211 protein-coding genes, 5 tRNA genes, 1 other RNA gene and 11 pseudogenes (2 of these 228 running past the window's edge) are annotated in these 225,330 nt (G+C 66.1%); 128 read left to right on the top strand and 100 right to left on the bottom strand.

What is annotated here, in order from left to right:
* On the bottom strand, positions 1-1,784 hold the 5' portion of the coding sequence (locus FGL25_RS07990; RefSeq protein ID WP_252970088.1) for a lytic transglycosylase domain-containing protein. It extends 247 nt beyond the left edge of the window; 1,784 of the gene's 2,031 nt are visible here — the first part of the coding sequence; it begins with the start codon at positions 1,782-1,784; its stop codon lies off the left edge, out of view.
* 115 nt (positions 1,785-1,899) lie between these two features.
* Between FGL25_RS07990 and dapA the strand changes: the two genes are divergently transcribed.
* The 4 genes from dapA to prfB all read left to right on the top strand — a co-directional run bounded on the left by dapA (position 1,900) and on the right by prfB (position 6,934).
* Positions 1,900-2,784, top strand: coding sequence for a 4-hydroxy-tetrahydrodipicolinate synthase (gene dapA / locus FGL25_RS07985; RefSeq protein WP_088411683.1), 885 nt, complete (start codon positions 1,900-1,902; stop codon positions 2,782-2,784).
* Positions 2,784-3,254 (top strand): SsrA-binding protein SmpB, encoded by a 471-nt coding sequence (smpB, locus tag FGL25_RS07980; protein WP_088411684.1) that lies wholly within the window; start codon positions 2,784-2,786, stop codon positions 3,252-3,254. The genes dapA and smpB overlap by 1 nt, the downstream gene beginning before the upstream one ends.
* 71 nt (positions 3,255-3,325) lie before the next feature.
* Positions 3,326-5,746 (top strand): penicillin-binding protein 1A, encoded by a 2,421-nt coding sequence (locus FGL25_RS07975; protein WP_046653952.1) that lies wholly within the window; start codon positions 3,326-3,328, stop codon positions 5,744-5,746.
* 74 nt (positions 5,747-5,820) lie between these two features.
* A protein-coding gene (gene prfB, locus FGL25_RS07970) for a peptide chain release factor 2 (RefSeq protein WP_112999793.1) occupies positions 5,821-6,934 on the top strand; the annotation gives its coding sequence in 2 pieces (ribosomal slippage) (positions 5,821-5,889 and positions 5,891-6,934; 1,113 coding nt in all).
* Positions 6,935-7,009: 75 nt separating this feature from the next.
* On the opposite strand, the gene FGL25_RS07965 is transcribed toward prfB, so the two are convergent.
* The 3 genes from FGL25_RS07965 to tyrS form a co-directional block, all read right to left on the bottom strand.
* Entirely contained in the window at positions 7,010-7,570 is a 561-nt protein-coding gene (locus FGL25_RS07965; protein WP_138141398.1) for a bactofilin family protein, read from the bottom strand.
* A gap of 133 nt (positions 7,571-7,703) precedes the next feature.
* Entirely contained in the window at positions 7,704-8,171 is a 468-nt protein-coding gene (locus FGL25_RS07960) for a peroxiredoxin (RefSeq protein ID WP_138141397.1), read from the bottom strand.
* 10 nt (positions 8,172-8,181) lie between these two features.
* On the bottom strand, positions 8,182-9,462 hold the full coding sequence (tyrS, locus tag FGL25_RS07955; protein WP_138141396.1) for a tyrosine--tRNA ligase: 1,281 nt from the start codon (positions 9,460-9,462) through the stop codon (positions 8,182-8,184).
* 179 nt (positions 9,463-9,641) lie between these two features.
* On the opposite strand from tyrS, the gene FGL25_RS07950 reads away from it, so the two are divergent.
* From FGL25_RS07950 to FGL25_RS07935, 4 genes are all read left to right on the top strand, one after another.
* Positions 9,642-10,781 carry an anhydro-N-acetylmuramic acid kinase gene (locus tag FGL25_RS07950; RefSeq protein ID WP_138141395.1) on the top strand — a complete coding sequence of 380 codons (1,140 nt, stop codon included), beginning with the start codon at positions 9,642-9,644 and terminating at the stop codon, positions 10,779-10,781.
* The gene (locus FGL25_RS07945) at positions 10,782-11,738 is read left to right on the top strand and encodes a DMT family transporter (protein ID WP_138141394.1); all 957 of its coding nucleotides are present in this window, start codon (positions 10,782-10,784) and stop codon (positions 11,736-11,738) included.
* A gap of 57 nt (positions 11,739-11,795) precedes the next feature.
* Positions 11,796-12,497, top strand: a complete 702-nt coding sequence (locus tag FGL25_RS07940; RefSeq protein WP_252970087.1) for a DUF6624 domain-containing protein — start codon at positions 11,796-11,798, stop codon at positions 12,495-12,497.
* Between the two features lie 108 nt (positions 12,498-12,605).
* Positions 12,606-13,586 (top strand): TerC family protein, encoded by a 981-nt coding sequence (locus tag FGL25_RS07935; RefSeq protein WP_138141393.1) that lies wholly within the window; start codon positions 12,606-12,608, stop codon positions 13,584-13,586.
* Between the two features lie 28 nt (positions 13,587-13,614).
* Here FGL25_RS07935 and FGL25_RS07930 read toward each other — a convergent pair whose 3' ends face one another.
* Positions 13,615-14,247 (bottom strand): alpha/beta hydrolase, encoded by a 633-nt coding sequence (locus FGL25_RS07930; RefSeq protein WP_354702801.1) that lies wholly within the window; start codon positions 14,245-14,247, stop codon positions 13,615-13,617.
* Between the two features lie 161 nt (positions 14,248-14,408).
* Between FGL25_RS07930 and FGL25_RS07925 the strand changes: the two genes are divergently transcribed.
* From FGL25_RS07925 to FGL25_RS07875, 11 genes are read left to right on the top strand one after another with little or no spacing between them, the layout of a single operon-like run.
* Positions 14,409-14,876, top strand: a complete 468-nt coding sequence (locus tag FGL25_RS07925) for an Rrf2 family transcriptional regulator (RefSeq protein WP_046653966.1) — start codon at positions 14,409-14,411, stop codon at positions 14,874-14,876.
* Complete coding sequence (locus FGL25_RS07920; protein WP_138141392.1) at positions 14,873-16,009, top strand: cysteine desulfurase family protein; 1,137 nt, start codon at positions 14,873-14,875, stop codon at positions 16,007-16,009. Before FGL25_RS07925 ends, FGL25_RS07920 begins: the two co-directional genes overlap by 4 nt.
* Positions 16,010-16,012: 3 nt before the next feature.
* Positions 16,013-17,479, top strand: coding sequence for a Fe-S cluster assembly protein SufB (sufB, locus tag FGL25_RS07915; RefSeq protein WP_046653969.1), 1,467 nt, complete (start codon positions 16,013-16,015; stop codon positions 17,477-17,479).
* A 21-nt stretch (positions 17,480-17,500) separates the two neighbouring features.
* Positions 17,501-18,250 (top strand): Fe-S cluster assembly ATPase SufC, encoded by a 750-nt coding sequence (sufC, locus tag FGL25_RS07910; RefSeq protein WP_046653971.1) that lies wholly within the window; start codon positions 17,501-17,503, stop codon positions 18,248-18,250.
* Entirely contained in the window at positions 18,247-19,269 is a 1,023-nt protein-coding gene (sufD, locus tag FGL25_RS07905; protein WP_138141391.1) for a Fe-S cluster assembly protein SufD, read from the top strand. Before sufC ends, sufD begins: the two co-directional genes overlap by 4 nt.
* Entirely contained in the window at positions 19,248-20,501 is a 1,254-nt protein-coding gene (locus tag FGL25_RS07900) for an aminotransferase class V-fold PLP-dependent enzyme (protein ID WP_138141390.1), read from the top strand. Before sufD ends, FGL25_RS07900 begins: the two co-directional genes overlap by 22 nt.
* Before the next feature lie 5 nt (positions 20,502-20,506).
* The gene (locus FGL25_RS07895; protein WP_088411695.1) at positions 20,507-20,905 is read left to right on the top strand and encodes an SUF system Fe-S cluster assembly protein; all 399 of its coding nucleotides are present in this window, start codon (positions 20,507-20,509) and stop codon (positions 20,903-20,905) included.
* A 10-nt stretch (positions 20,906-20,915) separates the two neighbouring features.
* Positions 20,916-21,317, top strand: a complete 402-nt coding sequence (locus FGL25_RS07890; protein WP_040345340.1) for a HesB/IscA family protein — start codon at positions 20,916-20,918, stop codon at positions 21,315-21,317.
* Position 21,318: 1 nt separating this feature from the next.
* The gene (locus FGL25_RS07885; protein ID WP_138141389.1) at positions 21,319-22,308 is read left to right on the top strand and encodes a methionine ABC transporter ATP-binding protein; all 990 of its coding nucleotides are present in this window, start codon (positions 21,319-21,321) and stop codon (positions 22,306-22,308) included.
* Complete coding sequence (locus tag FGL25_RS07880; protein WP_003164848.1) at positions 22,308-22,964, top strand: methionine ABC transporter permease; 657 nt, start codon at positions 22,308-22,310, stop codon at positions 22,962-22,964. The genes FGL25_RS07885 and FGL25_RS07880 overlap by 1 nt, the downstream gene beginning before the upstream one ends.
* Positions 22,965-22,983: 19 nt before the next feature.
* A complete protein-coding gene (locus FGL25_RS07875; protein ID WP_138141388.1) occupies positions 22,984-23,793 on the top strand; it encodes a MetQ/NlpA family ABC transporter substrate-binding protein in 810 nt (269 codons plus the stop codon).
* Here the strand turns inward: FGL25_RS07875 and FGL25_RS07870 are convergent.
* The 4 genes from FGL25_RS07870 to dsbD form a co-directional block, all read right to left on the bottom strand.
* Entirely contained in the window at positions 23,790-24,587 is a 798-nt protein-coding gene (locus tag FGL25_RS07870) for a lysophospholipid acyltransferase family protein (RefSeq protein ID WP_138141387.1), read from the bottom strand. The two genes, FGL25_RS07875 and FGL25_RS07870, sit on opposite strands and share 4 nt — an antisense overlap.
* Before the next feature lie 56 nt (positions 24,588-24,643).
* On the bottom strand, positions 24,644-25,324 hold the full coding sequence (locus FGL25_RS07865; RefSeq protein WP_138141386.1) for a DsbA family protein: 681 nt from the start codon (positions 25,322-25,324) through the stop codon (positions 24,644-24,646).
* 102 nt (positions 25,325-25,426) lie between these two features.
* A complete protein-coding gene (locus FGL25_RS07860; protein WP_138141385.1) occupies positions 25,427-26,251 on the bottom strand; it encodes a TlpA disulfide reductase family protein in 825 nt (274 codons plus the stop codon).
* Positions 26,248-28,200, bottom strand: a complete 1,953-nt coding sequence (gene dsbD, locus FGL25_RS07855) for a protein-disulfide reductase DsbD (RefSeq protein ID WP_138141384.1) — start codon at positions 28,198-28,200, stop codon at positions 26,248-26,250. The genes FGL25_RS07860 and dsbD overlap by 4 nt, the downstream gene beginning before the upstream one ends.
* Before the next feature lie 62 nt (positions 28,201-28,262).
* On the opposite strand from dsbD, the gene FGL25_RS07850 reads away from it, so the two are divergent.
* Positions 28,263-28,916: a response regulator gene (locus FGL25_RS07850; protein WP_003164854.1), complete on the top strand. Its 654-nt coding sequence runs from the start codon at positions 28,263-28,265 to the stop codon at positions 28,914-28,916.
* Positions 28,916-30,217 carry an ATP-binding protein gene (locus FGL25_RS07845; RefSeq protein WP_252970086.1) on the top strand — a complete coding sequence of 434 codons (1,302 nt, stop codon included), beginning with the start codon at positions 28,916-28,918 and terminating at the stop codon, positions 30,215-30,217. Before FGL25_RS07850 ends, FGL25_RS07845 begins: the two co-directional genes overlap by 1 nt.
* Before the next feature lie 8 nt (positions 30,218-30,225).
* On the opposite strand, the gene FGL25_RS07840 is transcribed toward FGL25_RS07845, so the two are convergent.
* A complete protein-coding gene (locus tag FGL25_RS07840; RefSeq protein ID WP_138141383.1) occupies positions 30,226-31,368 on the bottom strand; it encodes a bifunctional 2-C-methyl-D-erythritol 4-phosphate cytidylyltransferase/2-C-methyl-D-erythritol 2,4-cyclodiphosphate synthase in 1,143 nt (380 codons plus the stop codon).
* Between the two features lie 65 nt (positions 31,369-31,433).
* On the opposite strand from FGL25_RS07840, the gene dusB reads away from it, so the two are divergent.
* From dusB to FGL25_RS07800, 8 genes are all read left to right on the top strand, one after another.
* The gene (gene dusB, locus FGL25_RS07835) at positions 31,434-32,483 is read left to right on the top strand and encodes a tRNA dihydrouridine synthase DusB (protein WP_112999794.1); all 1,050 of its coding nucleotides are present in this window, start codon (positions 31,434-31,436) and stop codon (positions 32,481-32,483) included.
* The gene (locus FGL25_RS07830) at positions 32,483-34,735 is read left to right on the top strand and encodes a sensor histidine kinase NtrY-like (protein WP_138141382.1); all 2,253 of its coding nucleotides are present in this window, start codon (positions 32,483-32,485) and stop codon (positions 34,733-34,735) included. The genes dusB and FGL25_RS07830 overlap by 1 nt, the downstream gene beginning before the upstream one ends.
* A 10-nt stretch (positions 34,736-34,745) precedes the next feature.
* The gene (ntrX, locus tag FGL25_RS07825) at positions 34,746-36,152 is read left to right on the top strand and encodes a nitrogen assimilation response regulator NtrX (protein WP_003164859.1); all 1,407 of its coding nucleotides are present in this window, start codon (positions 34,746-34,748) and stop codon (positions 36,150-36,152) included.
* Positions 36,152-37,012, top strand: coding sequence for a D-amino-acid transaminase (locus FGL25_RS07820; protein WP_138141381.1), 861 nt, complete (start codon positions 36,152-36,154; stop codon positions 37,010-37,012). The genes ntrX and FGL25_RS07820 overlap by 1 nt, the downstream gene beginning before the upstream one ends.
* 9 nt (positions 37,013-37,021) lie before the next feature.
* Positions 37,022-37,813: a class I SAM-dependent methyltransferase gene (locus FGL25_RS07815; protein ID WP_138141380.1), complete on the top strand. Its 792-nt coding sequence runs from the start codon at positions 37,022-37,024 to the stop codon at positions 37,811-37,813.
* Positions 37,814-37,949: 136 nt separating this feature from the next.
* Positions 37,950-38,195, top strand: a complete 246-nt coding sequence (gene hfq, locus FGL25_RS07810) for an RNA chaperone Hfq (RefSeq protein ID WP_003164861.1) — start codon at positions 37,950-37,952, stop codon at positions 38,193-38,195.
* Positions 38,196-39,509, top strand: coding sequence for a GTPase HflX (gene hflX / locus FGL25_RS07805; protein WP_138141379.1), 1,314 nt, complete (start codon positions 38,196-38,198; stop codon positions 39,507-39,509).
* Positions 39,510-39,516: 7 nt separating this feature from the next.
* The gene (locus FGL25_RS07800) at positions 39,517-41,145 is read left to right on the top strand and encodes a Na+/H+ antiporter (RefSeq protein ID WP_003164862.1); all 1,629 of its coding nucleotides are present in this window, start codon (positions 39,517-39,519) and stop codon (positions 41,143-41,145) included.
* Here the strand turns inward: FGL25_RS07800 and FGL25_RS07795 are convergent.
* Genes FGL25_RS07795 through FGL25_RS07785 form a run of 3 tightly spaced genes read right to left on the bottom strand, consistent with a single transcriptional unit; the run spans position 41,142 to position 43,987 of the window.
* Positions 41,142-41,816 (bottom strand): HAD family hydrolase, encoded by a 675-nt coding sequence (locus tag FGL25_RS07795; protein ID WP_128720054.1) that lies wholly within the window; start codon positions 41,814-41,816, stop codon positions 41,142-41,144. The genes FGL25_RS07800 and FGL25_RS07795 overlap by 4 nt on opposite strands.
* Positions 41,813-42,601, bottom strand: coding sequence for a nucleoside triphosphate pyrophosphohydrolase (gene mazG / locus FGL25_RS07790; protein ID WP_138141378.1), 789 nt, complete (start codon positions 42,599-42,601; stop codon positions 41,813-41,815). Before mazG ends, FGL25_RS07795 begins: the two co-directional genes overlap by 4 nt.
* A complete protein-coding gene (locus tag FGL25_RS07785) occupies positions 42,602-43,987 on the bottom strand; it encodes an MFS transporter (RefSeq protein WP_138141377.1) in 1,386 nt (461 codons plus the stop codon).
* 45 nt (positions 43,988-44,032) lie between these two features.
* Here FGL25_RS07785 and FGL25_RS07780 point away from each other — a divergent pair, with 45 nt between their 5' ends.
* The 3 genes from FGL25_RS07780 to ygiD all read left to right on the top strand — a co-directional run bounded on the left by FGL25_RS07780 (position 44,033) and on the right by ygiD (position 46,306).
* Entirely contained in the window at positions 44,033-44,968 is a 936-nt protein-coding gene (locus tag FGL25_RS07780; protein WP_252970085.1) for a M15 family metallopeptidase, read from the top strand.
* Positions 44,965-45,429 carry a hypothetical protein gene (locus FGL25_RS07775; protein WP_138141376.1) on the top strand — a complete coding sequence of 155 codons (465 nt, stop codon included), beginning with the start codon at positions 44,965-44,967 and terminating at the stop codon, positions 45,427-45,429. Before FGL25_RS07780 ends, FGL25_RS07775 begins: the two co-directional genes overlap by 4 nt.
* 121 nt (positions 45,430-45,550) lie before the next feature.
* Positions 45,551-46,306, top strand: a complete 756-nt coding sequence (ygiD, locus tag FGL25_RS07770) for a 4,5-DOPA-extradiol-dioxygenase (protein WP_138141375.1) — start codon at positions 45,551-45,553, stop codon at positions 46,304-46,306.
* Positions 46,307-46,327: 21 nt separating this feature from the next.
* Here the strand turns inward: ygiD and FGL25_RS07765 are convergent, their stop codons facing one another.
* Together FGL25_RS07765 and FGL25_RS07760 are read right to left on the bottom strand one after the other, a co-directional pair.
* Positions 46,328-46,738 (bottom strand): DoxX family protein, encoded by a 411-nt coding sequence (locus FGL25_RS07765; protein WP_138141374.1) that lies wholly within the window; start codon positions 46,736-46,738, stop codon positions 46,328-46,330.
* An 82-nt stretch (positions 46,739-46,820) separates the two neighbouring features.
* Positions 46,821-48,377 (bottom strand): AMP-binding protein, encoded by a 1,557-nt coding sequence (locus tag FGL25_RS07760; protein ID WP_376745230.1) that lies wholly within the window; start codon positions 48,375-48,377, stop codon positions 46,821-46,823.
* Positions 48,378-48,594: 217 nt separating this feature from the next.
* On the opposite strand from FGL25_RS07760, the gene lipA reads away from it, so the two are divergent.
* From lipA to FGL25_RS07690, 15 genes and pseudogenes are all read left to right on the top strand, one after another.
* Positions 48,595-49,569: a lipoyl synthase gene (gene lipA / locus FGL25_RS07755; protein WP_003164870.1), complete on the top strand. Its 975-nt coding sequence runs from the start codon at positions 48,595-48,597 to the stop codon at positions 49,567-49,569.
* A 4-nt stretch (positions 49,570-49,573) separates the two neighbouring features.
* A complete protein-coding gene (locus FGL25_RS07750; RefSeq protein WP_138141373.1) occupies positions 49,574-50,026 on the top strand; it encodes a type II toxin-antitoxin system RatA family toxin in 453 nt (150 codons plus the stop codon).
* A 4-nt stretch (positions 50,027-50,030) separates the two neighbouring features.
* Entirely contained in the window at positions 50,031-51,152 is a 1,122-nt protein-coding gene (locus FGL25_RS07745) for an NAD(P)/FAD-dependent oxidoreductase (protein WP_138141372.1), read from the top strand.
* A 148-nt stretch (positions 51,153-51,300) separates the two neighbouring features.
* A complete protein-coding gene (gene rpmF, locus FGL25_RS07740) occupies positions 51,301-51,483 on the top strand; it encodes a 50S ribosomal protein L32 (RefSeq protein WP_040345353.1) in 183 nt (60 codons plus the stop codon).
* A 167-nt stretch (positions 51,484-51,650) separates the two neighbouring features.
* Positions 51,651-52,928: a phosphopyruvate hydratase gene (eno, locus tag FGL25_RS07735; RefSeq protein ID WP_003164875.1), complete on the top strand. Its 1,278-nt coding sequence runs from the start codon at positions 51,651-51,653 to the stop codon at positions 52,926-52,928.
* A 153-nt stretch (positions 52,929-53,081) separates the two neighbouring features.
* Positions 53,082-53,402, top strand: a complete 321-nt coding sequence (locus FGL25_RS07730) for an FtsB family cell division protein (RefSeq protein ID WP_076222450.1) — start codon at positions 53,082-53,084, stop codon at positions 53,400-53,402.
* Between the two features lie 113 nt (positions 53,403-53,515).
* Positions 53,516-54,544 carry a pyruvate dehydrogenase (acetyl-transferring) E1 component subunit alpha gene (pdhA, locus tag FGL25_RS07725; protein WP_003164877.1) on the top strand — a complete coding sequence of 343 codons (1,029 nt, stop codon included), beginning with the start codon at positions 53,516-53,518 and terminating at the stop codon, positions 54,542-54,544.
* A gap of 3 nt (positions 54,545-54,547) precedes the next feature.
* Positions 54,548-55,369, top strand: coding sequence for a biotin/lipoyl-containing protein (locus tag FGL25_RS17455; protein ID WP_252970083.1), 822 nt, complete (start codon positions 54,548-54,550; stop codon positions 55,367-55,369).
* A pseudogene (locus FGL25_RS17450) lies at positions 55,293-55,811 on the top strand (transketolase C-terminal domain-containing protein); the annotation flags it as partial. The gene FGL25_RS17455 and the pseudogene FGL25_RS17450, both read left to right, overlap by 77 nt.
* Positions 55,812-55,898: 87 nt before the next feature.
* Positions 55,899-57,159: pseudogene (locus FGL25_RS18115) on the top strand (pyruvate dehydrogenase complex dihydrolipoamide acetyltransferase).
* A gap of 15 nt (positions 57,160-57,174) precedes the next feature.
* Entirely contained in the window at positions 57,175-57,654 is a 480-nt protein-coding gene (locus FGL25_RS07710; RefSeq protein WP_138141371.1) for a glutathione peroxidase, read from the top strand.
* A 2-nt stretch (positions 57,655-57,656) separates the two neighbouring features.
* Positions 57,657-59,064: pseudogene (gene lpdA / locus FGL25_RS07705) on the top strand (dihydrolipoyl dehydrogenase).
* 65 nt (positions 59,065-59,129) lie between these two features.
* The gene (locus FGL25_RS07700) at positions 59,130-60,134 is read left to right on the top strand and encodes a cysteine synthase A (protein ID WP_138141370.1); all 1,005 of its coding nucleotides are present in this window, start codon (positions 59,130-59,132) and stop codon (positions 60,132-60,134) included.
* Positions 60,131-61,084 carry a transcriptional regulator GcvA gene (gene gcvA, locus FGL25_RS07695; protein ID WP_076222458.1) on the top strand — a complete coding sequence of 318 codons (954 nt, stop codon included), beginning with the start codon at positions 60,131-60,133 and terminating at the stop codon, positions 61,082-61,084. Before FGL25_RS07700 ends, gcvA begins: the two co-directional genes overlap by 4 nt.
* A gap of 180 nt (positions 61,085-61,264) precedes the next feature.
* The gene (locus tag FGL25_RS07690; RefSeq protein ID WP_252970081.1) at positions 61,265-61,720 is read left to right on the top strand and encodes a DsrE family protein; all 456 of its coding nucleotides are present in this window, start codon (positions 61,265-61,267) and stop codon (positions 61,718-61,720) included.
* A 25-nt stretch (positions 61,721-61,745) separates the two neighbouring features.
* Here the strand turns inward: FGL25_RS07690 and FGL25_RS07685 are convergent, their stop codons facing one another.
* The 5 genes from FGL25_RS07685 to FGL25_RS07665 are packed head-to-tail and all read right to left on the bottom strand — an operon-like array spanning position 61,746 to position 65,870.
* Positions 61,746-62,555, bottom strand: coding sequence for an MBL fold metallo-hydrolase (locus FGL25_RS07685; protein ID WP_138141368.1), 810 nt, complete (start codon positions 62,553-62,555; stop codon positions 61,746-61,748).
* The gene (locus tag FGL25_RS07680; RefSeq protein WP_138141367.1) at positions 62,552-63,337 is read right to left on the bottom strand and encodes a TatD family hydrolase; all 786 of its coding nucleotides are present in this window, start codon (positions 63,335-63,337) and stop codon (positions 62,552-62,554) included. The genes FGL25_RS07685 and FGL25_RS07680 overlap by 4 nt, the downstream gene beginning before the upstream one ends.
* 1 nt (position 63,338) lies before the next feature.
* On the bottom strand, positions 63,339-64,319 hold the full coding sequence (locus tag FGL25_RS07675; protein ID WP_138141366.1) for a DNA polymerase III subunit delta': 981 nt from the start codon (positions 64,317-64,319) through the stop codon (positions 63,339-63,341).
* Positions 64,316-64,942: a dTMP kinase gene (tmk, locus tag FGL25_RS07670; RefSeq protein WP_088409682.1), complete on the bottom strand. Its 627-nt coding sequence runs from the start codon at positions 64,940-64,942 to the stop codon at positions 64,316-64,318. Before tmk ends, FGL25_RS07675 begins: the two co-directional genes overlap by 4 nt.
* Before the next feature lie 40 nt (positions 64,943-64,982).
* Complete coding sequence (locus tag FGL25_RS07665; RefSeq protein ID WP_003164889.1) at positions 64,983-65,870, bottom strand: septal ring lytic transglycosylase RlpA family protein; 888 nt, start codon at positions 65,868-65,870, stop codon at positions 64,983-64,985.
* Between the two features lie 191 nt (positions 65,871-66,061).
* Between FGL25_RS07665 and FGL25_RS07660 the strand changes: the two genes are divergently transcribed.
* From FGL25_RS07660 to FGL25_RS07655, 3 genes are all read left to right on the top strand, one after another.
* Positions 66,062-66,775, top strand: a complete 714-nt coding sequence (locus FGL25_RS07660) for a DMT family transporter (protein WP_252970080.1) — start codon at positions 66,062-66,064, stop codon at positions 66,773-66,775.
* Entirely contained in the window at positions 66,772-66,942 is a 171-nt protein-coding gene (locus FGL25_RS17430; protein ID WP_252970079.1) for a hypothetical protein, read from the top strand. The genes FGL25_RS07660 and FGL25_RS17430 overlap by 4 nt, the downstream gene beginning before the upstream one ends.
* Before the next feature lie 65 nt (positions 66,943-67,007).
* A tRNA-Ser gene (locus FGL25_RS07655) sits at positions 67,008-67,097 on the top strand.
* Positions 67,098-67,830: 733 nt separating this feature from the next.
* Here the strand turns inward: FGL25_RS07655 and FGL25_RS07650 are convergent.
* Both FGL25_RS07650 and FGL25_RS07645 read right to left on the bottom strand, forming a co-directional pair.
* A complete protein-coding gene (locus FGL25_RS07650) occupies positions 67,831-68,928 on the bottom strand; it encodes a PepSY-associated TM helix domain-containing protein (protein ID WP_003164892.1) in 1,098 nt (365 codons plus the stop codon).
* Positions 68,928-71,099, bottom strand: a complete 2,172-nt coding sequence (locus FGL25_RS07645; RefSeq protein ID WP_046654023.1) for a TonB-dependent receptor — start codon at positions 71,097-71,099, stop codon at positions 68,928-68,930. Before FGL25_RS07645 ends, FGL25_RS07650 begins: the two co-directional genes overlap by 1 nt.
* Before the next feature lie 406 nt (positions 71,100-71,505).
* On the opposite strand from FGL25_RS07645, the gene FGL25_RS07640 reads away from it, so the two are divergent.
* A complete protein-coding gene (locus FGL25_RS07640; RefSeq protein ID WP_248601207.1) occupies positions 71,506-71,862 on the top strand; it encodes a helix-turn-helix domain-containing protein in 357 nt (118 codons plus the stop codon).
* On the top strand, positions 71,859-73,100 hold the full coding sequence (locus FGL25_RS07635; RefSeq protein ID WP_040346661.1) for a type II toxin-antitoxin system HipA family toxin: 1,242 nt from the start codon (positions 71,859-71,861) through the stop codon (positions 73,098-73,100). Before FGL25_RS07640 ends, FGL25_RS07635 begins: the two co-directional genes overlap by 4 nt.
* 88 nt (positions 73,101-73,188) lie before the next feature.
* Here the strand turns inward: FGL25_RS07635 and FGL25_RS18110 are convergent, their stop codons facing one another.
* Entirely contained in the window at positions 73,189-73,467 is a 279-nt protein-coding gene (locus tag FGL25_RS18110) for a DUF7662 domain-containing protein (protein WP_081461937.1), read from the bottom strand.
* A 356-nt stretch (positions 73,468-73,823) separates the two neighbouring features.
* Between FGL25_RS18110 and FGL25_RS07625 the strand changes: the two genes are divergently transcribed.
* The gene (locus tag FGL25_RS07625) at positions 73,824-74,060 is read left to right on the top strand and encodes a hypothetical protein (RefSeq protein ID WP_040345367.1); all 237 of its coding nucleotides are present in this window, start codon (positions 73,824-73,826) and stop codon (positions 74,058-74,060) included.
* A 325-nt stretch (positions 74,061-74,385) separates the two neighbouring features.
* On the opposite strand, the gene FGL25_RS07620 is transcribed toward FGL25_RS07625, so the two are convergent.
* From FGL25_RS07620 to FGL25_RS07585, 7 genes are all read right to left on the bottom strand, one after another.
* Positions 74,386-74,790 carry a helix-turn-helix transcriptional regulator gene (locus tag FGL25_RS07620; RefSeq protein WP_225910484.1) on the bottom strand — a complete coding sequence of 135 codons (405 nt, stop codon included), beginning with the start codon at positions 74,788-74,790 and terminating at the stop codon, positions 74,386-74,388.
* An 8-nt stretch (positions 74,791-74,798) separates the two neighbouring features.
* On the bottom strand, positions 74,799-74,990 hold the full coding sequence (locus FGL25_RS07615; RefSeq protein ID WP_003164900.1) for a hypothetical protein: 192 nt from the start codon (positions 74,988-74,990) through the stop codon (positions 74,799-74,801).
* Complete coding sequence (locus FGL25_RS07610) at positions 74,983-75,264, bottom strand: hypothetical protein (RefSeq protein ID WP_115616103.1); 282 nt, start codon at positions 75,262-75,264, stop codon at positions 74,983-74,985. The genes FGL25_RS07615 and FGL25_RS07610 overlap by 8 nt, the downstream gene beginning before the upstream one ends.
* A 256-nt stretch (positions 75,265-75,520) precedes the next feature.
* A protein-coding gene (locus FGL25_RS07600; RefSeq protein WP_095046155.1) for an IS3 family transposase occupies positions 75,521-76,893 on the bottom strand; the annotation gives its coding sequence in 2 pieces (ribosomal slippage) (positions 75,521-76,536 and positions 76,536-76,893; 1,374 coding nt in all).
* Positions 76,778-77,755, bottom strand: coding sequence for a hypothetical protein (locus FGL25_RS07595; RefSeq protein ID WP_252970078.1), 978 nt, complete (start codon positions 77,753-77,755; stop codon positions 76,778-76,780). Before FGL25_RS07595 ends, FGL25_RS07600 begins: the two co-directional genes overlap by 116 nt.
* Positions 77,756-77,757: 2 nt before the next feature.
* Entirely contained in the window at positions 77,758-79,116 is a 1,359-nt protein-coding gene (locus tag FGL25_RS07590) for an MBL fold metallo-hydrolase RNA specificity domain-containing protein (protein WP_112999845.1), read from the bottom strand.
* Positions 79,113-81,485: a xylulose 5-phosphate 3-epimerase gene (locus FGL25_RS07585; protein ID WP_112999846.1), complete on the bottom strand. Its 2,373-nt coding sequence runs from the start codon at positions 81,483-81,485 to the stop codon at positions 79,113-79,115. Before FGL25_RS07585 ends, FGL25_RS07590 begins: the two co-directional genes overlap by 4 nt.
* Before the next feature lie 158 nt (positions 81,486-81,643).
* On the opposite strand from FGL25_RS07585, the gene FGL25_RS07580 reads away from it, so the two are divergent.
* Complete coding sequence (locus FGL25_RS07580) at positions 81,644-82,315, top strand: DUF6629 family protein (protein WP_076222520.1); 672 nt, start codon at positions 81,644-81,646, stop codon at positions 82,313-82,315.
* A gap of 81 nt (positions 82,316-82,396) precedes the next feature.
* Positions 82,397-83,404, top strand: coding sequence for a ribose-phosphate pyrophosphokinase (locus tag FGL25_RS07575; protein ID WP_223850722.1), 1,008 nt, complete (start codon positions 82,397-82,399; stop codon positions 83,402-83,404).
* A gap of 93 nt (positions 83,405-83,497) precedes the next feature.
* Here FGL25_RS07575 and FGL25_RS17425 read toward each other — a convergent pair whose 3' ends face one another.
* The 3 genes and pseudogenes from FGL25_RS17425 to FGL25_RS07555 form a co-directional block, all read right to left on the bottom strand.
* On the bottom strand, positions 83,498-85,036 hold the full coding sequence (locus tag FGL25_RS17425) for a copper resistance protein B (RefSeq protein WP_252970077.1): 1,539 nt from the start codon (positions 85,034-85,036) through the stop codon (positions 83,498-83,500).
* A pseudogene (locus FGL25_RS07560) lies at positions 85,033-86,821 on the bottom strand (copper resistance system multicopper oxidase). The gene FGL25_RS17425 and the pseudogene FGL25_RS07560 overlap by 4 nt, the downstream one beginning before the upstream one ends.
* A gap of 239 nt (positions 86,822-87,060) precedes the next feature.
* Positions 87,061-87,507, bottom strand: coding sequence for a DUF305 domain-containing protein (locus FGL25_RS07555; protein WP_003164958.1), 447 nt, complete (start codon positions 87,505-87,507; stop codon positions 87,061-87,063).
* A gap of 190 nt (positions 87,508-87,697) precedes the next feature.
* Here FGL25_RS07555 and FGL25_RS07550 point away from each other — a divergent pair, with 190 nt between their 5' ends.
* The 4 genes from FGL25_RS07550 to FGL25_RS07535 all read left to right on the top strand — a co-directional run bounded on the left by FGL25_RS07550 (position 87,698) and on the right by FGL25_RS07535 (position 93,020).
* Positions 87,698-87,889, top strand: coding sequence for a heavy-metal-associated domain-containing protein (locus FGL25_RS07550; RefSeq protein ID WP_232623943.1), 192 nt, complete (start codon positions 87,698-87,700; stop codon positions 87,887-87,889).
* 2 nt (positions 87,890-87,891) lie between these two features.
* Positions 87,892-88,509, top strand: coding sequence for a DUF411 domain-containing protein (locus tag FGL25_RS07545; RefSeq protein ID WP_252970076.1), 618 nt, complete (start codon positions 87,892-87,894; stop codon positions 88,507-88,509).
* Between the two features lie 601 nt (positions 88,510-89,110).
* A complete protein-coding gene (locus tag FGL25_RS07540; protein WP_003164961.1) occupies positions 89,111-92,098 on the top strand; it encodes a TonB-dependent receptor domain-containing protein in 2,988 nt (995 codons plus the stop codon).
* Between the two features lie 106 nt (positions 92,099-92,204).
* The gene (locus FGL25_RS07535) at positions 92,205-93,020 is read left to right on the top strand and encodes a DUF4198 domain-containing protein (RefSeq protein ID WP_040345406.1); all 816 of its coding nucleotides are present in this window, start codon (positions 92,205-92,207) and stop codon (positions 93,018-93,020) included.
* A 539-nt stretch (positions 93,021-93,559) separates the two neighbouring features.
* Here the strand turns inward: FGL25_RS07535 and FGL25_RS07525 are convergent.
* From FGL25_RS07525 to FGL25_RS07475, 11 genes are all read right to left on the bottom strand, one after another.
* A complete protein-coding gene (locus FGL25_RS07525; RefSeq protein WP_046652884.1) occupies positions 93,560-93,934 on the bottom strand; it encodes a copper-binding protein in 375 nt (124 codons plus the stop codon).
* The gene (locus FGL25_RS07520) at positions 93,931-97,080 is read right to left on the bottom strand and encodes an efflux RND transporter permease subunit (protein ID WP_088491549.1); all 3,150 of its coding nucleotides are present in this window, start codon (positions 97,078-97,080) and stop codon (positions 93,931-93,933) included. The genes FGL25_RS07525 and FGL25_RS07520 overlap by 4 nt, the downstream gene beginning before the upstream one ends.
* Positions 97,077-98,363, bottom strand: coding sequence for an efflux RND transporter periplasmic adaptor subunit (locus FGL25_RS07515; protein ID WP_003164967.1), 1,287 nt, complete (start codon positions 98,361-98,363; stop codon positions 97,077-97,079). The genes FGL25_RS07520 and FGL25_RS07515 overlap by 4 nt, the downstream gene beginning before the upstream one ends.
* Positions 98,360-99,613, bottom strand: a complete 1,254-nt coding sequence (locus FGL25_RS07510) for a TolC family protein (RefSeq protein ID WP_046652886.1) — start codon at positions 99,611-99,613, stop codon at positions 98,360-98,362. Before FGL25_RS07510 ends, FGL25_RS07515 begins: the two co-directional genes overlap by 4 nt.
* A 116-nt stretch (positions 99,614-99,729) precedes the next feature.
* Positions 99,730-100,020, bottom strand: a complete 291-nt coding sequence (locus FGL25_RS07505) for a hypothetical protein (protein ID WP_252970075.1) — start codon at positions 100,018-100,020, stop codon at positions 99,730-99,732.
* A gap of 183 nt (positions 100,021-100,203) precedes the next feature.
* Positions 100,204-100,599, bottom strand: a complete 396-nt coding sequence (locus FGL25_RS07500; RefSeq protein ID WP_040345414.1) for a copper resistance CopC family protein — start codon at positions 100,597-100,599, stop codon at positions 100,204-100,206.
* 420 nt (positions 100,600-101,019) lie between these two features.
* Positions 101,020-102,420, bottom strand: coding sequence for a copper resistance protein B (locus FGL25_RS07495; protein WP_223850724.1), 1,401 nt, complete (start codon positions 102,418-102,420; stop codon positions 101,020-101,022).
* Entirely contained in the window at positions 102,417-104,249 is a 1,833-nt protein-coding gene (locus FGL25_RS07490) for a copper resistance system multicopper oxidase (RefSeq protein WP_046652888.1), read from the bottom strand. Before FGL25_RS07490 ends, FGL25_RS07495 begins: the two co-directional genes overlap by 4 nt.
* A gap of 137 nt (positions 104,250-104,386) precedes the next feature.
* Positions 104,387-104,896 (bottom strand): RNA polymerase sigma factor, encoded by a 510-nt coding sequence (locus FGL25_RS07485; protein ID WP_233126655.1) that lies wholly within the window; start codon positions 104,894-104,896, stop codon positions 104,387-104,389.
* Positions 104,897-104,949: 53 nt separating this feature from the next.
* On the bottom strand, positions 104,950-105,393 hold the full coding sequence (locus FGL25_RS07480) for a periplasmic heavy metal sensor (protein WP_003164973.1): 444 nt from the start codon (positions 105,391-105,393) through the stop codon (positions 104,950-104,952).
* A complete protein-coding gene (locus tag FGL25_RS07475; protein ID WP_003164974.1) occupies positions 105,393-105,662 on the bottom strand; it encodes a hypothetical protein in 270 nt (89 codons plus the stop codon). Before FGL25_RS07475 ends, FGL25_RS07480 begins: the two co-directional genes overlap by 1 nt.
* A 244-nt stretch (positions 105,663-105,906) precedes the next feature.
* Between FGL25_RS07475 and FGL25_RS07470 the strand changes: the two genes are divergently transcribed.
* The 3 genes from FGL25_RS07470 to petA all read left to right on the top strand — a co-directional run bounded on the left by FGL25_RS07470 (position 105,907) and on the right by petA (position 108,268).
* Complete coding sequence (locus tag FGL25_RS07470; RefSeq protein ID WP_040345415.1) at positions 105,907-107,064, top strand: acyltransferase family protein; 1,158 nt, start codon at positions 105,907-105,909, stop codon at positions 107,062-107,064.
* Positions 107,065-107,075: 11 nt separating this feature from the next.
* A complete protein-coding gene (locus FGL25_RS07465) occupies positions 107,076-107,540 on the top strand; it encodes a YybH family protein (protein ID WP_040346703.1) in 465 nt (154 codons plus the stop codon).
* Positions 107,541-107,722: 182 nt separating this feature from the next.
* Positions 107,723-108,268 (top strand): ubiquinol-cytochrome c reductase iron-sulfur subunit, encoded by a 546-nt coding sequence (gene petA, locus FGL25_RS07460; protein WP_040345418.1) that lies wholly within the window; start codon positions 107,723-107,725, stop codon positions 108,266-108,268.
* Positions 108,269-108,361: 93 nt separating this feature from the next.
* Here petA and copD (FGL25_RS07455) read toward each other — a convergent pair whose 3' ends face one another.
* The 3 genes from copD (FGL25_RS07455) to FGL25_RS07445 all read right to left on the bottom strand — a co-directional run bounded on the left by copD (FGL25_RS07455) (position 108,362) and on the right by FGL25_RS07445 (position 112,104).
* Positions 108,362-109,288 (bottom strand): copper homeostasis membrane protein CopD, encoded by a 927-nt coding sequence (gene copD, locus FGL25_RS07455; RefSeq protein ID WP_003164976.1) that lies wholly within the window; start codon positions 109,286-109,288, stop codon positions 108,362-108,364.
* Positions 109,289-109,291: 3 nt separating this feature from the next.
* The gene (copC, locus tag FGL25_RS07450) at positions 109,292-109,687 is read right to left on the bottom strand and encodes a copper homeostasis periplasmic binding protein CopC (RefSeq protein ID WP_088491550.1); all 396 of its coding nucleotides are present in this window, start codon (positions 109,685-109,687) and stop codon (positions 109,292-109,294) included.
* 71 nt (positions 109,688-109,758) lie between these two features.
* Positions 109,759-112,104: a heavy metal translocating P-type ATPase gene (locus FGL25_RS07445; RefSeq protein ID WP_220119308.1), complete on the bottom strand. Its 2,346-nt coding sequence runs from the start codon at positions 112,102-112,104 to the stop codon at positions 109,759-109,761.
* Positions 112,105-112,310: 206 nt separating this feature from the next.
* Here FGL25_RS07445 and FGL25_RS07440 point away from each other — a divergent pair, with 206 nt between their 5' ends.
* The 8 genes from FGL25_RS07440 to FGL25_RS07405 all read left to right on the top strand — a co-directional run bounded on the left by FGL25_RS07440 (position 112,311) and on the right by FGL25_RS07405 (position 121,444).
* A complete protein-coding gene (locus FGL25_RS07440) occupies positions 112,311-112,586 on the top strand; it encodes a metal/formaldehyde-sensitive transcriptional repressor (protein WP_003164978.1) in 276 nt (91 codons plus the stop codon).
* Between the two features lie 9 nt (positions 112,587-112,595).
* Entirely contained in the window at positions 112,596-113,537 is a 942-nt protein-coding gene (dmeF, locus tag FGL25_RS07435) for a CDF family Co(II)/Ni(II) efflux transporter DmeF (RefSeq protein ID WP_040345421.1), read from the top strand.
* A gap of 187 nt (positions 113,538-113,724) precedes the next feature.
* On the top strand, positions 113,725-114,135 hold the full coding sequence (locus tag FGL25_RS07430; RefSeq protein ID WP_112999850.1) for a hypothetical protein: 411 nt from the start codon (positions 113,725-113,727) through the stop codon (positions 114,133-114,135).
* 61 nt (positions 114,136-114,196) lie between these two features.
* Positions 114,197-115,495 carry a TolC family protein gene (locus FGL25_RS07425; protein ID WP_076222537.1) on the top strand — a complete coding sequence of 433 codons (1,299 nt, stop codon included), beginning with the start codon at positions 114,197-114,199 and terminating at the stop codon, positions 115,493-115,495.
* Complete coding sequence (locus FGL25_RS07420; RefSeq protein ID WP_046652901.1) at positions 115,492-116,754, top strand: efflux RND transporter periplasmic adaptor subunit; 1,263 nt, start codon at positions 115,492-115,494, stop codon at positions 116,752-116,754. Before FGL25_RS07425 ends, FGL25_RS07420 begins: the two co-directional genes overlap by 4 nt.
* A 14-nt stretch (positions 116,755-116,768) precedes the next feature.
* Entirely contained in the window at positions 116,769-119,972 is a 3,204-nt protein-coding gene (locus tag FGL25_RS07415; protein ID WP_040345432.1) for an efflux RND transporter permease subunit, read from the top strand.
* Positions 119,973-120,049: 77 nt separating this feature from the next.
* Entirely contained in the window at positions 120,050-120,781 is a 732-nt protein-coding gene (locus tag FGL25_RS07410) for a HupE/UreJ family protein (RefSeq protein WP_003164980.1), read from the top strand.
* 15 nt (positions 120,782-120,796) lie between these two features.
* Complete coding sequence (locus FGL25_RS07405; protein WP_003164981.1) at positions 120,797-121,444, top strand: hypothetical protein; 648 nt, start codon at positions 120,797-120,799, stop codon at positions 121,442-121,444.
* 461 nt (positions 121,445-121,905) lie between these two features.
* Here the strand turns inward: FGL25_RS07405 and FGL25_RS07400 are convergent, their stop codons facing one another.
* Positions 121,906-122,349, bottom strand: coding sequence for a MerR family transcriptional regulator (locus FGL25_RS07400; protein ID WP_003164983.1), 444 nt, complete (start codon positions 122,347-122,349; stop codon positions 121,906-121,908).
* Between the two features lie 75 nt (positions 122,350-122,424).
* Here FGL25_RS07400 and FGL25_RS07395 point away from each other — a divergent pair, with 75 nt between their 5' ends.
* The 3 genes from FGL25_RS07395 to merA all read left to right on the top strand — a co-directional run bounded on the left by FGL25_RS07395 (position 122,425) and on the right by merA (position 124,772).
* Complete coding sequence (locus tag FGL25_RS07395; protein ID WP_003164984.1) at positions 122,425-122,835, top strand: mercuric transporter MerT family protein; 411 nt, start codon at positions 122,425-122,427, stop codon at positions 122,833-122,835.
* Between the two features lie 19 nt (positions 122,836-122,854).
* On the top strand, positions 122,855-123,157 hold the full coding sequence (locus FGL25_RS07390; protein ID WP_223850727.1) for a heavy-metal-associated domain-containing protein: 303 nt from the start codon (positions 122,855-122,857) through the stop codon (positions 123,155-123,157).
* Between the two features lie 238 nt (positions 123,158-123,395).
* Positions 123,396-124,772 (top strand): mercury(II) reductase, encoded by a 1,377-nt coding sequence (gene merA / locus FGL25_RS07385; protein ID WP_269780009.1) that lies wholly within the window; start codon positions 123,396-123,398, stop codon positions 124,770-124,772.
* 54 nt (positions 124,773-124,826) lie between these two features.
* Here merA and FGL25_RS07380 read toward each other — a convergent pair whose 3' ends face one another.
* From FGL25_RS07380 to FGL25_RS07360, 5 genes are all read right to left on the bottom strand, one after another.
* Positions 124,827-126,038: an NAD(P)/FAD-dependent oxidoreductase gene (locus FGL25_RS07380; RefSeq protein ID WP_138141364.1), complete on the bottom strand. Its 1,212-nt coding sequence runs from the start codon at positions 126,036-126,038 to the stop codon at positions 124,827-124,829.
* A gap of 101 nt (positions 126,039-126,139) precedes the next feature.
* Positions 126,140-126,892: a histidine utilization repressor gene (gene hutC, locus FGL25_RS07375; protein WP_046652903.1), complete on the bottom strand. Its 753-nt coding sequence runs from the start codon at positions 126,890-126,892 to the stop codon at positions 126,140-126,142.
* A gap of 110 nt (positions 126,893-127,002) precedes the next feature.
* Positions 127,003-127,722, bottom strand: coding sequence for a PepSY domain-containing protein (locus tag FGL25_RS07370; protein WP_040345437.1), 720 nt, complete (start codon positions 127,720-127,722; stop codon positions 127,003-127,005).
* Between the two features lie 10 nt (positions 127,723-127,732).
* Positions 127,733-128,443 carry a PepSY domain-containing protein gene (locus FGL25_RS07365; protein ID WP_138141363.1) on the bottom strand — a complete coding sequence of 237 codons (711 nt, stop codon included), beginning with the start codon at positions 128,441-128,443 and terminating at the stop codon, positions 127,733-127,735.
* A gap of 79 nt (positions 128,444-128,522) precedes the next feature.
* Entirely contained in the window at positions 128,523-131,204 is a 2,682-nt protein-coding gene (locus tag FGL25_RS07360) for a TonB-dependent receptor (RefSeq protein WP_252970074.1), read from the bottom strand.
* A gap of 490 nt (positions 131,205-131,694) precedes the next feature.
* Here FGL25_RS07360 and FGL25_RS07355 point away from each other — a divergent pair, with 490 nt between their 5' ends.
* The 6 genes from FGL25_RS07355 (at position 131,695) to FGL25_RS07330 (ending at position 136,081) form a co-directional block, all read left to right on the top strand.
* Positions 131,695-132,030, top strand: coding sequence for an ArsR/SmtB family transcription factor (locus tag FGL25_RS07355; RefSeq protein ID WP_003164990.1), 336 nt, complete (start codon positions 131,695-131,697; stop codon positions 132,028-132,030).
* A gap of 7 nt (positions 132,031-132,037) precedes the next feature.
* Complete coding sequence (gene arsC / locus FGL25_RS07350) at positions 132,038-132,460, top strand: arsenate reductase (glutaredoxin) (RefSeq protein ID WP_003164991.1); 423 nt, start codon at positions 132,038-132,040, stop codon at positions 132,458-132,460.
* Positions 132,460-133,545, top strand: coding sequence for an ACR3 family arsenite efflux transporter (gene arsB / locus FGL25_RS07345; RefSeq protein ID WP_003164992.1), 1,086 nt, complete (start codon positions 132,460-132,462; stop codon positions 133,543-133,545). The genes arsC and arsB overlap by 1 nt, the downstream gene beginning before the upstream one ends.
* Positions 133,545-133,985, top strand: coding sequence for an arsenic resistance N-acetyltransferase ArsN2 (arsN2, locus tag FGL25_RS07340; protein WP_003164993.1), 441 nt, complete (start codon positions 133,545-133,547; stop codon positions 133,983-133,985). Before arsB ends, arsN2 begins: the two co-directional genes overlap by 1 nt.
* A complete protein-coding gene (gene arsH / locus FGL25_RS07335) occupies positions 133,982-134,728 on the top strand; it encodes an arsenical resistance protein ArsH (RefSeq protein ID WP_040345443.1) in 747 nt (248 codons plus the stop codon). The genes arsN2 and arsH overlap by 4 nt, the downstream gene beginning before the upstream one ends.
* A 166-nt stretch (positions 134,729-134,894) precedes the next feature.
* Positions 134,895-136,081 (top strand): IS3 family transposase gene (locus tag FGL25_RS07330; protein ID WP_138141362.1). Its coding sequence is split into 2 segments (ribosomal slippage): positions 134,895-135,156 and positions 135,156-136,081, totalling 1,188 coding nucleotides; the frame shifts between segments, so codons are not numbered across the junction.
* Positions 136,082-136,362: 281 nt separating this feature from the next.
* Here the strand turns inward: FGL25_RS07330 and FGL25_RS07325 are convergent.
* The 4 genes from FGL25_RS07325 to FGL25_RS07310 form a co-directional block, all read right to left on the bottom strand.
* A complete protein-coding gene (locus tag FGL25_RS07325) occupies positions 136,363-137,631 on the bottom strand; it encodes a Swt1 family HEPN domain-containing protein (protein ID WP_046652904.1) in 1,269 nt (422 codons plus the stop codon).
* Between the two features lie 689 nt (positions 137,632-138,320).
* Complete coding sequence (locus FGL25_RS07315; RefSeq protein ID WP_306424861.1) at positions 138,321-138,722, bottom strand: JAB domain-containing protein; 402 nt, start codon at positions 138,720-138,722, stop codon at positions 138,321-138,323.
* The gene (locus FGL25_RS17985) at positions 138,719-139,006 is read right to left on the bottom strand and encodes a hypothetical protein (protein ID WP_003165000.1); all 288 of its coding nucleotides are present in this window, start codon (positions 139,004-139,006) and stop codon (positions 138,719-138,721) included. The genes FGL25_RS07315 and FGL25_RS17985 overlap by 4 nt, the downstream gene beginning before the upstream one ends.
* A 139-nt stretch (positions 139,007-139,145) precedes the next feature.
* A complete protein-coding gene (locus FGL25_RS07310; RefSeq protein ID WP_233126686.1) occupies positions 139,146-139,718 on the bottom strand; it encodes a cation transporter in 573 nt (190 codons plus the stop codon).
* 444 nt (positions 139,719-140,162) lie between these two features.
* Here FGL25_RS07310 and lspA point away from each other — a divergent pair, with 444 nt between their 5' ends.
* From lspA to FGL25_RS07290, 4 genes are all read left to right on the top strand, one after another.
* Positions 140,163-140,690: a signal peptidase II gene (lspA, locus tag FGL25_RS07305; RefSeq protein ID WP_081461867.1), complete on the top strand. Its 528-nt coding sequence runs from the start codon at positions 140,163-140,165 to the stop codon at positions 140,688-140,690.
* A gap of 53 nt (positions 140,691-140,743) precedes the next feature.
* Positions 140,744-141,229: an MAPEG family protein gene (locus FGL25_RS07300; RefSeq protein WP_003165005.1), complete on the top strand. Its 486-nt coding sequence runs from the start codon at positions 140,744-140,746 to the stop codon at positions 141,227-141,229.
* 66 nt (positions 141,230-141,295) lie between these two features.
* Positions 141,296-141,730 carry a MerR family transcriptional regulator gene (locus tag FGL25_RS07295; RefSeq protein WP_046652906.1) on the top strand — a complete coding sequence of 145 codons (435 nt, stop codon included), beginning with the start codon at positions 141,296-141,298 and terminating at the stop codon, positions 141,728-141,730.
* A 57-nt stretch (positions 141,731-141,787) separates the two neighbouring features.
* Positions 141,788-143,722, top strand: a complete 1,935-nt coding sequence (locus FGL25_RS07290; RefSeq protein WP_040345455.1) for a cytochrome c/FTR1 family iron permease — start codon at positions 141,788-141,790, stop codon at positions 143,720-143,722.
* 478 nt (positions 143,723-144,200) lie between these two features.
* On the opposite strand, the pseudogene FGL25_RS07285 reads toward FGL25_RS07290, so the two are convergent.
* The 7 genes and pseudogenes from FGL25_RS07285 to FGL25_RS17410 form a co-directional block, all read right to left on the bottom strand.
* A pseudogene (locus tag FGL25_RS07285) lies at positions 144,201-147,423 on the bottom strand (efflux RND transporter permease subunit).
* Positions 147,424-147,435: 12 nt separating this feature from the next.
* A pseudogene (locus tag FGL25_RS07280) lies at positions 147,436-148,582 on the bottom strand (efflux RND transporter periplasmic adaptor subunit).
* A 32-nt stretch (positions 148,583-148,614) separates the two neighbouring features.
* Positions 148,615-148,911 (bottom strand): TolC family protein, encoded by a 297-nt coding sequence (locus FGL25_RS17420; RefSeq protein ID WP_252970254.1) that lies wholly within the window; start codon positions 148,909-148,911, stop codon positions 148,615-148,617.
* The gene (locus tag FGL25_RS07275) at positions 148,889-149,869 is read right to left on the bottom strand and encodes a TolC family protein (protein WP_252970073.1); all 981 of its coding nucleotides are present in this window, start codon (positions 149,867-149,869) and stop codon (positions 148,889-148,891) included. Before FGL25_RS07275 ends, FGL25_RS17420 begins: the two co-directional genes overlap by 23 nt.
* A 53-nt stretch (positions 149,870-149,922) precedes the next feature.
* Positions 149,923-150,279, bottom strand: coding sequence for a hypothetical protein (locus tag FGL25_RS07270; RefSeq protein WP_076222564.1), 357 nt, complete (start codon positions 150,277-150,279; stop codon positions 149,923-149,925).
* A 135-nt stretch (positions 150,280-150,414) separates the two neighbouring features.
* A complete protein-coding gene (locus FGL25_RS17415) occupies positions 150,415-151,521 on the bottom strand; it encodes a heavy metal translocating P-type ATPase (protein WP_252970072.1) in 1,107 nt (368 codons plus the stop codon).
* A 109-nt stretch (positions 151,522-151,630) separates the two neighbouring features.
* Positions 151,631-152,521, bottom strand: a pseudogene (locus FGL25_RS17410) (heavy metal translocating P-type ATPase); the annotation flags it as partial.
* Positions 152,522-152,631: 110 nt separating this feature from the next.
* On the opposite strand from FGL25_RS17410, the gene FGL25_RS07260 reads away from it, so the two are divergent.
* Positions 152,632-153,054 carry a MerR family transcriptional regulator gene (locus tag FGL25_RS07260; RefSeq protein WP_003165015.1) on the top strand — a complete coding sequence of 141 codons (423 nt, stop codon included), beginning with the start codon at positions 152,632-152,634 and terminating at the stop codon, positions 153,052-153,054.
* 234 nt (positions 153,055-153,288) lie between these two features.
* Here the strand turns inward: FGL25_RS07260 and FGL25_RS07250 are convergent, their stop codons facing one another.
* Both FGL25_RS07250 and FGL25_RS07245 read right to left on the bottom strand, forming a co-directional pair.
* Positions 153,289-153,507: a GDCCVxC domain-containing (seleno)protein gene (locus FGL25_RS07250; protein WP_003165016.1), complete on the bottom strand. Its 219-nt coding sequence runs from the start codon at positions 153,505-153,507 to the stop codon at positions 153,289-153,291.
* Positions 153,504-153,890, bottom strand: coding sequence for a hypothetical protein (locus FGL25_RS07245; protein WP_003165017.1), 387 nt, complete (start codon positions 153,888-153,890; stop codon positions 153,504-153,506). Before FGL25_RS07245 ends, FGL25_RS07250 begins: the two co-directional genes overlap by 4 nt.
* Before the next feature lie 61 nt (positions 153,891-153,951).
* Here FGL25_RS07245 and FGL25_RS07240 point away from each other — a divergent pair, with 61 nt between their 5' ends.
* A complete protein-coding gene (locus tag FGL25_RS07240) occupies positions 153,952-154,356 on the top strand; it encodes a MerR family transcriptional regulator (protein ID WP_003165018.1) in 405 nt (134 codons plus the stop codon).
* Positions 154,357-154,457: 101 nt separating this feature from the next.
* Here FGL25_RS07240 and FGL25_RS07235 read toward each other — a convergent pair whose 3' ends face one another.
* Together FGL25_RS07235 and FGL25_RS07230 are read right to left on the bottom strand one after the other, a co-directional pair.
* On the bottom strand, positions 154,458-155,648 hold the full coding sequence (locus FGL25_RS07235; RefSeq protein WP_040345458.1) for a tyrosine-type recombinase/integrase: 1,191 nt from the start codon (positions 155,646-155,648) through the stop codon (positions 154,458-154,460).
* Positions 155,649-156,095: 447 nt separating this feature from the next.
* The gene (locus FGL25_RS07230; protein WP_252970071.1) at positions 156,096-159,044 is read right to left on the bottom strand and encodes a TonB-dependent receptor plug domain-containing protein; all 2,949 of its coding nucleotides are present in this window, start codon (positions 159,042-159,044) and stop codon (positions 156,096-156,098) included.
* Positions 159,045-159,396: 352 nt separating this feature from the next.
* Here FGL25_RS07230 and copC (FGL25_RS07225) point away from each other — a divergent pair, with 352 nt between their 5' ends.
* From copC (FGL25_RS07225) to FGL25_RS07190, 8 genes are all read left to right on the top strand, one after another.
* The gene (copC, locus tag FGL25_RS07225; RefSeq protein ID WP_138141361.1) at positions 159,397-159,759 is read left to right on the top strand and encodes a copper homeostasis periplasmic binding protein CopC; all 363 of its coding nucleotides are present in this window, start codon (positions 159,397-159,399) and stop codon (positions 159,757-159,759) included.
* Position 159,760: 1 nt separating this feature from the next.
* Entirely contained in the window at positions 159,761-160,666 is a 906-nt protein-coding gene (gene copD / locus FGL25_RS07220) for a copper homeostasis membrane protein CopD (protein WP_138141360.1), read from the top strand.
* A 163-nt stretch (positions 160,667-160,829) separates the two neighbouring features.
* A complete protein-coding gene (locus FGL25_RS07215) occupies positions 160,830-161,099 on the top strand; it encodes a hypothetical protein (protein WP_233126659.1) in 270 nt (89 codons plus the stop codon).
* Positions 161,096-161,536 (top strand): Spy/CpxP family protein refolding chaperone, encoded by a 441-nt coding sequence (locus FGL25_RS07210; protein ID WP_138141359.1) that lies wholly within the window; start codon positions 161,096-161,098, stop codon positions 161,534-161,536. The genes FGL25_RS07215 and FGL25_RS07210 overlap by 4 nt, the downstream gene beginning before the upstream one ends.
* Positions 161,537-161,543: 7 nt before the next feature.
* On the top strand, positions 161,544-162,098 hold the full coding sequence (locus tag FGL25_RS07205; RefSeq protein ID WP_138141358.1) for an RNA polymerase sigma factor: 555 nt from the start codon (positions 161,544-161,546) through the stop codon (positions 162,096-162,098).
* Positions 162,099-162,226: 128 nt separating this feature from the next.
* The gene (locus tag FGL25_RS07200; RefSeq protein WP_138141357.1) at positions 162,227-164,008 is read left to right on the top strand and encodes a copper resistance system multicopper oxidase; all 1,782 of its coding nucleotides are present in this window, start codon (positions 162,227-162,229) and stop codon (positions 164,006-164,008) included.
* Complete coding sequence (locus FGL25_RS17405) at positions 164,005-165,384, top strand: copper resistance protein B (RefSeq protein ID WP_252970070.1); 1,380 nt, start codon at positions 164,005-164,007, stop codon at positions 165,382-165,384. Before FGL25_RS07200 ends, FGL25_RS17405 begins: the two co-directional genes overlap by 4 nt.
* Positions 165,385-165,405: 21 nt before the next feature.
* Positions 165,406-165,792 (top strand): copper resistance CopC family protein, encoded by a 387-nt coding sequence (locus FGL25_RS07190; RefSeq protein ID WP_138141356.1) that lies wholly within the window; start codon positions 165,406-165,408, stop codon positions 165,790-165,792.
* Positions 165,793-165,858: 66 nt separating this feature from the next.
* Here the strand turns inward: FGL25_RS07190 and FGL25_RS07185 are convergent, their stop codons facing one another.
* Genes FGL25_RS07185 through FGL25_RS16850 form a run of 7 tightly spaced genes read right to left on the bottom strand, consistent with a single transcriptional unit; the run spans position 165,859 to position 174,502 of the window.
* The gene (locus FGL25_RS07185; RefSeq protein WP_138141355.1) at positions 165,859-166,545 is read right to left on the bottom strand and encodes a winged helix-turn-helix domain-containing protein; all 687 of its coding nucleotides are present in this window, start codon (positions 166,543-166,545) and stop codon (positions 165,859-165,861) included.
* Between the two features lie 10 nt (positions 166,546-166,555).
* A complete protein-coding gene (locus FGL25_RS07180; RefSeq protein WP_128720100.1) occupies positions 166,556-169,225 on the bottom strand; it encodes a sensor histidine kinase in 2,670 nt (889 codons plus the stop codon).
* Positions 169,222-169,812: a potassium-transporting ATPase subunit KdpC gene (gene kdpC / locus FGL25_RS07175; protein WP_138141354.1), complete on the bottom strand. Its 591-nt coding sequence runs from the start codon at positions 169,810-169,812 to the stop codon at positions 169,222-169,224. The genes FGL25_RS07180 and kdpC overlap by 4 nt, the downstream gene beginning before the upstream one ends.
* Positions 169,812-170,570, bottom strand: coding sequence for a TorF family putative porin (locus FGL25_RS07170; RefSeq protein ID WP_138141353.1), 759 nt, complete (start codon positions 170,568-170,570; stop codon positions 169,812-169,814). Before FGL25_RS07170 ends, kdpC begins: the two co-directional genes overlap by 1 nt.
* Before the next feature lie 30 nt (positions 170,571-170,600).
* Positions 170,601-172,667 (bottom strand): potassium-transporting ATPase subunit KdpB, encoded by a 2,067-nt coding sequence (gene kdpB / locus FGL25_RS07165; RefSeq protein ID WP_138141352.1) that lies wholly within the window; start codon positions 172,665-172,667, stop codon positions 170,601-170,603.
* A 13-nt stretch (positions 172,668-172,680) separates the two neighbouring features.
* Positions 172,681-174,393, bottom strand: a complete 1,713-nt coding sequence (gene kdpA, locus FGL25_RS07160; RefSeq protein ID WP_138141351.1) for a potassium-transporting ATPase subunit KdpA — start codon at positions 174,391-174,393, stop codon at positions 172,681-172,683.
* 16 nt (positions 174,394-174,409) lie between these two features.
* A complete protein-coding gene (locus FGL25_RS16850) occupies positions 174,410-174,502 on the bottom strand; it encodes a potassium-transporting ATPase subunit F (protein ID WP_157677928.1) in 93 nt (30 codons plus the stop codon).
* 307 nt (positions 174,503-174,809) lie between these two features.
* On the opposite strand from FGL25_RS16850, the gene FGL25_RS07150 reads away from it, so the two are divergent.
* The 4 genes from FGL25_RS07150 (at position 174,810) to FGL25_RS07135 (ending at position 179,120) form a co-directional block, all read left to right on the top strand.
* A protein-coding gene (locus FGL25_RS07150) for an IS5 family transposase (protein WP_099547418.1) occupies positions 174,810-175,567 on the top strand; the annotation gives its coding sequence in 2 pieces (ribosomal slippage) (positions 174,810-175,131 and positions 175,131-175,567; 759 coding nt in all).
* 75 nt (positions 175,568-175,642) lie between these two features.
* Entirely contained in the window at positions 175,643-176,116 is a 474-nt protein-coding gene (locus FGL25_RS07145) for a MaoC/PaaZ C-terminal domain-containing protein (protein ID WP_076222580.1), read from the top strand.
* Entirely contained in the window at positions 176,116-177,750 is a 1,635-nt protein-coding gene (locus FGL25_RS07140) for a class I adenylate-forming enzyme family protein (RefSeq protein WP_138141350.1), read from the top strand. The genes FGL25_RS07145 and FGL25_RS07140 overlap by 1 nt, the downstream gene beginning before the upstream one ends.
* Positions 177,750-179,120 carry an MFS transporter gene (locus FGL25_RS07135; protein WP_138141349.1) on the top strand — a complete coding sequence of 457 codons (1,371 nt, stop codon included), beginning with the start codon at positions 177,750-177,752 and terminating at the stop codon, positions 179,118-179,120. Before FGL25_RS07140 ends, FGL25_RS07135 begins: the two co-directional genes overlap by 1 nt.
* On the opposite strand, the gene FGL25_RS07130 is transcribed toward FGL25_RS07135, so the two are convergent.
* Together FGL25_RS07130 and FGL25_RS07125 are read right to left on the bottom strand one after the other, a co-directional pair.
* Positions 179,117-179,851, bottom strand: a complete 735-nt coding sequence (locus FGL25_RS07130) for a TetR/AcrR family transcriptional regulator (protein WP_076222586.1) — start codon at positions 179,849-179,851, stop codon at positions 179,117-179,119. The genes FGL25_RS07135 and FGL25_RS07130 overlap by 4 nt on opposite strands.
* 98 nt (positions 179,852-179,949) lie before the next feature.
* Positions 179,950-181,197: a TonB-dependent receptor gene (locus FGL25_RS07125; RefSeq protein ID WP_167493314.1), complete on the bottom strand. Its 1,248-nt coding sequence runs from the start codon at positions 181,195-181,197 to the stop codon at positions 179,950-179,952.
* Positions 181,198-181,311: 114 nt separating this feature from the next.
* Here FGL25_RS07125 and FGL25_RS07120 point away from each other — a divergent pair.
* Positions 181,312-182,683 (top strand): IS3 family transposase gene (locus tag FGL25_RS07120; RefSeq protein WP_095046155.1). Its coding sequence is split into 2 segments (ribosomal slippage): positions 181,312-181,670 and positions 181,669-182,683, totalling 1,374 coding nucleotides; the frame shifts between segments, so codons are not numbered across the junction.
* A gap of 274 nt (positions 182,684-182,957) precedes the next feature.
* Here the strand turns inward: FGL25_RS07120 and FGL25_RS07115 are convergent.
* Positions 182,958-183,031, bottom strand: a tRNA-Gln gene (locus FGL25_RS07115).
* Between the two features lie 219 nt (positions 183,032-183,250).
* On the opposite strand from FGL25_RS07115, the gene FGL25_RS07110 reads away from it, so the two are divergent.
* From FGL25_RS07110 to FGL25_RS07085, 6 genes are all read left to right on the top strand, one after another.
* Positions 183,251-183,327, top strand: a tRNA-Pro gene (locus FGL25_RS07110).
* Between the two features lie 73 nt (positions 183,328-183,400).
* Entirely contained in the window at positions 183,401-183,949 is a 549-nt protein-coding gene (locus tag FGL25_RS07105; protein ID WP_138141347.1) for a DUF924 family protein, read from the top strand.
* A gap of 78 nt (positions 183,950-184,027) precedes the next feature.
* Positions 184,028-185,335 (top strand): SH3 domain-containing protein, encoded by a 1,308-nt coding sequence (locus FGL25_RS07100; protein WP_138141346.1) that lies wholly within the window; start codon positions 184,028-184,030, stop codon positions 185,333-185,335.
* A 124-nt stretch (positions 185,336-185,459) separates the two neighbouring features.
* A complete protein-coding gene (locus FGL25_RS07095; RefSeq protein WP_138141345.1) occupies positions 185,460-186,317 on the top strand; it encodes a thymidylate synthase in 858 nt (285 codons plus the stop codon).
* A 15-nt stretch (positions 186,318-186,332) separates the two neighbouring features.
* Positions 186,333-186,632 (top strand): phosphoribosyl-ATP pyrophosphohydrolase, encoded by a 300-nt coding sequence (locus FGL25_RS07090; RefSeq protein WP_003165109.1) that lies wholly within the window; start codon positions 186,333-186,335, stop codon positions 186,630-186,632.
* A gap of 91 nt (positions 186,633-186,723) precedes the next feature.
* A complete protein-coding gene (locus tag FGL25_RS07085) occupies positions 186,724-187,395 on the top strand; it encodes an aquaporin (RefSeq protein ID WP_046652926.1) in 672 nt (223 codons plus the stop codon).
* On the opposite strand, the gene FGL25_RS07080 is transcribed toward FGL25_RS07085, so the two are convergent.
* Positions 187,396-187,995, bottom strand: a complete 600-nt coding sequence (locus tag FGL25_RS07080; RefSeq protein WP_046652927.1) for a hypothetical protein — start codon at positions 187,993-187,995, stop codon at positions 187,396-187,398.
* Positions 187,996-188,049: 54 nt separating this feature from the next.
* On the opposite strand from FGL25_RS07080, the gene FGL25_RS07075 reads away from it, so the two are divergent.
* Positions 188,050-188,577: a dihydrofolate reductase gene (locus tag FGL25_RS07075; protein WP_138141344.1), complete on the top strand. Its 528-nt coding sequence runs from the start codon at positions 188,050-188,052 to the stop codon at positions 188,575-188,577.
* A gap of 15 nt (positions 188,578-188,592) precedes the next feature.
* A complete protein-coding gene (locus FGL25_RS07070; protein WP_138141343.1) occupies positions 188,593-188,913 on the top strand; it encodes a YbjQ family protein in 321 nt (106 codons plus the stop codon).
* A gap of 2 nt (positions 188,914-188,915) precedes the next feature.
* On the opposite strand, the gene FGL25_RS07065 is transcribed toward FGL25_RS07070, so the two are convergent.
* Together FGL25_RS07065 and FGL25_RS07060 are read right to left on the bottom strand one after the other, a co-directional pair.
* Entirely contained in the window at positions 188,916-189,338 is a 423-nt protein-coding gene (locus FGL25_RS07065) for a universal stress protein (RefSeq protein WP_138141342.1), read from the bottom strand.
* An 11-nt stretch (positions 189,339-189,349) separates the two neighbouring features.
* Positions 189,350-190,417 carry an Mrp/NBP35 family ATP-binding protein gene (locus tag FGL25_RS07060; RefSeq protein WP_003165115.1) on the bottom strand — a complete coding sequence of 356 codons (1,068 nt, stop codon included), beginning with the start codon at positions 190,415-190,417 and terminating at the stop codon, positions 189,350-189,352.
* 86 nt (positions 190,418-190,503) lie between these two features.
* Between FGL25_RS07060 and miaA the strand changes: the two genes are divergently transcribed.
* The 4 genes and pseudogenes from miaA (at position 190,504) to FGL25_RS07040 (ending at position 192,977) form a co-directional block, all read left to right on the top strand.
* A complete protein-coding gene (gene miaA / locus FGL25_RS07055) occupies positions 190,504-191,385 on the top strand; it encodes a tRNA (adenosine(37)-N6)-dimethylallyltransferase MiaA (RefSeq protein ID WP_128720118.1) in 882 nt (293 codons plus the stop codon).
* A 13-nt stretch (positions 191,386-191,398) separates the two neighbouring features.
* Positions 191,399-191,767, top strand: a transfer-messenger RNA (tmRNA) gene (gene ssrA / locus FGL25_RS07050).
* Between the two features lie 133 nt (positions 191,768-191,900).
* Positions 191,901-192,397 (top strand): annotated as a pseudogene (locus FGL25_RS07045) (SspB family protein).
* Positions 192,398-192,485: 88 nt separating this feature from the next.
* Positions 192,486-192,977 (top strand): hypothetical protein, encoded by a 492-nt coding sequence (locus tag FGL25_RS07040; protein ID WP_128720119.1) that lies wholly within the window; start codon positions 192,486-192,488, stop codon positions 192,975-192,977.
* Between the two features lie 61 nt (positions 192,978-193,038).
* Here the strand turns inward: FGL25_RS07040 and FGL25_RS07035 are convergent, their stop codons facing one another.
* Positions 193,039-193,389, bottom strand: a complete 351-nt coding sequence (locus FGL25_RS07035) for a RusA family crossover junction endodeoxyribonuclease (RefSeq protein ID WP_125900891.1) — start codon at positions 193,387-193,389, stop codon at positions 193,039-193,041.
* A 105-nt stretch (positions 193,390-193,494) separates the two neighbouring features.
* Here FGL25_RS07035 and fumC point away from each other — a divergent pair, with 105 nt between their 5' ends.
* Together fumC and FGL25_RS07025 are read left to right on the top strand one after the other, a co-directional pair.
* Positions 193,495-194,886, top strand: a complete 1,392-nt coding sequence (gene fumC, locus FGL25_RS07030) for a class II fumarate hydratase (RefSeq protein ID WP_128720120.1) — start codon at positions 193,495-193,497, stop codon at positions 194,884-194,886.
* Positions 194,887-194,891: 5 nt separating this feature from the next.
* Positions 194,892-195,176 (top strand): hypothetical protein, encoded by a 285-nt coding sequence (locus FGL25_RS07025; RefSeq protein ID WP_138141341.1) that lies wholly within the window; start codon positions 194,892-194,894, stop codon positions 195,174-195,176.
* 6 nt (positions 195,177-195,182) lie between these two features.
* Here FGL25_RS07025 and FGL25_RS07020 read toward each other — a convergent pair.
* Both FGL25_RS07020 and FGL25_RS07015 read right to left on the bottom strand, forming a co-directional pair.
* Positions 195,183-195,576: pseudogene (locus tag FGL25_RS07020) on the bottom strand (YccF domain-containing protein).
* Positions 195,577-195,672: 96 nt separating this feature from the next.
* The gene (locus FGL25_RS07015) at positions 195,673-195,906 is read right to left on the bottom strand and encodes a DUF2171 domain-containing protein (RefSeq protein ID WP_003165122.1); all 234 of its coding nucleotides are present in this window, start codon (positions 195,904-195,906) and stop codon (positions 195,673-195,675) included.
* Between the two features lie 85 nt (positions 195,907-195,991).
* Between FGL25_RS07015 and FGL25_RS07010 the strand changes: the two genes are divergently transcribed.
* The 3 genes and pseudogenes from FGL25_RS07010 to FGL25_RS17980 all read left to right on the top strand — a co-directional run.
* Positions 195,992-196,324 carry a glutathione S-transferase N-terminal domain-containing protein gene (locus tag FGL25_RS07010; protein WP_138141340.1) on the top strand — a complete coding sequence of 111 codons (333 nt, stop codon included), beginning with the start codon at positions 195,992-195,994 and terminating at the stop codon, positions 196,322-196,324.
* 19 nt (positions 196,325-196,343) lie between these two features.
* Complete coding sequence (locus FGL25_RS07005) at positions 196,344-196,586, top strand: hypothetical protein (RefSeq protein WP_138141339.1); 243 nt, start codon at positions 196,344-196,346, stop codon at positions 196,584-196,586.
* Positions 196,586-196,633: pseudogene (locus FGL25_RS17980) on the top strand (DUF4169 family protein); the annotation flags it as partial. The gene FGL25_RS07005 and the pseudogene FGL25_RS17980, both read left to right, overlap by 1 nt.
* Before the next feature lie 144 nt (positions 196,634-196,777).
* On the opposite strand, the pseudogene FGL25_RS18105 reads toward FGL25_RS17980, so the two are convergent.
* Positions 196,778-198,078, bottom strand: a pseudogene (locus tag FGL25_RS18105) (diguanylate cyclase domain-containing protein).
* 177 nt (positions 198,079-198,255) lie between these two features.
* Between FGL25_RS18105 and FGL25_RS06990 the strand changes: the two are divergent.
* On the top strand, positions 198,256-199,185 hold the full coding sequence (locus FGL25_RS06990) for a YihY/virulence factor BrkB family protein (protein ID WP_252970069.1): 930 nt from the start codon (positions 198,256-198,258) through the stop codon (positions 199,183-199,185).
* On the opposite strand, the gene FGL25_RS06985 is transcribed toward FGL25_RS06990, so the two are convergent.
* Together FGL25_RS06985 and FGL25_RS06980 are read right to left on the bottom strand one after the other, a co-directional pair.
* Positions 199,151-199,396 (bottom strand): sulfurtransferase TusA family protein, encoded by a 246-nt coding sequence (locus FGL25_RS06985; RefSeq protein WP_003165127.1) that lies wholly within the window; start codon positions 199,394-199,396, stop codon positions 199,151-199,153. The genes FGL25_RS06990 and FGL25_RS06985 overlap by 35 nt on opposite strands.
* Positions 199,393-199,887: a CinA family protein gene (locus FGL25_RS06980; protein ID WP_197733811.1), complete on the bottom strand. Its 495-nt coding sequence runs from the start codon at positions 199,885-199,887 to the stop codon at positions 199,393-199,395. Before FGL25_RS06980 ends, FGL25_RS06985 begins: the two co-directional genes overlap by 4 nt.
* Before the next feature lie 73 nt (positions 199,888-199,960).
* Between FGL25_RS06980 and FGL25_RS06975 the strand changes: the two genes are divergently transcribed.
* Positions 199,961-202,237, top strand: coding sequence for a fused MFS/spermidine synthase (locus FGL25_RS06975; protein ID WP_138141337.1), 2,277 nt, complete (start codon positions 199,961-199,963; stop codon positions 202,235-202,237).
* A 10-nt stretch (positions 202,238-202,247) separates the two neighbouring features.
* Here the strand turns inward: FGL25_RS06975 and mfd are convergent, their stop codons facing one another.
* On the bottom strand, positions 202,248-205,697 hold the full coding sequence (gene mfd, locus FGL25_RS06970) for a transcription-repair coupling factor (protein ID WP_138141336.1): 3,450 nt from the start codon (positions 205,695-205,697) through the stop codon (positions 202,248-202,250).
* Positions 205,697-206,026, bottom strand: coding sequence for an FAD assembly factor SdhE (locus FGL25_RS06965; RefSeq protein ID WP_128116171.1), 330 nt, complete (start codon positions 206,024-206,026; stop codon positions 205,697-205,699). Before FGL25_RS06965 ends, mfd begins: the two co-directional genes overlap by 1 nt.
* Positions 206,027-206,113: 87 nt before the next feature.
* Between FGL25_RS06965 and recG the strand changes: the two genes are divergently transcribed.
* Complete coding sequence (gene recG / locus FGL25_RS06960; protein WP_138141335.1) at positions 206,114-208,204, top strand: ATP-dependent DNA helicase RecG; 2,091 nt, start codon at positions 206,114-206,116, stop codon at positions 208,202-208,204.
* A 35-nt stretch (positions 208,205-208,239) separates the two neighbouring features.
* Here recG and FGL25_RS06955 read toward each other — a convergent pair whose 3' ends face one another.
* The 3 genes from FGL25_RS06955 to FGL25_RS06945 form a co-directional block, all read right to left on the bottom strand.
* Positions 208,240-208,812, bottom strand: a complete 573-nt coding sequence (locus FGL25_RS06955) for a DUF2497 domain-containing protein (RefSeq protein ID WP_003165132.1) — start codon at positions 208,810-208,812, stop codon at positions 208,240-208,242.
* Positions 208,813-208,971: 159 nt separating this feature from the next.
* Positions 208,972-210,546, bottom strand: coding sequence for a TolC family outer membrane protein (locus FGL25_RS06950; RefSeq protein WP_003165133.1), 1,575 nt, complete (start codon positions 210,544-210,546; stop codon positions 208,972-208,974).
* A gap of 137 nt (positions 210,547-210,683) precedes the next feature.
* The gene (locus FGL25_RS06945) at positions 210,684-211,313 is read right to left on the bottom strand and encodes a protein-L-isoaspartate O-methyltransferase family protein (protein ID WP_138141334.1); all 630 of its coding nucleotides are present in this window, start codon (positions 211,311-211,313) and stop codon (positions 210,684-210,686) included.
* 131 nt (positions 211,314-211,444) lie between these two features.
* On the opposite strand from FGL25_RS06945, the gene FGL25_RS06940 reads away from it, so the two are divergent.
* Positions 211,445-211,518, top strand: a tRNA-Cys gene (locus FGL25_RS06940).
* 54 nt (positions 211,519-211,572) lie between these two features.
* Here the strand turns inward: FGL25_RS06940 and FGL25_RS06935 are convergent.
* Positions 211,573-212,382 carry a TrmH family RNA methyltransferase gene (locus tag FGL25_RS06935; RefSeq protein WP_138141333.1) on the bottom strand — a complete coding sequence of 270 codons (810 nt, stop codon included), beginning with the start codon at positions 212,380-212,382 and terminating at the stop codon, positions 211,573-211,575.
* 111 nt (positions 212,383-212,493) lie between these two features.
* Between FGL25_RS06935 and FGL25_RS06930 the strand changes: the two genes are divergently transcribed.
* A tRNA-Asn gene (locus FGL25_RS06930) sits at positions 212,494-212,568 on the top strand.
* A gap of 311 nt (positions 212,569-212,879) precedes the next feature.
* Here the strand turns inward: FGL25_RS06930 and FGL25_RS06925 are convergent.
* A complete protein-coding gene (locus tag FGL25_RS06925; RefSeq protein ID WP_138141332.1) occupies positions 212,880-213,635 on the bottom strand; it encodes a hypothetical protein in 756 nt (251 codons plus the stop codon).
* A gap of 131 nt (positions 213,636-213,766) precedes the next feature.
* Between FGL25_RS06925 and FGL25_RS06920 the strand changes: the two genes are divergently transcribed.
* A complete protein-coding gene (locus FGL25_RS06920; RefSeq protein WP_076222622.1) occupies positions 213,767-214,372 on the top strand; it encodes an LOG family protein in 606 nt (201 codons plus the stop codon).
* Positions 214,373-214,487: 115 nt separating this feature from the next.
* Positions 214,488-214,781 (top strand): CC_3452 family protein, encoded by a 294-nt coding sequence (locus FGL25_RS06915; RefSeq protein ID WP_128720154.1) that lies wholly within the window; start codon positions 214,488-214,490, stop codon positions 214,779-214,781.
* A gap of 76 nt (positions 214,782-214,857) precedes the next feature.
* Here FGL25_RS06915 and gltX read toward each other — a convergent pair whose 3' ends face one another.
* The 4 genes from gltX to FGL25_RS06895 form a co-directional block, all read right to left on the bottom strand.
* Positions 214,858-216,192: a glutamate--tRNA ligase gene (gltX, locus tag FGL25_RS06910; RefSeq protein WP_138141331.1), complete on the bottom strand. Its 1,335-nt coding sequence runs from the start codon at positions 216,190-216,192 to the stop codon at positions 214,858-214,860.
* Between the two features lie 191 nt (positions 216,193-216,383).
* Positions 216,384-216,752, bottom strand: coding sequence for a DUF4377 domain-containing protein (locus FGL25_RS06905; RefSeq protein WP_040345582.1), 369 nt, complete (start codon positions 216,750-216,752; stop codon positions 216,384-216,386).
* 130 nt (positions 216,753-216,882) lie between these two features.
* Positions 216,883-217,317, bottom strand: coding sequence for an RNA polymerase-binding protein DksA (dksA, locus tag FGL25_RS06900; protein WP_076222624.1), 435 nt, complete (start codon positions 217,315-217,317; stop codon positions 216,883-216,885).
* A gap of 186 nt (positions 217,318-217,503) precedes the next feature.
* On the bottom strand, positions 217,504-217,932 hold the full coding sequence (locus tag FGL25_RS06895; RefSeq protein WP_138141330.1) for a flagellar assembly protein FliX: 429 nt from the start codon (positions 217,930-217,932) through the stop codon (positions 217,504-217,506).
* Between the two features lie 184 nt (positions 217,933-218,116).
* Between FGL25_RS06895 and FGL25_RS06890 the strand changes: the two genes are divergently transcribed.
* From FGL25_RS06890 to FGL25_RS06875, 4 genes are read left to right on the top strand one after another with little or no spacing between them, the layout of a single operon-like run.
* Positions 218,117-219,235, top strand: coding sequence for a flagellar basal body P-ring protein FlgI (locus tag FGL25_RS06890; protein WP_138141329.1), 1,119 nt, complete (start codon positions 218,117-218,119; stop codon positions 219,233-219,235).
* Entirely contained in the window at positions 219,235-219,543 is a 309-nt protein-coding gene (locus tag FGL25_RS06885) for a rod-binding protein (RefSeq protein ID WP_003165244.1), read from the top strand. The genes FGL25_RS06890 and FGL25_RS06885 overlap by 1 nt, the downstream gene beginning before the upstream one ends.
* The gene (locus FGL25_RS06880; RefSeq protein WP_138141328.1) at positions 219,540-219,980 is read left to right on the top strand and encodes a flagellar basal-body protein FlbY; all 441 of its coding nucleotides are present in this window, start codon (positions 219,540-219,542) and stop codon (positions 219,978-219,980) included. Before FGL25_RS06885 ends, FGL25_RS06880 begins: the two co-directional genes overlap by 4 nt.
* 47 nt (positions 219,981-220,027) lie before the next feature.
* Positions 220,028-221,629: an EAL domain-containing protein gene (locus tag FGL25_RS06875; RefSeq protein ID WP_138141327.1), complete on the top strand. Its 1,602-nt coding sequence runs from the start codon at positions 220,028-220,030 to the stop codon at positions 221,627-221,629.
* Here the strand turns inward: FGL25_RS06875 and FGL25_RS06870 are convergent.
* Positions 221,602-223,203 carry an ABC-F family ATP-binding cassette domain-containing protein gene (locus tag FGL25_RS06870; RefSeq protein WP_138141326.1) on the bottom strand — a complete coding sequence of 534 codons (1,602 nt, stop codon included), beginning with the start codon at positions 223,201-223,203 and terminating at the stop codon, positions 221,602-221,604. The two genes, FGL25_RS06875 and FGL25_RS06870, sit on opposite strands and share 28 nt — an antisense overlap.
* Positions 223,169-223,306, bottom strand: coding sequence for a hypothetical protein (locus tag FGL25_RS16845; protein WP_003165247.1), 138 nt, complete (start codon positions 223,304-223,306; stop codon positions 223,169-223,171). The genes FGL25_RS06870 and FGL25_RS16845 overlap by 35 nt, the downstream gene beginning before the upstream one ends.
* 128 nt (positions 223,307-223,434) lie before the next feature.
* Here FGL25_RS16845 and FGL25_RS06865 point away from each other — a divergent pair, with 128 nt between their 5' ends.
* Positions 223,435-223,983 carry a group III truncated hemoglobin gene (locus tag FGL25_RS06865; RefSeq protein WP_252970068.1) on the top strand — a complete coding sequence of 183 codons (549 nt, stop codon included), beginning with the start codon at positions 223,435-223,437 and terminating at the stop codon, positions 223,981-223,983.
* Positions 223,984-224,078: 95 nt separating this feature from the next.
* Positions 224,079-225,330: the start of an excinuclease ABC subunit UvrA gene (uvrA, locus tag FGL25_RS06860; RefSeq protein ID WP_138141325.1), read on the top strand. It continues 1,688 nt past the right edge of the window; 1,252 of the gene's 2,940 nt are visible here — the first part of the coding sequence; its start codon is at positions 224,079-224,081; the stop codon falls past the right edge of the window.

Raw genomic sequence — 225,330 nt, 5'->3', positions numbered from 1 at the left:
TTGTAGCCGACGGAGGCCAGCAGCGGAGAGCCGCCGAAGTTGTTCATCAGTTCGCCCAGGTGGTAGCTGCCCAAGGTCATGTTGACCTCCGGATCCCACAGCTGTTCGGAGCTGAATGAACGGCCCATGCGGCGCGCTACGCCCTGCGCCGTCGCGGGCAGAAGCTGCATCATGCCCCGCGCATCGGCGTGCGAGCGGACCAGAGGATCGAAGCTGGATTCCTGACGGGTGATGGCCAGGGCGAACTCGTTCGGCGCCATGCCCGGAACCTGCTGCGGCAGACGGATCGGATACATGCGCTCGGGCATGACGAAGCCGCGCTGGCTAGCCGCGCGGCCGACCATCATCGAGCCGAACTGGTCGCCGTAACCCTGCATCAGGTCGAACAGCTGCGACAGGTCGTAGGGTGAGGGCAGGGTGTCATCCAGATGATAGGCGAAGACCCGCATCAGGGTCTTCTCGCCGATCTGACCTAGGATGCGGGTGGCGCGCACCACTTCATTGCCTTCGAAGCGGTTCACGTCTTCCGCCGACGGCGACGGCTCGCCAGGCAGAGTCAGGGTCGTCGCGCCCGCCTTTTCCGCCGCGAGCTGACCGTAGAAGGTCTGCCAGTGCTCGGCGCCCGCCTGATACCAACGCTGGGCGTCTTGTCGATCGCCGCGCGCCTCGGCTGCGCGGCCCAGCCAGTACAGGGCGCGGCCCTGGGTGATCGGGGTCGAGGACGCGTTGCGCAGGACTTCGAAATGCTGGGCCGCCGTCGCCGGGTCGTTCAGCTTGGTCAGGGCGACCCAACCGGCGAAGAATTCGGCGTCGACCTTGCGCTCGCCCGAAGGGAAGCCGTGGCCGTTCATGGCGGCGTAGGCGGCGCGGGGGTTCCCTTGTTGCAGAGCGTCCAGGAAGTAGTTGCGGCGCTCGCTCCACAGGGTGTTCTGGCCGTCGGCGTGCGACGGCGCGGCGGGCAGGGCGGACAACAGGGGGAAGGCCTCGGATTGACGTCCGGCCGAGCGCAACAGGCGCACCCGTTCCAGCACCACGGCTGGATCATTGGCCTGGCTCTGAGACAGGCCGCTGACGATCACATCGGGAGCGTAGGCGGTGCGCAGCGCCATTACGGTGTTGGCGACAGCCTGGCGATCGGCCGGGACCAGGGCGACCATGGCGCGCGTCGCCGGGCCGTGCGGCCCCAGCAGCAGCATGTTCAACCGCGTCACATGGTCGTCGCTGGTCAGCCAGCCGCCCCAGCGCGCATAAATTCGGCTTTGCTGAGCCTCTTCAAAGCTCTGGGTGCGCCACCAGTCGCGAATCAGGGCCTGGGCCTCCTGACGGCGACCCGTCTGCTCCAGCGCGCCGGTCAGGGCGATGGCGCCCTGAGCCGTGGTCGGTGCGGTTCCGCTGAAGAAGGCCAGGACGGCGTCCGGCGATTGACCCGCCATGTCCAGCGCACGCTCGCCCGCCGCCCGACGCGAATCGCCGCGCGGCCAGTTGGCCAGGTCGGTCTGGGCCAGCGCCAGGTCGCTGTAGGACATCTGCTTGTCCGAGGTGTCGACCAGCGCCCACTCGACCAGCTTGCGCGCGGTCGGATCGGAAATGCGCGCCATGATGGCCTGCGTGCCCACGACGTCGCGCGCCCGCGCGGCCGTCAGCCCTTGCTGCACCAGGGCGGCGTCCTGGCTGCTGATGATCCCGCCCTGACTGGCGGAATAGGGCGTCGGCGTGCTGTTCAGCACGTCCTGAGCCGATGGAGTCAGTATCGCCAGGGCGGCGGCCACGGTCGTCGCGATCATCAGATATCTGATCCTCATTCATCTTTGGTTGCGGCCAAGCGGCGGGCAACCTACCCTTTGCCGATTAGTGACGGGCGGAACGCCGCCCATTTCTCCGCGCAGGTATGTTGTTCCCATGACCGCCCCCTTGTTCAAGGGCGTGATCACCGCCCTGATCACACCTCTTCGTGACGGAAACGTGGACGAGGCCGCTTTCAAGCGCCTGTTGGAACGCCAGATCGCCGCTGGGGTTCACGGCGTCGTGCCGATGGGCACCACGGGAGAGAGCGCCACCCTGCACCTGGACGAGCATAAGCGCGTGGTCGAACAGTGCGTCGAGATCGCCGCCGGCCGCATCCGCGTCATCGCCGGCGCGGGTTCGTCCGCGACGGACAAGGCGATCGAGCTGACCCGTTTCGCCAAGACGGTCGGCGCGGACGGGGCCCTGGTCGTCACCCCCTATTACAATCGCCCGTCGCAGGCCGGGATGCAGGCGCATTTTGAAGCCGTGGCCGACGCCGTGCAGTTGCCGATCCTGCTCTACAACGTGCCGGGCCGTACGGGCGTGGACCTGGCGAACGAGACGACAGCGGCCCTGGCGGCGCACCCGAATATCGTCGGCATCAAGGACGCCAGCGGCGACGTGGCGCGGGCCAGCTGGATGCGCGCCAACATCGACGGCGCTTTCGACCTGATCTCGGGCGATGATTCCAGCTATCTGGGCTATGCCGCCCACGGCGGCGTGGGCGTCATCTCCGTGACCTCGAACGTCGCGCCCGAGGCCATGGTCGCCCTGTATGACGCCATCCAGGCCGGCGACTTCGCCGCCGCGCGCTCGTGGCAGGAGCGCCTGATCGGCCTGCACAAGGCGCTGTTCCTCGAGAATTCGCCGTCGCCGACCAAATACGCCCTGGCCAAGCTGGGCCTGTGCGCGGAAGAGGTCCGCCTACCGCTGTCGCTGACGGCCGATCCCGTGAAGCCCGCCATCGACAAGGCGCTGGCCGAGGCCGGGGTCGCCTGATGGCCGCAGACTCGCCCAAGCAGAAGACGATCGCCGAGAACCGACGCGCGCGCTTCGACTATTTCCTTGAGGACCACATCGAGGCCGGCATCCAACTGCTGGGCACCGAGATCAAGGCGTTGCGCGATGGTCGGGCCAATATCGCCGAAAGCTACGTCTCGCCTGAAGGACGCGAGATGGTGCTGATCAACGCCGACATCCCGCCCTACAAGATGGCGAACCGCTTCAATCACGAGCCGCGCCGCCATCGGAAGCTGCTGCTGCACCGCAAGCAGATCGACAAGCTGATCGGCGCCGTTCAGCGTGATGGCCGCACCATCGTGCCGGTGCGGCTGTATCTGAACGAGGCGGGCAAGGCGAAGCTGGAAATCGCCCTGGCCAAGGGCAAGAAGCTGCATGACAAGCGCGAAGCCTCGGCTGAGCGCGACTGGCAGCGCGACAAGGCGCGCCTGCTGCGCGACAAGGGATAAGTGCAGTTCCGCTTTGCGCGCCGCGCGACGCGCGATAAACGACGGATCATGGGGCGCGTCTTGCGGAGTTCATGGTGAAGATAGCCGAACGCTGGTTCGTCATGGCGGGCGTGGCCCTGCTGGGCGCCATCGCCGTGGCCGGTGTGGTGGTGGCGATCTACGCCGCCTGGGTCTTGCACGACATGCCGGACGCCTCCGAGCTGGCGGACTATCGCCCGGCGACGGCGACGCGCGTCTATGCCGAGGACGGCACCCTGATCGGCGAATTCTCGGATCAGCGCCGAATCTACGTCACCTATGACCAGGTGCCGCAGACGGTCGTTCACGCCTTCCTGGCGGCGGAGGACCAGAACTTCTTCAGCCACGGCGGCATCGATGTGTCCGGCATCGGCCGGGCCATGTTCAAGAACGTCTTCAACGTGCTGTCCGGTCGTCGCCTGGAAGGCGGCTCGACCATTACCCAGCAGGTGGCCAAGAACGTCCTGCTGACCAGCGAGACCAGCCTGAACCGCAAGCTCAAGGAAGCGGTGCTGTCCAGCCGCCTGGAAGCGACGCTGAGCAAGGAACAGATTCTCGAGCTGTATCTGAACGAGATCTACCTGGGCTATCGCTCCTATGGCGTGGCCTCGGCGGCCTATAACTATTTCGGCAAGTCGCTGGATCAGCTGACGCCGGACGAAGCGGCCTTCCTGGCGGCCCTGCCCAAGGGACCGACCAACTATCACCCCAAGCGCTACCCTGAGGCCGCGCTGGGACGCCGGAACTGGGTGCTGGGCGAAATGGCCGACAACAAGTGGCTGTCGGACGAGCAGTTGCAGACGGCCCTGGCCCGTCCGTTGAACACCCGTTCGGCGCCGCGCCGCGCGGAATACGCCGACGCCGACTTCTTCGTCGAAGAAGCGCGCCGCCGCGCCATCGCCCTGTTCGGTCAAGAAGAGGTCAACCGCGGCGGCTATTACCTGCGCACCACCCTGGATCCGCAGCTGCAATCGGCGGCGCGCGACGCCCTGATGCGCGGGCTTGAGGACTACGACCGTCGTCACGGCTGGCGCGGCGCCTGGGGCACGACGGACTTCGCCGAAGGCTGGCAGGCCGAAGCTCAAAAGCGCACGACCCCGCCTGAGCGCCGTTCATGGCAGGCGGCCGCAGTCGAGAACGTCAGCGGAAGCACCATCCGGGTCCGCACGGCCAAGGACGATCAGACGGGCACGCTGCGCGCGGCCGACGTGACCTGGTCCAACGCGGGGCGCCGTCCGTTGAAGCGCGGCGACCTGATCTTCGTCGAGCGCCAGGCCGGCCAATTCGCCTTGAAGCAGGTGCCGGCCGTCAACGGCGCCCTGGTCGCCATCGAACCGCAATCGGGCCGCGTCCTGGCGATGGTCGGCGGCTATTCCTACGCCCTGTCCAGCTTCAACCGCGCGACCCAGGCCCGCCGCCAGCCCGGTTCGGCCTACAAGCCCTTCGTCTATGCGGCGGCGCTGGAAGGCGACTTCACCCCGGCCTCGATCGTTCTGGATGCGCCGATCAGCTTCCCCGGCGGCCCTGGCGGTCGCGCCTGGACGCCCCAGAACTACAGCCGCCAGTTCTACGGCCCGCAAAGCCTGCGTCGCGGCCTGGAATTGTCGCGCAACGTCATGACCGTGCGTCTGGCCCAGGCGGTCGGCATGAAGAATGTCGTCGACCTGTCTAAGAAGATGGGCGTGGTGGACGACATGTCGCCGAACCTGGCCATGTCGCTGGGCGCCGGTGAAACGACGCCGTATCGCATCACGGCCGCCTACGCCGCCTTCGTCAACGGCGGGCGCCGGGTCGATCCCTATCTGATCGAACTGGCCCAGGACCGGAACGGTCAGACCATCCATCGCGCCGACCGTCGTCAGTGCCGCGACTGCAGCCGTGGTTTCAGCGGTCAGGAATCGCCGCGCCTCCAAGACCGCGGAACCCAGGTGATCGACCCGATCACCGCCTATCAGATGAGCTCCATGCTGGAGGGCGTCATCCAGCGCGGCACGGGCGCCCGCGCCCGAAGCCTGGGCCGCTGGGTCGGGGGCAAGACGGGCACGACCAATGAATACCGTTCGGCCTGGTTCGTCGGCTTTTCGGCCGACATCGTCGTCGGCGTCTTCGTGGGCTTCGACGACAACCGCTCTCTGGGCGGGGGCGAGGCGGGGGCTTCGACCGCCGTGCCGATCTTCATCGACTTCATGGAAGACGCCTTGAAGGAACGCCCGGCGCGTCCGTTCGTGAAGCCGAAGAACGCCATCTTCCGCACCGTGAACGGCATTGAGGAAGCCTTCCGTCCCGGCACCGAGCGCCAGTTGCGTGAAGAGGCGCCGCGTCCGGCTGCGCCGGAAGGACCGCAGAACTATTACGACGTCATTCGTCGCGAGCAGGAAGCCAAGTCGCAGCTTCCGGCGCCGGTCGCGCCGCCGCCGGTCGCGCCGCCGCCGCCCAAGAAGCAGCCTGCTGAGGACTTGAGCGACCTCTACTGACGCTCTAGGTAAGCCCACCACCCGGCGCGCCTGTCACCAGGCGCGCCGTTTCACCCTATGTCGCGGAGATTGCGATGAGACCGGATGTCGAGGCCATGAAGGCCGACATCGAGCAGAGCGTCGCTCTGCTCAGGAGGCGACTTTGACTGGGATGTCGCTCTAAGAAAGCTCGATGAGCTAAACGCGCGGGTCGAGGATCCGACGCTGTGGGACAATCCCGAGCAGGCCCAGGCCGTCAGCCGCGAACGCTCGCGTCTGGAAGCCCAGGTCAGCGCCGTCAAGGAAATGGAGCAGGGTCTCGAAGACGGGATCATGCTGGCCGACATGGCCGACGAGGAGGGCGACGAAGCCACCCTCGAGGACGCGCGCGAGCAGTTGAAGGCCATCAAGGAACGCGCCGCCCGCGCTGAACTTGAAGCCCTGCTGTCCGGCGAGGCCGACGGCAATGACGCCTATCTGGAAATCAACTCCGGCGCCGGGGGCACCGAGTCCAACGACTGGGCCGGGATGCTGATGCGGATGTACAGCCGCTGGGCCCGCGCCCACGGTTATGAGGTCACGATCGAGGCCGAAGAGCAGGGCGAACAGGCGGGCATCAAGTCCGCGACCCTGCAGATCGCCGGGCCGAACGCCTATGGCTGGTTGAAGTCGGAATCGGGCGTTCACCGCCTGGTCCGCATCAGCCCCTACGATGCGGCGGCCAAGCGCCACACCAGCTTCGCCTCCATCGGGGTGTCGCCGGTCGTGGACGATACGATCGAGATCGACATCAACCCGGCCGATGTGCGCACCGACACCTATCGTGCTTCGGGCGCCGGCGGTCAGCACATCAACAAGACCGACTCGGCGGTGCGTCTGACTCACGTTCCCACCAACACCGTGGTCGCCTGTCAGGCGGGACGTTCGCAACACCAGAACCGCGAACAGGCCTGGAAGATGCTGCGCGCGCGTCTGTACGAGCTCGAGCTTCAGAAGCGTGAGGCTGCGGCTCAGGCTTTGGCCGACGCCAAGACCGATATCGGCTGGGGCCACCAGATCCGCTCCTATGTTCTGCAGCCGTATCAGATGGTGAAGGACTTACGGACGGAGGTAGAGACCTCGGACACCCAGGGGGTTCTGGACGGCGATCTGGATCCGTTCATGGGGGCTGCGCTCGCGGCCCGCGTGGGCGAGACCCGCGAGGGCTGAACGACCTGCCGGATCGACGCATAAAAAGGGCGGCCTTCGCGGGCCGCCCTTTCTCGTTATGGCTGCCGGCGCCGATCAGGCGGCGGGCTTGTCCTCGACCTTGGCGTCCGTCTTTGCGGGTGCGGGCTTTTCGGCCGGGGTAGGGGATTCCAGCATGTTGGCGCCGGGCGTGTCGCGCTTGGCCTGGGTGCAGCGGCCCTGGAACCAGGCGCCTTGTTCGATCGAAAGCTGTTCCTGGGTGATGTCGCCCTCGACGCGCGAGGTGGCGAACAGCTTGACCTGCTTGGCGACGATGGCGCCCGAGACGCGGCCGCGCACCTCAAGAATGTCGGCGTGGACCGTGCCCTCGACCGCGCCGCCTTCGCCGATCACCACGCGCACGACGCGGATATCGCCCTTCAGCGAGCCGTCGACCTGAAGCTCGCCCGCTCCAGAGATGTTGCCTTCGTACTTCACGCCGGCCGACAGCGTCGACAGGCTGGACGAGCGCGAGGCGGGGCGCGCCGGCTCGGGCGCACGGGCAGGGGCGGCGGAGATCGGGGCGGCGGCGGGGGTCGGCTTGGCCGGTTCGGGCGGCGTCGGAATGCCCAGTCCGCTCGAGGTACTGTTGTCGAGGGGTTTGTTCTTGTTGAACATCTATACTCTCCGCGTCACGCCGGGACGACCGGCGTTTGGTCAATGTCAGCCCCTGAGGATACAATCCCTGCCGATACTTAGGGGGGGCTGAGACGGAGAGGTCAAGCGGGGCCTTTCGAACCCCGCTCGCCGATCACAGCGCTTCGACGGCGGCCAAAACCTCTTCGGCATGACCCTTCACCTTCACGTTCCGCCAGGCGCGGCGGACCGCGCCCTGGCTGTCGATCAGGAAGGTGGCGCGTTCGATGCCCATGTATTCGCGGCCGTAGAGCTTCTTCTGCACCCAGACGCCCCAGGCTTCGGTGACCGCGCCGTCTTCGTCCGAGCCGAGCACGACCTTGAGGTCATGCTTGGCCTTGAAGCGGTCCAGCTTCTTCACCGTGTCGCGGGACACGCCGATCACCACGGCGTGGGCCGCCGCGAAGCGATCGATCAGGGTCGAGAAGTCCTGGCCCTCGGTCGTGCAGCCCGGCGTGTCGGCCTTGGGGTAGAAGTAGAGGACGACGTTCTTGCCCTTCAGCCCGTCCAGCGACACGCGCCCGCCGCCATCCGTCGCCAGGTTGAAAGCAGGGGCGGGGGTGTTTTCGGTGATGTCGGTCACAGCGCTCTCCCTAAACCGGCCGCACCAGCACCAGCTTCTTCTTGCCGGCGCCGAGTTTCAGCACGCCGTCCGTGTTCAGGTCGGCCTCTTCGATCAGGCGGGCGCCGTCGTTGACGACCTCGTCGTTCAGGCGAAGGCCGCCGCCCTGGGCCAGACGGCGCGCTTCGCCGTTGGAGCCGCTCAGGCCCGCCTTGGTCGTAACGGCGGCGATCATGGCGCCGATCACTTCGTCACGCGGCAGTTCGACCGTCGGCAGGTCGGCCGACAACTGGCCTTTCTCGAAGGCGGCTTCGGCGGCGGCGCGGGCGGCCTGAGCGGCCTCGACGCCGTGCAGCATGGAGGTGGTGGCGTCGGCCAGCGCCTTCTTGGCGTCGTTGATCTCGGCGCCTTCCAGCGCCTCATAGCGTTCGATCTGATCCAGCGGCAGGTCGGTGAACAGGCGCATGAACCGGCCCACGTCGCCGTCCTCGGTGTTGCGCCAGTATTGCCAGTAGTCGAACGGCGACAAGGCGTCGGCGTTCAGCCACACGGCGCCGCCGACCGTCTTGCCCATCTTCTGGCCCGAGGCGGTGGACAGCAGCGGCGTGGTCAGACCGAAGGCGGCCTTGTGGTCCACCTTGCGGGTCAGTTCGACGCCGTTGATGATGTTGCCCCACTGGTCCGAGCCGCCCATCTGCAGCGAACAGCCATAGCGACGGTTCAGCTCCAGGAAGTCGGTCGCCTGCATCAGCATGTAGTTGAACTCGAGGAAGGTCAGCGGCTGTTCGCGGTCCAGGCGCAGCTTGACTGAGTCGAAGCTCAGCATGCGGTTGATGGTGAAGTGCGTGCCGTAGTCGCGCAGGAACTGCAGGTAGCCCAGCTGCGACAGCCACTCGTCGTTATCCAGCATGATGGCGTCGGTCGGGCCGTCGCCGAAGGTCAGGAATTTCTCGAACACGCCTTTGATGCCGGCGATGTTCTTGGCGATCTTTTCCTCGGTCAGCAGGGGGCGTTGGGTGTCCTTGAACGAGGGGTCGCCGACCTTGGTCGTGCCGCCGCCCATCAGGACGATCGGCTTGTGTCCCGCCTGCTGCAGGCGGCGCAGCAGCATGATCTGGATCAGGTGGCCGACGTGCAGCGACGGCGCCGTGGCGTCGAAGCCGATATAGCCCGTGACCACGCCGGACGCCGCCGCCTCGTCCAGTTCGACCGGGTGGGTGATCTGGTGGATATAGCCGCGTGCCTTCATCAGGCGCAGGAAGTCCGACTTGAAGGCGGTTTCGGAAACGGTTTGGGTCGTGGGCTCGGTCATGGTCGGGTCCGTAGCATCAGAACCGGCGGCCGTCTTCCGAGGAATAATGCCGCCGAGGGAAGGGCGGCAAGGATCGCGGCCGCTCTCTAGTAGAGGCCGTAGTAATAGGCGGCGAAAAGGGCCGGTTGCGCGATCATGGGCGCTAGCTACGTCGCGCTCGACGTGGCAGTCAAGCCGCCATGACGACCTCTCCGAAAAAGACTCTCCGCGTGCTCGGCTTCATGACCGGCACTTCGCTGGACGCCGTGGACATGGCGGTGATCGAGACCGACGGTCACGACATCCTGTCCTTCGGTCCCGCCGGCGAGATGAAGCTGGACGGCGAGACCCGCGCCATCATCGAAGACGCGATCGATGACGCCTTCGACTGGGAACGCGACGAGGAAGAGCCGGAAAGCTTTGAGGACGCCCGCATGGCGGTGGCCGATGCGCACTTGGCCGCCGCCCTCGGCTTCATGGCTGTGAACGGGGTGAAGTCCAGCGCGCTGGATCTGGTCGGCATTCACGGTCAGACGGTCTTGCACGAGGCGCCGACGCCGGATGCTCCGGGCCGCACCGTCCAACTGATTGACGCCGTCAGCGTGGCCGAGGGGCTAGGCGTGCCGGTGGCCTACGACTTCCGCAGCGTTGACGTGGCGGCAGGCGGGCAGGGCGCGCCGCTGGCCCCCGTCTATCATGCGGCGCTGGTCCGTAAGGCGGGGATGGAGGGGCCGGTCGCCGTGCTCAATCTGGGCGGGGTCGGCAACATCACGCTGATCCATGCACACGGCGGGCTGGAGGCCTTTGACACCGGCCCAGCCAACGGCATGGTCGATCTGCTGGTCCAGTCCCGCATGAAGAAGCGGATGGACGAGGGCGGCCGTCTGGCGGCGGCGGGAACGGTCGATCCGGTCGTGCTGGACGCTTACCTGGCACATCCCTATTTCGCGGCGACCGGGCCGAAGTCGCTGGACCGCTTTGACTTTTCGCTGGACCCGGTGGCGGAACTGTCGCTGGAGGACGCGGCTGCGACCCTGACCGCCTTCGCGGCTCAGGCCGTGGCCCTGGGCGTCGCCCGCTGTTCGGAACAGCCGAAGGAGGTCGTCGTCTGCGGCGGCGGTCGCCACAACCCTGTGCTGCTGGCCGCCATTCGCGAACGTGTCGGCGTTCCCGTCTCTACGGCTGAGGACAAGGGCTGGCGCGGCGACTCGATCGAGGCTGAGGCTTTCGCCTTCCTGGCCGCGCGCTGCCGTCTGGGCCTGCCGATCAGCTTCCCCGGCACGACGGGCGTTCCGACGCCCATGTCCGGCGGCCGGATCGTCGAGCCGGGAGCGGAATAGGTGGCTGCCTCGTCACGCTTTTGGGGCGTCGCCAGCGGTCTGGCGGCGGGGGCTCTGTGGGGGCTGGTCTTCCTGGCGCCCAAGGTCGTGCCAGAGGCCTCGCCACTGCTTCTGACGGCGGGGCGCTATCTCGCCTATGGTCTGATCGCGGTTCTGCTGATCGCGTCGCGTTGGCGGCGGGTGACGGCGGCCCTGACGCGCAAGGCGTGGGGCGCTCTGGTCTGGCTGAGCCTGGCGGGCAACCTGGTCTACTTCGCCTTCCTGGTGGTCGGGGTGCACTACGCGGGCGTCGCGGCCTCGGCCCTGATCGTCGGCATGGTGCCTGTGGTGGTGGCCCTGTGGGGGCTGCGGGACAAGGAGTCGCCGCCGTTGTCGCGTGTCGCGCCGCCTATCGCCGTGGCGGCCCTGGCCGTCGGCCTGATCGGCTGGGAGTCGCTCAGCCAGGGCGGCGGCGCGGCGGCGCAAAGCGGAACAGCCACCCTGATCGGCCTGGGTTGCGCCGTGGCGGCCTTGCTGTCCTGGACCGCCTTCGCCGTAGGCAACAGTCGCTGGATGGGACGCTTGCCTGACGTCACCCCGCATGAGTGGTCGCTGCTGACCGGGGTGGTCACAGGAGGGCTGGCGCTGCTGCTGGTCATCCCGTCGCTGTTCATGCTGGACGGCATGACGGACGACGCCTGGCTGCGCCTGATCGGCGTCAGCGCAGGGGTGGCCATCTTCGCCTCGGTCATCGGCAACGCCTTCTGGAACCAGGCCAGCCGCCTTCTGCCTCTCACCATGCTGGGCCAGATGATTGTTTCCGAGACGTTGTTCGCCTTCATCTACGGCTTCATCTGGGAGCAGCGCGGCCCGACGGTGATCGAGGTCGTCGCCATGATCCTGATGATCGTCAGCGTCGTCTGGTGCGTTCGCGCTCACCGCCCGGCGGCTGTGGCGGCGGCGGAAGGCGAGCACTAGAGAACGACGTAATTCCGTCTTAATCTGCTGTCCAAATTCTTCATCAGGGAGGGACACATGATTGCATGGATCGCCACACTGTTTCTGTTGGGTCAGGCAGAGGTCTCCGCGCCCTCCGATGAACTGAGCGCCGAGGCGCGAGCCCTAATCGCTCCCGTGCTCGAAACAATTGCCGAGGAACAGCGACGACAAGCGCAAGCGCCGCCTCCTCAGGATCACGAGGAACGTTTTCTCCGGATGTATCGCCTGGATCAGATGGGGCGACAGGCGATGCAGAAAGTCGATCTGAGTATTCTTCCTCCGGATCAGGAGCAGGCCGCCAACAAGGCGATGTGGCAGGTTCAGGAGGAGGTGGACGAAGCCAATCTCAACGCCTTGCTCGCCATGCTGCCGCCGGAAGGCTGGTTCCTCAAAAGCCGCTATGGCGAGGGGCCGTCGCAGACGGCCTTTCTCATCATCCAGCATTCAAACCTTGAGCAGTGGCGACGTTTCGTGCCGGTGCTCGAGCCTCTCGTAGCGAAGGGCGAGGTTGATGGGGCGCAGTTCGGTCTGATGTACGATCGGCTGGCCGTGAACGAGGGGCGTCCGCAACGTTATGGGACGCAAGTGACCTGCAAGAATGGGCGTTGGGTCATCGACTACGACAACCTTGAGGATCCCGCGAACGCCGACCGTCGCCGTGCTGAAGCAGGGTTTCCGCATACGCTGGCGCAGTATGAAGCGCGTTTTGCCTCCTGGCCGACTTGCCGCGAAAACTGAGCAACGCCTGCCGTCGCCACGCGTTGAGGTCATAGCGGACCGGGCCCCTCTGGCGACCCTTCATCGCGATGTCGGCCGCGTCGTTGGAAACGGCTCGCGAAGGCGTCGATGGAACTGTTGCTATTGGAGTGGTTGGGCAAGCCCGTCTGGATGTGGGCGGGTTTCCTGACGGTCGTCATCGCCTTGCTGGCGCTGGATTTAGGGCTGTTCAATCGGCGCGATCATGAGATCGGGGTTCGCGAAAGCTTGGCGCTGTCCGCCTTCTACGTCGCCGTGGCTTTGGCCTTCGGCGCGTGGCTGTGGTCATCGCAAGGGGCTGACAGCGCCGTCGAATATCTGACCGCCTACGCTGTCGAGAAAAGTCTGGCGATGGACAATGTCTTTGTCATCGCCTTGATCTTCAGCGCCTTTTCCGTGCCGCGCCTCTATCAGCACCGGGTACTGTTCTGGGGGGTGCTGGGCGTCATCGTTCTGAGGGCGATCATGATCGGCGGGGGTGCGGTGCTGGTCGCCCGCTATCACTGGGTGCTGTATCTGTTTGCCGGGTTTCTGATCCTCACGGGCGTGAAGATGTTCTTTGCGCGCGGCGAGGAAACGGACATCGCCGATAACGTCCTGCTGAAGTGGTTCCGACGACGGATGCGGGTGACGAACGACCTGCACGGGCACGCCTTCTTTGTCCGCACGGAAAGCCGCCGCTCCGGCGAGGTGAAGCTGCACGCCACGCCGCTGTTTCTGGCCCTGGTGACGATCGAGATCGCTGACGTGATCTTCGCCGTGGACTCCGTGCCGGCGGTCTTCGCCATCACGACGGACGCCTATGTCGTCTATACGTCCAACATCTTCGCCATATTGGGGTTGAGGGCGCTCTATTTCGCCCTGGCGGCGGTGATCCACCGCTTCGCCTATCTGAAGCAGGCGTTGGCCGTTCTGCTGGTTTTCATCGGCGGCAAGGTGTTCGCCGCGCCGTTGCTGGGGATCGAGAAGGTGCCGCCCGCCGTCTCCCTGTCGGTGACGGCGGCGATCCTGGCGACAGGGGTGGTCTGGTCCCTGTGGCGGACCCGCGCGGAGGCCGGGCCTCCGCGCTGATCTTCAGGACGTCAGGCCGGCTTTTCAGCTAGGCGTTTGTCCAGATAGGCGCCGACGCGGCGCTCGACAGCGCCGATGTGGTCCTGCCAGAAGTGGGTCGCGCCTTCTTCCAGCTCATAGTCGATGACGATGCCCTTCTGGGTGCGCAGCTTATTGACCACGCGCTCGACCTCGGCCGGGGCACTACCGTGTCGGCCGTGCCATGCAGGAACAGGCCCGAGGCCGGGCAGGGGGCCAGGAAGCTGAAGTCGTAGATGTTCGAGGGCGGCGACACCGAGATGAAGCCGTCGGTCTCGGGACGGCGCATCAGCAACTGCATGCCGATGTAGGCGCCGAACTGATAGCCCGCGACCCAGGTCTGGGTGGCGGCGGGGTTGTTGGCCTGCAGCCAGTCCAGCGCCGTGGCCGCATCGGCCAGTTCCCCGATGCCGCTGTCGAACTCGCCCTGGGACTTGCCCACGCCGCGCGAGTTATAGCGCAGGGTGGCGAACCCGCGCTGAACGAACAACTGGTGCATCGTCAGGGCGACCGGGTTGTTCATATGCCCGCCCGCCTTGGGGTGCGGGTGCAGGATCAGGGCGATCGGCGCATCAGGCCGCTTGCCGGGCGAATAACGGCCTTCGATGCGGCCAGAGGCGCCGGGCAGAATGACTTCAGGCATGGATCGCGGTCCCTACAATCAATAGAGGTTTCGCCGGACGGATAATACTTGACCGAGGAGGTAGGACTTTCTAAGTCCCCGGTGCGTGACGCACTCGCCAGCGAGGCCGGGGGTCTTAGCATGGCCGCCCCGAAAAGCGTTAGAATTTTGAGGTTATAGGGATGCGCCTGTCGACAAAGGGACGTTACGCCGTGATGGCGATGGCCGATCTGGCGAAAAACGGCTCGGGCCGGGCCGTGTCCCTGGCCGAAATCGCCACCCGTCAGGAAATCTCGCTCAGCTATCTGGAGCAGTTGTTCGCGCGTCTGCGCAAGGGCGGGCTGGTGAAGAGCATTCGCGGGCCGGGCGGCGGCTATCGCCTGGCCAAGGGGCCGGAGGAGACGGTCGTGGCCGACATCGTTCTGGCCGTCGACGAGCCGATCCGCGCCACGCGCTGCGCCGCCCACGGCACGCCGCGCGGATGCATGACGGGCGGTGCGCGCTGCATCACCCACGATCTTTGGGAAGATCTGGGCGCCGAGATCCATCGCTATCTCGCCGGGGTCAGCCTGGCCGATGTGATTGAAAAACGCACGAACCGGGCGCGCATGGGTCAGAAGGATCCGGCGTCCATGGAGGCAGCAGCGTGAGCGTATATCTGGATTACAACGCCTCGGGTCTGGTTCGTCCTGAAGTTCAGGAAATCATGGCTAAGGCCTTGGCCGACAACGGCAACCCTTCGGCCGTGCACGCCGCCGGTCGACGCGCCCGAGCTCGTATCGAGACGGCGCGCGCCCAGGTGGCCGATCTGGTCGGCGCCGATCCGACGGCGATCATCTTCTCTTCGGGCGGGACCGAGTCCAACGCCCAGGCGATCCACAGCGCCCTGGCCGCCGGTTGTGAGCGACTGATCGTCGGCGCGACCGAGCACCCTTGCGTGGCCGAGGCCGCCGCCGTCAGCGGCGTTCCGGTCGAAGTTCTGCCGGTGGATGCAGATGGCGTGCTCGATCTGGCCTGGCTGGCCGATGCGTTGGCGCGTCCGGGCCGTGCGGTCGTCGCTATTCATCACGCCAACAATGAAAGCGGCGTGATCCAGCCGATCGCCGAGGCGGCGGCTCTGGCTCGCGCGGCAGGCGGCTGGTTGCATGTCGACGCCATCCAGTCGGCGGGTAAGATTCCCGTGACCATGCGTGTGCTCGGCGCGGACAGCCTGACCCTTTCGGCGCACAAGCTGGGCGGGCCGCAGGGTGTGGGCGCTCTGGTGCTGAGGGACGGCGTTTCGGCCGTGCGCATCCTGCATGGCTCTGGACAGGAGCGGGGCCTCCGCGCTGGAACCGAGAACGTGCCGGGGATCGCCGGCTTCGGCGTCGCCGCCGACTGCGCCGCGCGTGATCTGGACGCCGCCATGGCTCATGTCGCCTGGCGCGACGCGGCCGAGGCCAAGGTCAAGGCGGCGGGCGCGACCGTCATCGGCGGCGCGGTCGAGCGCCTGCCCAACACCCTGTTCATGGCGGTTGAGGGCTGGGACAGCCCGCAACAGCTGATCACCCTCGATCTGGTCGGGGTCATGGTCTCGGCCGGTTCGGCCTGTTCGTCGGGCAAGGTCAAGCCATCCAAGGCGATCAGCGCCATGGGGCTGCATCATCTGGCGACCGGCGGCGTGCGCGTCTCCGGGGGCTGGGGCACGACCGAGGCTGACTGGACTCGCTTCGCCGATGCCTGGGTCATGGCCTGGGACAAGCACAAGGCGCGCTTGCAAGAGCGCGCAAAGGAAATCGCGTAACTTATGGCTATCGTTCAGGAAACAATCGATACGGTCGCGGAGCTGGAGCGATACAAGTACGGCTTCACCACTGACGTCGAGCAAGAGTTCGCCCCCAAGGGCCTGAACCCCGACATCATCCGCTTCATCTCTGAAAAGAAGGGCGAGCCGGAGTGGATGCTGGAATGGCGTCTGGCCGCCTATGAGCGCTGGCTGGCGATGGAAGAGCCGACCTGGGCGGCGGTGAAATACGATCCCGTCGACTATCAGGATCTCTACTACTACGCCGCGCCGGTGAAGAAGGAGGGGCCGAAGTCGCTGGACGAGGTCGATCCCGAGCTGCTGGAGGTTTACGCCAAGCTGGGCATTCCGCTGAAGGAGCAGGAGGTTCTGGCCGGCGTCCAGGGCGCGCCCAAGGTGGCGGTCGACGCCGTGTTCGACAGCGTCTCGGTCGTCACCACCTTCAAGGAGGAGCTGGCCAAGGCGGGCGTGATTTTCATGCCGATTTCCGAAGCCTTGCGTGAATATCCTGATCTGGTGCGTCAGTACCTCGGCACCGTCGTGCCGGTCAGCGACAATTATTTCGCGGCGCTGAACAGCGCGGTCTTTTCGGACGGCAGCTTCGTCTACATCCCGCCGGGCGTGCGCTGTCCGATGGAGCTGTCGACCTATTTCCGCATCAACGCCAGCCAGACCGGCCAGTTCGAGCGGACCCTGATCATCGCCGACAAGGGTTCCTACGTCTCCTATCTGGAAGGCTGCACCGCGCCGATGCGCGACGAGAACCAGTTGCACGCGGCGGTCGTGGAGATCATCGCCCTGGACGACGCCGAGGTGAAATACTCGACGGTTCAGAACTGGTACCCCGGCGACGCCGAGGGCAAGGGCGGCATCTACAATTTCGTGACCAAGCGCGCCGACTGCCGCGGCGACCGCTCCAAGGTCAGCTGGACCCAGGTCGAGACCGGCTCGGCCGTCACCTGGAAATACCCATCCTGCATTCTCAAGGGCGAAGAAAGCTCGGGCGAGTTCTATTCCATCGCCATCACCAACGGCCATCAGCAGGCCGACACCGGCACCAAGATGCTGCACCTGGGCAAGAACAGCCGCAGCCGCATCATCGCCAAGACGGTGTCTGCCGGTAAGTCGGACTCGACCTATCGGGGCCTGGTGTCGATCCACCCGAAGGCGACCGGCGTGCGCAACTTCACCCAGTGCGACAGCTTGCTGATCGGCAAGGAGTGCGGCGCCCACACCATTCCCTATATCGAGGTCCGCAACGGCTCGGCCCAGCTTGAGCACGAAGCGACCACGACCCGCCTGTCCGAGGACCAGCTCTTCTACGCCCAGCAGCGCGGTCTGTCGGAAGAGGAGGCCGTGGCCCTGCTGGTCAACGGCTTCGTCCGCGACGTCCTGCAGGAACTGCCGATGGAGTTCGCCGTCGAGGCCCAGAAGCTGGTGGCGATCAGCCTCGAAGGCTCGGTCGGCTGAGTGAGTTGAAGAAGAAAAACAATGCTTAAGATCAATAACCTGCACGTCTCCGTCGCCGACAAGCCGATCCTCAAGGGGCTGACGCTGGACGTGCCTGCGGGCGAAGTTCATGCAGTCATGGGGCCGAACGGGGCGGGCAAGTCGACGCTGGGCTACAGCCTGTCGGGCCGTCCCGGTTATGAGGTGACGGATGGTTCCGCCTCGTGGAACGGCGTGGATCTGCTGGACATCGAACCGGCCGAGCGCGCGGCGGCGGGTCTGTTCCTGTCGTTCCAGTATCCGATCGAGATTCCCGGCGTTCCGGCTATGACCTTCATCCGCACGGCGCTGAACGCCCAGAAGCGCGCGCGCGGCGAGGAAGAGGTTTCGGCCCCGGCCTTCCTGAAGCTGGTCAAGGCGGCGTCGCAGTCGCTGAAGATGGACTTCGACATGCTGAAGCGGCCGCTGAACGTCGGCTTCTCCGGCGGTGAGAAGAAGCGGATGGAGATCCTGCAGATGGCCCTGCTGGAGCCGTCGCTGCTGATCCTGGACGAGACGGACTCCGGCCTCGACATCGACGCCCTGCGCATCGTCGCCGACGGCGTGAACGCCATGCGCAGCCAGGAACGGTCGATGCTGGTGATCACCCACTATCAGCGCCTGCTGGACTACATCAAACCGGACCGCGTGCACGTTCTGGCGGGCGGCCGCATCGTCGCCTCGGGCGGGCCGGAACTGGCGCATGAGCTGGAGGCGGAAGGCTACGACAAGTTCCTGCCGGAGGCGGCATGAAGGCGCTGGCCCGGCTAGATCTGACCGACGCCGCGACCTTCCCCTCGCGGCGGGTTGAGGAATGGAAATACAGTGATCTGAAGCGCCTTCTTCGTGAAGCGCCTGAACCGTCCGGCACCGCCGTCGTGGGCGCGCCGGGGCCGTTCTATGATCTGGGCGGCGACGCGGTCGTCTTCGCCAACGGCCGCCCGGTCGGGGTGAAGGATTACATAGCCTCGGGCGAGCAGGCGCTGCGCCTGCGCTTCATTTCGGATGCGACCGGCACGGGCCATACGGCGGCGGCGCGCATCGTCGCCCGTCCCGGCGCGCGCCTGCTGCTGTTGGAGACGCATGAGGGCAAGGGCTCGGCCTATGTCGCCCACAACAAGGTCGAGATCGACGTCGCCGCCGACGCCGAAGTTATCCGGATCGTCCTGACCGACGAGCCCGCCGACGCCATTTCTGTGGCCGAGGCCGAGGTGCGGCTGGAGGCGGGCGGGCGCTATCGTCAGACCATCGTCGCCACCGGCGCCAAGCTGCAACGTCTTGAGACCCGCCTGCGCCACGGAGCGGAAGGCGCTGACGCGCGCGTGGACGGCCTCTATCTGCTGAACGGCGCGCGCCATTCGGATCAGACCTCGGTGATCGACCACGTCGCGGCCAACGGCACGACCAGCCAACTGATCAAGGGCGTGGTCCGCGACGAGGCGCGCGGCGTTTTCCAGGGCAAGATCCTGGTTCAAAAGGGCGCCGACGACACCGACGCACGGATGGGCCACCACGGCCTGATCGCTTCGGATCGCGGCGAGATCGACGTGAAGCCCGAACTGATCATCTACGCCGACGAGGTGCAGTGCGCCCACGGCGCGACCGTCGGGACGCTGGACGAAAGCGCCCTATTCTACATGCAGCAGCGCGGCATTTCGGCTGATGAAGCCCGCGCCCTGTTGACCCACGCCTTCCTGATCGAGATCGTCGACCGGATCGAGCACGAAGGCGCCAGAGAGGTGGTGCGGGAATGGCTGACGGCTCGCCTGTGACCAACGCTTCCGTGACGGGGTTCGACCCCTATGCCGCACGCGCGCAGTTCCCGATCCTGTCGCGACAGGTGAATGGAAAGCCGCTGATCTATCTGGACACCGCCGCCTCGGCGCAGAAGCCGCGCGCCGTCATCGACGCCTTGGTCGCGTCGATGACGGGCAGCTACGCCAACGTCCACCGGGGTCTGCACACCCTGTCGAACGAGGCGACGGAGGCCTATGAGCGTGCGCGCGAGATCGTCGCCCGCTTTCTGAATGCGCCGTCGGCCGACAACATCGTCTGGACCAAGGGGGGGACCGAGGCGATCAATCTGGTCGCCAACGGCGTCGGCCTGTCGATCCAGCCGGGCGATGAGATCATTGTCACCGAGATGGAGCACCACTCCAACATCGTGCCGTGGCACTTCCTGCGCGAACGGCGCGGGGCGGTGCTGAAATGGGCGCCGATCAAGGACGACGGTTCGCTGGACATGGAAGCCTTCGCCGCCCTGCTGGGGCCGAAGACGAAGCTGGTCGCCGTCACCCACATGTCGAACGTGCTGGGCACCATCAATCCGGTCGCCGAGATCACCCGTCTTGCCCATGCGGTCGGGGCGCGGGTGCTGGTCGACGGCTGCCAGGGCGCGGTCCACGCGGCGCCGGATGTTCAGGCCATCGGCTGCGACTACTATGTTCTGACCGGGCACAAGCTGTTCGCGCCGACCGGCATCGGCGTCCTGTACGGCTCGACTGAGGCGCTGGAGGCACTGCCGCCGTATCAGGGCGGCGGTGAGATGATCGTCACGGTCGAGAATGAAGGCGTGACCTACGCCAAGCCGCCGCACCGTTTCGAAGCGGGCACGCCGCCGATCTTGGAAGCCATCGGCATGGGCGCGGCGGTCGAGTGGCTGTCGCAATATGATCCGGCGGCGATTCAGGCGCATGAAATGGCCCTGTATCACCATGCCGTCGAGCGCCTGCGGGGGCACAACTGGCTGCGGATTCTGGGCGAGGCGGAAGGGAAGGGCGCGATCCTGACCTTCACCGTCGAGGGCGCCCACGCCCACGACGTGGCCCAGATCATGGACCGTTACGGCGTCGCCGTCCGCGCCGGACTGCACTGCGCCGAGCCGCTGGCGAAAAGACTGGGCGTCAGCGCAAGCGCGCGCGCTTCCTTCGCCCTATATAACACCATGGAGGATACAGACGCCTTCGTGGACGCGCTGATCAAGGCGCGGAACTTCTTCGTGTGACGAGTATGGACGCCAAGACCGACAACGCGATCAGCGACAGCGACGCCTTCGCCGCCAGCTGGGATGAGCCTCAGAAGAGCGCCCTGTCTCAGGCTGAGCTGGACAAGCTGACGGACGACCTGATCGAGGCGCTGAAGACGGTGTACGACCCGGAAATCCCGGTCGACATCTATGAACTGGGCCTGATCTACAAGGTCGACGTGTCTGACGACCGGGACGTGCTGGTCGAGATGACGCTGACAGCGCCGGGCTGCCCCGTGGCGGGCGAGATGCCCGGCTGGGTCGAGACGGCGGTGGCCAAGGTCGAGGGCGTGCGCAGCGCCAAGGCCAACCTGGTGTTCGATCCGCCGTGGGACTCCTCCAAGATGAGCGACGAGGCCAAGCTGGCCCTGAACATGTTCTGAGGAGGCCCTGATGACCGAACTTCAGACTGCGACGACCCGGCCCCGGCGGCCCCGGCCCAAGGCGGTGACCCTGACGGACGCCGCCGCCGCGCGCGTGCGCGAAATCATGGACAACGCCGAGAAGGATTACGTCGGCCTGCGCGTCGGCGTGAAGAACAGCGGCTGCGCCGGGCAGGAATACACCTTCGCCTATGCGGAAGAAGCCCTGCCGCTGGACGAGGTGGTCGAGGACAAGGGCGTCACCATCCTGATCGAGCCCAAGGCCGTCCTGTTCCTGATCGGCACCGAAATCGACTATGAGGTGACGAAGCTGGCCTCGAAGTTCGTCTTCCGCAATCCGAACGAGACGGACGCCTGCGGTTGCGGCGAGAGCGTCACCATCATCCCCGCCGCTGCTCTGGACGCCGACTGACATGATCCGATTGGAGGGGGTGACCCGGCGCTATCGCAGCGCGGCGGGCGACCGCACGGCGCTGGACGCCGTCGATCTGCATGTCGCGCGCGGCGAGGTGTTCGGCGTGGTGGGCCGTTCGGGGGCGGGCAAGTCTACCCTGATCCGCGCCATCAACCGGCTGGAGACGCCTGATGCGGGCAAGGTCTTCGTTGATGGGCAGGAAATTACCGCCCTGAACGCCGCCGAACTGCGCGCCGCGCGGCGCGGCATCGGCATGATCTTCCAGCACTTCAATCTGCTGAACGCCAAGACGATCGAGGACAACGTCGCCTTCCCCTTGCGGCTGGAAGGGCGGCCTGAGGCTGAGGTGAAGGCGCGGGTGAGGGAGCTTCTGGCCCAGCTGGGGCTGGCCGATCATGCCAAGAAGCACCCGTCCCAGTTGTCGGGCGGCCAGAAGCAGCGCGTCGGCATCGCCCGCGCCCTGGCCTGCGGGCCTAGCGTCCTGCTGTGCGACGAAGCGACCAGCGCCCTCGACCCCGAGACGACCGAAGACATCCTGACCCTGCTGGACGGGCTGAACCGCGATCTCGGTCTGACCATCGTCCTGATCACCCATCAGATGGAGGTGGTGCGCCGCGTCTGCGATCGGGTGGCGGTGCTGAAGGACGGCCGGATCGTGGAGCAGGGCGCGACGGCCGACGTCTTCCTGCACCCCCAACATGCCGTGACCCGCGCCATGCTGGCCGAGGGCGAGGAGGCGGTCGACGCCTCGGTCGCGCCCGCCGGGGCGCGCATGGCTCGTCTGACCTTCCGTGGCCCGTCGACCTATGAGCCGGAACTGAGCCGCGTCGCACGCACGGCGGGCGTGGATTACTCAATCCTGTCGGGCCGGATCAGCCGCATCCGGGGCGAGCCCTACGGTCAAATGACGGTCGCCTTTACTGGCGGCGACGCCGAGGCGGCTCTGGCGCAACTGGCCGCGCGCGGCGTCGTGGTGGAGGCGGTCTGATGTTCGCCAATGTGGACTGGGCCGATATCGGCAAGGCGACGATCGACACCCTGCTGATGCTGGGCGGGTCGATGGTGTTGACGGTGATCCTGGGCGTGCCGCTGGGCGTGCTGCTGTATCTGTCGGGCAAGGGGCGGCTGGCGGCCAATCCGGTGCTGAACGCCTTGCTGTCCTTTGTGGTCAATGTGCTGCGTTCGGTGCCCTTCATCATCCTGCTGATCGTCATGCTGCCGGTGACGGTGCTGCTGGTCGGCACCTCGCTGGGCGTGGCGGGCGCCATTCCGCCGCTGGTCGTTGGTGCCGCGCCCTTCTATGCGCGCCTGGTCGAGACGGCCCTACGCGAGGTGGACAAGGGCGTGGTCGAGGCGACCCAGGCCATGGGCGGCTCGACTTTCCAGATCGTGACGCGCGCTCTGTTGCCCGAGGCCATGCCAGGCATCATCGCCGGCGCGACCGTCACCGCCATCGCCCTGGTCAGCTACACCGCCATGGCGGGCGTAGTGGGGGCGGGCGGTCTGGGCGACCTGGCCATCCGCTTCGGCTATCAGCGGTTCCAGACCGACGTCATGGCCGTGACCGTAGTTCTGCTGCTGATCCTCGTACAAATTCTGCAGATGATCGGCGACCGTCTGGTCGCTAAGGTCTCGCACCGCTGATTTTACGAAAGCCTGCCCTATGATCCGCCGTTCGCTGCTGCTGTCCGCCGCCGCTGTCCTGACGCTCGCCGCCTGCAGCCAGGGCGCGGACAAGAAGGCGGGGGCCGAGGGCGCGCCCCTGCTGGTCGGCGCCACCGCCGTGCCGCATGCCGAAATCCTCGAGCAGGTGAAGCCGATCCTGGCCGCCGAGGGCGTGCCGATCGAGATCAAGGTCTTCAATGACTACGTTCAGCCGAACGTGCAACTGGCTGAAAAGCGGCTGGATGTGAACTACTTCCAGACCAAGCCCTATCTGGACGAGTTCAACACGGCGCGCGGCACGAGCTTGGTCACTGTGGTCGGGATCCACGTCGAGCCGCTGGGCCTGTATTCGCGCAAGCACAAGGCGCTGGCCGATCTGCCGAACGGCGCCCAGGTGGTTCTGCCCAACGATGCGTCGAACACCGGTCGCGCCCTGCTGCTGCTGCAGGCGGCGGGCCTGATCACCTTGGCGGATCCGCAAAACCCGCTGCAAACGGTGCGCGACATCGCGACCAATCCCAAGGGGCTGAAGTTCCAGGAGGTTGAGGCCGCGACCATCCCGCGGATCCTGCCCCAGGTGGACGGCGCGGTGATCAACACTAACTACGCCCTCGACGCCGGGCTGAAGCCCAAGACCGACGCGCTTCAACTGGAAGGCGCCGACAGCCCCTATGTGAACTATCTGGTCGCCCGCCCGGACAATCAGAACGACCCGCGCATCCAGGCCCTGGCCAAGGCCCTGCGCGGTCAGGCGATCAAGGACTTCATCGCTTCGAAGTATGAAGGCGCTGTGATTCCGGCGGCCTAGGCTGCGGCGTTGACCGCCTCGGCCGCGGCGGCGGCCTTGGCGGCCTCGTCCGGGGTGGAGACAAGAATGGCGGGCGTGACCGGCTGACCCGTCGCCTCGGCGATCAGTTCCGCCGTCTTGCCTTCCACGGCGGCTTCCAGCCGTTCCAGGAACTCGGCCTTGGGCAATCCGGTCGGGATCGGTTCGAGGAATTCCAGCGTCGCCGTGCCGGGGTTCTTCCGGTACTCTTCCAGCGGCCAGAACAGGCCCAGGTTGGTCGCCAGCGGCACGACCGGCATGTCGAAGTCGCGATACATGTGCCAGACGCCCGAGCGGTAACGGTACTTCTCGCCGACCTTGGCCAGATTCCCTTCCGGATAGATCAGGATTTTGCGCCCCTCGCGATTGGCGTCGGCGGCGCGTTCCTTGAGCGCGGCGCGGGCGGCGTGGCCGCCGCAGTTGTTGACGACGATGGCGCCCAGCTTCCTCAGCACGGTTCCCAACAGGGGGAACTTCTCCAGATGGTCGCCGGTGACGAAGGCCACGTCGTCGAACTGATCATAGGTGGCGAAGCCGTCGCCCCAGCTCTGGTGCTTGGAGGCGATGATGAAGGCGCCGGTCGGGATTCGTTCCTTGCCGCGCGTCTCGATGCGGATGCCCGCGAACAGGCTCATGGCCTGCACCATGCGCCGGACATAGCGGCGGATGATCCAGCTTGTAGCCTTGCGGCCCGGCGCCAGGGCTGCAAAGGCTGCGGCCAGACCGTAGGTGATGGAAAGCGCCCAATAGGCGATGTTGAACAGCAGGCTTCGCATTGGGCGACTATGCCAGCCTGCCGTTCAGAGGCGAGCGTAAAGTGAAGCCTGGAGGATCAGCGCAGCGGTTGACCCGCGCGGATACGGGCGATGACGGCTTCCAGTTGCGCCTGAGGCATGCCGCCGGGGATCAGGTTGCCGTTGATGATGAAGGCGGGGGTTCCGCTCAGGGCCAACGCCGAGGCTTCGCGCGTATTGCGCAGGATCACCGCGTCGATCTCTTCGCGGTGCGTGGCCAGGTCGCGATCCAGCTCGTTCATGTCGACCCCGGCCGCGCGTGCGAGGCTGCGCGCCTGCTGGTCGGTCTCGATACGCCCCTTGGCGCCCATGAAGGCCTTGTGCACCTCATGGTACTTGCCCTGGTAGTTGGCGGCCATCGCCAGACGGGCCACGTTCTCGGACACGGCGCCGAAGATGGGCCATTCCTTGTAGAGGATGCGCACCTTGGGATCGGCCTTCATCAGGCCTTCCAACTCTGGGATCATCATTTTGCAGTAGGGGCAGTTGTAGTCCATGAAGCCGATGATGATGATGTCTGCGTTCTCGGCGCCGATGAACGGCGTCGCCGGATCGCGCAGCAGGTCGCTGAAGCCGACTTCCGCCACCATGGGTAGATCCTGAGCGCCCGACGTCCCAGCCGCGGCGACGGTCGCCGGAGCATTGCCAGCGTCGGCCGGACCGCACGCGGCCAGGGTCAGGGCGACGGCGAGCTTCACTGCGAGGGCGGGGTTCTTCATCGGGTCAAGCTTTCCTGCTTCGTTCGACGCGCGGATGCACGATCAGGTCGGGGAGGGACCGCGCCAGGGCGACGGTTGATGCTTCTTGGTCGAGGCGTCCGCTTAAGTCACGCTTAAGGCGGCGGGCGACGCCTTGTTCAGGCGGGCGATCTCGGCGGCGACCTGTTCGGGCGCGATCTCGCCCATGTGCGCCTTCGCCAGCGTGCCGTCCGCATGAAGGAAGAGCGTCACCGGAATGCCGACCGTCCGGTAGTGGCGCGGCAGGGCCATGCCGGTGTCGAACAGGACGTGCCGTAGGGATAGGCCCTCGCGCGCCAGGTATTCGCCGACCGTCTCCCGGCTCTCGCCCTGATTGATGAACAGGAAACGGATGCCGGGGTGAGACTGCTCGGCTTGCGCCAGGGTTGGCATCTCTCGGCGGCACGGCGGGCACCAGGTCGTCCAGATGTTGATGACGGTGGGCTGATTGACGGACTGGGCCAGATCGATCGGCGGGCCTTCCAACTGGACCAGGGTCAGTTCGGCGGGAGGCAAGGGCTCGGTGGCCGAAGCCAGTTGATGCGTCGTGACCCAGACCAGCGCAGCCGCCGCCACAGGGGCGATGGCCCAAGCGCGTTCCTGCCGGGTCTTCAGAAGCAGGAAGGTGGCCAGCGCGACGAAGGGCAGAACCCACAACCAGGCGAATCCGTCCTGCCACACGGCGAAGGCGCGCATGGGATCGCCGCTGAAGTACTCCCAGTGGGCAATGACATGGGCCAGGCGGGCGACGGCGACGCCGCCGATTGCGACGACCGTGCTCCACAGGTTGAAGCGGCCGCTGATCCGGCTGACCAGGATGCTGGAGCCGATCATGAAGACGATGACGCCGGCGATGATGGCGAAACGCTCGCCGGACAGGACCAGGGGGCCGAGCGACAGGCTGTTCATTCGGCGGCTCCTGCACGTTCCAGCGAGGTCAGGACGGCGCGGGCCGAGGCCTCGCCGATCAGGCGGCTTTCGGCGGCTTCCTTTGAGGTTCTGGACAGGAAGATCATGGTCGGCGGCCCGACGACGCCATATCGGTCGAGCAACTCGCGTACTTCGGGCGTGCTCTGGGTCACATCGACCTTGATCAGGTCGACAGCGCCGAGTTCGGCGAGGACTTCATCGTTCTGGAAAACCTCGCGCTCCATGACGCGGCAACTGACGCACCATTCCGCGGTGAAATAGACCAGAGCGGGGCGAGACTTAGCGGAGGCTTGGGCGACGGCGGTCTCAAGCGCAGCATTGTCGGCAACCACGACCGCCGGAGCGGCTGTGAGAGAAGAGACGCCGTCGGCCGCGAGCGCGGGGCGAGCCAGCGGGGCCAGGGGCCGCCAGGGACTGACGGCGTCGAGGCTGACGCCTATCAACAGCAGTACGCCCCAGACGGCGGCGATCAGGCCGGCCGCGCGAGCGACGCTGTTCAGGACGCCCGACGCCGCCGGGCGGAACAGGCCCAGGGCGGCGGCGGCCGCGAAGCATAGGGCTGCGCCCAGAGATAGGGTCGCGACTGGCGGCAGGATGCGGCTGGCCAGCCACCAGGCCATGCCCAGGAAGATGAAGCCGAAAACGATCTTCACGCGGTTCATCCACGCTCCGGCCTTGGGCAGGAAGCGCGCGCCCGCGGCTCCGAAGACGATCAGCGGCACGCCCTTGCCCAGCCCCAGAAAGAACAGGGCGGCGGCGCCGAGAAGCACATCCCCAGTCTGGGCGATATAGAGCAGGGCTCCAGCCAAGGGAGCGGTGACGCAGGGGCCGGCGATAAGCGCCGACAGGAAGCCTAGCCCAGACGCCGAGACCACGGAACGCCGTCCCGTCCCGGTGTCGCGCGACAGGCGGCTCGTCCAGGCTGAGGGCAGTTGAAGCTCGAAGGCGCCGAACATGGAAACTGCGAGGACTGTGAAAACGACGGCCAGGCCGCCTACGGCCCAGGGCGATTGCAACACCATCTGCAGGTTCTGACCCGACCAGGCGGCGGCGACGCCCAGCAGGCCGAAAGCCACAGCCAGACCCAGGACATAGGCGACCGACAGCAGCAGGCCGCGCCGGGTGCCTTGCCCGTCCACGCCCCGTCCGATGACGCCCGCCAGGATGGGGTACATGGGAAAGACGCAGGGCGTGAACGCCAGCAACACGCCGAAGCCGAAAAAGGCCAGCAGCACCCAGACCGTTCCTCCCTGGCGCGACAGCCGGTCAACGAAGCCCTGATCCTGTTGCAACTGGATGGCGGCAGCGGAGAGGACGACATCCGGCTCAGATGAATCGATGAGCACAGGTTCCGCTTCGGCGCTTTCTGCGGCGTCGGTCGTCTGAGCCGCCGGTGTCTTCTGCAAGGCGAGTACGGCTGCGGCCTGGGCCGTTGCGGCTTCGGCCTCGCGCGAGGCGATGCGGGCGCTCGGCAGAGCGGGGACGTCGACCGTTCGCGTGGTCGGCGGATAACAGATCGAGTTTTCCAGGCACCCCTGGTAGGTGATGTTGATCGACGCGGGATCGTTCGCGCGCTTCAGCGCGTCCGCCGACAGAACCGCGCGCCCAGCATCGCGCCAGATGTCGACGACGCCGAATCCGGGGTCGTCCTTCTTTTCTCCGGCTCGAAGGCGAAGGGGAAGCGCAGTCTTGCCGTCCGGCGCCGTGGCGGCCGTATGGTCCTTGTAGAGATAGTGCCCCGGCGCGATCTTCCAGGCGAAGATCAGGTCGCCGTCGACTTCACGCGAAATCTGAAGGGTGAACGCCTCTTCAGGGGAAAGCAGAGGCTGGCCGAAGCTCTGACCTAGCCCCTGGGCCAGGCTCGGCGCCGGAGCTGACAGCATGAGGACGGCCAGGGTCGCCAGGAGGCGCGAGAAAATGATCTTCATACCTGTTTGGGTCGGAGAATGAGCTTAAGTCAGGCTTAAGCCGAGGTTCGCATCAATAGCTAATGAGATTGCTCACTGTAGAAGACGATCCGGTTCTGGCCGACGGATTGCGTGTCGGCCTTGGGGCCTGCGGCTGGACCGTCGAGCCGGTCGCCAGGGTCGAGGACGCTCTGGCTGCGCTCGAAAGCTCGACCTTTGACGCGGTCGTGCTGGATCTGGGCCTGCCGGATGGCGACGGCCTGGAGATCCTGCGCTTCGTACGGCGCCGAGACATGGACGTCGGCGTGGTGATCCTTTCAGCGCGCGACGATAGCCGCGATCGCATCGCGGGGCTGGACGCCGGGGCCGACGACTATGTGGGCAAGCCGTTCGATCTGGATGAACTGGCGGCGCGCCTAAGGGCGGTCCGTCGCCGTCTGTTGGGGCGTTCGCAACCGGCGCTGTCGCACGAGGGGGTGACGCTGGACCCGAAGTCGCGTCTGGCCTGGCGGGGCGAGGGCGACCTGCACTTGTCGCGGCGCGAGTTCGCCATCCTTGAAGCCCTGATGGAGCGCCCGTCGCAGGTGCTGTCGCGCAGCCAGTTGGAGGAACGCCTCTACGGTTGGCAGGAGGATATCGGCTCCAACGCCGTCGAGGTCCACATCCATCACCTGCGCGCCAAGCTGGGCGCCGACTTCATCCGCACGGTGCGCGGTCTGGGGTACAAGCTCCAATGATGTCCATCCGAACGCGGCTGTTCGCCATTCTGGCGCTGGTGACCGCCTTGGTCTGGGGCGGGGCGGTCGTCTGGGTCGAAGTTCAGACACGCAATGAGGTGCAGCGCGTGCTGGACCGACGTCTGATGGAGTCGGCCCGGATGGTGTCGTCCATGATGCAGCCGGGCAGCCTGTCGCCTGTCGTCAATGAAGAACGGGGCGGCCGTCTGGCGGCTTATGACCAGCAACTGGCCTGCCAGATATGGTCGATGCAGGGCGAGTTGATCGCACGGTCGCGAAGCGCGCCATCCGCCATGTTGGCCAGCGGCGCGGATGGATTCTCCGAACGCGTCATCAATGGCGAGCGTTGGCGCGTCTACACCGTCCATGTGCCCGAAGGCGGCTATCGTGTCATGGTCGGCGACAATCTCGCGGTCCGTGAACATCTGGTGGGCAGCGTCGTCACCGGCCTGCTGGGGCCGGCTGTTCTGGGCCTGCTGGCGCTTGGCGTTCTGATCTGGTGGTCGGTGGGGGCGGGTCTGCGGCCTATTCAGCAGATGACCCAGGCGCTCGCCAGTCGTCGAGCGGACGACCTGACGCCGGTTGATGTAGCGCCGGGCGGCAAGGACTTGCAGCCTTTCGTCTCGGCGCTGAACGACCTGATCGCCCGCGTCAGCGAAGCGCGTCGCCGAGAGACCGAGTTCACCGCCGCCGCAGCTCATGAACTGCGGACGCCGCTGGCGGGCCTGCGGGTTCAAGCGCAGATCGCGGCCAATGCGACGGATGAGGGCGTGCGCAAACACGCGCTGGAGCAGATACAGACCTCGGTCGACCGCACTGCGCGCCTTGTGACGGGGCTTCTGGCGTTGGCGCGTGAAGACGAGGCGGCTATCGAAGCCGACGATAGGCGCTGGATCGACCTGCGCGCCCTGTTCGCCAATGACGCGGATGCGCGTTTGGAAGTCCTAGATCAGGCCTTCCGGATTTACGTTCAGCCGGATCGTTTCGAGACGGCGGCCGCCAATCTGCTGGCCAATGCTCAAGCCATGGCCAGCAGCCGTATCCGTGTCGCGGTCGAAGGTCAGGGGAACGACGCCATTCTGGTGGTCGAGGACGACGGTCCCGGCGTTTCAACGGCCGATCTGGAGCGCCTGGGCCGCCGCTTCTTCCGCACCTCCGATGCGCCGGTCGGCGGCAGCGGTCTGGGCCTATCCATCGTCCTGTCGACGATGAAGGCGCATGGCGGGGCTGTGCGCTTTACGCCCTCGGCGCTGGGCGGCTTGCGGGTCGAACTGCACGGCCTGCCGATCCGGCCGGCCTGATCGAAGGTTCAGGCGGGCATTTCGATTGCAGCCACGGCCTGCGCCGCCAGGCCTTCATTGCGTCCGACGAAGCCCATTTCCTCGCTGGTGGTCGCCTTCACGCTCACGGCGTCCAGCGGCAGTTTCAGCAGGTCCGCCAGCCGCTCGCGCATGGCCAGGCGATGCGGCTTCACCTTGGGCTGCTCGCAGATCAGGGTCACATCGACATTGACGATGCGGCCGCCGCGCAGGGCCACACGCTCCGCGGCGTAGACCAGAAAGCGATCAGACGAGGCGCCCTTCCACTTGGGGTCGCTGGGCGGGAAGTGGTCGCCGATGTCGCCGTCGGCGATGGCGCCCAGAATGGCGTCGGTCAGGGCGTGCAGGCCCGCATCGGCGTCCGAATGGCCGATCAGAGTCTGGTCGTGCGGAATCTCGACCCCGCACAGCCAGGCGGAGGTGCCCGGCCCCCAGCGGTGGACGTCATAGCCCTGACCGATGCGGGTGACGGTGCGGGTGGCGGACAGGGCCTCGGCCATGGCGAAATCCTCTGGATAGGTCAGTTTCATCAGGCGCGGATCGCCCGGGATCAGTCGGACACGGCCGCCCGCGCGCTCGACCACGGCGGCCTCGTCGGTGGCGGCTTCATCGGCGGGCCAGACGGCATAGGCGTCGCGGATGGTCTTCAGGCGGAAGGCCTGCGGGGTCTGCGCGCGCCACAGGTTCTCGCGATCGACGGCGCCGACGACCATGTCCTGATCGCCTCGGCGCAGGCTGTCCGCGACAGGCAGGGCGGGCAGGGCCCCGTCGGCGCTTTCCAAACCGGCCAGAAGGCCCGCGATCACCTCAGGGCTCAAAAAGGGACGGGCGGCGTCGTGGATCAGCACCGGCTCTTCATCGGCGCCGGTCAGGGCTGACAGGCCTGCGCAGACGGATTCGGCCCGCGTGTCGCCGCCCGTGACGGCCCGCCACCCGGTCAGGCCCGCAAGGGCGGACTGAAGTTCCGATGCAGCGTCAGCGGCGATCACGACGACGACTTCGCGCGCGCCCGCCTCCAGCAAGGCCTCGACCGGCCAGCGCACGACGGGCTTGCCGGCGACGATGCGCCACTGTTTGCCGCCGCCCGCTCTGGAGCCTGAACCGGCGGCCACCACGATCGCTGAGAATCCCATGCCGGTCTTCTAGGCGTCCCGGTTCCGCTTGACGAGAGGGGCCTTCTTCGGCGCTAAGGAGCCTCATGACGACCGGGTTGCAGATTGGCGATGTGAAGATCGCAGGGCGGGTGCTGATGGCGCCCATGACCGGGATCACGGACCTGCCGTTCCGTGTGCTGGCGTCAAAGCTCGGCGCCGCCTATGTGGCGACGGAGATGGTGGCCGCGGCCGAACTGGCGCGGGCCCGTCCCGACGTTGTGCGTCGCGCCGCCGTGGGCGGGGGCCTGCCCCTGACCGTGATTCAGCTGGTCGGCGGCGATCCGGTCGCCATGGCCGAAGGCGCGCGCATGGCCGAGGCGGCGGGCGCCGACCTCATCGACCTGAATTTCGGCTGTCCGGCCAAGGAAGTCACCGGCGCCGCCTGCGGCTCGGCCCTGATGCGCACGCCGGATCAAGCCGCGCGGATCATGGAGGCGGTCGTCGGCGCCGTCAGCCGCCCGGTCAGCGTCAAGATGCGGCTGGGCTGGGACGAGAACAGCCACAACGCCGCCGATCTGGCGCGCCGGGCCGAGACTCTGGGCGTCGCCGCCGTCACGGTGCACGGCCGCACGCGCAAGCAGTTCTACACCGGCGTCGCCGACTGGGACGCCGTGGCCGAGGTCAAGCAAGTGGTCGCCATCCCGGTCATCGTCAACGGCGACATCATCACGGCGGAACAGGCGCGTGAGGCGCTGGATCGTTCAGGCGCCGACGCTCTGATGCTGGGGCGTGGGGTCTATGGACGGCCTTGGTTGGCGGCGCATCTGGAGCGCGCTCTGATCGGCGGGACTCAGCTTCAGGAACCGGATCGCGAAGAGCGTTTGGCCATCGTCATCGAGCATCTGCGGGCGTCCGCCGCCTTCTATGGCCTGCCGCTGGGGCTGAAAATGTTCCGCAAACACCTGGGCTGGTACATCGAACAGGCACCCTGGCCTGCCGATCCGCTGGAACGCCGCGCCGCCAAGGCCCGCCTATGTCGCCTGGAGACCCCCGAAGAGGTCGAGACTGCCCTGACCGACTTATGGCTAGGCGTGACGCATTTGAGCAACTTCGATGTTGAAAACAGGACACAGGTGTTCGAAGCTGTGGCCTGATGTCGGACACGCCCGTTTCCACGGTTGAGCCACAGACCCCAGAACGCTCGTTCTGGGGCCGTCTCGCCGATGGTCGCGCCCGGGCCCTGTTCGGAACGGCCTACGCCATCGCCTTTCTGATCACCGCCGCCGCCATCTGGCTGGTGGCGATCGCGCCGGGCGCTACGGCGGGCGGCGATGCGCGCACGGCGGCCAGCCAGGTCGTGCTGTTCATTCTTCTGGCCAATCTGATCCTGATCGCGGGCCTGGCGGCGGTGATCGGCGGGCGGGTTCTGCGCCTGACCCGAAATCGGAATGATCCGGGCGCGCGTCTGCACCTGCGCTTCGTCACCCTTTTCTCGCTCGTCTCGGTCGTACCGGCCGTGCTGATCGCCCTGGTGTTCGGCCTGTTGGTCAACCGAGGGGTGGATCAGTGGTTCAGCACCAATGTCCGTTCGGCGGTCGAGAATGGAGCCGAGATCGGCCGCGCCTATGTCGCCGACGTAGGCGCCGGGCTGGAGGTCGATCTGGAGACGATGGCGACTGAATTGGGCGGAGTGCGCGACCTGTTCGACAATCGGATCCAGTTCTCGCGCGCCCTGTCTCAGATCGGCGATTTCTTCGGCTATCCGGCGCTCTACATTCTGGATGACGAGGGACGCGTTCTCGCCAGCGGCGAACAGCCGGGCGCGCCGCCCTATGTCGCGCCGCCGCGTGAGGCTTTCGAAACCGTGGCCGGCGGCGAGGTGGCCCCGACGACAGTGACGGAAAACCCCGACATGGTTCGGGCGCTATATCCCTTGCCGGATTACGGCCACGCCTATCTGTATGTCGTGAGACCGCTGGCGCCGGGCCTGATCCAGCGCATGCGCAACGGCGAGGAATCCATTACCGCCTATCGCGCCGCCGAGGAAAGCCGTGCGCGCATCCAGGCGGCCTTTGCGCTCAGCTATCTGGAAACGGCCCTGCTGGTGCTGGTGGGCGCAGTCTGGTTGGCGATGTCGGCGGCCAGTTCGATCTCGGCGCCGATCGGGAGGCTGGTGAAGGCGGCGGACCAGGTGGCGGGCGGTGACCTGGACGCGCGGGTCGACAACGCCGGAGCGCCGTCCGAGATCATCGTCCTGTCCGAGGCCTTCAATCGGATGACCGAGGACATCAAGACGCAGCAGGCCGCATTGAAGACAGCCTCGGACGAGGCGCAGGGACGCAGTTTGTTCATCGAAACCGTTCTGTCAGGCGTTAGCGCGGGCGTGATCGGTCTGGACCGGATGCGTCGCATCTCGGCAATCAACGACAGCGCCAGTCAGTTGCTGGGTCTCGACCCGGAACAGGTGCAGGGCCTTCGTCTGGCCGATGTGGCGCCGGAACTGGGCGAACTGTCCGAGCGTGGCGAGGCCCATATCGAAGAAGACATCGACGTCAGCCGCGACGGCGAGGCCCTGCGTTTGCGGGTCCGCATCGAGGGCGGGCAGGGCGGCGAGATGGTGCTGACCTTCGACGACATCACCCGTCTGGTCACGGCTCAGCGCAACGCTGCCTGGCGCGACGTGGCGCGCCGCATAGCCCATGAGATCAAGAACCCTCTGACGCCGATCCAGTTGTCGGCCGAACGCCTGCGTCGCCGCTATCGCGAACGCGTGGGCGATGACGTCGAGGTGTTCGATCGCTGCACTGAGACCATCATTCGTCAGGTGGGCGACATCGGTCGAATGGTGGACGAGTTCTCTTCCTTCGCCCGTATGCCCGCCCCACGCTTCTCGATGGAGAACCCGGCTGAAATGCTGCGAGAGGCGGTGTTCGCCCAGCGTGTGGCCGTGCCTGATATCGGAGTGGATCTGGTGGAGCCGCTGCCCAGCGTCGTACTGCAATGCGACGGCCGCATGGTGGGGCAGGCCCTGGCCAATATCCTGAAGAATGCGGGCGAGGCCGTCGGCGCCAAGCGGGCGCGCGATCCCGTCACTGAAGAGGCGCTGGGCATCATCGCCAGGCTCGACATTGAGGATGAGCGCGCCGTCTTCACCATAGAGGACGACGGCGTCGGCCTGCCGGCCAAGGATCGCGACCGGCTGACTGAGCCCTATGTCACCACGCGTGAGAAGGGCACAGGCCTGGGCTTGGCCATCGTCAAGCGCATCTGCGAGGACCACGGCGGCGAGTTGCGGCTGGCCGACGCAGAAACACTATCGGGCGCGCGCGTATGCCTGATCTTCCCACTGACCCAGAACCATAAGTCCGCTCATCGCGCTTCCGGCGCGGCGAGCGTGGCGAGTTAAGCGAGGCGTCATGCGTAATACTGGTGCTGATATTCTGGTCGTTGACGACGAAGCGGACATCCGCGAACTGGTCTCGGGCCTGCTTGAGGACGAGGGCCATTCGGTCCGCACGGCGGCCAATTCGGACGAGGCGCTGGCCGCCATCCGGGCGCGCAAGCCGTCCCTGGCGGTGCTCGACATCTGGATGCAGGGCGGCGGCCTGGACGGGCTGGAACTGCTCGATGTCGTGCGCGAGCTGGATCAAGACCTGCCGGTCGTCATGATCTCGGGCCACGGCAACATCGAAACCGCCGTCAGCGCCCTGAAGCGCGGCGCCTATGACTTCATCGAAAAGCCGTTCAAGTCCGACCGGCTGGTCGTGGTGGTGGAGCGTGCCCTGGAGGCGGCCGCCCTGAAGCGTGAAAACCGACGCCTGCGCGCCCAGACGCTGACGCCCAGCGGATTGATCGGCAAGTCCGTCGCCGCTCAGACTCTGCGCAGCACCATTTCCAAGGTCGCGCCGGCCAACAGCCGCATCCTGATCTCAGGGCCGCCGGGTTCCGGCAAGGAACTGGCGGCGCGCCAAATTCATGAGGCGAGCCCGCGCGCTAAAGCCGAGTTCGTCGCCATTTCCGCCGCCGGGATGGCGCCCGAACGCCTGGATGTCGAACTGTTCGGGGAGGAAGGCGTCGATGGTCGGCCGCGCAAGATCGGCGTTTTCGAGCAAGCTCATAACGGCACCCTGTTCCTGGATGACGTCGCTGACATGCCGCGCGAAAGTCAGAGTCGCATCCTGCGCGTCCTGGTCGAGCAACGCTTCCGTCGGGTCGGCGGCGAACAGGACGTTCAGGTCGATGTGCGGGTCATCAGCTCGACCTCGCGCGATCTGCGCATCGAGATCGGCGAGGGGCGCTTCCGCGAAGATCTCTTCCACCGCCTGAACGTGGTGCCGATCCGGGTGCCGCCGCTGTCGGAGCGTCGCGAGGATATCGCCGAGTTGGTAGAGTATTTCGTGGAGAGTCTTTCGGCCTCACAAGGGTTGCCGCATCGGCGGATCGCCGACGACGCCCTGGCTGTGCTTCAGGTCCATCCCTGGCCGGGCAATGTGCGCCAGTTGCGCAACAACATCGAACGCCTGCTGATCCTGGCGACCGGCGGTCCGGACGAGCCGATCACGGCGGACATGTTGCCGCAGGAGGTGGCGTCGTCCGCCAGCCCGACATCCTTGGGCGCCGACCGCATCATCGCCCTGCCGTTGCGTGAGGCGCGCGAAGTGTTCGAGCGGGAGTATCTGTCGGCTCAGATCATGCGATTCGGCGGAAATATCTCGCGTACGGCCGCCTTCATCGGCATGGAAAGATCTGCGTTGCATCGCAAGCTTAAGTCGCTGGGCGTGTCGCCCGCACGCGGCGGAGACGAAGAAGGAGAGGGCGCCTGATGTCCAGGGTCGCCTATGTAAACGGCATCTATCAGCCGCATGGTCAGGCCGTGGTCCATATCGAGGATCGCGGGTTTCAGTTCGCCGACGGCGTCTATGAGGTCTGGTCGGTCTTCGACGGCAAGCTGGCTGACTATCAGGGCCATCTGAGCCGCTTGGCCCGCAGCCTGACTGAACTGCGGATCGACATTCCCATGTCGGCCGAGGCTCTGGGCATCGTGCTGCGTGAGACGATCCGCCGGAACCGGGTGCGCAACGGCATCGTCTACATCCAGATCACGCGCGGCACCGCGCCGCGCGACCACGCCTTCCCCAAGGACGTGGCGCCCAGCGTCATCATCACCGCCAAATCGATCGACCTGAAGAAGGGCGAGGCTCTGGCCGCCAAGGGCGCAGCCGGCGTCACGCATCCGGACATGCGCTGGGGCCGTTGCGACATCAAAACTGTGGGCTTGCTTCCTAACGCCCTGGCCAAGCAGGCGGCGCGCGAGCGCGGCGCCTATGAGGCCATTCTGTTCGATGAAATGGGCATGGTGACCGAGGGCTCCTCGACCAACGCCTGGATCATCGATGAGAACGGCAAGCTGCGGACCCGCGACACCCAGGCCAACATCCTGCGCGGCATCACCCGCGCGGCGATCCTGAAGCTGGTCGAGGCCGAGGGGATTGAGCTGGAAGAGCGCGCCTTCAGCGTTGAGGAGGCCAAGCGCGCGCGCGAGGTCTTCGTCACGGCCGCCAGCTCCTTCGTCATGCCGATCACATCGCTGGACGGAACCCGCATCGGCGACGGCAAGCCCGGCCCGGTGGCGACCCGGCTGCGCGAGATCTATCTGGAGCAGGCGCGGCGCGACGCCGTCTAGTGGTTGAGCATGTTTAAGAGCTTGTTCTCGCGTAGAGCTAGGATCGAGACCGGGGCTGAGGTCGATGCGCATGTTAGTCCGCGCGATACCGATGCGGATTGGGAGGAGATCGGACGGACCAACCCCTATTTCGGCGTGCTGGCTGATCCGCGTTTCAAGACCGAAAACCTCACCGAAGAGGCGCGAACTGAGTTTTTCCAAACAGGGGAAGGCGACGTTCGAAGCCTGATGGAGCATTTTCGTCGGCGCTATCCTGATTTTGCGCCCGCCTCCGCGCTTGATTTTGGTTGTGGCGTCGGTCGAGTGACGCGAGCGCTCGCCGCCGCCACGGGCGACGCCTTTGGCGTCGACATCTCTGAATCCATGTTGGCCGAGGCCCGGCGCACTCCGGTCGTCGGAGCGGCGTTCGGCCACGAGATGCCGGATCGCCTATTCGACTGGGTTCTGTCGGTCATCGTTTTCCAGCATATCCCTCCTGAGCGCGGCTACGCCTTGTTGAGGGAACTGATGAAGCGCCTGGCTCCAGGCGGTTTCGTCACTCTACAGTTCGCCTTGTATCGAGATCCGGCCCTGGCAGCCGCGCCTGGCGGGCGGGTGCTCATGGTCGAGGGGCTGCCGGTCATCGCCAACGACGCCGCCTTGAACGCCCTGCCCAAGGGCGAGATGGTGATGTTCGACTATGACCTGACGGTGATCGCGGCCATTCTATTTTCGGCCGGAGTGGTGGATTTCGAGCTGACCCACACGGACCATGGCGGTTTCCACGGCGCCACCCTCTATGGGCGTAGAGCGCCGGCGTGAACCCGGAACTCAAACGATTTGGGCAAAACCGTCTTCTGCTGTTGCGGCCGCGCTAGAGCCGCGTTTAAGGTCTTTCAGGTCGTACCGGCCTGCGTCGCCCTGCGGCGCGAATAACCAAGAACAGGATCAACCTGCCATGTCGCAAGACAAACGACAGAACCTCCAGGACACCTTCCTGAACAGCGTCCGCAAGACGAAGACCCCGCTGACCATCTTCCTGGTGAACGGCGTCAAGCTTCAGGGCATCGTCACCTGGTTCGATAACTTCTGTGTGCTGCTGCGTCGCGATGGCCAATCGCAGCTGGTCTACAAGCACGCCATCTCGACCATCATGCCGTCCGCGCCCGTGCAGTTGTACGAGCCCGACGCCGAAGAAGACTGATTGACCTCCAAACTCATTGACCACGCCGTCCCGCTGATCCGGGCCGTCGTCATTCACCCTGACCGCCGCGGCGACAATGCGCGCCACGCGACCGAACGCCTGGAAGAGGCCGTGGGCCTGGCCCAGGCGCTGGACCTCGACGTGCGGGCGCAGGAGATCGTGCGTCTGCGCTCCGTCACGCCCGCCACCCTGATCGGGCGGGGCAAGCTGGAAGAGATTTCAGCCCTGATCCTGGCCGCCGACGCTGAAGCGGTCGTCGTCGACGATCAGCTGACGCCGGTGCAGCAACGCAACCTGGAACGTTTCTGGGACATCAAGGTCATCGACCGCACCGGTCTGATCCTGGAGATCTTCGGCCGCCGCGCCCGCACCCGGGAAGGGCGCCTGCAGGTCGAACTGGCGCGGCTGGAATACGAACGCTCTCGCCTGGTTCGCACCTGGACCCACCTGGAGCGCCAGCGTGGCGGCACGGGCGGCACGGGCGGTCCCGGCGAAACCCAGATCGAGCTGGACAGGCGGATGATCGCCGACCGCATCGTTCGCCTGAAGGCCGAACTGGAAGAGGTGCGTCGTACGCGCGGCCTGCACCGCAAGGCGCGCAAACAGGTTCCATTCCCGTCGGTCGCCCTGGTCGGCTACACCAATGCTGGCAAGTCGACGCTGTTCAACCGGCTGACCGGGGCCGAGGTGATGGCCAAGGATCTGCTGTTCGCGACCCTGGACACGACCCAGCGCACCATCCGCCTGCCGCAGGGACGCCCGGCCATCATCGCCGACACCGTGGGCTTCGTCTCGGACCTGCCGCACGAACTGGTCGAGAGTTTCCGCGCCACGCTTGAAGAGGTCGGCGAGGCCGATCTGATCCTGCATGTGCGCGACATCGCCTCGCCCGACAGCACCGCCCAGGCCAAGGACGTCGAGGCGGTGCTGGAGCAGATTCCGACGCCCGAGGGCAAGACGCGCCGCATCCTCGAAGTCTGGAACAAGATCGACCTGCTGGAGCCCGAAACCCGCGAAGCTGTGGTCGGCCAGGCCGAACGCCTGGCGCGCGAAGGACAGGCCGTGGCCGTCTCCGCCTGGACCGGCGAGGGGATCGAGACCCTGCGCGAGATCATCGCGGGCCTGATCGACGATGATCCTGAGACGCATCTGACGGTCGAGCCGCATCGCGGCGACCTGCTGGCCTGGCTCTACGCCAACGGCCGGGTGACGGGGCGCGAGACGGATAATGAGGGCCGGGTCCACCTGACGGTTCGCCTCCATCCCGCCGCGCTGGGGCGGCTCGAACGGCTGTATCCGGACGTGATCGACTGATCCTGTCATGCATCTGATCGAGACCATCCTCTTCCTGCTGTTGGCCGTGGTGCTGTCGGGATGGGTGGCTCGCATCACGCGCATAGCCCTGCCTCTGGTGCAGATCGCCCTGGGGGCGGGGGTGGTGCTGATCACGGGGCAGTCGGTTGATCTGAAGCCGGATGTCTTCTTCCTGTTGTTCCTGCCGCCGCTGCTGTTCGTGGACGGCTGGCGCATCCCCAAGGAGGCCCTGTTTCGGGACAAGGTGGTGATCCTGGAGCTGGCGCTGGGGCTGGTGGTCTTCACCGTCGTCGGCCTGGGCTTCCTGATCCACTGGATGATCCCGGCCATGCCGCTGGCCGTAGCCTTCGCCTTGGCGGCGATCCTGTCGCCTACGGACCCGATTGCGGTGCAGGCCATCGCCGGGCGCGCGCCGATCCCCAAGCGGCTGATGCACATACTGGAAGGCGAGTCGCTGCTGAATGATGCGACGGGCCTGACCTGCATGCGGATCGCCGTTATTGCGGCGACGACCGGCGCCTTTTCCCTGAGCAGCGCTTTCGGAACCTTCGCCTGGCTGGCGCTGGCGGGCGTGGCGGTGGGCATCGCCGTCACTTTGGCCATCGGCCTGGTGAAGGCCTTCATCAGCCGCCGCTGGGGCGAGGACGTCGGCGGCCAGATCCTGATCAGTCTCCTGATGCCGTTCGCGGCCTATCTGGCGGCGGAAGCCGTCCACGCCTCGGGCATTCTGGCGGCGGTGGCCGCCGGCGTGACCATGAGCTTCACCGAGCGCCAGGGTTCAGCGCTGGCCGCCACGCGTATCCGCCGCGCCGTGGTCTGGGATACGGTGCAGTTCGTCGCCAACGGCCTGATCTTCGTCATCCTGGGCGAGCAGATGCCGTCCATCATGGCCCGCGCGGCGGAGGTGATCCGGACCACCCAGCATAGCGAGGTCTGGTGGCTGGCCGTCTATGTCTTGGCGATCGTCGCCGCTCTCGCCGTATTGCGTTTTGTCTGGGTGTGGACATCGCTGAAGCTGACCCTGTTTCGCCGCAAGGGCCGCAGCGCGCCGCCCAAGGTCGGCTTGAGGCTGGTGGCGGTCATGTCGCTGGCCGGGGTGCGCGGCGCGATCACCCTGGCGGGCATATTGACGCTGCCCTTCTATCTGGCGGACGGCTCGGCCATGCCGGCGCGGAATCTGGCGATCTTCCTGGCGGCGGGAGTGATCATCGTCTCCCTGGTGCTGGCGACAGTCGCCTTGCCGCGTCTGCTGAAGGGCGTGCAGCTTCCGCCCGAGGACGATCATCAAGCCGAAGAAAGCCGGTCCCGCGTCGCCGCCGCCTGGGCCGCCATTCGCGCTATCGAGGACGCTCAGCACGCCATGGCCGAGGGCAAGCTTGACCCTGACTTCTACGCCGAGACGGCGACACGGGTGATGGAAGTCTATCGCCACCGCATCGACATGCGGGCCAACATGGAGGCTGACGCCGTTGTCCAGGCCCGCCGCGCCGATGAGATCGAACGCCGTCTCCGCCTGATCGGTCTTGTCGCTGAACGTGAGGAACTGGTGCGCCTGGGTCGCCAGCGGCTGATCGATGAAGAGACAGCGCGCAAGCTGATCCGCGAGATCGACCTGCAGGAACTGCGCTACGTCTAGGCGGCGTCTGTGATCCAGGCGGCCAGGTCCGCGTAGCTGTCGAACACTTGATGTGCTCCGGCCAGCTTGAGGCGCTCGGGGTGATCGCCGCGAATATGGCCGCCTGCGCACAGGCCGACCACGGTCATGCCCGCCGCGGCGCCCGCCAGGACGCCGGTCGGGCTGTCCTCGATCACCAGAGTGCGTTGCGGCGCCGCCTTCATGGCGTCGGCGGCGTACAGGAACAGGTCGGGATGCGGCTTGCCCCGGCTCACATGAACCGCGGCGCTGAAGATCGGTCCGGCGAAGGCGTCGTGGGCGCCGAAGCAGCGCAGGCCCAACTCGATCCAGTCGGGCGGACTCGACGAGGCGATGCAGCGCCGTTCGTCTCGCCCAGCCAGGAAGGCGTCGAAGCCCGCGACGGCTGTCAGGTCACGTTGGGCGCGATCGTGGCAGCGGCGCGTCCATTCATCCTGCACGCCGAGCGGGCAGGGCGCGCCCAGCCGTTCGGCGATGATGGGCTCGCAGTCCAGCCATCGCTTGCCCAGATAGGTCGCCAGGGCGTCGTCCAGCGTAGTCGGCAGGCCGATCTCGCTGAGCAGTTCGGCCATCACCGCATTGTTCAGAAGCTCGCTGTCGGCGATGACCCCGTCATAGTCGAAGATGATGAGGTCGAACGGCCCCCGGTTCACGCCCGCTCGGCCGCCTTGGCGGCGTCCCACAGGGCGTCCATCTCGGGCAGGTCGGACTGTTCCGGCGTGCGGCCGTCCTTCTTCAGTTCGGCCTCGATGAATTCGAAACGGCGCACGAATTTGGCGTTGGCGGCACGCAGGGCGTCTTCCGGTTCGACCTCCAGCTTGCGGGCCAGATTGGCGACGACGAACAGCAGGTCGCCCAGCTCCTCGCGCGCCTTCTCCTTGTCGCCGGCGGCGATCTCGACGCGCAGTTCCTCGACCTCTTCGGCCAGCTTGTCGAAGACCTCGTCGGTCGAGGGCCAGTCGAAGCCGACGCGGCCTGCGCGCTTGGTCAGCTTGGCCGCGCGTGTCAGGGCGGGCAGACCGACCGGCACGTCGTCCAGCACGCCATGCTGTTCCTTGGCCTTGCGCTCGGCGGCCTTGATATCTTCCCAGCGCGCCTTCTGGGCCGGGCCGCTGGCCTTGGCGGCCTCGTCGCCAAAGACGTGCGGGTGGCGGCGAACCAGCTTGTCCGCCATGGCCTCGGCCACGTCCTCCAGCCGGAAATGCCCGGCCTCTTCAGCCATGCGCGAGTGGAAGACCACCTGGAACAGCAGATCGCCCAGTTCGACCCTCAGCTCGTCCATGTCGCCGCGCTCGATGGCGTCGGCGACCTCATAGGCTTCCTCAATCGTATAGGGAGCGATCGTCTGGAAGGTCTGCTCCATGTCCCAGGGACAGCCGCCGTTCGGATCGCGCAGGCGAACCATGATGTCCTTCAGGCGGTCGACGGGGTGGGTCATTCAGGCGTGTCCGGCGTCTCTTTGCGCCAGGGCGGCGCGGATTTCGTCATGCCGCTGCGGCGTCAGGGGATAGCCCTTCAGCACCCAGGCGGTGGCCGCCAATAGCAGGCCCGGCACGGCGATGAACAGGATCTGCAGGACCAGCAGCGAGAACTCGCTGTTCCCCTCCGGCCCCGGCAGGGCCTTGAACCCGACCAGCGGCAGGATGGCGTAGGGGATCAGGGCGAAGACGTGACCCATCTTGGTCGTGGCCGACAGGATGGAGAACATCAGGCCGGTGCGGTCCACGCCGGTCTCCAGCCGCACCTCGTCGCCGGCGTCCGCCATCATGGCGCGCAACAGGAACAAGCCCGCCGCATAGGGCAGGCCGGCGATGAACATGGCGACCGCCGTCAGGGCGAAGTTGCCGCCGGGAACCAGGGTCGCGCCGACGTAGAAAACGGCGAAGATCAGGCTGGCCACGGCCAGGGCGCGGTCCTTGCCGATCTTGGTCGCCAGCCAGGCCCAGATGGGCGCCCCCACCAGGCCGGCCATGAAGTAGATCAGCATGAACAGCGACGCCTGGGTGTGGTCGTAGCCCTTGATCTGACCGAAGAAGAAGAACAGCAACGACCCGGTGATGCCCGGCGCGATGCCCAGCAATAGGTCGGCGATCAGCAGCTTGCGCACCGTCTTCATCTTGAACAGGGCCAGGTAGGCGCTCGGCCCGCCGTGCGGTGCGGCGCCCGCGTTGACTGGCTCGGGGACGGCGACCATGGCCAGGCCGATGGTCAGCGGCAGGGCGATGATGATGGCCCAGCCCATGATGCGAACGCCGTCGACGTAGTTTCCCAGGCCCGTCTTCACCACGATGGTCGGCAGGATCAGGATCAGGATCACGCCGATGATGTTGAACACCTGCCACCAGCCGTAGACGCGACTGCGCTGGTCGTACTGCGGCGCCAGCACGGCGGCCCAGCCCAACTGGCCCAGGGTTCCCATCGAAAAGCCGAGGTAGAGCACCAGCAGCCAGGCGAACAGATAGACCGGCCCGGCGCCCGGCTGGACCGTCACGAACATCATCAGCGCCGCCAGCATCAGGATCGGCGTCGCCACCGCCATCCACGGGCGATAGCGGCCCAGACGCGTGCGCGTCTTGTCCATGCCCCAGCCGATGAAGGGGTCGAACACGATGTCAATCAGCCGCACGGCCATGAAGACAGCGGCCACCATGCCCATCTCCATGCCGACATGGGTGGCGTAGAATTCCGGCAGAGTGACCGGCAGGGCCACGCCGAAGGCCGCCAGCGGCAGGCACGGGCCTGAGAAGGCGGCCAGGATGGCGTTGGATCGGCGCGGCGCGTCGGGCGCGGCGATGGCGGACGAAGGCGCGGCGGTTGCGGTCATGCGGTCACGGCCCGATCACGGCGCGAGTCGGCCGCAACCGTCACCATGCAGGTTTTCGACGCAGGCGCGAAGACCGCGCGGGAGCTTGCGGCGACTCTCATCCTGGGGCCTGCTGCGGTCATGTGGAAAGCGCCCGCTTCTCTCTTCGCCGCCCTGACCGTCGCCGCCTTAGCCGGGCAGGCGCGCGCCGAGGCGCCCGAACCGATTCCGACGGCGCAAATCTGCGACCGGACGCCTGGCGCATGGGACGACACGGCCGAGGCGAACGCCATATCGCTCTATGCCTTGGAGTGGACGCCGTTCGGGCCTTCGGAACTGGGTTGGGAAGCTTATGTGCCGCTGATGCAGCAAGAGGTCGGCTCGCCCTGCGATCCGACGTCAGCGGGTTTCGCCGAGGCCCTGGCGACGTTTCAGGCGCGCTATGGCCTGGCCGCCAGCGGACGGTTCGACCAAGCGACTTTCAAGGTGTTGCGCGGGCTGTGGCAAGAGCGACGGCCCTTCGTCATGGCGCGGGTGAGGGGCGAATGCCCCGATCCGCCGCCCGTCGGCGACCTGGCGTATCTGACCACAGGCGAAGAACACGCCGAACGCCTGACGCGGCTGCTGCGCCGCGACGTACTGGACGCCTATCGCGCCATGGCGGCGGCGGCGCGCGCCGAGGTTCCCGAGATCGCTGCAGAACCGGAGCTGTTGCGCGTCTTCTCCTCCTTCCGCGATCCTGAGGCTGATGCAGCGCGATGCGCCCGCGACGGCAATTGTGACGGCCTGCGTCGCGCCGCCTGCTCGCCGCACCGCACCGGCACGGCCGTCGACCTATATGTCGGCCACCTGCAAGGCATGGGGGTCGATTCCACCGACGTTCACAGCCGTCGCCACATGAGCCAGACCCCGACCTATCGCTGGCTGGTCAAGAACGCCGGGCGGTTCGGCTTCGTGCCCTACGTCTATGAGCCCTGGCATTGGGAGTGGGTCGGTCGATGATCCGCCTCCTGGCGCATGGCGAAGCGGCGCTGGCGCGCGAGGTGTTCGGGCGCGATCTGCGGCTGGACGACATCCGCTTCCTGGGCTCGCCCTGGCCGTTCGACCGGGCGTTCGTACCGGGACGCTGGTTCGGGCGCGACTGGATCGTCTGGCCCAAGGCGACCCTGGCGTCGGATTTGTCGCAGGCGCCGCTGCGGACCCAGGCGGTCTTCATTCACGAACTGGTTCACGTCTGGCAGGCCCAGAACGGCGTCAACCTGCTGACCGGAAAGCTGAAGGCGGGCGACGGGCCGGGCGCCTACGCCTATCCGGTGGATGAACGCTGCGAGTGGATCGGCCTGAACATCGAACAGCAGGCCATGGTGGTTGAGCATCGCTTTCTGCAGTCGAGGGGCGCGCGGGTTCCGGCCGATCCGGCCTTCTATCAGCGCATCTGTCCGATCGGCATGGCGGATTTTTGAAACGAGGCTCTTGTAGAGCTGCATGAGAACCTTAAATCAGATACTGATGCAGTTGCTATATGAGCGTCATATTTCACTCTCCCTGGACCCGTAACGCCCAAGAAGCTGCACGGTTAATATCATGCGCCAGCCAGCACTCTTTTTTGGTCACGGCTCCCCCATGAACGCCTTGGGCGGTCCCTTCGCGGACGCCTGGCGCGCGCTGGGAGAGGAGATCGGCAAGCCGAAAGGCGTCGTCATGGTCTCGGCTCACTGGGAGACGCGCGGGTTGGGCGTGACGGCGCAGGCACGACCAGAAACCATCCATGATTTCGGGGGCTTTCCGCCTGAACTTCACGCCATGCAGTATCCTGCGCCCGGCTCGCCCGCTCTTGCGGACCGGGTAGCGGAGCTGAGCGGCGCGGTTCAGACGACGCAGTGGGGACTGGATCACGGAACCTGGTCCGTGCTGGCTCATGTCTGGCCGGACGCTGACGTGCCCGTGGTGCAGTTGTCGCTGGATCGCACCATCGACGCCCGCGCGCATTATGAACTGGCCAAGCGCCTGCGTCCCTTGCGAGAGGAGGGCGTGATCGTCGCCGGTTCGGGCGACTTCGTGCACAATCTGCGGACGTGGAAACGGGCGGGCGGCGAACCCTATGACTGGGCCGTCGACTTCAACGAGGCGGTCAAGCGCGCCTTCACGGCGGGCGACCATGACGCCCTGATCGACTGGGTGCATCTGGCCGAGCAGGCGCAGCTCAGCGTGCCGACGGACGAGCATTATCTGCCGCTGCTCTATGTGGCCGCCCAGCAGGCGCCGGGCGAACCCTTGAGCTTCTTCAACGACGTGATCGAGGGCGGCTCGATCTCGATGACGGGCGTCCGGATCGGCTGACCGGACGCCGCGCCACCTATCTTAACGGCGGCCGCCGCGCAGGGCGTTGTCCAGCGACCACGGCCCCGGTCCGGCGAAGACCAGATACAGGAAGACGAAGCAGTAGAGGGCCGCCAACTCCCCGCCGTTGTTGATGGGGTAGGGGCTCTGCGGCGCGTGGACCATCCAATAGGCCGCGGCGGTGAAGCCCGACAGGATGAAGGCGGTCGGGCGGCTGAACAGGCCCAGCACCAGCAGGACGCCGCCGACCAGTTCGATCGGCCCGGACCAGCCCGCCAGCGTCGACAGGTCGACCACGCCGCCGCGCCCGCCTGGCGGGAAGCCCAGGATCTTCTGCGCGCCGTGCTGGAGCAGCAGCAGGCCGGAGACAATTCTCAGAATGCTGAGAAAATGCGGCTCCCAATTGGCCTGGGATGTCGAACGTCGGGCCATGAAGTCTCCTCGGCCGTAGCGCCCCGCAAGCGGGACCGGACAGCCGAGGTTATGACACTGGCGCCGAACGGCAAGCGCCTTGTCACGCGCGCTTCAGTTCATCCTCAACCATCTTCTGGATGGTCACATAATCGGTCTTGCCGGTGCCCAGGACCGGGATGGTGTCGACCTTGATGATCTTCTTCGGCACGGCCAGCTCGGGCGCGCCGTTGTCGCGGGCCCATTCCGTCAGACGGGCGCTTTCGGCGCCTGCGACGTCTGTAACCAACACCAGGCGTTCGCCCTTCTTGCTGTCGGGCACGGCGACCACGGCGTGGTGGCCGGTCGGCCAGACGCCGCCGGCCATGCCCTCGACTGCTGTCAGGGACACCATCTCGCCGCCGATCTTGGCGAAGCGTTTCACCCGACCCAAGATGGTGATGTAGCCCTCGGCGTCGATGTCGACGATGTCGCCGGTGTCGTGCCAGCCGTCGGCCAGCGGCTCCAGATTGTCGGGGTCGTTCGGCGAGATGTAGCCTTCCATCACGTTCGGCCCGCGCAGGTAAAGGCGACCGCCGACCTCGATGCCCTCCACCGGTTCGATCCGGTATTCCATGCCCGGCAGAATCTGGCCCACCGTGCCCGGCCGATTGCGGTCAGGATGGTTCACCGCCACCACAGGCGCCGCCTCGGTGGCGCCGTAACCTTCCAGCAGTTCGACGCCGCCGAACTTGGTGTTGAACATCTGGCGCGTTTCGTCGCGGACCTTTTCCGCACCCGCCACGGCGAACTGCAGGGTGGCGAAGTCGCCGGGTTCAGCCACGCGGGCGTATTGGTTCAGGAAGGTGTCGGTCGCGAACAGGATCGACGCCTTCACCTGGGGCAGCAGGTCGGTGATCTGCTTGGCGTGCAGCGGCGAGGGATATTCAAACGCCTTCAGCCCCTGCAGCAGCGGCAGGATGACCCCGCCCGTCAGGCCGAAACAGTGGAAGGTCGGCAGCGGGTTGAACATGACCCAGTCAGGGTCCAGCTCGATGTGGGCGGCCACCTGGCGGGCATTGGCGACCAGGTTCTTCTGGCTCAGCACCACGCCCTTGGGCGCGCCGAAGCTGCCTGAGGTGAACAGGACCACGCCCGCCGAATCCGGGTCGGTCTTCACGCGGAACCGCTTGGGCGCCATGCCGGCGCTGAGGCCGAACAACTTGTCGGCCAGGCCGATGGTCTTGCGGATGTCGTCCAGCCAGACGATCTCGGAAACCTCGCCCAGGGCCTCCATCAGGTCGTCCAGCTTGGCCTGGGTGACGAAGCGCTTGGCCGACAGGATCTTCTTCACGCCCGCCGTTTTCAGCGCCGCCGTCAGATTGGCCTCGCCCGAGGTGAAGTTCAGCATGACCGGCACGCGCCCGAAGGCGTGCAGGGCGAAAAAGGTCACGACCACGCCCGCGCTGGACGGCAGCAGCACGCCGACGCGTTCGCCCGGCTGAGTCAGTTTGGCGATCTTGCGGCCCAGCACGAAGGCGGCGCGGATCAGGCCGGTATAGGTCAGGGGGTGGCGATCCTGGTCCTCCAGAATCTCCTTGTCGCCGTAGCGGGCGCGCGCATCGACCAGCGCGTCGAACAGAGTCTCGTCGTAGACCTTTTGGTCCAGGGCTGCCCGCAGCAAGCACGTCCTCCTTCGGAGAGCTCTGAGGGGGCTCTCTCGGTTACAAGAGGCCGGAACCTAGTGACGTAAGGTCGCCTTGAAAAGATGCGTAACGTCGCGTGATGGCGTTCTGTTCTCGGACTGAAACCGTCTGTGCCTTGCCTTTGTACATCGGAAGGCCGACATAGCCTCAAGAATTGGGCCGCCTTCATAAACAGGAGCCAGACCGCCGGCGATGGTCACGCTGATCGACACCCTGCAGAAGAAGCCGTCCGAGCTTCGTCACCCGGAAAAGCAGAACCGCCCGGAATCGGCGGTGCTGAAGAAGCCTGACTGGCTGCGCGTGAAGGCGCCCGGCTCGGGCCAGTACAACGCGACCAAGGACATCGTGCGCTCCAAGGGGCTGCACACCGTCTGTGAAGAGGCCGCCTGCCCGAACATCGGCGAGTGCTGGAGCCAGAAGCACGCCACCCTGATGATCATGGGCGACACCTGCACGCGGGCCTGCGCCTTCTGCAACGTGAAGACCGGCTTGCCGCAGCCGCTGGACCCGGAAGAGCCGGCCAAGGTCGGTCTGGCCGTGGCCCAGATGGAGCTGAACCACGTCGTCATCACCTCGGTGGACCGCGACGATGTGTCCGACGGCGGCGCCGCCCACTTCGCCGAAGTGGTGCGCCAGATCCGTATTCAGGCGCCCAAGACCACGATCGAAATCCTGACGCCCGACTTCCTGCGCAAGGACGGCGCGGCCGAGGTGATGATCGACGCGACGCCCGACGTCTTCAATCACAACCTCGAGACGGTTCCGCGCCTCTATCTGAAGATCCGCCCCGGCGCCCGCTATTTCCACTCCCTGCGCCTGCTGCAGATGGTCAAGGAGCGCGACCCCAACCAGTTCACCAAGTCCGGCATCATGGTCGGCCTGGGCGAGACCAAGGAAGAGGTCATGCAGGTGATGGACGACATGCGCTCCGCCGGCGTCGACTTCATCACCATCGGCCAGTACCTGCAGCCGACGCGCAAGCACGCGGCCATCGACCGCTTCGTCACGCCCGAAGAGTTCAAGGCCTATGAGGCGATCGCGCGGGCCAAGGGCTTCCTGATGGTGTCGTCCTCGCCGTTGACGCGCTCGTCGCACCACGCGGGCGACGACTTCGCCCGGCTGCGGGCGGCGCGCGAGGCCCAGTTGTCGTCCCGGAACGGCCGCTGATCCTTTGGCCGTCCATCGCGTAACGCGCATCCTGCCCTATGCGCCGAAACAACTCGCTGCGCTGGTGGCGGACGTGCGCGCCTATCCCGACTTCGTGCCGTGGATCACGTCCATGCGCGTCTGGAACGTGCGGGACGAGGCCCCGGGCGTTCACTTGCTGGACGCCGAGGCGGGGGTCGGCTTCGCCTTCCTGACCGAGAAGTTCTCGACATGGGTGCGTCACGACGTTCATGCGCCCAAGGTCGAGGTCGGCCTGATCCGCGGTCCGTTCAAGCATCTGAAGAACCGCTGGGAGTTCCATCCGCACCCGCAGGGAACGCGCCTGGAATTCTCCATCGACTTCGCCTTCAAGTCGCGCATGCTGGACATGATGCTTCAGGCGAACTTCGACCGGGCGGTCGACAAGCTGATCCAGTGTTTCGAGAGCCGAGCCAAGGCTCTCTACGGTAAGAGGTAGGACCATGGGCGCGCCTTTCGACTTCGATGCGACGGTCGTGGGCGCGGGGGCTGTGGGGCTGGCTTGCGGCCGGGCGCTGTCGCGACGCGGCCTGACGGTGCTGGTGCTGGAGAAGGAGCCGCACATCGGCCAGGGGGTCTCCTCGCGCAATTCCGAGGTGATCCACGGCGGGCTCTACTATCCGACCGGCTCCCTGAAGGCGAAGCTCTGCGTCGGGGGAAGGCGCGCCCTCTATGACTTCCTGGAAAGCCGCAAGGTCGATCATTGGAAATGCGGCAAGCTGGTCGTGGCGACCGAGGAAGCCGAGGTCGAACGCATCGAGGCCATCTTCCAGCAGGCGACGACCAACGGCGTCGAGCGCCTCGAGCACCTGACCGGCGCCCAGGCGCGGACGCTGGAGCCGGAGTTGAACGCTCACGCCGCCATTCTGTCGCCCGAGAGCGGGGTGTTCGACAGTCACGGCTATATGCTGGCCCTGCAGGGCGAGATCGAGGATGCGGGCGGCGCGGTCGTCATCTCGGCGCCGTTCGAAGGGGCCGAAAGCCTGCCGGGCGGAGGATTCTCCATCCGCGTGGGCGGGGAGGGTGCAATGACCGTGACCAGCCGCCTTCTGGTCACGGCGCCTGGCCTGTCGGCTCAGGAGGTCGCCGCGCGAATCGAGGGCTATCCGACGACGGATATTCCAGCGCGCCATCTGGGCAAGGGAATCTACTTCCGCCTGACGGGCGCGGCGCCGTTCAACCGTCTGATCTATCCGCCGCCGATTCCCGGCGCGCTGGGCACCCATTACCGCAAGGATCTGGGCGGGCAGGGCGTGTTCGGCCCCGATCTGGCCTATGTCGAGACCGAGGACTATTCTGTCGATCCAGCCAAGGTGGAAGAGTTCGCCCGCTATATCCGCCGTTTCTGGCCTGGCGTGGCGGTCGAGCGGCTGAGCCCTGACTACGCGGGCATCCGGCCCAAGCTGCACGGGCCGGGCGAGCCGCAGCCGGACTTCCAGCTTCATGGCGTGGCGAATCACGGAATGGAGGGACTGATGGCGCTGTTCGGCATCGAAAGTCCCGGCCTAACGAGTTCGCTGGCTATCGGCGAGGCCGTGGCGCAAAGCCTGACGGTCGGGGTTTGACGCCTGTTCCGTCAGTCTGCGTTGAGACCCTTGAAATCGGTTGCGTCTTCATGCATAAGCCCGCCCTCGCGTGGCGGCTCTTATCGGGGGGCCGCCGCTGTTGTTTTCGCGTCTTCACCGGCGCACCGACTTAGAGATTGAGACGGACATGGCCGTTCCGAAGCGCAAAGTATCCCCCTCGCGTCGCAACATGCGTCGTGCTCATGACGCCCTGGGCGCCAACACCTATGTCGAAGACAAGGACACCGGCGAACTGCGTCGTCCGCACCATATCGACCTGAAGACCGGCATGTACAAAGGCCGTCAGGTTCTGACCCAGCAGGAAGACTAAGTCTTCCTCTGGCGATCCGGCTTCGGTCGGGCGCAAAAATTCAGCGGCGCGCGAGTTTCTCGCGCGCCGTTTTCGCATATGCCGCCCCAGCTTCGCCTGTGGCGATTCTAGTGGGTCTGGTCTAAACCGACCCCACCTTTTCCAACTCAGTCAGAGCGCAGAGTTTCATGACCGATATCGTCGACATCGTCGCCCGCCAGATTCTCGACAGCCGGGGCAATCCGACGGTCGAAGTGGACGTGATCCTGGAAGACGGCAGCTTCGGCCGCGCGGCGGTGCCGTCGGGCGCCTCGACCGGCGCGCACGAAGCCGTCGAACTGCGTGACGGCGACAAGGACATGTGGGGCGGCAAGGGCGTCGAGAAGGCAGTCGACGCCGTCAACGGCGAAATCTTCGACGCCCTGTCCGGCATGGACGCCGAGGATCAGCGCCGCATCGACGAGGCCCTGATCGAACTGGACGGCACCGAGAACAAGTCGCGCCTGGGCGCCAACGCCATGCTGGGCGTCTCGCTGGCCGTGGCCAAGGCCAGCGCCATCTCGGCCGGTCTGCCGCTACACCGCTACATTGGCGGCGTCTCGGCCCGCATTCTGCCCACGCCGATGATGAACATCATCAACGGCGGCGCCCACGCCGACAACCCGATCGACATCCAGGAATTCATGATCATGCCGACGGGCGCCGAGAACTTCTCGGAAGCCCTGCGCATGGGCGCCGAGATCTTCCACGCCCTGAAGAAGGCGTTGAAGGACGCCGGTCACAACACCAACGTCGGCGACGAGGGCGGCTTCGCCCCGAATCTGGCCTCGGCTGACGAAGCCCTGACCTTCATCACCAAGGCGGGCCAGGCGGCCGGCTATCTGGCGGGCGAGGACTTCCACCTGGCGCTGGACGTCGCCTCGACCGAATTCTTCAAGAACGGCAAATATGAGCTGACCGGCGAGGGCAAGTCCTTCGACGCCGAGGGCATGGTCAACTACCTGGCCGATCTGGTCGAACGCTTCCCGATCGTCTCGATCGAGGACGGCTGCGCAGAGGACGACTTCGACGGCTGGAAGCTGCTGACGGACCGTCTGGGCGATCGCGTGCAACTGGTCGGCGACGACCTGTTCGTGACCAACCCGCGCCGTCTGGCCGCAGGCATCGGCGAAGGTCTGGCCAACTCCATTCTGATCAAGGTCAACCAGATCGGCACCCTGTCCGAGACCCTGGACGCCGTCGATATGGCGCACCGCGCGGGCTACACCGCCGTGATGTCGCACCGTTCGGGCGAGACCGAAGATTCGACCATCGCCGACCTGGCCGTGGCGACCAACTGCGGTCAAATCAAGACCGGCTCGCTGGCTCGTTCGGACCGCACGGCCAAGTACAACCAGCTGCTGCGCATCGAAGAGATGCTGGGCGATCAGGCCGCCTATTTCGGCGACGGCATGCTGCTGAAATAAGCCGCATCACGAAGATGTGCTGGACGCCGCCTCCGAACCTCGGGGGCGGCGTTCGCAATTACGGCCAAGCTACGGTTCGTTAGGCATTTTCGGTCACTGATAGGTCACCGTGTTTATGCGCGCTCAGAAGGAGCGTCCGCCGTGCCCGAGCAGATGAAGCCCTATTTGCCGACCGTCCTGCTGTTGCTGCTGATCGCCTATCTGGGCGTACAGGCCCTGACGGGTGAACGCGGCCTGCTAAGCGGCGGTGAACGCGACGCTTTGCTGGCGCAGCGCCAGACCCAGCTGATGCGCCTGGCCGAGCAGCGTCAGGATCTGGAAGTCCGCGTTCGCTATCTGCGCACCGAGAGCCTGTCGAAGGATCTGCTGGAAGAACGGGCGAGGGCGGTGATCGGCTTCGCCGACCCGCGTGACTATGTGGTCCGCCTGAACGGCCCGGCCGGCCACAACCCTGACGCGACGCGCGCCTCCTGAACTATTGTTACAGCCCGGTCGGCTGCTTTGCGTTTCGGGAACGAAGGCTGCTAAAGCCCCTTTCCGTAACGATAAGAGTCCCTGATACAGGGGTGTAAGCCGGGAGATGCCGGATGGCGAAAGCCGCCGCTCAGAAAAACTCGCCCAGCGCGGGCGACAAGATTCCGAACACGCCTCAGGCTTCCAAGGAAGACCTGCTGCGTTTCTATCGCGAGATGGTCCTCATCCGCCGCTTTGAAGAGCGTGCGGGCCAGCTGTACGGCATGGGCCTGATCGGGGGCTTCTGCCACCTGTACATCGGTCAGGAAGCCGTGGCCGTCGGCGTTCAGGAGAGCGTCAAGCAGGGCTACGACAAGATCATCACGGGCTATCGCGATCACGGCCATATGCTGGTCGCGGGCATGGACCCGAAGGAAGTCATGGCCGAGCTGACGGGCCGCATCGGCGGATCGTCCAAGGGCAAGGGCGGGTCGATGCACATGTTCGACGTGCCAACCGGCTTCTACGGCGGTCACGGCATCGTCGGCGCCCAGGTGGCGCTGGGCACGGGCCTGGCCTTCGCGGGCAAGTACCGTGGCGATGACTCGGTCAGCTTCGTCTATTTCGGCGACGGCGCCTCGAACCAGGGGCAGGTCTACGAGAGCTTCAACATGGCCCAGCTGTGGAAGCTGCCGGCCATCTACATCATCGAGAACAACCAGTACGCCATGGGCACGAGCATCGAACGCTCGTCGTCCACGACCGAACTGTATCAGCGCGGCGCCAGCTTCGGCATCCCGGGCGAACAGGTCGACGGCATGGACGTCCTGGCCGTGCGTGACGCCGCCGCCCGCGCCGTGGCCCGCGCCCGCGCCGGTGAAGGCCCCTATATTCTGGAAGTGAAGACCTACCGTTATCGCGGCCACTCCATGTCCGACCCGGCCAAATACCGGACAAAGGAAGAGGTGGACGAGGTCAAGAAGACCCGCGACCCGATCGACCACCTGAAGATGCTGCTCGCCGCCGCCAAGGCGACCGAGGACGAGTTGAAGGCGATCGACAACGAAGTGAAGGCCATCGTGGCTGAAGCTGTTCAGTTCGCTCAAGAGAGCCCTGAGCCGGATGCGTCCGAGCTCTACACCGACGTCTACGTGGAGGCCTGATACGTGACGGACATTCTGATGCCGGCGCTGTCCCCCACGATGGAAGAGGGCACGCTGACCAAGTGGCACATCAAGACGGGCGACGTCGTGTCGGCCGGCCAGGTGATCGCCGAGATCGAGACCGACAAGGCGACGATGGAAGTCGAAGCCGTCGATGAAGGCGAAGTGCTGGAAATCCTGGTGCCGGAAGGCGCCGAGAACGTGAAGGTCAACACGCCGATCGCCCGTCTGGCGGGCGAAGACGGCGCTGTAGCGCCGGCCGCCAAGGTTGAAGAGGCCCCGAAAGCCGAAGCGAAGACCGAAGGCGCGCCTGCGGATGCTCCGGTGAAGCCCAAGGTCGAACTTCGTGATCCTGAGATTCCGGCCGACGCCAAGCTGGTCAAGACCACCATCCGCGACGCCCTGCGCGACGCCATGGCCGAGGAAATGCGCCGCGACGAGGCTGTCTTCCTGATGGGCGAGGAAGTCGCCCAGTATCAGGGCGCCTATAAGGTCAGCCGCGACCTGCTGCAGGAATTCGGCGACCGTCGCGTGGTCGACACCCCGATCACCGAGCACGGCTTCGCCGGCCTGGGCGTCGGCGCCGCCATGGCGGGCCTGAAACCCATCGTCGAGTTCATGACGTGGAACTTCGGCATGCAGGCCATCGACCACGTGATCAACTCGGCGGCCAAGACCCTGTACATGTCGGGCGGCCAGATTCGTTGCCCGATCGTGTTCCGCGGCCCGAACGGCGCCGCCCGCCCGCGTGGCGGCCCAGCACAGCCAGGACTATTCGGCCTGGTACGCTCAGGTTCCGGGCCTGAAGGTCATCGCCCCCTATGACGCCGCCGATGCGAAGGGCCTGCTGAAGGCCGCCATCCGCGATCCGAACCCGATCGTCTTCCTCGAGCATGAGATGATGTACGGCCTCGAGTTCGACGTGCCGGACGTCGAGGACTATGTGGTGCCGATCGGCAAGGCCAAGGTTCGTCGCGAAGGCACGGACGTCACCATCACGGCGCACAGCCGTATGGTCGGCTTCGCCCTTCAGGCCGCTGAAAAGCTGGCCGAAGAAGGGGTCTCGGTCGAGGTCGTCGACCTGCGCACCCTGCGTCCGCTGGATCACGAAAACCATTGTCGAAAGCGTCAAGAAGACCAACCGTCTGGTCTCGGCCGAAGAGGGCTGGGGTCCGATGGGGCGTCGGCGCCGAAGTGGTGGCGGCGCGTGATCGAACACGCCTTCGACTATCTGGACGCTCCGCCGCTGCGCGTGCACCAGGAAGACGTGCCGTTGCCCTACGCCGCCAATCTGGAAGCCCTATCCCTGCCGGGCGTCGACAAGATCGTCGCCGCCGTGAAGAAGGTGATGGGCATGACCGATATCCTGATGCCCGCCCTGTCTCCGACGATGGAAGAGGGCGTCCTGGCCAAATGGCACGTCAAGGTCGGCGACACCGTCGCGGCGGGCGACGTCATCGCCGAGATCGAGACCGACAAGGCGACGATGGAAGTCGAAGCCGTCGATGAGGGCGAAGTGCTGGAGATTCTGGTGCCGGAAGGCGCCGAGGGCGTGAAGGTCAACACGCCGATCGCCCGCCTGTCCGGCGACGCCGTGGCGCCTGCGCCCAAGAAGACCGAAGCTCCGGTCGAAGCGCCCAAGGCTGAGGCTCCAAAGGCTGAAGCCGCGCCCGCTCCGGCCGCGCCGAAGTCGGACGACGGCGGCCGAATCTTCGCCTCGCCGCTGGCGCGCCGTCTGGCCGCCCAGGCCGGTCTGGATCTGAAGACCGTCAAGGGCACCGGCCCGCACGGCCGCATCGTCAAGCGCGACGTGGAGGCCGCAGGCAAGGGCGGCGCTCAACCGGCCGCCGCCGCGACGGACGGCTGCATCCGCCGCAGAGCCGCGCAAGGCCCTGTCGCTGGCGCAGATGGGCATTCCGGACGGCAGCTACGACCTGATTCCACTGGACGGCATGAAGAAGGCCGTCGCCCGCCGCATGGTTGACAGCGTGCAGAACGTGCCGCACTTCCCGCTGTTCATCGACTGCGAGATCGACCAGCTGATGGCCGTTCGCGCCAAGGTGAACAAGATGCTGGAGCCGCCAGGGCGTCAAGGTCTCGGTGAACGACTTCGTCATCAAGGCCGCCGCCCTGGCGCTGAAGATGGTGCCGGAGGCGAACGCCTCCTACACCCCCGAAGGCATCGCCATGCACCACAACGCCGACGTCTCCATGGCGGTGGCGATCGACGGCGGCCTGATCACCCCGATCATCCGCAAGGCCGAGACCAAGGGCCTGGCCCAGATCGCGACCGAGTCCAAGGATCTGGCCAAACGTGCGCGCGAGCGCAAGTTGAAGCCGGAAGAGTTCCAGGGCGGGCACCTTCTCCGTGTCCAACCTGGGCATGTTCGGCATCAAGCAGTTCACCTCGATCATCAATGAGCCGCAGGGCTGCATCATGAGCGTGGGCGCCGGCGAACAACGCCCGGTCCGTCAAGGACGGCCAGATCGTGCCGGCCACCGTCATGACCGTGACCCTGACCTGCGATCACCGCGTGGTCGACGGCGCGACGGGCGCCCGCTTCCTGCAGGCGTTCAAGCCGCTGATCGAAGATCCCGTGGCGATGCTGGCGTAAGGGAGGAGGGGGGTCATGACCTCGGTCTATGACTTCTCCGCCCGGGCCATCGACGGCGCGGACGTGTCGCTGGACCGCTTTCGCGGTCAGGCGTTGCTGATCGTCAATACGGCGTCCAAGTGCGGCTTCACTGGTCAGTATGACGGGCTGGAGAAGCTGCACCGCGACTTCGCCGATGCGCCCTTCGAGGTTCTGGGCTTCCCCTGTAACCAGTTCGGCCAGCAGGAGCCGGGGAGGGCGTCGGAAATCGCCGCCTTCTGCGCCAGCAGCTTCGACGTGACCTTTCCCTTGTTCGACAAGATCGAGGTCAACGGGCCGAACCGGCACCCGCTCTATGCCTGGTTGACCAAACAGAAGCGCGGCTTCCTGGGCTCCCAGGCCATCAAGTGGAACTTCACCAAGTTCCTGACCGACCGCGAAGGCCGCGTCATCGCGCGCTATTCGCCCCAGACTGAACCCGAGGCCATCAAGGCCGACATCGAAAAGTTGATCTGATCATGGCCCAAGAATTCGATCTCGTCGTCATCGGCTCGGGCCCCGGCGGTTACGTCGCGGCCATCCGCGCCAGCCAACTGGGCCAGAAGGTCGCCATCGTCGAGCGCGAGAACCTGGGCGGCATCTGCTTGAACTGGGGCTGCATCCCGACCAAGGCCCTGCTGAAGTCGGGCGAGAAGTTCGAGAGCCTGTCGCACCTGAAGGACTACGGCCTGTCCGCCTCGGGCGCGTCGTTCGACTTCGACGCCATCATCCAGCGCTCGCGCGGCGTGGCCAAGCAGTTGAATCAGGGCGTCGGCTTCCTGATGAAGAAGAACAAGATCGAGGTCATCGAAGGTTCGGCCAAGCTCGAGAAAGGCGCCGCCGCCCCGAATGTCGTCGTGGCTCTGAAGGCCGGCGGCTCGCGCACGATCGAAGCCAAGTCTGTCATGCTGGCCGTCGGCGCCCGCGCCCGCGCCCTGCCGCAGATCGGGCTTGAGGCTGACGGCGACAAGATCTGGGCCTATCGCGACGCCTTGGCGCCGAAGAAACTGCCCCAAGACCTTCGTGGTCATCGGCTCGGGCGCCATCGGCATCGAGTTCGCCAGCTTCTACCGCGCCCTCGGCGCCGAGGTGACAGTCGTTGAAGCCGTCGACCGCATCATGCCGGTCGAGGACGAAGAGGTCTCCAAGGCCGCCCAGAAGGGCTTCGAAAAGCGCGGCATCAAGTTCAAGCTCGGCGCCAAGGTGACGAAGGTCTCCAAGGATTCCAAGGGCGTGAAGGTCGATCTTGAAGTCAACGGCAAGGCCGAAAGCCTGGAGGCTGAGGTCTGCATCTCGGCCGTCGGCATCACCGCCAACACCGACGGCATCGGTCTGGAGGCGCTGGGCGTCAAACTGGACCGCGGCCACATCAAGACCGACAGCCATTGCCAGACCAATGTGAAGGGCCTGTACGCCATCGGCGACTGCGCGGGCGCGCCCTGGCTGGCGCACAAGGCCTCGCACGAAGGCATCCACGCCGCCGAGCACATCGCCGGTTACAAGACGCCGAACGTCCATTCGCCAATCGCCGGCTGCACCTACGCCCAGCCGCAGGTCGCCTCGGTCGGGGTGACGGAGCAGGGCGCCAAGGCCGAGGGCCGCGAGGTCAAGATCGGCCGTTTCCCCTTCAAGGTGAACGGCAAGGCCATCGCGGCGGGCGAGACCGACGGCTTCGTCAAGGTCATCTTCGACGCTAAGACCGGCGCCCTGATCGGCGCCCACATGATCGGCGCCGACGTCACCGAGATGATCCAGGGCTACGTCACCGCAATCACCATGGAAGCGACCGAGGAAGACATCCACGGCATCGTCTATCCGCACCCGACCATGTCCGAGGCCATGCACGAGGCCGCGCTCGACGCCTATGGCCGCGTGATCCACATCTAGGGCGGTTGTTAGAAAATCTGAACTGTGGCTAAGAGGATCGCTCCTCCCCACGGTTCGGATTTCCTATGATTGTCGCGCCTGACGTCCTCGGCCTGATCGGCAACACGCCCCTGGTGCGCCTCAAGCGCGCCTCTGAGGCGACCGGCTGCGAAATCCTGGGCAAGGCCGAGTTTCTGAACGTCGGCGGCTCGATCAAGGATCGCGCCGCGCTCAGCATCATCCGCGCGGCGCGCGCCTCGGGCGCGTTGAAGCCCGGCGGAACGATCGTCGAGGGCACGGCGGGCAACACCGGCATCGGCCTCGCGCTAGTCGGGGCGGCGTTGGGCCATCCGGTCGTCATCGTCATGCCGCGCACCCAGACGGAAGAGAAGAAGCGCGCCGTTCGCCTGCACGGCGCCCGTCTGATCGAGGTGGATCCTGCGCCCTTCGCCAGCCCGAACCATTTCGTCCATTTCTCGCGTCGTCTGGCCGAGGAACTGAACGACAGCGAGACGAACGGCGCCTTCTACGCCGATCAGTTCGACAATCTGGCCAACCGTCAGACCCACTATGAAGCCACCGGGCCCGAAATCTGGAAGCAGACCGACGGCCGCGTCGACGGCTTCATCTGCGCCGTGGGTTCGGGCGGGACATTGACCGGAACCACGACCTATCTGCGCGAACAGAACCCGGCGCTGAAGATCGGTCTCGCCGATGTGCCGGGCGCCTCGCTCTACAGCTGGTTCACCGAGGGCGCGCTGAAAGGCGAGGGCAGTTCGGTTGCCGAGGGCATCGGCGTCAATCGCATCACCGGCAACCTGAACGGCCTGTCGGTCGATCACGCCTATCGGATCGAGGACGCGGAATTCCTGCCCATCCTGTTCGACCTGGTGCGAGAGGAGGGGCTGTCCCTCGGTCCGTCCAGCGGGGTCAACATCGCCGGCGCCATCCGCATGGCGCGTGATCTTGGGCCCGGCCATACCATCGTGACCGTGCTGTGCGATGCGGGCCAACGCTACGCCAGCAAGATCTACGACCAAGCCTTCCTGAACGCGCGCGGCTTGCCGACGCCTGACTGGATCGGTCGATGACCCGCCGCAAAGAGATCGCCGTCGAAAGTCGGATTCCGCCGCTCAACGCCCTGAAGGCGTTCGAGGCCGCCGCACGTCGCCTGAACATCACACGCGCCGCCGAAGAACTGTCGGTCACGCCAGGCGCCATCAGCCAGCAGATCCGAATCCTAGAGGAACACGCCGGCGCGCCGCTGTTCCACCGCGAAGGCCGTCAGATCGCCCTGACCGAGCTGGGCGCTGAACTCTATCCCTTGCTGCGTGACGGTTTCGACTATCTGAAACGGGCAGGGGATCTGCTGTATCGCCCCGATCGCCGTCACGCTCTGGCGGTCAGCGTGCCGCCGTCCTTCGCCTCAAAATGGCTGGCGCCGCGCATCGCCCGTTTCACAGCCGCGCACCCTGAGATCGAGGTGTGGATGTCCGCCGACATGCGCCTGGCCGACGTCAGCGGCGGCCGGGTCGATGTGGCCGTTCGTTATGGTCGGGGCGACTATTCCGGGGTGCGATCCGAAAAGCTGCTTGACGCCGACGTAACCCCGGTTTGCGCTCCGTCGTTAACCATGGGCGGGAACGCCTTACGCCGTCCGGCGGACTTGGCGCATCATGCCTTGATCCACCTGCGTCCCAGCGAGCTGGAGGAACCGCGTCCTGACTGGGCGGCCTGGTTCAAGGCCCGTGGACTGACGAGCATCGACGCCCAGTCAGGGCCGCGCTTTGATCAGACCGCCTTGGCCATTGAGGCCGCCGCACACGGACAGGGCGTGGCCTTGGCGCCGTTTGCTTTTGTGGCCGGGGATCTGGCGTCCGGTCGCCTGGTGGCGCCTTTCGCCGACGGCGCGCTGAGCACGGCGCTGGCTTATTACGTTCTGATCAAGCGCAGCGGCGCGTCAACGCCCGCCAGAGCCTTCGCCGCCTGGCTCAAGGAAGAGGCGAAAGCCGCCGCAGACGCGAGCGTCGATGATCTGTGAGGCGATGTTCGATTTATCGCCTAAGATATATTATGCGAAAAGTGCTATTGGGCTTTTGATCCATAGCCTGAGCGTTCACGGCGTTGTACGGCTTGGTGCGCTATGAAAAACATCTTCCTCGCGTCCGTGATCACCTCATGCGTCCTTCTTGCCTTGGGTGCGCCGGCTCAAGCCCAGGCCGTGATCGGCTATGGAGCCTTTACGCCTCTGCCTCAGGCTGGCGAACAGCCTGACCTCCAGCGCGACTATCGCGTCATCGTCGACCTGACCCAGGGCGGTCCTGACGACAAGCCGTTGAAAGGACTGGAGCGTGTCGCGCGCCTGACCAACATGCTGGCGGCGAACGGCGTCCCTGCCGAGCAGCGAAAGATCGTTGTTGTGATGCATGGCGGCGCGTCTCTGGCCTCTCTGTCCGATGCAGCGTGGGCGGCGCGCGGCAAGGGCGAGACAAACCCGAACAGCGCCCTTGTTCGCGCCCTGACGGCCGCCGGGGTCCAGGTGCGACTTTGCGGTCAGTCCATGGTCGCCAACGGCCTAACGGAAGCCGATCTGGAGCCGGGCGTGCAGGTCGATCTCGCAGCGTTGATGACGGTCATCCACCATCAGCAGGCGGGCTACGCCCTGATCATGAACTGATCGGACGCCCTTCTGAGAAAAGCGTTTAGAGCTCGAAAGCGCCTCGCCAACCATCAAACGCTACTTCAACGTTCGAAGGCAAAGAGCGTGACAAGGTACTGTAATCCAAATCTATATGAAGGTTCGTCAGCACGGCTTTGGAAACCTCTGAGCGCGCGATCCACTCCAAGGCTAGATCGACGTGAGCATGGGTTGGATGCGGCGTGTAGCGCAGCGCGTCGATGATCCACAGCTGAGCGCCGCTCACGGCTTCCAGAGCCGCGTCGTCCAGGTCTGAGACGTCGCTTGAATAGGCGACGGATCCCAAGCGGTATCCGACCGAGCGGATCGGTCCATGCATTTGGTCGAAAGTCATGACGGGGATCGGGCCGCCGGGCCCCTTCACTTCCCATGACTGGCCGTGCGGCGGGAGGCGATGAGCCTCGACGATAGCCGGGTAGCCGTGGTGGCTCTCAAAGATGTAGTCGAAGCGCCGCGTCAGGGCGTGGTGAGTGGCCGCATCCATCCAGGCGGGAATGCGTCGACGCGCGTGGGCGGCGAAGACGCGAAGGTCGTCGATGCCATGTGTCTGATCCGCATGGTCATGGGTGTAGAGAACCGCGTCGACATGGCGGACCTCGGCGGCCAGCATCTGCTGACGGAAGTCGGGCGAGGTGTCGATCACCACGCTGGTCACGCCACCCGGGCCGTGTCGGCGCGCCAACATGGAGCAACGGGTGCGCCGATTGCGTGGTTCGGACGGGTCGCAGTCGCCCCAGTCGCCGTCGCCGCGAGGCACGCCGCCAGACGAGCCGCAGCCGAGAATGACGATTTCCAACTCGCCCTGCCCGCTCATTCGGCGGGCCTGGGAATGCGATCGAACAGGTTGAAGAAGGCGTCAGTCGTCAGCTCATCGGCTTGTTCAGGCGTCCAACCGCGTATCTCGGCCAGTCTTTCCAGCACCAGACCGACATAGGCGGGTTCATTCCGGCTGCCGCGATGTGGGATGGGCGCCAGATAGGGGCAGTCGGTTTCAACGATGATGCGATCTTCAGGCATCCGACGGATGACCTCCCTCACCTCCTCGGCCGCCTTGAAGGTGGCGATGCCTGAAACCGAGAACCAGGCGCCGAGTTCCATCGTAGTTTCAGCTAGTTCCAGGCCGCTAGTATAGCAGTGCATCAGGAACTTGAACGGCGCGCGGCGGTGTTCTTCGCGCAGGATGTCGGCCATGACCTCATCGGCTTCGCGCGTGTGGATCACCAGAGGCAGGCCCGTGCGGCGCGCCGCCTCGATGTGCTGGCGGAAGACCGTCGCCTGAACATCGCGCGGGCTGAGGTCATAGTGGAAGTCCAGGCCGCATTCGCCGATGCCGATGACGCGCGGGCGATCCGCCAGTTCAACCAAACGGTCCACGGTCAGGTCGGCATAGTCCTTGGCCTCGTGCGGATGGACGCCGACCGTGCACCAGATGTCGGCGTTGTTCATCGCCAGGGCGTGCGTCGCCTCGAAGGTCGACAGCTTGTCGGAAATCTCGACCATCAGCCGCACGCCCGCCTGGCGCGCACGGTCGATCACCGCCTCGCGATCCTCGTCGAACTGGGGGGCGTGCAGGTTGACGTGACTGTCGATGAGCATATCAGGCGGCGGCTTTCGTGCGGGCGATGTCGGCCAAGGCTCCGGCCAGGACGTCTCCCTTATCAAGATTCAGCCCGATGGCGCGATCGGGCAGGTCGGACAGCCGCCCCCAAAGCTCGGCCCAGCGTGCGCCTTCGCGGCCGCCAGACTCGACGGCCCGGCGTTTCACCGCTGCGATCAGGCGATCCATCAGGGCCTCGAACCGCGCCTGCCCTTCCGGGCCGCGGAAGCCGTCGGCGATGGCCAGTTGTTCCGCGCGATCAATCTCTGGTCCATCAACCCAGGCGCGAGCGAGACGGTCGACCTCGGTCATGGCGCCCGACGCCAGATCCAGAGCTGCGCCGGGCGAGCCCCCAGCCATGGCTGCTGCGGCCAAGGCTTCATCTTCGGACACGCCGGTGCGTTGACGCACCAGATCGGCCAGACGGACCTCAGGCCAAACCGGGAAGGTCAGCCGCCGACAGCGAGAGCGGATGGTGGCCAACAAACGGCCCGGCGCATGGGTGACCAGGAAGAGCACGCCGCTTTCAGGCGGTTCCTCAAGAATTTTAAGTAAGGCGTTGGCGGCGTTTATATTCAGATCGTCCGCCGCATCGATGATGGCGACGCGGTGCCGGGCTTGAGACGGGCTCTTGGCGAAGAATTCCGGCAGGTCGCGGGCCTGATCGACGGAGATGGCGCGCTTCAGCTTGCCGCCCTCGACTGCGCGCTCCAGCACCAGAAGGTCCGGGTGGGCCTGGGCGGACACCAGGCGGCTGATAGGGTCATGCGGCGCGGCGCCCAGCGGCCCGCGCGACGGGTCCGGCGCGGCGCCCAGTAGTCGACGAGCAGCGCGATAGGCGAAGCTGGCCTTGCCTGATCCCTCGACCCCGCACAACAGCCAGGCGTGGTGCAGCCGTCCTCGATTCAGCGCGTCCAGAAAGGCTTCCTCGGCCTGGATGTCGGCGATCAGGTCGAAGCGGTCGCGCGGATGCTCGCTCAAAGCAGCCGCTCCTCCACCACGGCCCACAGCCGGGCTGAGACGTCGTCGACCTCGCCCGTTGCATCAAGGACGACGCAACGCTCGGGGTGTCGCTCGGCCACCTGAAGGAAGCCGTCGCGCAGTTTCTGATGGAAGGCCAGGCCCTTGGATTCGAACCGGGTCTCGAACAGGCCGCGCCCGAAAGCCCGATCCAATCCGACCTCGACCGGCAGGTCGAACACCAGGGTCAGGTCCGGCTGGTCGCCGTTGACCACGGCGTCGTCCAGCGCTTCGATCAGGCTTTCCGGCGTCCCCCCGCCAGCGCCTTGGTAGACGCGGCTGGAATCCGCGAAACGGTCACAGACCACCCAGCGCCCGGCCTCAAGCGCGGGCAGAATAGTCCGCTCCAGATGGTCCGACCGCGCCGCATACATCAGCAGGGTCTCGGTGCGCGCCGACCAGCGATCCGCCTCGCCCGACACGGCGATGTTGCGGATCTCCTCAGCCCCCGGCGATCCGCCGGGTTCGCGCGTCTGGAGCACGTCGAGGCCGCGCGCGCGCAAGCGTTCAACCAGCAGGCGCGCCTGGGTCGTCTTGCCGGCGCCCTCGCCGCCTTCGAAAGTGATGAATCTGCCTCGCTGCACCCGCGCACAATGGCGAGCGAGGCGCGGGAAGCAAGCCCGTTCAGCCGCCTATCAACAAGGCATCGTCAAAGCCGCGCGCCATAACGGCCTGACGAGCGCGTTCGGCAGCCCCAGCATTGGGCCACGGACCGACCACGACACGGAACAACGGCCGTCCGTTCCTGTCGATGTTCTGCACCACGGCCTTGTCGCCGAGGCGTCGTGCGACCTGGTCTGCGCCGCGTCGATCAGAATAGGCGCCGGCCTGCACCCAATAGGCGTTCGAGGCCGCCGGTTGCGCTGCTGTGTAGACGGGCTGCGGGGCGGGCTGGGACGGGACCGCTGTGTTCTCGTAGTAGGGGCGCGGCCCCTGGGACTGCGTCTGAACCTGAGTTGCTTGGGGCTGGCGCGCGCTGTCGGCTTCTGCTCGGCGGAGGGCCGTTCCCCCGCCCTGTCGCGGCGCAGGGCCGACATAACGGACGCGCACGTCTCCCACGCCTTGCTGCAGGAGGCCTAGCTCCTCGGCAGCTCCGCGCGACAGATCGATGATGCGTCCGTCGACAAACGGCCCTCGGTCATTGACGCGCAGTATGACCCGGCGCCCATTGGCGCGGTTCGTCACCTCGACCAGGCTGGGCAAGGGCAAGGTCTTATGAGCGGCGGTCAGGCCGTTCATGTCGAACCGTTCGCCGGTCGAGGTTGAACGCCCGTGATGATAACTGCCGTACCAGGACGCCTGCCCTACCTCGTCATAGTTGGGCTGCTCCTTCGGATGGTACCAGCGACCGCGGATCTGATAGGGGCGCATGGTGCCCGAAACGATCGGAGCCGGATCGGTCACGACGGGCGCGCCGATCGGCGCATCGCCCTTACCGCCCAAGCTGGCGCATGCCGCCAGGGTCGAGAAGGCGGCGGCGATCATCGCGCCCTTCAGCAGTCTCGCCCACATGTTGCTTTTACTCCGGTCGTCTATCGATTTGGCCGAAATTAACGGCGGAGGTTTCCGGTTTGGTTAACGTCCCGTTTGCGCGTATGGCCTTGCGGCAAAGCCCCTCCCCGGCTGAACGTCAGAACCGAGCGCCTTGCCCCCCTCCCTGTACAAGACCCGCACTGGGGTCTTCCTTCTCGCCACCCTATGCTGTGCGCTGTGGGGGCAGCGCCTTTCCGGCCGTAAAAAGCGGCTACGCTCTGCTGAAGGTCGCGCCGACCGATATCGCCAGCCAGCTGCTGTTTGCAGGGTGGCGCTTCGCCTTGGCGGGGGCGATCCTGCTGATCGTCGCCATGGCGATGAAGAAGCCTGTTCTGGCGATGAGCCGTCGTCAGGCAGGACAGGTCGCCCTGCTTGGGCTGACCCAGACGGCCATCCAATACGTCTTCTTCTATATCGGCCTGGCCCATGCATCAGGCGTCAAATCCTCGATCATGAACGCGACCAGCGTCTTCTTCAGCGTTGTTTTGGCTCACTTCATCTATGCGGACGACCGTCTGAGCGGCCGCAAGGCGCTGGGCTGCCTGATCGGCTTCATGGGCGTGGTCGTGGTCAACCTGGGCGGCGGCGCGCTCGGCTTCGACTTCACTCTGCTGGGCGAAGGCTTCATCGTGATCGCGGCTTTCATCCTGGCGGCGGCCTCCATCTACGGCAAGCGGCTGTCACGCAGCCTCGACCCCATGGTGATGACCGGCTGGCAGTTGTTTGTCGGCGGCTTGATGCTGACGGCTGCAGGCATGGCGATGGGGGGAGAGCTACAGGGTTTCGACCTGACGTCGAGCGCGCTGCTGCTCTATCTGGCTCTGCTCTCCTCAGTGGCCTTTGCAGTGTGGAGCCTGTTGTTGAAGCACAACCCCGTGGAATGATCGCGGCGTTCAACTTCCTGATCCCGGTCTTCGGCGTGTCGCTGTCGGCGCTTTTCCTGGAAGAATCCGTGTTGCGCTGGAGCTATCTGATCGCACTGGTTCTGGTCTGCGCCGGCATCTGGCTGGTCACGCGATCAGGCGCAGTATCGAAGGCCGGCCGCGCCTGACGCTTTCCGCTTGGGTCAAGCCCGCCTTGCCGCTATGCACAGGCGAACGCGAGCCGACTCGCGTGGGACAGGTGGCCGAGTGGTTTAAGGCAGCGGTCTTGAAAACCGCCGTAGGTGGAAGCCTACCGTGGGTTCGAATCCCACCCTGTCCGCCACCGGCCTTGATTTCATTGAACTTTTCCCCACTCGGGGGCCTCACCCATCAAACCACCCATCAAAAACTCTATGCCTGAATCCCACCTTTTCACGGCTGTTCAGGTGGCGCCATGGTGTTTCAAAGACCTTGAGGCCGCGCCGCTCTCCGCTTGATCATGCCAGATGGCTTCGCCCCCACGCCTTCGCCTCGACGAAGCCAGGTCATATAGAGATTGAACAGAATCCCCCCCTTGGCGACGCCCACGCGACGCGCGCGCCGGCCCTTGCCGCGATAGACTTCGAAACCTGCTAGTCGCCCGGTCCGCTTCGCCATCATCCGTCTCCGACTCATTCTCGCACGAGCTTCACCCATTCTCGGGCTTCCCTGAACCCACGACCGCGCGGGCCCCATCCCGTCACTCGGACGATCTTTGTCCGTCGCCCGCCACCTAGGTCGGCAAAGCGCCGATACCGTTGAAAAAGTCCGGCGACCGCTGAAACGGCGCAAACCACGGGCGGGTCCCGAAATTCCGCCCCAATGAAATCAATCGCTTAGTTTTCCGCGACGGCTCCAGATCGAGCCGAAAAGGCCGATCACGGCCGGCTCGCGGACTTTTTCAACAGTATCCGCCAGTAGCGGACATTGGCTGAACGCCTGGAGGCGGACCGTCGCTTCGAGCGAGATAGACCCTCACCGTAGGATCCTCTCCTCTGCCCGTGTCAGTCTGGCGAACCTCTTCCCGCCCCAACCTCTTAGACACGCCGCGCACTTGGGCTTGGGCGTCGCCGTTTCGGCAGTCCGCTCGGGTTGGACCAGAAGGTGAAGACCGCCAGCGATCCCAGCAGGGTCAGCGCCAACCCGGAGGCGGCGACCACAAGTCGATAGGCCAGCCCCCCGACCTTGGCGGCGTGGATCGGGTACTGGGCGTTAATGACCCGCAGCCCAAGAGGCAGCCCCATGGCGTCGCGTGTTCCGACAATCCGTCCATCGGCGGGATCGAACCAGACCTGGGTCCGGCCGTTGGGCAGCCATTCCGCCGTCCGCCGCATCCGCAGGCCAATCAGACCGCCCTGTTTGGTTGGCAGGGAGACGATGCGCGCCTCGGCGTCAGGGAAGCGGGCCTGGGCCGCCGTCATCATAGCCGGCCAGTCCAGATCGGCGGACAACACCCCCCCTTCATGTTCCGGCTGGGCCGTGACCGCCTTCAGGTCGGCGCCCGGCGACAAGGCCTGGGCCAATCCGTCATACAGGGGCGATAGGGCCACGATCGCCCCGGTCGTCAGGACGACGGCCAGGACCGGCGCGCTCCACACGCCCATGTCGCGATGATGCTTGACGATCCCTGGGCGCTTCCACGCCCTCGGCATGACCGCAAAGACGAAGGTGCGCCGCGTGGGCCACCACAGGATCACCCCGGTGACGACAAAGCCCAGACCCGCCAGGCCCGCGATCCCGGCGATGGTTTTTCCCGTGTCGCCGATCAGCAGATAGTGGTGCAGGTCGAACAGCCACAGCTCCGGCCGCGCCCACAGGCTTTCCCAGCGCGCTACGACCGCGCCCGACTGGGCGGCGTAGGCGCCGCGCGTCTTGTCCTCATAGTTCAGTCGGAGGACGCCCAGACTATCAGAGGCCAGGATGACCGAACGCGGACGGTCCGGCGCCGCGAACGCCTGATCCAGCGCCGCGCCAATAGCACTTGGGTCCGAAACCCGCGCCTCTGCGGCGTGGGGTACGACCAGGCGCAGCCAGTCGTCCTTAAACACCAGGACCGTCCCGGTCAGCCCCAGGACGAACAGCAGCAGGCCGATCAGCCCCCCGGTCCAGCGATGCGCCAGTCGAACCAGACGCATCAGAAGCGACGGTCCCACCCGAGGGTGAAGGAACGGCCCCGACCGGCGAAGTAGCGCAGGTTGTCGGCCGGATTGCTGGTGTCGGAGCTATAGGTCACATAGTCCTCGTTGAAGAGGTTCTGCACCGCCAGCGACACCCCGCCGAAGGCGAAGTCATAGCGCAGGTAGGCGTCCGCCACGGTGTAGCCTTCGAAATTGTTGCGCACGTCGCCGCCCTCGAAATCACGCGCCAGATAGGCCTGGACCTGCAGGCGCGCCGACAGCGGGCCGTTGGCGTAGACGGCGGCGGCGTTGATGCGGTCCGGCGAGATGTTGGCGCCGTCCAGGTCCCGGTCCACCCGGCCGTCGTCGTTGGTGTCGGTCTGGCCGCGCAGGCGGGCGTAGCCGGTCGAAACCGTCAGCCCCTCGATCGGGGTGCGGGCGCGCAGGTTGAGCTCCAGCCCCTCGATCTCGACGGCCTGGCGCTGGACGTCATAGACGCCGTCGGCGTTGCGAACGAGGAACTGACCCAGGTCCGACGAGGACCAGAAGTAGGTCGCCCCGGCTTCGAACGGACCGCGCTTCACCTCCAGCCCGATCTCCTGATTGTCCGAGACGACCGGACTGATGTCGAGGAAGCCCTCGACCGTGACCCCGTCGACGTTGATCGAACGCAGGATGCGGCCCACGTCGGGCACGGTGTAGCCCTCGGCGTAGCTGACATAGGCGCGCACGCCGTCCAGCGGTTCATAGACCACGCCGCCGTTGACCAGGGTGGCCTCGAACTTGGGCTTGCCCCCCGTGACCCGGCGCGAGCCGTAGGAGGCCAGGGTGGTGAAGTCGTCGATCGACAGTTCGACGTTCTCCTGGCGCACGCCGCCGGCCAGGCGCACCCGGCCGTCGAACAGGCGCATATTGGCCTGGACGAAGGGCGCCACGCTCTGGAACTCGGTCGGCGGCACCCAGGCGCGGTTGGTGGCGATCATCAACTGCTCGGTGCGGTCCTTCATGGCGTCCAGACCCAGGGTCGCGGTCAGGCCCGGCACGCCCGGCACAGCCCGCTCGTAACTGGCGCGCGCGCCCAGCTTGCGCGAGCGGTTCGACGACTGGTCGAACAGGGTGCCGATGGGGGCAATGCTGGCGTCCTGGAAGGTGGCCGAGCGGTCGCCTCCAAAGGTGTCGCGCGTGCGGTTGAAGAAGACCTGGGCGGAAAAGTCGCCGCCCGCCAGATCACTGTCGGTCAGAGAGGCTGACACCGTCTCAACCCGGTTCGCGGCAGGCTGTCCTTCTACCTGCCCGCGCTTGCTGCTGGCCGGACGCCCGATGAGACGATCGCCGGCCACGACCACATAGTCGCCGTCGCCCTTCAGCTCGAACCGATTGGCGAGCAGGTCCAGGCGCACCGTATCGTTCAGGTCCCAACCGAAGCGGCCGAAGAAGGACAGGGCCTTGGAATCCTGCACCTCGCCCTGGGTGTTATCGACACCGACGCGGCGACCGTTCGCGTCATAGAAGGCGCCGCGCTGGTCGTAAGCCACGCCGAACACGCCGTCGAAGTCTCCGTGACGATAGGCGGCCAGACCGCCTAGCTTGGCGCCGATCCCATCGCCTTCCGGCCCGCCCGAACTGGAGACCTGGGCCAGCATCCGGCCGCTGAGGCCGTCCGCGGTCGGGGCACCGACCGTCACCTGATTGACCACGCCGCCGGTCGCGCCGATGCCCTGCAGGGCGTTGGAGCCGTAGATCAGCTCGACCCGGTCCACGAAGAAGGGATCGATCGTATAGCCGTCACGCGAACCGTCGCGGATCGGCGTCGACTGCGGAATGCCGTTGATGGCGAAAAGCGGCGAGCGGCCGCGCAGGCTCTCGCCCGAACCGGTCAGCTTCTGTCGCGTCGGCGAAAAGGACGGCGACAGGGTCGCAACCGCATCAATCACCGAGCCGCTGATGGCGACCTGTTCCGCCAGGGATTTTCGGTCGATCACCTCCACCGTCATCGGCAGGGCGCTGGCCGGCAGGATGGTTCGGGCCGCCGTGACCACCACGTCCTCAACCGAGCTCGCCGTCTCGCCCTGCGCCTGTCGCGCCGTCTGGGCGGCGGCGGTTGATCCCAACGTCGTTCCGGCGAGCAAAACGGACATGGCGACAAGGCCGTTGCGGCGGACCGACGGAAGACGCGGCGAAAAGAACATGGGGGCTCCTGGAGGAATCCCCGTCGCATAAATGCAAATGCGAGTGATACGCAACAATAAACGTTATCGCGCATTTGGCCTTGGGCCGCCGACAGCACCACGCCGACAAGGACCGCCGCAGCCCAAAAACGAAGAGGACCCGCCACCTCGAAGGGGGACGGGCCTCCCTGCGGAGCCTATGGGCTCGACGCTGGATCAGATCGGACCTGGAAATGGAGCGAAACTGATCACCAAACCTGTAAACCGGCGGGCGGCGAAGAAGGTTGCGGCCTAGCCTACGCGGAGAAGCAAACGACAAGCCCGCCCGGCGGCGTCGGTCCGGGGACCTCATCATCGATCTCCGCAACGGGTCATCAAACTGCAGGATAAGGCGCGCGCCTAGCGAGCGCCGTCACCAGAACTATTAGTGATAGAATGGTATCATTATTTGGCACTTTGCCCTATTATCGCTCTGATGATATCACTTATCACCCCTGCTCGCGCCCTTGAGAAACTCGGCGGAAATATCCGTGAGCGCCGCGTTGCGATGGGCTTCACCCAGGCTGGTCTTTCTGCACGATCCGGCGTGCCTCTGGGGACGCTGCGTAAATTCGAGCGTACTGGCTTGGGCTCCACCGAAGCTCTTGTGAAGCTGCTGTCCATTGTCGGCGGCCTTGAGGCGACCATCGAGGCGGCCAAACCAGAAGCGTTGACGTTTGCCTCGATTGACGAGGTCCTGAAGGGTGATCCTCGCTCCAGCCGGAAGAACGGATGGCGCACATGAACCTTTCACCCGTACCCGCAGTGGCCGTTGGTCTGGACTTCGGCGAAGGCCCAATCCGCGTGGGCCGATTGGCCGCGCGCGATCGCAGAATCTATTTCGAGTACGACGCCGACTTCATCGCGAACGCCGTCGAAATTTCACCGCTCAGCCTGCCGTTGCGACCAGGCCTTCAGACGGCTGATCCCGCCCTGTTCGAAGGCCTGCCGGGCGTTTTCAATGACAGTCTGCCCGATGGCTGGGGCCGCCTCCTGTTCGATCGCGCCTTGCGCGTCCAGGGCCTTCTTCCGGAACAGTTCAGCCCGCTCGACAGGCTGGCGCACGTGGGCGCCCATGGCATGGGCGCCCTGACTTACGAGCCTGACCTCACGCCTGAAGAGGCGGCGCCCCCCCAGACGCTAGAACTCGACCGGATCGCCGATCAGGCCCAGGAGGTGCTCGAGGGTCAGGCGGATGACGTTCTGACCGAACTCATCGCCCTCAACGGCTCATCGGCGGGCGCGCGTCCGAAAGCGATGATCGGTTTCAATACGGTCTCCGGGGAGGCGTTGCACGGCGCACGATCGCTCCCAGACGGCTATGATCACTGGCTGGTCAAGTTTCCCAACAGCCATGACGGCAAGGACGCCGGAGCGATCGAATTCGCCTACGCTCGCATGGCGTTCGCCGCAGGCATCGAGATGATGGAAACGCGTCTCCTCACGACCGGCAGGGGCGCCGCCTACTTCGCCACCCGTCGCTTTGATCGCGATGGCGACAAGCGCCTGCACGCCCACACGGCCTCGGGCCTGCTTCACGCCGACCACCGGATTCCTTCGCTGGATTACGAAGGCCTCGTGGCGTTGACCGCGCGACTGACCCGCGACGTGCGCGAAGTCGAGAAGATGTTTCGCCTCGCCGCCTTCAACGTCATCGCCCACAATCGTGACGATCACGCCAAGAACTTCACCTTCCTCATGAACGCGCAAGGCGAATGGCGACTATCGCCTGCCTATGACCTGACCTTCTCCTCCGGTCCCGGAGCCGAGCAGACGACGATGGTGATGGGCGAAGGCCGGAATCCCACCGTCGATCACTTGCGGCGGCTCGGCGAAACGGCCGCGCTCAAGAAGACGCGGGTGAACGAAATCATCGACCAGACGCGCGCAGCAGTGCGCGACTGGCCCGACCTGGCCGAGGCCCACGGCGTGACCAGGACCAACATCAAGCTGATCGGCGAACGTCTGGACCGGTTCAAGTGAACAATGGGCGATGCAGGCGCGTCCTGACGCCCCCTGAAGTCACGGCTCGAAGCTCAGGCGCTGCGAAACGCTTCTCTACGGCGCAATATCATCCGGCGGCCTGGGATCCATGCAGGGACGTCGAAGCAGCGCGAACGAATAGAACCCGCTCGGACCTGATTTCTGGCTGGGCGGTGAAACCCGCCTCGGCAAAGGCGCGCTTCTGCGGCGGCGCTGACGCAGCAGCCTCCGCCCGCCACCAATCCAGGTCAGAGGACGCTTTTGGCAGAAAGCCTCCGACAATCCTCTCGATATCACGAAAGGTCAGCGTCACTTCCGGTGTCCGCTGCCGTCGCAGATACCGCACCAGGGGTGCATACTTCGCCATCGCCATCACCTCCGCCGCCCGGAAACCCCGAGACCCCACGCTACCGCAAGGCCAATATCGCCCACGGATTTAACGACATGTGCAGTGAATAGAAACGGTCCGACCAGCGCGCCAACAGGGGGGGCCAAAAGCGTGATGGTCGGACCGTGGCCCTCCCGACCTGGGGGAGGAATCCACGGAACGCGGACCATTCGTCGAAGTTCCGCAGGGCGGAGCAGACTCGCTGCAACCAAACCCCGCACTTCTGCTGAGGGAGCCGGCTACTGTCGGACCGAAGTCTGGAAGCCGAAATCAGAACCGTCTTGCTCGAGGGCGCACCGTCCTCCTATGGTTCAGCGCGTCTCCTGGGAGCCCCTATGTCGGCCGCACCTGACCTCACTCGCATCATTGTCGTGCAACGCGGCGGGATATGGCAGGTCCTATGCCCCGGACTTGAAGCCGGCCGTTTCGATTTCAGCGTCGACGCCCTTGATGCCGCCATCAGAACGGCCAGAACGCGCCTGGCCAAGGGTGAAACGGTCGAACTTCTGGTTCAGGAGAGGTCAGGACGCTTGCGAAATGTGAATCCTGAGGACGGCAGCGAACTCCACTAGCGTGGCGACCGATGGTTAAACCGCGCTGAACTTATCGGCGGCCTAGGTTCAGGAAGACACACTCGTCCAACTCTGCTGTCAGTTTCCCATTGAAGGCCAGCCAGACTGTCTTGGCCGATGTCGCCCGCTCCCTGTGATAGGGGCCGCCGGAGCCGTTCTTCACGGCGTCGTTCGATGATGATGTTGCGAGGGATCGCCCGAAGCCTGACAGTGTCGCGCATCACGGAATGACAGTTCGGCCCGCTCGGCGAGAGACGGTCCGAACTGTCCGTGAAGGCGAGGTCGGTCGCCCCCACGTCATCTTCTTAAGGCAAAGCCTGATCGCCTAAAAGCCGAAGTCGATCTGATCGACGTGGATCGGGCGGGCGCGCCGTTTTCGTTCAGGCGGTCTCGTAGCCTCCTTCGAGACCTCCGACTTCTCTTGTCGATCACAGACTCCATTCGACGCCGCCGGCGCTGAACGACCGGGCGCCCGGCGCGGCATGCCGGGCAGCCGAGGTCTCGAAGGCGGGACCAGCGCCCTCGTCGTCCCCCGCGCGCCCTTCCAGGCCGTCAGCTCGCTCTCCCACCACCCCACCCTACCCGGCGAAACCGTCACGGGCGTCGGAAATTCTCCGTTCCGCTGCATCCGCCAGGCCGTGGACCGACTGATGCCCGCGATGTCCTGGACACGCCTCCAGGGCAGCAACCGGTCCTCCGGTCCGCCTGAATCGATGAATTCTCCATCCACCCGGAAGTTCACGGCGCCAGGCCCAGGCGATGGTCGACGTCCCTGGCGAGGGCGGCATGGAGAAGACGGGCGTCATGCTCCGCATCCAGACCATCCCTTTCAGCCCATGCCTCGATCACAGCCTTGAGGGCGAAGCTCGTCGCCGGATCCGCGAGCAGTCCGTCCAACGTCGTGTGATCAATGGCGCCGATCTCACGCACGGCCCCGGCTCCTGGCCGCCGGGGGCGCGCCGGTCCGCACCTCGGTGATCTGCGCCTTCGCCCAGTCCCGCAACAGTCCGCGCGGGTAGTAGGGCCTGGAGCGGATATGGCGGCAGGGCGGACCGTTGGACGCCGTCGACCAGAGGCGCGCGAGGGTGGCGGGCTTGAGCCGGACGCCCAGGAGCGCGAGGAAGGCCGAGGCCTCCGCACGGGTCAACAGATCATCGTCGCCCTGCGGAACCATGGCGTCATCGCCGGAAACGTCAGGGATCATGGCGCGCCCTCCCGCCGGCACTGGCGTGAGTTCGTGACGACCCGGCCGGCGCTCAAGGCGAGATAGCATTCAATAACAGATTCAACGTACTGTTCGGTCTCCCTTATACGAGGGACGCGCCCGAGGGAGGCTACTCTGGCCGGCCCGGCGTTAAACGCAGCCAGAGCCAGCCTGACGTCCTGTGTCCGTCGTCGAAACATTTGGCGCAGGTTTGGCGTGGCGTTAACGGAGAGCGGGCCTCGTCAGGGGTTGGCTTTTAGGCGGCGAGCTTGCGGTGCTGCAAGCGGCGATGTTCGATGGTCTGTTTCTTGATGGCGGCGCGCTGGGCGTGGATCTGCCGATCGCGGCCAAAGTAGGCATCTGCGGGCGTCACATTGCCCAGGCTTTCGTGATAGCGCTGGTGGTTGTAGTGCTCGATGAAGGCTTCGATCTGGGCTTCGAGATCGCCGGGCAGGTAATAATTCTCCAGTAGGATGCGGTTTTTCAAGGTCTGGTGCCAGCGCTCGATCTTGCCCTGTGTCTGGGGGTGAAAGGGGGCGCCGCGCACGTGGCTCATGGACTGGGCCTCGATATAGGCGGCCAGTTCGCCCGCGACATAGCTCGGGCCATTGTCCGAGAGCAGGCGCGGCATGTGCAGCACGGTGGCGCTGTCACAACCTGATGCGGCCAGCGCCAAGTCCAGCGTGTCGGTGACATCGCCCGCCGTCATGGTGGTGCACAGCTTCCACGAGATGATGTAGCGGGAATAGTCGTCGAGCACGGTTGAGAGGTAAACCCAGCCCCAACCGATCAGCTTGAAATAGGTGAAGTCGGTCTGCCACATCTCGTTTGGTCGCATCGTCTTGGTGTGGAACTCGTCGCGGGCCTTGATGACGATATAGGCTGGGCTGGCGATCAGATCCTGTGCCTTGAGCAGGCGATAAACCGTGGCCTCGCAGACAAAGTACTGCTTCTCATCGGTAAATTTGGTGGCCAACTCGCGGGGCGAGAGTTCGCTTTCCTCCAGCGCCATGTCGATGATCTGTTTGCGCACATTCTCGGGCAGCCGGTTCCATACCCGGCTTGGCGCCGAGGGGCGGTCTTCCAGCGCCTCAGGCCCACCATCAAGGTAGCGGGCATACCAGCGGGCAAAGGTGCGGCGTGGGATGCCCAGTTTCTCCAGCGTCTGTCGGGTGGGCAGATGGGATTGCTCGACGAGGCGGATGATCTCGAGCTTTTCTGCGGCGGGATACCTCATTCTTGGTCGCCCCCATCCGCGATCATGCTTTTTTTAAGCAGGCGGTTCTCGAGCGTCAGGTCGGCCACGCATTCCTTGAGAGCCAGTGCTTCACGGCGCAGATCCTTGACCTCGTCACTGGTGGCGGCACGGGCCGTGTCCCCGGCCAGACGGCGTTTGCCAGCCTCAAGGAATTCTTTTGACCAGGAATAATACACGCTCTGGGCGATGCCTTCGCGGCGGCACAGTTCAGCGATGCTCTCCTCGCCGCGCAGGCCTTCGAGCACGATGCGGATTTTATCCTCGGCCGAGAAATGCCGGCGTGTGGCACGGCGAATATCTTTCACCACCACCTCGGCGGGCTTCTTGGTGGGCTTGGCAGCCAATTTTGGGCTGGAGGGATTGGGTCTCATCTGCGTTCCTTACGTCACTGCGACGAGACCCAATCCCTCCATTATCCGCAACCCCAGATCTGTGCCAAAGGCGCTGACGCCGAACAATGTCATCCACCGGACTCAGCCTGACCGCCCCGCCCCAGACGACGCAGCCGCCTTCCGCCTCGACCACCCGCCGCATGGCCGGCACATCGAGGTCGACCGGGGCCAGGGTCTCCATGGTGTCGGCGGTTCCGGCCGGCGAGGTGATGGCGCGCGACGAGGTCTTTGGCATGACCAGGCCGCTGGCGGCGAGGATGGCCACCACGATCGGCGTGGTCCGGTTGCCCGGCAGGCCGCCGATGCAGTGCTTGTCCATGACGACGTCCGACGGCCAGCTCAGGCGGTCGCCGACGTCCACCATGGCGCGGGTGAGCGCCACGACCTCGGCGTCGTCGAGCGGAAGCACCGAGGTGGCGGTCAGAAAGGCCGCGAGATGGATGGGCGTGTAGCGTCCAGCCGCCACATCTTGGATAATCCCCTGGATCGCGCTCTTGTCCAGCCGCGATCCATAGATCCGGCGACGAACGCTGGACATGGACTCGATGGCCGGAGCGTGGCGCACCGCGACGGGATCGCCCGGCGCCACCTCCAGAAGTCGCCAGGCCTCTTCAGAGAGCGCCGCCTCGTCGAGGCCGAGGATGTCCCCGTCCATCTGGTACAGGGTGGCGTAGATTTCCCGGCCTCCGGCCGAGAGCAGCACCTGGGAGCGGGACGACAGGCCCTCCGAGCGGCAGACGGGGCAGTCGCGCCGCATCAGAACGATGGATTCGTGCTGGGCGTGAAGGCCGAAGCGACGCGCCTTCAGGGAGGGAACAGCGGCGTGGGTAGCGTCGGACACGGTCACAGGTCGTGGCGCTCCATCATTTGAGGAATGACGCAGTCCCATCCGAAGCGATCCTGGATGCGAACGCGCAGCGCGTCTGAAGCATGCGGTTCGCCGTGAACGATGAAGGTCTTGCGCGGCGGACGCTTCAGTCCCGACAGCCAGCGCAGGATTTCCTCGGCGTCGGCGTGGGCGGAGAGCATCGGCAGGTTCGCGACCTCGGCATTTATAGGCACCCACTGGCCGTGAATCTTCACCTCCTGGGCCCCCTCGACCATCGAACGCCCGCGGGTTCCCGCCGCCTGGAAACCCGAAAACAGGATGGTGTTGCGCCGGTCCGGGCCGAACGCCTTGATGTGGTGGAGCACCCGCCCCCCGGTGGCCATCCCGCTCGCCGACAGGATCACCTTGGGCATGGGGCTGGCGGTGATCTCCTTGGACGCCTCCACATCGCGCACATAGGTGGCGACGGCGCAGGTGGCGTCGCACACCTCCGCCGGCATGCGGTGGTCTTCCAGGTGCGCGTGCAGAAGGTCGGTGGCGTTGATCGCCATCGGACTGTCCAGGTAGATGGGCGTCAGGCCGATCCGCCCGGCCTGCTTCAACCGCCAGATGTGGTACAGGAGCGACTGGGCCCGGCCGACGGCGAAGGCGGGGATGACCACGGTCCCGCCGCGCGCGGTGGTTCGTTCTATGACCTCGCCCAGGGCTTCCGTGGGGTCCCGGGAATCATGGCGCCGATCACCATAGGTCGATTCCACGACCACATAGTCGGCCTCCTCCCCCGGCTCGGGATCGACCATGGTGGCGTCGCCATAACGGCCGAGATCACCGGAGAAGAGTATCTTCGTTCCGTTCCAGGTCACCTCGGCGGTCGCCGCCCCGAGGATGTGCCCCGCGCGGCGAAGGGTCAGTCTGGCTCCGCCCGGCAGCTCTACGGACGTATGGAACGGGGTCGAGACGAAGCGCTCCATCGCGCGTCCGGCGTCCTGCACGCCATAGAGCGGCAAGGCCGGCTTGTGCTTGCCGTAGCCGTAGCGGTTCGTCTGCTCGGCGTCCTTCTCCTGGATATGGCCGCTGTCGCGCAGGATGATCTCCGCCACATCCCGGGTGGCGGCGCTGGCCAGGATGGGCCCGCGGAATCCATCCTTGACCAGTTTCGGCAGGTAGCCGGAGTGGTCCAGGTGGGCGTGGGTCAGGATCACCGCGTCAATGCTGGAGGGCTTGACCGGGAGCGGGGCCCAGTTCTGCTCGCGCAGGGTCTTGAGGCCCTGGAACAGGCCGCAGTCGATCAGGATGCGGCGACCGTCGGCCTCGAGCAGGTGTTTTGATCCGGTGACGGCGCCGGCGCCGCCGAGACTGGTGAGACTGATCACAATGGAGATCCTTCCGGGGGTGAGACTTGCAGGATGCGGGGGTGGGCCTCGCCCCGGACGGCGGCCATCTCCCCTGGCGTCAGCACGCCGGCGGCGTCGCCGAGCAGATCCGCGCAGGCGACCGCGGCGTGGGCCCAGGTGCACCGGTTGGCGAACAGCATGCCGGGCGTGTCCAGGGTTCCCCCGCGACTGAGATAGCCCAGCGCCCGGGTCCGGCGGGGGCCGCCGTCGAGGCGCCGCAACAGGCCGAGCATCGGCTCGGGCCGCGTATGGGTGAGGATGAGGCGCGGCAGGCGCTCGGGGAAGATCTCCTCGAGTTCGGCGGTCGACGCCGTATGCCGCGCCTCGATTTCATCGCGCGGCGCCCGGAACCGTCCGGGCTCCAGCAGGGCCGTGACGCAGGTTCTGCGCCCGGTTCGCTCCAGTCGCGCGGCGGCGGCGATGGCCTCACGGGCCTGATAGGCGCCGATAGCCACGATCTGAATATCGGCCGCAGCGAGATCGCCGTGGATGACCGCGGCGCCACGCGCCCACAGGGCTTCGGCGGCGACGGGGTCGACAAGGCCAGGCACGATCCGCTTCGGAACGACAAGACAGGCGACCTCCCCTCGGCCGCCGTAGACGCCCCTGAGCGCCGCCACGGCGGTGTTGGCGTCGATCGGAAACAGAACCCGGGCGGTGTCGGACATCTCCCCTAGCAGGGCTTCGGCCAGGGTGGGGTCCTGGTGGGACTGTTCATTCTTGCCATTCTCCCAGGTATGGGAAGTGGCCAGGAGCGGCACGCTGAGCCATTGCGGCGGCGCGTCGATCTCCCGCTGTCGCCGCGCGAAGATGATCTCCTGGCGCAGGAGACCCAGCATCTTCACGGCGAAGGCCTCATAGCTGACGATCAGACTGAGGCCGCCCTTGTTGCCCAGGGCCGCGCCTGCCACCGCCTCCTCGTTCAGGGCCGTGATGACCGCGCCGTCCACCGCCTCCGGCAGTCCCGGCTCGGGGCGGTTCACCCGGTGACGCAGCCGTTCGAGGGTCCGTCCCATTCCGTTGCTGCGCAGTTCGTCCGGATTGCCGAGCCGGACCCGCAGCCCCGGATTGGCGTCGATGAACGGCACGAACCATTCGTCGATCGCCTGCATCGGCGACTGCGGTCCGGCCGACCAGGACGGGACCGGACGGGTCGGATCCGCCGGAGCTCGCCGGGCGGCCGGATGGCCGCTCTCGAGGGGACGGCGCTGCAGGTCGTGGGTCGCCAGAGCGCCGAGCGCGGCCTCGAGTTCCCCCGGGGGCACGAAGAGGGCGGCCGCCGCCGCATTGAAGGTGGCGCGCGCCGCCTCGTCCGTGCGCGGATTCCCCTCCAGCGGCAGATTGTGCGCCCGGTTGGTCCCGGCCCCGGGAAACCCGAAACCCTTCACGGTGCGGGCGATCACATAGGGCAGGCGTGCGGGATAGAGGCGCTCCCGATCGGCGGTGAAACGCTTCAGTCGCTCCTCCGATTCCAGAATGGCCCAGGCCACGGCGGCCGGGTCGCGGCCGTCGATCGGGATCGGATCGAATCCGTTCAGACGCAGATGGCCATCAAGCCAGCACTCGCCGCCGTCCTGGGCGATCTCGGTGCGTTCCTCGATGCGGCGGCCATTGAGGATCATGATGGGGGTGACGAGGCCGCTGTCCTCCGCTCGCCACCAGCGCGGCGACCAATCAGAGCCCCGCTGTTCCTCGAAGGCGCCGTCGCTCAGAAAGGCGACGAGGCCCTCCCCGCGCAGCGGCATGTGGACATATTCGAGTTCGGCGAAGCCGAGGTAGCCGCCTTCGGAGACCGCACCCGCCGTTTCCGGGCCGGAGTGACTGCCGAGGGGAACAGCCGGGCGGCCATCCGGGCCGATAGCGTAGCTGTAGAAGTCGGACGCCAGCTGGGACAAGCTGGCCTCGGACCGATCGTATCGACCCTTCTGCCCCGGCGAAACGTCCCCGGTCAGGGCGTTGACCGCCTCCACGGCCGCGACGCAGTGGCCCTGGCCCATGATCCAGGAACGCGTTCCCCCGGACAGCGCATTGGCGAGCAGATAGCCGACGAAGGCGGGCGCCATGTTCAGCGAGCCGCCGGTGTGCCCCTCCGGAGACGCCTTGAAGGCCTCGGCCGGCAAGGCGGCGCCCGACAGGTCGACCCTACGGGCGTAGGTCATGTGGGCCACCATCCACATGGCGGCGCTGGCCAGCCGATCGGCCGCGGCCACCAGGCGATACACCGCCTCCTCGTCGGGCCACGCGCCGCGCCGCACGAGGCGCTCGGCCGCCGCGGCCAGTCGCTCGACGGTCTCCGGGCTTCGCACAAACGCTCCGTAGCCGCCCCGCCATGTTTCCGCCCAGCGCATCGAATCCTCGCCTTCCGCAAACGTTCCGGTCCTGAACCGGTCGCGCGTATGACGCCGCTCGCCTGGAATCCTTACGGCCCGGCCCATCAACGCGCCGGCTTGCCTGCGGTCCGCCGGAGCGACATAGTGAATACTCGCCCAACAAAACGGATAACGATATGTGCCTGTCGGCGCCCGTGAGCTTTGCCGCCGCCGCTTTTCTGATCCCGTCCGGCGGCTTCACCCTGGCCACGACGCTGAAGCGCGACCGGCGCTACGCAATGCTGGCGGCGCTGCCGATCCTTCTGGGCCTCCAGCAGCTGATGGAGGGCTTCATCTGGTTGACCGGCTCGGGCGTCGAGCCTGGAGGCGCGCGCGTCTATTCCCTCGTCTATATGTTCTTCGCCTGGGTGGTCTGGCCGATCTGGCTGCCGGTTTCGGCCTATTTCCTTGAGCCGCACCGCCGGCGCTCTGCCTTTTTGATGTTCGCGCTCGCTGGCGCCGCCCTTGGTTCCGTCCAGTTCATTCCCTACCTGGTCCACGAGGGATGGTTGCAGGTCACCCTGCTTCCTCGGGCCATTCGCTACAGCGACACTGAACTGCTCGACGCGGTTATCGGACGGCCGATGACCTACCTGGCCTATGTCGCCCTCCTCATCGTCCCCCTGTTGCTTTCGACCGATCGCACGGCGAGGCTGTTCGGCGGCCTGGTGGCGCTGGTGTTGGCGATCACCGTTAGCTTCTTCCAATGGGCCTACATTTCCGTATTCTGCTTCGGAGGCGCAGTAGCGTCACTATACCTGATCTGGGCGATCTACCGGAAACCGGCCGCGATGCGGGCGACCTGCTGAGGCAGAGGTCACGGCGTTTCATGCGATCCGCGGGTCCGCTCGGCCGCGCGATGGCCGTCTTCCAGGGGACGAATTTCACAAATGAGCAGCACCCTTCGAACGACAGGGCAACACGGCATGCGACTGATAATTCCGCTTCCCGGCAACGAAATATTCGCGCGCCGGCTAGCCGAAGCCGGCGGGTGGGAGTTGGGCGCGATCGAGACCCGGCGCTTTCCCGATGGCGAGAGCTATGTCCGCATCCTTTCCGACGTCGCGGACAAGATGGTCTACCTTGTCTGCACGCTCGCTCGACCCGATGACGGTTTCCTCCGCCTCGTCTTCGCGGCAGACGCCGCCCGCGCGCTCGGCGCACGCGAGGTGACGCTGATCGCGCCCTACCTCTCCTATATGCGCCAGGACCGACGCTTCCAGCCTGGCGAGGCCATAACCTCCAAGACATTCGCGCGCCTTGTTTCCTCGACCTTCGATCGCCTCGTGACAGTCGATCCGCACCTGCACAGGTATCCAGCGCTCTCCGCGCTCTACACGATCGCCGCCCAGACGCTGCACGCCGCGCCTCTCCTTGCAGACTGGATCGCCGCAGAGGTCGGTGAGCCCTTGATCATCGGGCCGGACGAGGAGAGCGAGCAGTGGGTGTCGGAGATCGCCAGGCGCATCGGTGCGCCTTATGCGGTGCTGCGCAAGGTTCGGCACGGCGACCGCAACGTCGATGTCGAGGTTCCTGACCTCTCGCAATGGAAGGACCGCTATCCGGTCCTCGTCGACGATATCGCCTCGTCAGGGCACACCCTGATTGAAGCCGCTCGAAAACTGCCGCTTCAGGGCTTCCCGCGACCGGTCTGCGCGGTTGTCCACGGCGTGTTCGCGGAGGACTCCCACGAGCGACTGAAGGAGCTCACCGACCGGATCGTCTCAAGCGATTCCATTCCTCACGACAGCAACGCCATCGGGCTTGCGCCGCTGATCGCTGCGGCGATCGCCGCTGAAGGCGCTCAGGAGGGCATCATCCGGCGCCGTCGTCCCCCTAAGCCCCTCGATGAAGTGGAGCGGGCAGGCGTCGATTCATTTCCGGGCGGCGTCGACTGACGGTCGTTCATCGGAGCCGGCGCAATGCAAGGGGATTCCAGAGGCGGTCCGCGCCGACGGCGATCCTGGGGCCGCCGTCGGCTTTCGGTTCGCTCAGAACCAGGCCTTGATCCCGACCACCAGGCGCGTCGCATCCACGTCGTCGCCTCGCGCCCTGGCGTAGTCGGCTGTGTCGCCGAACGAGCGGCTCCATTCGGCCCCGACATAGGGGGCGAACTCCTTGCGGATTTCATAGCGCAGGCGAAGCCCCGCCGTGACCGAGGTCAGACCAGAACCGATCTCCAGTTCTGGAATGTCGCTGGCCGATAGGGCGACCTCGATGGCCGGCTGCAGGATCCACTTCTGGGTGATGCGCTGATCATATTCAGCCTCGGCGCGGGCGGTCAGGTCGCCTTTGGTGGAGAGAAACGCGGCGGCGCTCATCTCGAACCAGTAGGGAGCGACGCCCTGGACGCCGACAGTCAGATGAGTGGTGTCCTCGCCGTCGGGACGGAAGTCCTGGCGCACACCCGCCTGTACGTCCCAAAAGGGGGCGATGGCGCGGCTGTAGAGGGCCTGAACCTCGGCCTCGTGCAGCTTGCCGTCGAACGCCCCCTCCCCCTCGGTCTTCCACCAGAAGCGGTTGATGTCGCCGCCGGTCCAGCCCTGGGCGTTCCAGCTATAGCCCTTCTCCCCATCGCCGAAGCTGGATTCAATCGAGTCGATCAGCACGGCGGTCGAGCGAATGTCGCCGTTCTCGACCAGCAGTTGCTTGCGCGAGGCCGCCATGACGGCGGGGTCGAACAGCAGGTCCGCCGCATGGGCGGGCGCGGCGCGGGCGGCGGCAGGCGGCGGCGTCTCGACCATCCGTCCGCCGACAGCGTCCACGCTGGTCGGGATGTTGGGCGCGCCGCCCGCCATGCCGCTCATGTCGTGGCCAGCGTGGGGATCGGCGACAGGCGCCTGGCCCATGTTGTGCCCTGCATGAGGATCAGCGGCAGGGGCCTGAGCCGGCGCCGCCTGCATCCCGCTCATGTCATGACCGGCGTGCGGATCGGCCGCAGCCGCCGGAACCGCGCCCATGTTGTGACCGGCATGAGGATCAGCGGCAGGCGCCTGGGCTGGAGCCATCTGCATCGCGCTCATGTCGTGCCCGGCATGCGGGTCAACCGCCGCTGGAGCCGGGCTCATGTTGTGACCGGCATGAGGATCGGCGGCAGGCGTCTGGGCCGGAGCCATCTGCATGCCGCTCATGTCATGCCCCGCGTGCGGGTCGGCCGCCGCCGGAGCGGCACCCATGTTGTGACCGGCATGAGGGTCAGCGGCGGGTGGCGTGGACGGAGCCGCCTGCATGCTCCTCATGTCATGCCCCGCGTGCGGGTCGGCCGCAGCCGCCGGGGCCGCAGCCGCCTGCATCCCGCTCATATCGTGGCCAGCGTGCGGATCGGTCGCCACCGGCACCGGAGGCGTGGCGCGCCTAGGCTGAGGGGCGGCGGCACGAGGCTTGGGCTTGGGGGCGGGCGTCGGCCGGGCTTGCGGAGGACGGGCGGGCGCGGCGTGGGCGCCGTGGCCGCCATGGGTCTGGGCGACGGCCGAACCGGCGGCCAGCATCAGGGGCAGGACCGCGACAGCGGCGAACAGGGCGCGGCTCATCGGGCGGCTCCTTCCAGCGGACGAACCGTGACGACGTTGAACATCCCCGCGTGCATGTGCATCAGCAGGTGGCAGTGGAAGGCCCAGTCGCCCGGCGCGTTGGCGGTCAGGTCGAAGGTGACCTTGCCGCCCGGCGCCACATTGACCGTGTGCTTCAGCGGCTGATGCCCGTCGTGGCCGTTGACCAGCTCAAAGAAGTGGCCGTGCAGGTGGATGGGGTGGGCCATCATGGTGTCGTTGACCAGGGTGACGCGGACCCGCTCGTTCAGTTCGAACCGGATCGGCTCGACCAGTTCCGAGAACTTGCGTCCGTCAAAGCCCCACATGAACCGTTCCATATTGCCGGTCAGGTGGATTTCCATGGTGCGGGACGGCGGGCGCGTGTCCTTGTTCGGCTCAAGGGAGCGCAGGTCGGTATAGACCAGGACCCGGTGATCGACGTCCTGCAGCCCTTGCGGACGGTCGCCCAGACGGTTGGCGGGCGCGGGCGCGATGGCGTCTACCCCGACGCCGACCGCCATGTCGGCGGGGGCGTTGTTGGGGTCACGCATGCTCATGGCGCCGTGGTCCATCGGCGCGGCGGCGGCTCCGGCTGTGGCGGCCGCTGCTGCTCCATGGGCCGAGTGGTCCATGCCAGCCATCGAGCCGTGATCCATGCCCCCCATGCCCATGTCGGTCATGGTCAGGTTCGGCACCTTGCGCAGGGGGGGAACCTCGGCGGTCATGCCCATACGCGGGGCCAGGGTGGCGCGCCCCATGCCCGACCGGTCGATGGCCTCCGACACGATGGTGTAGGCGCGGTCCTCGGTGGGACGGACGATGACGTCATAGGTCTCGGCGACCGAAATCTGGAACTCGTCCACCTCGACCGGGCGCACATGCTCGCCATCGGCCTGAACCACGGTCATGGCCAGACCGGGGATGCGGACGTTGAAGATCGACATGGCCGAGGCGTTGATGACGCGCAGGCGCACCCGCTCTCCGGGCCGGAACAGGCCGGTCCAGTTCTCTTCGGGTCCGTGGCCGTTGATCAGATAGGTGTAGGTGGTGCCGTTGACGTCCAGGATGTCGCGCGGATCCATGCGCATCCCGCCCCACATCCGGCGCTCGGCCAGGCTCATCCCGTCCGACCCGTCCAGCAGGCCCGCCAGGGTGGTCTTCTGCATGTTGAAGTAGCCGGGGCTCTTCTTCAGCTTGGCCAGGATTTCGTGCGGATGCATGAAGCTCCAGTCCGACAGGACCAGCACATGCTCGCGGTCATAGCCGACCGGATCGACGCCCGCCGGGGTCGATGACGATGGGGCCGTAATGGCCCATGGCCTCCTGCAGGCCCGAATGGCTGTGATACCAGTAGGTGCCCGACTGCTTCAGCGGGAACTCATAGACAAAGGTCTCGCGCGGCTTGATGCCGGGGAAGCTGACGCCCGGCACGCCGTCCATCTGGAACGGCAGCAACAGGCCGTGCCAGTGGATCGAGGTGTCCTCGTCCAGGGTATTGGTCACTGACAGACGCACGTTCTGGCCTTCGCGCATCCGCAGCAGGGGCGCGGGCAGCAGGCCGTTGATCATGAAGGCGTGGCCCGTGCGCCCGCCCACGGTAAAGCTGGCGTCTCCGACGGTCAGGTCGATGTTGGGTCCCGTCAGGGTCGGCAGATCGGCGCGCAGACCAGGGGAACCCGACTGGGCCCAGGCCGGCAGAAGCCCCGAAAGGCCAAGCAGCCCGCCGCCCGCGGCCGCGCCGCGCAACAGGGATCTGCGATCGAGAGCCCATGCTCGACATATGATGGATCATCCTTCCTTGAACGCACTTCACGACCGACGACTTCGGCGTGAGCTTCACAGGGTATTACGCACCCGCACGCTCCATCCCTTGCGACAGGTCGCCACACAAGCGCTTGCGAAGTTCGCTTCAGAAGAATTCAAGGGGGTCATATGTGGAGACGCCGGAGCACCCAGGCCCCAAACCCTTGCGGCGGCCCGCGTCAGGAGCGTCGCTGTCCCTTCTCGACGACGAACGCAGCCGCCTAGAGGCGCTTCAGGATCGCCTGCATCTGAGCGATCTCATCGTCCTGGGCCCGGATGATCCGATCGCACAGGGCGATAATCTCCGGATCGCGGATCGAGGCCTGCTCGCACATCAGAATCGCGCCGGAATGATGCGGGATCATGGACCGGAGGAACTCCTTGTCGCCCACCCCCGCCTGGGTCCGCATGCCGACAAAGGCGAGGACGAACACCGCCGCGGCACCGCCGACGATCGCCAGATTCAGCTTTCGCGAGGGGTACATGGACCGCATGAACCAGAGCATGAGGATCGCCATGGGGGTGACCATCATGAGCGTCATGTAGACGTTGTTGAGGTTGAGGTAGAAATGATCCAGCGTGGCGATCATTGTATACATGACGAGATACATGACGATGAAATCGAGAACCAGCTCGATCCCGAACGACCGGTATTGACCCTTGTTCACGTCGCGTCTCCTACGTCCAGATTCGATTTCCCTGCACACGCAGCGCGTCAGGTCCCCCAGCTAACCCATACTAAAAATCATGGTTCCAGCCGTTGACCTTCCCATAAGGGTAAGGATTAGAACCGGCAGGCGTTCATTTTTGAAAGGTTCGCCCATGTCCGCCCATGTTCCCGGGACTTCCGATCTACAGGTGCTCCACATTCCCAGGATGCGCTGCGGCGGCTGCGCCGCCGGCGTCGAGAAGGCCATCCACGCCGTGGACGCCTCCGCCGCCGTCAAGGCCGACATCGAGGCCCGCCGCGTCGAGGTGACGACTGCCGCCGACCGTCAAACCCTGCTGACCGCGCTGGACGCCGCCGGCTATCCGGCCGAGGCCGCCTGACCATGAACAAGCTCAAGCTTTCCGCCCTCGCCGCCGGCGTCGTCCTCCTCGGCGGCGCGGGCTTCCTGCTGAACGGCCTGCCGACCGTGGCCCATGCCTCGGACATGACCGTCTACAAGAGCGATTCCTGCGGCTGCTGCGGCGGCTGGGTCGAGCATATGCGCAAGGCCGGCTATACGATCCGCGTCGTCCCCACTGACGACCTGGCGCCGGTGAAAGTCCGCCTGGGCGTGCCGGAAGCCCTCTGGAGCTGCCATACGGCCGTCGTCGACGGCAAGGTGATCGAGGGCCACGTCCCCGCCGCCGCCGTCAACGCCTTCCTGAAATCGCCCGGCGCCTCGCGCGGCATCGGCGTCGGCGGCATGCCGACCGGCTCGCCCGGCATGGAGGCGCCCGGCTACGCCCCCGAACGCTATGACGTCATGCGCTTCGGCGCGGGCCAGCCCGCCCGCTTCATGACCTTCGAAGGCGCGACGCCCCGTCCGCTAGCCCCCCTGCTCCGCTATGACAGATGGCCCCGCCGGCTAGCCGGCGGGGCCTTTTCGTATCTCCCATCGCGGACCAGACCATCGCCTGCGGCGCCCTCTCCAGGGGGAGCCTTCAGGGATAGATGCAATTGAGCCATCGACCTCGACCAGGTGAAAGACGCGCTTGATCGCCCGCTCAACCGGAATGTCCGGCCTACTCAGGCCGGATCGCAGTCACTTCGGGTTCGCGACCGCGTACAGTCACATCGAACTGGACGCGCTCGCCTACCTCGCGAATTTCGCCTTCGCCCGGCATCGTTTCGGTTGGTCGCGTCGAGCCAGAACTCGCCGTCGCTAGATCTTCGTGGGCGGCGACGACCAGTAGGTCGAAGCCCGAGAAGTAACGGCCGACCGGGTCGTGGCCCCAGTCGCTTCGCGCATATGACCCGTAAAGAAGGACCTTGAGGATTCTACCCTTCTCCAGGGCTCTGCGCGGCATGTTGAAATCGCATCGTCGAACGTCTCCCGGATCACCTCGACCAGCACCTCCAGCAAGCATTCGGGCCGGAAACCGTCACGCGAAAGGGCGCGGCCACTTGCGTTCCAGCACTCGAGGGAACCACGGCTTTCGCACGGGCAGATCTCGCGCGGCCTGTAAAAAAATCGTGTCGGCGCCGAGGCGGGAGCTCGCCGCGCTGCGTAAGTCGAAATAGGGGGGCCGCATTTCGGCCCAAAAATTAGCGGGAAAAAGCCTTTGGCCAACATCTCTTTCAGAAGCCAGCTCGTCACGTCTTCAGTCCTTTCGGGCCTGGTGATCGCCGCCGCCACATTGCCGGCCTTGCCTGCCGCCGCCCAGATCCAAACTCCGGCCGCTCCTCAATCGTCAGACGCTGCCGTTGAAATAGACACAATCGTCGTCACCGGCTCTCGTATCGCGCGCCAAGACTACAGCGCCAACAGCCCGATCGTGACCATGACCCAGGAAGACTTTAAGGCGACGGGGTCGGTCAATATCGAAAGTCTGATCAACGATCTTCCGCAGTTCACCGCTCTGGGCAACGCCGCGTCGAACAGTCCGAACCTGGCCGGCCAGGCGAACGTCCAGCTCCGCGGACTGGGCTCGACCCGCACCTTGGTGCTGCTGAATGGCCGCCGCATAGTTCCGTCCAACGCTTCGTCCGTCGTCGATCTCAATCTGCTGCCGACGCCGCTCATCTCCAGTATCGAGACGATTACTGGCGGCGCCTCTTCGACCTATGGATCGGACGCCGTCGGCGGCGTGCTCAACTTCCTGCTCGATGGAAACTTCGAAGGCCTGCAGTTCGACGCCCAGTATGGATCCTCGGACCGGGGCGACGCCTCGACCGAAGCGGTCAGCCTGACCCTGGGCGGCGACATCGCCGAGGGCCGCGGACATGCGGTGTTGTCGGCCAGCTATTCAAACCGCGCCTCCGTCCTCAACGCCAGTCGCGCCTTTTCGCTGATCGGGGGCTTTGCCGGCACGTCGCCCTTAGGCTCGACCGTGTTCGACGCCACCAACCTGCCGACGGCCGCCGCTGTCAACGCCGCCGTCCCCGGCGCCGCCCGGGGCGACACCTTCGGCTTCAACAACAATGGGACCCTGTTCACCTATCGGGGCGCGCGCGATTACGTCAGCCCCGGCGGCGTCGATTACGAAGGCTTCCGCACGCCCGGTCCGCTCCAGCAGACGGACTTCGCCTACAGCACCGTCGACCGCAATTACATGATCATCCCGCAGAAGCGGTACAATGTGTATGCGGCGGCGGACTACGAGATCAACTCTGCGGTGGAGCTATACGCCGACTTCCTGTTCTCCCAGTACGAAGCCGGCAATCAGTTGGCCTCCAACCCGGCCACCGGACCGACCACCGGGTTCCGCATTCCATCGACCAACCCGTTCATTCCCGCCGAGCTGCGCAGCGTCCTGGACTCCCGCCCGAACCCGGCCGGAAGCTTCCGCCTCGACAAGCGCTTCAACGAACTCGGCCCGCGACGCCAGTCCGAGGACTACAACGTCTATCAGATCAACACGGGCATACGCGGCGACCTCGTCGGCCTCCGCGACTGGACCTACGACGCCTATGTTTCCTATGGCCGAGTGAACAACGGCACCGTCTACACCGGCTACCTCGCCCGCTCGGCGCTGCAGCGGCTCCTGGAAGCCCCCGACGGCGGGGCGTCGATCTGCGCCGGCGGTTTCAATCCCTTCGGCGTCAACCCAATGAGCGCGGCGTGCATCGCCTATGTCGGCCGGGTGGCCAAGAATGTGACCACGAACGACCAGAGCGTCGCTGAACTGAACCTGCAAGGCGGCCTGTTCACCCTGCCCGCCGGCGAGGTCCGCGCGGCCGTCGGCGCAGCCTACCGCGAGCAGAACTACAACTTTTCGCCTGATAACCTGCTGCTCAGCACATTCACCCTCAACGGCGTCACCGGGCCTGAGCTGGCCGGCAACTCCGGCCAGCCGCTATCGGGGTCGGATCAAGTGTCGGAGCTCTACGGCGAGGTCCTGATCCCGTTGCTTAGCAATCTGCCGTTTGTGCGCAGTCTGGAGACAAATCTCGGCTACCGCGTCTCGGACTACGAAACGATCGGAAGGGTCGGATCCTACAAGGCCGATCTCAGCTGGGAAGCGCTCAACGGACTACGCTTCCGCGGCGGCGTTCAGCGCGCGGTCCGCGCGCCCTCTATCGGCGAGCTGTTCGCAGCGCAGAATCTGAGCTTCCCGTCGATCGGGGTGCCGGTTTCCTCGACCGGCGCGCGCCAGTTCTCCGGGGATCCCTGCGATATTCGCGGCGCGTATCGCACGCCGGGCGCGGCAAACGCCAATGCGGTGCGAACCCTGTGCCTGGCGCAGAATGTCCCGTCTCAGGTGATCGATTCCTACACCTTCTCCAACTCTCAGGTCTCTGGGGTCACCGGGGGCAACCCAATGCTGGAGGAGGAGACCGCAGATTCCTTCACCGTGGGAGCCACCTGGCAGTCGCCGTTCGCGGCCCCGTGGCTCAGCCGGGTGTCCGGATCTATCGACTACTACGATATCACGATCGAGAAGGTGGTCGGCACGGTATCGACGACTGAACAACTGCGTCGCTGCTACAATCAGGACGGCGCGTCCAATCCGACCTACGATCCGAACAACATCTTCTGCCGCATGTTCAGCCGAGATCCGAACTCGGGACAGATCACCAACACCTTCGAGACCAACGCCAACCTCGGCACGCTGGAGACCAAGGGCATCGACTTCCAAGTCGATTGGCGAATCGACCTGGTCGATCTCGGCGCGCCGGATTGGGGAAGCCTGGCCCTAAACGTCACCGGTACGAAGCTCCTGAAATGGGAGCGGCAGGACATTCCGGGCGGCGCCTTCACGGATCGCAAAGGCACGATCTCAAACAGCTTCGGCCTGACCCTGCCCAAGTGGAAGGTCCTTTCCACGCTGAACTGGAGCCAGGACCCGTGGAACGTCGGCCTGCGGTGGCGCTACCAAGGATCAGTCGAGAATTTCAACAACCGAAGCCAGGTTGTCGATGCCATCCACTACATCGACCTCAATGCCGGTTTCAAAGTGAACGAGGTCGTCTCGCTGCGGGCTGGCGTCAACAATCTGACAGACGAACAGCCACCGGTCTATGCACCCGCGATCGCCGCCAACACCGATCCCTCCAGCTACGACCTGATCGGTCGCCGGTATTACCTCGGACTGACCGCGCGCTTCTAGGCCCGCTGAAGGCGCCCCCTAGCCGCTGCAAGGCTAAGGGGGCGCCAAGACACTCAAACGATATCGGCCGGCGCAGACACCGGCGAAACAACAGATCAAGAGAAGAATGCACGACATGAGAACGAATTTGATGGTGGCTATGGTCTCGGGCCTGAGCCTGTTCGCCGGGGCGGCCGCCGCCCACGACTTCTTCCTGGCGCCGGAGCGTTTCGTCGGGCCGATGGGCCACCCGCTCATTGTCCACGCAACCTCGTCGTCGGACTTCCCTGCCCTCAACGTGGGTTCGCCCCGCAGCCGCATCGCCGAGGTCCGGGCGGTGGTCGATGGTCGTCCGGCGGCCGTCACCGTCGGGGCCCAAGCCAAGTCCCTGCGCCTGGCGGTGTCCAGTGACACCCAGGGGATGGCGACCGTGACGCTTCTGACGATCTGGGGCGAATCCACCTGGCGGCCTGACCAGGTCGACACCTATCTGGAGGAGCACCCCTTCAAGGCCGAGGATGTAGCGACAGCGCGCCGACTGCTGCCTGAAGGCGCGCCGCTTGAAGTGAGGTCGCGTCGGCTGGCCAAGACGCTCGTCTGCTTCCAGACCTGCACCCCGACGGCGGGGGGGGCGACGGGGTTAGAGGTCGAGTTTCTCCCCGAGTTCGTGGCTGGGCGGAATAGTCCTGCGACCTTCCAACTGGTCAGAAACGGGCATCCAATACCGGGGCAACCCGTCACGATCAGGTTTGGACAGGACGAAAGGCGCGCGGTTCAAACCGACGCGGAGGGCCGGCTACGGATTCCGGACGGCGTAACCGGTCCTGTCATGTTAGTCGCCGCGACGCTGGATGCACCGACGGAGAAGGGTGGACGCTTCGTCACCAACAACGCGTCTTTGACGTTCGAGGCTACAGTGGTTCGTGACGAAAGCGGTCGTTGACCCTGTGCCTTGGAAATGGCCGAGCGCGAGTCACGATGGCGAAAACTGAAACCGTCCAGCGCCAAATATCTCGGCGCGAGCTACCTGCGCGTTTCGAAGCCGTGCGGCTGATAAAGTAGGAGAAGGGGAAAACGACGTGCGATCCTGACGCCACGAGTAAGATCCAGCGTCCTTGCTCCTTGCCTATGTGCTCGATACGTGACGGCGAAACTCAAGCTCCTTTCGCAACTATGTGGTTCCGCGAAAAGGCCGCGCGCCCCCAGAGGGCGCGCGGCGAGTTTTCAGCCTTTTCGGCTCCTATTCGGCGCCTCGCGCGGCATGGAGGCCCCCGGCTACGCTCCTGAACGCTATGACGTCATGCGCTTCGGCGCGGACCAGCCCGCCCCCTTCATGACCTTTGAAGGCGCGAACCCGGTTCGTCGCTAACAAGGCAAAGGCCCCGCCGATTGTACGGCGGGGCCTCTCTTTATGCCTGCTCGGGACCCAGAACGGCGTCGACTTCGGCCTGGGTCGATCCCCGCTTCGCCGGGATGACCGGCCTATTCGGGCCGGATCGCGGTCACTTCGGATTCGCGACCGCGCACGGTCACGTCGAACTGGACGCGCTCGCCGACCTTGGCCTTCTCGACCACGGCGGGAGCCGCCTTGAAGTTCATGGTCATGGCGGGCCAGTCGACGCCCGGGATCGGACCATGATCGATCGTCACGGAGCCTGTCGTCGCATCGACCTTCGTGATCACGCCCGTTCCGACGCCCGACTTGACGGTTTCGGCCGGCGCCATGGGCGTGGCGGCCATGTCGCCGGCAGTCGCCGGAGCGGCGGCCGGCGCTTCGACCGGCGCGGGTTCCGTTTTCTGGTTGCAGGCTGCGAGGCTGATGGCCAGGCCGGCCGAGAGAATGAGGGCGTGTTTCATTTGGGTTCTCCAGGGTTGAACGTGGGGGATGGACGCTTTCGACGGCGAAGCAGGAGGTATCCGGCCGGGATCACCAGCATGGACAGCAGGGGCGCGGTCAGCATGCCGCCGATGACCGGCGCGGCGATGCGGCTCATGATTTCCGATCCGGCGCCGTGGCCGATCAGGATCGGCACCAGGCCGGCGATGATGACGGCGACGGTCATGGCCTTGGGCCTCACCCGAAGAAGCGCCCCTTCACGGACCGCCGCCTCGACCTGACTGCGATCGGGGTTCGGCCCCCGATCCCTCAGCGCGTGCTTGAGGTAGATCAGCATGACTACGCCGAACTCGGCCGAAAGGCCGGCCAGGGCGATGAAGCCGACGCCGGTCGCCACCGACTGGTGATAGCCCAGCAGGTAGAGCATCCAGATTCCGCCGGTCAGGGCGAAGGGCAAGGAGGCCATGATCAGCAGCGCCTCATCGAAACGACCGAAGGTCAGATACAGCAGGATGAAGATGATCACGAGCGTGGCAGGGGCCACGATCTTGAGCCGGTTCGCCGCCCGCTCCAGATATTCGTACTGCCCCGAATAGGCGATTGTAACGCCCGGGCTCAAAGGCACGTCCCTGGCCACGACCTTTTGCAGGTCGGTGACGACGGACGCCAGATCGCGCCCCCGCACATCGACATAGACCCAGGTCGAAGGGCGGCCGTTCTCGGACTTCAGCATGGGCGGGCCGTCGGCGATCTCCAGCTTCGCGACCGTGCCCAGGGTGATCTGCTGGCCTGACGGGGTCAGGACCGGCAGCGCCCGCAGTTGCTCGAGATCGTCACGCAGTTCGCGCGGATAGCGCACATTGATCGGATAGCGGGCCAGGCCCTCGACCGTCTGGCCGATCGTCTCGCCGCCGATGGCGCCGGATACGATCGACTGGACATCGGCGATGTTCAGCCCGTATCGACCCGCCGCATGCCGGTCGATGTCGATATCGACATAGCGCCCCCCGGTCAGCCGCTCGGCCAGGGCCGAGGTGACGCCCGGCACGGTCTTGGCGACCTTCGCCACCTCGCCGCCGATGCGGTCGATCTCGGCCAGGTCGGCCCCGGAGACCTTGACCCCGATCGGGCTCTTGATCCCGGTCGCCAGCATGTCGATGCGGTTGCGGATCGGGGGCACCCAGAGATTGGCCAGGCCCGGCGCGCGCACGACGCGGTCCAGTTCCTCGACCAGTTTCTCCGGCGTCATGCCGGGCCGCCACTGGTCGCGCGGCTTGAACTGGATCGTGGTCTCGAACATTTCCAGCGGCGCGGCGTCGGTCGCGGTCTCCGCCCGCCCCGCCTTGCCGAACACAGTCGCGACCTCGGGGACAGAAAGAATCATTCGGTCCGTCTGCTGCAAAAGCTCAGCGGCCTTGGCGGCCGACAGTCCTGGCAGGGCCGTGGGCATATAGAGCAGGTCGCCCTCGTCCATCGGCGGCAGGAACTCACCGCCCAGCTGGCTCAAGGGCCAGGCGGTGGTGGCGAATGCGAGGACTGCGATGACCAGGGTGGCCCTTGGCCGCTTCAGCACCCAGTCCAGTGGATGACGATAGAGCCGCGTCAGCCAGCGGTTGATCGGATTGCTCTGCTCGGCGGGAATTCGTCCCCGGATCAGATATCCCATCAATACGGGAACCAGAGTGATGGACAGGATGGCCGCCGCCGCCATGGCGTAGCTCTTGGTGAAGGCGAGCGGCGAGAACATTCTCCCCTCCTGCGCCTGAAGCGAAAAAACCGGCACGAACGACAGGGTGATGATCACGAGGCTTAGGAACAGCGCCGGACCGACCTCAGCCGCCGCCTCGGTGATGACCGTCCAGCGCGCCTCGCCGACCAGTTTCTCGTCGGGATGGTCGTGCTCCCATCGTTCGATACGTTTGTGGGCGTTCTCGATCATGACGATCGCCCCGTCGACCATGGCTCCGATGGCGATGGCGATCCCGCCCAGGGACATGATGTCGGCGTTCACCCCCTGGGCGTGCATCAGCAGAAAGGCCGCCAGCACTCCCAGCGGCAGGGTCAGGATGGCGACGAGCGCTGAACGCGCGTGCCACAGGAACAGGCCGCAGACGAGCGCGACGATGATGAACTCCTCGATCAGCTTGCGGCTGAGGTTGGAGACGGCGCGGTCGATCAGTTGCGAACGGTCGTAGGTCGTGACGACCTCCACGCCCGGCGGCAGGCCCGCCTTCAGGGTCTCGAGCTTGGCGCGTACGGCCTTGATGGTGGCCCGTGCGTTCTCGCCCGAGCGCAACACCACCACCCCGCCGGCCACCTCGCCCTCGCCGTTCAGCTCAGCAATGCTGCGTCGCATCTCCGGGCCGATCTGGATGGTGGCTACATCGCCCAGCGTCACGGGCACGCCATCGGCTGCGGTGCGGATCGGTATGGCGCGGAAGTCGTCCAGATCGGTCAGATAGCCGTTGGCCCGGACCATATATTCGGCCTCGGCCAGTTCCAGCACCGAGCCGCCCGCTTCGCTGTTGGCGCGCTGGACGGCCTCGACCGCCTGCTGATGCATGATGCCGTAGGCGGCCAGTTTGATCGGGTCCAGAACGACCTGATACTGCCGCACCATGCCGCCGATGGCCGCGACCTCGGCCACCCCCGGCACGGTCTTGAGCTCATAGCGCAGGAACCAGTCCTGTAGGCTGCGCAACTGCGCCAAATCGTGACGCCCCGTCCGGTCGACCAGGGCGTATTCATAGATCCAGCCGACGCCGGTGGCGTCGGGCCCCAGTGCAGGCCGAGCGCTGTCGGGGAGCCTGGACTGGACCTGGCTGAGGTATTCCAGCACCCGCGAGCGGGCCCAGTAGAGGTCGGTTCCATCCTCGAACAGAACATAGACATAGCTGTCGCCGAAGAAGGAGTAGCCGCGCACGGTCTTGGCGCCCGGCACCGACAGCATGGTGGTCGCCAGGGGATAGGTGACCTGGTTCTCGACGATCTGCGGCGCCTGGCCGGGGTAGCTGGTGCGGATGATGACCTGGACGTCCGACAGGTCCGGCAGGGCGTCAACCGAGGTGTTCCTGACCGCCCAGAGTCCTGCGACCAGCAGGGCCAATGCCGCCATCAGCACGAATACCCGCGCCTTCACGGAGGCTCTGATAACGCCGGCGATCATTGACCGACCTCCTTCTTGGCCGTCACGGCGACCGAAGCCGCCGGGAGCGTGGCGCCGTCGATGGGGCGCGCCTCGACACCCGTCAGGCTGGCCTCGGAATCGATCAGGTACTGGCCGGAGGCGATGATCTTCTCGCCAGCGCGCAGGCCCGCCAGGATCTCCGTCTGGCCGTCGCTCTCGCGTCCGATGCGGACCTGGGCCGGCTGATAGCGGCCGTCCGGCAAGGCCAGCATGACGATGTCGCGCTGCCCGGTGCGGATGACCGCCTCGGACGGCACCAGAAGCGCCGGCGTCGTCGCCCCGCCGAAAACAACCCGGCCGAACATGCCCGGCCGCAGACGTCCGCCCCGGTTCGCCAATTCGATGCGGCCCGTGAAGGTCCGGCTGTCGCCCGAGACCTCCGGCAATAGGGCGCTCAGGCGGCCGGTGAACCGTTCGGACGGAAAGGCCGACAGGGTCGCTTCGACCGACTGTCCGACCCTTAGTTGCCCGGCGAGGGCCTCTGGGATGGCGGCGTTGAGCCAGACGGTCGACAGGCCGCTGATCTCGGCCAGGGTGGCGCCCTGCGTCACGCTCATGCCGGACCGGACCGCCAGGGTGCGGATGGCGCCGGCCGTCGGGCTGGCGATGGTGATCGTGTCGCGTGGCCGCTCGCTGCGTTCGACCGAGGCGATCAGGCTGTCGGACATCCCCATCAACACCAGCCGACGCCGCGCGGCCTGGGTCAGCGCGGCGTCGCCGGTGCGCCGCACCGCCAGATACTCCGTCTGGGCCCCGCCCCAGCTGGGGACCAACAAATCAACCAAGGGCGCGCCGGCAGCGACGACATCGCCGGGCGCGCGTCCATAGACCCGCTGCACGAAGCCGTCGGCCCGTGACTGTACGATCGCCACGTCTCGTTGATTGTAGTCGATCACCGCCGTAGCGTTCAGATCGCCGCCGAGGGTTCCCACACGCGCCGTCGCGAACCGAACCCCAAGGTTCTGGGTCAGGGCCGGGTCGATGCGCACGCCGCTGGACGAGGGGCCAGTATCGCCCTCGTCGGCGTATTTGGCGACCAAGGCCATGTCCATGAAGGGCGACGGTCCCGGCTTGTCGAACTTTTGGTCCGGATACATCGGGTCATAATAGTAGAGGACCTTGCGGTCCCCTGCCCCGTCAGCGGAAGGGACGCCCGCGTCGCCGGATCGCTGACCAATCACCACCCCGGCGCCGACGCCGATTCCTACCAGCACCAGAGCGCCCAGGGCGACGCCGAGACGATTGTAGCTGAACCCGCTCATCGGTCGCTCCCATAGGTCAGAGTGATTTCGGCAGCGTGACGCCTCACCGCCGCCTCCTTGTCCAGCGCGTCCAGCCGGGCGTTGGCCACGGCGGTGAAGGCCTGGACGATTTCAACGATCCCGATCCGACCGGCGGCATAGGCGGCGGTCTCCAGGTCAGACTGCCGCATGACAGCCGGCAGGATGACGTCGCGCGCCCGGGCCCACTGATCGTGATCCATGGCGTGCTGGGCCAGATCCCGCTGCAGGTCCGCCTCCAGCTGACGTCGCACCGCCGCACGCTCGGCTCCCACCCTGCGCGCGTCGGCCGACCGCGCGGCGATCAAAGGCTCCTGGCGCTGCCCCTGAAACAGCGGCAGACGCACGCTGGCGCCCACCGAGACCATGTCGCCGAACGCGGGGTCGCGCCGCTGATAGCTGGCCTCGACCGACCAGTCCGGACGCCGTCCGGCCCTGGCCAGGTCGAGCTCGGCCTGGGCCCGTCGATCTTCGGCCTCGTAGGCCTTGAGCATGGGCAGGACCTCAAGGCCCATGCGCAAGGCCGCCGGATCCGGCGCATCCAATGGCGGCGCGCCGTCCGGGGTCGGCGCCGGGTCACCGGTCCATCGGGTCAACACGGCGCGCGCGGCTTCCCTCTCGGCGAGCAGCCGGCTGCGTCGATCGTCCAGCGCCGCCTTCAACTGAATCGGCGCCAGGGCCATGGCCGGGCGATCCGCGCCCGACGCCACCCCAGAAGGGGCGGCGTCCCAGAGCGGTTGCAGCGCCGCCAGGATCTCGTCCACGGCCGCCAGCTTGCGGTCTGAATAATAGAGATCGATCCAGGCCCGGCCTGTAGCGATCCGCACCTCGCGCAACGTCGAGGCGTCATCGGCGACGGCTACGCCGATGGCGGCCTCAGCCACGCTACGCTCGGCGCGACGGCGCGCCCGGCTGGGCAGCTCCTGCTCGACGCCCACCCGCAGGGCGGTGAAGTCGTCATCGCCGAAACGGCCGGCCATGGGCCCGGTCACGGGAAAGCCGTCCAGTCCGAATTTGAGATTGGGATCGGGCAGGCGCCCGGCAGCGACCACGGCCGCACGGGCCGCATCAACGCCAAGAGCGCTGGCGCGAAGATCGGGCGCATTCTCGGCTGCGCGGGACAGCGCGGCCTCGAACGTCAAGGGCGCGGCCTCAGCCGCGACGCCCGGCAGACCGGCGACCGCGAGCCCGAGCACGGTCGCCCTGGCCGACGATTGGAAACGGGGGAGCATGATTTCTCCTATGAACAGCGCGCATCGGCCATGAACGGCGCGACGCATGGGGCATGACGATCCACCGAAATGACGAGGCCCGCCGCGGGGGCGTCCACGTCAGATCGAGAAGAGGTTCAGGCCAGCTGTTCTGGGGGAGAATAAAGCGGATCGGGTCCAGACCCGTGCCGCGAAACGTTCAAATGAAGAAAGGCGATCGCACCTAGCGTGATGGGCTGAGCGACCAGAACGAGCGGCGGAATCGGCGAGGCGACGGCAGCGCAACCCATCTTGGCCATGCAGTCCGGCGTCATGTCCTTGCAGCAGTCGCCGGGATTTCCGGTCGTGTCGCCGGCCATGTCCATGGTCTCGGCGCAGTCCAACGCCTCCGCCCCGACCCCGGCGTTGTGAAACAGCTGGATCGGCATGGCATGGGCCGTCGACTGGCCGAAAAAATCCGGCCAGGGCAAAGATGAGCAGAACTGTGCGGAGAAGGTTCCACATCACACGGTCAGGTTACACGCTTTGAGCATCAACAAGTCAAGATCGCTCTGGAAGCTCCAGTCGGCCGGGCCATGACGGGCCCGAACCGACCGGAGCCAGGGAAGTTTCTAGTGGACCATGAAGCGGGCGACGCCGCTCATGGCGTGGCCGTCGGCGCCCTCGGCCGACCAGGCCAGAACATGATTGCCCTTTCCAAGCGCAGGCAAGGCGACCGTCGTCTTTGTGCCGGCCGCGGCCTGGACGGGAACGGCCGTCGGACGACCGCCGTCTGTCGTCAGCGTCAGGGACTTCAAGGTCATCGCGTGAGGAAAGGTGATGCTGAAGGCGGTCGGCGCACTCGAGGACATCGAGCCGTCAGCCGGCGAGGTCAGCACGCTGGCTGACGAAGGCGCGGCCATAGCCATCCCGCCATGACCCGCGTGGGGGTCAGCAACCTGGGCGGAAGCGGCGCCGGCAGAAGCCAGCATGGCTGCGGCGATCGTGAAGGGGATGAAATAACGCATCTTGGTTGTCTTCCTTGGTTCGGACTTAGTTCGGAGAATGATCCATGCTGGGCAGGTCCCGCATGGTCGACATATCGTGACCAGGCATATCGTGACCCGGCATGGGCGCAGATTGGGGCTTGGGTTGCGATGGGCTCACTTTCGGGGCCAGGGACGGATGTCCTGGCTCGCGCGCAGGCGCAGCCTTTACGGGTTCAGCCGCTTGCTGAACGACGACGCTGGCCGGGCCTGTCGGCTCGAGAGCGGAGGCAGTCTCCGCCGCCGAGGCGGCAGTCGGGGTTGTTGCAGTCGCGGCAGGCTCGACGACGGCGGCCGCCTCCTTGGGCGGTGGCTGTTCGGCCGCCGGCTGGCAAGCCGCCAACAGGCCTGCAGCCGCCAGCGCCGTTGCAATGTAAACCTTCATCAACTTCTCCTTAAAGCCTAGAACCAGGCCCTGACGCCGACCACCACTCGGGTGTCTTCGGCGCTTCGCCCTCGCGCTTCGGCGAAATCGCGCGTGTCGCCAAAGCTCCTGGTCCATTCGACCCCGACATAGGGTGCGAATTCTCGGCGGATCTCATACCGCAGACGGGCGCCGACCTGCAGGGTGGACAGGCCTGACCCGATCCCCAGCTCCGGGATGTCCTCCGCCGACAGGTTCACCTCCGCGCGAGGCTGAAGGATCAGCCTCTGGGTGATCCTCTGATCATATTCGACCTCGGCGCGCGCCGTCAGTTCGCCCTTGTTGGACAAGAAGGCCGCGGCGTCGACTTCAAACCAGTAGGGCGCCAGGCCCTGGACCCCGACGACAAGGTCAGTCCGGTCACCCTCGGGCCGATAGGTCTGCCGCAGGCCGGTCTGGAAGTCGAAATAGGGGGTGAAGGCGCGGCTGTAGAGCGCCTGGAGTTCAGCCTCCTCGAGTTCTCGCCCGAACTCGCCCTCGCCTTCCGACTTCCACCAGAAGCGGTGAATGTCTCCGCCGTACCAGCCCTGGGCGTCCCAGGCGTAGCCCTGCTCGCCGTCGACGGACGTCGCTTCCAGCTGGTCGATCATCACCGCGCCGACACGAATGTCGCCGTTTTCCGCCACCAGCACCCTGCGCGCCGCCCTCATGTCCTCGACGCTGAAGATCTGGTCCGCCACATGGGGAGGACCATACAGCGCGCCGGCCGGCGGCGGCGTCTGGGGCGGGCGTCCCGGATTGTCCGCGCCTGTCGGAACGTCCGGCGGCATGGCCATGCCGGCCATGCCGGACATGTCGTGCCCCGCGTGAGGGTCCCCCTGCCCCGAGGGCGGAGCCCCCATCGGCATCGTGGACATGTCATGCCCCGCTGTCGCCGGCGCGGGCTGGGCCTGCCCCATGGTCGACATGTCATGCCCCGCATGCGGGTCCGCCTGCCCTGCCGGCGCCGCACCCATCGGCATCGTGGACATGTCATGTCCTGCAGTCGCTGGCGCGGGCTGGGCCTGCCCCATGGTCGACATGTCGTGCCCCGCATGCGGGTCCGCCTGCCCTGCCGGCGCCGCACCCATCGGCATCGTGGACATGTCATGCCCCGCCGTCGCCGGCGCAGGCTGGGCCTGCCCCATGGTCGACATGTCGTGGGCGGCGCCCGCGGCTCGGGCGGGCACGGTTCCCGGGGGGCAGGCCGAAGCAGGAGATTGGCTCATTCCCGCGTTTCCCGTCGTCGCCGTCGTTGAACCCGGCGCGACGCATCCTTGCGTCGTCGGCGGCGCCTGGCGCGGCGCCGGCGAGGTCGCGCCGTGTCCGGCATGGGTCTGGGCCAGGGCGGGCGTCGCCGCCAGGATCAGAGGAACCACGGCAACTGAGAACCGGATCATGCCCCCTCTCCTTCCATCGGACGAATGGTGACGACGTTGAACATTCCGGCGTGCATATGCATCAGGAGATGGCAGTGGAAGGCCCAGTCTCCGGGGTTGTCCGCCGTGAGGTCGAAACTGACCTTGCCGCCGGGCGCGACATTGACGGTGTGCTTCAGGGGCTGATGCCCGTCCGGCCCGCCGGTGACGAGCTCGAAGAAGTGCCCGTGGAGATGGATCGGGTGGGCCATCATGGTGTCGTTGACCAGGGTCACCCGCACCCGCTCGTTCCGTTCAAAACGGATGGGTTCGACCAGCTCGCTGAACTTGCGCCCGTCGAAGCCCCACATGAACCGCTCCATATTGCCGGTCAGGTGGATCTCCATCGAACGGCTGGGCGCACGCCTGTCCTTGTTGGGCGTCAGCGAAACGAGGTCCGTATAGACCAGCACCCGGTGATCGACCTTCTCCAGGCCCTGCGGCCTTTCGCCCATCCGGTTCGCCGGCATCGGCGATATGGTCTGGACCCCTACGCCCACGGCCATATTGGGCGGCGCGTTCTGGGGATCGCGCATGTTCATGGCGCCCATGGATCCGTGATCCATGCCGGCCATAGCCTCCCCTGCAGGAGCGGCGGCGGCGGCGCCGTGATCCATCCCTGGCATGGCGCTGTGATCCATTCCGGCCATCGGCGCGGCGCCCATCCCCTCCATCCCTTCCATTCCGCCCATGCCGCCCATGTCCATGCCCATGTCCTTCATGGTCAGGGTCGGCACCTCGCGCAGCGGCGGAACCTCGGCCGTCATGCCCAGACGCGGGGCCAGGGTCGCTCGGCCCATGCCCGAACGGTCGATGGCTTCGGAGACGATGGTGTAGGCCCGGTCCTCGGTCGGACGAACGATGACGTCATAGGTCTCGGCGACCGAGATCTGGAACTCGTCGGTCTCGACCGGGCGCACGTTCTCCCCGTCGGCGTTGACCACGGTCATGGCAAGACCGGGAATGCGGACGTTGAAGATCGACATGGCCGAGGCGTTGATGACGCGTAGGCGCACCCGCTCGCCGGGCCGGAACAGGCCGGTCCAGTTCTCCTGCGGGCCGTGGCCGTTGATCAGATAGGTGTAGGTGGTGCCGTTGACGTCGAGAACGTCGCGGGGATCCATGCGCATGGCTCCCCACATCCGGCGCTCCGCGAGGCTCATGCCGTCCGCGCCAGAGAACAATCCCGCCAGCGTCGTCCGATGGCGATTGAAGTAGCCGGGGCTCTTCTTGAGCTTCGCCAGAATCTCATGCGGATGCATGAAACTCCAGTCTGAAAGCACCAGGACGTGCTCGCGGTCATAGGCGACCGGATCGGCGCCCGCCGGATCGATCACGATCGGTCCATAGTGGCCGAGCGCTTCCTGAAGCCCCGAGTGACTGTGATACCAGAAGGTCCCAGATTGCCGGACCGGGAACTCATAGACGAAGGTCTCGCGCGGCTTGATGCCGGGGAAGCTGATCCCGGGGACGCCGTCCATCTGGAACGGCAACAGGATGCCGTGCCAGTGGATCGACGTCTCTTCGTCCAGTTGGTTCGACACCGCCAGGCGGACGTTTTGGCCTTCGCGAAGGCGCAGAAGCGGCGCCGGAAGCTGGCCATTGATCGTCGTCGCCGTCGCCGTCCTGCCGTTGACGGTGAACGGCGATTGTCCAACCGTCAGATTGATATCAGCGCCCGTCAGCGTGGGATAATCCGCGCGTAGACCGGGAGATCCGGTCTGCGCCCAGGCTGGCAAGAAGCCCTGCAAGCTCAACAAGCCGCCGCCAACAACAGCGCCGCGCAGCAGCCTTCGACGATCCAGCGTCATTGCACAGTCCTCACCGCCTGTCCGTTCGGGAAACGAACCTGGCTCTCCAATAGGATACGCACGCGAGGCCTCCCTCCCCTCGGACGCCTGATACTGCAAATCCGGGACGCCGATTGGGTTCCGAAGGCGCCAGTTGATCAGGCTTCGTCGCGCAGTTGCTGCGCCAGCTTCTGGCGCGCCCGGGCGACCCGCATCTCAACGGCCTTGGCGGAGAGGCCCAGGATTTCCGCGACCTCGGCGTGACTGCGCTCCTCGATGGCGGTCAGCAGCAGCGGCTCCTTCAGCTTCGGCGGCAGTGCGGCAATAAGGGCATGCAGACGTTGCGCCTGTTCGGCGGCGTCGTATCTGTCTTCCGTGCCGGCCTGCTCGTCCGGTACGGCGAGCGCCTCCGACGACTGGAGGTCTGCCACGCCCATGAACAGCCGGCGGATTTTGCGACGACGGCTCCAATCCCGGCATTTGTTGATGGCGATCGTGCGCAGCCAGGCTTCGAACGATCGTTCCGGATCATAGCGGCGGATGGCCAGCCAGGCGGCGGCGTAGGCCTCCTGCACGAGATCATAGGTTTCATCGGCGTCGCCGACATAGCGGCGGACAAACCTGTAGAGACCTGCCTTGGTGTCACGCACGAGCGTTTCAAACGCCACGACGTCGCCGTGGGCCGCTCTCGTCTGCAGGGTTTGGCGCTCCTGCACGGAGGCTACTGAGCGTCGTCAGCCGTGAGCGCCGCGACAACGCTCCGGTCGAAGCGACGCGCCTGGGCTTCGTTCATCACTGTCCGCATCTCGAAGATATGGGCGATCGTCGCCTGCTGCAGCCCCCCCATGGCGTCATGGAAGTGGTCGACGGCCGGCTGAACCGCCCGGCTGTCGCCGTTGCTGACCCTGATGGCCTCGGCAAGCTCGCGATTGGCCGCCTGCACGCGAGATTCCAGCTGGACGCGCTGCCCGGCGAACCGGGTTTCGATGTCCTCGATCTCGGCCAACTGTTCCGACGACAGATCGAGATCCTTGTGGACGATCTCGTGCAAGGAAGGCGGCGCCTGCTTGTTGAGGACCCAGCTGGCGCCCGCCCATGCGGCGACCCCGCTCGCCGCGGCGGCGAGCGCGACCGTCACGGCGATGGACTTCCAGGCGATCGCCATCAGCCTACTTCCAGCCGCACCAGCGGCGATGTCGCCGCCACCGAGAAGATCGCCATCTCCGAAGCGGTCGTCTGCGCGAATGTCGCCCCGAGGCCGCCGTTGGCGATGCCGATCACAAGGGCCATGGCCACGGCGGCCAAACGAATCCGATCGGTGGCCTGCTGCGCCTGGATCGCTTTCACGCGGCTCCAGACATCCTCCTCGAGCCGATCTAGCGACACGCCGTCGCCGGGCGCGGCGCGCGCCAGCCAAATTCCGAGATCATCCATGATCGGTGCCTTTCGACGTTGTTACTGGGGATACGCATTACCCGGCGCTCATCCCTCAAGACGGAGCGGCCCAACTCGCTTTGACGCAAATCGAGGGGGACAAGCCAGACCGTGCGTAAGAGAATTAGAGCGGGTCTTCGCCGGGAGGGGCGAAAGCATGGTCATCGGAAGCCTAGCGCCAGCCGCCCCCGGCGGCGGCCCCTTCGTGAACGCGCGGATCAAATCCTCAGGAAAGGGTTGAATCATGTCGACGCCTGTTTCCCCCTCGGGACGGCATCCGTTTCCGCCTGTCATCGAGCCATTGACGAGCGTTCGCTTTTTCCTGGCGCTCGGGGTGGTGCTGTTCCATTATCAGCTGGCGTGGACCCTGCCGCCCGAGGCCTCGGGCCTGTTGAACCGGGCGCGCCTGGGCGTGGACGTCTTCTTCATCCTCTCGGGTTTCATCCTGACGCACGTCTACCTGCAGGGCGAGGCCGCTCCCCGCTTCGGGCCGTTCATCGTCGCGCGGTTCGCGCGCATCTATCCGGCCCACCTTTTCATCCTGCTGGCGATGCTGGCCATGGTCTTGGCCGCAGATTTCATCGGGATCGCCCTGCAGGGCGGGCGCTTCAACGTTCCCGACTTCCTGATGACGCTCTTCCTGGTCCAGGCCTGGTTTCCCAACCAGGACGCCGAATGGAACGGCCCCTCCTGGTCGCTCTCGGCCGAATGGTTCGCCTATCTGATTTTTCCGGCCTACGCCTGGATCGCGTTGAGGTTGAGACGCCGTCCCTGGCTCATCATCGGCCTCGCCGCTCTCCTGTTCGTGGTGCTCGACGCGGTCTATCGCGAAGTCTTCGGCCCCGTGCTGCCCCGCGCCGAGGGCAGCATGGGCGTCCTGCGCATACTCCCGGAATTCCTCTACGGCATCGGGCTCTATTATCTCGGCCAGGGCATACGCGTTTCACAAAGAGCCGCCCTCGTCCTGGCGGTCGGCTCCACCGGCCTCCTCCTGGTCGCCATGCAATACCCCCTGGACGACCGCCTCATCGTCCTGTTCGCGGGCCCCTTCCTCCTGGCGCTTGCGCTGCTCGCAAAATCCGGCGCCAGGACCTTCCTTTCCGCCCGCCCCTGGCTGTTCGCCGGCGAAGCCTCCTTCGCCCTCTACATGGTCCACATCCCGGTGCTCATGGTCTGGAGAAACGCAGCAGAGAAGCTCCACGGCCTGCCCTCCGACTACAGGATGAGCCCCTGGGAACTCGCCCTGCTCCTGGCCCTCTCGCTCGCCGTGGCCGCCTTCGTCCATGTGGCCGTAGAGCGGCCCGGCCGGCGCATCATTCGTCGGCTTTTCGCCCGAACTAACCCCACGCCCCGGCCCGAACCGGGACGTTTCGTTCACAACGACCAAGGAGAACCCCTTTGACCTATCGTTCCATGATCATCGCCGTCGCCGCCCTCGCCGCCCCCGCGATGATCACGGCGCCCGCGCTGGCCCAATCGAACGCAGAGGCCCAGGTGGTCGCCGTGCTGGATGGCTACCGCGTCGCGCTCGAGACGCTCGATGCGCCTCGCGCCGAAACCTTCTTCTGGCCCGACGCCCAGGTCTTCGAACAGGGCGGCGTCGAGGGAACCATCTCCCAGTATCTGTCCCACCACCTCGGCCCCGAGCTCGCCGAATTCTCCAGCTTCGCCTTCCAGGATCATGTGGCGAAGGCGACCGTCGTCGGCGACGTCGCCTATGCGACGGAGACCTACCGCTTCCGGATCGCGTTCAAAGCCGCCGGTCGCGCCCCGGTTGAACGGCGCGGCGTCGCCACGAGCGTCCTTAGACAGCGCGACGGCGAATGGCGTATCGTCAGCTATCACTCCTCGACCAGAGCGCCGCGACCGGCTTCCTGACACGCGCCGCCGCCCCCTTCGCGGCTCAGACGGTCTCTATTCCCGACCTCTCCCATGCGGTGGAGGTCGGGAACCGGCCCTTCCGGCGCGAGGTTGATCCGGCAGGATCAGTTCCAATGAAAAAATTGCGCCCCTCGTCACGCCGCCTCGGAACCCAGGGTCTCATCTCGAGAGGAACTTGAATGCCGCTTGCGGACAACAAGGCCGCTCTCTCCTCCCCGGCCCCCACGGAACGGCGGGACTTCATCCACGTCGCTGCGGGAGCCATGGCCGTCGGCGCCGTCGGCATGGCGCTCTGGCCCCTGATCAACTCCATGAACCCGGCGGCCGACACCCTGGCCCTCTCCTCGGTCGAGGTCGACTACGGCAAGGTCCAGCTCGGCCAGCAGATCGTGGTCAAATGGCGCGGAAAGCCGGTGTTCATCCGTCACCGGACCCCCAAGGAAATCGCCGAGGCGGTCGCGGATGACCATGCTGCGCTGCGCGACCCGGCGACGGACGCCAGTCGTCACAAACCGGGGAAGGCCGAATGGCTGATCCTGATCGGCGTCTGCACCCATCTCGGGTGTATTCCGACCTTCGGGACGGGCGACTACGGCGGCTGGTTCTGCCCGTGCCACGGCTCCCACTACGACACCGCAGGACGTATCCGGAAGGGGCCTGCGCCCAAGAACCTCTACCTTCTGGACTACGCCTTCCTGAACGAGACACGGGTCAGGCTCGGCTAGCGAACGCCCTCCCCTGCGCTGACGACGCAAGGGGAGGACATCATCGCTCCGAGACTCCTGAAGGCGACGCAGACCGTGTCGTGCGCTATGACGTCACATCATCATGGCGGCGGGCGGCGCGAGCGTTCCCATCACGGCGACGAGCCCCAGAAGAATGACCGCCAGGAGCGTCTCCAGCACCAGGCTGCGTCGCAGCGCCCTGATCGCCGACGACTTCTGGCTCTCATCTTCCAGGGCGCGATGAAGGCACGGCGTCAGGACGAAGCGATTGGACGCCGCCAGGGCCAGCATGCCGACGAAGACCGCCAGTTTCGCCGTCAGCAGAAGGCCGTAGGGCGTCGTCAGAAGCGCCCCCAACCGATCGGGACCGACCAGGAACCAGGTGTTCACCAGACCCGTCGCGACCAGAAGACCGACCGCGAGCGTGCCCATGCCGGCGAAACCGTGCAGAGCGTCATGGGTCAGCCGGTCCCGCTCCGGATCTCCATGAGGAATAGTCAGGAACAGGCCCAGCGCAGCGAGAGCCCCCAACCACATGGCCGCAGCGGCGGCGTGGATGACATCCGCCCCTAGGTGTATGACGCCCGGAGCGCCCTCGGTGGCGCCGCCGTGGCCGGTCCAGGCCAGACTGGCGCAAACCACCAGGCCCAGGATCGCGAGGCCAATCCAGCTCGCCCGGTTGGGCCGCAGCACAAGAAGCAGGACACCAGCCAGAGCCGAGACCACCGCTCTCGCCAGAAAGGCGCGGCCGATCTCCATGTCGAACGCCATATAGGCAAGGGACGCCGGTTTCAGCGCTTCCGCCATCGATCCCGCCATGACGGCGGTTTGCAGGACCAGAGCCGCGAGCGAGGCGATCGCGGTCGCGAACGCCGCAATCAGCAGCGTCTTTCGCGGCCATCTTTCGACGGCCGCGTCCGACGTGGGCATCCTGAAGGCGAAGAACAGGGGCACGCCCAGCAGGAGCATGGCGCCCAGATACTGCGCCAGCCTCAAAAAGACGACCGAGACCTCCAGCATGGCTTAGCGCACGATGAAGGTGGTGGAGCCCGTCATGCGGTGCCCGTCGGGCGAGGCTACGCGCCAGTTGACCGTATAGGCGCCGGCGGCCAGGGCGGAGCGCGGAGACCCGCTCAGGGTCTTGCCGTCCTTGGAGACCCGGGCCTGAACCGGAATGACGGTTCCCTGGGCGTTGGCAAGGTCAAATCCCGAGAAGGCCGGAGCCATGCGCTCGCTGAAGGTGAGGCTGATGGTGCGCGGGGCCGCCACCGTGGCGCCGGTCGCCGGCGTGGCGCTGACGAGGCGGGCGTGGGCGTCGGCCTGGCCCGCGAAAACGGAAAGCGCGGCGACCGCGCCGGCCAGGTTTGCGATCTTGAAACGGTTCACGTGTGTCTCCTTGAGGAAGCGCCCCTCTCTCATAGATACGCAGGCCTGCGGCCTTCCCCTCAAGACTGGCGAGCGCCTGGCGAATCCTTCGCCGCCTGCATCGCCTAGAGCCTGACCGCCCTGAGACGAAGCGCATTGGCGATCACGCTGACCGACGACAGCGCCATGGCCAGCGCCGCCAGGGCCGGCGACAGCATCAGGCCGAACACCGGATAGAGGACGCCCGCCGCCACGGGGATTCCCAGGGTGTTGTAGCCGAAGGCGAAGACCAGGTTCTGGCGGATATTGCCCATGACCGCCCTGGACAGATGCCGCGCGCGGACGATGCCCTGGAGGTCGCCGCCCAGCAGGGTGACGCCGGCGCTCTCGATCGCCACGTCTGAACCGGCGCCCATGGCGACGCCGACGTCCGCCGCGGCCAGAGCCGGGGCGTCGTTGACGCCGTCGCCGGCCATGGCCACGACGCGCCCCTCGGACCGAAGCTGCTCCACAACCGAAGCCTTGTCCTGCGGCAGCACCTCGGCCCGGACGTCGTCGATGCCCAACCGGCGTGCGACGGCTAGCGCTGTCGTGTGATTGTCGCCAGTCATCATCACCAGCCGGAGGCCGGCGGCTTTCAGATCGCGGATGGCGTCGGCGGTGGTGGCCTTCACCGGATCGGCGATGCCGAGGACGCCGGCCACAGCGCCGTCAACCGCGACGAAGATGGCCGTAGCGCCCTCCTCTCGCAACACTTCGGCCGCCGCCTCGAGGGGCGCGACATCGACCCCGGCCTCCGTCAGGTAGCGGGCATTGCCCAGGAACAGACGTCGACCGTCGACCTGGCCGGTGACGCCGCGGCCGACCGGACTGTCGAACTCCGCAGCCTCGGAAAGCGTGAGGTCGCGATCGGCTGCGGCGCGCATGATGGCGTCGGCCAGGGGGTGTTCGCTGCCCCGCTCGAGGCTGGCGGACAGGCGAAGAAGCTCGACGTCGTCAAAACCCTCGACCGGGCGGATCGCCGTCACCGAAGGACGGCCCTCGGTCAGGGTGCCGGTCTTGTCCAGCACCAGGGTGTCCACCTTCTCGAACCGCTCCAGCGCCTCGGCGTTCTTGATGAGGACGCCGGCGCGCGCCCCCCGCCCCACCCCCACCATGATCGAGATCGGCGTGGCGAGGCCGAGCGCGCAGGGGCAGGCGATGATCAGAACCGACACCGCCGCGACCAGGGCGTAGGACAGGCGCGGATCCGGACCGACCAGACCCCAGACGACGGCGGCGACCACGGAGATGGCGATAACGGCCGGCACGAACCAGCCGGACACCAGATCGGCCAGGCGCTGGATGGGCGCGCGGCTGCGCTGGGCCTGGGCCACCATCTGGACGATCTGGGCCAGAAGGGTGTCGGCGCCGACCTTGTCCGCCCTCATCACGAAGGAGCCTGTCTTGTTCAGCGAGCCGGCGATGACCCTGGCCCCGGCCTCCTTGGTGACCGGCATGGATTCCCCGGTCACGAGGGATTCGTCGATGGCCACGCGCCCTTCGAGAATCTCGCCGTCGACCGGGATCTTTTCACCCGGGCGGACGCGCAGCCGGTCGCCCACCGCCACGAGGTCGAGCGTCACATCCTCGTCGGCGCCGTCGTCGCGCACCCGGCGGGCTGTCTTGGGCGTCAGGTCGAGCAGGGCCCGGATCGCGCCGGAGGTCTGTTCGCGCGCGCGCAGTTCCAGGACCTGGCCCACTAGGACCAGCACCGTGATCACCGCCGCCGCTTCGAAATAGACGGGCGCGCTCCCGTCCATGCGCAGCATGGCCGCGGGAAACAGCCCCGGCGCCAGCACGGCGACAACGCTGTAGATCCAGGCCGCCCCGACGCCCAGGGCGATCAGGGTGAACATGTTGAGGCTGCGGTTGAGGAGGGACTTCCATCCGCGCACGAAGAAGGGCCAGCCGGCCCACAGGACCACAGGCGTCGCCAGCACGAACTGGATCCAGTTCGACGTCTGCCCGGGAATTCTGTCCATCAGTCCGGTCAGGTGACCGCCCATCTCCAGCGCGGCTACCGGCAGGGTGAGGACGGCGCCGACCCAGAGCCGCCGCGTGAAGTCCTTCAATTCATGATTGGGCAGGGCTTCAGCAGTGACAGTCTCGGGCTCCAGCGCCATGCCGCAGATCGGGCAGGACCCCGGCCCTTCCTGGCGCACCTCCGGATGCATCGGACAGGTGTAGATCGTCCCTGCGGGCGCGGCCTTCGCCTTCAGCTTCTCGCCGAGGTATTGGCCGGGATCCGAAACGAATTTCGTCCGACATCCCGCCGAGCAGAAGACGTAGTCGTGACCTTCGTGCTCTGCGCGATGCTGGGCGGCGGCCCGATCCACGGCCATGCCGCAAACCGGGTCGATCGCCCCTCCGCCTTCATGCGAAGCATCCTTGTGAGCGGGAGTATGGCGAGGATCGTGGACCGTCGGCATGGCGTCACTCCAAATTCAGCGCTCGTCCGGCCTATACCCCTTGGGGGAAGGGCTCAAGGCGAGGCGCGAAGCCTGCGCCCGCCATCATACCGGCGACGATCTGCCGAACCGCCCTCAAATCGGACGGTCGCGTGGCGAGCTGCAGGCTCCCGCGACGTCCGCTCCAGCACTGGTCACGGCGTAAAAATACTATACAGGGGTATCCTATGGCGCACACATCGACCAACAAGAAGAAGCTCGTGGCCCGCGTTCGGCGGATCGCCGGCCAGATCGGCGCGATCGAACGCGCCATCGAAAGCGACACCGACTGCTCGCAAATCCTTCAGCAGGTCGCTGCGGCTCGCGGCGCCATGGGAGGACTGCTGGAAGAGCTGATCGAGGACCACCTTCGCCATCACGTCGCCCATCCCGAACTGAGCGACGCCGATCGTCAGAGCGGCGCCGACGAACTGATCGCCATCATCCGTCGCTATTCCAAGTAATCCACGCCCATGACCCTGTTCGACACCGACCACCTGACCCACGACCACCATTTCCTGAGCCGCGCCCATGACGAGAGCGCGCGCCGGACGCTGTGGGTCGTCGGCCTGACCGCCGTGATGATGGTCGGCGAGATCATCGCCGGGATGATCTACGGTTCGATGGCTTTGCTGGCGGACGGCTTCCACATGGCGACCCACGCGGGCGCTCTGGCTGTCGCGGCAGGCGCCTATGCCTACGCCAAACGCCATTCAGCCAACCGCCGGTTCAGCTTCGGGACCGGCAAGGTCGGCGATCTGTCGGGCTTCGCCTCGGCGCTGGTGCTCGGCATCGTGGCGCTGGGCATCGCCGGCGAGTCCGTCGCCCGGCTGTTCGATCCCCGCTCCGTCGCCTTCGGACAGGCCACGCTGGTCGCCATTCTCGGCCTGGGCGTCAATCTGGTGAGCGCGCTTCTGCTGGCGGGCGGCGGTCATCACCACGGCCATAGCCACAGCCATCACGGCCATGACCACCATCACCATGACGATCACCAGCATCATGGCGAGCCTCGCGACAACAATCTGCGCTCGGCCTATTTTCACGTCCTGGCTGACGCCCTGACCTCGGTTCTGGCCATCGTCGCGCTGATCGCGGGTCGGTACCTGGGTTGGGTCTGGCTCGATCCGGTGATGGGGATCGTGGGCGCGATCGTTATCGCCCGATGGTCTTGGAGCTTGATGCGCGACACCGCCGCCGTACTGCTCGACACGACGGACCAGGCTATCGAGGCGGAGGTGCGTGAATGTGTCGAAGGTCCCGGCGACGCTCGCATCACCGATCTGCATGTCTGGCGCGTGGGTCCCGAGGCCCACGCCGCCATCGTCAGCGTGACGGGCGGCGTCGACAGCGACACGATCCGCACCCGCCTCAAGCCGGTTCATGAACTCGGGCACCTGACAGTGGAATGCCGCTGACCTATCGGCGAGGAACCGACTGAACCACTACGGAATCCACCCGGGTGAGCCCCTGTGGGCCCGGCCTCCGGAAAGAGGAACCAGGGGCTCGACCACGACACATTCGCCTGGACCGGCCAGTGCGACGATCCCTCCATTGCGTTGAAATCGGATTCCCCCTAACGGGAATCGTCAGGGAATTTACTTCTTGCCGCAGCTGTTACGCCTCCTTTGCATCTGCCTCGGCGTGACCATCATGGTCGCGGTGCAGATGCATGGGGTGGTCAACAACCAGCATCGCGTCCAACACAGCGTACAGTTCCCCGGCGTGACCTATGAAGCCATGGCGGAAGTAGCCCACCACCACGATCACGTCCCTGCGAGCGAAGCACCGGACGGCGGCGCGGTCCTCGACGTCGCCGACAATGGCGACGCCCCCTTCAGTCACCATCATCACAGCGGCGGCGACATCCACCTGGCCCTGACCGCGCCCGTCCACCCTGTCGGATCCGGCCTGCTAGCCTCGCTCGACCTTGGGCCTGCGCCGGACGCCCTGCCGCCCGGCCTGACCGGCGATGATCCCTCACATCCTCCAAAACACGCGCGCCTGATCGCCTGATCCTGCGCGGCCGTTCGGCCGCGCGCGCCCCTGTTTTTGGAGACTATCCTTGAGACATCCCATGTCCGGCGCTGCCGGATGGTGGGCGCGTCGTGCGGCCGTTTCGGCCCTCGCGCTCACGCTCGCGGCGGCCTGGCCGCCCGTCGAGGCGTTCGCCCAGGCGACGCCCTCGACCGCGCCTGCCCGGCCCCTTCCTCTGGAAGAGGCTCTCCGTCGCGCCGTCGGCGCCGATCCGGCGCTCGCCGGGACCGCCGCTCGCTCCCAGGCGGCTGAAGCCGGCGTGCGCCAGGCCGACGTCCGCCCCAACCCCACGCTCGGCCTGATGGTCGAGAACCTTCCCACCCTTGGCGGCGGGGACATCCTCGGCCGCACGGAAACCACCCTCTCCTATGAGCAGCGCCTCGAGCGCGGCGGCGACCGCACCGCCCGGGTGACGCTGGCCCGCGGAGAAGGCGCGCTCGTCGCCGCCCAGGCTCGCGTGGCGCAGCTGGACCGGCTCGAACGGGTCCAGCGCACCTGGTCGGAAGTCCTGGCCGCCGAGGGCCAGCTGGAGATCGCGCGTGAGCGTCTCGCCCTGGCCGAGCGTTTCCAGGCGGAGGTGCAACGCCGGGTGAACGCGGCGCGCGACCCGCTGTTCGCCGGGGCCCGCGCCGAAGCCGAGCTGGCCCAGGCCCAGATCGATTTCGACCAGGCCGAGATAGCCGTCCGCATGGCCCGGATCACCCTGGCCAAGTTCTGGGACGGGGGCGCCGACTTCGTCATCGGCGCGACCGCCTTCGAGGACGTCAGCGCCGCCCGCGTCGCGGCGGGCGAGCCGGCCCAGGCCGATCTGGACGTCTTCGCCGCCCAGCGCACGATCGCCGAGGGCCGCGCCCGCGTCGAGGAGGCGCGGGCCGTTCCCGACCCCACCGTCAGCGTCGGCGTACGTCACATCTGGGACAATGAGGTCGCGCTGGTCTTCGGCGGAAGCCTACCGCTTCAGCGCCACGACCGGAACCAGGGCGCCATCGACCGGGCGCGCGCCGAAGGCAATGCCGCCCAGGCGGACATGAACGCCTTGCGCACCGAGCGTGAGCGCGAGATCGCCCGCCTACAGGTCCAGCTCCTGGCCAGGGCGAACGAAGCCCGTCGGATCAGGGAGGAGACCCTGCCCCAGGCCGAACGCGCCGTGACCCTCGTCCGCGAAGGCTTCGCCCGCGGCGGCTTCACCTACAACGACGTCATGAGCGCCCACACGGCCCTGTTGCAGACCCGGGCGCGCCGCGTGACGGCGCTTCAGGCCTTCCATCTTGATCGCGCCCGCCTTGACCGGCTGACCGGCGCCCATGCCGATCTGATCGGCCCGGAGATCCAACCATGATCCGCTCCATCTCCGCCCGCCTTCTCGGCGGGGCGGCCATGGCCGCCTGCGCCCTGGCCCTCTCCAGCTGCGGCGAGCGCGCCAAGCCGGCCGAGGGCGGCGAGGCCGAAGCGGCCGCCGCCGCCGACTATGAACGCGGCCCCCACAACGGCCGCCTGCTGCGCGACGGCGACTTCTCGCTCGAGATCACCATCTATGAGGAAGGTCCCGAGCCCCTGTTCCGCCTCTACCCCTACCTCAAGGACAAGCCCCTCGATCCCGCCCTTGTGTCGGCCGACATCGCGCTCACCCGCCTGGGCCCCAAGGTCGACCGTTTCCAGTTCACCCCGGAAAAGGACTATCTCGCCAGCCCCGGCGTCGTGTTCGAGCCCCACTCCTTCGACGTGGCCGTGAACGCGACCCAGGCCGCCAAGCGCTCGACCTGGACCTATCAGTCCTATGAAGGCCGCACGGTCATCACCCCGACGGCCGCCCAGGCCGGCGGGGTCACGACCCAGACGGCCGGCCCCGCCGTCCTCGGGGAAAGCCTGCCGCTCAGCGGGCGCGTCGAGATCACGCCGGAAGGCCAGAGCGAGGTCCACGCCCGCTACCCCGGTCGGGTCGTGGCCATGAACGTCCAGCTCGGCCAACGCGTCACGCGCGGCCAGGTCCTGGCGCGCGTGGAATCCAGCGAAAGCCTGCAGACCTACGCCGTCACGGCGCCGATCTCCGGCGTCATCCTGGCCAAGAACGCCAACCCCGGCGCCATCACCGGCAACGGCGCGCCCATGCTGGTCATCGGCGATCCGACCCGGCTTCACGCCGAGTTCTTCCTCTATCCGCGCGACGCCGAACGCGTGCGTGTCGGCCAGAGGGTGGAGGTGACGAGCCTGGCCGGCGAACACCGGGCCAGCGGCGTGATCGAAGCCATCCTGCCGTCGGATGACGTCCTGAGCCAGACCCTGGTCGCCCATGTCGAGCTGCCCTATCAGAACGGCGTCTGGCGTCCGGGTCTGGGCGTCCAGGGATCGGTCCAGGTCGGCGAAGGCGAGGCGCCGCTCGCGGTGCGGACCAAAGCCCTCCAGCCCTTCCGTGACTTCACCGTCGTCTACGCCAGGGTCGGAAACACCTATGAGGTGAGGATGCTCGAACTGGGCCGCCGCACCGACGAATGGACCGAGGTCCTCGGCGGCCTGGAGCCCGGGACCGAATATGTCGTCGACGGCGCCTTCCTCATTCGCGCGGACATCGAAAAGTCCGGCGCGAGCCATGACCACTAGGGGGCGCGCGCATCATGCTTGATCGCATCATCGCCCTGTCGATCCGCTTCCGATGGCTCGTCATGGGGCTGGTCCTCACGGCCTGCGTCGTCGGCGTCTGGAGTTTCCAGCGCCTGCCGATCGACGCCACCCCCGACATCACCAACGTCCAGATCCAGATCAATACGGAGGCGCCGGGCTATTCCCCGCTGGAAGCCGAACAACGCATCACCTTCCCCGTCGAGACGGCCGTCGCCGGCGTGCCGGGACTGCAATACACCCGCTCGGTCTCGCGCTACGGCCTGAGCCAGGTGACCGTCATCTTCGACGACGGCACCGACATCTATTTCGCTCGCCAGCTGGTGAACGAACGGCTGCAAGGCGCGCTCGGCCAGCTTCCGCCGGGGATCACACCGGAGCTGGGTCCCATCGCCACGGGGCTGGGCGAGATCTTCATGTATACGGTCGAAGCCGAGCCCGGCGCCCGGAGGCCCGACGGCCAGCCCTATTCGACCGAGGACCTGCGCACCCTGCAGGATTGGGTCATCCGGCCCCAGCTTCGCAACACCCGTGGGGTCACCGAGGTCAACACCATCGGCGGCTATGAGCGGCAGTACCACGTCACCCCGCGACCAGAGCGGTTGTCCGCCTATGGCGTGACCATGGCCGAGATCGTCGAGGCGCTGGAGAAGAACAACGCCAACGTCGGCGCGGGCTATGTCGAACGCTACGGCGAACAGTATCTGATCCGGGTGCCGGGCCAGGCGACCAGCCGCGAGGATCTCGGCGCCGTGGTCATCGCTACGCGCGGCGGCGTGCCGATCCGCGTCGCCGACGTCGCGGACGTCGACATGGGCGAGGAGCTACGGACGGGGGCCGCGACCGAGAACGGCAAGGAGACGGTGCTGGCCACCGTCCTGATGCTGGCGGGCGAGAACAGCCGCGTCGTGGCCCAGGCCGCCGCGGCCAGCCTGGAGGAAGCCGCCAAGGCCCTGCCCAAGGGGGTGAAGGCGTCGCCGGTCTATGACCGGACCGACCTCGTCGAGCGGGCCGTCAAGACGGTCGAGAAGAACCTGGTCGAAGGCGCCCTGCTCGTCATCGTCGTCCTCTTCCTCCTGCTCGGAAACATCCGCGCCGCCCTGATCACGGCGGCGGTCATCCCCATCACCATGCTGATGACGATCACGGGCATGGTGCGCACCGGCACCTCGGGCAATCTGATGAGCCTGGGGGCGCTGGACTTCGGCCTGATCGTCGACGGCGCCGTCATCATCGTCGAGAACTGCCTGCGTCGCTTTGGTGAGGCCCAGCATCGTCTGGGGCGCATCCTGACCCGAGAGGAAAGGTTCGAACTGGCGGGCTCCGCCTCCAGCGAAGTGATCCGCCCCTCCCTGTTCGGGGTGATGATCATCACCCTCGTCTATGTGCCGATCTTCGCCCTGACCGGGGTCGAGGGCAAAACCTTCCATCCGATGGCCATCACCGTGGTCATCGCCCTGACGGCGGCCCTGCTGCTGTCCCTGACCTTTGTTCCCGCCGCCGTCGCCATGTTCGTCACGGGCAAGGTGGAGGAGAAGGACAGCTTCCTCATGCGCTGGGCGCGGATCGGCTATCAGCCCGCGCTCGACTTCGCCCTCAGGAGCCGCAGGCTGATGGTGGGGCTGGCCGTAGTCCTCGTCGTCATCGCCGGCTTCGGCGCTTCAAGAATGGGCTCGGAGTTCGTGCCCAATCTCGACGAAGGCGACATCGCCATGCACGCCCTGCGCATTCCGGGCACCAGCCTGACCCAGGCCGTCCAGATGCAGACCGCGCTGGAGGCCCGTCTGGCGAAATTCCCCGAGGTCGAGCGGGTCGTGGCCAAGATCGGCACCGCCGAAGTCGCCACCGATCCCGTTCCGCCGTCGGTCGCCGACACTTTCATCATGCTGAAGGACCGCAGGGACTGGCCTGATCCCCGCAAGTCGCGCGGGGACCTGGTCGCGGAGATGGAAGCCGCCGTCAGCGAGATCCCCGGCAGCAAATACGAGTTCACCCAGCCCATCCAGATGCGGTTCAACGAACTGCTGTCCGGCGTTCGCGCCGACGTCGCCGTCAAGATCTATGGCGACGATCTGGACGAACTCCTGCGGCTGGGCGCCGAGGTCGAGGCCGTCGTCGCTTCAGTCGAGGGATCGGCCGATCCCCAGACCGAGCAGATCACCGGCCTGCCGGTGCTGCAGATCACGCCTGATCGCACCGCCATGGCGCGCCTGGGCCTGAGCCTCGACGACGTCCAGTCGGTCATCTCGACCTCCATGGGCGGCACGACCGCGGGCCAGATCTTCGAGGGCGACCGTCGCTTCGACGTGGTGGTCCGCCTGCCGGAAGACCTGCGCTCGGACGTCAACGCCATCGGCCGCCTGCAGATTCCCCTGCCGGCCGCCGAGGGCCAGGCGCGCCGGTTCATTCCCCTGAGCGAGGTCGCCGTGATCGAACTCGTCAAGGGGCCGAACCAGATCAGCCGCGAAAACGGCAAGCGCCGCATCGTGGTGACAGCCAATGTCCGCGACCGCGATCTGGGCTCCTTCGTCGGCGAGGTGCAGAAGCGGATCGAAGCCGACGTGGTCGTCCCTGCCGGCTACTGGGTCACCTACGGCGGTACGTTCGAACAGCTGATCTCGGCGGCCAAACGGCTCCAACTGGTGGTGCCGGCGGTGCTGCTGCTGATCTTCGGCCTGCTGTTCGCCCTGTTCCGTTCGGTCAAGGACAGCGCCATCGTCTTCTCCGGCGTGCCCCTGGCGCTCACCGGCGGGGTCGCGGCCCTGATGCTCAGAGGCCTGCCGCTGTCGATCTCCGCCGGCGTCGGCTTCATCGCCCTCTCGGGGGTGGCGGTGCTGAACGGGGTGGTCATGGTCACCTTCATCCGCAGCCTGATCGCCGAGGGCAAACCCCTGGGCGAGGCCCTTCGCGAAGGCGCCCTGACCCGGCTGCGGCCGGTGCTGATGACCGCCCTGGTCGCCAGCCTCGGCTTCGTGCCCATGGCGCTCAACGTCGGGGCCGGCGCCGAGGTCCAGCGCCCGCTGGCCACGGTCGTGATCGGGGGGATCATCTCCTCAACCCTGCTCACCCTGCTCGTGCTGCCAGCCCTCTACAGCCTGGTGCACGGGCGATCGAAGCCTGACGGGACCACGGGCGCTGCACCCGGCGGCCTGGCCCGCTTCGATCCCCGGCGCTTCCTGCCTTTCAGCCGCCGGCCCTGAGGGCGTCCGGGCGGCGCGGCTTCGGCCGCGCCGCCCCCTTCCTCCCGCACACTCGATTTCCGCCCAAGAGGATTCACATGACAATCGCGTCCCGCCACGACCCCTGGTCCTGGCTGAAATCCCCAGCGACGGCGCTTCTGGCCGTCCTCATCTTCTTCATCATCGACGGCGCCGCCGCCCAGGCGCTCGCCCACGGCGTGGCCGAGGGCGACAAGGGCTATATCCAGGAAACCTCCGGGATCGTCTTCTGGCCGTTCGTCTATCTCGGCGCCAAGCACATGGTGACCGGGTACGACCACCTGCTGTTCCTGTTCGGGGTGATCTTCTTCCTCTACCGGCTGAAAGACATCAGCATCTACGTGACCATGTTCGCCATCGGTCACTCCACGACCCTGCTGCTCGGCGTGCTGACCAACATCAGCGTCTCCAGCTACCTGGTGGATGCGATCATCGGCCTGTCGGTCGTCTACAAGGCGCTCGACAACCTGGGCGCCTTCCAGCGCTGGTTCGGCTTCCAGCCCAACACCAAGGTCGCCACCCTGGTGTTCGGCCTGTTCCACGGCTTCGGCCTGGCCACCAAGCTGCAGGACTTCCAGCTGTCCCCCGACGGCCTGTTGGTCAATCTCGTCGCCTTCAACATCGGCGTGGAGATCGGCCAGCTTCTGGCGCTCGGCGCCATCCTCATCGTCATGGGTTTCTGGCGCCGCAGCGAGAGCTTTTTCAAACACGCCTATCTCGCCAACGTCGTCCTCATGACCCTCGGCTTCATTCTGACGGGCTACCAGCTCGTCGGCTATTTCGTCGCCTGACCGGAGACCTGAACCATGTACAACGCTGACAAACCCCGCCTGTCCGACCTGCCCACCACGGGTCAGTTGCTCCGCTCGACCGGCATCGCCGCCGTCGTCGCCGCCGGCCTGCTCGTCACTGTCGTCCTGCCGTCCGAGTACGGCGTCGATCCGACCCGGGTGGGAACGGTCTTCGGCCTGACCGAGATGGGCCGGATCAAGGTCTCCCTGGCTGCGGAAGCCAAGGCGGACGAGGCGATGGACGCCGCTGCAGCCGCGGCTCCGATCGAGGCGAGTCCAGCGCCCGTCGTCGTCGCTGCGGTCGCCCAATCCGCGGCCGCCAGCCCGGCGCCCGACGCCGCCTCCGGCCAGCGCACCGATGAAACCATACTGACCCTGGCGCCCGACCAGGGCGCCGAAATCAAACTGGTCATGACGGAGGGCGCCAAGGCCCGCTTCACCTGGACGAGCAGCGGCGGACGCCTGAACTTCGACACCCACGCGGATCGCCCCGGCGTCTCCTACCACGGCTACGGCAAGGGCTCGTCCCAGAGCGAAACCGGCGAACTGACGGCGGCCTTCACCGGCAGTCACGGCTGGTTCTGGCGCAATCGCACGGGCGCACCCGTGACAGTCACCCTCAAGACCGAAGGTGCCTACACCGAAGTGAAACGCGTCGTCTGATCCACAGGGGGTTCACGCCTTCGTCGTCGGCCGGCGGTTCCGCCGCCGGTCAATGACAGAGACAGGAGAGCGAGCGGCCTCACCGCCTGGACCACGGCCAGCGCCTGTGTCGCTCGTCGATCACATAGGGATCGGCATGCGTAGTCTCATCCGTCCCCTTGTCCTGCACGTGATCCTGCAGGTGCGGATCGCCCCGCCCGCCGCAGCAGCCAGGCTGATCGCCAGCAGTCCGCGCAGACACGGCGCCAGGGCGAAGAGACCAACGCCGTCGGTCAACCGCCGGAGGAAGGGGCGCGCGCGTCTGGCTGAGGGCCGGCAAGGTGGCGCTGACGACAAACAGGCCGATATGACGAAGCCGACCGAGGTCGCCGAGGTTGTTGTAGCTCCTGAAGGCCAGAAGGACGGCCACCACCCACACCCTATGACGGCGTAGAAATCATCGACTTAAATTTCGCAACCCATCAAACGGGGTGCACCGCTTCGGTGTCGAACAGCGCCTCGATGATGGGGCAGTCCGGCGTCGAGCCTTCGGCGCAACGGGCCACCATGTCGGAAAGAACCCGCTCCATCGCCCGCAAGCTGACGATCTTGGAGCGCACATCAGTCAGGTGCACGGCGGCCACTTCGCGGACCTCGGTACAGGGTCGATCCCGCTGTTCCGCCAAGTCCAGCAGGGCTCGAACCTCATTCAGCGTGAAACCGAGATCACGAGCCCGCCGAACGAAGTTTAACCGAAGGAGGTGCCCCCCGCCGTAGAGGCGGTGCCCCCCGTCGCTGCGAGCCGGCGCAGGGATCAAGCCGATCCGCTCATAGTAGCGGACGGTCTCGATGTTGACGCCGGTTCGGCGCGACAGCACGCCGATCGCGAACTGCGGCGTCGTGTCACGCAGGGCGAATTTGTCCATCGAAGATAAAGCCCTTGTATCTGTAGTCGCTACAGACCCCTATCTTGCCTTCATCACCAAGAGAAGGAGTGGGCAATGGCCGCCTCGGACGGCATCGAGAACCCCAACGGAAACGCCGCGGCCCCAGCCGACAAGTCGTCCAGCCGTGCGTGGCTGGCGGTTGCAGGCCTTGCTGCCGCGATCGGCGCGTCGTCCTGCTGTGTTCTGCCGCTGGTGTTGTTCGCGCTCGGCGTCAGCGGGGCCTGGATCGGCAACGTCACGGTCCTCGCGCCCTATCAACCCTATTTCATCGTTGCGGCGGTGGCTTTCCTGGGTGTCGGATTCTTCCGCGTCTATCGTCGTCCTCGCACCGCCTGCGCCGAAGGCGAGACCTGCGCTCGACCGGGCTCCACCCGCCTTGTCAAGATCGCGCTTTGGGCGGCGTCCGTGCTCGTCGCCATCGCCGTCGCATTTCCCTATGTTGCGCCGCTGCTACTCGGCGCGTGAGTTCCTGGAGATCAAGGCCATGACCCTTTCCATCCGCGCCGCCCTTGCAGTTGCAGCGGCGCTTTTCACTGCCGAAACGGCGCAGGCGGCCGAACGCACGGTGACGCTGGATGTCACCAATGTGTCCTGTGTGACGTGCGCCCCTATCGTTCGACGCGCTATCTCGCGGGTTCCGGGCGTTACGGCTGTATCCGTGAACCCTGGCGACGCCGGACGGGCCGTGGCGACCGTGACCTACGACGACGTGCGAGTGACGCCGACAGTCCTGGCTCAGGCCTCGACCAACGCCGGCTATCCCGCGCGTGTTCGGGCCAGCCACTAGCGGAACCAGGTTTCGCTAGTGGGCGTCATCGGCACGAACATCGGCGGCGCCATGCAGTTCTACTTCCTGACGAGCCCACCCGTTCCGGCCTTCCCTGTCGTCGCGCCGTAGCGGGCCGCCAGGCCTGTCCGGTTGCAGGCCGCCCGCCCAACGGCGGACACAAGATTTGAAAGCACCGAGCAGTATGAGTGACTGTCGCCCTCTCTCCCGGAACGCCGCAGAGACCTATGATCTGGTCGTGATCGGCGCTGGCTCAGCCGGCTTCTCCGCCGCCATTACGGCAGCCGAAGAGGGAGCGCGGGTAGCGCTCGTCGGCGCCGGAACGATTGGCGGGACCTGCGTGAACATAGGCTGCGTGCCGTCGAAAGCGTTGATCCGCGCGGTGGAGCCCCTGCACCAGGCGCGGGCCGCAAGCCGTTTCGACGGCGTGAGAGCCACTGCTGAAATCAGCGCCTGGTCCGAGGTGATCCGCCAGAAGGACCAACTGGTGAACGCTCTGCGTCAGGCCAAATACGAAGATGTCCTGCAAGGCTACGACGCCATCGCCTACCACGAAGGCGCAGCCAGGCTCGTCTTGGGCGGCGTGGAGGTCGGCGATGTCCGGCTCACCACCGACAAGGTGATCATCGCGACGGGATCGCGACCGGCGTTTCCGGCGATCGCTGGGATCGACACTGTCCCCTATCTGACCAGCACGACCGCGCTCGAACTGGAGGCGCTGCCGCAGTCCTTGCTGGTGATCGGTGGTGGATACATAGGCGCGGAATTGGCTCAGATGTTCAGCCGGGCCGGCGTGCAGGTCACGCTCGTGTGCCGGTCACGTCTGTTGCCGGAAGGTGAACCCGAGATCAGCGAGGCGCTGCAACGCTACCTCTCAGACGAGGGCGTCACCGTGGTTGTCGGGGCGACCTACGAGGCTATCGCCCATTCGGAAACGGACGTGTCGCTCACCCTTACGCAGGGCGACAGCCGGAGGGTGCTCACCGCCGAGCGCGTGCTCATGACGACAGGCCGGATCGCCAACTCGGACGGCCTGGGTCTTGCCGAGTCGGGGGTCAGCGTCTCCGAAAACGGAGGAATCGTCGTGGACGACCGGATGCGCACGACCCGCCCCGGCGTCTACGCCGTCGGTGACGTCACCGGGCGTGACCAGTTCGTCTATATGGCGGCCTACGGTGCCAGGCTCGCCGCTCGAAACGCGCTCAACGGCGACAGTCTGTCCTACGACAACAGCGCCATGCCGGCGGTCGTGTTCACCGATCCCCAGGTGGCGACGGTCGGGCTCACGGAAGCCGCCGCACGGGCGGCCGGGCATGATGTCCAAACCTCGATGATCACCCTGGATCACGTCCCGCGCGCGCTCGCGGCCAGAGACACGCGCGGGCTCATCAAGCTGGTGGCGGATCGCGGCACGCGGCGGCTCCTCGGCGCGCACATTCTTGCTCCGGAAGGGGCCGACAGCATCCAGACCGCAGCGGTGGCCATCAAGTGCGGAATGACGGTGGAGCAGTTGGGCGACACGATCTTCCCCTATCTCACGACCGTCGAGGGCCTGAAACTGGCGGCGCTGACGTTCAACAAGGACGTCGCCAAACTCTCTTGCTGCGCCGGTTGAGGGCCAAGACGCGATGCTTCCCGCTGCGACGGCTATCGGCTGCTGCGCGCCGGATCAGACGCTCTTCATCGAAACAGAGGGGTCCGCCAGCAGGACCGGATCCACTGGCGTCGCCTTGCCGATCAGCAGCCGTCCGCCCATGAAATCGGCCGGGGCGTTGACCGCTTCGACGCAAACGATGCGGTCGCCATTCAGGTGGAAGACGGCGAAAGCGCCGCTGGCCGGATCGCCACGCACCACCTGATGGTCGGCGTCAAACGGCAGGCCGGCGATCTGAAGCTTGACGTCATACTGGTCCGACCAGAACCACGGCACTTCGGCCGCTGGAGCCGCGCGGCCGACGATGGCGGCGGCGGCCTGCTTGGCCTGCTCCAGGGCGTTGGGCACGCTCTCCAGCCGGTGCATGCGCCCGCCGTGAACGGGGATGGGCCGGTGGGTCACATCGCCGATGGCGTAGATCGACGGGTCGGCAGTGCGGGCGTTCTCATCCACCACCACGCCGTTCTCGCACGCCAGGACCGCAGTCCGCGCCAGGGCTTCGCGCGCCAGGGCGCCGACGCCGACGAGCACCGCGTCGGCCGCGATCAGGCTCCCGTCCGCCAACCGCACGCCGTCGTCCTCGAAGCCCGAGACCTCGGCGCCGGTCAGGATTTCGACGCCGCGGGCCCGGTGATAGTTGGTGAAGAAGGCCGACAGGGTTTCCGACGCCACGCGGGCCAGCACCCGGTCCATGCGCTCGATCACCACCGCCTCGGCGCCCAGGGCGCGGGCCGAGGCTGCGGCTTCCAGTCCGACATAGCCGCCGCCGACCACGGCCAGACGCTTGCCGGGGGCCAGCGCCGCCTTCAGCCGTTCGGCGTCGTGCAGCGTGCGCAGTTCCATCAGGTCTGGCCGGTCCGCGCCGGGAATGGCCAACTTCCGCGCCATCGATCCCGTGGCCAGGATCAGCACGTCATAGGGTTCTACCGTCCCGTCGGCGAAAGCGACCGTCTTGGCAGCGGCATCGATGGTCGTGGCCGTGACGCCGGTACGCAGGTCGATCTTCTGCTCGACGTAGAAGCTCTCAGGACGCAGCAGCAGGTCCTCCAGACCTGCCTCCCCCTTCAGCCAGGCCTTGGACAGGGGCGGCCGCTGATAGGGCGCCGCCGCCTCCTCGCCGGCCAGGACGATCTCGCCCTCGAAGCCATACTGTCTCAGCAGCGCCGCCGCCGAGCCCCCCGCGTGTCCCGCGCCGATGATCAGAACCTTGGTCATGATTGCGGACATTGAGCCCTGCTTCCTCATTCGACATTTTCATCAGAAACGACGGCCGTCGCAGCGAACCTTCGACAATGGCGCAGGGCTCCGCCCCGACCGTGCGGCCCTCATCAGGGCGCGGCCGCGGGGTCGGCGGCCTGGTCCAAAGCCCCCGTGGGGTCCGACTGCGCGAACCGTGCTCCGAGATCATAGGCTTCCCCTGGAAAGGTCAGACGAACGAAGGTGATGCGCTCCGCGCGCCGCCACGTCCGACGTTCGAGGGAAAGGCAGGCCGCAGCAGGATCGATCCCGAGGGTCAGTGCGGTTGCGCGGGACACGTTCACAGCCCGGATCCTGTGTTCAGCTTCCGTCCAGGGGACGCATTCCAGCAGCCATGTGCCGGGCGGAACCCCGGTGAAATCGGCGTCCCGAGCCTGGGGCACGGAGGCGAGACTGATCAGCCGTTCCTCGAGCGCGAAGGGACGGCCGCTGCTGCGGTGAAGGCAACGCAGTTCGATCACCTCGCCGGATGCAGCGAGAGCGAGCTCCTCCGCGTCGCGCTTGTGCGCCGCCCTGACCTTCCGGGACAGGAGCTCGAAATCATAGGGCTCGCCGCGATTAAGAATCTCGGCCTGGATGTCAGGAATATCCAGCACGAAGGAATGTATCCGCGGCCGAGCCACGAAGGACCCGAACCGTCGACGCCGAATGATCATGCCCCGTTCCGCCAGGGGCGCGAGGGCCTTGTTCACAGTCATGCGCGAACAGCCGTACTCCGCCATCAGTTCATGCTCGAAGGGGATGCGGAATCCCGGCGACCATTCGCCCGACAGAATGCGATCGGCGATGTCGGAGCGGATGCGTCGGTGGAGCGTGAGATCCATGGCTTCGTTCCTCCCCGTCATGTCCGTTAATCGGGCCAAGCGTCAGCTTGGGTCGCATGGCCGTCAACCCGACCGGAAGGCGCCGGGGCGCAGAACGCCCCGGCGCGGTCTTAACGGCGGCGCTGCAGCCATTCGATCCCATCATGAACATAGGCGAAGTCCTGGCGTCGGAAGGCGCTGAACAACATGATGAAGCCACTCAAAGCCAACCACAGACACCCTGTGGCGATGATGATGATCAGCGGATGGTTGAAGCTCTGGCGATCCGTGTAGTCCATGATGTGGATCATCCAGAAGAAGTCCCAGAGCCGCCAGGTGTTGGTCTTGGCGCCGGCGACCTCGCCGGTGACGGCGTTCAGGATCAGGGTCGTCTTCTCCTTGTCCGCGAACTCGACCCGCCAGGCCGGCAGCGCGAAGTCGCGCGTCTCAAGCGTGGGCTTTTCGACCCGCGTCACCGAGGTCACGGGCGCCGTGCCGTTGAAAGCCGCGACAGCCAGCGTCTTGGCGCGGGCGTCGTCGATGACGATGCGACGGCCATCGACGGGATCGACCAACTGGACGCCGCTGGGCGTCGTCGCGGCGTAGACCCAGGCGCCCTGGAGCGGCCGCAACTCGATCTGGGAAATCGGCTGGCCCACCGCCTGGGCGACCTGGGCCAGCGACAGCACCGCAGCGGGCGTGGGCGACGGCGTGGTGTGGGCGATGGAATCTTCGCCGGCCACCTTGCGATGATCGATCAGCGCCATGGCGGCGCCGCTGATGGCCCAGAGCAGGAATTGAAGACCCAGGACCAGGCCGAACCATTTGTGCAGTCTGCGGATTAGAAACATCTGATGATCCTCACGCTGCGGCTTTGCGCACGCGGCGCTTGCGGCGGAAGCTGTAGAGCAGGAGCCAGGCCCCGGTGAAGGAGGTAATCACCATCATCCAGGTCGCGATCTTGAGCAGGATGTTGTTGACGTTGTCGCGGGTCTCATAGTCCATGATGTGGAACATCCAGACGAAGTCGAAGGTGCGCCAGAGGTCATGGCGCTTGGCCACGAGTTCGCCGGTCTGGGGGGCGATATAGAGGGTGGGTCGCCACAGACCTTCGAACTGCACCCGCCAGATCGGCGCCGCACGTCCCCGGATCTCGCCGGGGATTTCATACAGCAGCTCCATCTCACGAACGCCGCCGTCGCCAGCGTAGATCTGCTCGGCGCGTTGTCGGGCGCCGGCTTCGTCGATCAGCGGCAATTTCTCGCCGGACCGGGCGTCGAACAGCGACCGGCCGCTCTTCTGACTGACGATGTAGACCGGCTGTCCAAGCTGTTGGTCGAGACGCAGGCTCTGGGCCCCGCCCGCGTTTTTTAGGATGACCGCAGGATCGACCAGACCGCCCATGGAGATCGGCTCAGCGACGGGTGTCCGCACGAGATGATCGCCATGGATGATGTCGATATGGACGGCAGTCATGTAGAGGCCGCTCACGACCCAGAACAGGGCCTGAACGCCGATGATCAGCGCAAGCCACTTGTGGGCTTTTCGCGCTACGGAAGGCCAGCGCACCATTTGATACTCACTGATTGGGGGGCGGGGAAACGCCGGGCGAAGGGAACAGTCGAACGCCCGGCGTTTCTCGATGTCGAGGTTAGTTGAACTTGTAGGTCAGCCGCACATAGCCCCGGCGACCGAGCAGGTCGTAGGTCATGGTGTCGGTATTGCCGTCGGTCCAGCTCTGGATGAAGGGCGCCTTCTTGTCGAAGAGGTTGTCGATGCCGACGGCGATGTCGGCGTTCTCGCCCACCCGGTAGGCGAACTGGGCGTTGTGGTAGAAGAGGTTCGGCGTCTCGTAGCCGATGTCGCCCGGTGCGGCGTTGAAGTCCGTCGCCTTGCCGATCAGTTGCACGGAATAGGTCGCAGTCCAGCGGTCGTCGACAACCGAGGCGCTGACGTTCGAACGCCAGTGGGGATAGCCGCCGTTGCCGCCGCCGATATGGCCGTCGAATATGATCGGGTCCGCGCCCAGGAAGGGCGTGACGACATATTCGCCGAGATAGGTGGTGTTCCAGTCGATGCTGGCGCGGCGTTCGCCGAGATCAAAGGCGTAGCGCGCGCCGATGTCGACGCCCTTCATGGTTTCCAGGCCGGCGTTGGTCGGCTGGGCGGAGAGGAAGTTCACTTCGCCAGTCAGAGGACTGCGGGTGAAGTTGTTCGGGCCGCAGAAGGGGTGGTTCATCCCCGGCGAGGCGTAGCAGATCGCCAGCTTGGTGGAGCCGGGGATGGAGCGGATGGCGTCCTCGACCTTGATGTCGAAATAGTCGACGGTCAGGGACAGGCCCTTGACCTGTTCGGGCTGCCAGACGAGGCCCAGGGTGAGGGTCTCGGCCGTCTCGGGCGAAAGCTTCTGGTTGCCGCCGACCGTGGTCAGGACCGTGTTGCCGAGTTGCACATAGTTGGCCGGCACGCCGGAAGCCTGGCAGTTGGCGATCAGGGTCGCGTTTCCGCTGGTGCTGTAGCGGCTGCACGGATCAGTCGTCGTCAGATTGCCCTCTGCAACGCCGCCGAACAGCTCGGGAACGCTGGGAATGCGGAAGCCGGTGCCGAAGGTGGCTCGCAGGCGCAGGCTGTCTACGACGCTCCAGTTCAAACCCAGCTTGTAGGTGGTGTTGCCGCCGAACAGATCATAGTCCGAGTAACGGACAGCGGCGTCGAGCTCGAGTCTTTGCATGAAGGGCAGGTCGGACAGGAGCGGCGCGGACAGCTCGACATAGGCTTCCTTGGCCTTGGTCTCGCCGGCGATGGGGTCCTGCTGGTTGGTGTTGGCTATGCCCAGAACGGTGAGAGCGTCAGGATCGCGCCAGCCCTTCTCTTCGCGGTAGACGAGACCTGCAGCGGCGGCGAGCAGGCCGGCCGGGAGCTGGAGCACCGTGCCGGTGACATCGAAGGTGAAGCTGCGCTGCTCGTTGCCGCCGGTGTCACGCGAGGTGAAGAGGATATAGTCGAGCGCCTCCTGGCTGAGGTCGCCGGCGCCCAGGTAGTCGGCGCAAGGGATGGCTGCGCCGGGCGTGGTGCTGCAGACGGCCGTGTTCAGGGTTTCGCCGACCCGTTGCAGGTTGGCGATATTGGTCATCCCGTCGACGCCGGTATTGCGGCCCCAGTTGACGGCGGCTTCCCAGGTCCAGTCTCCGGCGATGGCGCCTCGGGCGCCGCCGACGAACCGATAGGTGTCGGTTTCCTGGAAGAAATGACGCGGCCCCGGTTCCGCGAGACGGCGCGCGATGAGGGTGATGTCCTGACCCGTCGGGTTGGTCGGGTGGGCCGCCGAGAGCTTGAGGTTCCGCAGGGCGCCCGGCGCCGCGAGCTGGTTGCTTTCCCTGTGGGTGAAGAAGACTTCGCCGAACAGGCTGACGGTGTCCGTCAGCTGGTAGTCGGCCAGGAAGGCCGTGCTGATGCGCTCGATCGGCGAGACGGCGTTGAGGAAGGGGTTGCCGTTATAGTTATGCTTGGCGGCGTTGTAGGGCTCGAAGAAGTCCCCGTCTCCCCCCGGGATCTGGTTGAAGTTGATTTGCTGGCCGTTGGGAAGCACGGCTCGGCCGCCGAGCGTTGTCGCGCTCGAAACGCAAGCCAGCTTGCCGTCGATCTCGCCCAGGCCGCAGGGGGCGCGGCTCGCCAGGTTGACGGCTTCGGTCTTCTGGTAGGTCAGGGCGGCGGTGACCCCGCCGCGGTCGCCCCGCATGCCCCATAGCAGGTCGAAGGAGAGGTCCTGGCCGTCGCCTTCATCGGTGACGCCGTACTTGCTGGAGAGCTTGAGACCCTCGAAATCATTGATGGTGACAATGTTGACCACGCCAGCGACGGCGTCGGCGCCGTAGATGGCCGAGGCGCCGTCTTTCAGAACGTCCATGCGGCCGATGATGGCGGTCGGGATCATGTTCAGATCCGGGGCGCTGTTCGCGCCGGTGCCGCCGTTGACGATCCGTCGGCCGTTGATCAGCGTCAGAGTCCGGTTGATGCCGAGGCCGCGCAGATTGACCTGCGCCGTGCCGTAGCCGTTGCCGGTCCAGTAGGAGTTGGTCTGGTTGCCGGCAGCGCCGGCGGAGGACGGCAGGCGCTGCAGCAGGGACTCTACGTTGGTGATCCCGGTCCGCTCTATGTCCTCGCCGGTCACGACGGTGGCTGGACCAACGCCGCTGATATCCTGGCGTTTGATCCGGCTGCCGGTGACGACAATTTCGCCGACGCTGGTCGTCTCAGCTTCCTGGGCCGATGCGGGCATTCCGCACATGGCGGCGGTGATTGCCGCACCTGCGAACAAGAGCCTCTTTTTCATGCGATTCATGGTTCATTCCCCTCGCGTTCGGCCCAGACGAACCGGTCCTGCCTGATCACGTTCCGGTCGGGCGCTGAGGGAGTCAACTCATGTATATACATATGAAGGCGGCCAATCCTTCACGTTTCATGCCCGCATTCGCCAGAATTGCGCAAAATAATGACGCATTTAACACGCAATAAACACAAATTCGTCACCTCGTTGGTAGGCGCGGGTAGGACGTAACTATTTTACGACGCACCAAATGATGACGGCCAAACTCATTGTGCGATGCAAAATTTCTTACTCGCCCCCGTACTGGCCAATACGCATTCACGAGACCCCTCCCCTCGAATTAATTAGGTTGGCGCGGGATTATTTTTCGGCAGGCGCAAGAAGCGGAGTCCCCACGGCGGACCTCATGGCGGATTCGCGGCCGATGCGGACCCGTTCAGATCCGCAGGCCAAAGGGTCGACTTGCGCACAATAATAATTCCATTATCTTGGAATTATGGAACCCGAACCCGCCATCCTCGCCCTTGCCGCCCTGGCGCAGCCGACGCGCCTTGAGACCTTCCGCCTTCTGGTCCGGCATGAACCAGAGGGCCTGCCCGCCGGCGAGATCGCCGATGCGCTGGCGGTTCCGGCCAACACCATGTCGGCGCACCTTGGGGTCCTGTCCCGCGCAGGGCTGATCAGTTCAGAGCGGCGCAGTCGGTCGATCATCTACCGGGCCAACCTTGATCGCCTCCAGGCACTGGTCCTGTTCCTGCTGAAGGACTGCTGCCAGGGCCGCGCCGAGTTGTGCGAACCGCTGCTGGCCGAACTCAACCCCTGCCGCACCTGAGGCTCCCATGGACGTCGTCATCTACCACAACCCCGCCTGCGGGACGTCGCGCAACGCCCTGGCCCTCATCCGCCAGCTCGGTATCGAGCCGCACGTCATCGAATATCTGAAGACGCCGCCCAGCCGCGCCATGATCCTGGGGCTGGTCGCGCGCATGGGCGTCCCACTGCACAGCCTGCTGCGCGAGAAGGGCACGCCTTTCGTCGAACTGGGGCTGAGCGATCCCGCCCTGACCAACGATCAATTGCTGAACGCCATCGAGGCCCACCCGGTCCTGCTGAACCGTCCCATCGTCGTGTCGCCGCTGGGCGTGAAGCTGTGTCGACCGTCCGAGGCGGTCCTCGACCTTCTGCCGCCGGAAGGGCTCAAGCCCTTCACCAAGGAGGACGGCGAAGTCGTCATCGACGCCGAGGGCCGGAGGGTCCGCTGATGGTCGAGGCCGTCATCACTGATCAACCGAAGCGCCGCCTGTCCTTCCTCGACCGCTGGCTGACATTGTGGATCTTCGCGGCCATGGCGCTGGGCGTGCTGCTGGGTACGGTCGTGCCGGCGCTGCCCGGCTGGATCGACGGCCTGTCGGTCGGGACGACCAATATCCCGATCGCCGTCGGCCTGATCCTGATGATGTATCCGCCGCTGGCGCGGGTGAAGTACGAGGAACTGCCGCGCGTCTTCGCTGACAGGCGCGTGCTTGCCCTGTCCCTGTTCCAGAACTGGGTGCTGGGGCCGGTGCTGATGTTCGCCCTGGCGGTGATCTTCCTGCGCGATCAACCGGAATACATGACCGGCGTCATCCTGATCGGCCTGGCCCGCTGCATCGCCATGGTGCTGGTCTGGAACCAGTTAGCGCGCGGCGACAACCAGTATGTGGCGGGCCTGGTCGCCTTCAACTCGATCTTCCAGATCGCCTTCTTCAGCCTCTACGCCTGGCTGTTCCTGACCGTGCTGCCCCCCCTGTTCGGGCTGGAGAGCAGCGTGGTCGACGTCAGCGTCTGGACCATCGCCGGCGCCGTCCTGGTCTATCTGGGTCTGCCCTTCCTCGGCGGCTTCCTGACCCGGCGCACCCTGGTCGCGAGGAAGGGAAACGACTGGTACGAGACGCGCTTCCTGCCGCGCATCGCGCCGATCACCCTGATCGCCCTGCTCTTCACCATCGTCGCCATGTTCAGCCTGAAGGGCGGCGACGTGGTCGCCCTGCCGCTGGACGCCCTACGCATCGCCGTCCCGCTGACGATCTACTTCTTCGTCATGTTCGTGGTCAGCTTCCTGATGGGGCGGCTGATCGAGGCGGACTATCCGCGCACCACGGCCCTGGCCTTCACCGCCGCCTCCAATAATTTCGAACTGGCGATCGCCGTCGCCATCGCCGCCTTCGGCCTGGCCTCGCCAGTGGCTTTCGCCGCCGTCATCGGTCCGCTGGTCGAGGTGCCGGTGTTGATCCTGCTGGTGTCGGTCGCCCTGTGGCTGGGCCGCCGCTACTTCCCCGACACCGCCCCGAAGAAGGACGCCTGCTGATGGCCTTCAACGTCGCGGTATTGCCCGAGCCCACGTCCGACCTGATCGCTGCGCTGGAAGCCGTCGGCCTGCCGATGGACGACGTCTACGAACCCGATCGGCGCTTCTACCGTTTCGAGGACGACGCCGGCCTGATCGGCTACGGCGGGCTGGAGCAGGTCGGTCCTGACCTCCTGATCCGCTCCATCGTCGTCGTCGACAGCCGTCACGGCGGAGGCCACGGCTCTGCGATCCTGTCCTGGCTGGAAACCAGGGCGGCCGAACAGAAGGCGACCGCCCTCTACCTGCTCACGACCTCGGCGACCGCCTTCTTCCAGCGGCACGGCTACACCGCCCTTCCCCGTTCGGCGGCGCCGCCCGCCATAGCCGCCTCCCGGCAGTTCAGCACCCTGTGCCCGGCCTCGGCGACTTTCATGTTCAAGGAGTTGCGCCCCCAATGACCCGCCTTCGCGTCCTGCCCGATCCCGACCACATGCCCGCGCTCGACCCGGCCTACCTGTCCAGCCAGCCGGCGCTCGGCCTCGGCCCGAACGACCATCCGCCCCGCATCCTGCTGCTCTACGGCTCACTGCGGGATCGGTCCTTTTCCCGACTGTGCGTTGAGGAGGCCGCGCGCCTGCTGCGCTTCATGGGCTGCGAGACACGCATCTTCGATCCGTCCGACCTGCCGCTGACCGACCAGGTCGACCACGACGACCACCCCGCCGTCCATGAACTGCGCGAACACGCCCTGTGGTCGGAAGGCATGGTCTGGAGCAGCCCGGAGCGCCACGGCCAGATTTCGGGGATCATGAAGCTCCAGATCGACCACCTGCCGTTGAACATGGGCGGCATGCGCCCGACCCAGGGCCGCACCCTGGCCGTCATGCAGGTCTCCGGCGGCTCTCAGAGTTTCAACGCGGTCAACACCCTGCGCCTGCTGGGCCGGTGGATGAGGATGATCACCATCCCCAACCAGTCCAGCGTCGCCAAGGCCTTCATGGAGTTCGACGACAACGGCCGCATGAAGCCCTCCAGCTACTACGACCGCATCGTCGACGTGATGGAGGAGCTGGTGCGCTTCACCGTCCTGACCCGCGTCCACGCCGGTCAGTTGGTCGACCGCTACTCTGAGCGGAAGGCTTCGGGCGTGCCAATCGATGCGGCCAACGACCTGTCCGCGATCGCCATCAGGACCGCTTAGCGCCAGCATACGCGCCCCCGAGGCCGAGGCTTCGCCACGTCGGCAGACCGTCGCCAACTGTGGCGACGAAGACAAAATCCGGCGCCGTCATCGAAGAACTAGTGACGTGCCCCTGAGAATTTCCTCCACGCGGAGCTAGAGTCCGGCCCTTGAAAGGACGGACGGAATGAAACGAGCGAGATTCACGGAAGAGCAGATCATCGGGATCCTGCGGGAGAACGAGGCCGGCGCCAAAGCGGGCGAGCTGGCGCGCAAGCACGGCGTGTCGGAGGGCACGATCTACGCCTGGAAGGCCAAGTTCGGCGGGATGAGCGTGTCGGACGCCCAGCGCCTGCGCGCCCTGGAAGACGAGAACGGCCGGCTGAAACGTCTGCTGGCCGACGCCATGCTCGACAAGGCGGCGCTGAATGATCTGCTCTCAAAAAAGTGGTAAGGCCCGCGGCGATGCGCCAGGCCGTCGCCCATCTGAAGGCGGCGTTCGGCGTCAGCGAGCGGCGGGCCTGCTCCATCATCAAGGCCGATCGCAAATCGGTGCGCTATCGCTCCTGCCGTCAGCCGGACACGGCGCTGCGGGAGCGGCTACGCGCGCTGGCTGTGGAGCGGCGACGGTTCGGCTATCGGCGGCTGTTCGTGCTGCTGCGACGTGAGGGTGAGGCCTCGGGCAAGAACCGGATCTACCGGCTCTATCGCGAGGAAGGCCTGACGGTGCGCAAGCGCCGCTCACGTCGTCGCGCCATAGGCACGCGGGCGCCGATCCTGGTCGAGGCCAGGCCGAACGCCCGCTGGTCGCTGGACTTTGTGCACGACCAGTTCGCCACGGGCCGCCGCTTCCGCATTCTCAACGTGGTCGACGACGTCACCCGCGAGTGCCTGGCGGCGATCCCCGACACCTCGATCTCGGGACGCCGCGTCGCGCGAGAGCTGACAGCGCTGATCTCTCGGCGGGGCCGTCCTGCCATGATCGTCAGCGACAACGGCACGGAGTTTACGTCCACGGCCATCCTGGCCTGGGCGCAGGATCAAGGCGTCGACTGGCACTACATCGCGCCGGGCAAGCCGACCCAGAACGGGTTTGTGGAATCCTTCAACGGGCGGATGCGCGACGAACTGTTGAACGAAAGCCTGTTCTTCGGCCTCGACCACGCCCGCCAGAAGGTCGCCGCCTGGGCGCTGGACTACAACACCCGCCGGCCGCATTCATCGATCGGCTACCTCACCCCGGAGGCTTTTGCCGCCAGTCTGACCGCAACAGGCCGACCCGCTGCGCAGGATGAAAGCTGCGCGGTCCGGCCTGTTGCTCATCCCACGCTGCGAGGCGTAACTAACCCAAGGACTCTGGTCGCCGCTGGATGAAAATTCAGGGGCACGTCAGAACGTTTCCAGGCATGCTCCTTCAATCGATCAACCGCCCTCCATTGTCCAGCCAAGCTGCAGGACTGCTGCGGCTCAGATCAACCTAGAACCGGAACGGGAACATTTCAAGAACATCGCACCATTTCCCGCAGGTTCGGAAACGACGCTCGATCAGGTTCTACAAACCGCCGCAGCACATCAAGCTGAGCCGCATGACCGACAGCCCACTTCGAACACTGCTTCGTCGCGACGAGTTCCGCCGTTCGGACTGAACCCGCCTGTCACGCCCTACGGATGGCTCGTAGAATCCGACGCGTTTCTACGGTGAGCAACATCTCGTCGTCCTGGGTAATCATTCGCGCATGCATGGTGGCGATTCTCACCGGATAGAGCCGCTGGAAGGACTCCTGAATATCCGTGGACCTGTTGAAGACCGGAGCGAAGACGGTTTTCCAGTTCTGCTTCTTCTCAATGATCGCTCGGTAATCCGTGAAGTCCGCGAACTCGATCAGAGGCTTGATCGCTCCGGTCGCCTTGGCGTCCGTCGCCTGCTTCTGACGCCAATTGTCGCTTGTCCCTTCCGGCGTCTGGGTGATGCACCAGTCGGGACCGAAGGCCTCGGTCATCCGCTCGTCGATGAAACGGCGCAACGCCACCTCAAAGCGTTGCAGCTGGTCGAACGCCGATCGATTTCTTACGAACGAAGCTTCCAACGTTTCGTCCGCGTCGGCCTCATCGTCATCAAGATCTTCGGACGAGTCCAGGTCCAGACCAGCGTGATGCATGCCCTCAACGAAGGCGCCGCGTGGAAAAGCGGTCAGGTCAGGACTGAAGCCGTTCTCATAGTAGAGAGCAGTACGCGCAACGGGATCCGTCAGGATATCCACTGTCGGCATGACGGCGTCACGCCAGTCGCCTAATGCCGGCCTGAGCAGGTCGCCTATGTCCGCGCCGAACGGATCCGAGTGACGCAGCACCGCGCCAATGGTCTGCATCTCCATCATGCCAAGCACGGACTGATCGAGCATGGCGTCGTTGAGCCAGGGCCTGGTCATGGACGTCATGGCCGCCATGATTTGCCCCGGCCTGTCGTGGAACAAGGTCGACTGGGCCTGCAGGGCGTCGACCTGTTCCTGATAGAGCCGCGCGGTCTCCATTGCCGATGGTAGCCGGAAAGCTTCTTCCCAGCGCTGATGGAGGCTCGCAGCTTCCACGGCGAGCTCACTGATGCTCCTGCCGTGGAGGCCCGCGGCTTCCCGGGCGAGAGCATCGGCTCGCTGCATCTCCTGCATCAAGAGCTCAGAGCCTGTCGGCATCCGCTGGAAAAGGTCGAGAGCGAGGTTGCGGTGCTGGTCGGGAGACAGGAAGCCCGCCGCGCGCGCCTCAATATCCGCCCGATCCCTCATCAGGCTCATCACGTCCAGTTCGGCGGCGGCCCGAACGATTGAACGTTCATAGGCGCCCAGGTTGGCGCCCACTTCAGTTAGCGGATTCATGAGCCGGCTGAGTTCACGCTCTCGCTCAATCAGGTCGCGGAGTGGGTCGGACATGGCAGCTCCAGATGAGACCTGTTGAGAATGTAGCTCTGACATGGTTCGAGCCGGACGTCGCCACATCGGCGCAGGGCAAGCTGATCCCTAGGGGGTGCAGCGTTCACTGAAGCAGCCCGACTTGATCAGAATCAGATCCCGCCGAGCGACCAGAGCTCTGGCAATCGCTAGTGCAGCTCCGACAGAAAATCGCGGATCGTAGGGGCCAACGCCTCTGCGAACCCTTCGGCCGTCTCTATGTCCTCGGACATCGAGATAGGCGAGAGGCGTCCGTTTGGGACCAAGGCGGCCACACGAGCCGCCAGCTCGGGCGGATGCGGTCCCTTCCGATGGCGGCTGCAGCAGCTACGCTGGCGGCGTTGGAGCGAGGGATAGCGTCTTCCACCATCGCTCGGATGACGGGCGCAAGGGAAGGCAGGATCGCCGCCTCGCAAGCGTGGCTGGACGCCCTGGCTATTCAGACGCCCCCAGGGATCAATGAAGCCGAGCCCCTGCAGATGCTCACGGACCGCACGCCAGTCCGCCGCTCCGAAGCCGTGGATCACGACCCGGTCGCCGTCGAGGAGAAGGGAGACGGACCGGTCGGCGCGGCTGTGGCCCGGGGCCGGCACATTGGCGCTTCGCCCCCCGGAATGGATGTCCCCGCCCAGGGCGGCGACGATGAGCCGGAGCGACATGACGGGGGGGCCTCAGATGAGACCGAGGGCGCGAAAGCTCTGTTCGCCCTCCCGGCCGACCACGACATGATCATGGACCTGGATGTCGAAAACCCGGGCGGCCTCGATGACCCGGCGGGTCATCTCGATGTCCGCGCGCGAGGGTGTCGGATCGCCCGAGGGATGATTATGGACGAGGATCATGGCCGAGGCGGACAACTCCAGCGCACGCCGCACCACTTCCCGGACGTAGACAGGGGCATGATCCACGGTGCCGTCCGCCCGATGCTCCTCGCGCATCAGGATGTTGCGCTTGTCGAGGTAGAGCACGCGAAACTGCTCCCGGGGCTCGTGGGCCAGCGCCCCCCGGACATAGGCCAGCAAGGCCGTCCAGGACGAGATCGAAGGCCGCGCGCAGACATCGGATCTAATCAAATGAACGCAAACCTGTCGCAGCAGCTTGAGAGGTCCGCGACGGCGGCGACGTCCAGGCCGGGCGTTCGGGCCAGCTCTGACGCGTCCGCTGCGACAACCGCGGCCAGGGCGCCGAAGCGATCCAGGAGATCCCCGGCGAGACGATGAGGGTTGGTCGGAAGCGAAGCCCGCTTGAGCATCAAGGCCAACAAGGTTCGCTCATCCATCAACTCGATGGCCGGGAGGCCGGCGCCTGCAGCAAGGGCGCGGGCGTGTTCAAGGTCGGGTTTGGGGATCGATCGCATCGCGAACTCCTCGGTCGCTATCCGCCTCCTCATGGGAAGTCGACCGAAACCCGCCCTCCCCAATCCTTGAATTGCGCCGCAAATGATGGGCCGGCTGACTGGATCGGCTCACTCTCCGCCCATGGATTGCCTCTTGACGCTAGCCGCCCCGGGACGCTCCGTCAGAGGCCCTTTGTATGTTGATCTTTCGGGCGCCTTCGAGAATCTCGAGACCGCCCTTCGCGGCGATTCCGGCGACGATGACGCCGACCACCAGGTCAGGCCAGGACTGCTTCAACCACAGGACCAGGGCGCCGGCGACGAGGATGCCCCCGTTTGAGGCGAAATCGTTGAAGCTGAAGGTCTCGGCGGCGCGCAGGTTTACATCGTCGCCCTTCAAGCCGCGCAGTAGCTTTAGGCAGATCAGGTTGACCACCGCTGCGACGACGGCCAAACCGATCATGGTCCAGCCAATAGGCTCCGTTCCCAGCCACCATCGGCGGCCGGCGTCGATCAGAACGCCTGCGGCGAAGATCAGCAACAGCACACCCGAGGTTCTCGCGGCGCGCAGCTTCCAGGCGAGAGCGCGGCCAACCGCCAGAAAGCTGATCAAATAGACAAGGCTGTCGGAGGCGTTGTCCAGCGCATTGGCGAGCAAGGCGCTGGAGTTGGCCAGCAATCCGCCGAGCCCGAGCCCGACGAACAACAGACCGTTCAGGATCAGCACGATCATCAGCGTTCGTCTCTGACGGTCATGCTCAGCGTTCGATGTCTTCATGGACGCCCTCCTGTTCCGGGCTCGGCCGCCCACGTTGACTAGTTTCGGAAGACAGCGCGCATTGGCAGGCAGTGGTAAACATTGGAGCCGTCATTGAAACACGGTCTTGCCGGACTGCCCATGCGACGATCTTGAGATCCGACCGGCCGCTCGTCCAGACCGACGAGCCCAAGCGACGAAACCGGCCGCAAGGCCCCACCGGATCCCACGACGCGCAGCCGCCGGCATTGCCTGGGCAGATCCCAACGCCAAAGCCACCACATGTCAGCCGCAAACGCACCTTTCCTTCAGCCAGCCCCGGATTGAGAAAAGCGTTTGCACTGCCCCTGCGGCAGGGGCTTGATCCTCCAGTAGCTAGAGGATGCATAAATCGTCGCATCAACAGGAGAACAAACGATCATGGTGTTCACGGAGCGCCGAGGCGCCAGGGTGCTGAACGTCCGCGCGATGGCTATCGGCCTCGCCGTGACGGTCATTGTTGTGGACCAGGCCACCAAGGCCATGGCCCGCGGGAACCTTGAGGACGTGGTCAATCTGACATCCTTCATCGCGCTTCGCCTCGGGTTCAACCCAGGGGTCACCTTTGGCCTTTTCGCCGGCTCCGGGGACATGGGGCGCTGGGTTTTGAGCATCGTCTCGCTGCTGATCATCGTCGTGCTGTCGATCTGGGCCTGGCGAACACGCAGACCTCTTCTTGCCGCCGGCCTGAGCCTTATGGTCGGCGGCGCGCTCGGGAACCTGCTGGATCGCCTGCGTTTCGGGCACGTGACCGATTTCATAGATCTTCACTGGGGCGATGCGCACTGGCCCACTTTCAACCTTGCCGATGCAGCGATCGTCTGCGGCATCGGCTTGCTTCTGTTGGCTTCGCGAAGCGGGGCCGAACCCGGGACGTCGTCCCCCACGATCGAACCCACCGTTCGATGACGGGGCCCCCCGAAAAAAAGTCCATAGCCGTTCGCTCCGCCCTGGCCATAGGCGTGACCGCAAGCAGCCTGACGGCTACCTGGCTGTGGATTCCTCCCGCGCCATTCGGCGTCGAGACCGACATGGCGACGGCCGATCGCCTGGCCTACGCCCTCAAGTGGGAGTTGCCGGTGCTCGTGTGGCTCGCCGGCTGCCTGCGGCTTGTCGCCAGCATTCGGTATCGGTCGGATGAGGACCGACCAGGAGCCGCCTACGGCCCGCCCAGCGCTCGGCTCGCCGTGCCTGCGGCCGTGTTGCAGAATTCCCTTGAGCAGACCGTCCTGGCCGTCGGCGCACATCTGATTCTCGCCGTTGTTTTGCGAGGCGAGGAGTTGATCCTGATCCCCGCTCTGGTGACGCTTTATCTCCTCGGTCGTGTGATGTTCGCGATCGGCTACGTCAAGGGCGCCGCCGCACGCGCTTTCGGCATGGCGCTTACCGGCGCCTCGACGCTTGCCGCCATGGTTATCGCCATCGTCCTGTTGATTCTCGGCCGGTAGTATCCGAGCGCGCCTCATGCCCGTCTTTCCGCCCCAGTCTCCAGGACTTCGACCCATGTTTGAGCGATGACACGCCCCTCGCCCCCTTCGTCGGGACCTCGCAGCATCGGCAAACTCGCCGCCGCCACCGGCATAAAAATTCCGACGATCAGATTCTACGAGCAGATCGGACTGGTGCCGGCTCCGCCCCGGACCGCCAGCGACCGCCGGATGTACGACGATGATGCCGAACAAAGGCTGACCTTCATCCGGCATGCACGCCAACTTGGCTTCGACCTGGATTCGATCCGGTCCCTGCTGGATCTCTCCGATCATCCCGACCGCGCCTGCGACGAAGCCAACACCATAGCCGAACGTCATCTCGCCGAAGTGACGCAGAAGATCACCCAGTTGCAGGCCCTCCGGCGCGCGCTTTCGCGCATGACCGCTGAATGCGCGGGCGGACGGGTCTCGGCTTGCAAGGTGATTGAGGCCCTGCACGATCATTCGGCTTCACAATAAACCACGACACACGCGCTGTTCGAGTGCTAATGCGAGCGGCTCACAACTAGGTTTCCGATGCGCCCTCTGCTCAGCCTGTTCGTCCTCCTGCTCACCCTTGGCATGACCGCCCCCGCGCTGGCCCAGACGGCTTCGGCCTCGGAGGCCCAGGTCGCGTGGCGGCTGCTCGACTACGTCGGGGTCGACTACGCCGGTGCGGTGGAGAACGGCCAGGTGACCAATCCCGCCGAATATGGAGAGATGGTCGAATTCAGCAGCCAGATTCTGACCCGCCTGGAAGCTCTGCCCTCCACGTCGTCCAAGGCCGATCTGGTTCGGGACGCCGTCGCCCTTCAAGACGCTATCCGGAACAAGAGCGATCCGCGCACCGTCGCCGGCCAGGCCAAAACCCTGGCCGGTGCGGTCCTGGCGGCCTATCCAAGCCCGCTGGCGCCGTCATTTCCGCCCGACCTGGCCAAGGGGGCCGCCCTCTACGACGCGCAATGCGCTGTCTGCCACGGCGCCACAGGGCGCGCCGACGGCGCGGGCGCGCAGGGGCTCGATCCCGCTCCAATTGCATTCGCGGACGTCGAGCGCGCCCGCCAACGCAGCGTCTTCGGCCTATACCAGGTGATCGACCAGGGGCTCGACGGCACGGCGATGGCCAGCTTTTCCCATCTGCCGGCCGAGGACCGCTGGGCCCTGGCCTTCTATGTCGGCCGTTTCGCCTTCACTGACGCCGAAGCGGTCGAAGGCCAGCGTCTTTGGGAGAGCGACCCGGCGATCCGCACCGTTTACCCGGATCTGGCCGCCGTCACACAGGCCTCGCCGGCGGAGTTAGCGGCGCGCATCGGGGAGACGAAGGCGCGGGCGGTGACGGCCTATCTGCGCCGCCACCCGGAGGCGGCGGCTCGCCCCAAGGGAGCCACCCTCACCCTGGCTCGGACGCGTCTGGCGGAGAGTGAAGCCGCCTATCGTCGGGGAGACCGAAAGGCCGCAACCGACCTGGCGCTGTCGGCCTATCTCGACGGTGTCGAGCCGGTCGAGCCGGCGCTCGGCGCGCGAGACACCGCCCTCCTACGTCGCATCGAGACGGCAATGACCGATCTCCGCGTGTCGATCAGCAAGGGCGCGGCAGAGACGAAGGTCGCGGACCGGATCGCTCGTCTGAACGCCCTGTTCGACACCGCCGAGCGGGCCCTGGCGCCTCAGAAGGCGGACAATCTCGCCAGCTTCATCGGCGCCTTCACGATACTGCTTCGCGAAGGACTGGAGGCGCTGCTCATTGTGGTGGCGATGATTGCCTTCCTCAGGAAAGCCGACCGGCCTGAGGTGTTGCGTTACGTCCACGGAGGATGGGTGGCGGCTCTGGTCGCCGGCGGCGCCACCTGGGCGGCTGCGACCTTCTTCATCTCCATCAGCGGGGCCAGCCGAGAGCTCACTGAAGGGTTTGGCTCGCTTCTGGCGGCGGTCGTGCTCGTTTCCGTCGGAATCTGGATGCACGGCAAGTCGCATGCCGACGCCTGGCAGACCTATATTCGCGACAAGCTCTCCAAGGCGCTCTCGAAGCGATCGGCATGGTTCCTCTTCCTGTTGGCCTTCGTCGTGGTCTACCGGGAGGTCTTCGAGACGATCCTGTTCTATGCGGCGATCTGGAGCCAGGGCGGCCATGTCGGCATGCTGGCCGGCGCGCTTACCGCAGTGGCGATCCTGGCGTTCGCTGCCTGGGCGCTGCTCGCCTACAGCAAACATCTGCCGATCGGTCGGTTCTTCTCACTGAGCTCAATCCTCATGGCCGTCCTGTCGGTCGTTCTTGTCGGGAAAGGCGTGGCGGCGCTTCAGGAAGCGGGTTGGCTCGATGTCCACCCGATCACCTGGGCGCCGCGTATCGAGATTTTGGGCATCTACCCCACCGTGGAAGGCGTCGGGGTCCAGCTTCTAACGCTCGTCGTGCTGGTAATCGGGTTTGCGCGTACCTCTGGTTCCAAACGGCAGGGCTCAGCCAAGGCCTAGCAGGTCGTCTCCGATTGTACCGAACCATCCAGGCCGGAGGCTTCACTCTGGGGCGGAATGCGAGCCCCGGACCGGGGCCGAAACCCCATCAAGGCTCAGAGTATCGGTCAGGTCCCTACCGGTCCGCATCGACAAGGACAGTCGCCGAGTTGCCTGGCCCTCATCGGGCAGGCGGGATATCAATGAGGGACAGGCCCGCGGCCGGCTCCAGCCCACCGCCGTCAGCGCCAGTTTCGGCCTGAACGGTAGCGTGGTCGATGTCGTGGACGTCGTTCATCTCCGCCAGAACCGCGACGAAACTGATCAGCGCCCCGACCTCCGGCAATGACCAGATTGACCGCGCCGTTCACATCGTCGCTGCAGACACCCCATAGGGCAAGGTCTCGGGCTCCCGCCATCCCCGGCACAGCCCCAAGCTTCGAAAGGAAAACCGTGAGCGGCGGTGATCGCCGCCCACGGTCCGCTGGCAGGAGTGTGTTCAGTCCTCGATCCCCTCCGATTTGCGATGTTTGACCGCCTTGGCCGCAAAGGTCGGCAAGACCAGCAGCGTCAGGACCGTCGCGGTCAGAAGGCCGCCGATGACCACGGTGGCCAGAGGCTTCTGAACCTCGGCCCCTGCGCCGTGAGCCAGCGCCATAGGGATGAAGCCGACGATGGCGACCAGGGCCGTGGTCAGCACCGCGCGGAGACGACTGGACGCGCCTTCGATGGCCGCCGCTACAGGCTCCAGGCCGGCCTGGAGCCGCTCCCGGATCGCCTGCATCAGCACCAGACCGTTCAGGGTCGCGACGCCGGAGACGGCGATGAAGCCGACCGCCGCCGATACCGAGAACGGCATCCCCCTGAGCAGCAGGGCCAGAGCCCCGCCGACCAGGGCCAGCGGCACGCAGGCGAACACCAGTCCCGCCTCCGCGAATGACCCGAGCGCCATGAACAGCAGGACGCCGATCAGGATGAAGACGATGGGAATGACCAGTCCCAGCCGTTGCTCGGCCCGCTTCAGGTTCTCGAACTGGCCGCCCCAATCCAGCCGGTAGCCGACCGGAAGAGCGACCTCGCTCACCGCCGCCTGTGCGTCGGCCACGAAGCCGCCGAGATCGCGCCCGCGCACATTGGCCTGGACCACCATGCGCCGGCTGCCGTTCTCGCGACTGATCTGGTTCGGTCCTTCGGCCGTCTCGATGCGGGCGACGGAAGACAGAGGCACGATCACCCCCGTGCTCGAGACGATGGGCAGGGCAGCCAGTGTGGATGGATCGTTGCGCGCGTCATCCGGCAGACGCACGACCACGTCGAAGCGGCGGTCGCCCTCGAAGATCCGCCCCGCCTCGGCGCCGCCGATGGCGGTCGAGACCGCTTCCGAGACATCGGCGGCGGACAGGCCGTAGTGGGCCGCCGCGAAGCGATCGACGCTGATGGTCAGGGTGGGCAGGCCCGACGCCTGCTCCACGCGCACGTCGGCAGAGCCCGGCGTGGCCCGCAACTTGGCGGCGACCGCTTCAGCCGTCTTCTGCAGGGTGTCGAAATCGTCGCCATAGACCATGACGGCGAGATCTGACCGCACGCCCGAGATCAGTTCATTGAACCTTAGCTCGATGGGCTGGCTGAACTCGAAGCTGTTGCCGATCTGCTGGCTGGCGACCTCTTCGATCCGCTCGATGAGTTCGTCCTTCGGCAACTTCGGATCGGGCCAGTCCTTGCGGTCCTTGAGGATAACGACGCTGTCCGAGTTGTTCGCCGGCATCGGGTCGATGGCGACTTCGGCCGTCCCGGTGCGCGAGAAGACGGTCTCCACCTCGGGCTGGGCCTTGATGGCGCGTTCCAGCGCCATCTGCATGGACAAGGACTGCTCCAGCGAAGCGGACGGCACGCGCAACACCTGCATGGCGATGTCGCCTTCGTCCAAGGTCGGGATGAATTCCCGCCCGAGGGTCATGAAGGAGACAGTCCCCACGCCAAGCATCGCCAGCGCAGCGATCAGGACCACCTTGGGACGGGCCACCGCCGCGCCGATGGCCGGCTGTATCCAGCGGCGGGCGAAGCGCAGGATGAAGGTCTCATGCTCTTCGGCCTTGCCGTCCGGTCCCAGATGAACTGTCTTGGGATCGCGCACCAGCAGGGCCGTCATCGCCGGCACGAAGGTGAAGGAGAAGATGAAGGCGCCGACCAGGGCCAGCATGACGGTCGCGCCCATCGGCACGAAGGTCTTGCCCTCGACCCCTTCCAGCATCAGCAGCGGCGTGAAGACCAGCAGGATGATCAGTTGGCCAAAGGCGGCTGGCTTGACCATCTGTCGTGCCGATTGCACCGCCACCCCGAGGCGTTCATGCCGGGTCAGCATCCGCCCCAGTTCGCCCCGTCGCTGCGTCAGCATCAGCAGGGTGTTCTCGATCACCACCACGCCGCCATCGACCATCAGGCCGAAGTCGAGCGCGCCGAGACTCATCAGGTTTCCGCTGATGCCGAAGCGGTTCATGCCGATAACGGCGAACAGGAAGGACAGCGGAATCATCAGGGCCGTGATCGCCGCGGCCCGGAAGTTTCCGAGCAGCAGGAAGAGGACGACGATGACGAAGAGCGCCCCCCTCGATCAGGTTGCGCGCCACCGTCGAAATGGTCGAGTTGACCAGGTCGCTTCGATTCAGAACCGGCAGGGCCACCACGCTCGGCGGGAGAGATGCGCCGACCAGCTCCAACCGCTCGGCGGCGGCCTGAGCCACCGTGCGGCTGTTTTCCCCAGCCAGCATCAGGGCGGTGCCGAGGACGGCTTCGTGGCCGTCGTGGCTGGCCCCGCCGAGACGTGGCGCCTGGCCGATCTCGACCTTTGCGACATCGGCGACCCGAACAACCAGACCGCCGCGATTGACGACCGGCGCCTGAGCCAGATCCTCAACCGTCGCGGCCAGGGCGTCGGTGCGAACCACCAGGGCCTCGCCTGCCCGCTGGACATAGCCGGCCCCGGCTTGGGTATTGGCCCGCTCCAGCGCCTGGACCAGATCGGTCATGCCTAGGCCGTAGCGTGTCAGGGCGGCGGCGTCTGGTCGGACGGCGTATTCCTTCACATAGCCGCCGTTGACGTCAATCCCGGCCAGGCCGGGGGCTGTGCGCATCTGCGGGGCGATGATCCAGTCCTGGACCGTCCGCAGATAGGTGGCCCGGGCCTGCGGCGTGGTCAGCCGCTCGCCCTCCGGCGTCAGATAGGCGCCGTCGGCCTGCCAGCCAGGCTTGCCGGTGGCGACCGTGGTCTTGGGGCTGAAGGGGACGTAATCAACCGTCCACATCAGCACTTCACCCAGCCCCGTGGTGATGGGCGACAGACTGGGTTCGACGCCTTCGGGCAGACCATCCGACGCCTGCCGCATCCGCTCCGCCACCTGCTGGCGGGCGAAATAGATGTCCGTCTGATCGGTGAAGACGACGGTGATCTGGCTGAAGCCGTTTCGAGACAGGGAGCGTGTGCTTTGAAGTCCCGGTATGCCGGCCATGGCCGTCTCGAGCGGATAGGTGACCTGCCTTTCGATCTGTTCGGGCGCCAAGGCGGGCGCGACTGTGGTGATCTGAACCTGTCGGTTCGTGATGTCGGGAACGGCGTCGATCGGCAGCTTGGTCAGTTCGAACAGGCCGAGCGCAGCGACCAGCGCCACAGCCAGGACGACGAACCAGCGAAAGCGGACGGAGGCCTCAATGAGAGCTTTGAACATGATCTCTCGTCCCTACTCGTCTTCCTCGGCTTCGCTCTTGGAGAGCTCCGCCTTGAGCAGAAAGGCCTTGGCGCCGGCGATACGTTCGGCGCCGGTCAGGCCGCGAAGAATTTCGGTTCGGCCCCCAGCCTGGCGGCCGGTCATGACAGGGACAGCCCGGAAGCCGCCCTGAACCTGGACGAAGACGACGGTCGCCCCCTCCAACGTCTGTACGGCCTCGGAGGGCACGGTCATGCCGTCGGCGTCTCCCCCCGTCACCAGAGCGCCGCTGACAGGCGATCCGGCGGGCGGCAGGGCGCCGCCGGACGGGCGAGCGCGAATGAGGGTCGCACCGCTCTCGCCGGCGCCGCCCACGGCGACGCCCGTAACGACCGCATCGAATTCACCGGTCGGACCTTGCACTCGCAACGACGACCCCGTCCGAACCTGAGCGGCGAGCGCAGGCGGCGCATTGAACACCAGTTCCACGCGCGTCGGATTGGTGACCTCGGCTATCACGCCGCCCTGGGGGGCAAATCCGCCTGGACCGACCTGAACCGACGTCACTACGCCCGAGATCGGGCTGGATACGCTGATACGGCCCGACGCATTGGGGCCGCCAGCCGCCGACGCCCTGGCGCGAGCGGCTCTCGCGGCGGCGTCCGCGCTGAGCGATTGGGCGCGTGAGGTTTCAACCTCCTGACGCGCCACCACCCCCTGGGACGCAAGGCTGTCGTTCCTTTGATAGGCGCTTCGCGCGGCGTCAGCGGCGGCGGCGGCGGCGTCGGCGTCCGCGCGGAAAGGTCGCGGCCTCACCACTCACCAGCACCGCCAGAGGCTGGCCGGCGCGCACCGACTGGCCCGGCGCGACCAGGACGCGCTCGACCCGACCGCCGACGGATGCGGCCACGACGGCGCGGGCGTCGATCATGGGCTCCACGCGCCCGGCAAGACGGATCTCCCCGCCCCCGCCGCGTCCGACCGCCATGACCGTGATGCCCGCCGCCTCGATCTGCGCCGGCGTCAGGGCGATGACGCCCTCTTCGACCTTACCCGCAGCCTCCTCCTCAGCGCCCGCTTCAGCCGACGCCTGAACCTGCGCCGATGGCGCGGGTCCGTCGCGGGTCAGGAGGAAGGCTCCGCCGCCGATGGCGACAACCGCCACGGCGGCTCCGGCCATCAGCCAGGTCTTTCTGGTCTTGATCTGGGTTTTCACAGTGCGGCTCCAAACGGGATGCGACTTTGCAGGCGCGCGAGGTCGATTTCCGCCCGGACCCGCGCGAGGCGGGCGTCGACGGCGGCGTTGCGGGCGGAGATCAGGGCGGCGCGGGACGCGCGCAGTTCAAGCTGGGAGATGCGCCCCGCTTCAAAACCCAATCGGGACAAGCGATAGGCTTCCTCAGCCGAGGCCACGCCGGCGTCCGTCGCCGCCACACGGCTGGCGGAAGCGTTTAGACGCGCCTGGGCTGCGCTTCGGTCGGCGGTTTCATCGAGACGGGCGCCGTCCAGGCGGGCGTTCGCCGCCCTGAACTCGGCCTGCGCCGCCTGGATGTTTCCCCCGGTTTCGATCGAACAACGGCAAGGGCATGCTCACGCCAAACGTCAAGGCGGTGGCGTCTTCGGCTTCATAACGGGTGACGCCGACAGAGGCGCTGACGTTCGGGCGAGCATTGATCTGCTCCACCCGGATACGCCGCTCGGCTGTGTCGCGCTCCGCTTCCGCCAAGCGCACGACCGGCGAAGCCGCTCCGGACTGATCCGGCGCCGAGGGCGCGCGATCCAGAACGCCCGGGTCGATGGAGGTGACGACCGTCGGCAACATGGCCGTCGCCGTCAACCGGGCGAAGGCGGCCTCGCGTTCGGCTCCCGCCTCATCAAGCGACGCGCGCGCTGACGCCGCCTCAGTTTCAGCCTGGATGCCCCGCAACAGGGGTTCGCGGCCCTCCTCCACGAGCAACAGGGCGGCGCGAGCGTCCGCCAGGGTGATCGTCAAGGCCTCCTTGGCCAGTTGAAAGCGGCGATCGGCCGCCTCGGCTTCGGCGTAGACCAGCGCCAGACGGCCTGCCGCGTCAACGCCGGTGAGATCGCGACGAAGAGCGGCAGTTCCGGCCTCGCCGCGCGCGACATCAACCCTGGCGCCCCTGCGCCCCCAGAGCTCGAGATCCTGGGTCAAGGCCAGACTGGTCTCGGCGTTGCTGTAGCCGTCATAAGGACCGCTCCCCAGGACGCCGTCGGCAGTCAGGCCGAGTTGGGGATTAGGACGCACGCGCGCCTGGCGGACCCGCGCCTCGGCGGCGTCGAGCAACGCGCCGGCCTCGACGTTGACGGGCGTCTGGCCGATGCGCTCAAGCAGGGTTTCATAGCTCGGCGCTGGATTTGCCCAGGCAGGAGCAGCGGCCGCTGTCGCTATCGCGACCACGGCGCAGCCGGCCGTCAGAAGCGACAGCCGACGATGTGAGGAAGACATGGTTCATTTCCCAGATTTCTGACGGATGAGCGCACGAGGGCGCGGCATTGGCGTCAGCTTCTGGGAGGGCGATCCGGGCCGGCAGGCGTCCGGGACGCCATCTGGTTGGTCGTCGGCGCTTTTGGGCCGTCGGCTTTCTTGAGGCTGGCCGGAACAGGTATCGACGCCTGCTGCACGCCCGTTGAGCCGTGGTGACAATGACCATGGGCGCAACCGCTATGGTTCTGGTCGCCGCCCTTGGCTTTACCGTGGTCCTGGTCTGGCGGGCTCGAAAGCGATGAAGCCGCGACAGCAGCCCGCGCTTCTGGCGCACAGGCCGCTGCGTCAACGGCCGGCAGGAAACCAAACACGACGATGACAAGCGCGAAAAGCGCCGCCGTCATGAAGGTTCTGTTCGACCATTCAAACATGGCGCGTTCCCGCCAAGGTTTCAGCGCCCGACAACGCCGCCATGGTCGCAAGCTTGACGAAAACACCGCCTATCGGAGACCGCACGCCCGCCCCGGATTCACAGCCCGACGAAGATGTGGTCAGGACGTCCCGGCTCATTTCGGCCTCCAGCGCAAAAGGCGCATGGCGTTTGCCGTCACCAGCACGGTCGCCCCGGTGTCGGCGAGGATCGCCGGCCATAGGCCGGTGACGCCGATCACCGTCGTGACCAGGAAGACCGCTTTCAAGCCCAGGGCGATGGTGATGTTCTGGCGGATGTTGCCCATCACCCCCCGCGACAGGTCGATCATGTCGGGAACGTCCTGGACGCGGCCATGAAGCACCGCCGCATCAGCCGTCTCCAGGGCCACGTCGGCGCCGCCCCCCATGGCGATGCCGATGTCGGCGGCGGCGAGCGCCGGCGCATCATTGATGCCGTCGCCGACCTTGGCGACGACAAGGCCTTCGGACTGCAGTTCCTTGACGATTCTCTGCTTGTCCTGCGGCAGAAGCTCAGCCCGCACTTCGACGCCGAGACCGTTCGCGACCGCTTCCGCTGTGCGCCGGTTGTCTCCTGTCAGCATAATCGCACGAATCTTCATGGCCTCGAGCCGGGCCAGGCCCGCCGTAGCGTCCGGCCGCGCCTCGTCCCGCATCGCCAGGAAGCCCGCCGATTGGCCGTCGATCACGACCACGGAAACGGTTTTGCCCTCGGCGTTGAAGCCCGCGATCGCCGCATCCTGAGACGCCGAAAGCCCGACCCGCCGAGCGACGGCCTGTGGCGACCCCAGGAAAACCTGAGCGCCGCTCACGGTCCCTTCGACGCCCTCCCCCGGGATCGCCCGGGCTGACGACGCCGCCGGGATGGATACGCCGTCAGCCTTCGCACGGTTGAGAATGGCCAGGGCCAGCGGGTGGCTCGATCCGGTTTCGAGAGCCGCCGCCATCGAAAGCACCTCCCCCTCGGTTCGCGCGTCCGCCACGATGTCGGTCACGATCGGCTTGCCGGATGTCAGCGTCCCGGTCTTGTCAAAGGCGACAGCGGTGATCTTGCCCAGGGTTTCGAGCACGGCTCCGCCCTTCATCAACAGGCCTCGCCGCGCGCCGGCGGACAGACCAGCCGCTATGGCTGCCGGCGTCGAGATCACGAGGGCGCAGGGACAGCCGATCAGAAGGACCGCCAGCCCTTTGTAGATCCACTCGCTCCACGCACCGCCGAACATGAGTGGCGGAACGGTCGCGACCAGGGCGCCGAAGACAAGAACCACGGGGCGTGTAGATTGTCGAGAAGCGGTCGATGAAACGTTCAGTCGGCGATTTCGATTCCTGCGCCTCCTCCACCAGGCGCACGACCCGCGCTATGGTGTTGTCAGCGGCGGCGGCTGTGACCCGGACCCGCAGGACGCCGCCCACATTGATGGTCCCGGCGAAGACAGGGTCGCCCGCCATTTTCCGCTTGGGGACGCTCTCTCCCGTCACCGGGGCTTCGTCGATCTCGCCCTCGCCTTCAACGACGTCGCCGTCGGCCGGCACACGGTCGCCGGGCCTCACAAGGATGACGGCGCCGAGCGCAAGGCTTTCAGCCGGTACTTCGCTGACCTGGCCATCGATCTCGACCAAGGCGGTCTTGGGCACCAGGTCGGTCAAACCCTGGATGCTCTTGCGGGCCCGCCCCGCAGCGACGCCCTCCAGCATTTCACCAACCAGAAACAGAAGGACGACGGCTGCGGCCTCTTCTGCAGCGCCGATGAAGACGGCTCCGACCGCCGCAATCGTCATCAGCATCTCGATCGAGAACGGCGTCCCGTACCGTGCAGCGGTGATCGCACGCCAGCCAACTGGGGCAAGGCCTACCGCCAGGGCGACCAGGAAGGCTCCACGCTCCATCGCCGGGAACAGGGCGCCGAAAATGTAGGCCGCGACCAGGGCGACGCCGCAAGCCGCTGTAAGCTTGGCCTTGCGGGTCCACCACCATGGACCGCTGGCCGCCCGGTGGTCGTCACCGGGAGGGGCCATCGTCGAACCCGCCGAAGGCTGCAGCGGCGCGAGGACCTCGACGCCGTAGCCCAGGTTGCGAACCTGACGAAGCACGCCCTCCCCCGCAAAATCGGCGCCGTGCTGAACCTTCAGAACACCCGAGGAGACCGCCACAGCGACATCTGTGACGCCTGGCAGCTTCCGCACCGCAGCGTCGACCTTGGAGCCGCAGCTTGCGCAATCCATACCGGTCACGCGATATCGGCTTTCCAGGTTTTCCATTGTGGCGAGGGGCTCCTTGTTACGAATGCCCGGCGACGCTACTTCCTCTAGCGACTAGAGGAGCAAGCGTTAAAATGAGCCAGGGCGTGACAATCGGCCAGGCGTCCAAGGCGAGCGGGATCAAGGCGCCGACGATCCGCTACTATGAGCAGATTCAGCTCCTGCCGTCGCCGCCTCGCTCGGAGGGGAACCGGCGCCTCTACGATGCAGACGATCTGAGACGCCTGCGGTTCATTCGACACGCGCGCGAACTCGGCTTCGAGATCGAACCGATCCGCGAACTTTTGGCGCTGGCTGGAGACCCGAGTCGACCATGTCAATCGGCCGACAGCATTGCCCGCTCCCATCTTGCCGATATCGACCACAAGATCGCGCGCCTCACCGCTTTGCGGGCCGAGGTCGCCCGCATGACGCACTGCATTCAAGAATCGGCTGAAAAATGCCGAGTGATTGAAGTTCTAGGTGACCATAGCGGCTGCTTGCACGACAGACACTAAGCTCTACTTGCTACCGTCCAAGGCAACCGCCTTGACCCGGGCCCATGCCAGTCAAATGGCGGCCCTATATTCCGAGTGAAAGGCGTCGGGCGTGCCGATCGATGCGGCCAACGACCTGTCCGCCATCGCCATCAGGTCGGCCTAGCGCCGGCGGCCATCTTACGATGGACGAAAGATCGACGCCCCGCGTTCACCTGGCCTGGCGACGCGGGGCTTCGGTCAGATGCAATATTCCTAGCCGCAGCAGCCCTTGCCATCCTCCTGGATCGGCGGACAGGGCACATCGGCGTAGGAGCAGAAGACGCAGCAATCGCCGGGCAAGGGCTTCAGCTTCACGCCGCAGCCGAGGCAGTCGTAGAACCAGATGCAGGCGTCGGTGGGCATGGTCTCGGTCGCGACATGACCGCATTGCGGACAGGTCAGCGTGGACTGGAGCAGGACGGGCGCCTTCATTTGACGGCCGCCAGTTGAGGCAGGAGCCAGGGCTCGACATAGGGCTCCCAGGCAAGGGAAAGCACGATCAGCAGCGTGGCGAAGACAAGCAGCCTGAAGGCCAGCGGTGAAGGTCGTCCGCAGGCCGTATCGCGTCGGCACATGCGAGAGCGGCGCCAGTGCAGCAGCCACCCGAGGGCCAGAACCACGGCGGCGATCGGGGTCAGCCAATGGCGCGCCCCGGCGAACACGGCGACGCCCGCGAAGGATACGCCCGCAATCGACAGCACCAACGGCAGGACGCAGCAGGCCGCCCATGCAAGAAGGGAAGCGAACCCGCCGACCACCGCTGAGGCGCTGACGGCGACTTCGGGAATGCGGGCGCGGTTTGGGTCGGTCGCCATGGGCTATCCTGTCTGACTTCTGATACAGCCTACAACCCGTAGCCACTACGGGATCAAGAGCGTGTCGAGACAAGATCTGACCATCGGGCGCCTGGCGCTCAGCGCCGGGGTGAACCTGGAGACCGTGCGCTACTATGAACGTATCGGGCTGATGCCTGCGCCGGCCCGAACCCAGGGCGGACATCGTTGCTACGAGCCTGAACACGCCCAGCGACTGAGATTCATCCGCCGATCGCGCGAACTCGGGTTCGGCATAGACGCCATTCGTCGGCTGATCGCGCTAAGCGAGCCGACGGTCCAATCCTGCAGCGAAGTGCGCGACATGGCTCAGGACCACCTTGTCAGCATCGAAGCGAAGATCGCCGACCTGCAACGCCTTCAAGCCTTGTTGAAACAGACGGTCTCCGACTGCGGCGACGGAAGACGAGTCCGGTGTCCGGTCATCGAAGAGCTCGGCTCAAGCTAGATGCCCCCTCATTCAGCGGCTAGGCAGTTCCGAGGCGACTGCGATTGATATCCGCCCGGAACAGCAACAAGAACAGACAGGCGCGAATGCTAACCACAGGGCTAACCTAGGCAGAACTCCGCCCAGTCCTCCATCAGCCGAAATCGCTTCGCCATCATGTCTCCACGACGATAGGCCGCCTCAACCTTGCTGCTCACAGTGTGAGCCAACGCCATCTCGGCGGCTTCTTGAGGATGCGCGGTCTTCTCCGACACCCAATCCCTGAACGTCGACCGGAAGCCGTGCGGCACGGCTTCGACCTTCATGCGGCGAAGCACGGAAGCAAGAGTCATGTTCGAGAGCGCCTCGCCATCGATATTGGCGAAGACCAGATCAGTGTCCGGATTCCGCCGCGTCGCAGCGAGAAGCGCGAGCGCGCCTGACGAAAGCGGCACACGATGCGGCCGCCCCGCCTTCATCCGCTCACCCGGCACGACCCACAGGGCGGCCGGAAGATCGATCTCGGACCATCTGGCGCCCCGCACCTCGCCCGAGCGCGCTGCGGTGAGAATGGTGAACTCAAGCGCCCGCGCGCCTGTCCCTTTTTCGTCAGCAAGCCTGGCCATGAAGGCAGGCATTTGGTCGATGCCCAAGGCCTTGTGGTGAACAACCTTCGCGACCCGGGATGGCTTGGCGAGGAGTTTGTCCAGATGCCCCCGCCAACGTGCGGGGTTGGGACCAGATCGGTATTCGCGCGCCGCGGCCCAATCGAGCACCATTTCCACACGCCCGCGAAGGCGGCTCGCGGTCTCGGTCTTGATCGTCCAGATGGGCTCCAGAATTCGCATGACGTGCGGGAGGGCGACTTCCTCCACGCCCAGGTCGCCGATCACCGGATAGACATAGGTTTCAAGCGTGGCTGCCCACTGCGCCCTGTGTTTGGGATTCTTCCAGCTAGCCTCATGCGCCGCCATATAGGCCTCTGCGGCCTTGCGGAACGAGATCGCAACGACGGCGGGCGTTTTTACCGCTTGGCGCGCCTCACGGCCTGCTTCGACCGGATCAATACCGCGCCGAATCTGCTCCCGCGCGTCGCGGGCGGCCTCTCGCGCTCGCGCCAGCGTCACATCGGGATAGCCCCCGAGACCCAGGTCTCTCCTCCGCTTTCCCATGGTCGCGCGCAAGATCCAGCTTCGCCCGCCGCTTGACAGCACTTGCAGGGCTAGCCCTGCTACCCCGCCAACAAAATGCAGGCCAGGTTCGCGTAGCCGCGACACCGCCAATGGTCCTAGTTCATCTGCTTTCCGGGGCATTTCCCACCCATCCAACAACCCATCATAAAACCCATCAACTCACCCATCAAAAAATCTGCGCTTGAGTGCAACAATATGCAACGTCCTGAAGCGACCAAACTCAAGCCACACCTGGGTTCAACCTACCTCTGAACAACGGTGAACAAGGCTGAAAAGGCCCGGAATCCGACACCCTGTCCGCCACACGCTTCGATGGCTTTGTCAGGCCAAAAGGCTGGCCCGTGAGTGCGGTAGCTTGGCCATATAGAGCTGAGCAGCGTCGACTTCTTTCATGAAGCGGCCGAGCCTGTTCGGCTCGATGTGTCGCCGTTCACGCACTCAATCTGCCAACAAGAGATTTTTGGCTCGCTCTTAAGCTGTATTTATAAGAATTGGATTGTTTCGGTCGTGACAAAGAACGGCGGAAGAAATAAATCTTCCGCCGTTAGTGCTAGATCTAATTTTTAATTAGAACTTTAAGCGCAAGCCAAAGGTATAATAACGACCAATGGCATCGTACGTTTGCGGGAAGGTGTTCCCATTGTTCGAAGCGGTAGTGCCGATGTTGGATCCGACTTCCGGCGGCGCCTCGTCTAGCAGGTTGTTGACCGTAGCAGTGAAGCGCACGCTATCGGTGATGTCCCAGCGCGCGGTCAGATCGAAGTAGTTATAGGCCCCGATCGAAGCGTAAGGAGCATACCAGTTGCCGCTGCCCGGCTCGACATCAACGCCGGCCAGATGACGCCATTGGAGCGAGGCAGCGTAGTCGCCCAACGACCAAGTGGCGCGGCTGGTCCAGCGTTGCTTCAAGCGCGGCTCGCCGCACGAGGTCGAGTAGTAGCCGACGCAATCACGCAAAATAGAGGCTGGCGTCGCCTGGCTTTCGTTCTTGGTGACGATGTTGCCGTTGACGCTCAGATCAACACGCCCGACGTCCCCGAAGCCATAGTCCGACAGCTCAACACGATAGTTGGCCGACAGATCGAAGCCCGACACGCGCTCATTCCCCAAGTTCGAGAGCAGCAAGGAGACGCCACGCGCTTCCACGCCATTGATCGAACCATTGGCCGTATTGCGGCCGATGAGTTGACAGAACTCGTTAAACGTCAAGCTAGGGTTCAACGTGGTGCTGTAGCAGCCTTGGATGACGTCGTTGACACTATTGCTGCTGACCGTCTTGTCGATCTTGATGTCGTAATAGTCGAGGCTCAGGCGCAGGCTCGGCACGAAAGCCGGCTGCCAGACAGCGCCAATAGTCCAAGTGTCAGCCTCTTCTGGTCCCAGGTCTGGGTTGCCGCCGGTTAGGACGTTGACTTGTCCCGAGTTCGGCGCCGCGACGAAACCAATAGCGGCCGCCGGCACGCCGGTCAGGCGACAGAGGTTGCTGAGCGTACCGGCTGCATTGGCTTGTCCGGCGTTGATGCTAGCCCCTTGGCAAGGATCAACCGCTAGGTTGCTCAAGCCGGTGACCTGCGGATTGAACAATTCACCGATGTTCGGAGCTCGGGTAGCGCGTTGGAACATAGCTCGAATACGCAGATCTTCGATGGGAGACCAGTCGCCGCCGATCTTATAGCTGCCGAAGTCTGTCTTTTTACCAGAGGCTTCGAACTCGGTATAACGATAACCCGCTTCCAGGTTCAGGCTGTGAACGAACGGCATGTTCTCGATCAATGGGATCGAGAGCTCGGCGAAAGCTTCGCGCATTTCGAATTCGCCTTGGCGATCCGGCACGGGAGCGCCAGTGCCCAAGACTTCACCGTTAATCTGCGAGGGCGCATCAGCACGTGTAGCGGCGCTAGAGCGACGCCATTCCAAGCCGAAAGCCGTCGCGATCGGACGCTCAGCCCAAGGGCTGCTCAATTGATCTGGCAGAATACCCGAAATCGAGCCAGACACCACATCCTGTTCAATCGTCGTCTTATTGATCGAGGCTAGGTTGATATAGTCGATCATCGCTTGAGTGATCGAACCTTCAGCACCAAAGACATTGATCGGCACGCAGCCAGCTACCGGCGTGGCGGAGCCTGGAACGATACATGCGGAGGACGAGACGGTGTTCAGAGCGTTACGCAACTTGGACAGCGAACCCCAGCCGCTACGGGTAACCAGTTGCTCAGTTTCGCCATGCGATGCGTAGACGTCATAGTTCCAGTTGGAGCCTATGTCGCCGCGGATGCCCGCCAAGATCTGGAGCGTCTTATTTTCGTAGTCCACCGGACGGCTGCCCATCTCGGTAAAGCGACGATTGATTGTCAGCGGAATGATGGTCGAACCGCCAGCGCCGGCGACACAACTCGCCGCAGGAATGCCACGAGCCGCGCAGAGTTGCTGACGCATCGGCTCCGGAATGAACGGATTGCCGATCGGCACGCTGTAGGTGTTTCCAAACGTGCCTGTCGGAGCGTTATCCAGGGACACGTCGCTCTTGACGTAGGTCAGATGGCTGTAGACCTCAGCCGACGGGTTGATCTTGTATGACCCCAGAGCGTTGATCTGGTAGCGGCTGAGCGGCGTCTGATAGAGGTTGAACGGGTTGTAGTTATAGCCGGCGGCATTGTAAGCGGGATCGCTCGGGCCAATAAGGGACCCCGTCGCCGGATTAATTTCAGCCCCCGCTGGCAGCGGCGTGCCGCCCGCAACCGGTGTCACGCCGAAGCGGCCGGGAACCGAGGTCCCCGAACCCAGCGGATTGCCGGTGTTGGACGAACGAGCCACTAGGCCCCAAGGACGCTGGTCCTGATACAGCGGGTCGGTCTTGGTGTAGCCGAAGCTGACGACGGCGTTGCCGCGGTCATCGGCGAAGTTGCCGCCAACGGTCAGGTCGATCTTGCGGCGAATGGCGTCGTTTTCTTCTGAAAGGCCATAGGAAGAGGCGAACTCAACGCCTTCGAAATTGTTCTTCAGGATGAAGTTCACGACACCGGCGACGGCGTCTGCGCCGTACACAGCCGAAGCACCGCCCGAGACAACGTCAATACGCTCGACCAGGGCCACCGGAATGGTGTTGGTGTCTACAACGCCCTGCAGGTTGAACGGCACGACGCGACGGCCATTGATCAGAACCAGGGTGCGGTTGGTGCCCAGGCCGCGCAGGTTGATCGTGGCGCCGCCGCCCGAGCCGTTGTTGGTGGCCGAACCGACGGCCGGCACGGCGGCCGGCAGATCCTTGACCAGTTCTTCAACGGCGACAGGCTGCTCAAGAGCGATTTCCTCAGCGCCTACGGACGAGATCGGGCTAGCCGCCTCATAGCCAGGCTGACGAATACGCGAGCCGGTGACGACGATGGCGCTGACTTCGGATACTTCCTCGCCCGTCGATTGCGCCATGGCGGGCGTCGCGGCCATGAAGCCGAGTGCTGCGCCCCCAATGATAGTCGTTGCGAGCAAGTGCTCGCGCATGAACCTCTTCTTCAAGAGAGTCCCCTTCTAAAAAACGCCCCGTACTGCCGAAGCAACCCCCACGGCGCATGGGCCGAAAACACACGACGACGGTGCGTCGACGTGAATCCGACCATAGCGACACACCGCAGGTCCGAAAAAGACGCATTTCAGCCAAAAATGGACTCTTTGGAAATTTTCAGGCCTTATTTCTAGTTCGGTGGCTGAAATGTTACAGCGTTACTCGCCTGCATGGCCCTGACGTCGGCGATCCACATCGTCGGGCTGTTTCAGCGACTTGGCGCCCAGCAACGTGACGCCTGAGGGCGCCGTCCGTTTCGTCCGTAGTTGTCTTCAGGGCCTCAACGGCTTCCATCTGGAGACGATCATGTCCAACTTGAATCCCCTTCCCTTCATCGCCGTCTCTGCCGCCGTCCTGTTGTCGGCGGCGCCGGCTGCAGCGCACGCTCGCCTGGTCAGCGCCACGCCGGCGGCCAAGTCGGCCGTCGCATCGCCGCGTGTCGTGACCCTGACCTTCAGCGACCGCGTGGCTGCGGCCTTCTCCAGCTTTGACGTCGTCAACGCCGCCGGCGCCAAGGCTACGGTTCGCACCCAGGTCAGCCAGGACGGCAAGACGATCACGGGAACCCTGGCGCGTCCGCTTGCGGCCGGGGCCTATGTCGTCAACTGGCGCATCGCCTCCACCGACGGCCACCGCATGACCGGCAGCTACGACTTCACCGTCCGCTGATATGGTCGAGGTCTGGATCGTCGTCCTGCGCGGCGTACAATACGCCGCCGGGGCGCTGCTGCTCGGCCTGCCCGCCTTCATGCTTTACAGCGCGCGGGCGGTCGGACCGCTAAACTTGCGTTGGCCGCGTCCGACCATAGCCTGGGCCGCAGCAGTCCTGATGGTGGCCGCGCCCGCCGCCCTGCTGGCTCAAACCGCGATGATGGCGGGCTCCCTAAGCGCAGCGCTCAAGCCGGAAGCCCTGGGCTTCATGGTCACAGGCATGGGGCTAGGCAAGGCGTTGGTCGTGCGGATGCTCGCGGCGGCTCTGGCCCTGGCGTTGGCGCTGCTGCTGCGTCCCGGTCGGCTGGCGTGGAGCGTGCTGGCGCTGCTGGGTTTCGTCGTCTCGGCCAGTTTCGCCTGGACCGGCCACGGCGCAGCGACGCAAGGGCCGGGACATCTGATCCACCTGGCCTCGGACATCACCCATGCCGTAGCGGCCTCCATCTGGGTCGGCGCACTGGCGGCCTTCGTCGTCCTGATCGTGCGGCGACCGTCAGCCGATCCCGCCTGGGACGCCGGCGTGGCGCGCAGCCTGACCGGATTCGCCGGGGTTGGTACGGCGGCGGTCGGCGTTCTGGTCGTGACGGGGCTGATCAACAGCGCCTACCTGGTCGGCGTCTCCAAAGCGCTGAATTTGACCGCCAGCCCCTATGGCGTCCTGCTGATGATCAAGCTGGCGCTGTTCGGCCTGATGGTCTGTTTGGCGGCCGCCAACCGATTCCGTCTGGCGCCCTTGATGGCTCGTGATGCGGGCCAGGCCATGCCGCATTTGAAAAAGAGCCTGGCGATCGAGTTCGCCATGGCGCTGGCGATCCTGGCTGTCGTCGCCGTGATGGGCGTCCAGCCGCCCCCCGCTTCCCTCTAGGCGTCGAGCCTGGGTCGTGACGCGATCTTTCGCCACGCCCCCCACTTGGCGTAGGTTGCCATTATCGGAACCATGCCCGTTCGACGCGCTCCTTTCCAAGGGAAGACGCGTCGCCTCGCGTATGAAGGATCGAGCCCGCGAAAGGCGCAGAATGACAAACGACATGGAACGCATGCTGGCGACGCCGCCTTCAACCGATGAGACCTCGCGATTGGCGGGCCTGGAGAACCGGGTCTGGCGCCGGATCGAAGAGCGGCAGGAGCAGCGTCGCATGAGCCAGGTGCGCCTGGCCGTCATGGCTGTCGCCCTGCTGGTCGGCGTGACCAACGGCGGCATGCTGGGCCAGGCATTCAAGCCTGGTCGGTCGGACATCCAGGTTTTCAGCGTCTCCGCAGGTCTGTCGCCGATGACCCGTTTCGAGGTCGGCGGATGAGCGCCAATTGGAAGTCCATCGCCCTGACGGTCGTCTTGGCCGCCCTGGCCAGCGGCGGCGGCGCCTGGCTGGCGGCCGGCTGGATGATGAAGCAGCACGAGACCCCCAGCGTGCACGACATCGTGCACCAGAAGCTGGACCTGACCGCGGACCAGGACGCCCGCCTGGACCAGATCGAGGCGAGCTTCGCCGTCCAGCGCGACGCGCTGGAGGCCGATGTCCGCGCCGCCAATCGCGAACTGGCCGACTCCATCGCCGCCAGCAAGGGCGACAGCCCCGAGGTCCGCGCCGCGGTCGACCACTTCCACGACGCCATGGGCGCCTTGCAGAAGGCCACCATCGCCCATGTGTTCGAGATGCGCGCGGTGTTGACGCCGGAACAGGCCCGCATCTTCGACAAGGAAATCGCCGGCGCCCTTACGCAAGAGCCCCGGTAAGGCCGAAGTGACGGCCGGGGGGGACACAGACGAGGCGCGTGCCTCGTGCGGCGACCGCGCAGCCTTCACCGCCTTGATGGCGGCGACCAGCGGCGACCTCTATCGCTTCGTCCGCCGATATGTCGGCGACACAGACGAGGCGCACGACCTGCTGCAGGAAACCTATGTCTCGGCCTGGCTGGCCATCCGGCGCTATGACCCGACGCGGCCCTTCGAGACCTGGCTACGCTCCATCGCCATCAACAAGTGCCGCGACTGGGGCCGTAAGAGAACAGTGCGGCGCATCGTGCGCGGCGTCATGGGGCTGGACACGCCCGAAGCCATGGCCGTGGGCGAGGATGCGCCGGAAGCCGAGACCCAGTTGGACGACCGCCGTCGCATGGACGAGATGAATCGCGCCCTGGCCGCCCTGCCCGACAATCTGAAGGCGCCGCTTCTGCTGGCCTCGCTTGAGGGTCGTTCTCACGCCGAGATCGCCGAGGTACTGGGCGTCACGCCCAAGGCGGTGGAGACCCGCATCGCCCGCGCCAGGCAGAAGTTGAACCAGACCCTGGCGCGCTAAGGCGTCGGCATGCTGCGGCGCTCTGCCGCAACGGTGATGCAAGGGGCGGCCGTTTCGCCTGCGTATCCCGATCAGACCCCTCCCCGCGCGCCCTTACGGGCGAACGGCCTCTTTGAGACTTGGACTTCATGGCGACAACATCACTGGACCGTCGAACCCTGTTGCGAGGCGCCGCCCTGGGCGGCGGCATTCTGGGCCTGCAGGGCCTTCTGCCCGCCTGGGCGCAGACCGGATCGCCGGGCCTTCGGGCCGATCTGCCGACGCTGACCGGACCGAACATCGACCTGAGCGTAGGCGACGCCAGCTTCACCGTCGGTGGCCGCACCGGCCACGCCTTCATGGTCAACGGCCTGCTGCCCGCGCCCCTGCTGCGGATGCGCGAGGGTCAGAACGTGCGCCTGTCGGTGACCAACAATCTGGACGAGGACACCTCGATCCATTGGCACGGCCTGCTGCTGCCGTTCCAGATGGACGGCGTGCCCGGCGTCAGCTTCCCCGGCATCAAGCCGCGCGAGACCTTCGTCTATGAGTTCCCGATCAAGCAGTCGGGCACCTATTGGTATCACAGCCACTCGGGCCTTCAGGAGGCCATGGGCCACTACGGCCCCATCGTCATCGACCCGGCGGGGGCCGATCCGGTCGCCTATGACCGCGAACACGTCCTGGTCCTGTCGGACTGGAGTTTCCTGCATCCGCATGAAATCCTCGACAAGCTGAAGAAGAGCCCCGGCTACTTCAACATGCAGAAGACGACCCTGGCCGGTCTGTTGGACGGTTCAGACGGAATGAACGCCGCCGAGCGCCGGATGTGGGGCGGCATGCGGATGGACCCGCGCGACATCCTGGACGTCAACGGCACGACCTACACCTATCTGGTCAACGGCCATGGTCCGGAAGAGAACTGGACCGGCCTGTTCCGACCGGGCGAGCGCGTGCGTCTGCGCATCATCAACGCCTCGGCCATGTCGATCTTCAATTTCCGCATTCCTGGCCTGCCGATGACCGTAGTCCAGGCCGACGGGGAGAACGTCCGCCCGGTCGAAGTCGACGAGTTCCAGATCTCGGTCGCCGAGACCTATGACGTGATCGTCCGCCCAACCGAGGACCGCGCCTATACCATCGTCTCCGAAGCCATCGACCGCTCGGGCATGGGCCGCGCCACCCTGGCGCCGCGCCTGGGCATGACGGCGGAAGTCCCGCCGCTGCGCAAGGTGCCTAACCTGACCATGAAGGACATGGGCATGGGCGGCATGGATCACAGCGCGCACGGCGCTGCGAGCGCCGACCACGCGGCCATGGGCCATGGGGCGGCAGGCGCGGCGGCCACTGCGCCGATGGACCATTCGGGCATGAGCATGCGCGATCCGAACAACGCCCCGGCCGACATGGCCGTCAGCGTCGGCGTGGACGCCATCGCCCCGGCCCCGTCCAACCGCCTGGCCGACCGGCCGCAGGGCTTGGATGACGTCGATCATCGCGTGCTGGTCTACGCCGACCTGCGCTCGCTGACGCCGAACAAGGACACCCGCACGCCCTCGCGCACCATGGAGATCCACCTAACCGGCAATATGGAGCGGTTCATGTGGGGCTTCGACGGTCGCAAATTCTCGGAAGTGGTCGAGCCGATCCGCTTCGAGCTGAACGAGCGTGTGCGCGTGACCCTGGTCAACGACACCATGATGGCCCACCCCATCCACTTGCACGGCCACTTCTTCGAGCTGGTCAACGGCCACGACGGCAATCAGCCGCTCAAGCACACCGTCAATGTCGCCCCCGGCGGCAAGGTCACTTTCGACCTGACCGCCGACGCGCCCGGCGACTGGGCTTTCCACTGCCACCTTCTGATGCACATGCACGCGGGCATGTTCAACGTCGTCACCGTTCGCCCGCTGGCTGGAGCCGCCTCGTGAAGTCTCTTTCCCTCTCCCTGGCCCTCGCGCCCCTGATGCTGGCTGCGGGCGGTCCCGCCCTGGCCCAGAGCCACGCCGGTCATGCGGGTCACGCTCCCTCAGCGGCTCCTGCGCCCGCCGCACAGGCGACGCCCTCGCCCGCCAAGCCCGCGCACGACTGCCCCATGCATGGAGCCGTCTCCGGCGCTCAGTCTGACCCGCACGCTGGTCATGACATGAGCGGTCACGCCGGGCCCGGCGCGGCTCCGGCTGATGCCCATGCCGGCCACAACATGGCTCCGGCCCAGGCGGCCCCGGCGAATCCCCACGCGGGTCACGACATGGCTCCGGCCCACGCCGCCCAAGCTGACCCGAACGCAGATCACAACACAGCGCCGGCCGATCCGCATGCCGGTCACGATATGAGCGGCCACACGGGGCACGGCGCTCCCGCAGCTGATCCCCATGCGGGCCACGCCATGGCTCCAGCCCAGGCGACCCCGGCCGATCCGCACGCAGGTCACGACATGAGCGGCCATGCAGGTCATGGCGCCGCCCAGGCCGATCCCCACGCCGGTCATGACATGAGCGCTGCGCGCGGCGGGCCGAACATCCCGACCAGCGTGGACGCCGTCGGCGGCCGCATGGTCGAGACCTCGCCCCCGGCCGCCGCTCGCTCGGCTCCGGCCCATGCCGCCGACCTGCTGTTCGACCCGGCGGTCATGGCCGCTTCGCGCAAGCAACTTCTGGTCGAGAACGGCGACATCCGCACGACGGCCGTGCTGATCGACTCCATCGAGGCCAGTTTCGGCGACGGCGCTGACGGCTACAGCTGGGGCGCCCAGGGCTGGACCGGCGGCGACATCAACCGCTTCTGGTGGAAGACCGAGGGCGAAGGCGAGATCGACGGCAAGCTTCACGAGGCCGAGGTTCAGGCTCTCTACAGCCGCGCCATCGCGCCCTTCTGGGACGTGCAGGCGGGCGTGCGCCAGGACTTCCGTCCGGACGGCGACGACACCACCCACCTGACCGTCGGCGTTCAGGGCGTGGCTCCCTACTGGTTCGAGATGAGCGCGGCCGCCTTCCTCTCGACCGAGGGCGACCTGACCGCCCGCGCCGAGGCCGAATACGATCAGCGCATCACCCAGAAGTGGATCCTGCAACCGGCGATCGAAGTGGCTCTGTCGGCCAGCGACATCCCCGAGCTCGAGATCGGCTCGGGCCTGACGTCGGTCACCGCCGGTCTTCGCCTGCGCTATGAAATCCGCAAGGAGTTCGCCCCCTACGTCGGCGTCGAGTGGACCCGTTCGCTGGGCGACACCGCCGACTACGCCAAGGCCAGAGGCCAGGATCCCGAAGACACGCGCTTCGTGGTCGGCATCAAGGCCTGGTTCTAAGATCTGAAGGGAAGATTGGTCATGCTGAAGACAATGGTTCTCACCGCTGCGCTGGCCTCGCTGGCAGGCGCGGCCGCCGCTCAAGACCCGCACGCGGGCCATGCCGGACATGGCGGCTCGCAAGCGAAGGCTTCGGGCATCGTCACCAGCCCGGCCGACGGCGCCATGACGCATGATTCGCCGGAACGATTCAGCGTGACCTTTCCCCATCCGATGGCGCTCAAGACCGTCACCCTGACGCCCCAGGGGCGAGCGCCGATCACGGTCACAGCGCCGTCGGCCCCGGCCGCTCGAACCGTCAGCGCGCCTCTGCCTCGCCTCGCCCCAGGCAACTATGCGGCGGCCTGGACAGCCGAAGGGCCGGACGGCCATCGGATGAACGGCTCGACCCGCTTCATGGTCCACTAAAAGGCTTCGACAAGGCCTCTAGGTCGTGGGGCTGACGAAGAACAAGCACCACGACCGAAGCCGACTTCAATCCGCCAACCGATAGCCGACCCCAGGCTCGGTGGCGATCATTCGGGGCTGCCCAGGGTCGATCTCAAGTTTCTGGCGCAGTTGTCCGATAACGACCCGCAGATACTGGGTGTCTTCGGCGTGAGCCTTGCCCCAGACGGCGGTCAGCAGGTCGCGGTGGCCGACGACCTTGCCGACGTTGCGCGCCAGATGGGCCAGGACATCATACTCCTTGGGCGTCAGACGAACGGCTTCGCCTGCGCGTGTGATGTTGCGGCGTTCCAGGTCGATGATCACCTCGCCCGCCGTCAGCGGCCCCGCCGCCTCGGCGCGCGGCGCCTGACGCAGATTGGCGCGCAGCCGGGCCAGAAGTTCGCCGACGCCGAAGGGCTTTTCGACATAGTCATTGGCGCCCAGATCAAGAGCCGCGATCTTCTCGGCCTCCTTGTCCCGCGCCGACAGGATGATGATGGGGCCGGCGTAGAATTCCCGGGCGCGGGCCAGCACGTCCTTGCCGTCCATATCGGGCAGACCCAGGTCCAGCACCACGGCGTCGGGACTCCATAGGGCGATGCCGCGCAGGCCCTCCTGCCCGCTGTCAGCACGGCGCGGCTCATAACCGGCAGCGTCCAGCGCCGGAGACAGGAAGCGGTGGATCTGGGACTCGTCGTCGATGACGAGAATCTGGGGACGAACGGCGGCCATGCGACAGACCTTAAAGCAGGCTCGGGTGGGTGACGACGGCCTTGGGCAAGCTGATCAGGATGCGGGTGCCTTTTCCGTCCTGGATCGGACTGGCGGCGGCGATGCGTCCGTTCATCGCTTCGACGAAGCCCCTGGCGATAGCCAGGCCTAGCCCCGCCCCTTTGGTGCGGTCCGACGGCTCCTCCATGCGGCGGAACTTGTCGAACACCCGCTCCAGTTCGGCGGTGGGGATGCCCTTGCCTTCGTCCTCGATGGAGATGACCACGGCGCCCCGATCTTCATACGCGGCCAGTTCGACCGTCGAGCCGTCAGGGCTATAGGCGATGGCGTTCTCGAGGATGTTGACCAGCGCCTGTTCCAGCAGCCCCTGATCGACCATGACCAGGCTGAGTTGGGCAGGGAAGTCGCGGGCCAGCTTACGCTCGCCCAGACGTCGCGCCACGCGCTTGCCTGCTGCGTTCAGCACGTCGCGCACGTCGACCCAGTCGGCGCGAATGTTGAGACCGCCGCCCTCCAGCCGGGTCATGTCCAGCAGGTCGCCGACGTAGCGGCTGAGACGCTCGGCCTCCTCGCGGATCGACAGCAGAAGGTCGGCGCGGACGGCGGGCTTCAGCTTGTCGCCGAGGTCGATCAGGGTGGTCGAGGCCCCCAGCACCGTCGACAGCGGCGTTCTCAGATCATGGCTGACTGAGTTCATCAGCGCGCCGCGGAAGCGGTCCGTACGGCGCAGGGTCTCGGTTTCTACCGCCTGACCGGCCAGATCGGCGCGCTCGACCGCCACAGCGCCCTGGTCCAGCAGAGCTAGGGCCAGTTTCTCCTCGTCAGAGCCCGGCGACAGGGCCGCCGCCTCAATCCCCGCCACCCCTGCGCGGTCGCGCACGCCCTGAAGCGGCCGGAAGCTCCACCGCGCTTGAGGCAGGGTGCCGGTGCCGTGGCCGGCGGGTTCGCCCTTTTCCCAGGCCCAGCGCGCGGCGGCCATGGCCTCCGCGTCCAGTTCCGGCTTGCCCGGCGCCCCAGCCGTCAGGGTCAATTCGTTCTCGACAGGCAGCAACACCACAGCCCCGGCGCCGGCGGCGGCGGCCGTCTGTTCAGCCAGGATGCGCGCCGCCTCGCCCCGGTCGCCGATGCCGGTCAGACGCTGGCTGGCGGCGAGCAGGGCGGACACCGCCGAGGCGCGGCGCTGGGCCGCCCTGGCCTGCTCGCGCACCCGGCCCGCCAAGGCGCCGGTCGTCAAGGCGACGCCCCAGAAGACGATCAGGGTCAGCACGTCCGTCGGCGACCCGATGGCGAAGCTGAACTTCGGTTGCAGGAACAGGAAGTTGTAGGTCAGGAAGGCGACAGTCGCCGCCGCCAGCGCGGGTCGCAGCCCATAGAGGGCGCCCGCAGCCAGCACCGCCGTCAGATAGATGACGCCCAGGTCCACACGTTCGAAGGTCCGGTCCAGCAAGAGAGCCAGTCCCGTCGCCGCAATGACGCAAGCTACGCCGACGGCGTAGCCGCGCCACCCTCCGGCCAGGTTCAGGCGCACGTCTTTCGGCGCTTTCGGTTCCGGCTCGACCTCGTCGGTGACGACGTGAACGGCCACGCCCCGCGCCTGACGCAGCAGTTCGGCGGCCAGAGACCGGCCCAGCCACTCCGACAGGCGGCTGTCGCGCCCCTTGGCCAGGACGATCTGGGTGACATGGTTGTTGTGAGCGTGGTCCATGATGGCGCGCACCACGTCGTCGCCGCTGAGAACCACGGTGCGCCCGCCCAGTTGCTCCGCCAGTTTCAACGCATCGGACAACTTGCCCGCCGAGCCGACGCCGTGGCGCGCGCCAGACGGCCGATCGACATGAGCCACGGTCCAGGGCGCGTCCATCATCATGTCGGACATGCGCCGCCCTGTCCGTACCAGAGGGCCGGCCATGGCGTCGCCCGCCACCAGGACCAGGATGCGCTCGCCCGCAGCCCAAGGTCCGGCCGCGCCCTGTTCGCGCAGACGGGCGGTCAGCTGATCGTCCACCGTCTGGGCTGCGCGGCGCAGCGCCAGTTCGCGCAGCGCCGTCAGATTCTCGACCTTGAAGAAGTTGTCCGAGGCCAGCCGCGCCGTCTCGGGCACATAGACCTTGCCCTCGGCCAGACGCTTGCGCAGCTCCTCGGGGGTGATGTCCACCAGCTCGATGTCGTCGGCGCGTGACAGGGCGCTGTCGGGCACGCTCTCGCGTTGGCGGACGCCCGTGATGCGCAGCACCACGTCCGACAGGCTTTCCAGATGCTGGACGTTCAATGTGGTCCAGACGTCGATCCCGGCCTCCAGGATCTCCTCCACGTCCTGCCACCGCTTCGGATGGCGCGAACCCGGCGCGTTGGAGTGGGCGTACTCGTCGACCAGCAGCAGGTCCGGGCGGCGCGCTATGGCCGCGTCGATGTCGAACTCCAGCAGGGTCCGTTCGCGATAGGCGATGGGCCTGCGGGCCATCACTTCCAGCCCGCGCAGCAGGCTCATCGTCTCCTTGCGGCCGTGGGTCTCGACCACGCCGACGACGACGTCCTCGCCCTCGGCCTTTCGTCTCCGGGCGGCGCGCAGCATCTCATAGGTCTTGCCGACGCCTGGCGACATGCCCAGAAAGACCTTCAGCCGCCCACGCTTTCGCGGGGCGGCCGGGGCCTGATCTGTAGAGAGAATCGGCGACGTCATCCGCCCGCAGTCGTCAGTAGGCCGAAGCGAGCGTCCAGCGCCTGATTGGTCAACAGCACATTGACGCGCGGTTGGCCCAGCACGCCGAACGTGCGGCCCTCGACATGCTGTCGGATCACTTCGCGCACCTGCCCCTCCCCTACGCCGCGCGCCTTGGCGATGCGAGCGGCCTGAAGCTCAGCGTAGGCCGGAGAGATATGCGGGTCGAGACCCGACGCAGAGGCCGTCACGGCGTCGGCGGGTATGGCCTTTACGCCCGCCTCGCTTTGCAAGGCGTCGGCGTCCGTCTTCACCCGCACGATCAGATCGGGGTTCAACGGGCCGAGGTTGGAGCCGGACGAGGCGGCGGCGTCATAACCGTCCCCCGCCGCCGACGGCCGGGGGTGCAGATACCCCGGCGCGGCGAACGTCTGGCCGACCAGGGCCGAGCCGACCACCTGCCCTGCTTTGTCGCGAACCAGGCTGCCGTTCGCCTGATCCGAAAAGGCCGCCTGGGCCACCCCCGTCACGGCTAGTGGATAGCCGACGCCCAGAACGCCGGTGAACAGGGCGATCATGACGATCGCCGGGCGAATATGGTTCAGCATCAGAAGTTCGCCTTCAGGCTGGCGACGACGCGGCTGTCATAGGCGGAGCCGAAGCCGTGCTCGTCGGTGTCGAAATAGCGGACGTCCAGTCCCAGCCGCTCCGTCAGTTGATAGGCCGCGCCCAGGTTCCAGGTCGTGTAGTCGAAGTCCGACGACACCCACTGGCGCCCCAACGCCGCCGAGAGCGTCCATTTGTCGGCCGGGCTGATCGCCGCATTGATCTCGGCATAGGTCGCCTCGTCCTCGGACGCGCCGAAGAAGTCCGGCGAATAGTAGATCGCAGCGCCCAGCGTCGCCGGACCGACCGCGCGCGAAGCAGCGGCCTTCAGCTCGACATAGTCATAGTCTGCGCCGTCCGGCTGGCCGGCGTAGACATAGCCGACCACGCCGAAGTCCCAGTCGAAGCCGCCGAATGCGGGCCGGACGCCTGCGTAGAGGTCGATCTCGGCGTCGGTGTCGGCGTCTCCGGCGAAGGAGACGTTCCCGGCCCAGGCCCCGGCGTAGAAGACGCCTTGCGTCACATCTACCCCGGCCGAGATCGCCGGATCGCCTTCATTCTGGCTGACGCCCCGGAAGACGTAGTCAGATCCAATGGCGGCGTTGAAGGCGACCTCGGGGCGGGCGCCCTTCGCAACGTCCTGGGCCTTGGCGTCCGTGGGCGCCGTGCACAGGCCCAGGGTGATGACGGCGATCAGGCAGGCCCCGCCCACCAGAGCGTTGTTGATGTCCGAGCCGTCGAGTTTCTTGCGTTTACGCATAGTGGTTTTCCTTGCGCCTCAGGGCGGGCTTCAGGCCAGGCCGAGGGCGGAGATGACGATGTCGATAAGCTTGATGCCGACGAAGGGGGCGATCAGACCGCCCAGGCCGTAGATCAGCAGGTTGCGGCCCAGCAGCTTGCCCGCCCCCACGGCGCGGTATTTCACCCCGCGCAGCGCCAGCGGGATCAGGGCGACGATGACCAGGGCGTTGAAGATGACCGCCGACAGGATGGCGCTTTCCGGGCTTGACAGCTTCATCACGTTCAGCGCCGCCAGCGACGGCAGGCCGACCACGAACATCGCCGGGATGATGGCGAAATACTTGGCCACGTCGTTGGCGATTGAGAAGGTCGTCAGGGCGCCACGGGTGATCAGCAGTTGCTTGCCGACCTCGACGATCTCGATGACCTTGGTCGGATCGCTGTCGAGATCGACCATGTTGCCGGCCTCGCGCGCGGCTTGAGCGCCGGTCTGCATGGCCACGCCGACGTCGGCCTGAGCCAGGGCGGGCGCGTCGTTGGCCCCATCGCCGCACATGGCGACCAGACGGCCCTTGGCCTGCTCCGCCTTGATCAGGCGCATCTTGTCCTCGGGCGTGGCCTCGGACAGGAAGTCGTCGACCCCGGCTTCGGAGGCGATGGCGGCCGCCGTCACCGGGTTGTCGCCGGTGATCATGACGGTGCGCAGGCCCATGCGGCGTAGATCGGCGAAGCGCGCCTTGACCCCCGGCTTGACCACGTCTTTCAGGTGGATGACGCCGACCAGGGCCTCGTTCTCCACCACAGCTAGAGGCGTGCCGCCCGAGCGGGCGATGCGGTCCACGGCGGCGCGGAACTCGGCGGGGGCCTCAGCCTCGGCCAGCCCCAGGGCCTTGAGCACGGCGTCCACCGCCCCCTTGCGCCACGAGCGCCCGTCCGCTTCGAGGCCCGACTGGCGGGTCACGGCAGTGAACGGAATGGTCTTGGCCCCGGCGGGCATGTCGCCCGTCACCCCGGCGTTGCGGCCCAGCTCGACGATGGAGCGGCCCTCAGGCGTCTCATCGGCCAATGAGGCCATGACCGCCGCGCGCATAGCCGCTTCGAGACGGACGCCCGGCGCGGGGATGACCTCGGTCGCCATGCGGTTGCCGAAGGTGATGGTGCCGGTCTTGTCGAGCAGCAGGGTGTCGACGTCGCCTGCCGCCTCCACCGCGCGGCCCGAGGTGGCCAGAACATTCACCTTCAGCAACCGGTCCATGCCGGCGATGCCGACGGCGGACAGCAGCCCCCCGATGGTCGTGGGGATCAGGGTGATGAACAGGGCGCCCAGAACGATGGGGTCCAGCTTGATGCCCGAATAGGCGCCCAGACCCAGCAGGGCCGCGACCGCGATCAGGAAGATCAGGCTCAGACCGGCCAGCAGGACCGACAGGGCCAGTTCGTTCGGCGTCTTGCGACGGTCCGCCCCCTCGACCATGGCGATCATGCGGTCGAGGAAGGTCGCGCCGGGGGCCGAGGTGATGCGCACCTTGATCCAGTCGGAGACGACCGTGGTACCGCCTGTGACGGCCGAGCGGTCGCCGCCGCTTTCGCGGATGACGGGCGCGCTTTCGCCGGTGATGGCGGCCTCGTTGACCGAGGCGACGCCCTCGATGATCTCGCCGTCCGAGGGGATGACGTCCCCGGCCTCGACCAGAACGATCGCGCCGATCTCCAGCTCATGCGCCGGGGTCGGGACGACCGTGCCCGTCGTGGGATCGACGATCAGCTTGGCCTTGGTGGTGACGCGGGAGGCGCGAAGGCTGTCGGCCGCCGCCTTGCCGCGCCCCTCGGCGATGCTTTCCGCTACGTTGGCGAACAGCACCGTGGCCCACAGCCACAGGGCCAGTTGGACGGCGAAGCCCGCCGCCTGCCCCGTCGCCACGGCGGCGACCGCTGAGACGGTGGCCAGGGCCGCGACGATCCAGGTGGCGAAGATCACCGGGTTGTTGAGAAGCTTGGTCGGGTTCAGCTTGACGACGGCGTCGCCGAGCGCCCGGCCGAGCATGGCCCCGTTCAGCCCGCCCGCGATGGGCGCAGCAGATCGGGAGCTCGACGGATCGAGCGTGACTTGGGTCATGACGGATATCCGATCAGAACCGGGCCGTGACCTGGAGCATGTCGAAATGCTCCACGATCGGTCCCAGGGAGAGTGCGGGGAAGAACTGCAGGCCGCCGAGGATCAGGATCACCCCGATCAACAGGCCGATGAACAGCGGGCCATGCGTGGGCAGGGTGCCGACCGACGGCGCCAGGCGGGGCTTGGCGACCAGCGCCCCAGCCACGGCCAGAACCGCGACGGCGGGCACGAACCGCCCCAGCAGCATGGCCAGACCCAGGGTGGTGTTCCACCACGGCGTATTGGCGCTCAATCCGCCGAAAGCCGAACCGTTGTTCCCCGTCGCCGAGGTATAGGCGTAGAGGATTTCGGACAGGCCATGCGGTCCCTTGTTCAAAAGGCTGGCCAACGCCTCGGGCAGGACCGCTGCGGCAGCCGAGAAGCCCAGCACCGACAAAGGCACGACCAGCACCACCAGCATGGCGAACTGGATCTCGCGCGCCTCGATCTTCTTGCCCAGGTATTCCGGCGTGCGGCCGACCATCAGGCCCGCCACGAAAACCGCCAGCATGGCCATCAGCACCATGACCGCGACGCCCGAGCCGATCCCGCCGGGCAGGATCTCGCCCAACTGCATCAGGAACATCGTCACCGCCCCGCCCAGCGGCATATAGCTGGCGTGCATGGAGTTGACCGACCCGTTCGAGGCGCCTGTCGTCTGGGCCGCCCAGGCGACAGAGGACGGCACGCCGAAACGGACCTCCTTGCCTTCCATGTTTCCGGCGGACGTATCGACGTCAGCCGCGACCAGAGCGGGCGCAGGTTGGCTTTCGATGACATAGAGGGCCGAACCCGCCGCCCCCAGCAACAGGATCGCCGCGACGACCAGGGCGCGCACCTCCTTCTTGGCCATGACGCTGCGGCCGAAGGCGAAGAAGGCCGCCCAGCCCAGGACGTTCACGCTGATCGCCGTGATCAGATTGGTCAGCGGGGTCGGGTTCTCCAGAGGGTGCGCCGAGTTGACGCCGAACACGCCGCCGCCGTTGATGCCCAACTGCTTGATGGCCAGTTGGCTGGCGGTCGGGAACAGGCTGATCGTCTGCGATCCGCCCTCCAGCGTCGTCGCCTGGGCCGAGGCCGCCAGCGACTGCACCACGCCCAGACCGGCCAGAGCCACGGCCACGATGAAGGCGATGGGCAGCAGGACATAGAGGCTGGTGCGCGTCAGGTCGGCCCAGAAGTTGCCGACGCCCTCGCCGCGACTGGCGATGAAGGCCCGCGCCAACGCCGCCGCGATGGTCGCGCCGGTGGCGGCCGAGACGAAGTTCTGCACCGTCAGCCCGACCATCTGGCTGAAGGTCGAGACGGTGGTTTCACCGCTATAGCTCTGCCAGTTGGTGTTGGTGACGAAGCTGACGGCGGTGTTGAAGGCCAGGTGCTGGCTGACGCCGTCGAACCCCTGCGGGTTCATCGGCAGGACGCCCTGCAGGCGCAACATGGCGTAAAGCAGCAGGAAGCCCGCCAGGTTGAACGCCAGCAAGGCGCCAGCATAGCCCAGCCAGCCCTGACTGCGCGTCGGATCAACCCCGGCGGCGCGATAAAACAGACCCTCTACCGGCTTCAGCACAGGGTCCAGCCAAGTACGTTCGCCGTTCCATACACGCGACATATAGACCCCGATCGGCCAGCCGAGCATGACGGCGAGGCCGAGGGTCAGGGCGATCTCCGCCCATCCTTGAATGTTCATGAGAAGGCGGCTCCGTTCAGAACCGCTCGGGCCGCAGCAGGGCTGCGACCATATAGCCGGCGATGACCAGGGCGCCGACGCCCCAAAGGACGTTCAGCCACACGGTCACAACCTCCTCAACACAATGGCGAGGGCGGCGAAGGCCACGAAGGCTCCAACGCCGATCGCCACGAAAATCACATCGGCCATGCCGATACCTCCAGCTCAGTTAGGGCCGGAAGAGACGCTTTCAGGGCGTAAGCGGGCCATTCGGAAAGCCGCTCCCCGCATAAGGCGCGCATAAAGCATCAAGGCCGAAGGGGTTTCAGAACAGGCGACTTGCCCTGATCCGCTCCATCATCGGCGGCCGCGACTAGGCTCAGGACCCATTGAATTGCGGCGTGCGATCTGATTCAGGCTCCTGAGGAGTCTGGATTATGAGCGATCTTTATTGGCTGACGGACGAGCAGATGGCTCGGCTGGAGCCCTATTTCCCTAAGAGCCACGGCAAACCTCGGGTGGATGATAGACGGGTGTTGAGCGGGATCATCTTCGTCAACCGCAACGGCCTGCGCTGGCGCGATGCGCCGCCAGCCTACGGGCCTCACAAGACGCTCTACAATCGCTGGAAGCGGTGGAGCGAGGCTGGCGTCTTCGTTCGGATGATGGAGGGCCTGTCTGGCGCACAGGCCGAGCGCCGGACCGTCATGATCGATGCCACCTATCTAAAGGCGCACCGTACGGCTTCGAGCCTGCGGGTAAAAAAGGGGGCCTCGGGCGACTGATCGGACGGACCAAAGGCGGGATGAATACCAAGCTGCACGCCGTCACCGATGCGAATGGACGCCCCATTAGCCTGTTTGTGACGGCTGGTCAGGTCAGCGACTACACCGGCGCGGCGGCTCTTCTGGATAGTCTACCCCGAGCCCAGTGGCTGCTGGGCGATAGGGGCTATGACGCGGATTGGTTCAGGGACGCCTTGGAAGCCAAGGGGATCACACCTTGCATCCCCGGACGTAAAACCCGCACCGAGCCCATCCGGTATGACAAGCGCAGATACAAACGACGCAACCGCATCGAAATCATGTTCGGTCGTCTGAAAGACTGGCGACGCGTTGCCACGCGTTATGATCGGTGCCCGAACGTCTTCCTCTCCGCCATAGCCCTCGCCGCTACAGTGCTCTTTTGGCTATGAGTCCTGAGCCTAAACCCCTTGCACCACCCTCCAAAACTGTGAATATGAGGTCATCTTCAATTTTAGGGTTCAGTGATGGTTCAGGCGGTTGAACACGCTTCGGAGATGGTCTCGGAGTGGGTCGAGGTGACGCAGGCCATGATTGACGATTTCGGTCGCGCCACCCTGGACAGCGATCCCTTTCACAACGATCCCGAATGGGCCAAGAACAACACGCCTTACGGCGGCACGATCGCCTTTGGCTTCCTGACGGTGTCCCTGCTGACCCACCTCGCCGCGAAAGCGATCGAAGGCGCCGGCGGCGACTTCAAGCCTGAAGGCGGCTACTTCCTGAACTATGGATTCGATCGTATGCGTCTGGTCGCGCCGGTGCCGACGGGCAGCCGCGTGCGGGGCCGCTTCGTCAAGGGACCGGAGCATACGGATGAGGCTGGACGAGTGCGCCGCTCCATGGACGCCGTGATCGAGATCGAAGGCGGCGAGCGCCCTGCCCTGGTGGCGACCTGGCTCAGCGTCTGGGTGCCTGACAGCGTCGAAACGAGGGCCTGATGTCCAGCGTTCAGCAGCGGTTGATGCCTTCCAGCACGGCGTCGGCGGTAGGAGATTCGCCGCTGCTGACGCTGATTTCCGACTACGCCGCCTGGTATGGCGAGCAGACGCCTGATGCGCCGGCGGCGACGCTGGACGGTCAGGTTCAGACCTATGCGGAGCTGGCGCACGGCGTGGACGCCCTCGCCCGCGCCATGATCGCCGCCGGCGTCGGCAAGGGCGATCGCGTCGCCATGCTGGCCCCGCCCTCCCCTGACTTTCTGACCGTCGTCCTGGCCACGGCTGCGGTCGGGGCTATCTGGGTCGGATTGAACCCCCGCTACCGCTATGAAGAACTGGCCTATGTCGTCAGCGACTGCGCGCCGCGCCTGATCATCGGGCGTCGCCGTGTGGCTGGACGAGATTACGTCGAGGATCTGGAAGCCTTGGCGGCGGAAGTATCGGCTGATCTGGTCCTGATCGGCGAAGACGACTTGGACGCCCGCGCCCATCTGCCGTTGAGCGTCTATGTCGCCCAGGGCGAGGCCGTGTCCGACGAAGCCCTGGCGGAGCGCAAACGGTCGGTCGCGACGCGCGATCCCTGCCTGATCGTCTACACCTCAGGCAGCACGGGCAAGCCGAAGGGCGCGGTCCTGCATCATGAAGGACTGATCCTTCCCGCCCTGGAGCAGGGCGAACCCTTGCGCGGCGAACCGCTGTGCATGTTGAACTACCTGCCGATCAACCACATCGGCTGCGTCGGCGACATCGCCGCCATGGTTCTGGTCAACGGCGGCAAGCTGGCCTTTCTGGAACAGTTCGACGTCGAAACGGGGCTGAACACGATGGCGTCGGAGGGCGTCACCCTGTGGGGCACGGTTCCGTCCGTGTTCGAGATGACGGTGGCGCATTCCGCCTTCACCCAGACCAACCTGTCGGCTGTGCGGCGCGTCTTTTGGGGCGGAGCGGCCATGCCTGCGCCGACGATCAAGGCTCTGATCCCCGTCGCGACCTGCATGGGCACCAACTACGGCCTGACGGAGTCCTGCGGCCCCATCGCCGCCACCGGCGACATGATGGTTCGGGATGATGCGGACGTCGCCTTCGCCACGGCCTCGGTCGGACGGCCGACCCGTCATTATGAAGTCCGCCTGCGCGCCGAAGACGGTTCGCTGGTCGAAAACGCCGGCGTCGACGGCGAGATCGAGGCCAGGGGCGCGCCCCTGTTCCTCGGCTACTGGAACCGATCTGACGCCACGGCCGACGCCTTCACCAAGGACGGCTGGTTCCGCACCGGCGATGTCGGCGCCTGGCTAGACGACGGCCGTCTGCGCATCACCGGGCGGCTGAAGGAAATGTACAAATCCGGCGGCTACAACGTCTATCCGCGCGAGATCGAGATCGCGCTGGAAGGCCACCCCGCCATCACCGAGGCCGCTGTCGTGGGAATTCCCGATCCAGTCTGGGGCGAGGTGGGCGTCGCCTTCGTGATCGCCCGCGCCGGCGTCGACGCCGCTCAGCTTCAGGCTCATTGCCGCGAGCGACTGGCCAACTACAAGATTCCCAAGCGTTTCGTGATCGAGCCGGACCTTCCGCGTCTACCGGTCGGCAAGGTGGACAAGATGGCGCTGCGCCGTCTGGCCGTGGAGGACTAATGGACGCCGCCGTCAAGACGCCAAACGCCCTGGAGCAAGCGACGCCGCTGCGCCCTCGCCTGCTGGCCGGATATGGCCTGGCCAATATCGGCCTGGCCTGCTTCCTGATCACGCCGCAGTTGTTGCTGCTCTACTTCCTGACTGACACCCTGGCGGTGCCGGCGGCGACGGCGGGCGTGGTCCTTCTGCTGCCGAAGATCTGGGAAGTCGTGTTCGACCCTGTCGTGGGCCTGTGGTCGGATCGACTGCGCGGGCGGATGGGGCGACGCTGGCCCTTGATGGCGGCGGGCGCGGCCCTGTTTCCACTAGGTTTCGCGGCCATGTTCGCCCCGCCGACGCACCTGACCGGCTTCGGCGCCGTGATCTGGGTCATGGCGGCCTATATGGGGGCGACGACGGCCTACGCCCTGTTCTCGATCCCCTACGCCGCAATGCCGGGAGAGATTTCGCGACGTCAGCAGGACCGGACCCGCGTCGTGGCCTGGCGCGTCGGCTTCCTGGCGTTCGGCCTGATGGTCGCGGGCGGCATGTCGCCCATGTTGGTCGAAATGGCGGGCGGCGGCCGTCCCGGCTATGCGGTCATGGGTCTGTTGCTGGCGCTGATGGCGGGCGGCGCCCTGCTGGGGTCGTTGCGCGCGGTCTGGAAGCTGCAGGACCGCAGCCGCGACTTCGACGCACCGCTGAAGCCGGTCAAGGCGCTGGCGGCTGGTGTGCGCGCCACCCTGGGCAATCCGGCCTATCGCTTCCTGTGGATCGGCTACGCCTTCCAGACGGTCGCCATGGGCGCCCAGTCGGCGATGATGCCCTATGCCGTCACCTATCAGATCCAGGCGTCGTCGGGCGTGCTGGCGCAACTGTTCCTGGCCGGAGCCGTCGTTCAGGTCGCGGCCATGCCCTTGTGGGTCAAGATCGCCGACCGTTGGGGCGCGACACGCGCGGCGATCGGCGCCGCCGCAGCCTATGCCCTGGCCACTTTGGGCTATGTCTGGTGCGGACCGGGCGATGTGGCCCTCGCGACCGCCGTCGCCGCCCTGGCGGGCCTGGGTCAGGCGGGGTGTTATGTCCTGCCGTTCGCCCTGATGCCCAGCGTGGTCGCGGCCCGCGACCAGAAAGAGGCTGAAGCCAACCTCGGTCTGCTGACGGCCGTCTGGGTCTCGGGTGAAAAGCTGGGTCTGGCCCTGGGCGGCGCGGCCGCGGGGGTGCTGTTGGGCCTCGCGGGCTATGTCTCAGGGGGGCAGGCGCAGCCGGCTTCGGCTCTAGCCGCCATTCCCCTGCTGTTCGCGACAGGTCCGGCGCTCATGCTGGCGTGCAGCGCGCCGCTGCTGTTCAAGCTGGATCGCCTGCGTCGCCGTCAGGGCCAACCGCTCTAGACGGCGGGCCGCGACCGCGACAGGAAGCCGGCCAGTCTGACGGCCGCTTCCGGCAGGTCGTCGCTGGTCGGAGCGTCGCCATAGGCCAACTGGTGCCAGACCACGCTGACAGCGTCCGACAGGGTGTCGTCCGCGTCGGCTCCCATGCGCGCCAAGACCTCGATGAACGATTCATCCGGCAGAACGATCATCTTGCGAGCGATTTCGTCCGCCATGGCGACCAGCATGTACCCGGCCAGACGCACGGCGTCCGGGTCGTCCTCGGCGCGGCGACGCTGGATGCTCTCGGCCACGACCTCGGCCCAGCGGCGGTTGATCTTCTGGCTGATCTGCAGGAATTCGGGAACATAGTCGCCGACCTGGAAGACGCACTTCATGAGGCCGGGATTCGCCCGACAGACCCGGAACCACAGACGGTTAGTCGAACGGATCCGAGCGAATGGCGTATCGCCCGACGCCGGCGTCATCGCCTTGGCGACATAGTCATCGAAGAAGCGCGCCAGCGCCTCGACGGAAATCTCGGTCTTGTCCTTGAAGTAGACGTAGAAGGAGCCTTCGGCGACTTCGGCCTGGGCTGTGATGTCGCCGACGCGCATGGCGTGAAAACCACGCTCCTCCAGCACCTGGGCTGCGGCCAGCAAAAGCCGTGCGCGCGTGCGCTGGCCCTTCTGACGCGGCGGATTGTCCCGCAGCTCGGCGGCCAGATAGGAGGAATAGCTCTGCAGTTGCATCAACGCCTCGTCTGCGACGAGGTCGGATCACGCCCCAGCCCGCCGTTTCGATCAAGAACCGGCGGCGTCCGACCAGACCGAACGCCGCCAAGCGTCCCTTAGTAACGCAAACGCAGATAGACGCCAGCCGAGCGAGGCTCGCCCATCGACACCCGGTCCATGCCCAGGGCCTCAAGGTTGACGATGCCGCGCTGATAGACTTCGTCCGTCAGGTTGCGCGCCCATAGGCCGACCTCGGTCTTGCCGTCCGGCAAAGCCCAGCCCAGTTCGCCGTTTACGGTCCAATATCCGTCCTGGCTGAGCCGCTCTACATTGCCCGAGCTGAAGTAGAACTTCGAACGATACGACCCCGACAGGGTCATCAGCAAATCGCCCTTGTCCGCTAGACTGTGCTGATAGGACACAGCCCCGTTGAAGGTGAACTCCGGCGCCGTCGGCAGGCGGTTGCCAGAGAAGTCCTCGCCTACCGAGATGTAGTTCTTGTACTCGCTGTCCAGCACCGCGGCGCCCAGCGAGATATCCAGCCCCTTCATCGGCGCGACGGTCAGCTCGATTTCCGCGCCCTTGATGACGGCGTCGGAGGCGTTGTCGAGGATCGGCACGCTGGTCGGGCCGCGCACGACGTAGCTGTAAACCTGCAGATCCTGATAGTCGTAGTAGAAGGCCGCCGCGTTCAGGCGCGCGCGACGTCCGAACAGCTCGCTCTTGAAGCCGACCTCATAGGCGTTCAGTACTTCATCGTCATACGGACCCAGATCCTGCACGTCCGTAATCATGCCGCCCGCAAAGCCGCCGCTCTTATAGCCGCGGTTGTAGCTGACATAGGCGCGCGAGTTGTCGCTGATGTCATAGTTCAGCACGGCGCGGCCCGAGATGCTCTCGAACGACTTGGAGCCATGGAAGTCGACCAGGGTCACGCCCGCCTCGGTGAAGCGGCTGTGGTAGTCCATGGTCTTGTCGTCACGCGACCAACGCAGGCCCGCGACCAGCGACAGGCGCTCGGTCAGCTTGTAGTCGACCTCGCCGAAGACGGCGTAGCTCTCGGTTTTCAGGCTGTGCGGATAGGAGACGGTGCCCACGCCCATGGCGACGCCGTCCATCGGGTCCGGCAGCATCTCCAGCAGGTCCAGGCCGATCTCGAAGGCGCTGCCCGACTTCAGGCTGTCATTCATGTAGAAGACGCCCGCGACCCAGTCGAAGCGGCCGCCGCTATTGGACTGCAGACGGAACTCCTGGGTGAACTGGTCCTGATCGACGCGATAGAAGCCCTTGATCAGATTGTTCGGGCCGGAATCCGTATTCTCGTCGTCGCGGTGGCGAGCGTTGACGAAGCCAGTCACCGACACCAGCGACAGCTCGCCCAGATCGACCGTGTGTTCGGCGTCAGCGCCTTTGGCACAGATCTGGGGTTGCGGATAATGGAGGGATTGGGTCTCGTCGCAGTGACGTAAGGAACGCAGATGAGACCCAATCCCTCCAGCCCAAAATTGGCTGCCAAGCCCACCAAGAAGCCCGCCGAGGTGGTGGTGAAAGATATTCGCCGTGCCACACGCCGGCATTTCTCGGCCGAGGATAAAATCCGCATCGTGCTCGAAGGCCTGCGCGGCGAGGAGAGCATCGCTGAACTGTGCCGCCGCGAAGGCATCGCCCAGAGCGTGTATTATTCCTGGTCAAAAGAATTCCTTGAGGCTGGCAAACGCCGTCTGGCCGGGGACACGGCCCGTGCCGCCACCAGTGACGAGGTCAAGGATCTGCGCCGTGAAGCACTGGCTCTCAAGGAATGCGTGGCCGACCTGACGCTCGAGAACCGCCTGCTTAAAAAAGCATGATCGCGGATGGGGGCGACCAAGAATGAGGTATCCCGCCGCAGAAAAGCTCGAGATCATCCGCCTCGTCGAGCAATCCCATCTGCCCACCCGACAGACGCTGGAGAAACTGGGCATCCCACGCCGCACCTTTGCCCGCTGGTATGCCCGCTACCTTGATGGTGGGCCTGAGGCGCTGGAAGACCGCCCCTCGGCGCCAAGCCGGGTATGGAACCGGCTGCCCGAGAATGTGCGCAAACAGATCATCGACATGGCGCTGGAGGAAAGCGAACTCTCGCCCCGCGAGTTGGCCACCAAATTTACCGATGAGAAGCAGTACTTTGTCTGCGAGGCCACGGTTTATCGCCTGCTCAAGGCACAGGATCTGATCGCCAGCCCAGCCTATATCGTCATCAAGGCCCGCGACGAGTTCCACACCAAGACGATGCGACCAAACGAGATGTGGCAGACCGACTTCACCTATTTCAAGCTGATCGGTTGGGGCTGGGTTTACCTCTCAACCGTGCTCGACGACTATTCCCGCTACATCATCTCGTGGAAGCTGTGCACCACCATGACGGCGGGCGATGTCACCGACACGCTGGACTTGGCGCTGGCCGCATCAGGTTGTGACAGCGCCACCGTGCTGCACATGCCGCGCCTGCTCTCGGACAATGGCCCGAGCTATGTCGCGGGCGAACTGGCCGCCTATATCGAGGCCCAGTCCATGAGCCACGTGCGCGGCGCCCCCTTTCACCCCCAGACACAGGGCAAGATCGAGCGCTGGCACCAGACCTTGAAAAACCGCATCCTACTGGAGAATTATTACCTGCCCGGCGATCTCGAAGCCCAGATCGAAGCCTTCATCGAGCACTACAACCACCAGCGCTATCACGAAAGCCTGGGCAATGTGACGCCCGCAGATGCCTACTTTGGCCGCGATCGGCAGATCCACGCCCAGCGCGCCGCCATCAAGAAACAGACCATCGAACATCGCCGCTTGCAGCACCGCAAGCTCGCCGCCTAAAAGCCAACCCCTGACGAGGCCCGCTCTCCGTTAACGCCACGCCAAACCTGCGCCAAATGTTTCGACGACGGACACAAGTCGCCGATCTCCTCGGCTGGGACATTGAGCGCGTACACGAGATCGCCAAGCGCTACGTTTCCGCTGACGCGATCGCCGAGGGCATGCTTGCGAAATTGGAATTCAAGAACAGGAAGAAAACGTAAGCTGTAAACCAGCCTGTAAACTCATGCTCGAGAGAAACGCCCCGAAGGGCGATTTCTTCAGCAAAAACCGATGGCTGGGGAACTAGGACTCGAACCTAGAATGACGGTACCAAAAACCGTAGTGTTACCATTACACCATTCCCCAGCGGTCCGGTGTTTCCCGCCGAGCGCTGTGCGTCGCGGCGAGGGCGGTCATCTACGCCAAGGCTCCGGGGGATGCAACACCTGAAAACGAAAGAATTTTCATCGACCCGAGACTTTTTTCGAGAGCCTCATTTACCCGCTTGCGAGGGCCGGTCGGCATGGCTATAAGCCCCCTCCTCGACGCAGATGGCGGCCCACGGACCGTTTGATTTGCGAAAGTCGGAGTGTGGCTCAGTCTGGTAGAGCACCGCGTTCGGGACGCGGGGGTCGTAGGTTCGAATCCTATCACTCCGACCATCTTTCTTACATCGTTAAGCGAATGACACGGCGTAGGCCGTGCCTTTTCGCGCGTCGCTGCTAGGTTTGCAGCATGACACAACGCCTTACCCCTTCTGAAGTGCTGGATTTCTGGTCTGACGCCGGGCCGGAGAAATGGTTCGCCAAGGATGTCGCCTTTGATCGCGCCTTCTCCGATCGCTGCTGCGATACGCACTACGCTGCAGCGCGCCGCGAACTAGATCATTGGATCGAAGCGCCCGACACCGCCCTGGCTCTGATCATCCTGCTCGATCAGCTGCCGCGAAACGCCTTTCGCGATACAGCCCATATGTTCGCGACCGATCCCTTGGCGCTGAAATTCTCAAAAGATGCGATTGATCGCGGACATGATCGCAAGGTCGCCCCGGTACTACGCTCTTTTATCCTGATGCCGCTGATGCACTCTGAATCATTGGCAGATCAGGAGCGGCTGCTGCGCCTGTTAAGTCCGGAAACAGAAGCCGAGACCTACAAGTTCGCCGTCATCCATCGGGACATCATCGCCCGCTTCGGCCGCTTTCCGCATAGAAACAATTGCCTAGGTCGGGACAGCACGCCGCAGGAGCTGAAATTCTTGAATTCCGGAGGTTTTTCGGGATAATATTCGCAGAGCATTGGTTGATTTGCGAATATGGTGAAGCTAAGGCCCAGGCCTCTTCAACAGCCAGCCGCAGACATCATGAATCGCTACGCTCTCGCCCTCACGGCGACATCGGCCCTCATCGCAGCCTTCGCCACACCGGCGGAAGCGCAGATCTTCGGCCGTCGCGGCAATGCGGAAACGACTCAAGTCATCAATGAGACGCCGCGCTGCACTCAAAACCTGGGCACGGTGGCGATCGCCGAAACACAAGGCGTTCTGTTTGATCAAATGGGCCTGGGGGCGCCGACCGAACTGCTGCGCACGGTAATTCGGGAATCCGGCTGTTTTACCCTGATCGAGCGCGGGCCGGGCATGGACCTGGTGGAGCGTGAGCGCAGCCTCGGCGGCGGCGCCCGCGTTCGCACCGCCGACTTCGTTCTGGTCGCCGAATTGGCGAATCCGATCGAGCCGACCGACAACGACCGCGGGTCTGGCCTGCTCGGTTCCCTGGCGGCGGTCGGCGGCCGAGCCCTGCTCACCGCCGGCCTCGCTGCGGCGACGGGCGGGGAAATGGGCGGCGGCCTCGGAGGTTTTGGCGGCCTGGGCGCCGGCGCCGGCCTCAACCCCTTGCAGATGCAGGCTCTGAACGCCGCCACGAACATGGCCGGAAATGTCCTCGGCGGCCAAGGCGGGCAAGTCGCTCGGGGACCGGCGCCTTCCCTGAACGCCAATACGGTCGAACGGATTCGCGATCTCAAGAAGGACATCGGGCGCGGCAAGGAAGACGCCCAGGTCGTCTTCTCCCTGGCCAGCGTGCCTCTGGCTGAAACGGTCGGCAACACGCGCGCCGTGGCGAACAAAGGCGACCTGCGCAGCCTGCGTATCCGCGACAATCATTTCGGCGGCCGCGTCGGCGCTGGCTACGAAAGTGAAGACGAAGGCAAGATCATCGCCCTGGCCATGGTGCGCGGGTATGCCGACCTGGTGACCAGCCTGGGCGGCGCCGGCGACCAAATTCCGGAAGTCACCCGCGCCAACCGTGAAGCCATCGCCGCTGAAACCGCCAACCGCGAAGCGGAGACGCGTCGCGTGGCGGCTGAAGAACGCCGCGAACTGGAACGGGCCGAGCGTGAGCGCGAAGCCGAGCGTCGCCGCATCCGCGACGAAATCCGCCGCGAGGAAGACGACCGCCGTCGCTATGCCGAGCGTCCGTCTATGTCGAGCCGCAGCCTGGCGCTGCCGACGATCCTGCGCGCCGCACCCGACGGCGAGACAATTCGGCCTCTGGCCGCGCGCGAGGTCGTGTTCCCCACCGGAAAGGAGCGCGGCGGCTGGATCGAGGTGCTGGATAGCGACGACAACATCGGCTGGGTGCAGAACGAGCGTTTGGCGCCCGCACGCTGACCACATCGCTGCCGCCCTTTAGCAAAGCGTCCGCCGGTTCGATCGGCGGACGCTTTCTCTTTTCTGTGAGCAAGCGAATCAGGCGCCTGCCGTCGGCGCCGAATCAGCGGCATCCTCTCTTCCCATGAACGCCGCCGTCGCCCTTGCTGATCTCGAAACTCGTACGGCGGCTGCGCCTGCCGATCATCCTGAGTGGCAGTATCTGAACTTGCTGCGGGACATTCTCGACAACGGCGTACGGCGGGACGACCGCACCGGCACCGGCACCCTGGGCGTCTTCGGGCGCCAGATGCGCTTCGACCTGTCCAAGGGCTTCCCCCTGCTGACGACGAAGAAGCTGCACACGCGGTCGATCTTCATCGAACTGCTGTGGTTCCTGCGCGGCGAGACCAATATCGCCTGGCTGAAGGACAACGGCGTCAGCATCTGGGACGAATGGGCCGACGTCGACGGCGACCTAGGCCCCGTCTATGGCAAGCAGTGGCGCTCCTGGGCCGCCCCGAACGGCGCAAGCATCGACCAGATCCAGAAGCTGGTGCACGGCCTCAAGACCAATCCCAACAGCCGCCGTCACATCGTCAGCGCCTGGAACCCGGCCGACGTGGACGACATGGCGCTGCCGCCCTGCCACTGCCTGTTCCAGTTCTTCGTCGCCGAGGGAAAGCTGAGCTGCCAGTTGTATCAACGCTCGGCCGACGTTTTCCTGGGCGTGCCGTTCAACATCGCCTCCTATGCCCTGTTGACGCACATGCTGGCCAAGATCGTGGGGCTGGAACCGGGCGATTTTGTCCACACCTTCGGCGACGCCCACCTGTATCTGAACCATCTGGAGCAGGCCGAGCTGCAACTGAGCCGCGCTCCCCTGCCCCTGCCGACCTTGAGCGTAGCGGACAAGAACGATCTGTTCGGCTTCGAGCTGTCGGACTTCGTGCTGAACGACTACCAGTCCTGGCCGCACATCAAGGCCGCCGTCGCCGTCTGAGGCGGCCTGATCCCGATGAAACTCACCGACCTCCAAGCGGATGTCCTGCGCATCTCCGACATCTATGCGCGCGAACATTCCATCGACCGCGATCGCGATTGGGCCCTGCTGAAGTTGCAGGAAGAGCTGGGCGAACTGACCGCCGAGCATCTGCGCCTGACCCAACGAGCGCGCGGCGCCGCTGATGCTCAGGCCCTGGCCGACGAAGCAGCCGACGTTCTGGGCATGCTGCTGATCTATTGCGACCGCGCCGGCGTCGACCTGAACGCCGCCATGCAGCGCAAATGGCTGCGCTGGTTGAAGGCGGATACGTAAACTCACGTAACGGCGACTGGCGAATTCGGCGTTTTAAGCGCACCCTCTTTACGATCCGCCACCAGGCGGTGACTGGAAACGGGAGGGTTCCATGGTCAAGAAGTTCGCCGCCGAACTGGTCGGCACGCTGGTTCTGGTGCTTTTCGGATGCGGGGCCGCCGTGCTGGGCGGGTTCGATCACGTCGGGCAGTTGGGCATCGCCCTGGCCTTCGGCTTCGCCATCGTCGCCATGGCCTATGGCATCGGGCCGGTGTCGGGCTGCCACGTCAATCCGGCTGTCAGCCTGGGCGCCTTCGTCGCCGGACGGATGAGCGCCAAGGACATGGTCGTCTACTGGATCGCCCAGTTCATCGGCGCGATCATCGGCGCGGCCATCCTGGGCATGATCGCCAAGACGGGCTTCGCCAGCCTGGGCCAGAACGGCTTCGACGCCGGATCGCCGGGCGGGTACGGCCTGCACGCGGCCCTGGTTTTCGAGGTGGTGGCGACCGCCATCTTCCTGATCGCCATCCTGGGCGTGACAGGGGCCAAGGGGCACGGCGCTTTCGCCGGGGTCGCCATCGGCATCACCCTGGCCGTCATCCACATCGTCGGCATCCAGGTGACGGGCGTGTCGGTCAACCCGGCCCGCAGCTTCGGCCCGGCCCTGCTGGTCGGGGGCCAGGCGCTAAGCCAGGTCTGGGTCTTCTTCGTCGCCCCGGCGATCGGCGCGGTGATCGGCGGCCTGCTGTTCCGTGCGAAACTGCTAGAGCCGGACGCCTGATCAGGTCGAGGCGGCGCTGTCCGGCGCCGTCATCGGCATGCGCGCCAACCTGGCGCTGAGCGCATCCTTGTCTTCGGGCGCGGGCACCAGCACGACGCTGTTCTTGACCGCGCCCATCGACACCGTGGCCCGATAGGCGAAAGCCTGACCGTCGCGCGCGACGAAACTGACGACCGCAGCGTTGTTCTGAGGACCGGCCAGGCCGCCGAAACCGGCCGATAGCTCATGCTCGCCCGGATCGACCGCCAGGGCGGTGAACTTGCCGCCCTTGATCTGGGCGAATTCACGACCATCCAGCGCCAGGTTCATGCCCGCAGCCATGGCCACAAAGCCTTCGCGATAGACGATGACCAGGGCTTTGCCGTGAGGCGGCGTCAGGCTGGCCGCCGCCGCGCGATCGGCTTCGGACGCCGCGACGCCGGCTCGGTTTCCCGCCAGATTGGCCATGATGTAGGCGGTGAACGCGCCAGCGAAGAGACCGGCCATCATCGGCAGCACGCCCAGATCCGCCCCGACAGCTCCTCCCAGGAAACCGATACCGAAGGAAACGATCAACAGGACAATGAATCCGACGATCAGCGGCTTGGCGTACTTGTTCACACGAGGCTCCGGGGGCATTTGACAGCAAAGTTCCAACCTCAACGGAAAACCAGCTTGGCCGTTCCCTCAATCGCCCTCGTCGTCGCCCGCGCCAGGAACGGCGTCATCGGTCGCGACGGCGATCTGCCCTGGCGGCTGCGCTCGGATCTGCAGCGTTTCAAGGCCGTGACCGTGGGCAAGCCCTGCATCATGGGCCGCAAGACGTGGGAGAGCCTGCCGCTGAAGCCCCTGCCCGGTCGCCTGAACATCGTCCTGACCAAGGATGAATCCTACGCCGAGGCCGGTCTGGCCAAGGGCGCCGTGGTCTGCGCCACCCTGGACGAGGCCCTGTCCATCGCGCGCGAACAGGCGACGGAGGACGGCGTGGACGAAGTCTGCGTTATCGGCGGCACGGCGATCTTCGCCGCCGCCCTGCCTCGCGCCAAGCGTCTTTACATCACCGAGGTCGAGGCCGAGCCTGAAGGCGACGCCGCCTTCCCGTCCTTCGACGAAACCGCCTTCGTCCGCACGGCGTTCGAACCGCACGAAGCGGGCGAGAAGGACGACCACGCCTTCGCCTTCACCGTTCTGGATCGTCGCTGAATCAAGGAGAGCCGAATGATCGTCGCCACCACCCATGACCTGGCCGGTCATCGCGTCGTACGCCAACTGGGCGTGGTGCGCGGCATCACCGTGCGTTCGCGCAACGTCATCTCCGACGCCATCGGCGGGGTGCAGTCGATGATCGGCGGCAAGGTCGGCGCCTACGTCAAACTGGCCGAGGCGGCGCGGCAGGAAGCCTATGACGACCTAATCGCCCACGCGCAGGAGATCGGCGCCAACGCCATCCTGGCCATGCGCTACGACGCCAATGAAATCATGCCCGGCGTGACCGAGGTTCTGGCTTACGGCACCGCCGTGGTGGTCGAGCCCGTCTGACGCTAGCGGGCGATCGTCACGCTGACCGGCGCGCGGGCGGCCACGGCCTTGGCGGTCGAACCCATCAGCCAGTTGACCAGGCCCTTGCGGTCGCCCGTACCCACGACGATGTGGTCCGCGCCCAGTTGAGCGGCGGCGGCGATCAGGGCGTCAGGGACATCATGCCCCTCGATCGTCACCGCCTCGACCGATTTGCAGTGATGGCGGGCCTCGGCTGTCGAGCGGGCTAGGATGGCCTCCTGCTCCTCGACCTTCCAGGCGCGAATGTCGGGGTGGCCGCTGGCCGAACTGAGCGGATTGACCGCCACCAAGGCCAGCTTCCCGCCCTTCGCCTTGGCCAGTTGCGCCGCCAGACGCACGGCCGCTTCGGCGTGCGCGCTGCCGTCGATGCCGCAGACGACGACGGACGTTTCCTGTTCCGCCATCACCCTCTCCTTCAGAGACCCAGCGCCGCAGCGACCTGCGCGGCGATCTGGTGGAAACGGCCGGACGCCGGATGCTGCGGGTCAGCGGCGACCAATGGCCGCCCCGCATCGCCCGCGCGGCGTATCGCCCCGTCCAGCGGCAGATCGCCCAGATAGGGCGCATTCAGGCGCGCGGCCTCGGCCTCGGCGCCGCCGGTCCCGAATACTTCGCCGCTCATGTTCTCGATCAGACCCAGGGTCGGCACGCCGACCTTTGCAAACAGGGTATGCGCCCGGCGCGCATCGGCCAGGGCCACTTCCTGCGGCGTCGAGACGATCACCGCCCCATCCAGCGGCGTCTTCTGGATCAGGGTCAGCTGTACGTCGCCGGTGCCCGGCGGCAGGTCGATGACCAGGACGTCCAGCGGCTGCTCTTCCGTGCCCCAGCGCGTCTGGGTCAGCATCTGGGTAATGGCCTGCGACGCCATCGGCCCGCGCCAGATCATCGCGTCCTCGGCCTTGGTCAGCAGGCCGACCGACATGGCTTTCAAGCCGTACGCCGTATGCGGGACCATGGCCCCGTCCTCATAGGCGGGCTGGCCCGACAGGCCCAGCATGGTCGGCAAGGACGGGCCATAGACATCGGCGTCCAACACCCCGGCCGACAGGCCGCGCGCCGCCAACGCCGCCGCCAGGTTGACCGCAACCGTCGACTTTCCAACGCCGCCCTTGCCGCTGGCCACGGCCAGGACGCGCTTCACATGGGCAGGGCGATCCGTCGGGACCGGCGCCTTGGGCCGCCCCTGATCGGTCGCGGCCTTCGACAGGCCCGCCGTACGGCGCGGCGCGGCGGCCACAGCCTCGGCGGTCAGGACGACCGACACGCGCTCCATGCCCGGTATCGCCTTCAGCGCCGTTTCGGCCGCGTCGCGCACGGGGGCGTACAGCGCCGTTTCCTTGGCTGGAACTTCCATGACGAAGCCCGCGCGGCCGTCGGCCACAACCAGCCCCTGCACCAGCCCGGCCGTCGCCAGCCCCTGGCCCGACTTCGGGTCGGTCACGGCGTCGAGGGCGGCGAGAACGGCGGCGCGGTCGGTCACGATGGAGACTCCTTGTGGCTCGACGGACTTGCCGGGCCGGTGACGGGCGTTCTATCGCCCTAAGCGTCCGTTCGCGAGTTGATCCTTTGTCCCAGCCCCTCGTCACCCTGATCGCCGGCCCCACCGCCTCAGGCAAGTCGCGCTTGGCGATGGAGCGCGCGCGCGAAACGAATGCCGTCATCATCAACGCCGACAGCCAACAGCTGTACGCCGACCTGCGCGTGCTGAGCGCCCGCCCGTCGGCTGAGGATGAAGCTGCGGTCTCGCATCGCCTCTACGGCGTCGCTGACGCCGCCGACGCCTGGTCAGTCGGTCGGTGGAATCGGGCTGTCATGGACCTGCTGGCCGAACTGGCGTCTGAGGGTCGCCCCGCCCTGCTGGTCGGCGGCACCGGCCTCTATTTCAACGCCCTGACGAAGGGGCTGGCCGATATTCCGCCCATACCGGTCGAAACTCGCGACGCCGTTCAGGCCGAGTTCGACGCTGAAGGCGAAACCGCCTTCCGTCGCCGCCTGGCCGAAGTCGACCCCGTCGCCGAAGCCGCCGTCTTTCCCGGCGATCGGCAGCGTCTGGTTCGCGCCCTCAGCGTGCATCGCGCCAGCGGCCGCGCGCTCAGCGCCTGGAAGGCCGACACCCGACCGCTATTGCCTCCCGACAGCTACGATACCCTCGTCGTGGAGCCGTCGCGCGATCGTCTTTACGCCTCATGTGACGCTCGGGTGGATCTGATGATGGCGCACTGCGCGCTGAACGAGGTGCGCGCCCTCGTCGCCCGCGATCTGGACCCGGACCTACCCGCCATGAAGGCGGTCGGCGTGCGCGAACTGGCGGCGCATCTAAGGGGCGAACTGTCGCTGGGCGACGCCGTCGACGCCGTGAAGCAGTCCACCCGCAACTACGCCAAGCGTCAGTTGACCTGGTTCCGCAACCAGCAGAGGGATTGGCCCCGCCACCCCGGTTTCGCCTGAACTTCTTCGCCAGCCCCTTGGAAGGCCGCGTCGCCCATACTATATTGATCCTGCTCGGGTTCGCCCGAGCTATGGCGATAAACGCGCCTGTAATAAGCGGACCGGACCCGGGTGCGATTCCCGGCGGCTCCACCAACTTCTTCCCCGCGTTATCGGCGGAGGCAGCATGGGGCCGACTAGCATCGACGGACGTGTAAAGAGGATTGCTTTCGCTCGTCCTGGCCCACCGTATCGGGCCTTTATCTAACTGCGAACGATAACTTCGCTGGAGAAGTCCGCCTCGCCGCGTAATGCGGTTCGGTTGATTTCGAACACTTAAGTCCTAGGGGTTCAGATCCTTAGGCGGGGCCCGGGGGGCGCCTGGCAACAGAAGCCCCCCACTTCCTTAGGAGTCTGGCGACAGAATCCCGGCGCTTGTCCCGACATCGAAATTCCTTTGCCGCAGGCGACTCTGCGTCTTCCGTCGCTCGCCTTGGGCGGGTAACAGTCGCGCGTTCCCCTTTCTTGAGGCGCCGATGACGGATCAAACTCCCCCTGTCGACGAGATGCATTATGAGCAACTCGCCCAGGACGCCCTGCGCGGCGTGATCCGCCTGGCGCTTGAGCGCGCGGCTGAGCCCGAGGGCATTCCCGGCGCCCACCACTTCTACATCACCTTCAAGACCCGCGGCGCCGGCGTCAGCGTCCCGCCGGACGTCCTGGCCAAATACCCGGACGAGATGACGGTGGTGCTGCAACACCAATATTGGATCTGGCGGTAGAGCCTGACCTGTTTTCGGTGATGCTGAAGTTCGGCGGCGCGCCCAAGGTGCTGACCGTGCCCTACAGCGCCGTGGTCCGCTTCTACGACCCCAGCGTGCAGTTCCTGCTGCAGTTCGACGAGCCGGAAATCGTCGAGGCCGAGATCGCGCCCCTGTCGCCGCCGGCGCGCGACCCGGACGCCGCCCCGCCTCCACCCTCGGACGACGACGGCCCGAAGGTCGTTTCGCTGGACCAGTTCCGCAAGAAATAACGTCTTCGCGCCCAAAGGGCGCGCAACCTTTGGCTGCAGATAAGCGTTGCCGTAACCTCCCCTTCCTTACCTAAGCGAGGTCGCTTCCATGCGTCTGTCTCTCATGTCCGCCGCCGCCGTCTCCCTGACGCTGGCCGCCTGCAGCCAGCCTGAAGCGACGCCGCCGGCGGAAACCCCGACCGCCTCGACCGAGGCCGCGCCCGCAACCGTTGAAACCGCCGCTGCTGACTGGAACGCCCTGAACACCCAGATCGGCAAGTATCCCAACGAGACCAAGCTTCTAGAAGACAGCGCGATCACGGCTGATTTGAAGACGCTGCTGGGCGACAAGTTCGACGTCCTGACGACCAATATGCAGACCCAAGCGCCGCTGCAAAAAGACGGCGCCGTCCTGTTCACTTCGGGCAACAAGCAGCATGAGGGCGGCGTCAACGCGGCCTATCTGCTGATCGACCCGGCGACCAAGGCGCTGGAAGTCGGCCTGTGGGAAGGCGGCAAGCTGACCACCTACAAGACCGCCGGCTCGAACATCGCCAAGCCGAAAGACGTACAGACGCTGATCTCGAACGCGGCAGGCTGAACCGCTTCTAGACTGACCTTAGATAGGGGTCGCGCCCGGCGCGGCCCCTATTTTCGTGGCTCTATTTGCGGGGAAAGACTCGAATGGTGATGCGCTCGCGCTCGCCTTCGCGGCGCTCGACCAGCAGGCGGGCGACCTGGCTGTCGTCGTGGAACAGATAGCCCTTGATGGCGTCCAGAAGGGCCTTGGCCAGGTTGTCCAGGTCCATCCATGGCGGGTCGCCGACGTGCTCCATCACGATCTCGACGACATAGTCGCCCCACGATGGTCGCGAAGTCCATTCCTTGCGCATGAACTCATAGACCAGCGGCTTGTAGTATTTGGCCTGGGTGGTCAGGCCGTCGATGGCGATCTCGACCGCCTCGCCCTGCTCGCGCGCCCTGACCTTTCCGGTTCCGATCCAGCCGTCCACGCGCCGTCCGCCTTTCGTGAAGTGCGGCTCGCCTTGCCCCGCCGCGCCTGCGTGCTACACCGCCCGGCATCTTCCCGCCACGCCTGAGAGACGAGTCCCGCGCACATGAGCAACGTTCGTATCGAAACCGACACCTTCGGCCCCATCGAGGTCGCCGCCGATCGCTATTGGGGCGCCCAAGCCCAGCGTTCGCTCGGCAACTTCAAGATCGGCTGGGAAAAGCAGCCCCTGCCGGTCGTGCGCGCCCTGGGCATCGTCAAGCGCGCCGCCGCCGAGACCAACCGCGACCTGGGCAAGCTGGATCCCAAGCTGGCCGACGCCATCATCGCCGCCGCCAATGAAGTGATCGAAGGCAAGCTGAACGACCACTTCCCCCTGGTCGTCTGGCAGACAGGTTCGGGCACCCAGTCGAACATGAACGCCAATGAGGTGATCTCGAACCGCGCCATCGAGATGCTGGGCGGCGAGATGGGCTCCAAGAAGCCGGTCCACCCCAACGACCACGTCAACATGAGCCAGTCGTCGAACGACACCTATCCGACGGCCATGCACGTGGCCTGCGCCGAGCAGGTGGTCAACGACCTGATCCCCGCCCTGAAGCATCTGCACGCCGCCCTGGACGCCAAGGCCAAGGCCTGGGCCCACATCATCAAGATCGGCCGCACCCACACCCAGGACGCCACGCCGCTGACGCTGGGCCAGGAGTTCGGCGGCTACGCCCATCAGGTCGCCATGGGCATCGAGCGCATCGAACTGACCCTGCCGCGCCTGATGGAGCTGGCCCAGGGCGGCACCGCCGTCGGCACCGGCCTGAACGCTCCGATCGGCTTCGCTGAAAAGGTCGCGGCCCAGATCGCGGGCATCACCGGCCTGCCCTTCACCACGGCGCCGAACAAGTTCGAGGCCCTGGCCGCGCACGACGCCATGGTCTTCACCCACGGCGCGATCAACACGGTCGCCGCCTCGCTGTTCAAGATCGCCAACGACATCCGCTTCCTGGGCTCGGGCCCGCGCGCGGGTCTGGGCGAACTGTCGCTGCCGGAAAACGAGCCGGGCTCGTCCATCATGCCGGGCAAGGTCAACCCGACCCAGAGCGAAGCCCTGACCCAGGTCTGCGCCCAGGTGTTCGGCAACAACGCCGCAATCTCCTTCGCCGGTTCGCAGGGCCACTTCGAGCTGAACGTCTACAACCCGGTGATGGCCTACAACTTCCTGCAGTCCGTGCGCCTGGTCGCCGACGCGGCCATCAGCTTCACTGACAACTGCGTCGTCGGCATCGAGCCGCGCGAGGACAACATCAAGCACGGCCTGGAAAACAGCCTGATGCTGGTCACGGCCCTGAACGCCAAGCTGGGCTATGACACCTGCGCCAAGATCGCCAAGACGGCGCACAAGAACGGCACCACCCTGCGCCAGGAAGCCGTCGGCGGCGGTTATCTGACGGATGCCGAGTTCGACGAATACGTCCGTCCCGAGAAGATGATCTCGCCGCAGTAAAAAACATGAACAAGCGCCACGCCCTTTTTGTCATTGCCACGGCACTCGGCCTGAGCAGTTGTGAGAGGGCGTGGCCAATACTTGAAAGCTGCGATTATGATAAAATCGCTGAAAAAGCGATCAAGGCAAAATATCCTTGGTTCCAGCCGCGCGGGCCATTGGTTTCCGCGCAGCATCAAGACGTCGTGATTGCTTTCTATGCGCCAAATGAAGTGAAGCCTGGCGGCACTGCTCATGTCACCATTGGCGTTCGAAACTGTAAAGTCAAAGAAGTCTGGCTAACCCAGTAACCGTGATTATCTGCCCCGAATCGTTCGCCCGACGGGCGCGACCGACAGCTTGGCCAATTCGACATTCTTCAGAGCGAAGGGAATGCCGATCAGGCTGACGAACTGCGGCACGGCGATCAGAATATGCGCCAAGGCGATGTACCAGCCCGCCAGCACCAGCCAGATCACATTCAGCCCGACGCCCAGGCAGCCTGCACCCAGATCGGCCGGGTTCGGATCGCGCCAGACGATCTCGCGCCCGAACGGCCAGAAGGAATAGCTGGCGATCCGCCACGCCGAAAACGCCCACGGCAGGCCCACGACCGTCAAGGCCAGCAACAGCCCGCCGAACAGCCAGGCCAAGCCTGAGGCGAACCCCGCCCAGGAAGAACCACAGCAGGTTCAGGATCAGTCGGATCAAATCTGTCGCTCCTTCGCGTCAATCACCCTCTTCATATGGCGAAAGGCCCCGCTGATTGCAGCGGGGCCCGGGATGAAATCGCGGTAAGGCGACGCCTTAGTGTTTCTCGGTCCAGCGCGCCTTGGCTTCGTCCTGGGTCATGTTTAGATGGACGTGCTCGTCCACGTGCGTGACCCAACTGACAGGGATCATATGGTGCTTGAAGCCTGAACCGAGGTCCAGCTTCGCCAACTCGATCTGGTCGCCCATCACATGATCGACGCGGCCGACATGGCGGCCGTCCGAACCGACGACTTCCTGATGTTCCTTGATCATCGAGGCGTTTATCATTGACGCTCTCCGTTACTATGGGGACCGCCTCGGAACGGCCTGGCCGCTAGAGGGTTCACCGCAAAGCCAGGCGAGGAAGTTCACAATGTCGATGATCATTCACCACGCGCCGCAGTCCCGCTCGACCCGCCTTCTGTGGCTGCTGGAGGAACTGGGCGCCGATTATCGCATCCACTACGTCGACATTCTGCGGCGAGAGGGCCAGGGCCGAACCGATCCGGCCAACCCCCATCCGCTGAAGCAGGCCCCGGCGCTCGAGATCGACGGCCAGGTGCTGATCGAATCCGTGCTGATTCTTCCTGTTCCTGACCGATCGCCACCCCGAGGCAGGCCTGGCGCCGGGACCGGCCCGATCCGCGCCGGGCGGAATATCTGTCGTGGCTGGGCCTCTACAACAATGTGCTGGAGACGGTGCTGACGTCCAGTCCGCCCGCCGGTTGGAACGAGACGCAGAAGGCGCCTATGCCGAACTGGACCGGCGCTGGCGCACGGCGATCCAGGGCGGCGACTACATCCTGGGAGAGTTTTCAGCCCTCGACATCCTGTTCGGCAGCCTGCTGCAGTGGTTCCGCGCCGCCATGCCTGCGGGCGAGCCTTATGACGCCTATGTCCAGCGCATCGGCGCCCGCCCGGCGCTGAAGCGCGCCTGGGCCAAGGACAGCCCGGACGGTCATATCTGATGGGTGAGATCGTCAACCTGAACAAGGCGCGAAAGGCCCGCGACAAGGCCGCCGCCAAGCGGACGGCCGAAGCCAACCGCCTGACCTTGGACGCACCCGCGCCGAACGTGATGCGGCCAGGACTGAACGCGACCGTGACGCCACGCGTCTGGACGGTCACAAACTGGACGACAACGCCGACGCCTAGACCGTCACGACACCTGGGCCGAAGCGCGTTCCAGCAAGGCGGCCGGCGTTTCATCCGGCTGCATCTCGGCGACGCCGACGTCGAGCTCCACCACGAAGGGCGAGCGGTTCGGCCCCGCGTCGAAGGCGGTGCAGGCGATCACCGCCGCGATCCGTTCCGCCGTCAGCCGCGCCGCAGCGTGATCCGTCGCGGGCAAGGCCAGGGCGAAGGTTTCCGACGACAGACGGGCGGCCGTGTCCTCCACCCGCACCAGGCGCGACACCATGGCGCCGATCTGGGGCATGGCCCGCTCCAGCCAGCCGCCCGCACGGACCGCCGCCATGGTTTCGCTATTCGGCACGCGCAGGACGCACACGGACAGGCGCCGGGTTCCGCTCACGCGCGCCCTTGGCGATGCGCGCCAAATGCGCCGCGAACAGGTCGCGGCTGAACAGTCCGGTCTCCGGGTCCATCAGGTCGCAACCGCGTACGGCGTCCAGAGCCCGTCTCAAGCCCTGCCGACGGCGATGATTGCGCGCCAGGGCCAGCACCCGGTCGGCCGCTTCCTCCTCTGAAGTCTCTGCGGCGGCGACGTCTGCGAAGCCTCGTTCAAACAAGGCAGCCAGATCAGGCTCGACCTTCTCGCGCAGATAGAGGGTCAGGGGGATATGATAGAGGCGCGTGTTGCGACGCATGCCCGCCGCGATCGACAAGGCCGGCGCATGGTCCCGATCGCCCCACAGCACGGCGGCGTCGAACGCTCGCTCATGCAGATAGTCGAAGGCCGTGTAGGGGAGTCGGCGCCGCCACAGCCTCTGCGCCCGCCGCCGCAAGGGCGTTGGACAGGGCCAGGAAACGGCGGTCGGCCGCACCCGCCGTCAGAACCTGCAACGGCGTGTCGCCCATCGTCGGCTCAGGCAGGTCGACGCCGTGCCCTGCAAACGTCGCACGACGCAGCCTGAATTCTTCCTCGGCCACCGCCGCGCGCGTCAACTGCTCCAACCGGAAGGCCGTCTGCAAAGGATGCGGATGGGTCGACACAACCAGATCGCATCCATCGCCTCCAGGATCTGACGCAGCGCCCAGACCCAGGATCGACAGATAGCGCGGGGCGGCGGCGCTGCGCAGGCGCTCCAGCCCGCCTTCGGCCAGGCTCTTCAACTCGACCACGGCCGCATCCACAGGCAGGTCCGATACCGCCAGAAGCGCTGCATCCAACGAGCGCGCCGTCACGGTGCGCCATCCTAGTCGGTCCAGTCCTTCGCAAAGCGAGCCAAGCTGATCGTCAGCGTCGGCGACGACCAGAACGCGCGGATCAGATTCCAAACACTGTCTCCTTGGCCTGGGCGGCTCGCCCCCGCGACCGCTCCAGAACCGCCATGATACCGGCGCCGACGAGGCCCGCAATGGGCAAGGCTGATCATCCGATGACGACATTGGGACTTCTCACCTTGCTGCGAATGGGGTTAATCCGCCCCCTTCGTTGACGATCGAGACTGCCGATTGACCTTTTCCAAGCCGATCACGGCCCAACCCCGGCTCTGGCTGCGCCTGATGACTCGGGCTTTCAGCCGCAGTTGGGGTCGCGACGTCATGCTCTATACGGGCGGCGTGTCCTTCTTCGCCCTGCTGGCGTTGTTCCCGGCCATCGCCATCCTGATCGGCTTCTACAAGGCCGTTCTGACCATCGGGCAGGTCAGCGAACAGGCCGCCGCCCTGGCGGACGTCATCCCTTCGGCCGCGCGCACCCTGTTCCTGAACGAGATCGACCGTCTGGCGAACGCCTCGGCGCGCACCGTCTCGGCCCAGAGCGCGATCGCCCTGGTGATCGGCGCCTATGCGGCGCACCGTGGGTTCAAGGCCCTGCTGGCCGGATTGAACCTGATCCACGACGAGACCAACCCGCTCGGCTTCTTCAAGTTCAATATGCTGGCCTTCCTGGTCGCGCTGGCCGCCTTCGTGCTGTTCACAATCGTGTCGGGCGCCGTGGTGACGTCACGCCTGATGGAGCACGCCTATGCCGATCAGCCCGTCGGCTGGCTGGCCCTGCCGCTGGACGGCCTGTGGCCGGCCCTGGGTCTGTGGCTGGGGCTGACCATGCTCTACCGCTACGCCATGGCCCACGCCAAGCGCGTCGCCTGGAAGGCGGCGATCATCGGCGGCCTGGTGGCCACGGTCATGTCCACCTTCTTCTCCTGGCTGTGCACCATCTATGTCGAGCAGATCGTCCACCTGGGCGCGACCTACGGCTCGGTCGGCGCCGTGGTGGTGCTGCTGATCTGGCTGTCATGGAACGTCAACGCCGTCTTCTACGGCGGGGCCTTCGCCACGGAACTGGAGATCGAATGGGAGACCCGCGCGGTTCCGCCCCAGCCAGCCGCCCTGCCCGACACCGTCGTCAATCTGTCAGAGCGGCGCCAGTCTCGACAGTGATGCTCAGGACGCCGTCCGTCTCGTCGATCTGAACCACGCGGCCGCCCAGTTCCTGCATCAGGAACGGCACGTCGATCCGCGCCATGGCGTCCGTGGCCAGCAAGGTCAGCTGAACGCCCGGCGCCCGTCCCTCCAGCGCCTTGCGCAGACGCAGGCTGGGCACCGGGCATCTATGCCCGCGCGCGTCCACCGTCATCACGGCCTCGCTCATTCCGACACGGCGTCCATCAGCAGCCCCAGAGCCGTCCGCACGCTTTCCAACCGGATCGCATCGCGTCCGAGGTCGCCAAAGCGCTTTTCCAGATGCACGGTGCGGCCGTTCGGGCCGTGCGCAGCGAAATGCACCAATCCTACCGGCTTCTGCGACGAACCGCCCCCAGGGCCCGCGATGCCCGTCACAGACACGGCGATGGAGGCCCGCGAGCGCGCCACGGCGCCTTCAGCCATGGCGCGGGCCGTCGATTCGGACACGGCGCCGAAGCTCGCCAACAGATCGCTGTCCACGCCCAGCATCTCGACCTTGGCCTCGTTGCTGTAGGTGACGAACCCGCGATCCAGCACCGCGGACGAACCTGCAATCGCCGTCAGCGCGCCCGACACCAGCCCGCCCGTGCAGCTTTCAGCCGTGGCGATCATCAGGCCCTTCGCCTCCGCCCGACGAACCACGGCCTCGGCGATCGCCTCGATATCCTGCGGCAACATAGGAATTCGCTCCGTCCACGAGTCGTCATAGCCTCACCGGACGGAATCAGCCGCCCGACGTCGAAAGCAGCGAATGACCGATCAAACTCTGACGCCGGCGCATCGCAAGGTCGATGCGATAACACCTGCGGCCTTCGCCGTCGCCGTCTTCACCTCGGCCAGCCTGGTATTCGTCGTTCAACCGATGACGACCAAGCTGGTGCTGCCGCTGCTGGGCGGGTCGCCGTCGGTGTGGAACACCGCCATGGTCTTCTTCCAGGCGGCCCTGCTGGCGGGCTATCTCTACGCCCACCTGCTGCAACGCATCCCGTCGATACGGGCGCAGGCGGTGATCCACCTGGTGCTGTTGGCGGTCGCGGCCCTCTTCCTGCCCCTCAGCATCACCCAGACCCTTGGCGATCCAGATCCGGCTGCCCCGATCGGCTGGCTGCTCGGCGCGCTGGCGCTGTCGGTCGGCGCCCCGTTCGCCGTTCTGTCAGCCACGGCGCCCCTGTTGCAGGCCTGGTATGCGCGCGTCCGTGCAGGACGACCCGACGGCGCCAACCCCTATGTCCTGTACGCCGCCTCCAATCTGGGAAGCTTCCTGGCCCTGTTGGCCTATCCCGCCCTGATCGAGCCACTGGCCTCCCTGTCAGGACAGAGATGGGGCTGGACCGTGGGCTATGGCGTCTTCGCCATCATGCTGGTGGGCCTTGCGATCCTCATGCCGCGCGCGGCGAGCATCACTCAGCCCCAGAAGGCCGCTGAACGCAGCCCGCCCATTCCCTGGCGCCGGAAGGTGGTGCTGGTCCTGCTCGCGGCCGCTCCATCCAGCCTGATGCTGGGCGTCACCGCTCACCTTTCAACGGACGTGGCCTCCGCTCCCTTCCTCTGGGTCGCGCCCCTAGCCCTCTATCTGCTGACCTTCGTCATCGCCTTCCAGGCGAAGCCGTGGATTCCCCTGCACATCACCCTGATGCTGCAGGCCTTCCTCACGGTGCTGATCGCCGCCCTGGTCGGGATGGCGACCGGCCAGTGGCTGGCGCTGCTGGGCCTTCACCTTCTAGGCTTCTTCTTCACCGCGCTGATGTGCCACCAGCAGATGGCGGCGCGACGTCCAGCGCCGGACCGCTTGACGGAATTCTACCTGTTGCTGTCGCTGGGCGGCGTGTTGGGCGGCGCCTTCACCGCCCTGATCGCGCCAGTCGTGTTCGAGACGGTGCTGGAATATCCGCTGGTCATGGTGCTGGTCTGCCTGGCCCGTCCCTGGCTAGGCGATCGCCCCGCCAAGCATGAAATCTGGCTGATGGCCGCCGGTTTGGCGACCGCCGTCTTCGTCCCCCTGCTGTTCGAGATGCTGCGCTACAACCCGTCTCTGAGAACGGCCTTCAGCGATTTCGGCCTGACCACGACGGCGCAGATCATTCTGGGCGTCGCCGCCATTCTCGCCTTCGTGGTTCGGGATCGAGTGCTCATGTTCACGGCTGTCGTCGCGGCCATGACCCTGTCCGCCCACTACATCGGCCGCGGCTATGACTGGAGCCTGTCCGAGCGCAGTTTCTTCGGCGTCATGCGCGTGGCGGTGACGCCAGACCCCAAGCTGGGCGGCGACATCCATGTGTTGATGCACGGCACCACCCTGCACGGCGCCCAGGCCCGCCATCCGGACTTCGCCTGCGCCCCGACCATGTACTACGCCCGCACCACGCCCCTGGGCCAGGCGGCCGAACTGATCCAGGCCCGCAGCCCGGCCGCCGTCATCGGCGTGGTGGGCCAGGGCTCCGGCGCCATGGCCGCCTATAAGCGCGCCACGGATCAGATGTCCTTCTTCGAGATCGACCCCATGGTCGACCGCATTTCGCGCGATCCGAACTGGTTCACTTTCATCTCGGACTGCGCTGACGGACCGATCCGCACGGTGCTGGGCGATGCGCGGCTGACGCTGAACAAGGAGCCTCGCGGCACGTATGACCTCCTTGTCATCGACGCCTTCTCGTCCGACGCCGTGCCGACCCATCTGCTGACCCGCGAAGCGATCGAAGGCTATCTGAAGCTGCTGAAGCCCACAGGCGTCGTTGTGCTGCACCTGTCCAACCGCAATCTGGAGATCACCCTGCCCGCCGTCGCCGCCGCACGCGAACTGGGCGCGGCCGAACTGCACCAAGTCTATATCGAGAACCCAGAGGCCGCCCTGATGGCCGAAGCCTCGACCGAGGCCCTGGTCATCTCGCCGACCGCCGAGGGGCTGGCTGACTTCAAGGCCGACGGCCGCTGGCGCAAGCTGGAGCCGACCAAGGTGCGGCCGTGGACAGACGACTACGTCAACCTGTTCGACGCCCTGATACGCAGCATGAAGGCCCGCGTCGGCTGAGGCGCGGGGGCTATGCCGCCCCCGCCACCCGCGCCAGATCGGCGGTGATGCGCTCGGCGACCTTCAGTCGATCCTCCGGCGTGGGCCAATCGCCCTTCACCACGATCTTCTGATCCGGACGGATCTTCCAGAAGGCATGGTTCTTCTGGATCAGACCCACCAGTCCCATCGGGTTGGGGAAGGTGTTGTTGCGCAGAGTCAGCACCGCGCCCTTGGGCCCGATGTCGATCTTCTCGATCATGGCCGTGCGGCAGTTGGCCTTGATCCCCACGATCCGCAGAAGCTGCTGCGCCTCGTCCGGCAGCGGGCCGAACCGGTCGATCAGTTCGGCGGCCATGGCCTCGCGGTCCTCCATCTTCTCGGCGTCGGACAGGCGGCGATACAGGCTCAGGCGGACGTTCAGGTCCGGGACGTAATCCTCTGGAATCAATACGGCCGCGCCGACATTGATCGAAGGCGACCAGCCGCGATCCGGCGCCGCCTCGCCCTGCTCGCGCAGTTCGGCGACGGCGTCTTCCAGCATCTGCTGATACAGTTCGACGCCGACCTCGCGGATATGGCCCGACTGTTCGTCGCCCAGCAGGTTGCCTCCGCCGCGCTGGTCCAGATCGTGGCTGGCCAGTTGGAAACCCGCGCCCAGATTGTCCAGCGACTGCAGCACCTGCAGACGCCGCTCAGCCGACAGGCTCAGCGGCTTGGTCGGGTCGGTCGTCAGATAGGCGAAGGCCCGCGCCTTGGACCGGCCGATCCGGCCCCTGATCTGGTGAAGTTGGGCCAGTCCGAACATGTCCGCGCGATGCACGACAAGCGTATTGGCTGTCGGAATGTCGATGCCGCTCTCGACGATGGTGGTCGAGACCAGCACGTCATATTCGCCATCATAGAAGGCGCTCATGACCGCTTCCAGTTGGGTCGGGCTCATCTGGCCGTGGCCGACGACGAACTTCACCTCGGGCACCTGTTCGCGCAGGAACCGCTCGATGTCGGGCAGATCCTTCAGGCGCGGCGCGACGTAATAGGCCTGACCGCCGCGATACTTCTCGCGCAGCAGGGCCTCGCGCACCAGCACCGGATCCCACGGCGTGACATAGGTCCGCACAGCCAGACGATCGACCGGCGGGGTGGCGATGATCGACATCTCGCGGATGCCCGACAGCGCCATCTGCAGCGTGCGCGGGATCGGCGTGGCTGTCAGGGTCAGCAGGTGAACATCGGCCCGCAGGGACTTCAGCTTCTCCTTGTGCTTGACGCCGAAGTGCTGCTCCTCGTCGACGATGACGAGGCCCAGATCCTTGAAGCCGACCTGATCGGCCAGAACCGCGTGGGTGCCGACGACGATCTCGAAACTGCCGTCCTTCAGGCCCGCGCGAGTCTCGTTCGCGTCCTTGGCCGTGACCATACGCGACAGGTGGCGCACCTTGATCGGCCAGCCGGCGAAGCGTTCGCTGAAGGTCTTGAAGTGCTGACGCGCCAGCAGGGTCGTCGGGCAGACGATGGCGACCTGTTGGCCGGTCATGGCCACCACGAAGGCGGCGCGCAGGGCCACTTCGGTCTTGCCGAAGCCGACATCGCCGCAGATCAGGCGATCCATCGGCGTGCCCTTGCCCAGATCTTCCAGCACGTCGCCGATGGCGTTCAACTGGTCGTCCGTCTCCTCATACGGGAAGCGGGCGCAGAACTCGTCGAACAGGCCGGCGGGCGGCGTGATGGCGTCGGACACGCGCAGCGCCCGCTTGGCGGCCAGGGCGATAAGCCCCTCAGCCATGGCGCGCAGGCGCTCTTTGGCCTTGGCCTTGCGCGCCTGCCAGCCCGCGCCGCCCAGACGGTCCAGCTGAACCCCTTCGGCGTCCGTGCCGTAGCGGGTCAGAAGGTCAATGTTTTCAACCGGCAGGTAGAGCTTGCTCTCACCCGCATAGAGGAGTTCGAGGCAGTCGTGCGGCGCCTCCTGGATCTCCAGCGTCCGCAGGCCCTCATAGCGGCCGATGCCGTGATCCAGGTGAACCACCAGATCGCCCGCCGTCAGGGCCGAAGCCTCGGCCAGGAAGTTGGACGCCCGCCGCTTGCGCTTAGGCCGTGCTAGGCGGTCGCCCAGAATGTCGGTCTCGGAGATGACGGCCAGATCGTCAGTGACGAAGCCATGCTCGACCGGCAGCACCGCGCGCAGATAGATGCCGTCCGGCGCGCCCTGCACATCATCCCAGTCGCGCACCGCCACGACGTGCGTCAGGCCGTGATCGCCCAGCATGGCGGTTAGGCGTTCGGCCGAGCCTTCGGACCATGAAGCGAACAGGACGCGCTTGCCCTGCCCCTTCAGCGCCTCGGCGTGCTGAGCGACGGCGGCGAACAGGTTGACGCTATCCTGCGACCGCTCGGCGGCGAAGCTGCGGCCTAGTCGACCGCCTGCGTCTTCGCTGGAACCGGCAACCAGGGGCGACAGGCGGCGCACGGCGCGGCCGGCCAGGGCGCTGTTCCAGTCGCCGTCATCCAGATAGAGCCGCGCGGGCGGCAGCGCGCGATAGGCCGCTCCGCCCTTGCCGCGCGCAGCTTCCTTGCGCGCCTCATAGGCGTCGACGGTCAGGTTCCAGCGCTCCGCACGCGCCTGCTCCGTCTGGCTGTCGAGAAAGACCGGCGCCGCATCCGGCAGATAGTCGAACAGCGTATCCAGCCGGTCGTAGAACAGCGGCAGCCAGTGCTCGACGCCCTGACGGCGCGCGCCCTCGCTGACGGCGGCGTACATCGGCTCATCGCCCGGCGCGCCGAACAGGTTCAGATACCCGCTGCGGAAGCGCGAGATCGAATCTGCATCCATCAGCACTTCGGACACGGGCGATAGAGAGACGGCCTTCAACTGGCGCGTCGAACGCTGGGTCTCGGGGTCGAAGGCGCGGATCGATTCCAGCTCAGACCCGAACATGTCGAGGCGCACCGGCTCCTCGAATCCCGGCGGGAAGACATCGATCACCCCGCCGCGAATGGCGTATTCGCCGCGCTCCGACACGGTGGAAGCGCGTACATAGCCGTTGGCCGCAACGTAGCGCTCGAGGGCGGCCGTATCGAGATCTGCGCCGACCTTGGCCGCGAAACCCGCGCCGGTCACGGCGCTGCGAGGCGGCGTGCGCTGGGCGGCGGCCGCAACCGTGGCGACCACCAGCAGCGGGGTCCGGTCTGACGGATCGCGGGTCGCCAACCGGGTCAGAGTCGCCATGCGCTGGGCGGCGACCGAGGCCGTCGGACTGAGCCGGTCGTAAGGCAGGCAATCCCACGAAGGATATTCAAGAACTTCAATATCCTTGGCGAAGAAGCGGAATGCCTGGATGAAATTTCCTGTGCGCTGATAATCGCGCGCGATAAACAAAGCGGTCCCGCCCTGGGCCTTGATCCGCTCGGCGACGATCAGGGCGTCCAGCCCTTCCGGCGCGCCGCCCAGTTCTGCGTCAGTCCGCGCCAGCGCCGCGTCCATCAACCGATGCCCTTGGCCACTTCGGCGGCGACATGGGCCCGCATGAAGGCGCGAATGCGGGCCATCATCGGCCCTTCGAACTCGGGCGGGGTCGGTTCGCGCTCGATGATCCAGGCGTAGAGGTACTGGTCCTCTTCATCCAGCAGGCGCTCGAACTCGGTCAGTTCGTCGTCTTCCAGCGTCGGCGCGATCTGATCGGCGAAGGGCCCCAGCACCATGTCCGCCTCGCGGAAGCCCCGGCGCCAGGCGCGGAAGGCGATGCGGCCCAGGCGCGTCTTGCGGTCGTCAGAGTTCAGGGCGTCCTCGGGACGTGCGTCGATATCGGCCACGCGGTTTCCTTGCCTGTCCGTTCACTTCGGTAAGAGGCCGATCAGATAGCGTTCCAGACGCCGCTTCGCCAGCTATGCTGTCCAATGATGAGGCCCGAGATTCTCTTTCCCCTGTTCGCCGACGTCTCCACGCTGAAAGGCGTGGGGCCGCGCAGCGCGCCTCTGGTGCAGAAGGTGGCGGGTCCGCTCGTGCGCGACGTGCTGTTTCTGTCGCCCAGCGGCGTGATCCAGCGCCGCCGCACCACGGCGATGGAGGCCGTCGACGGCGAGATCGGCGTCTTCGAGGTGACGATCGACCGCCTGATTCCGCCGCACAAGCACGGCGCGCCGATCAAGGTGCGCGCCATCGACGACACCGGCTTCATCCACCTGATCTGGTTCGCCGGATCGCCTCGCCATATCGAGAGCCTCGCCCCGCGCGGGGCGCGGCGGCTGGTGACCGGCAAGGTCGAGCGCTTCAACAGCGAAGTCCAGATCGCCCACCCCGACTACATCATGCCGGTCGAGAAAGCGGATGAGATTCCGCTGTCCGAACCCGTCTATCCGGCGACGCAGGGACTAACCTCGCGGCAGATCCGCAAGCTGGCGCAGGGCGCGCTGGCGCTCGCCCCCGAACTGCCGGAATGGCAGGAGCCGAACTGGCTGGCGGCGCGGCGCTGGGTCGGCTGGCGCGCGGCGCTGGAGGCCCTGCACGCCCCGACGAACGAGGCCGATCTGACGCCGGATACGCCCGTGCGCCAGCGTCTGGCCTATGACGAACTGTTCGCGCACCAGCTGGCCTTGGCCCGTCGCCGCCGCGCTCGCCAGATCACGCCCGCCGCCCGCATCATCCCGGGCGAGGCGTCCGCCCTGTTGCTGGCCGCCCTACCCTTCACTCTGACCGGCGCGCAGGAGCAGGCCGTCGCAGAAATCCGCGCCGACTTGAGCTCCGGCGAGCAGATGGGGCGGCTGCTGCAAGGCGACGTCGGGTCGGGCAAGACCGCCGTCGCGGCCCTGGCCCTCGCCGATGCAGCGTCCAATGGGTTTCAGGCCGCCCTGATGGCGCCGACCGAAATCCTGGCGCGCCAGCACTACGACAAGCTGTCGCCTTTGCTGAACCAGGCCGGCGTCCGCAGCCTGCTTCTGACCGGACGCGACACCCCGGCCGAGCGACGCGGCAAGCTGGCGGCCCTGGCCTCGGGCGAGGCCCAGGTCGCCATCGGCACCCACGCCCTGTTCCAGGACGCGGTGCAGTTTTACCGGCTGGCGCTGGCCGTCATCGACGAACAGCACCGTTTCGGCGTGCGCGAGCGCCAGCGGTTGCAGGGCAAGGGCGATCCGGCTCTGGGCGGCGTCCACCTGCTAACCATGTCAGCCACACCGATTCCGCGCACGCTGGAACTGACCCAATATGGCGAGCTGGAAGTCAGCCGCCTGATGGAGAAGCCGCCGGGCCGCACGCCCGTCACCACGGCCGTCCTGCCGCTGGCGCGCATCGGCGAGGTGGCGAAACGGCTGAAGGCGGCGGTTCAGGCGGGCGCCCAGGCCTATTGGATCTGTCCTCTGGTGGCGGAATCCGAAGCCATTGACCTAGCCGCCGCCGAGGATCGGGCGGAAGACCTGCGTAAACTTCTGGGGACCGAGGTCGGTCTGGCCCACGGCCAGATGCCGGGCGCCGAGCGCGAAGCGGTGATGGCCGAGTTCGCGGACGGCCGCCTGCCCGTCCTGGTCGCAACGACCGTGGTCGAGGTCGGCGTCGACGTGCCCAACGCCTCCATCATGGTGATCGAGCATGCCGACCGCTTCGGTCTGGCGCAGCTTCATCAGCTTCGCGGGCGCGTGGGGCGCGGGGCCAAGGCCAGTGCCTGCATCCTGCTGTACGGCGGCGAGGACGGCGCCCTGGGCGAGACGGCGAAGGAGCGGCTGGAGACCCTGCGCCGCACCGAGGACGGCTTCGTCATCGCGGAAGAAGACTTCCGTCTGCGCGGCGGCGGCGACCCGCTGGGCCTGAAACAAAGCGGATTCCCGGCCTATCGCTTCGCCGATCCGATCCGGCATCGGTCGCTGCTTCTGGCGGCGGCGGACGATGCGCGTCTGCTGCTGGGCCGCGACCCTAATCTGACCAGCGAGCGCGGTCAGGCCGTGCGTCTGCTGGAGGCCCTGTTCGACTGGAAAAACGAACGCCCCTCAGCGGACTGAGGGGCGTCGTAAAACTCAGCGAGGTTTTGAAGCGATCAGCCTGCGTTACGGGCGATGCGTTCGACTTCCTTGCGGACCTGAGCCTCGACGATGGTCGGCAGATTGGCGTCCAGCCAATCCTTCAGCATCGGACGCAGCATCTCGCGGACCATGGCCTCGACCGTATTGCCGCTCATGAAGTTCATGTCGGCGGCTGAAGCGACCGGCGCAGGTTCCGGCTTCTGGAAGCTAGCGGCCAGACCGGCGAAGGCCGAGGCCGCGCTGGCTGCGGCGGTTTCGCCGACCAGGGTTTCGGCCTCCGCCGCAACGGCCGCGGGTTGCGGCGCCGCCGGCGCGGGTTCGGTCGGGAACGGCGCAGCGTCCGCCACGTCCAGATCGCCGATGGCTTCGGTTGCCGGCGCCTCATAGGGCTCGGTTAGTTCCAGCACCTCGTCTTCGATCGGCGCGGGCTCGGGCGCGGCGACGACGGGTTCTGGTTCCGGCGCGGGTTCGGGAGCCGCTTCCGCCACAGGGGCGGTTTCGGCCGGAGCGTCGTCTTCAGAGATGATCCGGCGGATCGACGCCAGAATCTCTTCCATCGTCGGTTCCTGGGCGGCTTGTTCGGTCATGTCGGAACCTCAACCTGGGCGCTCGAACGGGGACACTCGCCAACCGATGCGGACTAGGCAGGCGACGATGGGGACCGAGCCGTCAGACTCGCCTCCCCCTTGAATCCTGTCGTCGCATCAACGCCCGTCGGAATCAACGGACGTTTTGTCGATCAGCCTTCAGCCCTGGGGAGCAGTGCGAACGACTTCGCCCTTCAACTGCCGATCAACGGGCGCATCTTCCACATCGACGGCGGGTGTCGTCGCCGGGGCGGCGACGCGGTCGATGGCCTCGATCACGCCGTCCCAAGGCAGGGCGCCGCGATTGCGTACCGCACGATAGTTGTCGGACGGATCATAGGCCTCAATCGTCGGATCCAGGTTGGGACCGCCCAGACGGCCCATGGCCGCCAGAAGCTGGGCCTGGGCGACATACTCATTGCGACGGGCGCTGGTCAGGGCGACTTCCGCGCTGCGCAGTTCAAGCTCCTGGTTCAGCACGTCCAGGGTGGTGCGCAGGCCGACCTGAGCCTCCTGGCGCACGCCCTCGGCCGCCACCGAAGCGGCACGCACCGCCTGTTCGCCAGCCTGAACGCTGGAACGCGCCGAAGCGCTCTGGGCATACGCCGAACTGACCGATTGCAGAACCGTGCGCCGTTCACCCTCGACGTTAATCTGGGCGGCGTTGGCGCGCTCCAGGGCCTGGGCGACGCGCGAACGGTTCAGCCCCCCGGTGAACAAGGGCACGGAGACGGTTGCGCCGGCCGTAAAGCTGGTGCGATCGCCCAGGTCCAAGCCCGAAAGATCATTGGCCGTCCCGCCATAGGAGGCGTTCAGGCGCGCCGAAGGCAGATACTCCGCCCGCGCCGCCGCCACATTGGCCTCGGCCGCGCGCTGAGCGTGAACGGCGGCGAGCACGCCGGGGTTTTCGGCCAGGCCGACGTCCATTGCTGCGTCGAAATCGGTCGGCAGGCCCGGCAGCGTCGGCAGCGTCTGCAGGTTGGACGGCGCCTGTCCCACGACGGCGGCGTAGGCCGCGCGCGACACCGACAGTTGCGCCTGAGCGCTGGCCAGATCGGATTCCGACTGCGCCAGACGAGCTTCGGACTGCGCGACGTCAGTGCGGGTGATTTCGCCGACCTCGAATCGAGCGTTCGATTCATCCAGTTGGCGACGCAACACCTTCAGGTTCTCCTGGCGGATGCGCAAAATCTCCAGATCGCGGGTGACATCGGCATAGGCCTGAATGACCGTCACCATGACCTGCTGCTCGACCTGACGTAGATTCTCACGGCCAGCCAGGACATTGGCTTCGGCCGCAGAAATGCCGTGCGACACGCGTCCGGCCGTCCAGATGTTCTGCGTCAGACTGACGCTGGCGCTGGCGCCGTCGCTTTCGATCGTCCCGCCGCTGGTGCTGCTGCTGCCCGGCAGCGTGCCGGTGGCGTCAGGCACGCCGTCGCCGTTGGTGTCGATCGGGAAGGTCTGACCAGGGATCGTCGTCGTCACACGATCGGTGCGGGTGCGGCTGTAATCGACACCCGCCGAAGCGTTGATGGTCGGCCGCAGGCCGGCGCGCGCCTGGACGATGCTCTCATCCAGAGCCCGTTGATTCGCCCGCTGCGCCAGCAAGGTCGGGTTGGTGCGATAGGCCAGACCGATGGCCTCCTGCAACGACTCGGCGAAGACCGGCGTCGCCCCCATCGTCAATGCGACCAGTGCGACCGAAGCGAGCGCGCGCGAGCGTTTCAACATGAACCTGTCCCTGCCTGACGCCCCCATCCGGCGCGCCTGTAGTGCCTTGTATCCGCGTAGTTGGAGGCTAGGCCCGCCCGACGCCAGTTAAGTTTTTTTCACGCAGCGCGACGCCCCTTCCGTCGCCACGAATGGCCTTAGAGCGCAAACGCGGGCGCCGGGACCATTTCCGCCAGCAACTCAGGCGCAGCGTCGAACAGCTCGCGCCGCGAAACGCCTTCACGACCGCGCACATAGAGCACAGCCGCGCCGCTGGCGCCGTCGCGCTCCACCACAGCCAGACGACCGCCGGGACGCAGGGCCGCGATCCAGGATTCGGGACGCTCGATCACGGCGCCCTCGCTGACGATCAGGTCATAGCCCTCACCCTGCGGCTGGCTCAGAGGCGCAACCACGGTCTCGACCCCAGCCTCGGCCAAGGCGGCGCCGACCACATCGAACACGGCCGCGTCGGATTCCTGAGCCGTCACCGACAGGCCCATGTGCGCCAGAACGGCGGCGGCGTACGGCGCGGCGATCGCCAGGGCCTTTTCACCGGTGCGGGCGTCCAGCCCCTGCAACAGCTTGGCCACATCGCGCGGCAACATCAGACGACGGTCGCTCGCGATTTCCGGCTCGACGTCGGCATAGGCCGAGAAGGCGCGGTCGGCGGCGCAGAATCGCTCGCGCTTCACAGCGCCGATGGCGGCGTGCAGTTGGCGGTCGGTGACGTCGTTCACGCGGACCTGCGAGTCCAGCATCACCTTGCGGGCGGCGGCGAAATCCATAATCCGAAGTCCTTCAGGTCGGCTCAGGCGAAGAAATGTGACGCGCTTATAGGTCCGTGCGTTGCAGCGGACAATCCGATCTGATAGCTGACGGCCCTCGCGATGGCGGGGCCCCACCGATACGGGGTCACGGCCTGATGGCGGAGTGGTGACGCAGAGGACTGCAAATCCTTGCACCCGGGTTCGATTCCCGGTCAGGCCTCCATCGCGATGAACATCGAGAAAGCCGCTCTTCGGGGCGGCTTTCTTGTTTTCGGACCTAATCCGCTCCCGCAGTCGTCAGATGATGCAGAGCGACAGCGCTGGTCGCAGCCACGTTCAGCGAATCGAATCCCCCCGCCATCCGGATGCCGACCGGGCGACAGCGCGCGATGATGTCGCGCGGCAGCCCCGGCCCTTCGCTGCCCAACAGAAGGGCCGTGCGCCTGCCCGGCTTCAGCTCCGCCAGCGTCTGTTCCGCAGAGGGCGTCAGGGCCAGCACCTCGAACCCCCTGCCCTGCAACAGGTCGATCATGGCTTCGGCCTCCAGCCCCGTCGCCATCGGCGTCCGCAGCACGGCGCCGACCGAGACCCGGATCGCCTTGCGATAGAAAGGATCGCAGCAGGTCCGATCCAGCAGCACCGCTCCGGCCCCAAAGGCGGCGGCGTTGCGGAACAGCCCGCCCATGTTGTCGTGATTGCCGATTCCACACGCCACGACCGCCACGGCCCGCTCCGGCAGGTTGTCCAGCAGAACGTCCGGTTCGACGAGCTCAGGCTTGCGTCCCAGGGCGAGGACGCCTCGATGCAGATCAAACCCCGCCACGGCGTTCAGGACCGCCTGCGACGCCACATGAACCGGCACGTCGCCCGGCAGACGCTCCAGCACCTCCCGCAGCTTCTCCAGGCGCTTCTCGGCGATCAGAATGGATACGGGCGTGCAGCGCGACGCCTCGGACGCCAGCACGCGCAACACCACCTCGCCCTCAGCGATGAACAGACCGTGCCGCCCGGTCAGATCGCGCTCCTTCACATCGCGAAAGGCGGCGATGCGCGGATCATCAGGGTCGTTCACATGGATTGGAGTCATGCGGAGCCTTGTAGCGCAGGGCTTTGCGAAAAAATTTGGCGATTTCTGTCTTTTACCAGTTGCGTGAATCGAAAAGGCGCTGCTATACGCCGGCCTCCCCCGAGGGGATGTTCCGCGGTAGCTCAGTGGTAGAGCAGCCGACTGTTAATCGGCTGGTCGTAGGTTCGAATCCTACCCGCGGAGCCACTCGGGGGTCTTAAGCCCAGAAGACCGCTAGGCTTGGTTTCTGAGTGCGCAGGGCTTCCCATCCCATCGCTACGACGGACGTTCCTGCACCCAGGTTCGCCCACATAGCTTTGAACCGCTTTCAGGTTGTTACGCGTTCGAAGAGCCCTACTTGCCGTGAGCAAGGAGCACACGGCGCAAGAAAAAAGCCCGACGCAATGAGCATCGGGCTGAAAGTCGTTTGGTGATGGTGGGTGTCCTCAAAGAAAGAAGACCGCCTCTTGATCAACTGGTTTGGTTAATGCCGCATTAACGACGATCAGGCCTGAAATTCATGCGCCTGGATCAGGAAACCAAGTCGTCTGGCGCGCAGCGCCTGACAACTGGCGTGTGACCCGCCACCCTTCTCCTGCTCGCTCAACCCGATCAGGGGCGCCAGGGCCCGGATAGCGGAATATCCGCCCCTCTACCTCGATATCGCTCGCGCGATCTCCCACAGCAGGAACGACAACGCTCCAACGACCATGCGAATCCGCCACGCCCTGGGCCGTTCCTCCTCCGGCTTGGACCGCGACTTTTCGGCCAGGGTCAGCGCGGCCCGAGGCGATCAGACCGCGACCGTCGCCGTCCAAAGCGTCCAAGGTCGGTCCTGGCGTCAGGCGCAGGCTGGCGCCGCCGTCGGTCAACAAGGCGGCCAGACGCCCGCCTTCCCCGACCACCAGCAGACGTTGCGGTCCCGGCGTCGTCGCCTGCCCGATCTGGATCTCAGGCGTCAGAATCTGCCCGACCGCCGCAGGACCGACATGCAGCTCGAATCGCCCCTGCGCATCCGCGGCGGCGGCCACGGCAGAACCATCAGCGCCGCTGAGGATCACGCGCGCGCCAGGCGCGGCTTCTCCTCGCACCAAGACGCCTCCAGACGTCTGGGGCAACACGCTGGTGATGCGCGGCGTCGCCATCCAGTCGCCATCCTGGACTTCGGCCGTATCGGCTTCCGCATCGCTCTTGGGAGCGCCGCACGCCGAAAGCGCCGTCGCCAATCCCAGCGCCAGGCTCAAACTCAGTCGCAGGCCGATCCTTCGTTCCATCCTGTCCCGCATCGCTATAAGGCTGTGTGTCCAGATAGACGGCTCCGTTCGCTTGGCCCAGCCCCTTCAACCCGGCCCGCTTGGCGCTCCCCGCCTGTCTTCACTTGCCGCCCGAGGTCACCAAAGGTTCCATGTCCCTGCCCTCCGTCAACATCGCCCCGTTCGAGGGCCAATCCGTCTGCCTGTTCTGTGGCTCTTCCGACGGGACCGACCCGCGCTACATCCAGGCGGCCGCGGAGTTCGGCAAGGCTGTAGCCGAGGCGGGTTGGCGCTTCGTCTATGGCGGCGGCGGCGTGGGCCTGATGGGCGCCTCGGCTCGCGCAGCGCATGAAGCCGGCGGCCGCGTCGTCGGCATCATGCCCGCCTTCCTGCGCAGCCGTGAACGCCTGTTCGACGATGTGGAGACGATCGTCGTCACCTCCATGCACGAGCGCAAGCAGCTGATGTACGACGAATCCGACGTCTTCGTCGTCGCGCCCGGCGGCGTCGGCACGCTGGAAGAGGTCGTGGAGCTGCTGTCGTGGAAGCGGCTGGACCTGCACGCCAAACCCGTCATCTTCCTGAATCTGGACGGTTTCTGGGACGGCTTCTTCACCCTGATCGAACATACGGTCGAAAAGGGCATGACGCCGGCCAGCTTCCTGGAGGCCTATGTCAGCGTCGATTCGGTCGAGGGCGCGATCGAAGCCATGAAATCAGCTCAGGACACGCCCCACTTGCAACATGATCGTCGGTAAGTAAACGTGCGTCAGTAACGCCGGTCCGTCAGGCGAGAAGCTGGATTGACAGTTTTCTTAAAAAACGGCCTATGGCGATGCTGGGCGTGCGCCCCACCCTTATCGGAGACTGTTCATGCGTGCTCTTCTCGCCGCCGTCGCCCTGTTCGCGGCCGCCCCTGCCCTCGCCCAGGCCCCGGCCACCAGCGCCACCCTGGCTGACGCCGCCAAGGCCCCGACTGGCCGTGTGATCGTCGACGGCGCCACCTGGCGCTGCGAAGGCGACGCCTGCACCGCCACTGGCGGCTCCAACCAGCCCGCGACGCGCGCGTGCCGCCGCGTGGTCGCCAAGCTGGGTCCGGTGACCAGCTTCTCCTACAAGGGCCAGGCCCTGAGCGCAGAAGAGATCGCCGCCTGCAACGCGGGCTGATCCAGCTTCAACGCTGAACGAAAAAAGGCCGCCTTCACGACGAAGGCGGCCTTTCTTGTATCCGTTGGACGGACCGTCAGGCGGTTTCGCCCTTCAGGCGCTGGATCATGCGTTCGCGTCCGATCAGCGGGATCATGGCCGCCATGTCCGGTCCGTGCGCCTGGCCCGTCAGGATCAGACGGAGCGGCATGAACAGGCCCTTGCCCTTGGCGCCGGTCTTGTCCTTCACAGCCGAGATCCAGGCCGACCAGGCGTCGGCGTCAATGGTTTCGGGCAGCAGTTCCAGAGCCGCGGCGGCGAAGGCGGCGTCCTCGATCACCGGCGTCACCGGCCCCGTGACGATCTTCGCCATCTCAACGACGTCGCCGAACTTGCTGAGGTTGTCCTTCACCGTGTTCCAGAAGGCCTCGCCCAGATCGACGCCCAGAGCTTCCAGGCGCGGCTGGGCAGCAGCGTAGTCGATGGCGTGCACCGCCTGGGCGTTCAGGCGATCCAGATCGGCCGTGTCGTAGCGGGCGGGCGAACGCCCCATCTTGGAGAAGGCGAAGGCCTCGCCCAGTTCCTGCAGCGAAGCGGCGACCTCCAGATTGTCCGAAGTGCCGATCTTGCCCAGATGGCTGGTGATGGCGATCGGCTCATAGCCATCGGCGCGCATGTCCATGATGGCTAGCGAGCCCAGACGCTTGGACAGGGCGGTGCCGTCGGCGCCGACCAGAAGCGGCATGTGGGCGAAGCCGGGAACCCTGGCCCCCAGCGCCTCGAAGATCTCGATCTGGGCGCCGGTGTTGGTGACGTGGTCCTCGCCCCGGATGATATGGCTGATCTCCATGTCGATGTCGTCGACAACCGACGGTAGCGTATAGAGGAACAGCCCGTCCTCGCGGATCAGCACCGGGTCGGACATGGAGGCGGTGTCCACCTCGGCGTGGCCGCGCGCCAGGTCTTCCCAGGCGACACGCTTGCCTTCCAGCTTGAAGCGCCAGTGCGGGCGGCGGCCCTCGGCCTCCAGTGCGGCCTTCTCGGCGTCGGTCAGCGACAGGGCGGCGCGGTCATAAATGGGCGGCAGACCGCGTGACAACTGCACCTTGCGGCGACGGTCCAGCTCATCCGCCGTTTCATAGCAGGGGTAGAGGCGGCCATCGGCCTTCAGCTTGGCGGCGGCTTCTTCATAGCGGTCGAACCGCTTGGACTGATTGTAGCGTTCGTCCCAGGTCAGGCCGAGCCACTTCAGGTCGATCTCGATGTTGTCTTCCGACTCCTGCGTCGAACGGACTAGGTCGGTATCGTCGATGCGTAGCACGAAGGCCCCGCCCTGCCCCTTGGCGAACAGCCAGTTCACCAGAGCCGTGCGGACATTGCCGACGTGCAGCTTACCCGTGGGAGACGGAGCGAAACGAACCTTGACGGACATGAGGATCCTGCGAGCCTGAAAGCGAAGGCGGCCGGGCGGCCCGCCGCGAACCATGATGATCCGGGCAGAGCGTCCAGTCTCTGAAAACGTCGAAAAGGCGTCGCACCTGTGCAGGCGCGACGCCGTTCCGATAAGGGTCTAGGTCGATCACGGCCCCCTCGAAGTCAAGAGAGGCGCGTGCGGAAACCTGATCAGGACTGAGCGGGCTTCTGGTCTAGGATTTCGATCAGCGACCAGCGGATCGAAGACGCGTCGGCGGGGGGATTGGCGACCGGCGTACCGCGAACGCGCAGGCGGTATTCTACGCCCGGCTTATGCTCGAAGCCTTCGTAGCCGAAATAGTGCAGCTCCCAGGGCGCGCTCTCGGTCTCACGCACCTGCAGGCAGGTCGTCCGCGCCACGCCCGCCGTGCATGGGCGCACTTCAGAGGCCACGTAGACAACCTTCTCTACGACGCCGCCCTGGCCCGCAGGACGCGTGGGGTCGACAGCAGATGTCTGGGCGCAAGCCCCAAGCGCCAACAAAGCGACAGCCGAAAGAGAGGCGAACGTACGGGTCATGAAACATCCTTGCATAGATTAAGAGCAACGACGGCAGATCAACGCCGTCGCAGCGCCTATCGCAGCGCAAAATGGCTCAAGCTTGGAGCAAACCCGAACTTTTCGTCATTTGACGAAAGTCTGCATCGCTTCAGTCGTCGCGGTGGACCCGCTCACGACGTTCATGCCGCTCCTGAGCCTCCACTGACAAGGTCGCCGTCGGGCGAGCCTCCAGACGACCCAGCCCGATCGGCTCGCCGGTATCCTCACAGTAGCCGTAGGTGCCGTCCTCGATCCGGCGCAGCGCATCATCGATCTTCGAGATCAGCTTGCGTTGCCGGTCGCGAGTCCGAAGCTCCAGCGCGCGATCGGATTCCGATGAGGCCCGATCCACCAAGTCAGGATGGTTCTCGGTCTCGGCTTTCAGATTGGTGACAGTGCCCTTCGACTCGCGAAGAATGTCGTCTTTCCAGGACAAAAGCTTGTTCTTGAAATAGGCGACCTGCCGTTCGTTCATGAACGGTTCGTCGTCGGTCGGCCGATAAACAGCCGTATCCCCGGACACTACAGAGGCCAATGCGGTCATCGCACTCACACTCGTTCTCTATCGCGCCCCCCTGCGGCGCATGGGCCGTATAGGCAAGCGCAAGAGTCGCGGCAATGGCGTTCGCGAGTCCGTGATATGGCTAAGCTGCGCTTCCGTAGAGGCAGTGTGACGAATTATCCTCACAAAGCCCCGGAAATCCGGGGTTCAGCCGAAGTTTCAACGCCTTCAGGAGCGCGATCGACTCATTTCCGCTTTCGCCAATTCTACCGAAGCGCGCAGATCGATCTGATCCAGCACAGCCTTCAGGCCCGGCTCAGCCTCTTCATCGCGCTCTTCGCGCAGGTCGCGGGCCAAACGCCCAAGGGCTGCCGCTCCGTCCTGACCGCCCAACAGCGCCAGCTTCAGCTCGTCCAGTCGATCCAGCAGGCCCGAGCCCCGGCGAATGGCGCGACGGCGGCGCTCCATCGGGTCTTCCACGCCCTGCAACGCCATCAGAGCAGCAGCGCTCGCGACGCCTGACGCGGATGAGGTCGCGCCGGCCTGAGCCGCAGAGATTGCGCCTCCGGTCGTCGGCAGGGCGAAACCGCCCGCGCCACGCACAGCGGGTCGCGCAGCCGGCGTCGAAGCGGCGCCCAAGGGTCCGGTGACCTTCATGCAAGACGTCTCCTTCTACGTTTCGCACCCTGCACTCAGGGGCTGAAGTCTTGGTTAACAGCCCGGCAAAACCTGCCGTCAGGCGCCGGGCCGAAAATCGACCAATGTTGAATTCACTCGCATTTTTATCCGGCACGATCCTCGCATGGTTAATGATGAACGCTCACGCAGGGACGTCTGTCGTATGCAGAAGTTGCTTACCGCCCTTATCGGCCCGGCCATCGCGGCCCTGGTTCTCACCGCCCAGCCGGGCGTGGCCGAGGCCCAGTCGCGCATCAAGGACATCGTCTCCATCGAGGGCGTCCGCTCGAACCAGCTGGTCGGATACGGCCTGGTGGTCGGCTTGAACGGCACCGGCGACAGCGTCCGCAACTCGCCCTTCACCCGCCAGTCGCTGGAAGGGATGATGGAGCGCCAGGGCGTCAACATCCGCGGCGCCAACCTGAACACCAAGAACGTGGCCGCCGTCATGGTCACGGCCGAGCTGCCGCCCTTCGCCACGCCGGGTTCGCGGCTGGACGTCAGCGTCTCGGCCATGGGCGACGCTAAGAGTCTGCTGGGCGGCACGCTGCTGGTCACGGCTCTGCAGGGCGCTGACGGTGAAATCTACGCCGTGTCGCAAGGCTCGGTTCAGACCGGCGCCGTTTCGGCCTCGGGCGGCTCCGGCTCCTCGATCACCCGCGGCGTTCCCACGGCGGGCCGCATCGCCTCGGGCGGCGTGGTCGAGCGCGAGACCGGATTCGACCTCGGCTCCATGCCGGTGGTGCGCCTGAACCTGCGCAATCCGGACTTCACCACGGCCCAGCGCATCGCCGCCGCCATCAACCAGACCTACCCCCAGAGCGCCTTCGCCGAGAACGGCACCGTGGTCGCCATCCGCGCGCCCCAGAACTTCGGCATGGCCGGCTTCCTCAGCCGGGTCGAGAACCTGCCGGTCCAGATCGATTCCCCGGCCAAGGTCATTATCGACGAGGTCAACGGCGTCATCGTCATGGGCGAGGCCGTGCGCATCTCCACCGTCGCCGTGGCCCAGGGCAATCTGACCGTCTCGGTGCAGGAGACGCCCCTGGTGAGCCAGCCCGAGCCCTTCAGCCGCGGCGGCCAGACGGTGGTCGTGCCCCAGTCTGACATCAGTATTTCCGAAGAGACCGGCCGTCAGATGCGGATCGTGGGCGGCTCGACCTCCTTGTCCACCCTGGTCAACGGCCTGAACGCCCTGGGCGTCAGCCCACGCGACATGATCAGCATCCTGCAGGCCATCAAGGCCGCCGGCGCCCTGCAGGCCGAAATCGAGGTGATCTGATGAGCCCCCTCGCCGTCTCTCCCGATCTGTTGCGCGCCAACCTTCCAGCCGACGCATCTCCTTCAAAGGATCGCGAAGCCATGCGCCGCACGGCCGAAGCCTTCGAGGCCAGCTTCCTGTCGCAGATGATGAAGCCCATGTTCGAGGGCCTGAGCACCGAAGCGCCCTTCGGCGGCGGCGCGGGCGAAGCCGCCTGGCGCGGCTTTCTGGTCGACGCCATGGCCCAGCAGACGGTGAAGGCGGGCGGCGTCGGCCTAGCCGACAGCGTTCTGGCCCAGATGATCAAGATGCAGGAGCAAGGCGCATGACCGCCGATGTCGAAACCGCCGCCCTGCGCGTACAGCACCTGACGCGCCTGACCCGCGACCTGACCGAGCGGCTGTCGTTGGAAATGGAGGCTCTGCGCGCCCATCGCGCTCAGGATCTGAGCGAGGGCATGGCCCAGACGCAGGAGATGGCCAACCTCTATCGTCGCGAGTCGGCGCAGGTGAAAGCCAATCCCGCCGCCATCGCCATCGCCCCGGAGGCTGACCGCCGCGCCCTGATCGAGGCGACCGAGACCTTTGAAACGGTGCTGGCTGAACACGCCGTCACCGTGGAAGCGGCGCGCCAGGTTTCCGAAGGTCTGGTCCGCACCATCGCGGCCGAGGTGGCGGGCGCCCGCGCGCAGGGCGTGGGCTACGGCGCTTCGGGCCAGGCCATGCAGGGCGACGGGCGGGCCGTAGCCTTGAATCGCACCGCCTGACCCCAGCCGTCGCTATTCCTTAACAGCCTGCGTCTTATGGCTTCGGCATGAACCTGACCCCGCGCCTCCTGGGCCTGGCCTTCGCCGCTGCCGACGCCCTGATCGAAGTCGATCAGCACGGCGTGGTGCGTTTCGCCCTAGGTTCCGGCGCCGTCGCGGGTCAGCAGACGGCCGCCTGGGTCGGCCATCCCCTCAGCGATCGCCTGTCGATCAACAGCGCAACCGTTCTTCAGAACCTGCTGGCAGAGCTGCGTCCAGGCCAGCGCAGCCCGGCTGCCGAAGTCCTGGTCGACTGCGGCGACGGCCGCATGCGTCGGGCCACCCTGCGCGCCTTCGCCCTGCCTGACATCGCCCCGGCGCAATCCTGCGCCCTGTCCTATGAAGGCGAGCCCTTCGTCGTCGAGGACGCGCCCCTGCCCGCCGGCGCCCCGACCAGAGACGCCGAGGGCTTCCTCAATCATGCCCGCGCCAGTTTAGCAGGCGGCGAGGCCGGCGCCCTGCAGCGGTTGGCGCTGGCCTTCATCGACGTGAACGGCCTGCAGGGCGTCGATCCCGCCACGCTGGAACGCGTCCACAGCCGCATCGGCGCCTCTCTGAACGCCGCCTCGCACGACGGCGCCAGCGCGGGTCAGCTGACGTCTGATCGCTACGCCCTGATCCGCAACCTGGACGATACGCGTGACCTTGCGGCGGAAATGCAGAAGGCCGGTCAGGCCGAGGGTCTGGCCCTGTCCGCCGTCGCGACGCAGAGCGCTCTAGGCGGCGACGCGGCCTCGGCCCTGCGCGCCATGCGGTTCGCCATCGAGGGTTGCCTGAAGGACGGCGGGCTGGATCAGCCCGAATTGTCCTTCGCCGATTCCCTGCAACGCACGCTGAAGGACGCCGACCGTTTCCGCAGCATCGTGCGCGACCGCGAGTTCGCCCTCTACTACCAGCCCATCGTCGACCTGAAGACGCGGGCCGTGCACCATTTCGAAGCCCTGGCCCGCTTCGGCAAGGGATCAGGCCCCGCCGCCGCCATCCGCATGGCCGAGGAGTTGGCCCTGATCGAAGGCTTCGACCTGGCCGTGGCGGAGAAGGCGGTGCGCCGCCTGCGCGAGCCGGGCGGCGGCCTGCTGAAGATCGCCGTCAACGTCTCGGGTGCGTCCCTGGCGAACGACGCCTATGTCGCCGCCCTGTTGAAGATGACCGCCTCGGCGCCCGACGACCGACGTCGCCTGATGGTCGAGGTGACGGAGACCGCCGCCCTAGCCGACCTGGCCGCCGCCGACCGGCGCCTGGGCGCTCTGCGCAACGCCGGGATCAAGGTCTGCATCGACGATTTCGGCGCAGGTTCGGCCTCATTCGACTATCTGCGCGGCCTGTCGGTGGATGCGGTGAAGATCGACGGCGCCCTGGTGCGCGATATCGACATCGACGCCCGCACCCGCACCCTGGTCGCCCATCTGGTCGAGCTGTGCGGCTCGCTGGAGCTGGAGACCATCGCCGAGATGATCGAGACGGATCAGGTCGCCGACGCCCTGCACGATCTGGGCGTCACCCATGGCCAGGGCTGGCTGTTCGGCCGGGCAGAGGCCGAGCCGCGCACCACGCTGAACACCCCGGCGATCCGCGGCCGCCGTCAGGGCGTGGTCGAGGGCTGGAGTTGACCGTTCTTCAGCACGATCGTCCGTTTGACGCCCAGATTCTTCAGAAAATCAGCGTCGTGGCTGACCACGACCAAGGCGCCGTCATAGCCTGACAGGGCGGCCTCGACCGCCTCGACGGAATCGATATCCAGGTGGTTGGTGGGTTCGTCTAGCACCAGCAGCTGCGGCGGCTCCGCGCCCGTCATGATGCAGGCCAGCGCCGCGCGCAGACGCTCTCCGCCCGACAGTTCGCCCACACGTCGGTCCGCCTGCACATTGCGGAACAGAAAGCGCGCCAGAGCCGCCCGCGCGGCGTTCGGCGAGCCCTGCGGGTTCAACCTCAGCCAGGCGTCCACCAGGGTTTCGTCGGACTTCAGCATGGCCGCCTGTTGATCCAGCAGAGCCGCGCGGACCGGCCGCTCGACCGTCCCCGACGAAGGCTCTGACAAGCCGGCTATCAGTTTCAGCAGCGTCGTCTTGCCCGCCCCGTTGGGCCCGATCACAGCGACACGCTCAGGCCCGGTCAGACGCAGCGAAAGCGGCCCCAGCAAGCGGCGTCCGTCATTGGCCGTCGCGACCGCATCACTCAGGTTCAGCACCGTGCGCCCGCCAGGCAGGCCCGTCGACGGCATGGCCAGGGCCATCTGGCGTACGCGTTCGACACGCTCGCGCGCCTCGGCCAATTCCGCCTCGACCGCCTGACGCTTGCGCTCGGCCAGGCGCTGGCCGCGCGCGCCGCTCTCCTCGGCCCGCTGGGCCTGAGCGTCGAGCAGTATTTTCGGATCAGAGCTGTTGGCGCGCGCCGATTTGCCCGCGCGGTCGCGCCGAGCCTGACGCTCCTGCGCCGCCTGATTTTCGCGCTGCACGCGGCCGATGGCGCGCTCGGCCTGCTCCAGATCGCGTTCGGCGGCGGCCCGTTCGGCGTCGCGGCGCTCGACATACAGATCCCAACCGCCGCCATGCACCCGCGCGCCCAGACTGGACAGCTCCACGATGCGATCCACGCGGCGCAGAAGGGCGCGGTCGTGGCTTACCAACACCACCCCGCCCGGCCATCCGGCCACGATATCGGCGATCATGGCGCGGGCCTCGGCGTCCAGATGGTTGGTCGGTTCGTCCAGCACCAGCAGGTCCGGCGCGGCCAGCTTCAGGCCCGCCAGCCGCAGCCGCGTCTGTTCGCCGCCGCTCAAGTCCGCCGTGCGGCGATCCAGCGCCAGATCGGCCAGACCGACCTCGGTCAGAGCCGCCTGCATCCGCTCTTCCAGCGTCCAGTCCGCCTCGGCCATGTCATCCAGCGAGCCATCCCCCGCCAGCACGCGATGCAGGACGGCCAGAGGCTCGGCCACGCCCAGCGTATCCGCCACAGTCTCGTCATCAGCCGGAGTCTGGGCCTGCGCCAGCCAGCCGACCGTTCCAGCGCGCGCGACCGCGCCCTCGGCAGGCTCAGCCAGACCGGCGACAAGGCTCAGCAGCGTGGTCTTGCCCACGCCGTTGCGGCCCACGACGGCCGTGCGTTCTCGCCCGAAGGCGAGCGTCAGATTGTCGAAGAGGCCTCTACCGTCAGGCGTGCGGGCCGCGACGCTGTTGAGCGTCACGAGCGCGAATGCGGACCGGTTTGGGCTTGGGTTGAGCGAGGACATAGGCGAACACGAGCAGCGGCACGGAAAGGGCGAAACCAATTTCCAGGGTGCTGATCATGATCGTCGCGCCTCCTCACTGATGCGTTGGCTGAGTGAAAGATGGGGACGGACGTTTCGTAACGCAACCCCCAATTTGCGGCGCAGCTTTCGCAATGCAGCGACGGGACGCCTTGGACAATCGGCGTCATGGCCTTCCGCGACGCCGCTTCCTATCTTGCTGATATGAGCACGCCCGACCGCCCCGTCGCCTTCCGCATCGACCGTCCCGCGCCGGACCGGGCCCAAGAAGCCGCCGTCGCCCGCATCCGCGCCGAAACGGGCATCGACGAGACCATGATCGACGCCTTGGTCGAAGGCTTCTACGCCAAGGTGCGCGAGGATGATTTCATCGGCCCGATCTTCGCCGCCCGCATCGACGACTGGGGTCCGCATCTGGAGCAGATGAAGCTGTTCTGGTCGTCCGTCGCCCTGTCGACCGGCGTCTATCAGGGGCGGCCCATGCCCAAACACCTCCCCCTGCCGATCGACGCGCGTCATTTCGATCACTGGCTAGGCTTGTTCGAGGCGACCGCCCGCGAACTATGCCCGCCCGTCGCCGCCGAACATTTCATCGTCCGCGCCCGCCGCATCGCCGAAAGCCTTGAGCTGGGCGTCGCCAACGCCCACGGCGCCCTGGTCGGCCCCGGCGAACGCTATCGCCGTCCAGAAACGCCGTGGGCGCCTGAAGCAGACTAAAGTTCTCATATTGTTCTTGCTGTTTCCGGCGAATTGATCCCCATATAGCGTCGTCGCCCCGGACCGTTCCGGGGCCTTCCGCGTTCCCGGATTCCATGACCGAAAAGCACAACTTCATCCGCGTTCGCGGCGCCCGCGAGCACAACCTCAAGGGCGTCGATCTCGACATTCCGCGCGAGCAGCTGGTGGTCATGACCGGCCTGTCCGGGTCGGGCAAATCCTCGCTGGCGTTCGACACCATCTACGCCGAGGGTCAGCGCCGCTATGTCGAGAGCCTGTCGGCCTATGCGCGCCAGTTCCTGGAGCTGATGGGCAAGCCGGACGTGGACCTAATCGAGGGCCTGTCCCCGGCCATCTCCATCGAACAGAAGACCACGTCAAAGAACCCGCGCTCGACCGTCGGCACCGTCACCGAGATTCACGACTACATGCGCCTGTTGTGGGCGCGCGTGGGCGTGCCCTATTCGCCCGCCACCGGCCTGCCGATCGAAAGCCAGACCGTCAGCCAGATGGTCGACAAGCTGACCGCCCTGCCCGACGGCGAGCGCATCCTGCTGCTGGCGCCGGTCGTTCGCGGCCGCAAGGGCGAGTACAAGAAGGAAATGGCCGAGTGGCAGCGTCAGGGCTTCCAGCGGCTGAAGATCGACGGCGAATTCTACGCCATCGAGGACGCTCCTGCGCTCGACAAAAAGTTCAAGCACGACATCGATATTGTCGTCGATCGCATTGTAACCAAAGAAGGTCTTGAAGGCCGCTACGCCGACAGCATCCAGACCGCACTCGGTCTGGCTGAGGGCATAGCCACGGCGGAATGGGCTAGCGCGCCTGAAGGCGAAGAGCCGCGCCGGATCGTCTTTTCCGAGAAGTTCGCCTGCCCCGTCTCAGGCTTCACCATCAGCGAGATCGAGCCCCGGCTGTTCTCGTTCAACAACCCCTTCGGCGCCTGTCCGACCTGTGACGGCCTGGGGGTCAAGCTGGCCTTCGACGCCGACCTAGTGATCCCCGACCGCGACAAGACACTGCACAAGGGCGCGGTGGCGCCTTGGGCGCGCGGCCCGTCGCCCCTCTATACGCAGACGCTGCAGTCGTTGGCCCTGCACTACGGCTTCTCGATGGACAAGGCGTGGCGCGACCTGCCGGAGAAGGCGCAATCCGTCATCCTGCGCGGCTCGGGCGGCGAGAAGATCAAGTTCGTCTATGACGACAACGCCCGAAAATACGAAGTCTCCAAGCCGTTCGAGGGCGTGCTGCCGAACCTGGAGCGCCGCTGGCGCGAGACCGACAGCGCCTGGGTGCGCGAAGAGCTGGGCCGCTATCAGTCCGAAACCCCGTGCGAGGTCTGCGGCG

Source organism: Brevundimonas vancanneytii (assembly GCF_901421975.1).
Lineage (GTDB): Bacteria > Pseudomonadota > Alphaproteobacteria > Caulobacterales > Caulobacteraceae > Brevundimonas > Brevundimonas diminuta.
This window is presented reverse-complemented; position numbering and strand designations above follow the sequence as displayed.

What these genes read in the sequence shown, in the direction of transcription:
- dapA (WP_088411683.1), top strand. Translation starts at nt 1,900, where the DNA reads ATGACCGCCCCCTTGTTCAAGGGCGTGATCACCGCCCTGATCACACCT.
- smpB (WP_088411684.1), top strand. Translation starts at nt 2,784, where the DNA reads ATGGCCGCAGACTCGCCCAAGCAGAAGACGATCGCCGAGAACCGACGC.
- FGL25_RS07975 (WP_046653952.1), top strand. Translation starts at nt 3,326, where the DNA reads ATGGTGAAGATAGCCGAACGCTGGTTCGTCATGGCGGGCGTGGCCCTG.
- FGL25_RS07965 (WP_138141398.1), bottom strand. Translation starts at nt 7,570, where the DNA reads ATGTTCAACAAGAACAAACCCCTCGACAACAGTACCTCGAGCGGACTG.
- tyrS (WP_138141396.1), bottom strand. Translation starts at nt 9,462, where the DNA reads ATGACCGAGCCCACGACCCAAACCGTTTCCGAAACCGCCTTCAAGTCG.
- FGL25_RS07950 (WP_138141395.1), top strand. Translation starts at nt 9,642, where the DNA reads ATGACGACCTCTCCGAAAAAGACTCTCCGCGTGCTCGGCTTCATGACC.
- FGL25_RS07940 (WP_252970087.1), top strand. Translation starts at nt 11,796, where the DNA reads ATGATTGCATGGATCGCCACACTGTTTCTGTTGGGTCAGGCAGAGGTC.
- FGL25_RS07935 (WP_138141393.1), top strand. Translation starts at nt 12,606, where the DNA reads ATGGAACTGTTGCTATTGGAGTGGTTGGGCAAGCCCGTCTGGATGTGG.
- FGL25_RS07930 (WP_354702801.1), bottom strand. Translation starts at nt 14,247, where the DNA reads ATGCCTGAAGTCATTCTGCCCGGCGCCTCTGGCCGCATCGAAGGCCGT.
- FGL25_RS07925 (WP_046653966.1), top strand. Translation starts at nt 14,409, where the DNA reads ATGCGCCTGTCGACAAAGGGACGTTACGCCGTGATGGCGATGGCCGAT.
- sufB (WP_046653969.1), top strand. Translation starts at nt 16,013, where the DNA reads ATGGCTATCGTTCAGGAAACAATCGATACGGTCGCGGAGCTGGAGCGA.
- sufC (WP_046653971.1), top strand. Translation starts at nt 17,501, where the DNA reads ATGCTTAAGATCAATAACCTGCACGTCTCCGTCGCCGACAAGCCGATC.
- sufD (WP_138141391.1), top strand. Translation starts at nt 18,247, where the DNA reads ATGAAGGCGCTGGCCCGGCTAGATCTGACCGACGCCGCGACCTTCCCC.
- FGL25_RS07900 (WP_138141390.1), top strand. Translation starts at nt 19,248, where the DNA reads ATGGCTGACGGCTCGCCTGTGACCAACGCTTCCGTGACGGGGTTCGAC.
- FGL25_RS07895 (WP_088411695.1), top strand. Translation starts at nt 20,507, where the DNA reads ATGGACGCCAAGACCGACAACGCGATCAGCGACAGCGACGCCTTCGCC.
- FGL25_RS07890 (WP_040345340.1), top strand. Translation starts at nt 20,916, where the DNA reads ATGACCGAACTTCAGACTGCGACGACCCGGCCCCGGCGGCCCCGGCCC.
- FGL25_RS07885 (WP_138141389.1), top strand. Translation starts at nt 21,319, where the DNA reads ATGATCCGATTGGAGGGGGTGACCCGGCGCTATCGCAGCGCGGCGGGC.
- FGL25_RS07880 (WP_003164848.1), top strand. Translation starts at nt 22,308, where the DNA reads ATGTTCGCCAATGTGGACTGGGCCGATATCGGCAAGGCGACGATCGAC.
- FGL25_RS07875 (WP_138141388.1), top strand. Translation starts at nt 22,984, where the DNA reads ATGATCCGCCGTTCGCTGCTGCTGTCCGCCGCCGCTGTCCTGACGCTC.
- FGL25_RS07870 (WP_138141387.1), bottom strand. Translation starts at nt 24,587, where the DNA reads ATGCGAAGCCTGCTGTTCAACATCGCCTATTGGGCGCTTTCCATCACC.
- FGL25_RS07865 (WP_138141386.1), bottom strand. Translation starts at nt 25,324, where the DNA reads ATGAAGAACCCCGCCCTCGCAGTGAAGCTCGCCGTCGCCCTGACCCTG.
- FGL25_RS07860 (WP_138141385.1), bottom strand. Translation starts at nt 26,251, where the DNA reads ATGAACAGCCTGTCGCTCGGCCCCCTGGTCCTGTCCGGCGAGCGTTTC.
- dsbD (WP_138141384.1), bottom strand. Translation starts at nt 28,200, where the DNA reads ATGAAGATCATTTTCTCGCGCCTCCTGGCGACCCTGGCCGTCCTCATG.
- FGL25_RS07850 (WP_003164854.1), top strand. Translation starts at nt 28,263, where the DNA reads ATGAGATTGCTCACTGTAGAAGACGATCCGGTTCTGGCCGACGGATTG.
- FGL25_RS07845 (WP_252970086.1), top strand. Translation starts at nt 28,916, where the DNA reads ATGTCCATCCGAACGCGGCTGTTCGCCATTCTGGCGCTGGTGACCGCC.
- FGL25_RS07840 (WP_138141383.1), bottom strand. Translation starts at nt 31,368, where the DNA reads ATGGGATTCTCAGCGATCGTGGTGGCCGCCGGTTCAGGCTCCAGAGCG.
- dusB (WP_112999794.1), top strand. Translation starts at nt 31,434, where the DNA reads ATGACGACCGGGTTGCAGATTGGCGATGTGAAGATCGCAGGGCGGGTG.
- FGL25_RS07830 (WP_138141382.1), top strand. Translation starts at nt 32,483, where the DNA reads ATGTCGGACACGCCCGTTTCCACGGTTGAGCCACAGACCCCAGAACGC.
- ntrX (WP_003164859.1), top strand. Translation starts at nt 34,746, where the DNA reads ATGCGTAATACTGGTGCTGATATTCTGGTCGTTGACGACGAAGCGGAC.
- FGL25_RS07820 (WP_138141381.1), top strand. Translation starts at nt 36,152, where the DNA reads ATGTCCAGGGTCGCCTATGTAAACGGCATCTATCAGCCGCATGGTCAG.
- FGL25_RS07815 (WP_138141380.1), top strand. Translation starts at nt 37,022, where the DNA reads ATGTTTAAGAGCTTGTTCTCGCGTAGAGCTAGGATCGAGACCGGGGCT.
- hfq (WP_003164861.1), top strand. Translation starts at nt 37,950, where the DNA reads ATGTCGCAAGACAAACGACAGAACCTCCAGGACACCTTCCTGAACAGC.
- FGL25_RS07800 (WP_003164862.1), top strand. Translation starts at nt 39,517, where the DNA reads ATGCATCTGATCGAGACCATCCTCTTCCTGCTGTTGGCCGTGGTGCTG.
- mazG (WP_138141378.1), bottom strand. Translation starts at nt 42,601, where the DNA reads ATGACCCACCCCGTCGACCGCCTGAAGGACATCATGGTTCGCCTGCGC.
- FGL25_RS07785 (WP_138141377.1), bottom strand. Translation starts at nt 43,987, where the DNA reads ATGACCGCAACCGCCGCGCCTTCGTCCGCCATCGCCGCGCCCGACGCG.
- FGL25_RS07780 (WP_252970085.1), top strand. Translation starts at nt 44,033, where the DNA reads ATGCAGGTTTTCGACGCAGGCGCGAAGACCGCGCGGGAGCTTGCGGCG.
- FGL25_RS07775 (WP_138141376.1), top strand. Translation starts at nt 44,965, where the DNA reads ATGATCCGCCTCCTGGCGCATGGCGAAGCGGCGCTGGCGCGCGAGGTG.
- ygiD (WP_138141375.1), top strand. Translation starts at nt 45,551, where the DNA reads ATGCGCCAGCCAGCACTCTTTTTTGGTCACGGCTCCCCCATGAACGCC.
- FGL25_RS07765 (WP_138141374.1), bottom strand. Translation starts at nt 46,738, where the DNA reads ATGGCCCGACGTTCGACATCCCAGGCCAATTGGGAGCCGCATTTTCTC.
- lipA (WP_003164870.1), top strand. Translation starts at nt 48,595, where the DNA reads ATGGTCACGCTGATCGACACCCTGCAGAAGAAGCCGTCCGAGCTTCGT.
- FGL25_RS07745 (WP_138141372.1), top strand. Translation starts at nt 50,031, where the DNA reads ATGGGCGCGCCTTTCGACTTCGATGCGACGGTCGTGGGCGCGGGGGCT.
- rpmF (WP_040345353.1), top strand. Translation starts at nt 51,301, where the DNA reads ATGGCCGTTCCGAAGCGCAAAGTATCCCCCTCGCGTCGCAACATGCGT.
- eno (WP_003164875.1), top strand. Translation starts at nt 51,651, where the DNA reads ATGACCGATATCGTCGACATCGTCGCCCGCCAGATTCTCGACAGCCGG.
- FGL25_RS07730 (WP_076222450.1), top strand. Translation starts at nt 53,082, where the DNA reads ATGAAGCCCTATTTGCCGACCGTCCTGCTGTTGCTGCTGATCGCCTAT.
- pdhA (WP_003164877.1), top strand. Translation starts at nt 53,516, where the DNA reads ATGGCGAAAGCCGCCGCTCAGAAAAACTCGCCCAGCGCGGGCGACAAG.
- FGL25_RS07710 (WP_138141371.1), top strand. Translation starts at nt 57,175, where the DNA reads ATGACCTCGGTCTATGACTTCTCCGCCCGGGCCATCGACGGCGCGGAC.
- FGL25_RS07700 (WP_138141370.1), top strand. Translation starts at nt 59,130, where the DNA reads ATGATTGTCGCGCCTGACGTCCTCGGCCTGATCGGCAACACGCCCCTG.
- gcvA (WP_076222458.1), top strand. Translation starts at nt 60,131, where the DNA reads ATGACCCGCCGCAAAGAGATCGCCGTCGAAAGTCGGATTCCGCCGCTC.
- FGL25_RS07685 (WP_138141368.1), bottom strand. Translation starts at nt 62,555, where the DNA reads ATGAGCGGGCAGGGCGAGTTGGAAATCGTCATTCTCGGCTGCGGCTCG.
- FGL25_RS07680 (WP_138141367.1), bottom strand. Translation starts at nt 63,337, where the DNA reads ATGCTCATCGACAGTCACGTCAACCTGCACGCCCCCCAGTTCGACGAG.
- FGL25_RS07665 (WP_003164889.1), bottom strand. Translation starts at nt 65,870, where the DNA reads ATGTGGGCGAGACTGCTGAAGGGCGCGATGATCGCCGCCGCCTTCTCG.
- FGL25_RS17430 (WP_252970079.1), top strand. Translation starts at nt 66,772, where the DNA reads ATGATCGCGGCGTTCAACTTCCTGATCCCGGTCTTCGGCGTGTCGCTG.
- FGL25_RS07650 (WP_003164892.1), bottom strand. Translation starts at nt 68,928, where the DNA reads ATGCGTCTGGTTCGACTGGCGCATCGCTGGACCGGGGGGCTGATCGGC.
- FGL25_RS07645 (WP_046654023.1), bottom strand. Translation starts at nt 71,099, where the DNA reads ATGTTCTTTTCGCCGCGTCTTCCGTCGGTCCGCCGCAACGGCCTTGTC.
- FGL25_RS07635 (WP_040346661.1), top strand. Translation starts at nt 71,859, where the DNA reads ATGAACCTTTCACCCGTACCCGCAGTGGCCGTTGGTCTGGACTTCGGC.
- FGL25_RS18110 (WP_081461937.1), bottom strand. Translation starts at nt 73,467, where the DNA reads ATGGCGAAGTATGCACCCCTGGTGCGGTATCTGCGACGGCAGCGGACA.
- FGL25_RS07625 (WP_040345367.1), top strand. Translation starts at nt 73,824, where the DNA reads ATGTCGGCCGCACCTGACCTCACTCGCATCATTGTCGTGCAACGCGGC.
- FGL25_RS07610 (WP_115616103.1), bottom strand. Translation starts at nt 75,264, where the DNA reads ATGATCCCTGACGTTTCCGGCGATGACGCCATGGTTCCGCAGGGCGAC.
- FGL25_RS07585 (WP_112999846.1), bottom strand. Translation starts at nt 81,485, where the DNA reads ATGCGCTGGGCGGAAACATGGCGGGGCGGCTACGGAGCGTTTGTGCGA.
- FGL25_RS07580 (WP_076222520.1), top strand. Translation starts at nt 81,644, where the DNA reads ATGTGCCTGTCGGCGCCCGTGAGCTTTGCCGCCGCCGCTTTTCTGATC.
- FGL25_RS07575 (WP_223850722.1), top strand. Translation starts at nt 82,397, where the DNA reads ATGAGCAGCACCCTTCGAACGACAGGGCAACACGGCATGCGACTGATA.
- FGL25_RS17425 (WP_252970077.1), bottom strand. Translation starts at nt 85,036, where the DNA reads ATGAGCCGCGCCCTGTTCGCCGCTGTCGCGGTCCTGCCCCTGATGCTG.
- FGL25_RS07545 (WP_252970076.1), top strand. Translation starts at nt 87,892, where the DNA reads ATGAACAAGCTCAAGCTTTCCGCCCTCGCCGCCGGCGTCGTCCTCCTC.
- FGL25_RS07535 (WP_040345406.1), top strand. Translation starts at nt 92,205, where the DNA reads ATGCACGACATGAGAACGAATTTGATGGTGGCTATGGTCTCGGGCCTG.
- FGL25_RS07525 (WP_046652884.1), bottom strand. Translation starts at nt 93,934, where the DNA reads ATGAAACACGCCCTCATTCTCTCGGCCGGCCTGGCCATCAGCCTCGCA.
- FGL25_RS07520 (WP_088491549.1), bottom strand. Translation starts at nt 97,080, where the DNA reads ATGATCGCCGGCGTTATCAGAGCCTCCGTGAAGGCGCGGGTATTCGTG.
- FGL25_RS07515 (WP_003164967.1), bottom strand. Translation starts at nt 98,363, where the DNA reads ATGAGCGGGTTCAGCTACAATCGTCTCGGCGTCGCCCTGGGCGCTCTG.
- FGL25_RS07510 (WP_046652886.1), bottom strand. Translation starts at nt 99,613, where the DNA reads ATGCTCCCCCGTTTCCAATCGTCGGCCAGGGCGACCGTGCTCGGGCTC.
- FGL25_RS07505 (WP_252970075.1), bottom strand. Translation starts at nt 100,020, where the DNA reads ATGCCGATCCAGCTGTTTCACAACGCCGGGGTCGGGGCGGAGGCGTTG.
- FGL25_RS07500 (WP_040345414.1), bottom strand. Translation starts at nt 100,599, where the DNA reads ATGCGTTATTTCATCCCCTTCACGATCGCCGCAGCCATGCTGGCTTCT.
- FGL25_RS07495 (WP_223850724.1), bottom strand. Translation starts at nt 102,420, where the DNA reads ATGATCCGGTTCTCAGTTGCCGTGGTTCCTCTGATCCTGGCGGCGACG.
- FGL25_RS07490 (WP_046652888.1), bottom strand. Translation starts at nt 104,249, where the DNA reads ATGACGCTGGATCGTCGAAGGCTGCTGCGCGGCGCTGTTGTTGGCGGC.
- FGL25_RS07480 (WP_003164973.1), bottom strand. Translation starts at nt 105,393, where the DNA reads ATGGCGATCGCCTGGAAGTCCATCGCCGTGACGGTCGCGCTCGCCGCC.
- FGL25_RS07475 (WP_003164974.1), bottom strand. Translation starts at nt 105,662, where the DNA reads ATGGATGATCTCGGAATTTGGCTGGCGCGCGCCGCGCCCGGCGACGGC.
- FGL25_RS07470 (WP_040345415.1), top strand. Translation starts at nt 105,907, where the DNA reads ATGTCGACGCCTGTTTCCCCCTCGGGACGGCATCCGTTTCCGCCTGTC.
- FGL25_RS07465 (WP_040346703.1), top strand. Translation starts at nt 107,076, where the DNA reads ATGATCATCGCCGTCGCCGCCCTCGCCGCCCCCGCGATGATCACGGCG.
- petA (WP_040345418.1), top strand. Translation starts at nt 107,723, where the DNA reads ATGCCGCTTGCGGACAACAAGGCCGCTCTCTCCTCCCCGGCCCCCACG.
- copD (WP_003164976.1), bottom strand. Translation starts at nt 109,288, where the DNA reads ATGCTGGAGGTCTCGGTCGTCTTTTTGAGGCTGGCGCAGTATCTGGGC.
- copC (WP_088491550.1), bottom strand. Translation starts at nt 109,687, where the DNA reads ATGAGAGAGGGGCGCTTCCTCAAGGAGACACACGTGAACCGTTTCAAG.
- FGL25_RS07445 (WP_220119308.1), bottom strand. Translation starts at nt 112,104, where the DNA reads ATGCCGACGGTCCACGATCCTCGCCATACTCCCGCTCACAAGGATGCT.
- FGL25_RS07440 (WP_003164978.1), top strand. Translation starts at nt 112,311, where the DNA reads ATGGCGCACACATCGACCAACAAGAAGAAGCTCGTGGCCCGCGTTCGG.
- dmeF (WP_040345421.1), top strand. Translation starts at nt 112,596, where the DNA reads ATGACCCTGTTCGACACCGACCACCTGACCCACGACCACCATTTCCTG.
- FGL25_RS07425 (WP_076222537.1), top strand. Translation starts at nt 114,197, where the DNA reads ATGTCCGGCGCTGCCGGATGGTGGGCGCGTCGTGCGGCCGTTTCGGCC.
- FGL25_RS07420 (WP_046652901.1), top strand. Translation starts at nt 115,492, where the DNA reads ATGATCCGCTCCATCTCCGCCCGCCTTCTCGGCGGGGCGGCCATGGCC.
- FGL25_RS07415 (WP_040345432.1), top strand. Translation starts at nt 116,769, where the DNA reads ATGCTTGATCGCATCATCGCCCTGTCGATCCGCTTCCGATGGCTCGTC.
- FGL25_RS07410 (WP_003164980.1), top strand. Translation starts at nt 120,050, where the DNA reads ATGACAATCGCGTCCCGCCACGACCCCTGGTCCTGGCTGAAATCCCCA.
- FGL25_RS07405 (WP_003164981.1), top strand. Translation starts at nt 120,797, where the DNA reads ATGTACAACGCTGACAAACCCCGCCTGTCCGACCTGCCCACCACGGGT.
- FGL25_RS07400 (WP_003164983.1), bottom strand. Translation starts at nt 122,349, where the DNA reads ATGGACAAATTCGCCCTGCGTGACACGACGCCGCAGTTCGCGATCGGC.
- FGL25_RS07395 (WP_003164984.1), top strand. Translation starts at nt 122,425, where the DNA reads ATGGCCGCCTCGGACGGCATCGAGAACCCCAACGGAAACGCCGCGGCC.
- FGL25_RS07390 (WP_223850727.1), top strand. Translation starts at nt 122,855, where the DNA reads ATGACCCTTTCCATCCGCGCCGCCCTTGCAGTTGCAGCGGCGCTTTTC.
- FGL25_RS07380 (WP_138141364.1), bottom strand. Translation starts at nt 126,038, where the DNA reads ATGTCCGCAATCATGACCAAGGTTCTGATCATCGGCGCGGGACACGCG.
- hutC (WP_046652903.1), bottom strand. Translation starts at nt 126,892, where the DNA reads ATGGATCTCACGCTCCACCGACGCATCCGCTCCGACATCGCCGATCGC.
- FGL25_RS07370 (WP_040345437.1), bottom strand. Translation starts at nt 127,722, where the DNA reads ATGTTTCTAATCCGCAGACTGCACAAATGGTTCGGCCTGGTCCTGGGT.
- FGL25_RS07365 (WP_138141363.1), bottom strand. Translation starts at nt 128,443, where the DNA reads ATGGTGCGCTGGCCTTCCGTAGCGCGAAAAGCCCACAAGTGGCTTGCG.
- FGL25_RS07360 (WP_252970074.1), bottom strand. Translation starts at nt 131,204, where the DNA reads ATGAAAAAGAGGCTCTTGTTCGCAGGTGCGGCAATCACCGCCGCCATG.
- FGL25_RS07355 (WP_003164990.1), top strand. Translation starts at nt 131,695, where the DNA reads ATGGAACCCGAACCCGCCATCCTCGCCCTTGCCGCCCTGGCGCAGCCG.
- arsC (WP_003164991.1), top strand. Translation starts at nt 132,038, where the DNA reads ATGGACGTCGTCATCTACCACAACCCCGCCTGCGGGACGTCGCGCAAC.
- arsB (WP_003164992.1), top strand. Translation starts at nt 132,460, where the DNA reads ATGGTCGAGGCCGTCATCACTGATCAACCGAAGCGCCGCCTGTCCTTC.
- arsN2 (WP_003164993.1), top strand. Translation starts at nt 133,545, where the DNA reads ATGGCCTTCAACGTCGCGGTATTGCCCGAGCCCACGTCCGACCTGATC.
- arsH (WP_040345443.1), top strand. Translation starts at nt 133,982, where the DNA reads ATGACCCGCCTTCGCGTCCTGCCCGATCCCGACCACATGCCCGCGCTC.
- FGL25_RS07325 (WP_046652904.1), bottom strand. Translation starts at nt 137,631, where the DNA reads ATGTCCGACCCACTCCGCGACCTGATTGAGCGAGAGCGTGAACTCAGC.
- FGL25_RS17985 (WP_003165000.1), bottom strand. Translation starts at nt 139,006, where the DNA reads ATGCGATCGATCCCCAAACCCGACCTTGAACACGCCCGCGCCCTTGCT.
- FGL25_RS07310 (WP_233126686.1), bottom strand. Translation starts at nt 139,718, where the DNA reads ATGATCGTGCTGATCCTGAACGGTCTGTTGTTCGTCGGGCTCGGGCTC.
- lspA (WP_081461867.1), top strand. Translation starts at nt 140,163, where the DNA reads ATGGTGTTCACGGAGCGCCGAGGCGCCAGGGTGCTGAACGTCCGCGCG.
- FGL25_RS07295 (WP_046652906.1), top strand. Translation starts at nt 141,296, where the DNA reads ATGACACGCCCCTCGCCCCCTTCGTCGGGACCTCGCAGCATCGGCAAA.
- FGL25_RS07290 (WP_040345455.1), top strand. Translation starts at nt 141,788, where the DNA reads ATGCGCCCTCTGCTCAGCCTGTTCGTCCTCCTGCTCACCCTTGGCATG.
- FGL25_RS07275 (WP_252970073.1), bottom strand. Translation starts at nt 149,869, where the DNA reads ATGTCTTCCTCACATCGTCGGCTGTCGCTTCTGACGGCCGGCTGCGCC.
- FGL25_RS07270 (WP_076222564.1), bottom strand. Translation starts at nt 150,279, where the DNA reads ATGTTTGAATGGTCGAACAGAACCTTCATGACGGCGGCGCTTTTCGCG.
- FGL25_RS17415 (WP_252970072.1), bottom strand. Translation starts at nt 151,521, where the DNA reads ATGTTCGGCGGTGCGTGGAGCGAGTGGATCTACAAAGGGCTGGCGGTC.
- FGL25_RS07260 (WP_003165015.1), top strand. Translation starts at nt 152,632, where the DNA reads ATGAGCCAGGGCGTGACAATCGGCCAGGCGTCCAAGGCGAGCGGGATC.
- FGL25_RS07250 (WP_003165016.1), bottom strand. Translation starts at nt 153,507, where the DNA reads ATGAAGGCGCCCGTCCTGCTCCAGTCCACGCTGACCTGTCCGCAATGC.
- FGL25_RS07245 (WP_003165017.1), bottom strand. Translation starts at nt 153,890, where the DNA reads ATGGCGACCGACCCAAACCGCGCCCGCATTCCCGAAGTCGCCGTCAGC.
- FGL25_RS07235 (WP_040345458.1), bottom strand. Translation starts at nt 155,648, where the DNA reads ATGCCCCGGAAAGCAGATGAACTAGGACCATTGGCGGTGTCGCGGCTA.
- copC (WP_138141361.1), top strand. Translation starts at nt 159,397, where the DNA reads ATGTCCAACTTGAATCCCCTTCCCTTCATCGCCGTCTCTGCCGCCGTC.
- copD (WP_138141360.1), top strand. Translation starts at nt 159,761, where the DNA reads ATGGTCGAGGTCTGGATCGTCGTCCTGCGCGGCGTACAATACGCCGCC.
- FGL25_RS07215 (WP_233126659.1), top strand. Translation starts at nt 160,830, where the DNA reads ATGGAACGCATGCTGGCGACGCCGCCTTCAACCGATGAGACCTCGCGA.
- FGL25_RS07210 (WP_138141359.1), top strand. Translation starts at nt 161,096, where the DNA reads ATGAGCGCCAATTGGAAGTCCATCGCCCTGACGGTCGTCTTGGCCGCC.
- FGL25_RS07200 (WP_138141357.1), top strand. Translation starts at nt 162,227, where the DNA reads ATGGCGACAACATCACTGGACCGTCGAACCCTGTTGCGAGGCGCCGCC.
- FGL25_RS07190 (WP_138141356.1), top strand. Translation starts at nt 165,406, where the DNA reads ATGCTGAAGACAATGGTTCTCACCGCTGCGCTGGCCTCGCTGGCAGGC.
- FGL25_RS07185 (WP_138141355.1), bottom strand. Translation starts at nt 166,545, where the DNA reads ATGGCCGCCGTTCGTCCCCAGATTCTCGTCATCGACGACGAGTCCCAG.
- FGL25_RS07180 (WP_128720100.1), bottom strand. Translation starts at nt 169,225, where the DNA reads ATGACGTCGCCGATTCTCTCTACAGATCAGGCCCCGGCCGCCCCGCGA.
- kdpC (WP_138141354.1), bottom strand. Translation starts at nt 169,812, where the DNA reads ATGCTGAACCATATTCGCCCGGCGATCGTCATGATCGCCCTGTTCACC.
- FGL25_RS07170 (WP_138141353.1), bottom strand. Translation starts at nt 170,570, where the DNA reads ATGCGTAAACGCAAGAAACTCGACGGCTCGGACATCAACAACGCTCTG.
- kdpB (WP_138141352.1), bottom strand. Translation starts at nt 172,667, where the DNA reads ATGACCCAAGTCACGCTCGATCCGTCGAGCTCCCGATCTGCTGCGCCC.
- kdpA (WP_138141351.1), bottom strand. Translation starts at nt 174,393, where the DNA reads ATGAACATTCAAGGATGGGCGGAGATCGCCCTGACCCTCGGCCTCGCC.
- FGL25_RS07145 (WP_076222580.1), top strand. Translation starts at nt 175,643, where the DNA reads ATGGTTCAGGCGGTTGAACACGCTTCGGAGATGGTCTCGGAGTGGGTC.
- FGL25_RS07140 (WP_138141350.1), top strand. Translation starts at nt 176,116, where the DNA reads ATGTCCAGCGTTCAGCAGCGGTTGATGCCTTCCAGCACGGCGTCGGCG.
- FGL25_RS07135 (WP_138141349.1), top strand. Translation starts at nt 177,750, where the DNA reads ATGGACGCCGCCGTCAAGACGCCAAACGCCCTGGAGCAAGCGACGCCG.
- FGL25_RS07130 (WP_076222586.1), bottom strand. Translation starts at nt 179,851, where the DNA reads ATGCAACTGCAGAGCTATTCCTCCTATCTGGCCGCCGAGCTGCGGGAC.
- FGL25_RS07105 (WP_138141347.1), top strand. Translation starts at nt 183,401, where the DNA reads ATGACACAACGCCTTACCCCTTCTGAAGTGCTGGATTTCTGGTCTGAC.
- FGL25_RS07100 (WP_138141346.1), top strand. Translation starts at nt 184,028, where the DNA reads ATGAATCGCTACGCTCTCGCCCTCACGGCGACATCGGCCCTCATCGCA.
- FGL25_RS07095 (WP_138141345.1), top strand. Translation starts at nt 185,460, where the DNA reads ATGAACGCCGCCGTCGCCCTTGCTGATCTCGAAACTCGTACGGCGGCT.
- FGL25_RS07090 (WP_003165109.1), top strand. Translation starts at nt 186,333, where the DNA reads ATGAAACTCACCGACCTCCAAGCGGATGTCCTGCGCATCTCCGACATC.
- FGL25_RS07085 (WP_046652926.1), top strand. Translation starts at nt 186,724, where the DNA reads ATGGTCAAGAAGTTCGCCGCCGAACTGGTCGGCACGCTGGTTCTGGTG.
- FGL25_RS07070 (WP_138141343.1), top strand. Translation starts at nt 188,593, where the DNA reads ATGATCGTCGCCACCACCCATGACCTGGCCGGTCATCGCGTCGTACGC.
- FGL25_RS07065 (WP_138141342.1), bottom strand. Translation starts at nt 189,338, where the DNA reads ATGGCGGAACAGGAAACGTCCGTCGTCGTCTGCGGCATCGACGGCAGC.
- FGL25_RS07040 (WP_128720119.1), top strand. Translation starts at nt 192,486, where the DNA reads ATGCGTCTGTCTCTCATGTCCGCCGCCGCCGTCTCCCTGACGCTGGCC.
- fumC (WP_128720120.1), top strand. Translation starts at nt 193,495, where the DNA reads ATGAGCAACGTTCGTATCGAAACCGACACCTTCGGCCCCATCGAGGTC.
- FGL25_RS07025 (WP_138141341.1), top strand. Translation starts at nt 194,892, where the DNA reads ATGAACAAGCGCCACGCCCTTTTTGTCATTGCCACGGCACTCGGCCTG.
- FGL25_RS07015 (WP_003165122.1), bottom strand. Translation starts at nt 195,906, where the DNA reads ATGATAAACGCCTCGATGATCAAGGAACATCAGGAAGTCGTCGGTTCG.
- FGL25_RS07010 (WP_138141340.1), top strand. Translation starts at nt 195,992, where the DNA reads ATGTCGATGATCATTCACCACGCGCCGCAGTCCCGCTCGACCCGCCTT.
- FGL25_RS06985 (WP_003165127.1), bottom strand. Translation starts at nt 199,396, where the DNA reads ATGAGCGAGGCCGTGATGACGGTGGACGCGCGCGGGCATAGATGCCCG.
- FGL25_RS06980 (WP_197733811.1), bottom strand. Translation starts at nt 199,887, where the DNA reads ATGTTGCCGCAGGATATCGAGGCGATCGCCGAGGCCGTGGTTCGTCGG.
- FGL25_RS06975 (WP_138141337.1), top strand. Translation starts at nt 199,961, where the DNA reads ATGACCGATCAAACTCTGACGCCGGCGCATCGCAAGGTCGATGCGATA.
- mfd (WP_138141336.1), bottom strand. Translation starts at nt 205,697, where the DNA reads ATGGACGCGGCGCTGGCGCGGACTGACGCAGAACTGGGCGGCGCGCCG.
- recG (WP_138141335.1), top strand. Translation starts at nt 206,114, where the DNA reads ATGAGGCCCGAGATTCTCTTTCCCCTGTTCGCCGACGTCTCCACGCTG.
- FGL25_RS06955 (WP_003165132.1), bottom strand. Translation starts at nt 208,812, where the DNA reads ATGACCGAACAAGCCGCCCAGGAACCGACGATGGAAGAGATTCTGGCG.
- FGL25_RS06950 (WP_003165133.1), bottom strand. Translation starts at nt 210,546, where the DNA reads ATGTTGAAACGCTCGCGCGCGCTCGCTTCGGTCGCACTGGTCGCATTG.
- FGL25_RS06945 (WP_138141334.1), bottom strand. Translation starts at nt 211,313, where the DNA reads ATGGATTTCGCCGCCGCCCGCAAGGTGATGCTGGACTCGCAGGTCCGC.
- FGL25_RS06935 (WP_138141333.1), bottom strand. Translation starts at nt 212,382, where the DNA reads ATGACTCCAATCCATGTGAACGACCCTGATGATCCGCGCATCGCCGCC.
- FGL25_RS06925 (WP_138141332.1), bottom strand. Translation starts at nt 213,635, where the DNA reads ATGGAACGAAGGATCGGCCTGCGACTGAGTTTGAGCCTGGCGCTGGGA.
- FGL25_RS06920 (WP_076222622.1), top strand. Translation starts at nt 213,767, where the DNA reads ATGTCCCTGCCCTCCGTCAACATCGCCCCGTTCGAGGGCCAATCCGTC.
- FGL25_RS06915 (WP_128720154.1), top strand. Translation starts at nt 214,488, where the DNA reads ATGCGTGCTCTTCTCGCCGCCGTCGCCCTGTTCGCGGCCGCCCCTGCC.
- gltX (WP_138141331.1), bottom strand. Translation starts at nt 216,192, where the DNA reads ATGTCCGTCAAGGTTCGTTTCGCTCCGTCTCCCACGGGTAAGCTGCAC.
- FGL25_RS06905 (WP_040345582.1), bottom strand. Translation starts at nt 216,752, where the DNA reads ATGACCCGTACGTTCGCCTCTCTTTCGGCTGTCGCTTTGTTGGCGCTT.
- dksA (WP_076222624.1), bottom strand. Translation starts at nt 217,317, where the DNA reads ATGACCGCATTGGCCTCTGTAGTGTCCGGGGATACGGCTGTTTATCGG.
- FGL25_RS06895 (WP_138141330.1), bottom strand. Translation starts at nt 217,932, where the DNA reads ATGAAGGTCACCGGACCCTTGGGCGCCGCTTCGACGCCGGCTGCGCGA.
- FGL25_RS06890 (WP_138141329.1), top strand. Translation starts at nt 218,117, where the DNA reads ATGCAGAAGTTGCTTACCGCCCTTATCGGCCCGGCCATCGCGGCCCTG.
- FGL25_RS06885 (WP_003165244.1), top strand. Translation starts at nt 219,235, where the DNA reads ATGAGCCCCCTCGCCGTCTCTCCCGATCTGTTGCGCGCCAACCTTCCA.
- FGL25_RS06880 (WP_138141328.1), top strand. Translation starts at nt 219,540, where the DNA reads ATGACCGCCGATGTCGAAACCGCCGCCCTGCGCGTACAGCACCTGACG.
- FGL25_RS06875 (WP_138141327.1), top strand. Translation starts at nt 220,028, where the DNA reads ATGAACCTGACCCCGCGCCTCCTGGGCCTGGCCTTCGCCGCTGCCGAC.
- FGL25_RS16845 (WP_003165247.1), bottom strand. Translation starts at nt 223,306, where the DNA reads ATGATCAGCACCCTGGAAATTGGTTTCGCCCTTTCCGTGCCGCTGCTC.
- FGL25_RS06865 (WP_252970068.1), top strand. Translation starts at nt 223,435, where the DNA reads ATGGCCTTCCGCGACGCCGCTTCCTATCTTGCTGATATGAGCACGCCC.